At 47.3% G+C, this 191,795-nt stretch carries 159 protein-coding genes, 1 tRNA gene and 1 riboswitch; of the genes, 75 read left to right on the top strand and 85 right to left on the bottom strand.

Features of this window, described 5'->3' with window-relative positions; translation table 11 throughout:
* The 9 genes from H579_RS0102480 to H579_RS0102435 all read left to right on the top strand — a co-directional run.
* On the top strand, positions 1 to 1,734 hold a 1,734-nt coding region (locus tag H579_RS0102480), incomplete at its 5' end, for a DNA translocase FtsK (protein ID WP_028299354.1).
* A 240-nt stretch (positions 1,735 to 1,974) separates the two neighbouring features.
* Positions 1,975 to 2,568, top strand: a complete 594-nt coding sequence (lolA, locus tag H579_RS0102475) for an outer membrane lipoprotein periplasmic chaperone LolA (RefSeq protein ID WP_211224649.1) — start codon at positions 1,975 to 1,977, stop codon at positions 2,566 to 2,568.
* Between the two features lie 48 nt (positions 2,569 to 2,616).
* On the top strand, positions 2,617 to 3,969 hold the full coding sequence (locus H579_RS0102470) for a replication-associated recombination protein A (protein ID WP_028299352.1): 1,353 nt from the start codon (positions 2,617 to 2,619) through the stop codon (positions 3,967 to 3,969).
* Positions 3,970 to 4,086: 117 nt separating this feature from the next.
* The gene (locus H579_RS0102465; protein WP_051227239.1) at positions 4,087 to 4,641 is read left to right on the top strand and encodes a hemerythrin domain-containing protein; all 555 of its coding nucleotides are present in this window, start codon (positions 4,087 to 4,089) and stop codon (positions 4,639 to 4,641) included.
* A gap of 366 nt (positions 4,642 to 5,007) precedes the next feature.
* Positions 5,008 to 5,385, top strand: a complete 378-nt coding sequence (crcB, locus tag H579_RS0102460; RefSeq protein ID WP_028299350.1) for a fluoride efflux transporter CrcB — start codon at positions 5,008 to 5,010, stop codon at positions 5,383 to 5,385.
* Positions 5,386 to 5,421: 36 nt separating this feature from the next.
* Positions 5,422 to 6,696, top strand: a complete 1,275-nt coding sequence (serS, locus tag H579_RS0102455; RefSeq protein WP_028299349.1) for a serine--tRNA ligase — start codon at positions 5,422 to 5,424, stop codon at positions 6,694 to 6,696.
* A 395-nt stretch (positions 6,697 to 7,091) separates the two neighbouring features.
* A complete protein-coding gene (gene cysG / locus H579_RS23955) occupies positions 7,092 to 8,531 on the top strand; it encodes a siroheme synthase CysG (RefSeq protein WP_051227238.1) in 1,440 nt (479 codons plus the stop codon).
* Between the two features lie 489 nt (positions 8,532 to 9,020).
* A complete protein-coding gene (msrB, locus tag H579_RS0102440) occupies positions 9,021 to 9,500 on the top strand; it encodes a peptide-methionine (R)-S-oxide reductase MsrB (protein WP_028299347.1) in 480 nt (159 codons plus the stop codon).
* A 246-nt stretch (positions 9,501 to 9,746) separates the two neighbouring features.
* Complete coding sequence (locus H579_RS0102435) at positions 9,747 to 11,411, top strand: methyl-accepting chemotaxis protein (RefSeq protein WP_028299346.1); 1,665 nt, start codon at positions 9,747 to 9,749, stop codon at positions 11,409 to 11,411.
* 281 nt (positions 11,412 to 11,692) lie between these two features.
* On the opposite strand, the gene H579_RS0102425 is transcribed toward H579_RS0102435, so the two are convergent.
* The 5 genes from H579_RS0102425 to H579_RS0102405 form a co-directional block, all read right to left on the bottom strand.
* The gene (locus H579_RS0102425; RefSeq protein WP_028299344.1) at positions 11,693 to 12,382 is read right to left on the bottom strand and encodes a response regulator; all 690 of its coding nucleotides are present in this window, start codon (positions 12,380 to 12,382) and stop codon (positions 11,693 to 11,695) included.
* A gap of 406 nt (positions 12,383 to 12,788) precedes the next feature.
* Positions 12,789 to 13,661 carry an ABC transporter permease gene (locus H579_RS0102420; RefSeq protein ID WP_084623848.1) on the bottom strand — a complete coding sequence of 291 codons (873 nt, stop codon included), beginning with the start codon at positions 13,659 to 13,661 and terminating at the stop codon, positions 12,789 to 12,791.
* A gap of 3 nt (positions 13,662 to 13,664) precedes the next feature.
* Positions 13,665 to 14,438: an ATP-binding cassette domain-containing protein gene (locus H579_RS0102415; RefSeq protein WP_084623836.1), complete on the bottom strand. Its 774-nt coding sequence runs from the start codon at positions 14,436 to 14,438 to the stop codon at positions 13,665 to 13,667.
* A gap of 119 nt (positions 14,439 to 14,557) precedes the next feature.
* On the bottom strand, positions 14,558 to 15,601 hold the full coding sequence (locus H579_RS23950) for a YVTN family beta-propeller repeat protein (protein WP_084623834.1): 1,044 nt from the start codon (positions 15,599 to 15,601) through the stop codon (positions 14,558 to 14,560).
* Positions 15,602 to 15,660: 59 nt separating this feature from the next.
* Complete coding sequence (locus H579_RS0102405) at positions 15,661 to 16,893, bottom strand: ABC transporter substrate-binding protein (protein WP_084623832.1); 1,233 nt, start codon at positions 16,891 to 16,893, stop codon at positions 15,661 to 15,663.
* Between the two features lie 193 nt (positions 16,894 to 17,086).
* Between H579_RS0102405 and H579_RS0102400 the strand changes: the two genes are divergently transcribed.
* Positions 17,087 to 17,515: a cupredoxin domain-containing protein gene (locus H579_RS0102400; protein WP_028299340.1), complete on the top strand. Its 429-nt coding sequence runs from the start codon at positions 17,087 to 17,089 to the stop codon at positions 17,513 to 17,515.
* 195 nt (positions 17,516 to 17,710) lie between these two features.
* Positions 17,711 to 18,634 (top strand): substrate-binding periplasmic protein, encoded by a 924-nt coding sequence (locus H579_RS0102395; protein ID WP_051227237.1) that lies wholly within the window; start codon positions 17,711 to 17,713, stop codon positions 18,632 to 18,634.
* A gap of 372 nt (positions 18,635 to 19,006) precedes the next feature.
* On the opposite strand, the gene H579_RS0102390 is transcribed toward H579_RS0102395, so the two are convergent.
* The gene (locus H579_RS0102390; RefSeq protein WP_028299338.1) at positions 19,007 to 19,840 is read right to left on the bottom strand and encodes a 23S rRNA (adenine(2030)-N(6))-methyltransferase RlmJ; all 834 of its coding nucleotides are present in this window, start codon (positions 19,838 to 19,840) and stop codon (positions 19,007 to 19,009) included.
* Between the two features lie 183 nt (positions 19,841 to 20,023).
* Positions 20,024 to 20,145: riboswitch (cobalamin riboswitch) on the top strand.
* Between the two features lie 111 nt (positions 20,146 to 20,256).
* On the opposite strand from H579_RS0102390, the gene H579_RS0102385 reads away from it, so the two are divergent.
* A complete protein-coding gene (locus tag H579_RS0102385) occupies positions 20,257 to 22,110 on the top strand; it encodes a TonB-dependent receptor domain-containing protein (protein WP_028299337.1) in 1,854 nt (617 codons plus the stop codon).
* A 143-nt stretch (positions 22,111 to 22,253) separates the two neighbouring features.
* The gene (gene cobO / locus H579_RS0102380) at positions 22,254 to 22,853 is read left to right on the top strand and encodes a cob(I)yrinic acid a,c-diamide adenosyltransferase (protein WP_028299336.1); all 600 of its coding nucleotides are present in this window, start codon (positions 22,254 to 22,256) and stop codon (positions 22,851 to 22,853) included.
* A 152-nt stretch (positions 22,854 to 23,005) separates the two neighbouring features.
* On the opposite strand, the gene H579_RS0102375 is transcribed toward cobO, so the two are convergent.
* The 6 genes from H579_RS0102375 to H579_RS0102345 all read right to left on the bottom strand — a co-directional run bounded on the left by H579_RS0102375 (position 23,006) and on the right by H579_RS0102345 (position 30,025).
* Positions 23,006 to 24,589, bottom strand: coding sequence for a peptide chain release factor 3 (locus H579_RS0102375; protein WP_028299335.1), 1,584 nt, complete (start codon positions 24,587 to 24,589; stop codon positions 23,006 to 23,008).
* Between the two features lie 237 nt (positions 24,590 to 24,826).
* Positions 24,827 to 25,687, bottom strand: a complete 861-nt coding sequence (locus H579_RS0102370) for an urea transporter (protein ID WP_084623831.1) — start codon at positions 25,685 to 25,687, stop codon at positions 24,827 to 24,829.
* A 402-nt stretch (positions 25,688 to 26,089) separates the two neighbouring features.
* Positions 26,090 to 26,878 carry a MipA/OmpV family protein gene (locus H579_RS0102360; protein WP_028299332.1) on the bottom strand — a complete coding sequence of 263 codons (789 nt, stop codon included), beginning with the start codon at positions 26,876 to 26,878 and terminating at the stop codon, positions 26,090 to 26,092.
* A gap of 254 nt (positions 26,879 to 27,132) precedes the next feature.
* Complete coding sequence (locus H579_RS0102355; protein ID WP_028299331.1) at positions 27,133 to 28,278, bottom strand: trans-sulfuration enzyme family protein; 1,146 nt, start codon at positions 28,276 to 28,278, stop codon at positions 27,133 to 27,135.
* A gap of 91 nt (positions 28,279 to 28,369) precedes the next feature.
* Positions 28,370 to 28,996 (bottom strand): methyltransferase family protein, encoded by a 627-nt coding sequence (locus tag H579_RS0102350; protein ID WP_028299330.1) that lies wholly within the window; start codon positions 28,994 to 28,996, stop codon positions 28,370 to 28,372.
* A gap of 162 nt (positions 28,997 to 29,158) precedes the next feature.
* On the bottom strand, positions 29,159 to 30,025 hold the full coding sequence (locus H579_RS0102345; RefSeq protein ID WP_028299329.1) for a delta-class carbonic anhydrase: 867 nt from the start codon (positions 30,023 to 30,025) through the stop codon (positions 29,159 to 29,161).
* Between the two features lie 324 nt (positions 30,026 to 30,349).
* Between H579_RS0102345 and H579_RS0102340 the strand changes: the two genes are divergently transcribed.
* Positions 30,350 to 31,051 (top strand): DUF3334 family protein, encoded by a 702-nt coding sequence (locus H579_RS0102340; protein ID WP_028299328.1) that lies wholly within the window; start codon positions 30,350 to 30,352, stop codon positions 31,049 to 31,051.
* An 82-nt stretch (positions 31,052 to 31,133) separates the two neighbouring features.
* On the opposite strand, the gene H579_RS0102335 is transcribed toward H579_RS0102340, so the two are convergent.
* The 5 genes from H579_RS0102335 to H579_RS0102310 form a co-directional block, all read right to left on the bottom strand.
* Positions 31,134 to 31,613: a GNAT family N-acetyltransferase gene (locus H579_RS0102335; protein WP_028299327.1), complete on the bottom strand. Its 480-nt coding sequence runs from the start codon at positions 31,611 to 31,613 to the stop codon at positions 31,134 to 31,136.
* A 38-nt stretch (positions 31,614 to 31,651) separates the two neighbouring features.
* Complete coding sequence (locus H579_RS0102330) at positions 31,652 to 32,599, bottom strand: alpha/beta hydrolase (protein ID WP_036565090.1); 948 nt, start codon at positions 32,597 to 32,599, stop codon at positions 31,652 to 31,654.
* Positions 32,600 to 32,696: 97 nt separating this feature from the next.
* Positions 32,697 to 33,002: a hypothetical protein gene (locus tag H579_RS0102325; RefSeq protein ID WP_028299325.1), complete on the bottom strand. Its 306-nt coding sequence runs from the start codon at positions 33,000 to 33,002 to the stop codon at positions 32,697 to 32,699.
* A gap of 379 nt (positions 33,003 to 33,381) precedes the next feature.
* The gene (locus H579_RS0102315; RefSeq protein ID WP_028299324.1) at positions 33,382 to 34,320 is read right to left on the bottom strand and encodes a DUF6414 family protein; all 939 of its coding nucleotides are present in this window, start codon (positions 34,318 to 34,320) and stop codon (positions 33,382 to 33,384) included.
* A 123-nt stretch (positions 34,321 to 34,443) separates the two neighbouring features.
* Positions 34,444 to 34,851, bottom strand: a complete 408-nt coding sequence (locus H579_RS0102310; protein WP_028299323.1) for a hypothetical protein — start codon at positions 34,849 to 34,851, stop codon at positions 34,444 to 34,446.
* A gap of 435 nt (positions 34,852 to 35,286) precedes the next feature.
* Between H579_RS0102310 and H579_RS0102305 the strand changes: the two genes are divergently transcribed.
* Genes H579_RS0102305 through H579_RS0102285 form a run of 5 tightly spaced genes read left to right on the top strand, consistent with a single transcriptional unit; the run spans position 35,287 to position 38,463 of the window.
* A complete protein-coding gene (locus H579_RS0102305; RefSeq protein WP_028299322.1) occupies positions 35,287 to 35,745 on the top strand; it encodes a PepSY domain-containing protein in 459 nt (152 codons plus the stop codon).
* Between the two features lie 21 nt (positions 35,746 to 35,766).
* Positions 35,767 to 36,444 carry a response regulator transcription factor gene (locus H579_RS0102300; protein ID WP_028299321.1) on the top strand — a complete coding sequence of 226 codons (678 nt, stop codon included), beginning with the start codon at positions 35,767 to 35,769 and terminating at the stop codon, positions 36,442 to 36,444.
* Positions 36,445 to 36,489: 45 nt separating this feature from the next.
* The gene (locus H579_RS0102295) at positions 36,490 to 37,842 is read left to right on the top strand and encodes an ATP-binding protein (protein ID WP_028299320.1); all 1,353 of its coding nucleotides are present in this window, start codon (positions 36,490 to 36,492) and stop codon (positions 37,840 to 37,842) included.
* Positions 37,839 to 38,156: a Bor family protein gene (locus H579_RS0102290; RefSeq protein WP_036565088.1), complete on the top strand. Its 318-nt coding sequence runs from the start codon at positions 37,839 to 37,841 to the stop codon at positions 38,154 to 38,156. Before H579_RS0102295 ends, H579_RS0102290 begins: the two co-directional genes overlap by 4 nt.
* The gene (locus H579_RS0102285) at positions 38,149 to 38,463 is read left to right on the top strand and encodes a hypothetical protein (protein WP_028299318.1); all 315 of its coding nucleotides are present in this window, start codon (positions 38,149 to 38,151) and stop codon (positions 38,461 to 38,463) included. Before H579_RS0102290 ends, H579_RS0102285 begins: the two co-directional genes overlap by 8 nt.
* 154 nt (positions 38,464 to 38,617) lie before the next feature.
* Here the strand turns inward: H579_RS0102285 and gspL are convergent, their stop codons facing one another.
* The 15 genes from gspL to H579_RS27550 all read right to left on the bottom strand — a co-directional run bounded on the left by gspL (position 38,618) and on the right by H579_RS27550 (position 52,587).
* Positions 38,618 to 39,343 (bottom strand): type II secretion system protein GspL, encoded by a 726-nt coding sequence (gene gspL, locus H579_RS0102280; RefSeq protein WP_028299317.1) that lies wholly within the window; start codon positions 39,341 to 39,343, stop codon positions 38,618 to 38,620.
* The gene (gspK, locus tag H579_RS0102275; protein WP_036565087.1) at positions 39,340 to 40,461 is read right to left on the bottom strand and encodes a type II secretion system minor pseudopilin GspK; all 1,122 of its coding nucleotides are present in this window, start codon (positions 40,459 to 40,461) and stop codon (positions 39,340 to 39,342) included. The genes gspL and gspK overlap by 4 nt, the downstream gene beginning before the upstream one ends.
* An 8-nt stretch (positions 40,462 to 40,469) precedes the next feature.
* Positions 40,470 to 41,123 carry a type II secretion system minor pseudopilin GspJ gene (gene gspJ, locus H579_RS23945; protein ID WP_051227236.1) on the bottom strand — a complete coding sequence of 218 codons (654 nt, stop codon included), beginning with the start codon at positions 41,121 to 41,123 and terminating at the stop codon, positions 40,470 to 40,472.
* Positions 41,120 to 41,773, bottom strand: coding sequence for a type II secretion system minor pseudopilin GspI (gene gspI, locus H579_RS0102265; RefSeq protein ID WP_028299315.1), 654 nt, complete (start codon positions 41,771 to 41,773; stop codon positions 41,120 to 41,122). The genes gspJ and gspI overlap by 4 nt, the downstream gene beginning before the upstream one ends.
* An 8-nt stretch (positions 41,774 to 41,781) precedes the next feature.
* Entirely contained in the window at positions 41,782 to 42,291 is a 510-nt protein-coding gene (gene gspM / locus H579_RS0102260) for a type II secretion system protein GspM (RefSeq protein WP_028299314.1), read from the bottom strand.
* A 269-nt stretch (positions 42,292 to 42,560) separates the two neighbouring features.
* Complete coding sequence (locus H579_RS27555; RefSeq protein WP_028299313.1) at positions 42,561 to 43,130, bottom strand: prepilin-type N-terminal cleavage/methylation domain-containing protein; 570 nt, start codon at positions 43,128 to 43,130, stop codon at positions 42,561 to 42,563.
* Positions 43,131 to 43,193: 63 nt separating this feature from the next.
* On the bottom strand, positions 43,194 to 43,637 hold the full coding sequence (gene gspG / locus H579_RS0102250; protein ID WP_028299312.1) for a type II secretion system major pseudopilin GspG: 444 nt from the start codon (positions 43,635 to 43,637) through the stop codon (positions 43,194 to 43,196).
* A 214-nt stretch (positions 43,638 to 43,851) separates the two neighbouring features.
* Positions 43,852 to 45,063 carry a type II secretion system inner membrane protein GspF gene (gspF, locus tag H579_RS0102245; protein ID WP_028299311.1) on the bottom strand — a complete coding sequence of 404 codons (1,212 nt, stop codon included), beginning with the start codon at positions 45,061 to 45,063 and terminating at the stop codon, positions 43,852 to 43,854.
* A 1-nt stretch (position 45,064) separates the two neighbouring features.
* Positions 45,065 to 46,576 (bottom strand): type II secretion system ATPase GspE, encoded by a 1,512-nt coding sequence (gspE, locus tag H579_RS0102240; protein ID WP_028299310.1) that lies wholly within the window; start codon positions 46,574 to 46,576, stop codon positions 45,065 to 45,067.
* Complete coding sequence (gspD, locus tag H579_RS0102235; RefSeq protein WP_084623828.1) at positions 46,573 to 48,513, bottom strand: type II secretion system secretin GspD; 1,941 nt, start codon at positions 48,511 to 48,513, stop codon at positions 46,573 to 46,575. The genes gspE and gspD overlap by 4 nt, the downstream gene beginning before the upstream one ends.
* A 25-nt stretch (positions 48,514 to 48,538) precedes the next feature.
* On the bottom strand, positions 48,539 to 49,495 hold the full coding sequence (locus H579_RS0102230) for a type II secretion system protein N (RefSeq protein WP_028299308.1): 957 nt from the start codon (positions 49,493 to 49,495) through the stop codon (positions 48,539 to 48,541).
* Between the two features lie 11 nt (positions 49,496 to 49,506).
* The gene (locus H579_RS0102225) at positions 49,507 to 50,280 is read right to left on the bottom strand and encodes a type II secretion system protein N (RefSeq protein ID WP_028299307.1); all 774 of its coding nucleotides are present in this window, start codon (positions 50,278 to 50,280) and stop codon (positions 49,507 to 49,509) included.
* 9 nt (positions 50,281 to 50,289) lie between these two features.
* Positions 50,290 to 51,006: a DNA polymerase III subunit epsilon gene (dnaQ, locus tag H579_RS0102220; protein WP_028299306.1), complete on the bottom strand. Its 717-nt coding sequence runs from the start codon at positions 51,004 to 51,006 to the stop codon at positions 50,290 to 50,292.
* A gap of 132 nt (positions 51,007 to 51,138) precedes the next feature.
* A complete protein-coding gene (gene rnhA / locus H579_RS0102215) occupies positions 51,139 to 51,588 on the bottom strand; it encodes a ribonuclease HI (RefSeq protein ID WP_028299305.1) in 450 nt (149 codons plus the stop codon).
* A gap of 201 nt (positions 51,589 to 51,789) precedes the next feature.
* Positions 51,790 to 52,587, bottom strand: coding sequence for a class I SAM-dependent methyltransferase (locus tag H579_RS27550; protein WP_051227235.1), 798 nt, complete (start codon positions 52,585 to 52,587; stop codon positions 51,790 to 51,792).
* Positions 52,588 to 52,745: 158 nt separating this feature from the next.
* Between H579_RS27550 and gloB the strand changes: the two genes are divergently transcribed.
* The 10 genes from gloB (at position 52,746) to H579_RS0102160 (ending at position 65,724) form a co-directional block, all read left to right on the top strand.
* On the top strand, positions 52,746 to 53,510 hold the full coding sequence (gloB, locus tag H579_RS0102205) for a hydroxyacylglutathione hydrolase (RefSeq protein WP_028299304.1): 765 nt from the start codon (positions 52,746 to 52,748) through the stop codon (positions 53,508 to 53,510).
* Between the two features lie 168 nt (positions 53,511 to 53,678).
* The gene (locus H579_RS0102200) at positions 53,679 to 55,469 is read left to right on the top strand and encodes a lytic transglycosylase (RefSeq protein WP_084623827.1); all 1,791 of its coding nucleotides are present in this window, start codon (positions 53,679 to 53,681) and stop codon (positions 55,467 to 55,469) included.
* A gap of 226 nt (positions 55,470 to 55,695) precedes the next feature.
* Positions 55,696 to 57,501: an extracellular solute-binding protein gene (locus tag H579_RS0102195; protein WP_036565085.1), complete on the top strand. Its 1,806-nt coding sequence runs from the start codon at positions 55,696 to 55,698 to the stop codon at positions 57,499 to 57,501.
* Between the two features lie 9 nt (positions 57,502 to 57,510).
* Positions 57,511 to 58,593 carry a microcin C ABC transporter permease YejB gene (locus H579_RS0102190; protein WP_028299301.1) on the top strand — a complete coding sequence of 361 codons (1,083 nt, stop codon included), beginning with the start codon at positions 57,511 to 57,513 and terminating at the stop codon, positions 58,591 to 58,593.
* Positions 58,594 to 58,609: 16 nt separating this feature from the next.
* Positions 58,610 to 59,719: an ABC transporter permease gene (locus H579_RS0102185; protein ID WP_084623846.1), complete on the top strand. Its 1,110-nt coding sequence runs from the start codon at positions 58,610 to 58,612 to the stop codon at positions 59,717 to 59,719.
* Positions 59,716 to 61,326 (top strand): ABC transporter ATP-binding protein, encoded by a 1,611-nt coding sequence (locus H579_RS23930; protein ID WP_051227234.1) that lies wholly within the window; start codon positions 59,716 to 59,718, stop codon positions 61,324 to 61,326. Before H579_RS0102185 ends, H579_RS23930 begins: the two co-directional genes overlap by 4 nt.
* Positions 61,327 to 61,388: 62 nt before the next feature.
* Positions 61,389 to 62,204 carry a phosphatase PAP2 family protein gene (locus H579_RS27545; protein WP_051227233.1) on the top strand — a complete coding sequence of 272 codons (816 nt, stop codon included), beginning with the start codon at positions 61,389 to 61,391 and terminating at the stop codon, positions 62,202 to 62,204.
* Between the two features lie 319 nt (positions 62,205 to 62,523).
* The gene (locus H579_RS23920; RefSeq protein ID WP_051227232.1) at positions 62,524 to 62,946 is read left to right on the top strand and encodes a BLUF domain-containing protein; all 423 of its coding nucleotides are present in this window, start codon (positions 62,524 to 62,526) and stop codon (positions 62,944 to 62,946) included.
* 314 nt (positions 62,947 to 63,260) lie between these two features.
* The gene (locus tag H579_RS23915) at positions 63,261 to 64,460 is read left to right on the top strand and encodes an EF-hand domain-containing protein (protein WP_051227231.1); all 1,200 of its coding nucleotides are present in this window, start codon (positions 63,261 to 63,263) and stop codon (positions 64,458 to 64,460) included.
* A 277-nt stretch (positions 64,461 to 64,737) separates the two neighbouring features.
* The gene (locus tag H579_RS0102160) at positions 64,738 to 65,724 is read left to right on the top strand and encodes a sensor domain-containing diguanylate cyclase (RefSeq protein WP_028299299.1); all 987 of its coding nucleotides are present in this window, start codon (positions 64,738 to 64,740) and stop codon (positions 65,722 to 65,724) included.
* A gap of 177 nt (positions 65,725 to 65,901) precedes the next feature.
* Here H579_RS0102160 and H579_RS0102155 read toward each other — a convergent pair whose 3' ends face one another.
* Both H579_RS0102155 and H579_RS0102150 read right to left on the bottom strand, forming a co-directional pair.
* Positions 65,902 to 67,296 carry a sodium-dependent transporter gene (locus H579_RS0102155; protein ID WP_028299298.1) on the bottom strand — a complete coding sequence of 465 codons (1,395 nt, stop codon included), beginning with the start codon at positions 67,294 to 67,296 and terminating at the stop codon, positions 65,902 to 65,904.
* 85 nt (positions 67,297 to 67,381) lie between these two features.
* Positions 67,382 to 68,464 carry a Glu/Leu/Phe/Val dehydrogenase dimerization domain-containing protein gene (locus H579_RS0102150; protein WP_028299297.1) on the bottom strand — a complete coding sequence of 361 codons (1,083 nt, stop codon included), beginning with the start codon at positions 68,462 to 68,464 and terminating at the stop codon, positions 67,382 to 67,384.
* Positions 68,465 to 69,147: 683 nt separating this feature from the next.
* Here H579_RS0102150 and H579_RS0102145 point away from each other — a divergent pair.
* Both H579_RS0102145 and H579_RS0102135 read left to right on the top strand, forming a co-directional pair.
* Positions 69,148 to 70,785, top strand: coding sequence for a CHASE domain-containing protein (locus H579_RS0102145; RefSeq protein WP_028299296.1), 1,638 nt, complete (start codon positions 69,148 to 69,150; stop codon positions 70,783 to 70,785).
* 508 nt (positions 70,786 to 71,293) lie between these two features.
* On the top strand, positions 71,294 to 71,905 hold the full coding sequence (locus H579_RS0102135; protein WP_028299295.1) for a LysE family translocator: 612 nt from the start codon (positions 71,294 to 71,296) through the stop codon (positions 71,903 to 71,905).
* 145 nt (positions 71,906 to 72,050) lie between these two features.
* On the opposite strand, the gene H579_RS0102130 is transcribed toward H579_RS0102135, so the two are convergent.
* Together H579_RS0102130 and H579_RS0102125 are read right to left on the bottom strand one after the other, a co-directional pair.
* On the bottom strand, positions 72,051 to 72,737 hold the full coding sequence (locus H579_RS0102130; protein ID WP_028299294.1) for a substrate-binding periplasmic protein: 687 nt from the start codon (positions 72,735 to 72,737) through the stop codon (positions 72,051 to 72,053).
* 336 nt (positions 72,738 to 73,073) lie between these two features.
* Positions 73,074 to 73,940, bottom strand: a complete 867-nt coding sequence (locus tag H579_RS0102125; RefSeq protein ID WP_028299293.1) for a LysR substrate-binding domain-containing protein — start codon at positions 73,938 to 73,940, stop codon at positions 73,074 to 73,076.
* 292 nt (positions 73,941 to 74,232) lie between these two features.
* On the opposite strand from H579_RS0102125, the gene H579_RS0102120 reads away from it, so the two are divergent.
* From H579_RS0102120 to H579_RS0102110, 3 genes are all read left to right on the top strand, one after another.
* A complete protein-coding gene (locus tag H579_RS0102120; RefSeq protein ID WP_028299292.1) occupies positions 74,233 to 75,363 on the top strand; it encodes an S-(hydroxymethyl)glutathione dehydrogenase/class III alcohol dehydrogenase in 1,131 nt (376 codons plus the stop codon).
* Positions 75,364 to 75,520: 157 nt separating this feature from the next.
* A complete protein-coding gene (gene fghA / locus H579_RS0102115; RefSeq protein ID WP_028299291.1) occupies positions 75,521 to 76,375 on the top strand; it encodes an S-formylglutathione hydrolase in 855 nt (284 codons plus the stop codon).
* 183 nt (positions 76,376 to 76,558) lie between these two features.
* The gene (locus tag H579_RS0102110; RefSeq protein WP_028299290.1) at positions 76,559 to 77,659 is read left to right on the top strand and encodes a CobW family GTP-binding protein; all 1,101 of its coding nucleotides are present in this window, start codon (positions 76,559 to 76,561) and stop codon (positions 77,657 to 77,659) included.
* A gap of 41 nt (positions 77,660 to 77,700) precedes the next feature.
* Here the strand turns inward: H579_RS0102110 and H579_RS0102105 are convergent, their stop codons facing one another.
* The gene (locus H579_RS0102105; protein ID WP_157834537.1) at positions 77,701 to 78,462 is read right to left on the bottom strand and encodes an ABC transporter substrate-binding protein; all 762 of its coding nucleotides are present in this window, start codon (positions 78,460 to 78,462) and stop codon (positions 77,701 to 77,703) included.
* A 132-nt stretch (positions 78,463 to 78,594) separates the two neighbouring features.
* Here H579_RS0102105 and H579_RS0102100 point away from each other — a divergent pair, with 132 nt between their 5' ends.
* From H579_RS0102100 to H579_RS0102015, 18 genes are all read left to right on the top strand, one after another.
* Positions 78,595 to 79,053: a hypothetical protein gene (locus H579_RS0102100; protein ID WP_028299288.1), complete on the top strand. Its 459-nt coding sequence runs from the start codon at positions 78,595 to 78,597 to the stop codon at positions 79,051 to 79,053.
* Between the two features lie 244 nt (positions 79,054 to 79,297).
* On the top strand, positions 79,298 to 80,914 hold the full coding sequence (locus tag H579_RS0102095) for an Ig-like domain-containing protein (protein WP_028299287.1): 1,617 nt from the start codon (positions 79,298 to 79,300) through the stop codon (positions 80,912 to 80,914).
* A gap of 210 nt (positions 80,915 to 81,124) precedes the next feature.
* Positions 81,125 to 82,030 (top strand): LysR family transcriptional regulator, encoded by a 906-nt coding sequence (locus H579_RS0102090; protein WP_036565081.1) that lies wholly within the window; start codon positions 81,125 to 81,127, stop codon positions 82,028 to 82,030.
* A gap of 456 nt (positions 82,031 to 82,486) precedes the next feature.
* Positions 82,487 to 84,268, top strand: a complete 1,782-nt coding sequence (aspS, locus tag H579_RS0102085) for an aspartate--tRNA ligase (protein WP_028299285.1) — start codon at positions 82,487 to 82,489, stop codon at positions 84,266 to 84,268.
* Positions 84,269 to 84,662: 394 nt separating this feature from the next.
* Positions 84,663 to 85,202, top strand: a complete 540-nt coding sequence (ruvC, locus tag H579_RS0102080; RefSeq protein ID WP_028299284.1) for a crossover junction endodeoxyribonuclease RuvC — start codon at positions 84,663 to 84,665, stop codon at positions 85,200 to 85,202.
* Positions 85,203 to 85,249: 47 nt separating this feature from the next.
* On the top strand, positions 85,250 to 85,897 hold the full coding sequence (locus H579_RS0102075) for a trimeric intracellular cation channel family protein (protein WP_211224648.1): 648 nt from the start codon (positions 85,250 to 85,252) through the stop codon (positions 85,895 to 85,897).
* A gap of 147 nt (positions 85,898 to 86,044) precedes the next feature.
* Positions 86,045 to 86,665 carry a Holliday junction branch migration protein RuvA gene (gene ruvA / locus H579_RS0102070; RefSeq protein WP_028299282.1) on the top strand — a complete coding sequence of 207 codons (621 nt, stop codon included), beginning with the start codon at positions 86,045 to 86,047 and terminating at the stop codon, positions 86,663 to 86,665.
* A 41-nt stretch (positions 86,666 to 86,706) separates the two neighbouring features.
* On the top strand, positions 86,707 to 87,714 hold the full coding sequence (ruvB, locus tag H579_RS0102065; protein WP_028299281.1) for a Holliday junction branch migration DNA helicase RuvB: 1,008 nt from the start codon (positions 86,707 to 86,709) through the stop codon (positions 87,712 to 87,714).
* A gap of 118 nt (positions 87,715 to 87,832) precedes the next feature.
* Positions 87,833 to 88,246: a tol-pal system-associated acyl-CoA thioesterase gene (gene ybgC, locus H579_RS0102060; protein ID WP_028299280.1), complete on the top strand. Its 414-nt coding sequence runs from the start codon at positions 87,833 to 87,835 to the stop codon at positions 88,244 to 88,246.
* A 204-nt stretch (positions 88,247 to 88,450) separates the two neighbouring features.
* Entirely contained in the window at positions 88,451 to 89,134 is a 684-nt protein-coding gene (gene tolQ / locus H579_RS0102055; RefSeq protein WP_028299279.1) for a protein TolQ, read from the top strand.
* Positions 89,135 to 89,137: 3 nt separating this feature from the next.
* A complete protein-coding gene (tolR, locus tag H579_RS0102050; protein ID WP_028299278.1) occupies positions 89,138 to 89,572 on the top strand; it encodes a protein TolR in 435 nt (144 codons plus the stop codon).
* Positions 89,573 to 89,580: 8 nt separating this feature from the next.
* A complete protein-coding gene (tolA, locus tag H579_RS27540; protein WP_028299277.1) occupies positions 89,581 to 90,672 on the top strand; it encodes a cell envelope integrity protein TolA in 1,092 nt (363 codons plus the stop codon).
* 3 nt (positions 90,673 to 90,675) lie between these two features.
* Positions 90,676 to 91,980 (top strand): Tol-Pal system beta propeller repeat protein TolB, encoded by a 1,305-nt coding sequence (tolB, locus tag H579_RS0102040; RefSeq protein WP_036565078.1) that lies wholly within the window; start codon positions 90,676 to 90,678, stop codon positions 91,978 to 91,980.
* A 39-nt stretch (positions 91,981 to 92,019) separates the two neighbouring features.
* The gene (gene pal, locus H579_RS0102035) at positions 92,020 to 92,583 is read left to right on the top strand and encodes a peptidoglycan-associated lipoprotein Pal (RefSeq protein WP_028299275.1); all 564 of its coding nucleotides are present in this window, start codon (positions 92,020 to 92,022) and stop codon (positions 92,581 to 92,583) included.
* Positions 92,584 to 92,600: 17 nt separating this feature from the next.
* Complete coding sequence (gene ybgF / locus H579_RS23905) at positions 92,601 to 93,401, top strand: tol-pal system protein YbgF (RefSeq protein WP_051227228.1); 801 nt, start codon at positions 92,601 to 92,603, stop codon at positions 93,399 to 93,401.
* Positions 93,402 to 93,592: 191 nt separating this feature from the next.
* Complete coding sequence (gene queE, locus H579_RS0102025) at positions 93,593 to 94,243, top strand: 7-carboxy-7-deazaguanine synthase QueE (RefSeq protein ID WP_028299274.1); 651 nt, start codon at positions 93,593 to 93,595, stop codon at positions 94,241 to 94,243.
* 146 nt (positions 94,244 to 94,389) lie between these two features.
* Positions 94,390 to 95,109 carry a 7-cyano-7-deazaguanine synthase QueC gene (gene queC, locus H579_RS23900; protein ID WP_051227227.1) on the top strand — a complete coding sequence of 240 codons (720 nt, stop codon included), beginning with the start codon at positions 94,390 to 94,392 and terminating at the stop codon, positions 95,107 to 95,109.
* Positions 95,110 to 95,165: 56 nt separating this feature from the next.
* Entirely contained in the window at positions 95,166 to 95,954 is a 789-nt protein-coding gene (locus H579_RS0102015) for a YciK family oxidoreductase (protein WP_028299273.1), read from the top strand.
* 128 nt (positions 95,955 to 96,082) lie between these two features.
* Here H579_RS0102015 and H579_RS0102010 read toward each other — a convergent pair whose 3' ends face one another.
* The 8 genes from H579_RS0102010 to H579_RS23890 all read right to left on the bottom strand — a co-directional run bounded on the left by H579_RS0102010 (position 96,083) and on the right by H579_RS23890 (position 107,824).
* On the bottom strand, positions 96,083 to 97,378 hold the full coding sequence (locus tag H579_RS0102010) for a glycosyltransferase family 4 protein (RefSeq protein WP_028299272.1): 1,296 nt from the start codon (positions 97,376 to 97,378) through the stop codon (positions 96,083 to 96,085).
* Positions 97,379 to 97,562: 184 nt separating this feature from the next.
* The gene (fhuB, locus tag H579_RS0102005) at positions 97,563 to 99,605 is read right to left on the bottom strand and encodes a Fe(3+)-hydroxamate ABC transporter permease FhuB (RefSeq protein WP_245583195.1); all 2,043 of its coding nucleotides are present in this window, start codon (positions 99,603 to 99,605) and stop codon (positions 97,563 to 97,565) included.
* An 11-nt stretch (positions 99,606 to 99,616) separates the two neighbouring features.
* The gene (locus tag H579_RS23895) at positions 99,617 to 101,008 is read right to left on the bottom strand and encodes an iron-siderophore ABC transporter substrate-binding protein (protein WP_211224647.1); all 1,392 of its coding nucleotides are present in this window, start codon (positions 101,006 to 101,008) and stop codon (positions 99,617 to 99,619) included.
* Entirely contained in the window at positions 101,002 to 101,787 is a 786-nt protein-coding gene (locus H579_RS0101995; RefSeq protein ID WP_028299270.1) for an ABC transporter ATP-binding protein, read from the bottom strand. Before H579_RS0101995 ends, H579_RS23895 begins: the two co-directional genes overlap by 7 nt.
* Positions 101,775 to 102,866, bottom strand: coding sequence for a (2Fe-2S)-binding protein (locus H579_RS0101990; RefSeq protein ID WP_028299269.1), 1,092 nt, complete (start codon positions 102,864 to 102,866; stop codon positions 101,775 to 101,777). Before H579_RS0101990 ends, H579_RS0101995 begins: the two co-directional genes overlap by 13 nt.
* Positions 102,867 to 102,901: 35 nt before the next feature.
* Positions 102,902 to 105,079 carry a TonB-dependent siderophore receptor gene (locus H579_RS0101985; protein ID WP_084623824.1) on the bottom strand — a complete coding sequence of 726 codons (2,178 nt, stop codon included), beginning with the start codon at positions 105,077 to 105,079 and terminating at the stop codon, positions 102,902 to 102,904.
* A gap of 136 nt (positions 105,080 to 105,215) precedes the next feature.
* Complete coding sequence (locus tag H579_RS29040) at positions 105,216 to 106,253, bottom strand: AraC family transcriptional regulator (protein WP_028299267.1); 1,038 nt, start codon at positions 106,251 to 106,253, stop codon at positions 105,216 to 105,218.
* 329 nt (positions 106,254 to 106,582) lie between these two features.
* The gene (locus H579_RS23890) at positions 106,583 to 107,824 is read right to left on the bottom strand and encodes an EAL and HDOD domain-containing protein (protein ID WP_051227226.1); all 1,242 of its coding nucleotides are present in this window, start codon (positions 107,822 to 107,824) and stop codon (positions 106,583 to 106,585) included.
* A gap of 497 nt (positions 107,825 to 108,321) precedes the next feature.
* Between H579_RS23890 and H579_RS0101970 the strand changes: the two genes are divergently transcribed.
* Entirely contained in the window at positions 108,322 to 109,995 is a 1,674-nt protein-coding gene (locus H579_RS0101970; RefSeq protein ID WP_028299266.1) for a methyl-accepting chemotaxis protein, read from the top strand.
* A 199-nt stretch (positions 109,996 to 110,194) separates the two neighbouring features.
* Here H579_RS0101970 and H579_RS0101965 read toward each other — a convergent pair whose 3' ends face one another.
* A complete protein-coding gene (locus tag H579_RS0101965) occupies positions 110,195 to 111,253 on the bottom strand; it encodes a DMT family transporter (RefSeq protein WP_028299265.1) in 1,059 nt (352 codons plus the stop codon).
* A 154-nt stretch (positions 111,254 to 111,407) separates the two neighbouring features.
* Between H579_RS0101965 and H579_RS0101960 the strand changes: the two genes are divergently transcribed.
* Positions 111,408 to 112,352, top strand: coding sequence for a LysR substrate-binding domain-containing protein (locus H579_RS0101960; RefSeq protein ID WP_028299264.1), 945 nt, complete (start codon positions 111,408 to 111,410; stop codon positions 112,350 to 112,352).
* Between the two features lie 9 nt (positions 112,353 to 112,361).
* Here H579_RS0101960 and H579_RS0101955 read toward each other — a convergent pair whose 3' ends face one another.
* Positions 112,362 to 113,201 carry an alpha/beta fold hydrolase gene (locus H579_RS0101955; protein ID WP_245583194.1) on the bottom strand — a complete coding sequence of 280 codons (840 nt, stop codon included), beginning with the start codon at positions 113,199 to 113,201 and terminating at the stop codon, positions 112,362 to 112,364.
* A gap of 52 nt (positions 113,202 to 113,253) precedes the next feature.
* Between H579_RS0101955 and H579_RS0101950 the strand changes: the two genes are divergently transcribed.
* Positions 113,254 to 114,228 (top strand): GlxA family transcriptional regulator, encoded by a 975-nt coding sequence (locus tag H579_RS0101950; protein ID WP_051227225.1) that lies wholly within the window; start codon positions 113,254 to 113,256, stop codon positions 114,226 to 114,228.
* 35 nt (positions 114,229 to 114,263) lie between these two features.
* Here H579_RS0101950 and H579_RS0101945 read toward each other — a convergent pair whose 3' ends face one another.
* Both H579_RS0101945 and H579_RS0101935 read right to left on the bottom strand, forming a co-directional pair.
* On the bottom strand, positions 114,264 to 114,719 hold the full coding sequence (locus H579_RS0101945) for an META domain-containing protein (protein ID WP_036565075.1): 456 nt from the start codon (positions 114,717 to 114,719) through the stop codon (positions 114,264 to 114,266).
* Between the two features lie 175 nt (positions 114,720 to 114,894).
* Positions 114,895 to 115,815 carry a LysR family transcriptional regulator gene (locus H579_RS0101935; protein ID WP_028299260.1) on the bottom strand — a complete coding sequence of 307 codons (921 nt, stop codon included), beginning with the start codon at positions 115,813 to 115,815 and terminating at the stop codon, positions 114,895 to 114,897.
* A gap of 189 nt (positions 115,816 to 116,004) precedes the next feature.
* On the opposite strand from H579_RS0101935, the gene H579_RS0101930 reads away from it, so the two are divergent.
* From H579_RS0101930 to H579_RS0101920, 3 genes are all read left to right on the top strand, one after another.
* The gene (locus H579_RS0101930) at positions 116,005 to 117,048 is read left to right on the top strand and encodes a zinc-binding alcohol dehydrogenase family protein (RefSeq protein ID WP_028299259.1); all 1,044 of its coding nucleotides are present in this window, start codon (positions 116,005 to 116,007) and stop codon (positions 117,046 to 117,048) included.
* 337 nt (positions 117,049 to 117,385) lie between these two features.
* Entirely contained in the window at positions 117,386 to 118,270 is an 885-nt protein-coding gene (locus H579_RS0101925) for a LysR family transcriptional regulator (RefSeq protein ID WP_028299258.1), read from the top strand.
* A 50-nt stretch (positions 118,271 to 118,320) separates the two neighbouring features.
* Complete coding sequence (locus H579_RS0101920) at positions 118,321 to 119,049, top strand: M50 family metallopeptidase (RefSeq protein ID WP_028299257.1); 729 nt, start codon at positions 118,321 to 118,323, stop codon at positions 119,047 to 119,049.
* 26 nt (positions 119,050 to 119,075) lie between these two features.
* Here H579_RS0101920 and H579_RS0101915 read toward each other — a convergent pair whose 3' ends face one another.
* Complete coding sequence (locus tag H579_RS0101915) at positions 119,076 to 119,894, bottom strand: substrate-binding periplasmic protein (protein ID WP_028299256.1); 819 nt, start codon at positions 119,892 to 119,894, stop codon at positions 119,076 to 119,078.
* A 298-nt stretch (positions 119,895 to 120,192) separates the two neighbouring features.
* Positions 120,193 to 122,157: a cytochrome-c peroxidase gene (locus H579_RS27535; RefSeq protein ID WP_051227224.1), complete on the bottom strand. Its 1,965-nt coding sequence runs from the start codon at positions 122,155 to 122,157 to the stop codon at positions 120,193 to 120,195.
* Positions 122,158 to 122,598: 441 nt separating this feature from the next.
* Here H579_RS27535 and H579_RS0101905 point away from each other — a divergent pair, with 441 nt between their 5' ends.
* Entirely contained in the window at positions 122,599 to 123,276 is a 678-nt protein-coding gene (locus H579_RS0101905) for a VF530 family protein (RefSeq protein ID WP_028299255.1), read from the top strand.
* 128 nt (positions 123,277 to 123,404) lie between these two features.
* Here the strand turns inward: H579_RS0101905 and rsgA are convergent, their stop codons facing one another.
* The 9 genes from rsgA to pqqA all read right to left on the bottom strand — a co-directional run bounded on the left by rsgA (position 123,405) and on the right by pqqA (position 133,590).
* Positions 123,405 to 124,505 (bottom strand): ribosome small subunit-dependent GTPase A, encoded by a 1,101-nt coding sequence (rsgA, locus tag H579_RS0101900; RefSeq protein ID WP_028299254.1) that lies wholly within the window; start codon positions 124,503 to 124,505, stop codon positions 123,405 to 123,407.
* A 453-nt stretch (positions 124,506 to 124,958) separates the two neighbouring features.
* Positions 124,959 to 125,432, bottom strand: a complete 474-nt coding sequence (locus H579_RS0101895; protein ID WP_028299253.1) for a hypothetical protein — start codon at positions 125,430 to 125,432, stop codon at positions 124,959 to 124,961.
* A gap of 441 nt (positions 125,433 to 125,873) precedes the next feature.
* Complete coding sequence (locus H579_RS0101890; protein WP_028299252.1) at positions 125,874 to 127,649, bottom strand: insulinase family protein; 1,776 nt, start codon at positions 127,647 to 127,649, stop codon at positions 125,874 to 125,876.
* Entirely contained in the window at positions 127,636 to 129,690 is a 2,055-nt protein-coding gene (locus H579_RS0101885; RefSeq protein WP_028299251.1) for an alpha/beta hydrolase family protein, read from the bottom strand. The genes H579_RS0101890 and H579_RS0101885 overlap by 14 nt, the downstream gene beginning before the upstream one ends.
* A 145-nt stretch (positions 129,691 to 129,835) precedes the next feature.
* Positions 129,836 to 130,981, bottom strand: a complete 1,146-nt coding sequence (gene pqqE / locus H579_RS0101880) for a pyrroloquinoline quinone biosynthesis protein PqqE (RefSeq protein WP_028299250.1) — start codon at positions 130,979 to 130,981, stop codon at positions 129,836 to 129,838.
* Positions 130,953 to 131,285: a pyrroloquinoline quinone biosynthesis peptide chaperone PqqD gene (pqqD, locus tag H579_RS0101875; protein WP_084623819.1), complete on the bottom strand. Its 333-nt coding sequence runs from the start codon at positions 131,283 to 131,285 to the stop codon at positions 130,953 to 130,955. Before pqqD ends, pqqE begins: the two co-directional genes overlap by 29 nt.
* 155 nt (positions 131,286 to 131,440) lie before the next feature.
* The gene (gene pqqC / locus H579_RS0101870; protein WP_084623817.1) at positions 131,441 to 132,208 is read right to left on the bottom strand and encodes a pyrroloquinoline-quinone synthase PqqC; all 768 of its coding nucleotides are present in this window, start codon (positions 132,206 to 132,208) and stop codon (positions 131,441 to 131,443) included.
* Positions 132,209 to 132,467: 259 nt separating this feature from the next.
* A complete protein-coding gene (gene pqqB / locus H579_RS0101865; protein WP_028299247.1) occupies positions 132,468 to 133,397 on the bottom strand; it encodes a pyrroloquinoline quinone biosynthesis protein PqqB in 930 nt (309 codons plus the stop codon).
* A 121-nt stretch (positions 133,398 to 133,518) separates the two neighbouring features.
* The gene (gene pqqA, locus H579_RS30030) at positions 133,519 to 133,590 is read right to left on the bottom strand and encodes a pyrroloquinoline quinone precursor peptide PqqA (protein WP_084623842.1); all 72 of its coding nucleotides are present in this window, start codon (positions 133,588 to 133,590) and stop codon (positions 133,519 to 133,521) included.
* Between the two features lie 254 nt (positions 133,591 to 133,844).
* Here pqqA and nosP point away from each other — a divergent pair, with 254 nt between their 5' ends.
* The 4 genes from nosP to H579_RS23880 all read left to right on the top strand — a co-directional run bounded on the left by nosP (position 133,845) and on the right by H579_RS23880 (position 141,685).
* Entirely contained in the window at positions 133,845 to 135,215 is a 1,371-nt protein-coding gene (gene nosP, locus H579_RS0101860) for a nitric oxide-sensing protein NosP (protein WP_211224646.1), read from the top strand.
* 124 nt (positions 135,216 to 135,339) lie between these two features.
* Positions 135,340 to 137,946, top strand: coding sequence for a hybrid sensor histidine kinase/response regulator (locus H579_RS0101855; RefSeq protein ID WP_028299245.1), 2,607 nt, complete (start codon positions 135,340 to 135,342; stop codon positions 137,944 to 137,946).
* Positions 137,947 to 138,322: 376 nt separating this feature from the next.
* A complete protein-coding gene (locus H579_RS0101845; protein WP_028299244.1) occupies positions 138,323 to 140,692 on the top strand; it encodes an ABC transporter substrate-binding protein in 2,370 nt (789 codons plus the stop codon).
* A 360-nt stretch (positions 140,693 to 141,052) separates the two neighbouring features.
* Positions 141,053 to 141,685, top strand: a complete 633-nt coding sequence (locus tag H579_RS23880; RefSeq protein ID WP_084623806.1) for a transglutaminase-like domain-containing protein — start codon at positions 141,053 to 141,055, stop codon at positions 141,683 to 141,685.
* 158 nt (positions 141,686 to 141,843) lie between these two features.
* Here the strand turns inward: H579_RS23880 and H579_RS27530 are convergent, their stop codons facing one another.
* The 5 genes from H579_RS27530 to H579_RS23870 all read right to left on the bottom strand — a co-directional run bounded on the left by H579_RS27530 (position 141,844) and on the right by H579_RS23870 (position 150,170).
* On the bottom strand, positions 141,844 to 143,208 hold the full coding sequence (locus tag H579_RS27530) for a GGDEF domain-containing protein (RefSeq protein WP_157834535.1): 1,365 nt from the start codon (positions 143,206 to 143,208) through the stop codon (positions 141,844 to 141,846).
* 4 nt (positions 143,209 to 143,212) lie between these two features.
* Positions 143,213 to 143,974 (bottom strand): substrate-binding periplasmic protein, encoded by a 762-nt coding sequence (locus H579_RS0101830; RefSeq protein ID WP_028299243.1) that lies wholly within the window; start codon positions 143,972 to 143,974, stop codon positions 143,213 to 143,215.
* A 7-nt stretch (positions 143,975 to 143,981) separates the two neighbouring features.
* Complete coding sequence (locus H579_RS0101825) at positions 143,982 to 144,731, bottom strand: substrate-binding periplasmic protein (protein WP_157834534.1); 750 nt, start codon at positions 144,729 to 144,731, stop codon at positions 143,982 to 143,984.
* A 595-nt stretch (positions 144,732 to 145,326) separates the two neighbouring features.
* Positions 145,327 to 148,413, bottom strand: coding sequence for a D-2-hydroxyglutarate dehydrogenase YdiJ (gene ydiJ, locus H579_RS0101820; RefSeq protein WP_028299241.1), 3,087 nt, complete (start codon positions 148,411 to 148,413; stop codon positions 145,327 to 145,329).
* Positions 148,414 to 149,372: 959 nt separating this feature from the next.
* A complete protein-coding gene (locus H579_RS23870; protein WP_036565071.1) occupies positions 149,373 to 150,170 on the bottom strand; it encodes a DUF1338 domain-containing protein in 798 nt (265 codons plus the stop codon).
* Positions 150,171 to 150,543: 373 nt separating this feature from the next.
* Between H579_RS23870 and H579_RS0101810 the strand changes: the two genes are divergently transcribed.
* Positions 150,544 to 151,500, top strand: coding sequence for an AEC family transporter (locus H579_RS0101810; protein ID WP_028299240.1), 957 nt, complete (start codon positions 150,544 to 150,546; stop codon positions 151,498 to 151,500).
* 90 nt (positions 151,501 to 151,590) lie between these two features.
* Here the strand turns inward: H579_RS0101810 and H579_RS0101805 are convergent, their stop codons facing one another.
* Positions 151,591 to 153,153, bottom strand: coding sequence for a glycerol-3-phosphate dehydrogenase/oxidase (locus H579_RS0101805; protein ID WP_051227221.1), 1,563 nt, complete (start codon positions 153,151 to 153,153; stop codon positions 151,591 to 151,593).
* 202 nt (positions 153,154 to 153,355) lie between these two features.
* Complete coding sequence (locus H579_RS0101800; protein ID WP_028299238.1) at positions 153,356 to 154,372, bottom strand: helix-turn-helix transcriptional regulator; 1,017 nt, start codon at positions 154,370 to 154,372, stop codon at positions 153,356 to 153,358.
* 344 nt (positions 154,373 to 154,716) lie between these two features.
* On the opposite strand from H579_RS0101800, the gene recC reads away from it, so the two are divergent.
* From recC to recD, 3 genes are read left to right on the top strand one after another with little or no spacing between them, the layout of a single operon-like run.
* Positions 154,717 to 158,556, top strand: a complete 3,840-nt coding sequence (gene recC / locus H579_RS0101795; RefSeq protein WP_051227220.1) for an exodeoxyribonuclease V subunit gamma — start codon at positions 154,717 to 154,719, stop codon at positions 158,554 to 158,556.
* Positions 158,553 to 162,425, top strand: a complete 3,873-nt coding sequence (gene recB / locus H579_RS0101790) for an exodeoxyribonuclease V subunit beta (RefSeq protein WP_028299236.1) — start codon at positions 158,553 to 158,555, stop codon at positions 162,423 to 162,425. The genes recC and recB overlap by 4 nt, the downstream gene beginning before the upstream one ends.
* Complete coding sequence (recD, locus tag H579_RS0101785) at positions 162,425 to 164,659, top strand: exodeoxyribonuclease V subunit alpha (protein WP_211224645.1); 2,235 nt, start codon at positions 162,425 to 162,427, stop codon at positions 164,657 to 164,659. Before recB ends, recD begins: the two co-directional genes overlap by 1 nt.
* A 173-nt stretch (positions 164,660 to 164,832) precedes the next feature.
* On the opposite strand, the gene H579_RS23865 is transcribed toward recD, so the two are convergent.
* The 4 genes from H579_RS23865 to H579_RS0101765 form a co-directional block, all read right to left on the bottom strand.
* Entirely contained in the window at positions 164,833 to 165,147 is a 315-nt protein-coding gene (locus H579_RS23865) for a hypothetical protein (protein ID WP_036565068.1), read from the bottom strand.
* A 228-nt stretch (positions 165,148 to 165,375) separates the two neighbouring features.
* Entirely contained in the window at positions 165,376 to 165,645 is a 270-nt protein-coding gene (locus H579_RS30025; RefSeq protein ID WP_425411331.1) for a transposase, read from the bottom strand.
* A 274-nt stretch (positions 165,646 to 165,919) separates the two neighbouring features.
* Complete coding sequence (locus tag H579_RS0101770; protein WP_028299234.1) at positions 165,920 to 166,639, bottom strand: LrgB family protein; 720 nt, start codon at positions 166,637 to 166,639, stop codon at positions 165,920 to 165,922.
* A 1-nt stretch (position 166,640) separates the two neighbouring features.
* Positions 166,641 to 166,994, bottom strand: coding sequence for a CidA/LrgA family protein (locus H579_RS0101765; RefSeq protein WP_036565067.1), 354 nt, complete (start codon positions 166,992 to 166,994; stop codon positions 166,641 to 166,643).
* A 524-nt stretch (positions 166,995 to 167,518) separates the two neighbouring features.
* On the opposite strand from H579_RS0101765, the gene fabV reads away from it, so the two are divergent.
* Positions 167,519 to 168,721, top strand: coding sequence for an enoyl-ACP reductase FabV (gene fabV / locus H579_RS0101760; protein ID WP_028299232.1), 1,203 nt, complete (start codon positions 167,519 to 167,521; stop codon positions 168,719 to 168,721).
* 183 nt (positions 168,722 to 168,904) lie between these two features.
* Here fabV and H579_RS0101755 read toward each other — a convergent pair.
* Positions 168,905 to 168,980, bottom strand: a tRNA-Asn gene (locus H579_RS0101755).
* A gap of 215 nt (positions 168,981 to 169,195) precedes the next feature.
* Here H579_RS0101755 and H579_RS27525 point away from each other — a divergent pair.
* Together H579_RS27525 and H579_RS0101745 are read left to right on the top strand one after the other, a co-directional pair.
* Positions 169,196 to 170,344: an EAL and HDOD domain-containing protein gene (locus tag H579_RS27525; RefSeq protein ID WP_157834533.1), complete on the top strand. Its 1,149-nt coding sequence runs from the start codon at positions 169,196 to 169,198 to the stop codon at positions 170,342 to 170,344.
* A 4-nt stretch (positions 170,345 to 170,348) separates the two neighbouring features.
* Positions 170,349 to 171,320 carry a chemotaxis protein CheV gene (locus tag H579_RS0101745; RefSeq protein ID WP_028299230.1) on the top strand — a complete coding sequence of 324 codons (972 nt, stop codon included), beginning with the start codon at positions 170,349 to 170,351 and terminating at the stop codon, positions 171,318 to 171,320.
* A gap of 197 nt (positions 171,321 to 171,517) precedes the next feature.
* Here the strand turns inward: H579_RS0101745 and mtnA are convergent, their stop codons facing one another.
* Positions 171,518 to 172,594 (bottom strand): S-methyl-5-thioribose-1-phosphate isomerase, encoded by a 1,077-nt coding sequence (mtnA, locus tag H579_RS0101740; RefSeq protein WP_028299229.1) that lies wholly within the window; start codon positions 172,592 to 172,594, stop codon positions 171,518 to 171,520.
* A 139-nt stretch (positions 172,595 to 172,733) separates the two neighbouring features.
* Between mtnA and H579_RS0101735 the strand changes: the two genes are divergently transcribed.
* The 3 genes from H579_RS0101735 (at position 172,734) to H579_RS0101725 (ending at position 175,545) form a co-directional block, all read left to right on the top strand.
* Entirely contained in the window at positions 172,734 to 174,062 is a 1,329-nt protein-coding gene (locus H579_RS0101735; protein ID WP_028299228.1) for a TRZ/ATZ family hydrolase, read from the top strand.
* Entirely contained in the window at positions 174,055 to 174,777 is a 723-nt protein-coding gene (gene ubiG, locus H579_RS0101730) for a bifunctional 2-polyprenyl-6-hydroxyphenol methylase/3-demethylubiquinol 3-O-methyltransferase UbiG (RefSeq protein WP_028299227.1), read from the top strand. The genes H579_RS0101735 and ubiG overlap by 8 nt, the downstream gene beginning before the upstream one ends.
* A 105-nt stretch (positions 174,778 to 174,882) precedes the next feature.
* Positions 174,883 to 175,545, top strand: a complete 663-nt coding sequence (locus tag H579_RS0101725) for an HAD family hydrolase (RefSeq protein WP_028299226.1) — start codon at positions 174,883 to 174,885, stop codon at positions 175,543 to 175,545.
* Positions 175,546 to 175,678: 133 nt separating this feature from the next.
* Here H579_RS0101725 and H579_RS0101720 read toward each other — a convergent pair whose 3' ends face one another.
* From H579_RS0101720 to H579_RS23850, 5 genes are all read right to left on the bottom strand, one after another.
* A complete protein-coding gene (locus H579_RS0101720) occupies positions 175,679 to 176,869 on the bottom strand; it encodes a quaternary amine ABC transporter ATP-binding protein (protein ID WP_028299225.1) in 1,191 nt (396 codons plus the stop codon).
* Complete coding sequence (locus tag H579_RS0101715) at positions 176,866 to 177,753, bottom strand: ABC transporter permease (RefSeq protein WP_028299224.1); 888 nt, start codon at positions 177,751 to 177,753, stop codon at positions 176,866 to 176,868. The genes H579_RS0101720 and H579_RS0101715 overlap by 4 nt, the downstream gene beginning before the upstream one ends.
* 71 nt (positions 177,754 to 177,824) lie before the next feature.
* On the bottom strand, positions 177,825 to 178,820 hold the full coding sequence (locus tag H579_RS0101710) for an ABC transporter substrate-binding protein (RefSeq protein ID WP_036565064.1): 996 nt from the start codon (positions 178,818 to 178,820) through the stop codon (positions 177,825 to 177,827).
* 328 nt (positions 178,821 to 179,148) lie between these two features.
* Positions 179,149 to 179,700 carry a gamma-glutamylcyclotransferase family protein gene (locus H579_RS0101705; protein WP_028299222.1) on the bottom strand — a complete coding sequence of 184 codons (552 nt, stop codon included), beginning with the start codon at positions 179,698 to 179,700 and terminating at the stop codon, positions 179,149 to 179,151.
* 104 nt (positions 179,701 to 179,804) lie between these two features.
* Positions 179,805 to 181,301 carry a sensor domain-containing diguanylate cyclase gene (locus tag H579_RS23850; RefSeq protein ID WP_051227218.1) on the bottom strand — a complete coding sequence of 499 codons (1,497 nt, stop codon included), beginning with the start codon at positions 181,299 to 181,301 and terminating at the stop codon, positions 179,805 to 179,807.
* Between the two features lie 245 nt (positions 181,302 to 181,546).
* Between H579_RS23850 and H579_RS0101695 the strand changes: the two genes are divergently transcribed.
* The gene (locus H579_RS0101695) at positions 181,547 to 181,960 is read left to right on the top strand and encodes a GNAT family N-acetyltransferase (protein WP_028299221.1); all 414 of its coding nucleotides are present in this window, start codon (positions 181,547 to 181,549) and stop codon (positions 181,958 to 181,960) included.
* A 125-nt stretch (positions 181,961 to 182,085) separates the two neighbouring features.
* Here the strand turns inward: H579_RS0101695 and H579_RS0101690 are convergent, their stop codons facing one another.
* From H579_RS0101690 to H579_RS0101675, 4 genes are all read right to left on the bottom strand, one after another.
* Complete coding sequence (locus tag H579_RS0101690) at positions 182,086 to 183,387, bottom strand: methyl-accepting chemotaxis protein (protein WP_028299220.1); 1,302 nt, start codon at positions 183,385 to 183,387, stop codon at positions 182,086 to 182,088.
* Positions 183,362 to 183,883 carry a PAS domain-containing protein gene (locus H579_RS0101685; protein WP_028299219.1) on the bottom strand — a complete coding sequence of 174 codons (522 nt, stop codon included), beginning with the start codon at positions 183,881 to 183,883 and terminating at the stop codon, positions 183,362 to 183,364. Before H579_RS0101685 ends, H579_RS0101690 begins: the two co-directional genes overlap by 26 nt.
* 284 nt (positions 183,884 to 184,167) lie before the next feature.
* The gene (locus tag H579_RS27520) at positions 184,168 to 184,728 is read right to left on the bottom strand and encodes a DUF2799 domain-containing protein (RefSeq protein ID WP_051227217.1); all 561 of its coding nucleotides are present in this window, start codon (positions 184,726 to 184,728) and stop codon (positions 184,168 to 184,170) included.
* 281 nt (positions 184,729 to 185,009) lie between these two features.
* On the bottom strand, positions 185,010 to 185,237 hold the full coding sequence (locus tag H579_RS0101675) for a hypothetical protein (protein ID WP_028299218.1): 228 nt from the start codon (positions 185,235 to 185,237) through the stop codon (positions 185,010 to 185,012).
* Positions 185,238 to 185,953: 716 nt separating this feature from the next.
* On the opposite strand from H579_RS0101675, the gene H579_RS0101670 reads away from it, so the two are divergent.
* On the top strand, positions 185,954 to 186,304 hold the full coding sequence (locus H579_RS0101670) for a hypothetical protein (RefSeq protein WP_028299217.1): 351 nt from the start codon (positions 185,954 to 185,956) through the stop codon (positions 186,302 to 186,304).
* 92 nt (positions 186,305 to 186,396) lie between these two features.
* Here the strand turns inward: H579_RS0101670 and H579_RS0101665 are convergent, their stop codons facing one another.
* From H579_RS0101665 to H579_RS27515, 3 genes are all read right to left on the bottom strand, one after another.
* Positions 186,397 to 188,436, bottom strand: a complete 2,040-nt coding sequence (locus tag H579_RS0101665; RefSeq protein ID WP_051227216.1) for a TonB-dependent receptor — start codon at positions 188,434 to 188,436, stop codon at positions 186,397 to 186,399.
* A 112-nt stretch (positions 188,437 to 188,548) separates the two neighbouring features.
* On the bottom strand, positions 188,549 to 189,217 hold the full coding sequence (locus H579_RS23840; protein ID WP_051227215.1) for a GntR family transcriptional regulator: 669 nt from the start codon (positions 189,215 to 189,217) through the stop codon (positions 188,549 to 188,551).
* A 218-nt stretch (positions 189,218 to 189,435) separates the two neighbouring features.
* Complete coding sequence (locus tag H579_RS27515; RefSeq protein ID WP_051227214.1) at positions 189,436 to 191,235, bottom strand: sensor histidine kinase; 1,800 nt, start codon at positions 191,233 to 191,235, stop codon at positions 189,436 to 189,438.
* Between the last annotated feature and the right edge of the window lie 560 nt (positions 191,236 to 191,795).

The raw sequence follows: 191,795 nt of genomic DNA, 5'->3' as shown, positions 1-191,795 counted from the left end.
CCAGCTCCAGCTCCAGCTCCAGCTCCAGCTCCAGCTCCAGCTCCAGCTCCAGCTCCAGCTCCAGCTCCAGCTCCAGCTCCAGCTCCAGCTCCAGCCGAGTCGGAGCCTCAGGTCAATGATTATGAAGAACGCCTGCAAGCGGTCACTATGCAGACTGAGGAAGGTGAGATCTGGAGTGTTGCTCGTTTCCAGAAACCTCAGGATAGCGATATAGGAGAGGTCGTTGGTGATCTCCCCGGTCTTGAGTTGTTAACTCAAGGCGATGCCGACGCCAAACCAAGCTATACACATGAGCAGCTTGAGGTAATGTCTGAGCTGTTGGAGACCAGGCTGAAAGAATTCAATGTTAAGGCACAAGTGGTAGAGGTTCATCCAGGACCTGTGATTACACGCTTTGAGATTAAACCTGCGGCAGGCGTTAAAGCCAGTAAAATTACCAATCTGGCGACTGATCTGGCCCGAGCATTAGCAGTCAGCAGTGTACGTGTTGTCGAAGTGATCGCTGGTAAGTCTTCTGTTGGGATTGAAATACCGAATGAAAACCGAGCGATGATTCGTTTGCATAAAGTATTGAACCACGACAGTTACCAGCAAGCCAAATCACCACTGACGTTAGCATTAGGGGATGATATTGCCGGGCAGCCGGTTGTGGCGAATCTGGCTAAAATGCCTCACTTGCTCGTAGCCGGTACCACAGGCTCTGGTAAGTCAGTAGGGGTCAATGCGATGTTGATCAGTATGCTGCTTAAGGCTACGCCGGAGCAGCTGCGCCTGATTATGGTCGATCCAAAAATGCTGGAGTTGTCCATCTATGACGGTATTCCTCATCTGTTAACTCCTGTTGTGACGGATATGAAGGATGCCGCCAACGCGCTGAACTGGTGTGTAGCCGAGATGGAGCGTCGTTATAAGCTGATGGCTGCAATGGGGGTGCGTAATATCGCAGGTTTTAATAGCAAGCTGGATGAAGCTGCCGCGCAAGGGGCGCGTGTTGCTGATCCAACCTGGGAGCCTAAACAGGGAGAGATTCCACCCACGCTCGATAAACTGCCGTTTATTGTCGTTGTTATCGATGAGTTTGCCGACATGATGATGATTGTCGGTAAGAAAGTGGAAGAACTGATTGCTCGATTGGCCCAAAAAGCTCGTGCAGCGGGTATTCATCTGATTCTGGCAACTCAGCGCCCTTCTGTGGATGTGATCACGGGATTGATTAAAGCCAATGTGCCAACACGCATCGCTTTCCAGGTCTCATCTAAGATCGATTCCCGCACCATTCTGGATCAAGGGGGGGCAGAGCAACTGCTTGGTCACGGTGATATGCTTTATATGCCGCCAGGGTCTGCGTTGCCAATCCGTGTACACGGTGCTTTTGTCGATGATGATGAAGTGCATCGGGTGGTGGAAAACTGGAAGCGTCGGGGCACGCCTGATTTTGTGGATAGTATTTTGAACAGTTGGGAAGAAAACGGTGTCTCAGCTGAAGGTGCTTATGCTTCCGGTGATGAGGAGAAGGATGTTTTATACGATCAGGTTGTGGAGTTTATTACTGAAACCCAACGAGTCTCCGCATCCGGTATTCAGCGTCGCTTTAAAATCGGCTATAACCGGGCAGCACGGTTAGTGGAATCTCTGGAAGCTGCTGGCGTTGTATCAGGGATGGGCAATAACGGTCAGCGGGAAGTATTGGCACCGCCACCTGCGGGTGAGCAGTCATACTCACTGCGTAAATAGTTAGTGAAGCCCGCTTGTGAACCGAAAGGAAAACACTCTTATGAAACAGCGTAAAAGCATGGAATTTTAGGGGTGATATGTTTTAAAGACCGGAGGTTTTTAAGGTTGTGGTTTTAAGATGATGGCTTTTAAGGTCTGCGGTTTTAGAGGCCGACTTTTTATGGGTCGAGAGATTTAAGGTTGAATCGTATGTTATTAAGATTAAGCAAGCCGCTCATCGGGCTGATAATGATGTCATGTGTGTTTCTAGTTACGTTAAGTTCGGCTCAGGCGGATCAGGCTGCGGTACAGCGTTTAACGCAACTGTTGAATCAAATGTCTTCACTGGACGCGGACTTTCAACAACGCATTCTGGATGCCAGAGGCAGTCGTCTGCAGGAGGTAAGTGGTCATCTGAGTCTGCAGCGTCCTGGTCAGTTCTATTGGCAAACTGAAAACCCTTTCCCTCAAACTGTAGTGTCTGATGGCAAAACTTTGTGGCTGTATGATCCCGATCTTGAGCAGGTTACTATTCAACAGATGGATGCATCTGCATCTAAAACTCCAGCCATGTTGTTAAGTGGTGATGTGGATTCCATCGGTCAGCGTTTTAATGTGAATAGTATTCGCTCCGGTGAACTGGAAGAGTTTGTACTGAAACCAAAGGAAGAAGAGTCCCTATTTGAAGAACTGCGCCTGAACTTTGCTGATCAGGAACTCCGAAGTCTGTTGCTGGTAGATAGCCTGGGACAAAGAACGGCCATTGAGTTGATTGATCGTAAGCTGAATACCCTCCTGGATGCCGATCTGTTTACCTTTCAGGTGCCAGACGACGTCGATGTGATTCAACAATAGATAGCAGCAACAGATAGCCATCCATATATAGCAGCAGTAGAGGCATCGATGGATCTTTTCTCCGATCAGCCAGTGTGGCAGCCACTGGCTGCCCGTATGCGACCCAAAAGTCTAACGGAATATTGCGGTCAGCAACATCTGCTGGCAGAAGGTAAACCCCTGCGTCAGGCTATTGAACGTGATCAGTTGCACTCCATGATTTTCTGGGGGCCACCCGGTGTGGGTAAGACGACTCTGGCTCGTCTGATTGCAGAACTGACCCAGGCTCGTTTTGATAGTATCTCTGCGGTATTGTCTGGCGTGAAAGAGATCCGGGCTGCAGTAGAGCGAGCGCAACAAGCCCGTGCCCATGGTCAGAAAACCCTGCTGTTTGTGGACGAGGTGCACCGCTTTAATAAATCCCAGCAGGATGCATTTCTGCCCTATGTGGAAGATGGCACCTTTATCTTTGTCGGTGCGACCACTGAAAACCCTTCCTTTGAGTTAAATAATGCGCTGTTATCCCGTGCTCGGGTTTATATTCTGCGTGGTTTGGAAAGTGAAGACTTACAGCAAGTGCTCAGGTCTGCGTTGGATGATAAAGAGCGCGGCCTGGGTGAACAGGGTTTAGTGGTCGCAGATGAATCACTGCAACTATTGGCCAGGGCCGCCGACGGAGATGCCCGTCGGGCTCTCAACCTACTGGAAGTGGCTGCAGATCTGGCGGTTGATAGTGAACAGGGGCTGACCATTAACCCTCAGATCTTGTCTGAAGTATTGGCCGAAAGCACTCGCAGAATGGATAAAGGCGGCGATCTGTTTTATGAGCAGATCTCAGCGCTGCATAAATCCGTGCGTGGCTCCTCACCAGACGGTGCCTTGTATTGGTTCTGCCGTATGCTCGATGGTGGCTGTGATCCTCTCTATATCGCCCGTCGTGTGGTGCGTATGGCCAGTGAGGATATCGGTAATGCTGACCCCAGAGCGCTACAACTGTGTCTGAACGCCTGGGATGTGCAGGAACGTCTGGGTAGTCCGGAAGGTGAATTAGCTATCGCCCAGGCTATTGTTTATTTGGCTAGTGCCCCGAAAAGCAATGCGGTCTATATGGCTTACAAACAAGCCCGAGCCCATGTGCGGGAAACCGGCGGTTTTGATGTGCCCGAGCATCTACGCAATGCGCCGACCCAGCTGATGAAAGAGATCGGCTATGGTCAGGAATACCGTTATGCCCATGATGAACCGGATGCTTACGCTGCGGGAGAAAGTTATTTTCCCGAAGAGTTAGCCGGTACTCGCTACTATCAGCCTGTACCGCGGGGGCTGGAAAGCAAGATTCAACAGAAGCTGGACTGGCTAATGGAGAAAGATAGAGTCAGTCTTCTACAAAGGTACGACTCAGATCAAGGTACTGAATCTTAAACTATGATGTATGTGACAGAATGAGTGACAATTGATTTAGGTCATGCTGAAACCGCTGAGCACTGGCTATATTCGATAACAGGTCTCCTTTTTTAATCGAATATTCAGGAGGTGCTCATGGCTAAAATCATGACACAACTGCATCAGGATCATATCAACCTGAGTCGTTTACTGGCGGTACTGAAGAGCCGTCTGGCTGAGTTGAAAGCGGGCGAAAGACCTGATTATCATTTGATGCAGGATGTGGTTCGCTATGTCGTTGACTACGCTGATACTCATCACCATCCCCTCGAAGATGTTCTTTACCAATACACTATCGAACACTACCCGCAACACAAAGATATCCTAAACGAAGTCGAGCATGAGCATGCTGTAATTAAGGCGGCTTCCAGCGGTTTCCATGAAGTGGTGGAACAGATCCTTCTTGATGCCATTGTACCTATGGATCAATTCACTCAACAGCTGGAGAGTTTTATCAATCAGCAGTTGGCGCACTTAAACCGCGAAGAGGGCCGGGTCTTCCCTCTGCTGGAAGAGTGTCTAACTGATGATGATTGGAGTAAGGTCGAAGAGAGCCTGTTTCAGCGTGATGACCCGTTATTTGGTGATGAAGTTGCCGAAGAATACAAACGTTTATATAAAGAGCTGATCTCAGAAAGCGCTGTGGCTTGATCTAAAAAGAGTCAACGCTAATAAATTGATCGAAAAGAGCTTATCGATGAAACAAATTTTACCCGAAATGGATTTCAGGTAGCCTCCCTCATTAGTCCGCCCTCAGTGCGGTTTTTTCTTTGCTTAGTGCACAAGCGTGATTGATCTTATGGCTAGGAAACCCTTTTTCCTCTATTTACTTAAGTTTTTAGCAAGTAAATGGCCTTTTGGGCTTTGGTTAAGGTTCAGTTTTCTCTACAATTATGGCCTTGAATTTCAGTACGTTATTGGAAAGTTCTTGCTGCCAAACTAGAACCGGCAAACAGCGCTGAAAAGCAAACGATGGAATACAAGAGTGGTAAAGTAAGACCGAAACAGGAGTACAAGATGAACCAGATGCTGGCCGTTGCCATTGGTGGTGCCATAGGGGCTATGGGCCGTTATTGGATTGTCGGTTTAGTCTCGCAATGGTTTGGCCGTGGGTTTCCCTACGGTACGCTGGCGGTTAATATTGCTGGTTCCATTCTGATCGGTTTGCTTTATACGGTGGTTGTGCAGCAGTTAAAGCTGGAGCCTCACTGGCAGGCGATCCTGATGGCCGGTTTTACCGGTGCTTTTACCACTTTTTCCACCTTTGCACTGGAATCACTGAATTTATTTCAAAGCGGGCGAGTCACTGCAGCACTGCTCTATATCATGTTAAGCGTTATGTGTTGTTTGGCTGCCGTGGCCGCTGGCATGTGGTTGGGTAAACAATTTACCTGATCGAAGGATAGACTAAAACTTAATGGGTAATGATCGATGCTTGATCCTAAGCTGATTCGTGCTGAACTGGAAACAGTCGCAGAAAAACTGAAAATTCGTGGCTATGAGCTAGATACTGCGCGCTTGCAAGAGCTGGAAGCGCGTCGTAAAGAGCTGCAAACTGCAACTGAACAACTGCAGAGTGAGCGTAATACCCGTTCCAAGTCCATCGGTAAAGCTAAAGCTGCGGGTGAAGATATTCAACCTCTGCTGGCGGAAGTGAGTGATCTGGGTGATCGTCTGGATGCTGCTAAACAGCAGCTGAGCGAGCTGCAGGAAGAACTGAACGGCCTACTGCTGACCATCCCTAACCTGCCACATGAGTCTGTACCTGCGGGTAACAGCGAAGATGATAACGTTGAGATTCGTCGCTGGGGTGAGCCAAAAGCATTCGATTTTGAGCCAAAAGATCATGTTGATCTCGGAGCGACAGATGGCCTGCTGGACTTTGAAACTGCAGTTAAAATTACCGGCTCCCGCTTTGCGACCATCAAAGGCCCTCTGGCCCGTATGCACCGCGCTCTGACCCAGTTTATGCTGAATACTCATACCGGTGAAAACGGCTATGACGAAGTATACGTGCCTTATATGGTAAATAAGGATTCATTGCGTGGTACGGGCCAGTTGCCGAAGTTTGAAGAAGATCTGTTCAAGCTGCAGGGTGAGAGTGAGTACTATCTGATTCCTACCGCAGAGGTGCCGGTAACCAATATCCTGCGTGATGAGATTGTTGCGGCTAAAGATCTGCCAGTAAAAATGACTGCTCACACCCCGTGTTTCCGCAGTGAAGCGGGTTCTTATGGTCGTGATACCCGTGGCATGATCCGTCAGCACCAGTTTGAAAAAGTTGAGATGGTACAGCTGGTTGAGCCAGACAAATCTTTCGATGCCCTGGAAGAGCTGACCGGCCACGCTGAGATGATCCTGCAGCGTCTGGGTCTGCCTTATCGTGTTGTTACCCTGTGTGGTGGTGATCTGGGCTTCTCCGCAACCAAGACTTACGACATTGAAGTTTGGCTGCCGGGTCAGCAGAAGTACCGTGAGATCTCTTCTTGTTCCAACTTTGGTGATTTCCAGGCACGTCGCTTGCAGGCTCGTTACCGTAATCCAGAGACCAACAAACCTGAACTGCTGCATACACTGAACGGTTCCGGTCTTGCGGTAGGTCGTACTCTGGTAGCTGTAATGGAAAACTACCAGGATGCAGAAGGTCGCATTCACGTGCCGGAAGCACTGCAGCCGTACATGGGTGGCATTACCGTGATCGGTTAATGCCTCAAAAAGAGTGCATATAACACCGAAATAAAAGAAGTTTGAGCGGTAAAACTCTGTTTTAAACCCCTGTCTTCTGAAAGCTATACATTGTTTCGGTTGAAAAAGCGGCCATAGGGCCGCTTTTTTGTTGGTCGCCTAAACAAAAGCATCGCTGTAAAACGAAGTGCCATACCAAACAAGATAAGTTGTTGTAGGTCGGAAAAGCCGCAGGGCGCCTTCCGATAAGAATTAGATTCCAGAGCAAATGTCGGATGGCGCTTCGCTTATCCAACCTACTCTGATATCAAGAAACTTATCGGGAATAGTGTTACTTCATCGACTGCAGCTGGTGAAGATTGAAATATTTTTGTTTGGCTATCTATGCTTAGAAAAATGCTTGGTGAGAATAAATTATGAAAATGCTGCCCTTGATGGTGAATACCCAAGAGTTTGGCGCTGTAGTAATCGGTCATGATGATTCTGCCCGCCGCAAGTTACAGGCTCTGCTACGTGTTAATGCTCAGGTGGCAGTGGCATCTGAGCAGCCGTTTTGTCATAAGCTGCGAGAGCTGGTACATCAACATCAACTGTCTGAAGTCAGTGTGCAGGAAGCTTTGCAGCATAAGGACCGCTTCCCTCTGGTAGTGATTGCAGAGGGGGACCTGGAGTGGCAGCGTGAGCAGGCAATTAAGCTAAAAGCTGAGGGACGCCTGGTCAATGTGGCAGAACACGCTGAGCTGTCCAATGCTACTCTGGCTTATCTGATCGACCGCCATCCGGTAATGATCTCTGTTGCTTCTACCGGTGAAGCACCGGTTTTGACACGTATTCTTAAAGCCAGACTGGAAGCTTGGATTCCGCAATCCTATGGCCGCCTGAGTCATCTGGTGGCGGGTTGGGGAGATCGGGTTAAAACACTATTCCCCAATAAAAAGCACCGTGAGCGTTTCTGGTCTCAGCAATTGCAGGGTGCTGCTGGTGAATTGATGATTGCGGGCCGTGAGCAGCAGGCTGAACAGTTATTAGAAAATAATCTGGAAGTGATTGAAGCGGATCAGTTGCAGGGGGAAGTCTATCTGGTGGGTGCCGGTCCTGGTGATCCTGAGCTATTGACCCTAAGAGCGGTACGTCTGATCCAGCAAGCCGATGTAGTACTGTATGATCGTTTGGTTGCACCTGAGATTGTTGACCTGTGCCGCTCTGATGCCGAGCGTATCTACGTCGGTAAAGCCCGCTCTGATCATGCGGTTCCTCAAGGTGAGATCAACCAGTTATTGGTCGATCTGGCACTGCAAGGTAAGCGAGTGCTGCGCTTGAAGGGTGGGGATCCCTTTATCTTTGGTCGTGGCGGTGAAGAGATCGATAAGCTCAGTCAGAACAAGATCCCCTTTCAGGTGGTGCCGGGCATTACAGCGGCAGCAGGATGTGCCGCCTACGCAGGTATACCTTTGACCCATAGAGACTACGCTCAATCCGTGCGTTTTGTCACTGGGCACCTGAAAGATGGTACGACAAATCTGCCGTGGGCTGAGCTGGCGAGTAGTGCGCAGACCGTCGTCTTTTATATGGGGCTGGTAGGGTTGCCAGAAATTGCCCGTCAATTGGTGGCTCATGGCCGTGCGGGGGATACACCGGTTGCTCTGATTCAGCAGGGTACGACCCGTAATCAGCGCAATATCGTAGCGACACTGGATACCATTGTTGAACATATTGCAGATAAGAAGCTGGAGCCACCTACACTGATCATTGTGGGTGAAGTGGTCTCCTTGCATGAGAAACTGAACTGGTTTGACCCTGAGCAAGCCGGTGGCAGTCATGGTTTCTGGGCGCGTCAGGGTGAAGAAAGTGAATAATTAATCTCCAGCCCAGAATCTTTTCGATATTCATCCCCTTATCCTCTCCGGCTACTGGTCGGAGAGGATAGAATAGAAAGATTTATGTTGGCGTGCTGAAGGCAAATACAATCGTGATACGAAAGCTCTATTCAGAGTGAAATTACGCTTAAGTATCCGAGCATAAATATTCCCATATTTTCCGGTCGAAGCGGCCGGAAAATATGGGTTTTATATGGGGGAAAGTACTGTATGTTTGCTTCGTCGTTATTAATGACGATGGGCTGGATGTTAAAAGCTCGTGTATTTAAAAAGTATACACGCCGCGCTTGCCAGGTTTTGAAATCCATCATTTTTTTGCGCTTATCTGTTTTTTCATTTCGTTTATCTCTATTCTTATAAAGTAATTAATCAAAAACTTAGTTTTGCCATCCCTAAAATGAAATTTTCTGCATCTATTACAAGCTGTTGTGCGTATTTATCAAAGCATAATGACTTAAGGAGTAGAACATGAAACGACGTACCTTTCTTCAGGCATTAGCCAGCTTGCCATTTGCTTACAGCACTGTCAGTCAGGCACACCACACTGAGGGGAATAAGGTTGAAGAGTTAAAGCTATCTGAATTGGAGTGGCGTAAGCGTTTGACCCCAGAGCAATTCTATATTCTGCGTGAAGAGGGCACGGAACGTTCTTTTACCAGCCCACTTAATGATGAGAAACGCAAAGGCGAGTACCGCTGTGCGGGCTGTGACTATCTGCTATTTACATCTGACATGAAGTACGACAGTGGTACGGGTTGGCCCAGTTTCTTCACTGTAGTAGAGGGGCATATTGGTACTTCTACTGACTTTAAGCTGATCTATCCCAGAACTGAATATCACTGTGCCCGTTGCGGTGGTCACCAGGGACATGTGTTTAACGATGGGCCTAAGCCTACAGGTGAGCGCTGGTGTAACAATGGGTTAGCACTAAACTTTGTACCTACCTAGAGCATGTAGTGTTTAGAATAAATTAATCATGAGTTATTAATGTTTTATTTGTGCGGTTGCGAATAAAGCTCTCTGTTAATTAGAGTAAAGATATGTATTGGAACTGTTTATATGCTAAAAAACAGCCTTTATTAGGACTAAAGTAGAGGATAAGCGCTTAGGGACAAAACGTATGATGGAGGATTGAGCACAATCTATAAATAACAATAAATTGTCCCTGTGTGTGCAGGTGGGAGCAGGAAGATAATGAGCCAAGCTAATACTAATAAATTGGCCTATGTCGCTGGTGTCCCTTTATTGGCAGCTATTATTTACGGAATCACAACCGGCGAGCTGTCTATGGGGTTAGGCGTGGTATTGATCGTAACGGCTTTAATGGCCGTTATAGTACCTTCTTTGGTCAAATCTGGCGGTGGGGTGCCTCCCCTTTTACAGCAACTGGTTAATAAAGAAGAGCTGAGTTCTCAGGATCTTGAGCAGGTCAGAAATAGCCTGCAATCTCAGGGCTTGTCAGCCACCCCATTAGGTCGCTTTATCGGTGGTTTTGCCAAACTACGCCAGATGGCGGTCTCTTTAGGTGGGACTGCCAGCCAAACAGCAATTTCTACTGCAGAAGTATCCCATTTAGCGGATAAAATGGATAAACGTCTGGATGTCCAGCAGGAAGAGGTGGAGAAAGTGGCTACCCGGGTAGAGTCCATTACGGTAACTATGCATCAGGTATCCGTAAATGCCGGTAGCGTAACTGAGCTGGCTACTCAGGCAAAAGAGTATAGCTTTACCGGGCGTGATGAGTTGCAGGAAGCGATTATCCAGATGCGGGATATCAGTTCACGTACCGATCATACCCTCTCGTTAATCAATGAGTTAAACGATAAGTCCTCCCGTATTCAGGATGTGACTAAGGTTATTGAGGGCATCGCTGAGCAAACAAACCTATTGGCTCTGAATGCTGCGATTGAGGCGGCTCGTGCGGGTGAGCATGGTCGTGGTTTTGCGGTTGTAGCTGATGAAGTGCGTAGTCTGGCCAGTCGCACATCGGATTCCACCCAGCAGGTGGGCGATATTGTTCAGGAGATTCAAACCAGTACCCACGAAGTGGTGACTACAATTGAAGATCTGGTATCCCGAATTACGTTTGGTTCCGAAAAGGTAGAAACAGTAGGTAATCGTTTGGGCGATATGGCCAATCAGTTCGATGAAGTGGAAAACCAGATTAGTGGTATTGCTGAGGCTGTAGGTACCAGTCACGAGCATATTGAGGATATATCCCGTTCCATCAGTTCACTCAAAGAAGAGATTACCTCGGGTAATGAACAGATGCATACTTTGTCCAAACAGGCGGAACAACTGATGCACGGGGCTGAGAAAATTACAGCTGAGTTGGCGCGTCAGGCGGTGGATGGCCAGCACCGGGAGGCTTATATGGCATGCCGCGATGGCGCACAACGGGTTCAGCAAGCCTTTGAGCAGGCAGTACAGCGCGGTACTCTGAGTATGGAGGATCTGTTTGATCGTAATTATCGACCGGTTGAAGGCACTAATCCTCAGAAGTTCTCCACTCGTTTTGATCAATTTACCGATAAGGTACTACCGGCTATTCAGGAAGATCTGTTAAAGACCCATGGCTTTGCTTACGCCATTATGATAGATGATCATGGTTATGTGCCAACCCATAATAATCAGTACAGCAACCCCCCGACGGGTAATCCTGAAGTTGATCTGGTTAAAAGTCGAAGTAAGCGTATCTTCAATGATCCCACTGGTATTCGTTGCGGTCAGCATAAAGAGAAGCTTTTGTTGCAGACCTACAAGCGAGATACCGGTGAAGTGATGCATGACCTATCTGTTCCTGTCATGGTCAATGGGCGTCACTGGGGGGGATTCAGGGTTGGCTATACGCCTAAGTGATTACTGACCTAAGCATCCGAGCAAAAGTTTTTCGACATCGCTGCCCTTGCCCTCTCCGACCGCCGGTCGGAGAGGATAAATATATATGAATATTATTGAGTGCTTGTTTAAGGAGCCTTACGGCTCTTTTGTTTTTTGTGCAGGCAGTGTTGAAAATAAGGGTTACCAGAAGGGGCTATTAATTCTGAATAAAAAGCGGATAGATGTTAGGAGATCAGAAAGCAGCAAAGACGGGCTTTGTCTTTGCTGCAGGCTTTGTAAAGAGCAAACGCTGATAAATATTAAGCTCGTAGGTAATCAGCAAAGTTAATATCGCGGGCTGCAATCACCGCTTGAATACGGTTAGATACCTTCAGTTTACGCAGAATTGCCGACACATGGGCTTTAACTGTGGTTTCGGCAATCGACAGGTGATAAGCGATCTGCTTATTGGACTCACCCTGGGCCATACGTTGTAACACGATGATCTGGCGACGGGTTAAAGAGGATAGAAGTTCAGGGTCAATTGTTTCAGCCTGTTTTTGCTGACGCAATGCCTGGGCTCCTGACAGCGGTGCATTTTGTGGTGCATCGCCCCGGATAATATCTGACGGCAGATACACACTCCCTGCCAGAATCTGTTCCAGCGCTTTGTGCATTTGATCCCTGGGCGTAGACTTGGTAATAAAACCAACGGCACCAAAGGTAATGGCCTGTAAGACGACCTTTTTATCTTCCTCAGCAGAGACGATAACGACAGGAATTGTTGGCGCAATTTCCCTTAGTTGCATCAGTCCCTGAAAGCCATCCATGCCATCCATATTCAGATCCAGCAGCACCAAGTCGACTTCATTATCGTCGTTAACCAAATCAAGGGTTTCAGTGAGGTTGCATGTTTCCATAATCTCACTGTCTGGATAGCGGCTGCGGACCACATTTGAGATCGCTTCCCGAAAAATCGGGTGATCATCTGCGGTGATAATCTTATACACGAAGCACCCCTCATTATTGTCGTAGTAGTGGGCTATAGTTGTTAGCTGAGCCGTTAAAGCACTAGGGTAGTATGATGCGCTGTAACGGGAGAAATATCTAGCCGACGTTAGTCAACTTATTGTTTTAATAGATCTTTTTATTCTTTATAAGCATCTTGTGGTAGGTAGGCTTTTTGGTGCTCTAATGGAGTATTTTAGATTTTTTTCCTCTGCTTGAGACTCTTCCGGTGTTTTGATCAGAGAATCCACTGGTTTTGCCGAACCACTCAATGACTTTTTATCTATCTTTACCTTAGCTTAACAGTGAGTAAATAAACTGCTGCTTTGGTTGTTTTGTGATCAGCCTGAAGTAGTAGTGGTTTCTACTACTTCAGTACTGTTTCTGGGTGGATTAACATGCTTTGGGCTAAGATTTTTTACCTTTTGATAAACCTTTTTGTGGATCGAAACTAATAATAGCCAGAAACAAGAAGCCAATAGTTATCGAGCAGACCAGTAGCAGCGATTGTAAATCCAGCTCGCCGTATAGGCTAAAGCGAATCAACTCTACTGCATGGGTAAAAGGATTAGCATTGCAAATAGCGTATAGAATTGGACCGGCTTCCTGCATTTTCCATAGTGGATAGAGTGCAGAAGAGAGGAAAAACATCGGGAAGATAACAAAGTTCATCACCCCGGCAAAGTTCTCCAGCTGGCGAATAAAGCTGGAGATAAACAACCCTATAGCCCCTAGCATAATGGCTACCAGTAAACAGGCAGGTAGCACCGCCAGATAACCGATAAAAGGTGGATCTACATCAACAAAATAGGCAATCAACAGAAACGCATAGATCTGGGGTAAGGCTACCAGAGCATTGGCCAATAGTTTGCTGAATAATAGAAAGCCTCTGGGTTGCGGGCAGGTAAGTAACACTTTCATGCTACCCATCTCTCTGTCATACACCATAGAGAGTGCACTCTGCATGGCGTTAAACAGAATGATCATGGCGACCAAACCAGGGGCGATATACACCTGATAGGTTATATAGGTGCCGTACGGTGGCATAATCGATACCCCAAGAACCGCACGAAAACCTGCAGCAAACACGATCAACCAGAGCAAAGGGCGAATCAGTGCGCTCAGAAAGCGGCTGCGTTGCTGTACGAAACGTAAAAACTCCCGCTGAGTAATACCTGCAAAGGTGCGCCAATAACCTGCAATTCCTGGGTTGTATGGGCGAAAAAGAGGGCTTGTTTTGTGCTCAGAAGCGGCGGGGTTAAGGATTGTTGAGTCTGGCATCATTTATTCCGCTCGGGTCAGTTGCTGAATCAGTTGTTTGAGCTCGGTTACACCCTGTTGCTGGATCAGTTCTGCGCTTAAGCCGGAATATTTGGCTTCGCCTTTGTATAGGATCAGAACCGGGTCTTGAGGCTGGATCTCTTCAATCAGGTGAGTGGTCCAGAGCACTGTCAGTCCATCATCCTGGCAACGTTGATGCAGATAGTCTGTAAGTTGCTGCCGGGTTGACAGATCCAGGCCAACAGTGGCTTCATCCAGCATCAAAAAAGCAGGTTGATGCAGTAGGGCGCGTGCAATTTCTACTCGGCGCTTATGGCCGCCATTCAGAGTGCGTACAGGGTCTTTAATGCGGTCAAGCAGATTTAACCGGGTCAGCTCTTCCTCTATACGCTGTTTGGCCTGTTTACGGCTTAATCCATGTAGTGAGGCGTGGTAGTGAAGGTTTTGTCCGACACTGAGATCCATGTCCAGAGTGCTTTGCTGAAATACAATACCGAGATTGGCCAGATAATCGGCATTAAGGTGCCTTATTGGTTGACCTTGAAAATGCAGCTCTCCTTGTTGAGGTTTTAGTAAGCCCGCCAACAGGTTAAACAGAGTGGATTTTCCTGCGCCATTAGCCCCCAGCAAAGCATTGAAGGCACCGGAGTAGATCTGGTAGTTGAGGCCTGTCAGCGCATTGAGTGCGCCATACTGAAAATTTAAGCCCTGAATATTCAGAAGGACCTGGTGGGTGTTTTGGCACTCTGATGTCAGAGTATCAGCTCTGCTATTCATCATGTGACTCCATCATGGGAAGTAAAACAGGCGACTACCCGAAGATAGTCGCACTATGGAGTGTTTCTTATCGTTATCTTATTTGTGTCTTTTTCGGTTTGAGTGCTTTATGCGAGTGATCAGCGCTCAGCCTGCGCAGATGAGATTTTATCCGCTGGCAGTACCGCTACGCCCCATGGGTAACGACCTACTTTGATACTCTTGATCACTTTCATCTTATTAATATCAATAACAGAAACATCGCCACTGATGCCATTGGTGGTGAGCAGTTTGCTTTGATCAGCGCTGAAATCCATATGCCAGACGCGACGTCCCACCAGCAGATAATCGACCACTTCATAGTTCTTTGCATCGACTACCGCGACATGGTTTGCCGGGCCTAAAGCCACAAAAGCGTATTGGCCATCATCGGTCAGCTTTACACCTACGGGCTGGATACGATCCGGGTGAATGCCTTTAATCTCAAAATTCAGTTTCTTGAGAATCTCACGGTTGCTGGTATCAATAACAACAACGGTGCCACCAATCTCAGAGGAGGCCCACAACAGAGAACCGTCTTTGTTAAACTCTACATGGCGTGGGCGCTGATCCACCTGAGTATTGTCATACAACTCGTAGGTTTCGGTGTCGATCCAGTGCAGCATACTGGTGGTTTCAGAGGTATTAACGGCGATCTTGCCATTAGGACTGACTGCCATGCCTTCCGGTTCTACACCCACATCAATCTGTGCCAGTACGGTGCTGTCTTTGGTATCGACAATGGTCACCAGAGCGTCATCTTCATTGGCGATATACAGGTGGCGGTCGTTAGGTGCCAGAGAGAACTGCTCCGGGTCTTCACCGGATGGCAGGGTATCAATAATCTCACCCGTCGCAACATCCATAATCTGAACCGTGTCATCGTCGCTGGCGCAGATATATAACTTGCTGTAATCCTTGCTGAAAATAATACCCCGTGGACGCTGGCCCACTTCAATGGTTTCTTTTACTTCCAGAGTGTTCAGGTCGATTACGGACAGGGTGTTGTCCTTTTCATTACTGACATAAGCCAGATCGGCGAAAGCTGGGGCGGTTAACAGTGCTGAGCCGAGAAGAGAGCCCATCAGTAGGGATTTGATACGACGGGTATTCAGTGCAGTATGAAGTAAGCTCTTTTTAAACATGATGATGCCTATTGGTTATCCAGATACTGTTATTGTTGTGTGATTGCGAAGCCATGGGGTCAGGACTTATGCAGCTGACACTGACTTTCCTGCTGATCAAAACCCAATGTGTCCAACTCGGTCACCGGATGCAGATAACCCGCCTGAGGTGACTGGGAGACCAGAGAGGTGGGTTGCACCAGAGGAATAGGCTGGCGCAGCTGGCCATTCCAGTTGCGATAAGTCAACTTGTGGCCCTTGAAGGCTGCCAGATGAAATTTGTCACCGATCAGAAACTGCTTCATAGGCAGCGCTTTATGCTGTTCGCCAGCCTGCTGCTTGTTTTGCAGGATCGCTTCTGAAATTGAACGAATTGCAGCCCATGCGGCGTAATCCCGGTCATTCATATGACGCTGATGCTGCTTCTCAAAACGGCTTTGCAGCTGAGCTGCGCCCCACTGTTCCACCACTTTATTCCAGGCCGTTGGAGTCAGCCCCTGAGTTCCGGCAACTGGCCGTGGCAGCCAGGTGTTATAGGGCACGTAATGACCAAAATCACCGGCTTCGTCGGCGACCAGCACGACGTCGTAATCCGGACCCTGGGTAAACAGGGGTAGCTCTTTCTGAGCGGTGCGACGCAGATCGGTATCAAAGCTCCATTGCTTCTCCAGTACAATTTTGCTGCCAAAGCGCTTGGCAGAGCGCTTCAGGGCATCAGCATAGGCTTTATCTTCAGCCTCCGGTCCCTGGATCAGCAACCAGTCACTGAAGCGACGGGTGGCTAACCACTGTGCCAAAGCGTCAGTTTTCATCGCACGACTGGGATAGGTGTGCAGTGTATTGTTCAGGCATTGGCTGGTGCGCAGGCTATCGTCGCTATTACCGACATTAAACAGCAGGGCTCCCTGATCTTTAGCCCGACTATCTGCTTTAGCCAATAGATGGCTGGGAGCGTCAACCAGAATCAGGGCATCCGGGTTAATCACTTGATCAACGGCGGCCAGAAATGCCTCTTCCGAGGTAAAGTGCTGGCTGTTGAGTTGATAGTGCTGACCGGTGAAGCGTCCCGTAGTGTTGTTATCCTTGATGCCTAATTCAGCACCGGCCTGACCGCTGTTTTTAGGATCGGGCATCAGATTAGACAGCACAGGCCGTACTTTCGGCATCATGCGCAGATAGTGGATCTGTACTTCCAGCTTTGGTTTTTTAAGCGCGGCTTCTGCGGTCGTGCTGTAACTTGTGATGCCCCCCACCAGGCAGGTCACTGTTGCAGCAAGGAATACCGGTTTCGCCTTTTCCATGAGTAATGGCATACCCGTACCTATCGGTTTGTATTTGATTATTTTTCTGTTGGGTCTAAGCATTTTTATAGTTATGCCAGTGAGATTAGGCGGGATAGCTCGATAGGTGAATGGGAACAAAGAAGGAAGAAACTAGTTCTCAAGTAGCATATTGAGAGTGCTTCTCACTTTCTAACATGGATGACATATTCTGGAGGGAATAGAAATGAAATTAATGAAAACAACAATAATGGCATTAACGCTGGCAGTGCTGCCTGGTCTGGCATCAGCCGCAGGCGATCTGACTCGCAAGGCCACAGCCCTGCCCGAGCTGGTATTGGGTACAGAAGAAAGTGGCTATGGTATGTCACAAACCGAATATCAGCTGGAAACAGGTAAGGCGTACAGCCTGGAAATTCAGGCCAGTGGTCTGAAAGAGTATGCACTGAAAGCCCCGGATTTTTTTGCCTCTATCTACCTGCGCAAAGTAGAGGTGGGAGCCGCAGAAATTAAAGCGGTGTCTTTGACCGAGCTGGAGTTTGAAGATGCCGGTGAAGTAGAGATCTACTTTGTACCGATCAAACCGGGTCGTTTTGAATTTTATGCCGAAGGCCTGGAGCATAAGGGTATGAAGGGTGAATTTGTAGTGCGCTAACCCTAAGGATTCAGCTGAAGATACCAAGGCTTGGTTGTCCCCTGTATGCACTGCCCTGCGTATGGGGGATGGCTGTTTCTGGGGGCGATAAAATCCTCAATCGGCAGGTGGCGTTAAAAGTGACCCAGCCGAGCATCAGGCCGATTGTCCCTGAAAATATATAGAATCCCAAAACTGACCTTTTGGAGAATAATAATGACCGCTTATAACCGTGTAAGCCAAGCTTTCCTGATTTTTCTGTTACTGACCGCTGTTGTGTTCAGCAACCTGCTTTACTCTCCTGCTGCTCAGGCCCGTAGCTATGATGACGTTATGGCATCAGGTTTTATCGAGATTGCTGTTTATAAAGAGTTCCCCCCCTACTCCTATAAAGATGAGGACGGTAAAGCCAAAGGCATCGATGTTGAACTAGCCCAACATATCGCTCAGCAGCTGAAGCTGGAGTTGAAACTGCGCTGGATGACTCCGGATGAAACCCTGGATGATGATCTGCGTAACCACGTCTGGAAGGGACACTACCTTGGCAGAAGCATTGCCGATGTGATGATGCGTGTACCTTACGACAAAGAGTTTTCTTATCAGACCAATGAGTTTGGTGAGGTGAAAAATGATCTGGTGCATATGTTCGGCCCTTACCAGAAAGAGCGCTGGCGAGTAGGCTTTGATGCCGATCAGTTGGACTCACTGGGGACTTTAGCCGTGCTCCGTTATCATCCGGTTGCAGTGGAAACGGATAGCCTGCCCGATGTCTATCTGATGTCAGTGTTTAATGGCCAGATTCGTGACAAAGTGCGCCATTTTATCGATCTGAGAGACGCCTATAGTGCATTACAAGAGAAAGAGGTCGCAGCTATTATGGGCATGCAAAGCCAACTGCAGTGGCTATCTAAACATCATCCAACGCAGAAGCAAGACTTCCAACTATCAACGGTAGCCCTGCCTCGACTGCATCAGCTTGATTGGGATATTGGTATGGCCGTTCATAGTAACTACCGTCAACTGGCTTATAAGCTGGGGGATATTGTTGAGCGGGCATCCACCGAAGGGCTGGTACAACAGATTACTGCACGATATGGAGTCGATTATCTGCTGCCAGAGCTCTACAAGGTAAGCCAGTAGTCGTGCCGATTTAGCGAGCTGTTAAATATTTTGTTGTATCCAGGCATCCAGGCATCCAGGCTTAGTGGGTATTTTGATCCGGTGCAGATTTACTTGTGCAGCCCAGCAAATATTGAACTATTGTTAAAGGCATACATTAATCTTGCTGTTTTATGTAGTGCTTTGGTATTGACTCCTGTTTGTTCTCCTAACAAGCGTTCGGGCTTGTTGTTCTTGGGTTTTCACCCTCTTCGTAGCCGGTCAAATGACCGGCTTTTTTTGTTTGCTCGGCGAAGCCAGCAAACCCGTCTGCTTGGAAGAAAGCCGTATCACCCCGACTGGCGATAACGCTGCACTCTGCTCAGTGTTCGTGTGCTTTATTTCTGCAAGAGGTTACTCGCCTACCAGCCAACGTACGCTAGCTTTTGCATCCGGCCCCAGCATAGCCTGGGCAAGCTCTGGCAGAATCTCTTGCAGTTGCTCGTCCAGCTGATAGGGTGGATTCACCAGCAGCATGCCGCTGCCAATCATGCCGAAGGTTTCATCTGTGCCTGCTTCACGGGAGATCTCAGCGATGAGGATACGGCGGATTCCGCTCTGTTCCAGTTCATCCAGCAGGATACGGCTTTTATCATCAACCAGTATCGGGTACCACACAGCGTAGATGCCGGTTGCCCAGCGCTTGTAGGCGTTTTTCACTGCTTTGGCGGTCTTGGTGTAATCGGTTTTGATCTCGTAAGAAGGATCGATCAGTACCAAACCCCTGCGTGGTGTTGGCGGCAAGATCGCAGGCAGGCCTTCAAAGCTATCTCTATGATGAACTGAGGTATTATTCCAGTAGCGGGTTTCACGCTTCACGTTAGCCACTTCGTTATTATGCAGTTCCATCAGGATAAGATGATCCTGCTCACGCTGAAACGCTTGTGCAACCGCTGGAGAGCCGGGATAAACTTGCAGTACACCGTCTGAGTTATAGTCGATAATCACCTGACGATAGCTCTGTGGCAGCAGTGGGTGATCAATCACCTGGCAGATACCCTGTTCGGCTTCACCGGTTTTCTGTGCCTCTTCACTGTCCAGGTCATACAGCACACCACCGGCATGGGTATCGATATAGCAGTAAGGTTTTGCTTTTTTGCTCAACGCTTCCAAGATCAGTGCCTGAGTCAGGTGTTTAATCACATCGGCGTGATTACCGGCATGAAACGCGTGTCGATAGCTGAGCATATATCATCCCAAGATGGTGCGATCCTGCTAAAGGTCGCCAGTTGAAAAAGAGTTGGTCTAAGTTGAAGGCGGGGATTGTACCACTGCCCTCTCCTTCTATGAATCCTATTCCTCAAGTGCCATGAATTGAATTCACTCATACTTGAATGCCCATCCCTTGACTGACTGGGATTTCACTATATGATGCCCGCTAAACTTCCCGGTTGGGGAAACAGGTGCAATCCCTGTGCTGCCCCCGCAACGGTAATGGTCATAAAACCTGTATGACGCTGAGCCCGATTACCAACCGGAAGACTTTGATTATTTTCGGTGTTGCGGAGGGCGACACCGGTGTAAATGCGTTGGATTGAACCAATCCTGCCTATTGCGCCTGCCCTCCCTCAACGCTTGTGATTTGCGCTGAGGAAATTATCCCCATGAAAAAAGCCATTCTAGCTACCGCCATTACTGCGGCCGCTGCCTCTTCTGTTGTTCAGGCTAATGCCGACCCTATGACGATTGTCATTACTGCCAGCCGTTTTGAGCAGAATGTGGCTCAATCCCTGACGCCGGTAACAGTGATTACCCAGCAGGAGCTAAAACAGAGCCAACCTAAGAGTGTCGCTCAGGCTTTGCAGCAAGTTACAGGTATTCAGGTTGTAAACAGTGGTGGTTATGGTCAGACCTCTAGCCTGTATATGCGTGGTCTGGATCAGAAACGTATGCTGGTATTGGTAGATGGTGTGCAAGTGGGGAGCGCGACGCTGGGGACTGCCAGCCTGGAGCATTTCCCGCTGGATCAGATTGAGCGTATTGAAGTCGTCCGTGGTGCCCGTTCCAGCCTATACGGTTCTAATGCGATCGCAGGTGTCGTGCAAATTTTCACCAAAAAAGCCAAGAACAATCAAAACCACGCAGAAGTTGAAGCCGGTGTCGGTAGCGATAACGCCCGTCAACTGGGTGTAAACGGTGGCTGGGCTAACGAAGATACTCGTATCAGTGCTTCTGTCAGTCATTTTAAAACCGATGGTTTTGATGTTTGGGATAAAGAAGGTGAAGACGGCGAAGATGACGATGGTTACACCAACAACGCCTTAAAACTGAGTGCAGAGCACCAACTGGATCAGGTGAAACTGTTTGCCGGTGTACAGCACAATGAAGGTGAAAATGACTACGATCAGTGCTCTAAGCCAGACTGGTCAAAAACCAATGACTGTATCTCCCTGTTTGAGAATACCACCACTCATGTGGGCGCACAGGCCGAACTGGGTGATGATCTGAATCTGCGTACTCAGTTGAGCCATCATAAAGACAGCAGCCAGCAGGAAGTGGAAGGCGTTAAAGCCGATAAGTTTGTCACTAAAAACTATCACTTCAGTCTGCAAAGCGACTATAGCGTTAACGACAGCCACACCCTGGTTGCCGGTATCGACTACAAACAAGACAAGATTTCCGGTAGTGGCGTAAGTGCCTATCAGGAAGATCAGCGTGATAACAAGGCGCTGTTTGGTCTTTGGCAGTGGCAACAATCCCGTTTCACCTCTTCTGTTTCAGGCCGTATCGACGATAATGAAGCCTTTGGTAGCTTTGATACCTTTGGTGTGGAAGTCGGTGTAGAGCTGATTGAGGGTCTGCAACTGACAGCTGGTCGCGCCAGTGCCTTTACCGCACCAACGTTTAATGATCTGTACGCCCCGGATACCGGCTGGACTGCTGGTAACCCCGGTGTTGCCCCTGAGACCTCAGACACCAATAGCCTGGGTCTGAGCTATCAGGTCACACCAGCGCTCTATACCGCTCTGAATGTTTATCAAACTGATGTGGATGATATGATCATCTGGGCACCGGATGACAACGGTAAGTGGATGCCTAGCAACGTAGAAAGCGTTGAAATTAAAGGCGCAGAGCTATCCGCTCAATTCCAGCATGAAAACACTCTGGTTCAAGCCAATATCGAGTGGCTGGATGCTGAAAATGCTCAGGGTGAAAATAAAGGCAAGCAGCTGATCTACCGCGCGAAAAACAAAGCGACACTGCGTATAGCGCAGCAGATTGAGCAGTTTACTTTGGGTGCCAGTGCGACCTATATTGGTGAGCGCTACGCCGACAGCGCCAATACCGATAAGCTAAACGGCTATACGTTGCTTGATCTGGATGGTCAATATCAGATCAATCGTGATCTAAGCTTAAAGATGACCGTAAAAAACCTGACCGACAAAGATTATGTCAGTAAGCGTAACTACGCGACCGAAGGCCGTAGTGTCTTTGGCTCCGTTAGCTATCGTTTCTAATATTTTTACTACTATCTAAAGCACCTGGTTAGCCACACTACAAGATGACGACTTATTAACTGCAACTGTTTTACACACGATGAGTACGTCACCACATTTTAGGCTGGCCAGAGTGCTTAATCAGCTACGACTAAGGAAATACCATGACTGATCGCGATACCCGCCATAAAAAAGCGATGCAAAAGCGCAAAGAGATTGTTGATGCCAAGGTTGCTCAAGCCGATGAGGAACGGGGTATTGTGATTGTGATTACCGGTAACGGTAAGGGTAAAACCACTTCAGCCTGGGGCACTGTGGCCCGTAGCCTGGGTTATGGCTATAAGGTCCACGTGACTCAGTTTATTAAAGGCGGTTGGGATTGTGGTGAAAGAGACGTTTTTGCCAACGACGACAACCTGAGTATCTCTACTATGGGTACGGGCTTTACCTGGGAAACTCAAAACCGCCAACTGGATACCGAGGCCTGTCAGAAGGTTTGGCAGGAAACCATCCCTAAACTGCAAGATCCAGACATTCATCTGGTGGTATTGGATGAAGTCACCTATATGCTGAAATACGGCTATATGGAGATGGAAGAGTTGATGGAAGCGCTGAAGAATCGCCCGGAAAACCAAAGTGTAATTCTGACCGGGCGTGCGGCTCAGAAACAGTTACAGGAGTACGCAGATACGGTGTCTGAGGTACAGGATGTTAAGCACGCTTTTAACAACGGAATCAAAGCCCGTAAAGGCATCGACTGGTAAAACGGGCAGGCTCAGTGCTTCGCTCACCCTTCAAAAGAGTGCTGCTCTGAACACAAAACGGCTGCCAATGGCAGCCGCTTTTATTGCGAAGAAAAGAGTTCGTTTGGATAACATCACAAGCGAATCAGTCTCTCAACCTCAGTCTCTCAACCTTAGTGCTCACGGGTCGCCCGGAAAACCACATCAGGGAAACGCTCCTGAGCCAGGCTCAGGTTGACACGGGTAGGTGCCAGATAGGTCAGCAGACCCGCACCATCCAGACCCAGGTTATCACTGTTCTTACGACGGAACTCGTCCAGCATCTTTTGATCGTCACATTCTACCCAACGAGCAGTTTGAACGTTCACTGGCTCATACATACAATCAACCTTGTATTCATCCTTCAGACGGAATACGACCACTTCAAACTGTAGCTGACCGACCGCACCCAGTACCAGGTCATTGTTGTTCAGCGGCATAAACAGCTGGACAGCACCTTCTTCCGACAGCTGCTGCAGACCTTTCTGCAGCTGTTTGGTCTTCAGCGGGTCTTTTGCACGTACACGGCGGAACATCTCTGGAGCAAAGTGTGGAATACCGGTAAATTTCAGTGCCTCACCTTCAGTAAAGGTATCACCAATCTGAATTGTGCCGTGGTTATGCAGGCCGATGATATCGCCGGACCAGGCTTCTTCCACGTTCTCACGATCACCGGCCAGGAAGGTCACTGCATCCGCAATCTTTACATCTTTATTGATGCGCACATGCTTCATCTTCATGCCACGGGTATAACTGCCGGAACAAACACGCATAAAGGCGATACGGTCACGGTGTTTTGGGTCCATATTGGCCTGAATCTTAAAGATAAAGCCAGAGAATTTCTCTTCATCTGGCTCGACAATACGCGTCTGGGTATTACGGGGAATTGGTGAAGGAGCCCACTCAACAAAGTCGTTCAGCATCTCACGAACACCAAAGTTTGCCAGAGCAGTACCAAAGAATACCGGCGTCAGCTTACCGGCCAGGAAGGCTTCACTATCGAACTTATAAGTCGCATCACGTGCCAGCTCCATCTCATCAACAAAATCATCGTACAGATCTCCGATCAGCTCGCGGGCTTCATCAGAGTCCAGGCCCTGAATACGGATATCATCCTGCAGGGTATGCCCCATGCCTGACTGGAAAACATGAAGGGTATCGGTGTACAGGTTATAGACACCTTTAAAGTCCTGCCCCATACCGATGGGCCAGTTGATCGGTGCAGCCTGAATCTTCAGAACTTCTTCGATCTCGTCCAGCAGCTCGATTGGATCACGGATATCACGATCCAGCTTGTTCACAAACGAAAAGATTGGCGTATCACGCAGACGGCAGACATCCATCAGCTTGATAGTACGATCTTCTACACCTTTTGCGCCATCAACCACCATCAGTGCGGAGTCAACCGCCGTCAGAGTACGGTAAGTATCTTCAGAGAAATCCTCGTGTCCTGGGGTATCCAGCAGGTTCACCATTCGGCCATTGTATGGGAACTGCATCACCGATGAGGTAATGGAGATACCGCGTTCCTGCTCCATGCTCATCCAGTCTGAAGTCGCATGACGGTCACTTTTTTTACCTTTAACCGTACCGGCGGTCTGAATTAGATTACCTAACAGCAGCAGCTTCTCAGTAATGGTCGTTTTACCGGCATCCGGGTGGGAAATAATTGCGAACGTTCTACGCGTTTGAGTTTGTTGAGAGATTTCGTTTGACACTTGTCGTTAACCCTAAATATGTACACCCATGTGTACACAAACTAAACCACTGTAAGTGTACGCCAGGGACCTGCCAAAAATATTGGCGCAACTATAACAGATTACACGTTCAGGTAGCAGGGCTGCTGAAAGATTTGACAGCACAAAAATCCTCTGCAATGGATTAAAAATGCAACTGGAAATTATTTTATCTGCTACTTAACTTCAAACACCAACAGGCTTAACCCAGTGCAGGCGTCAGCCTAAGCGCCATCTTGTGATGCTACCCAACAGATAAGTACTGAGTACAAAGGGGGTTGTAAATGCGATCAAGCCCAGCTTCATCAAACCAGCACTCAGCAACACAGTAACCCCTGCCATTAAAAGCACGATTGCCAACAATGACCAAAACTGGCACTGCATACGATCAACCACTACAAGTACTGCCAGGATAGCATTAAAGCTAAAAAAACCAGTGTTGATCAATGTGGAATCCAAACCTAAGACGTAAGCAAAAATAACACTACAGACAGAAGCCAGCAACGCCCAACCTGCCTTTGGCAAAGATCCGACCGCCAGGGCCAACAGCACTAAAACGCCACTCATGGGTGATGGCTGAAAGCTTACCTGACCGACCCCGTTGAGCACTGCGTTCAGTAGGTTAAGCTCTTCATAGACAACCTCCCCTGAGTGCAGCTCACTCACTGATTCTCCTGCAAGTAGCAAAGCCAGCCATAAGAGAATCCAGGCAGACAAAATAAAGGGACAACTATAGGCGGGTAAACGGAGAATTTTTCGAAAGACTAGCATCAGTCCAACCGTGAAGGTGGCACCAAGCGGTAATAAAAACAGTAACCAAGCACTCAATGGCACACTATTGACTAATGCAATGCCTAGCAGAGCGGCGTTATAACCATATAACCCTGCTTCCAGATCAGACGGCTCAGCTCCTAACTTTTGTCCAATGTGATAAGCGATGTAATAGGCGATAACGACGGCCAGAATGGCCATCAGTAACATCAGCCAGGAATTGACGGCAATGGCACAAAGGATCAGTAAACCGCTCACCGAATTATTCTGAAAACCGATTTGGGAAAAACCGCGCAGTATTGGAAGCATACTCGACCCAAAATAGCCTAAAAAGTGAGGTTAAATAACTATTTTGACACAGGGCTCAGGACTTAAGATAGATGAACTATGTCATTCTGAACCATTACGGAGCACCCGGCTTGAGAGTTTCCATCGGATGGTTGAAGAGACAAGAAAGATTCTGGGCAGCGGTGCAAAAGTTTTGCGACACTAATTCCTTCCCTTCCCTTCCCTTCCCTTCCCTTCCCTTCCCTTCCCCAGCCGCTGGCCGGAGAGGGGATAAGCAGTTATGTTGGCTTACTGTCGTTATTCACTCAAATACGGTTATTTACCAAATACGGGTATGCGCTAAAATACTGGTATTAGCCCAGATTTGAGGGACTCCTTCGTGCCTAACGGTTTACTGGCAGACCACGCTTTGATTGAGACGGTTTAGAAGTTGTAATTCACCCCGACTGTACCGACTAAGACGTGATCTTCGTCAACAATGCTACTGTCACGGATACCGTCTCCCAGATGCACATAAGCGGCGGTGGCACTGACATCCCAGTTTTTAGTGATCTCATAGCGGCCACGTACACCGGTATAAACATTTAATGAGCCGTCACCTTTATAGGCGGCACGATCTGCAGTTGCCTCAGCGCTGCTTACACCAAAGAAGTGATCAACCTTGTCAGCACTGGTCCAGTTCACGCCGACAAATGGATTAACATTTAGCTTATTAGCCTGATACGCAAAGGTATATTTCAGATCCGCAGAGCGGCCTTTATGTTCGCCAGTAACCTCCTCCAGAAAGGTGAAGCGCACACGGCCCATATCCGTATCTTTAATCACATAGAAACCCAGGTCCAGAGTACCGTCGCGCTCTTTCAGACCAGCCAGTTTGGCGTTATCCTGATAATCGTCTTTGTCTGACAGGAAAGAGCCTTGTCCGGTCAGTACAGCACCGGCACTGAAGTGCTCACCCTGATACAGGCTATAACCCATTTCACCATCCTTTATGAAGAAGCGCTCTCCGCGATACTCCACATTAGGCATCAGGAAACCGTCTTCATTTTCACCGGCATATGGATTACTCATCACACCGACATGACCACCTAGAACCCACTTGCTGTCACTATCTCCAGGGCCAATGGCATCGTTAGCCAGAGCAGTACCTGACAGTAGAGCAGTCAGCAGAAAACCAGTAGAGATCGGAGTCGTCATTTTTTGAGTTAACATAGCCTTATTCCTTTACTTTATTCATGGCTGCATTGTGTGCAGCAGTTGATGTCTGTATATGGCTGCTATGTTAAAGGGTGTGTCTGAACCCAAGCTGGCGTCAAACTGAACCGAACCTGAAAATTGGAGTTTTTACAAAAATGACAGCTTGGTAAGCTGCAGTAGTACTTCCATTAATAGAAGGGAAGCACTACTGCATCACATGAAGTTTATCTACTTATGGCGTAATACAGGGTTTCTGACCAAAAAGTGGATTACTCAGCTTTAATCGCCTGCTCCAGATCCTGAATCAGATCACCCACATGCTCAATACCCATTGAGAAGCGTAATAGGTCATCAGGCACAGGGCTATCAGGGCCCTCAATGAGTGCGCGGTGCTCAACCAGGCTTTCCACTCCCCCTAAAGAAGTCGCACGTAGAAAGTGCTTTAGACGACCGATAATTTGTGCGGTACGCTCGACACCACCGTCAAAACGAATCGACAGCATGCCACCAAAACCGCCCTGCATCTGACGCACAGCAATCTCATGTTGTGGATGGGAAGATAAACCAGGGTAGATCACCTCAGACACGCCAGGGTAACCCTCAAAATGCTGAGCAAAAGCCAGGGCGTTTTCACAGGCACGTTCAACGCGCACATGCATGGTGCGCATACCACGCAATAACAGCCAGCTTTCAAACGGACCTAAAATACCACCATGTTGAGCACGAATTGCACAGGCTTTTGCCCACCTGTCATCTTCTTTTGCGGTAATCAGAGCGCCTGCCACTACATCACTGTGACCATTAATATATTTGGTCGCAGAGTGAAATACATAATCAGCCCCCAGCTCAATTGGTCGGGTCAAGAGAGGTGTCGCAACGGTAGAATCCACCACCAGTTGAGCCCCCACACCGTGAGCCAGATCTGCAGCACGCTTGATATCCACCACTTGCCAGGTTGGGTTTGCTGGTGTTTCGACCCACAGCATATCGGTTGCTTGTGCTTTAACCACACGATCCATATCGGCTTCATCAGACGGATCATAAAAAGCCAGCTCTATATTCCAATCCGCACAGAATGAGATCAACCAGGCACGAAGCGACCAGTACATTACTGAAGGTGCGACCAGACGGTTACCGGGGCGTAGTGTCTGTACTAAAGCTGTCGCTGCCGCCATACCCGAAGCAAACAGTTTACAAGATGCACCGGCTTCCAGCTCGCACAGCACCGCTTCGGCCATCTCCGCATTTACACTTTTATCACGGGCATAGATGCGATCTTTATCGTACAGTTCACCCTGCTCATCACGGGCAAAGGTTGTTGAAGGTTGAATCGACGGCACCACAGCCCCTGTTTCCTTATCCAGGTAATGCCCAGCCTGAGCCAGAAGGGTTTCCGTTCTTGTGTTACCCGCCATATCACACTCCTGATTTTCAATGAAGTCAGAAGCTTAGCGTGAAAGCCTGCTGATGAATAGCTGTCTAAAATAAATTCCACCTGCTTTAAGGCTATAACCAACGGCGCACATTAGCGCTGTACGCTTCATACTCTTGGGAGAACTTTTCCGTCAGATGTTTTTCCTCGGCAATGACCTGGCGCTGCAAGGTATACAAACCGATTAACAGACAGAACAATGAAAATGGCGAAGGTAATGCCAGAAAGAAGCCAAACTGGGTTATGGCAACCAGCAAAAACATAGGGTTTCGGGAATAGCGATAAATGCCACTTGAGATAATATTGTCCGGTCCATTGGGATCAATACCAGAGCGCCAAATGATCCCTAAATGATAGTGAATGGTCATAATAGCGATCAGCCCGAACGCCAGAAATAGATTCCCAATCAACATCAACGGAGCACTTTGCCAATCAGATAGAATGCCCAGATAATTATCAAATGACGGGAAAAATAATCTGATGGCACATACCATCCAGATAACAACCCGAAAAATACGAAACGTAACGTGGTTCCACCAGGTTGCGCTAAAACGCGGGCCAGCAAAAACAGCTTCACGGGCAATTGATTGCTTTAACAGTATGATACGAACGGTATAAAACACAGCAACAAAGGTGTAAAAAGCGGCCAGATAAACGCGGGTAAACTCGAAGAGATCAGCAAAGTTAATCTGCAAGCTCACATCATTATCCTTTACTCTGGCACATGGAGTCGCAGCAGTTTATTTCGACAGATAATTGCAGGGGAGTACCTCCATGAGATATGAAACATGATGAATAAACAAAATAAGCCCAGCGAATTCATCCCTGAGCCTATTTCGATCGATTGTATATCAGGAAAAATCTTAGCGTTGAATTTTCGATAACAGAGCTCGATTCATTACTAAGTTTCTCACACCATGGGCGTGATCCTCATTAAACACATTGCCCTCACACCAGCGTCCAACAGATGCAATATCCACCTTGGCCACTTTTGGACGCACACTCCAGGTTACCTGGAATGGAGAGCCTTTTTCATTATAACCAGGCCCTGTTGTTGAGCCAGCATACTGAATAGGTTTTCCAGTGTTACCCGGAATATTCAACGGCTGATGGAAACCATTCACTTTTTGGTGTTCAGTCAGCTTGATAAAATCATGAGCCTCTTTGTCATTCACCAACACATAAACCTGTGTCTCCACTCGTAACTGCGGATTCTTAACCGAGTCGCTCAAACAAGCGCCTAATGTTGGTCCCGGCTTAATCTTTGCTGTTGAGTGGACATAATGCACTTCAATCGTATCTCCAGGATACAAAGCACCATGCGTACTTGGACAGATTTTCTGGTTCGCAGAGGCCAGCTCAGCCGCAGTCAACTGACCGGAATAGCGATAACCACTCATATAGCCTTTACCATCGCCATTACCCGCATATTGAGTAAACTCACCCCCTTTATGCTCAGCGTTTTTGTGAAAATGGATATTACACAAGTTCATCTGTGTACTGGCCGGAGCTTCACTAAAAACGTTCGTGTTGCTGCCATCCAAAGCATCAATATCCCTGGGTGATTGAGGGCCAAAGCCTTTACCCTCAGTATTTTTTGCCAGCTTTATACGCTGATCGCTGATAACAGCGTCATCCACTGGCTTTTGCTCAACGGAAATCGCGTCAGCCAGCACCTTGATCGGCATAATAGCGGTTGCTGCCATAAGAAAAAGCAGATTAGCCTTCATTGTTTCACTCCTTTGCTGCCAGGTTACCTGTGGTCCACTTCTCTTTTTTATACATACAAACCAAAGCGTAGCCCACATATTTTGGCAAACGGCTTTTATCCGCTGGATATGCGCCATATTTTTCACTGAAACCAGATTAATAGCGGTCTTCTGTCTTTACATCTCTCATCTATCCTTACAGCACTCATCTATCTTTACAGCACTAAAGTAATGATTTTTTCAGTGTGCCGTTTTACTGATTCGACTCATATGATTTAGCGACAAAAAACAGTAAGATGCATGGATAAGATTATTTTTAAGCTCGGATCAAACAAGGGGTTTACCGTGACCGTCAACAAACTTGCCACTGCAAAGCGCTCCCGTTCCATTACAACAGAAGAAGTGCTACTGATTCTTTGCCACTCTGTGACCGAAGTGCTGGGCAATGCCGGAAATGATAAGGTTGACTACTCACCGATGGTGCAGAAAATCAACAAAACCTGTCTGCGACCAGATATTGGCTGTTTTGTACTGTTTGACGGCGGTTTCTCTGGTCTTGTGATCATTAACTTCACCGCAGAATCGGCTATGGAGATCTATCGCAAGTATCTGCTGAGCATGGGCATGCCTGAAAATGAGCTGGCGCAACTGCACACCTCCGACGAGGTGGGCAACGTGATGGGCGAAATCATGAACCAGATCGTGGGTGACTTTACCAACAAAGTACGCCACCAGTTACGCACCTCTATCACCCAGAGCCAGCCGAAGATGATGGCGATGAACAAACAGGTTCAGATCTCGGTGAATACCACACTGGATCAGCCACAATCCCGTCGGGTAACCTTCACGACAGAGAAAAATAATATCTTCTATCTTGAACTGTCTATGGATAAGACAGAATTCATCAAACTGCATGACTTTGATGAAGCTGAGCTGGAAAACCCAGATGATATTCTGGCAGAAAACAAACAGCAGAAAGATGAGAGCGTAAGCCCTGCGCACGGTAACAACGACTTTGATGATCTGATGAATGATCTCGGCATCTAAGCTCTAGTCTAGCCATTGATTCGATCTCTACGATAAAACCCGCGAGCTGGCGGGTTTTGTTTTGCCTGTCTTGTCATGCTCTTTAGCACTTACAGCTCATATACAGAACATCAAAAGGAAGATGCGGAAAGAGCTTTCTCTCTCCTTCAATGAACCCCAGCTTTAAGTACCAGTTCTTCAACTTAACGTGGTCGGCGATAATACCTATGCTGAGTCTCTGAATATCGTTCAACTTCCCATAGCTAACAATATGCCTGACAAGCACTTCACCGATACCTTGATAACGATATTCCGGCAACACCGAAAGACGATTCAAATAGCCCACGCCAGGTCTCGGATTCTCAAAAGCCACACAACCAACGCCTATGCCATTTTGCTGGTAGGTAAAATACCGCTCGCCACGTTTGAAATCAGACTCAACCCAATCCCTCTGACAAAATGACGGATGCTTGGGGTTATTATCACCATTAATGCCAAATTCTTGCGCTACATCTTTATTTGATTCGCGGATAATAGAGGCCAGTAGCTCCGCATCAGCTGCAGTCGATTCAATGATATTCATGTGTTTCCTTTCACATCGGTTTTTAAAATGATCATGGCTCATGGATAAACACCATTCTTCCTGAAATGCTCGGCCATAAACTGAAGGCTGTACATTATTCGGCCGCCAAAGAACTCATCATCATGCTTACCACCCGGCACAGCAACGAAGATATGATCCAAACCCAATTGCTTTAAACGCTGCTCAAAGTGTAAAGCCATCTGATAAAAGCCAAATTCATCTTCCATACCGCTATCAAAGTAGATCGCAAGTTCATCTGGTTTGAGAGTATCAAGAAGAGAATAAGGGTCGTATGCCAACCAGTTTTCGATATCCAAACCCAGCATAGCCTCCCACTCTTCAAAACCGGGCCTTGGCTCTATCCGTGTTAACGGTTTATTGTTACCAGGCTGATAAAGCATGGAGACCGCACCGGAATGCGCGGCAACTGTAGAAAACAGATCCTTATGCCGAAGGGCTAAATGAAATGATGCCAGACCACCGGCAGACTCACCCATAACACCACGGGCTAACCTTGTAGGATGCGTCCTGTAGTGGCGGTCGATATAAGGAATAATATCCTCAAGCATATAGTCCTCATAGTTCGCACGACGAACGCAGAACTCTTCCCTAGGTTCTCGGGAGTTACGAACCGGCGGGGCCTCATTCATACACGCCTTATAATCAGCGGGCGTAACCGAGTTGATATAAACACCTCGGTCACCATCTGGCATCACAATAATCGCTTGCAGATCCAGATCATCGGCCACCTTATGCACCTGAAGGCTCGAAGAGGGCCAGGCATCTTCATCAACACCCCAACCATGCACAAGGTAAATCACTGGATAGCGACGCTCACTCGTGCCATAACCTTCAGGCAGATAGATATTAAAGCGCTTAGAAACGCCCAGAGCAGTGGACTCGATTACCCCACTTTTAAGAGCACCATCAGCAAATGCTAACGCAGGTAGAAAAACGAACACGTAGAAGAGAGAAGATAACTTCATGGTGATTTTTAACATCCCTGATAAAAAACCGAAATAGCAACCCACTAGCCCACTTAATCTGTACTAGCCCAAAGCCAGTTCCCTGCCAATTGTGCGGCTAGGCATTAAACTTTTCCAACACCTTATGCTTCTTGAAATACCAGAGCATTAACGGAGTTTCCAGAATGAAATAAGTGATCAACGTAAACCCAAACCAGTTTACCGTTGTGAAGATAAGATCAAACTCAACCCCGCTGCCCCAATACACCGCCCCTGCAACCAACAGTGAAACACCGCTGGCTAAAATATCGTTAATTGCAATTTTGTTAATATCAGATCCACAAAATCTGGGATAGATATAGGAATAGGCGGCTGTGGCCACCACAATATTGAGCAGAATAATGAGTAGTTCTGGGCTTTCCATATCTCTTACTCTTTGGATAGATGGCTCATGATAGCTCAGAGTTACATGTTTTGTCCTTTGTCGAGCGGTCTTAATTTCAATTTCCGTGACCGAAATGTGCGGCAAGCCCCGTACTAAAGTAAGGAATCTGATGAAGCTTGGTGTTCATGTTCAAGCCGCAGTTGCGTGTGGCATTACCAGCAAGGGGCCGTGGCGTAGCGCTAAAACTCTAGGGATTAATCAGGCCCTGTTCTTGGACTACCTGAAATCTGAGGGACTTTACTCGCTACGGTTGGATTAAGCTTCACTATCCTGAGTGAAACGCCCTGTGCGGACCCGCATGCAGAGTGTTGTGGGGGCTGAGGGCTAGATACCCTCGGCTACCCGATTAGAGGCTTACCTATAGTTCTGTATATATTGCGATAGGATCAATGATAATTTCATTAGAAAGCCTGCCAGTAAACTGGTTTTCCAGATTGGTCAAATGTTCAACTAAATTTAGAAGAGCCTGCTTCATAGAAGCTTCTTCTTTGACCTCTTCCAGCTCCAATTCCATAGCATTATTTGCTTGAGCGATTACTCCGAACATTACAAACTCCCTATCGGTTATTCGAGAATACCTCCTTTTTAGCAGCGACTCACCTTCACGCAAATAATCTCGGTTCAAATTTGCTGTGAAAATTCGATCTGCACCGTTCATCTGCACCTCGAATTGATCCTCAAAGCCATAGGACAACAGGTAATTTAGTTTTTCCAAAAATTTTTCGTCTTGATGTAGGCCAGTTTCCTTAGCAAGTTTCTTAATGTTTGTTATTGACTTATGCTCTTGCTGTAAACGTGCCTTTTTATTTCTGTCTTTCGTGCTTTTTTTGGCTTGCTCAAGTTGAGCATCAACTTCTTTGAGCTTTTCAAAATTCGTTACATATGCAAAAGCCTCACCAAGCGTGTTGAAATTTTCCAAAGTAGACTTGATAGAATTGATATCATTAAATATCGCTTTCGATGTTATTTTTACAAATGGATAATTTAACATTTCAGCATTTATATCAAGCTCAGAGTCTGTCGGAATATCTAACACCTTTTTACTCTGCTGAAGTTGATTTTCAAATTTTGAGTAGAGATAATCATGAAGCACCTTTTTCTCTTCAGTGCTATTATCTTTACTCAATGCATCAGCAAATATCCTTCCACTTCCAATTTCACCTTTTTGCTGCTCACTTTTCTCAGTTTTAGAGCTACTAACCGAGACTAGGTACTCAGTAATTCCTTCAAATAGCTGAGAAGATAACGATGACATTTTGTACTCATCTAGATAAATAAAGCTCTTAAGACGATCCATTACGTTTCCTTTCTAAATACTCATTAAGGTATTTCTTTCGTGTGTTTAAGATTGACCAAATACCTACGCCGGCACCAGCTAAAGCAATAACTAAAGTTAAGAATATTATGATTCCGTCCATTGCTACGCTCCAGCTCTAGTGACCATTGAGACTCGATGATATACGGAATAACTCAAGAAGAATGAAACCATGCAAAGCAACATGACAGCATACTTGATAGTATCAATATTGATAATTCCAGGCACCGTTTCTGATAAAACGGTGAGAGCAAACAGAACACCATAAAATGCAATAAAGGTTAGCGATATACCATTTTGAGCCGTCTTCCAATTTTGCTCAAATGATTCAAGATGCTCAATCTCATTGATATTTGAGATATGTAGCACTAACCCAAAAGCAACAAAGTCCGATGGATTGAAAAGGGGCATTGTTGATGATGTTGATACCAACCAAATAAAAAAGCGAGAAACTATCGGTATAAGGCCAACCAGAACCGTGTAAATCAACCATTTAATTCTTCTATCTACCATGCTCAGTACTCTTGGTGGGAAACTTGGACCTCTAACATTTTCATTTCAAGCATGCTCAATTTGCCTATTTTAATATCTTATTAGGTATTCCTAATGCTTTGATCAGAAAGAGATATATCTAAAGCAGTTACATCTTCCGTTCCCTAAAAGCGAGCATGCAGATTATTTCAAATCAACGCGGTCCTGTTATTTGTTAGAGCTCTACGGTAACTCGTTGATTTCGCTTAATTAGAAAAATCATACACTGCGTAAACAAGCAAAACCATTGAAAATATGAGTAAAATCATCTTGTTTTGGCTCTCCTATCTCCCGCAACTTGTCAGGTTCGGTTCAAGTTAACGGGGTATAATGTGGGCTTGTGAAATTACCTGGGCGAGAACACGTCCATATATGTCGAAATAGTATCCTGTAGCAGAGCCAGTAGGACTGCAGAATTTGATCACACGTTTTGTAAAACCGTTTCTCTTAGTCACTATGCTGTTGATGCCGCTATCTATGTTGGTAGAGCAGGCCTATGCCGATGGAAAAGAAGCCGTGGCTGAGTCTGTTGTTCAGCAGGAATCTCAGGGTAAGGACAGCGGGAAACGGGACAACAAAAAGAATGAAGAGACCAGCAATAAGGTTGAACGTATGGTTTGGCCTTTTACCCGCTGGATCGAGAAGAAGGTGCAGGATACACCCCTGGTCCATATCCCGAAAAATGGCAGTCAATCTCCGGAAAAGCCCAAGGCGGGTGTGATTGATTTAAGAACAGCCATCCAGCGCGCGACAACTGTTTATCCCGGTACGGTGCTCAATGCGGAAAAGAAAACTCAGAATGGTGATGTGACCTATCAGATTCGCATTATTTCAGATAAGGGGGTGGTAAAGACGATCCCGGTGGACGGTAATTGAATGGATGGCGAGGTGAAGTAGATGAAAATTTTAATTCTTGAAGACGACCAGGCCTTGCAACGCCAGCTGGCCGATACGCTGTTAGCGGAAAACTATGAGGTGGATACCCGCTCTGATGGCGATGATGGTCTTTTTATGGCCCGTGAGTATGAATACGATCTGGCGATTATTGATATCGGTCTGCCGAAGATCTCCGGTATTGATGTGATTAAGAGCCTGCGTGCTGAAAACAATACGCTGCCTATTCTGATCCTGACCGCCCGCAGTAGCTGGAAGGATAAGGTGCATGGTTTAAAGGCCGGTGCTGATGATTATCTGGTTAAACCCTTTGAGATTGAGGAACTGTTGGCCCGCCTTGAAGCTCTGTTGCGTCGCGCGTCTGGTTATAGCAGCCATGTGATTCAGCAGGGCCCCATTAAGCTGGATACTCAAACGCAGGAGTTATGGGTGGATGATCTGGAGGTGGACCTGACGGCGTTTGAATACAAACTGCTGGAATATTTTCTGCGCCATCCGAAGCGGATTGTCTCTAAATCGGCATTGATGGATTATCTTTACGATGAGGAAAGCGACCGCGACGTTAACGTATTAGAAGTTTTGATCGGTCGCCTGCGGCGCAAGCTGGACCCGGATAATCATATCAAGCCCATTGAAACCCTGCGTGGTCGGGGTTATCGCTTTGCAATTAAAGCGTCTTAATCGTCGAATGAAAATGGCTGACAGCAGATGACAGATGGTTAAGCAATGACGGTTCAGACTTCTCTTCGTCGGCGATTTTTTGTTAACAGCGCTCTGACTCTGTTGGTGGTGATGTGCATCAGTTTGATTGTCGCGGATTATAGTTATCGTTCTGAGCTGGAAAAGTCGGCGGATCAGCGCCTGCGACTGCATATTTTTAATCTGCTGTCGGTGACTGAGAAAACCAAACAATCCATCGAGTTGCCACCTATTTTGCGTAACCCCAGATTTAATACCTTAAATTCAGGTTTATGGGCGCTGGTGCTGGATGATAGTGGCGATTCACTCTGGCAGTCGCTCTCTTTACAGCAATTACCTGAACTCACTCTTGAGACTCAAGATGTCGGCAGTTGGTTAAGAGGTAAGCATCGCTATCAAGGTCAAAACTATCTGACCATGAGCTATAAAATTGCCTGGGAAACGAATAGTGGACAGGAGCACTATCTTTTTATCGTGGCTGAAGATCAGCAGATTATCGATCAGGATGTGGGCCGTTTTCGCTGGTGGCTGGGGATCTGTTTTGCCACGCTGACCTGTGCCTTGCTGTTAGGGCAACATCTGGTACTCAGAAGCTCATTCAGGCCGATTCTTGAGTTGGAAAAAGAGATCTCTGATCTGGAAAAGGGGGAGCAGCAGAAGGTAGAAAAGACCTATCCTATTGAGCTGCATGGGGTTACAGAAAATCTAAATGCGCTGATCCATAAGGAATATGCCCAGCGAGAGAAATACCGTGCCAGCATGGCGGACCTGGCTCATAGCCTGAAAACGCCCTTGGCTATCGTCAAAGGTGAGCTACAGTCAGCAGTCAATCAGAATGATGTGTTGCAAAAAGCGATGGTAAGAATCGATCAGACGATTGAGTATCAGCTCAGGCGGGCGGTTATCTCTGGTCATAGCTTGCTGGAGCAGGGCACAGCGGTCAGTGATGTGTTAGATGATTTGATCGAGGTGCTGAATCATGCCCACCGGGATAGTCAGGTGGATGTGCTGATCGAAATCGCACCTGGGTTACAGTTCTATGGCGATGACAATGATCTGATGGAAGTGTTGGGCAACCTGCTGGATAATGCTTTCCGCTATGCTCGACAGCAGATTAGGGTCACGGCAAAGCAATCACGACAGCAACTGACACTGGTGATTGAAGACGATGGTATTGGCTTTACCGATGAAGAAGCTGCCCAGATCTTTAAGCGGGGTGAGCGTTTGGATCGACAGGATTTTGGTCAGGGCATAGGTCTGGCCGTGGTGTATGACATTATAAACAGTTATCAAGGGTGTATTACGGCTGGCCGCTCCCCCTTGGGCGGAGCCTGTTTTACCCTGGTTTTCCCAAGTAAATTGCAATTGGAGTCCATATGAAAGGGAGATATCTCAAACAACTGCTGATCGTGGTATTGGCTACAGTCCTCAGCGCCTGTTCTTCCGTGACATTACGCACGGATAGTGCAGAGAAAACAAAAAACACCCCGGACTTCCAGCAAAGTTATGATTATTGGTGGTGGGGCCTGAAGGGTAAACACTCCATCAATGTGCGTGAAGTATGTCAGGGGCGTAAGGTTAAGCAGATGCAGTCCGTCGCGACCATATCCAATGTATTTGTCAGTGTCATTACTTTTGGTATCTATCAGCCGCGTACTGCACGCGTGTGGTGTGAGGTAAGCAACAATGGCTAAATTCCGTCTATTGTTTATTCTGACGTCGCTACAGCTAATAACGGCTTGCAGCAGTATGACATTTGTTAATGGCCCTGAGATGGAAAATACCGTCGAAAGGGAGAAATGGCACCATATTGGTTTTAATGGCACCGTTGAGTACAGCCCGCCGGTCGATCTGGAGTATAACTGCGCGAATCAACAGTGGGATAGCGCTACCGTTGAACTGTCATTTTTCAATGCTATCGCTTCAGTATCGCCTTGGGTTCCGTTGTCGCTATACAACCCCTGGACGGTGATTTACGAATGCCGCGAGGCTGTTGATTAATCGTTGATGGATAAACTCTATACAGCGTTAGGCCCGTAGAGAGGATCAGAGGCTGATGCTGTTGAATACTGCTTTACTACAGGTTGACGGGCTGCCAACAGCCGCCTATCTACCCGTCAACCTACGTATCATCTATCAATCTACGTATCATCTATCAACCCGAGAGGGACAGATTGACCAGATAAAGCCCGGCGGCTACCAAGCTTCCCATCATAATCCAGCCTAAATCTCCCAGCTTGGCTTTTTCAGGGCGCACCATATTCCAACGACTCTGGCGCAGCTGATTAAAAAAGCGCTGCCCTTGTTCGTTGTGCATCGACAGGTGTGTGGGCCATTGAATCTGATCTTGTGCCATAGGTTTAGGTAGATTTAATACTATATCTGAGATGGTATTTTGCGCAGCGCCACTGTGTACCTGCCCTTGGTTTCCCTGTCCTGGTTTTTCCTGAGCCTGCGCACAGATGCTTTCCGGTACACACGCTTGCAGCTTAACCTTGCTGGACTTCACCACTTCCAACAGTTGCTCAAACCAAGCTTTGTCACACACGACTACGTTGACACCCTCTTGCTCGGGGGCAACATCCTTACCGGTATAGTGAATCTTTACGTGATCAATATCTTGCGCTAACTGCTCTTCAACCAGAATCGGCACTAACTGCTGAGCATTACGTTTTACCGCCTGGGGCACTTCTACGTTATGAAAACTCAACACGTCCTGTGGCAGTAACAGATACAGGCTAAACAGCTGCTTCTGCTGGGCTAACCAGCTATCAAAGTCTTCCAGATTACCGGCGTGATGCTGACTGTCGTGAGTGATCACTTGCCATTGCAAGGCCGAATCAGAATTCAACTGAATGGATAAAATGATGGCCGCATTCATGATTGCTCCTCCTCCAGTTTGAGAATGGCCTTGTTAAAGGGTAAATAATTACGTTGCAGCACGGTAATGGAACCATCAGCCTGCTGCCTATGAACAATGCTCGTAATATAAGCCAATTGCCCGGAAATATTCACTCGAATACGAATACAAAAATACTGGCTACGTGTGGTCAGTAAACTCTCTAACTTCTCATCAAGATTATTCTTGGTGAGAAACTCTTTCACATTGGTTATCGGTGTAAACTCACGACCGACAACCCATTGTTCTGCTTGTCCCGGTGAACTCTGGGTGACCAGGGCCAGGATTTCCGGCTTGGCCCAGTTTACATTCACTTTGGTGACTTCTGGCAAAATCGTAATATCCTGCTCCAATTTAGCCTGAACGTCAGGAGTGATCTCAGAGTTTTCCAATAAAGCCCATTCACTGAGATTGACCATCCTCTGATCAGCGGTACGATAAGCGGGGCTTTTTAACAGGTAATTATTATCCTCAGCCCCCAATAAAGAGTTGGTCGTATTATCAAGATCCATCCAATCAATGGTTAAATCGACCATTTGCGTAGGTACCTGATGATTAACCAGAATCTGTTTAAAGATTCTCACCTGTGTGGGATCTATCTCGCCCTTATCGTTAATAATATTGCCCAGATTGAAGAACCCGTTTAATGGCTCAACTCGGAGTAATATTTCGCCTTCGCTTTTTCCACTGGCTTCATTTTCAAATTCATCCAATGGAAAACGTTTTAATTGCGCCCAACTATCCTGGGGGTGGTCAAATGCCGCTGCTTCTTGCTGGCTGTCCTTATCCCAATCCTCTTTTAGCAGGGCGATAACATAGGACTCTACGCCTTGAGCGTAAGTCGTCACTCGCTGCTGTTGAAGATAAACGCTGGCTTGCTCTACCTGCACCGCTCCGTTCGTCATCATACGTGCGGCCAAGGCTGCGGCTATGGCAAAGATCAGCATCACACTAATCAAGGCAACGCCTCTTTGATGATGCAACCCTGTTGTGGGGATAGAGACCCTGTTAGCGGGTAGAGCTGGATTATATGGCTTAGCTGTATTGAACCGCTTGACCGGGTTAGAGAGCTTAATAGCTGGAAAAATAAGCTTTTTCATCACGGCACCTATAAGCCATCCAGAGTAATCAAACGCTGAATCAGACCATATTTTTGTGTCTGTATTTTAATATCAACGGCACGGGGGATACTAAACAGATCAATAACGCCCTGATTGTCTTCTACTGGCCAGGTTGTTTGCCAACCAGAGTCCTGCCCTAGCGCTCTGACCTCCAACCCAGATACCTCATTTAACAGAATCTGCACCTGGGGTTCACTATCTTCTGCTCTATCTAACACCGGCCAAATCAAGCGTTGTAACTGTTTATCTTCAACACGATAAGCGATACGTGTCAGATCAGAGTGCTGATCTTCAGGAAAACGCCAGCGTCCCCCACGGGTAAATTCAATGGGGAGCCCCCCCTGATAATTCATACTGAAAGCCGGTGTTGGATCGCCTAAACCGTCCCGTACACCTCGGGCAACCATATGACGAACATCCTGTTCTAATACCACCATGGTTTTCTGCAACAGGCTAAACTCATCGCTGCGACTGGAGGTTTGTTGGTAGGTGTTGACTACACTGTTCAGCATGCGATAGCCCGCAAGACCAATCAGACCAAAAATAGCAACCGCGATAAGTAGCTCTAGCAGGGTGAAGCCGGATTGCCGCTTTTTTAAATCAGTCGGAGTTATAAATAGAATAGGAGTCCGCTCAGTCATCGCTTACTCCGTAAAAATGCAGTCAGCTGAGATAACACAGCGCCTTTATCGCCGTCATCGGCCCGGCGGACTTTAATTTCTAAACGCTTCAGATGCTCGGAAGCGGTATCGATCACTTGGGCAGAGAGCAACCACTCACGCCCAGCCATATTGGCCTCAGCCTTAACCTCGTCTGAATCCGGCGTGGTTTCTGCCAACCGCAATTCGTTTAGCCAGTTATCCGCTACCCAGGCTGCAATCACTTTTTCTTCAACTTTTTGGCTTTGTTTCAGGTAACCACCGGTGGCAGTGATCAACCCTGCGGATGCCACCGACAGAATCGCTAATGCCACCATCACTTCCAGTAACGTAAAACCCTGTTGTCGAGATCTTATACCCTTCCCGATAAGCTTCTTGATATCAGAGTAGGTTGGATAAGCGGAGCGCCATCCGACACTGACTCTGATACCGGATGTTTGTCGGAAGGCACCTTGCGGCTTTTCCGACCTGCAACAACGTATCTGGTTTGGTATTATCCCCAGCCATTTTGCGGTCTTATCACGGGCCTTAGCACTGCTCTTACCATCGGACTGGCCAACGGATTGAGCAACTTTCATAGCCGTAAGCCCGGATAGGATCTTAGTCATGGTGGCATTCAATAGGGCTATCATGGAGGATATCAGAGTGATGCCTGATAAGTGATTTGAATCTGACGGTTTGCCTGCTGCACCTGATGATTCAGAATTTTGGCTCTGCGGGCAATCTGTTGCATAAAGTCGCTGGCTTTACGCTGATCAGCATAGCGGAAGATCAATGTGGATTCTTTACCATCCTGATGCTGATGGCTTACCACGCTGATACGGTAGGCTTTTAACTGGCTTTTTATCCAATCAGGGAAAGGCGCTACAGTAAGGGCACCCAACTGATTAATACGTTCGTAGTTTCTGAGCTGGGCTTTTTCCAGACGCTGTTGCTGGCGGTCTTCTTTTGCTTTCTGTTCAGCAATTTGCTCATGCACTGGCAACCAAACCAGCTTAAAGCCACCGGCTAGAACCAAAAACAGAGCCAGAACTTTCACCGCGAGCTGGTCACGATTGGACTGCTGGGACCACCACAGGCGAACACCCGCGGGCACAAGCTTATGCCAAGGGATATCAACTGAACTCAGGGATGAAAATAACGATGCCACTGGTTATTCCTTGTTCAACGATTCACTATCTTTAGCGATGTCATCTAATGATGTACTCAATAAATAAACATCATGGGCAATGTGATAACTAAGGTGATGATCTGATCAAGTAATGCCATTCCCGATAAGTCTATTGATATCAGAGTCGGTTGGATGGGCGAAGCGCCATCCAACATTTTCTCCGGTATCTGATGGTTGTCGGAAGGCGTCTTACGGCTTTTCCGATCTACAATACCTTATCGGGTTTGATATAAGTCGCGCCTGGTCGCTTAATCATCACCCTGATCAACCAGTTCGATGGCTAAAGCTGAGAAACCGTCCGTTGTCAGCAGCGCGTCCTGTTCCCAATCCTCCAGACTGATGCGGATCTTAGCAGGTGTCAGTAAACCATCAGGATAGATCATAAGTGCTTTATCCTTCGATAACAGCTCGACCTTAAACGTCATTGGCCACTCGGGCTGATAATCCCGCAAGTTTCCTTGTTCCGGGAGTTGCCACTCTCCTTTCAGGCTAAAGTCCGGCTCTTCACCAGGCAAGAGCGTGTTCTGCTCCGTTTCAATCAGCTGCCAGAACTCGAAGGCATAACCTTTGTCGTTAAACACCAAACGAGCCGGTAAACCTTGCTGAATGGCCTGCTGCTGGGCCACTGTGAGCAGATGGTTAACTCGCTGGGCTTCTGCCAACAGATAACGATGCTGCTGACCGCCTCCCCTCAGGGCAACCACCGCCGTCAACATCACTCCGATAATGACCACGACCACCATAATCTCAATCAGGGTAAAACCCTGTTGAGATTGCCTGGCCGGGTTGCGGGGCATCATCTGCTTTACTGGGCTCATCACCCGCTGCACGTTGCCTTAGTTATCACGGTTTTAGTTATCACAGTTTTAGTTATCACGGTTTTAGTTATCCCAGTTACCGATATCGGCATCAACCCCTTCACCGCCTTCCTGGCCATCAGCACCCAGAGAGTACAGATCGAAGTGACGGCTCTTGGTGCCAGGACGAACATAGATATACTCATTGCCCCATGGATCTTGTGGCATGGCATCCAGATAACCGTCAGGATTCCAGTTTTTTGCACTGCCTGTTTTTTCAACCAGTGCCTTCAGACCTTCAGACTGAGTCGGGTATTTAAAATTATCCAGTTTATACATATCCAGAGCGTTGCTGATCTGGCGGATATCATTTTTAGCCACGGTGACACGGGCTTCATCGGGGCGACCTAAAATGGATGGTGCCACCAAAGCACCCAGTACACCCAGAATAACGACCACGACCATAATTTCGATCAGGGTAAAACCCTTTTGCTTTTGTTTATTAAGCTTTTTTGGCTGATTGTTCATATTCTCTTGCTCGCCTGCTCTCTCTAATTTGCTTGCTGCTAGTGTGATGTTCTCTAAATGGTCCATGTGTGACTTGTTTAACTGTTGCACGAAAATCTCCCTGAAAACCGGCTTATGATCTATCTAAAGTTCCTAGCTTAAATACAATCCAAAGAATCTCAATAAATCAGCATGTTAGCGAAAAACAATTGAAACTACTGTTTTATTTCGCAATTTAACCAATCAGCTGATTCATATTCATAATAGGCAGCAAAATAGCCAGAACGATGGTCATCACAACGCCGCCCATCACAATCAGAACCACAGGTTCAAATAACCCCACTACTGTCGCCATTAACGCCTCCAGGGATTGCTGCTGCTGTTTTGCTGCCCGGTTTAACATGGAGTCCAGCTCACCACTGCGTTCACCACTGGCGATCATATAAAGCATCATGGGTGGAAAACGGCCAATGGATTCCAGCGCAGAAAACAAGGAAGTCCCCTCTTTTACCTTCTGCGCCACCCGAGTGATCTGATCTCGCAGGTAATAATTTGGCATCACGCTGCCCGCAATAGCCAGGCCATCCACCAGGGGCACACCACTGCGGGATAAAATACTTAGGGTGCCAGCAAAACGGGCGGCATTCAGACCTCGGCTGATCTTGCGGCTTAATGGGAAATCAACAACCCAGTGATCAACACTGCGACGAAAACCCGGCTTTCGGTAAGCGGATGAAAACAAGAGAAAACCACAACACAGCAAAAGTACCAGATAAAGGCCAAACTGATTCAGAAAATCACTCACAGCAATCAAGCCTGCCGTCAACGGTGGCAGTTCGTTACCGGTGCGAACAAAAACCTTCACCACATCCGGTACAACAACCGCTAAGAGAAAACTCACAATACTGATAGAGGCCACCGTTAACAGCCCTGGATAGAGCAATGCCAGCTGGATCTTTTGGCGGGATTGCTCTTTGTTTTCGGTATAATCGGCCAGTTCATTCAGTACTAAGCCCAAATGCCCCGCGTGTTCACCTGCAGCAACCGTGGCGCGATACATCTCAGGGAAAGCATTAGGAAACTCCGCCATGCTCGCTGCCAGAGTATGCCCCTCCAACACTTTAGAGCGCACCGCAAGCAGCAGGCTCTTGACTTTGGCCTTTTCACTTTGGGCGGCAACCGCCTGCAGCACCTCTTCCAACGGCATCGCCGCTTGCACCAGAGTGGCCATCTGGCGGGTAAACAGGGTCAGCTCCTTACTGGACATCCCAGGACCACCCAGGAAACTTCTGACCTTTTTCTCTTTCTCTGAGACCTGCTCTACAGAAGTGGCAATCAAGCCTTGATCACGCAGTAACTGACGGGCATGGCGGCTGCTATCCGCTTCCACTACGCCTTTTTTCTTTTTGCCCGCTGAGGTCAGGGCCTGATATTCAAATGCTGCCATATTAATCTTCCCGCGTGACCCGCAGTACTTCTTCCAGTGTGGTTTCACCGGCCAGCACCAGACGCATACCATCCTGTCGGATACTGGTATGAAGATTGGCCTTATTGGGATCGGGGCGCAGATAGCGTTCAATGCTCTGCTCACCTTCCTGGCGATGGATCAGGCTGCGAATCTCATCATCGACGGTCAGTAACTCATAGATACCGGTACGGCCGCGATACCCCTGCTGGTTACAATGCTCACAACCCACAGCATGATAGATGTGCACATTATCATGGGGGGCGATACCCAGCAGATCACGCTCGGAGGCATCAGGCTGATAAGGTTCTTTACAGTCATGGCACAATACCCGTACCAGACGCTGAGCCAACACACCTAACAGGCTGGAAGCCAATAGGAAGGGCTCAATCCCCATATCCTGCATCCGGGTGACCGCACCTGCCGCGGTATTGGTGTGTAACGTGGATAGCACCAAGTGACCGGTCAAACTGGCTTGTACCGCGATCTCAGCGGTTTCAAGATCCCGGATCTCACCCACCATCACCACATCAGGATCCTGACGTAGCATGGCACGCAGACCTCGGGCAAAGGTCATATCCACTTTGGAATTCACCTGGGTCTGACCAATACCTTCCAGGTTATACTCGATAGGGTCTTCTACGGTAAGAATATTTCGACAGGCATCGTTTAACTCGGTTAACGAGGTATACAGCGTGGTGGTTTTACCGGAGCCTGTGGGGCCAGTCACCAGAAAAATACCGTGGGGCTTATACAACAGCTGCTTTAAGCTGGCCAACAGCGCAGGAGACATGCCTAACTGAGCCAGATCCATGCGACCGGCATTTTTATCCAAAATACGCAGTACGACACGTTCGCCATTACTGGACGGCATGGTTGAAACGCGAACATCCACTTCACGGCCACCTAAACGCAGCGAGATACGGCCATCTTGCGGGATACGTTTCTCTGCAATATCCAGTTTGGCCATTACCTTGATACGGGAGATCAGCAGAGGCGCTAACTCACGTTTAGGTTCTACTACAGGACGCAGTACCCCATCAACACGGAAACGTACCAGTAAGCGTTTCTCGAAGGTTTCGATATGGATATCTGACACGGCTTCACGAATCGCTTCCTGCAGCAGGCCGTTAATCAGACGAATAATCGGCGCGTCATCCTGTTGATCCAAAAGATCTTCTGTTTCAGAGACCGAATCAGCCAGACTGGCCAGATCCATCTGATCACCAATACCCTGTACCATCTGCATGGTTTTCGAGGAGTCAGACTGATAACTCAGTGTCAGCTGTTGCTCAAACTCAGTATTGGAAATGGTATCTACCCGACTAATAGCGCCCATTAAGCGCTGCATCTCACCCACGGCAGCCCAGTTAATCGGTTCACGGGCGATACATACTAGCTGCTCCTGCTCAAAGTGAGGTAAAACCCCCTGATTTTTAGCAAAGGAAAAGGGTAGCTGAACCAGAGGGGTGATGACAGGTAGTTCTGAACTCATGGCCCTTCCCTGTGCCCATTAAACAGAGTGTCGATATTGCCTTTACCTTTATCCGCACTGACGGATACATCGCCATTCTTGCCTTCCAGGCTATAAATACCCTGATACTTACTTTGGGTTAACTGTTTTAAGCCTGCAATATCATTGATGATTTTAGGTCGCAGAAAAACCAGCAGATTACGCTTAACCTTATTTGTCGATTCACTGCGAAACAGGGCTCCCAGTAAAGGAATATCGCCCAAAAGAGGTACTTTTTGCACGGACTCTACTTCATCATCCTGAATCAGGCCGCCCAAGACAATAGTGTCACCGTCCTGAACAAGAATGGTCGTATCAATAGAGCGCTTATTTGTAATTAAGTCAGCAGAATCCAGAGAGTTGTCAGAAGCCGCCAGTGACGAAACTTCCTGATACACCTCAAGCCGTACACTGCTATCATCGTTAATCTGAGGTTTGACCCGCAAAGTAATACCCACATCTTCCCGTTTGATCGTCGTAAATGGGTTAGTGGTATCCGATGTAGTATTACTGCTACCTGTGATAAAAGGCACATTCTGGCCGACAATAAATTCAGCTTCTTCATTATCCAGTGTCATCACACTTGGCGTGGATAGCAGATTGGAATTCCCCGTTGTTGCCAGCGCCTGTAAGATCACGCCCACATCCAGGCTACCAATCTTATCTGCACCACCGACCAAGGCACCCTTTATTGTACCGATTGACGTTGTACCGCCACTGGCAACCGCACTCACAACATTCTGCGTTGATGTTCCTACATTTGAAAAACTGGTGCCAGCGATAGGGCCGTCAGCAAAATCCCCCAACAACCATTGAACACCCAGCTCTTCGCCATTATTACCAGTAACTTCCACAATCACTGCTTCAATCAGCACCTGGGCGCGACGCACGTCCAGCTGGGAGACCAGGTTGCGTACTTCAGACATTACCGAAGGTTCTGCCCGCACAACCAAAGCATTGAGGGCTTCATCTGCCTGGAACTGATTCGACTGTTGAGTGGTGCTTTTCTCGGAGGATTTCTGAGGTTCATCAATCAGCTTGGATAGCAGTTCAGCAACTTTGGTAGCCTCTGCATAGTTAAGCGGTATGACCTGAGTGATCCCCTTGCTTTCAAAAGGCTGATCCAGGCGGGTTATCAACTCATTAATCTTAGCCCTATCTTTCAATGAGCCTTTAACAATCAAACGGTTGGAACGTTCATCTGCCACGATAGAGAGCTGGCCAACTTTTCTATTACTGGCCTTACCTACTTCAGGCACCAGTTGTTCCAATAACTGAGCCAGATCGCCCACCCAGGCGTGTTTTAACGGAATCACATCAATCTGTTCATCCTGACTGTTGTCCAGACTCCGAATGAGTGTTTTTAATCGGGTAATATTTCCTGCGTGATCAGAAATAATCAGCGCATTGGATGATTGCACCCCGGCCAGATGACCGTACTGAGGTACCAGGGGGCGCAATACAGGGACCAACTCGGACACTTCTGCATTTTTAAGTACAATCACCTCAGTGATAAAATTATCACCTTTCTTCGCCCGGCTGATGCTACCTTCCTGTTTACTGGTCGCGCTGGGGATGATTTTGACCGCACCATCCCCGCTCTCAATGGCCACGTAACCGTGTACATTTAATACGGACAGAAAAAGCTCATACACCGAGTCTGCAGGCATACCTTCCTGAGAGATAATGGTGACTTTACCTTTGACCCTGGGGTCAACAATAAAGCTTTTACCTGTAATATTGGCCACCATGCTGATAAAGGCATCAATCTCTGTGTTCTTGATATTGATGCTACCAGACGGACTTGCAGCCTGAACACTCAATGACAGGCTTAACAGACATACGGCGATAATTTTAGGGTATCCCAAGGTGACCTTAGGACTCGCCGCTAATACTCTTTTAAACAACCTAAACTCCATATTGGCTCCGATAACTCTCTCTCGCTTAGCGACGACCAATCGGCACAGAGACCATAAACTGTCTGCTGCCTCGTTGGATTTCTACATCCACTTCTTTCTGATTTGCCAGAGTGCCCACTAACTGGGCATCCTGATTTGTATTGCCCAACATCTGTCCATTGATAGACAGCACTACATCGCCTATCTTAAGGCCTGCAGATGTCAGGAAAGAAGAATACTGACTCTGGCCGATAAGATACCCCACGCCCGATGGCGCGACACTGATACCGGCTTCATCCAAAACCTGTTGTGGGTTTTCCTCTAACAGCGCCTGATATTTACTCATAAATGCTCTGGGATTCAGACGCTGAATATCACTCCCCAGGCTGGTCTTAGGCAATGACTTTAACGCTTTATTTGTTATTACCTGAGGCTGGAAGCCCTGATTTACTTCTCGCTGAGGTAATGTGTTAAGAGCTTGATTATTTTGCACTAAGGCAGAGGGAACCAGGGTATTCTCCTTGGGGAAAAACAGGGACTCACGCTCTCCCCCCCGCTCAAGTACCACATAATCTGCAAGCACATCCACTAACCTGATACCCGGTTGAAGTTCCGTACCGACAGAAAAATACTCTGTAGGCTGACCAAGCACAGCAATGATGGCCCCGGATGGCCGGTCATCAGTGGAAACAAAAACCGCTTTTAACACCATATTCAAGGCTGTTTTTGGTGCTACAACCGGCTTGGGTTTAGCCGCAACCACAGGTTTGTTGGTGAACAGGTTGCTGGCGATAAAACGTTTATCTAGCGATAAGGGTTCAGCGCCGGCCAGCATCCATTGCTCCATTTTCTGGTTGGATAAGACAACAGGATTATCGGGAGTGGAGATGTACCAGATCAACTGTGACGGCTGCCAGGCGATCACAACCACAATCGCCGCTTTAATTAAGTTCGATAAAATGCCCAAAAAACGGAGCAGATGATGAGTCGCAGTGCTTTCCATAGTCTCGGCCCTTACCAAACCTTCTCTTGATATTTAAACAAGGTCTCATCTGCAGACCGACGGGGCACAGGTAACCCGGGCACACTTTGTTTAAGTCTTCCATAGACTTTAGCGCTTAACCAGCCATCATTTTGTAAAGCCACTTCAGCCAAGGCCTGGTCATTTTGTTGCGTCGTCAAATACCCTACAGCGCCCTTTTCTGAACTGTTTAAGCGCAGTGCCAGCGAAGGATAAGGAATCAATATGGGATCTCTTTTGCCGAGGAAGTAAGTATCGCCACCTTGCCAGGTTATGGCGCCCTGAGCGAATACTTTATTATCAAATTGATAAGTCAGGTGAACATTACGGAAATCGATCTGACCTTCAATCCAGGCTTTATTTTCTTTGAGAAAGGGATTAAGTAATAAAGGGTGCAGTGTCCCCTGAGCTTTAGCCTGAATTCCTGAAAAGCCATCAGGTCCAACAAGCAGCTTAAGGTCTGTTCCTGGGTGTTTGATTTTCAACAAAGCCGGCAGCCCCTGCTGCCAATACAGCAAAGGACTGATATGCCAGCTGAGCTTGAACTCCAAAGGAGCTTGTGGCGTTAGCCTATGACTCAACAGGGCTTCGCCCTGCCAGACTGAGCCGTTCAACTGCGCTATCTGCCAGGCCTTAGGTATTGTGATCTGCTCGTTAATCAATGGCCAGGCCAGACGGGCAGGGAAGTGCGCCAGTAAGCCAATAAACAACACCAGAGCAAACAGCAGAAATAACCGACGTTTTGTTTTTGCCTGAGTTATGGCCATGGGTATTCCTTAACCTTGTAGCTGTTTCCACAAACCGTCAATGGCTTCAATTTTTTCACTGTGTCGGCTTAACTCATCTTCCGAGGCTGTAATAACAGGCAGAGGTGTACGACCTGCCGGTAAACGACGTATCGACAGTACACTACCTGTACCCCCTTCACCCTCATCGTCTTCTGCCGCCAGATTTAAAGCGGTCTGGCCACCGGTCATCATCAGGTAGACATCTGCCAGAATCTCGGAGTCCAACAGAGCGCCATGTAGCTCACGATGAGAATTATCAATGGCGTATTTTTTACACAAGGCGTCCAATGAGTGTCGGGAGCCTGGGTGCATTTTACGAGAAAGTACTAAGGTATCAAGTACCTGGCAATGATCAGCCACTTCGCCATAGTTAACACCATGAGAGTCATTCAGTAGACGGAACTCATGATTGATAAAACCCACGTCAAAGGGGGCGTTGTGGATCACCAGCTGACCACCACGGATAAAATCAAAAAAATCCGCTGCGATCTGACTGAATTCTGGCTTATCGGCCAGAAAGTCATTGGTGATGCCATGAACTTCAACCGCTTCGGCATCAATCTCACGGTTAGGTTTAATGTATTGATGGTAGGTACGGCCGGTAAACTTACGATTGATCAGTTCAACACAACCAATCTCAATAATCCGGTGCCCCTGGGATGGCTCAAGACCTGTGGTCTCTGTATCCAGTACAATCTGTCTCATGGAAAAAGCTGTCTCGTTAAAATCTATCTTCTGTCAATGGCGGTTTGCTTATATTTATCAAGGGTCGACTGCCATCGGTCAAGGATTGGACGCTGATCATTATGGGTTAACGTCTCCCTGAATAAATACGTTTTATCTCTTGGCCAATAGCTCATCCATAGCGATATTGGCCAGCTCATCCGCTCTTTCATTTTCCGGGTGACCTGCGTGACCTTTCACCCATTTCCATTTCACCTGATGCTTTTGCACTTGTTCATCCAGAGCCATCCAGAGCTCTTTATTTTTAACCGGCTTTTTATCTGCGGTTTTCCAGCCCCGCTTTTTCCAATTATGAATCCACTGCGTAATGCCTTGGCGTAGATACTGTGAGTCTGTAGTCAATTCAACTTCACAGGGGCGTTTCAGCAGTCTTAAAGCTTCAATGGCAGCGGTCATTTCCATACGATTATTGGTTGTTTCAGGGTCTGAGCCATAGATCTCTTTTTCAGCATCGCCATAACGTAGAATGGCGCCCCAGCCGCCTGGACCAGGATTGCCTTTACAACCACCATCGGTAAATATCTGCACTACGATGTCACTCAAAACTGTCACCTAACAAACCGTATTGAATTGATTTTTAAAGTAATATAAGCACCCGCACAAACATTTCCGGCATCTAAACTCTTGTTCTCTCCGGTCATTGGCCGGAGGGTGAAAATGTTTATGTTGGTGCACTTAAATATATGCCCAGCTTTGATGTATACACGGCAACACACGGTATTCTGGCTATGAAGAAAGAGTTTCTTATCTTCGCCGTTTTATTGACTCACTGCGAGCCCGTGATAAACCTTTTGTAGACGGTGTTGGCACCACGCCAGGAATAAACTGATTTTGCTGCCATTTTCTTCGAATTGGGGTCGCACAGCCTACCTGTTTTTTTGCCCAAACGATATAGGCTGCGCCAAAATGCCCGCCACCTTCTGATGACTCCAGCCACCGTGTACGCTGTAGCCAGCGATTACTCTTGATAGGTGGGCGTAACATCACGGTTTCAACATCTTCGATACGGTAATCCAGTAGGGTCAGCCAGTCATTTAAGCGCTTAAGCCCAATGAAACGGCCATTCCAGGGGACTGATTTCTTCCAGCGTAGATGGCGACATACCCCCCAGCTACTGACCGGATTAAAACCAACAATAATCAGATGACCTTTATGTTGAGTGATTCGACCGGCCTCCCTTAGCACAACATGAGGCGAGTCAACAAAATCCAGTAGATGATGGATCAGTACTACATCAATGCTGTCGTCAGGAATAGGTAATGCGTGGGCGTCTGCCACCAGCAAAGATTCTCCTGCATCTTTCAGCCATTTAGGGCTCCAGACCATAGGGTGATTGATCTGACTTAGATGTGTCAGCGAAACATAAGGTGATACCCCTAGTTGCAAAAAATGATAACCAAAGGTTTTTGCCAGAAAGGGCTCCAGCCGCTGTTGTTCAGCATCTAATAAGGCTCGCCCCAGTGGTTGTCGCCACCAGTATTCCAGCTCATCCTGAAATGCCTCAAGAAAACGCTTATCTTTCCTGAAACCTTTGAATTTCACATATGCTCCTAATTAACTCTCTTAACAGCCGAATTCCGAATTTTGCTTAGCGCTAACATTTAAACACTAGCCTCTCAAGAGAATCTCGAAACACTTTTGTTTTGATGTGTATAATCATGCCCTGATTCAATTTTTGCCCGCAATCAGGTATCGCCGTTATGTTAGAGATTAAACCGATAAAAGCGTTCAACGACAATTATATCTGGCTGATTACTCAGGCAGATTCCAATCAAGCCTGGGTTGTAGACCCCGGTGATGCTGAACCGGTTAAACGCGTGCTGAAAGATAACAATCTGCAACTGGCCGGTATTCTGATAACTCACCACCACGCTGATCATACTGGTGGCGTGAATGAGCTGAAACAAGCTTATCAGGTTCAAGCCTACGGTGCTGATGTTTCAAAGTGTACCGATGTGGTTTGCCAGCAAGATGATACAGTTGAAGTGCTGGGACAAAGCTTCTCCGTAATCTCGGTACCGGGGCATACATTGGATCATGTCGCCTTCTATAATGCCGATGAGCAGATTCTTTTCTGCGGCGATACTCTGTTTCTGGCCGGTTGTGGCCGCATCTTTGAAGGTACGGCTCAACAAATGTATGACTCGCTCAGCAAACTCGCCGCTCTGCCAGATGAAACCCGTATCTACTGCACTCATGAATACAGCCAGGCCAATCTGAAGTTTGCTGCAGCCGTTGAGCCTGACAACCATTATGTCACCGCAGCAATTAAGAAAGTTGATCAACTCCGGGAACAGGATCATCCTTCTTTACCCACGACAATGGCGGATGAAAAATGTCATAATCCCTTCCTGCGCAGCCACCAACCGGCTGTCATTGGCGCAGCCACAGAGCAAACCGGCTTTTTGGTTGCTGCTCCGGCGGAGGTCTTTGCCTCAATTCGTCAATGGAAAGACAACTTCTAAGCTGATTGTTTTCAGGCAGTAAGGGGCTTTATAAGCTCGAAAAGCGGTATAGGCTATAGAGGCTATACAAGCGATATATAACAAAACACGCTAAGAACACCAAGAATTAAACGGATAGGCCTGGTATCAGTACTTAAGATTATCAGGCCGCAAAGGCACCCAAGACCTATGCTTATTACTCACACCCTGCTAAAGGGTACTACACGTCATACAGGACTTAAGATAACCACACGCTTTAAGAATAGCGTTATTTTGCCTGTTTCTCTGGCAGCGCTACTCAGCGGTTGTGTCACACAACAAACCCAGACCCAAGATCAAAGCAGCGCAGGTGTCGATGAAGCTCTGCAGGCCACCAGTGGCCTGAATCAAAAAACAAAAGCGACTGACGGATCTCAAGCCGATAGCCCTCAGGATCGTTTGCACAAATTGCAGGCATTACAAGCCCTGAACGAGCAGGACCTGGCTCAACAGGGCTTGCTTAAACACTCTGTCACAAAAAGTGGTAGTCCCCTTCAAAGCACTGAACCCAGCGCTGTGCCTGATTATGATCTCTGGCACCGTTTGCTACAGAATTTCCAGATGGACCTTGATGTGGACAATCCACGTATTCAGGCACAACTGAACTGGTTCAAACGCAATCCCAGATATCTGGAGCGTGTCTTTAACCGCTCTGAGCGCTATCTGTATCATGTTGTAGAGCAGATCGAAGCCAAAGGTCTGCCGGGAGAGCTGGCTCTGCTGCCCATTGTAGAAAGTGCTTATGATCCCTTTGCGTATTCCCATGGTCGTGCTTCTGGCATGTGGCAGTTTATTCCTTCTACTGCCCGCTACTTTGGCATCAAAAGTGATTGGTGGTATGACGGTCGTCGCGATGTGATCGATTCCACCGATACCGCGCTGAACTATCTGCAAAAGCTGAATAATCGTTTCGATGGCAACTGGCTACATGCACTGGCGGCCTACAATGCCGGAGGCGGTAATGTTAATCGTTCGATCCGAAAAAATCGTGAAGCGGGCAAATCGACAGATTTCTGGTCTTTAAACCTACCCAATGAAACTGAAGCTTATGTACCCAAGCTGATTGCTCTGGCTAAATTAGTCAAAGAGGCGGATCACTATGGCCTGGATTTCAGAAGTATTCCTAACAAACCCTATTTTACAGCGGTTGATACTAAGGCTCAGATTGATTTGGCTCAGGCGGCCAAACTGGCCGAGATCACCATTGATGAGCTTTATCTGCTCAACCCAGGCTTCAGCCAATGGGCTACATCGCCTAACGGCCCCCATCGTTTGCTGGTGCCGGTCGAAAAAGCAGACACCTTTAAGAAAAATCTGTCACAGCTTCCTCCTTCTCAACGAATGGGCTGGCAGCGTTACACCATTAAATCAGGCGATAGCCTGATTCGAATTGCCAAGCAATTTAATACATCGCCACAGATGATTCGTAATGCGAATCAGATCAAAGGCAACTCGATTCGTGCGGGCAAAAAGCTGCTGATCCCCATTCCGAAGGCCAATGCCAAACATTATGCCCTGAGTGCCAAACAGCGTCTGAAGCAAAAACAGAACTACGATCGCAGCCATGCCGGAGGCAAGCGCGTTGAGTACCACGTCAAATCAGGCGACAGCTTCTGGAGTATTTCCCGCAAGCACAAAGTTGGAATGAGAGAGCTGGCGCGCTGGAACGGCATGGCACCAACTGATCCGCTGAAACCGGGTAAGAAACTGGTGATCTGGTCGAAAAAAAGTGCCAGCAGCGCATCAGCCAGCAGTGATAAACGTAAAATCATTCGTAAAGTGGGTTACAAGGTGCGCCGGGGTGACTCCCTGGCCCGTATTGCGGATAAATTTAATGTACGGGTAAAAGATATTGTGAGCTGGAATAAAATTTCCAGGAAAAAATATCTGCAACCCGGGCAGAGTCTGACCCTGTATGTGGATGTAACCCGTAATCATTAACGCGGTAAGACAATGTCTGAAGTGAACGTGTTTAGTCGCGGTCAGTCTATTTAGAACTATCCTGACAGAAGTCAGTCATAAAAGGGTGCTTATTCAGCACCCTTTTTTCTCGTCCGCAGCATAAGCATGCATCAAGGATACATAATCCTGCCCTTATGCTATGGCATATAAGACAAAGATCGTAGTATATTGATCAATAAAGAAAAATTAGAGCAGGAGCCTATCCATGCCGCTTAAGCAAACGATCAAAAAAGTGCTCGGCCACGGCAGTTTATTCGTACTCCTTTCAGCATCCGTTGCCGGCCTGAGCCATGCTGCCAGCCCGCAGCACGGTATCGCCATGCATGGCGACCTGAAATACCCCGCAGATTTTGCCCACTTTGATTACGTTAACCCTAATGCCCCTAAAGGCGGTGTGCTCAAGCAATCCAGTCTGGGCAGTTTTGACTCTTTAAACCCCTTTATTATCAAGGGGGTGCCTGCAGCAGGCATTGGCCTGATCTACGATACTCTATTAGAAGCTTCCTCTGATGAGGCCCTCTCAAAATATGGCCTGTTGGCCAAAAGTGTTACCCGTGCTGATGACAATAGCTGGGTAGAGTTTGAGCTGAATCCCCAAGCAAAATTCCACGACGGTCATCCGGTGACCGCTGAAGACGTGATCTTCTCTTTTACAACATTAATGCGTGATGGCCGCCCTCTTTATCGGGCTTACTATGCTGATATCGCCGAGATCAATCAGGATGGCGACTATAAGGTCCGTTTTAACTTTAAAACCACAGAAAACGGTGAATTGCCGCTGATTATTGGTCAGATACCGATTCTGCCCAAGCATTATTGGCAGGATAAAGACTTCACCAAAACCACATTGGATGCACCACTAGGCTCTGGTCCATATACAGTGGGAAAAATCGATAATGGGCGCTCTATCACCTATCAACGCAATGAAAACTACTGGGCAAAAGACCTGCCGCTCAACATCGGTCGCTATAACTTTGATCAAATCGTTTACGAGTACTATCGTGACGGTACGGTAGCACTGGAAGCCTTTAAGGCGGGTAATCTGAATTTCCGTCGTGAAAATAGCTCCAAGTTCTGGGCGACCGCTTATGACACCCCCGCAGTACAAGACGGAAAGATCATCAAAGAAGAGATCAAACACCAGAATCCGACCGGCATGCAGGCTTTTGCCTTTAACCTGCGCCGTGATGAGTTTAAAAACAAACAGGTGCGAGAAGCGCTCAACTTAGCCTTTGATTTTGAGTGGACCAATAAAAATCTGTTTTATAACGCCTATACCCGCACCAGCAGTTACTTCTCTAACTCAGAACTGGCTTCCAGTGGACTGCCTTCTGAGGCGGAACTGGCGTTGCTCAACCCCTTTAAAGATCAGCTTGATCCCTCAATATTTACCACGCCGTTTAAGCTGACAGAGACCAAGGGTGATGGTCGCAACCGTATAGAACTGCGCCAAGCCTCCCGTCTGCTGACTAAAGCCGGTTGGCCTATTGTGGATGGCAAGCGGGTGGATGAAAACGGCAAACCGGTTGAGATCGAAATGCTGCTATACGACACCGCTTTTGAGCGTATCGTGCATCCGTTTAAGAAAAACCTTGAGCGTCTTGGCATTGATCTGAATATCCGTATCGTCGATACCACTCAGTATATTAATCGGGTACGTAGCTTTGACTTTGATATGATCGTGCACAGCATCGGTCAGTCCAACTCACCGGGTAATGAGCAGCGGGAGTTCTGGCACTCCGAATACGCCAATAAAACCGATTCCAGCAATATTATGGGTGTCAGCAACCCGGTAGTGGATGCATTGGTGGAAAAAATCATCACCGCCAAAGACCGCCAGACCCTGATCACGGCCACTCGGGCTCTGGATAGAGTATTGCTATCGGGACATTATGTGATTCCGCATTGGGGCATTACCGCTTTCCGCGTCGCTTACTGGAACAACCTGAAGCATCCGGAAAAGATGCCGCCGTATGATCTGGCAATGGACGCCTGGTGGTCTGAGGAGTAATCACCCGCTATGTGGAGCTATATTGTCCGACGCTTGCTGCTGATGATACCGACGCTGTTCGGTATCATGCTGCTGAACTTTATTATTGTGCAGGCTGCTCCCGGCGGGCCGGTGGAGCAAGTACTTGCGCAGTTGGATGGCCTCGATAGTCAATCCAGCACCCGACTGGGAGCCTCGGAGCAAACCGAGCTTCAGTCTTCCGGTGACAGCGAATATCGTGGTGCGCAAGGCATCGATCCCGAACTGATCGCGGAGATTGAGCGTCAGTTTGGTTTTGATAAACCGGCCCATGAGCGCTTTTTTCAGATGATCGGCAACTATATGACCTTTGACTTCGGTGATAGCTTTTTCCGGGATCAAAGCGTATTGGATCTGATTCTGGAAAAAATGCCGGTTTCCATCTCTCTGGGTTTATGGACGACATTGATTGTTTATGCCGTTTCTATTCCCCTCGGTATTCGAAAAGCGGTACAACACGGCTCCCAGTTTGATCTCTGGTCATCCAGTGTCATCATTGTCGGCTACGCTATCCCTAACTTTCTGTTTGCCATTATGTTGATCGTGGTATTTGCCGGTGGCAGCTACTTTGATTGGTTCCCACTCAGGGGACTGACCTCAGAAAACTTTGATCAGATGAGTCCTCTTGAGCAGGTAGGCGACTATCTCTGGCATATCACCCTGCCGGTACTGGCATCGGTAATTTCCAGCTTTGCCACACTGACCATGCTGACCAAAAACAGCTTTCTGGATGAGATCAATAAGCAATATGTGATGACGGCCCGTGCCAAAGGTACCTCAGAACACCGTGTGTTATACGGCCATGTTTTCCGTAACGCCATGCTGCTGATTATCGCTGGTATGCCTGCTGCATTGATCGGCATCTTTTTCTCCAGTTCGCTGCTGATTGAAGTGATCTTCTCCCTGGATGGCTTGGGGTTATTAGGCTTTGAGGCCGTAATGCAGCGGGATTATCCCGTGATCTTTGGCACCCTGTATATCTTTACCCTGATCGGTCTGATTCTGAAATTGGTCAGCGATATCACCTATATCCTGGTTGACCCACGAATCAGCTTTGAGGCGCAGAATCAATAAGATGGCTCACTCGTCTATGAATTCAAAATCATCTGCTAATGTGCAGTCTATCAATGCAGAAAAGAATGCCGCTGCAAAGAAAGGCATAAGCGCCTTATCACCGATTACTCAGCGCAGGCTGGCCAGTTTTGTTGCCAGCAAGCGTAGCTTCTACTCTCTTGTACTGTTTCTCACTCTGTTTGTACTCAGCCTGTTTGCGGAGCTGATTGCCAATGACAAACCGATTCTGATTCAGTACAAAAACGATTATTACAGCCCGGTCTTTACTGTTTACCCGGAAACCACCTTTGGCGGTGATTTTGCCACCGAAGCGGAGTATACCGACCCCTACCTGCAGGAGCTGATTAAAGCGGAAGGCGGCTGGATATTATGGCCTCTTATTCGGTTCAGTTATGACACCATTAACTATGAGCTGGACAGACCCGCTCCGAGTCCACCCACAACCGATAACCTGTTGGGTACCGATGATCAGGGGCGGGATGTTTTAGCCCGGGTTATCTACGGTTTCCGTATATCTATGCTGTTTGCCATTGCACTGACCATTGGCAGCACCGTGGTCGGTGTTGCCGTTGGTGCGATTCAGGGCTTTTTTGGTGGCAAAATTGACCTGATTGGTCAGTGTTTTATTGAGATCTGGTCTGGCCTTCCTACGCTGTTTATTCTGATTATTCTTTCCAGTGTCATTGAACCCAACTTCTGGTGGCTGCTGGGCATTATGCTGCTGTTTAGCTGGATGGCACTAGTGGACGTAGTGCGGGCAGAATTCCTGCGCTGCCGTAACCTGGAATATGTCACCGCGGCTAAAGCCTTGGGTGTTCCGAATTACCTGATTATGTGGCGACATATGCTGCCCAATGCCATGGTGGCCACCATGACCTTTATGCCGTTTATCTTTACCGGTGGGGTCACCACTTTAACCGCACTGGATTTCCTGGGTTTTGGCCTGCCACCGGGCTCTGCTTCTTTGGGTGAGCTGGTGGCTCAGGGTAAAGCTAACCTGCATGCGCCCTGGTTAGGTATCAGTGCGTTTGCCGTGTTATCTATTATGCTGACCCTGCTGGTATTTATCGGTGAAGGTGTACGTGATGCCTTTGACCCTCGACATATTTCGGAGCGTCAGGTATGACAGAGCAGCGATCCAAGACAACAGAACAAGCAAACAGAGCAGTGCAAGCCAATACAACGGGTCAATCTGGAAATATAGCCGGTCAAGCAGGCAACATGGCTGACATCAAAGCCGGTAACACACCGCTGCTACAGGTGAGTGATCTCAGCATCGCCTTTCATAATCAGTCTCCTGTGGTTAAAGGCGTGAGCTTTGAGTTGTATAAAGGGGAAACCCTGGCCTTAGTGGGGGAAAGTGGCTCGGGTAAATCCCTAAGCGCGTTATCAATCCCGTCACTGCTACCCAGCAGCGCCAAGATGCTCTCCGGCGATATTATCTTCTCCGGTGATAATCTTGCCCAAAAAACACCCAAACAACTGCAAGCAATTCGCGGTAATGAGATCGGTATTATCTTTCAGGAGCCGATGACCTCATTAAACCCGTTGCAGTCTATCGGTAAACAGATTTCAGAGATTATTCAGCTGCACCGCCCGGTTGCGGGTCAGGCGCTGGTGGATGAAGTGGTGCAACGCTTAGATGAAGTGGGTATCGAAAACGCCGCAGAGCGCTTCAGTGCCCTGCCTCACGAGCTGTCCGGTGGCCAGCGCCAACGGGTAATGATCGCCATGGCGATTGCCAACAACCCCAAGCTATTGATTGCCGATGAACCCACTACTGCACTGGACACTCATATTCAGCGCCAGATTTTGGATCTGATTCAAGACCTGCAACAGAAGTATCAACTGGCGGTGCTCTTAATCACCCATGATCTGAATATCGTGCGCGACTACGCCCCGCGTGTCTGCGTGATGCAATACGGTCATATTATTGAACAGGGTGATACCGAGCAGGTTTTTGAGTCACCTAAAGAAGACTATACCCATATGCTGATCCACTCAGCCCCTGAGGGTGAACCTGTGCCTCTGCAAAGTGATGCCACAGAGATTCTTCGGGTTGATAATCTTAATGTCTGGTATCCGATACGCAAAGGAGTACTTAAACGGGTAGTCGGTTATATCAAGGCAGTGACCGAAGCCAACTTTAGCCTGAAACAAGGTGAGTGCATTGGCTTTTTAGGGGCCAGCGGCTCCGGTAAGACTTCACTGGGTATGGCGATTCTGCGTCTTATTCAGAGTGAAGGCCAGATTCTGTTTGATAATCAGCCGCTACATCAGTTAAAAGGCAAGGCCCTGCGTGAGCTCCGTAAAGATCTGCAGGTGGTGCTGCAGGACCCCTTTGGCAGTCTCAGTCCCCGTATGACTGTCGGCGATATTATCGCTGAGGGTCTTAAGGTGCATTTCCAACTAACTATGGAAGAGATGGAGCATAAGGTCTGTGAGGTGATGCAGGAAGTGGGACTGGATCTTGATAGTCGCCACCGCTATCCCCACGAGTTTTCCGGTGGTCAGCGCCAGCGGATCTCAATCGCCCGTGCCTTGATTCTAAAACCGAAGTTAATTGTGTTGGATGAGCCCACCTCGGCGTTGGACAAAAGTATTCAGAAACAGGTGGTCGCGCTGTTGAAATCCCTGCAAGAGAAACATCAGATCAGCTATATCCTTATCACCCATGATCCTGCGACAGCTCAGGCGATGTGCCACCAAACCATACACCCGGATCAACATTAACAGGTTATGCCGCAATAATCAGATACACAGAAACAATTTGGTTACATGGAAGCTACCTTGAAATGACTGCAGACAACAATTTTAATAACTCTCACATTGATTCTCATATCAACGGCCGCCATAAAAGCGCCAAGCTTTTTGTGGTGGTCGTCGGTGCTCACTTACTGGCTTATCTGCTAGTTTGGCTGACCGATACAAACCAAAACCTGTTTTATGCGCTGAATAGTTTTCTGAGTTTTCTGCCTGATATTTTCTGGCAGATCACTACTCACTTTGGTGAAACACTCAGCGCTGCGGTTATTTTATTGCTCTTGGTACGTCAGAAACCGGGCATAATGCTACACCTTCTCGTTTCCGGCCTGGTCTGCCTTCTTCTGGTTTATGGTCTCAAGCAATTTCTGGATGTCACTCGTCCCCATCTTGTGCTGGCACAAGATAGCTTTCATTTTATCCAGACTGATAAAAACAGTCCGGCCCGCCCATCAGGTCATACCGCTACGGGGGCGTTTATCGCCGGAAGCTTGTTTTATCTCTATCGGGACAGATTTGGTGTTTGTTTATTACTAGTAGCCGGTGCTTTTCTGGTAGGGCTATCAAGAATTGCTATCGGCGTGCACTGGCCGCTGGATATTTTTCTTGGAGGAGCTATCGGCTGGATCACCGGTTATCTGGGTTATGCCTGGTTGACAGGAAAGATGAGAAGCTATAGGGGCAGTATTCCTAAACAAACTCAGCGCCGACTGGCGTTGTCTGCCATTGGCTTAGTGCTGGGCCTGTTGATAGTTATTCCTTACCCTTACCTGCAAGCAACACTGGTGTTTAAACTAACCTTAGCCGTAGTTTTATTGTGGCAGGCGTATCACCTGTACAGATCCTGAATAATTTAACCTGCAGAGTCCGTGACTGAGAGTTGATATTTTCTACGATGCCTTCAGTTACTTTGTCCAATCTTTGGTATAGAAGGCTCTGTTTTGGCTTGGAGGGCAGGGTGAGCTAATCAATAAACAGTCCAAAAATACGGTAACCGGTTGTATATGAGATGCCTGGATCTGAGACTTCCGCTATAGGTAAAGGTGCCCGTCAATAGAATACACTTTTGATATCATGCAAGGCTTTATATCGATAGGAAAAGAGGCAGTTAATAGAGATTCGTCATACACTGACAAGGGTGACAAGTTGCAGGATAGGATAAAAATAATGAACCACTTACACCAATTGATCTACATTTGTTCCGCCACTCGGCCACTGAGTGAAGATGATCTGATCGAACTGCTGGCAGATGCAAAAGGGCGTAATGTAGAGCGCCATATCACAGGCATCCTGTTGTACTACCAGGCTACCTTTTTGCAAGTTCTGGAAGGAGAGGCGCATGAGCTGCATCACCTGTATAACGCCATCAGTAATGATCCCCGTGTGACGGGAATGGTTATGTTGACTGATCAAGTTATCGGGAAAAGAGATTTTCCAGACTGGTCCATGGCATTTAAAAAAGTTGATGATCATGAAGCAGAAAATCTGGAAGGTTTTTTAGACCTGCTTAATGGTGATGAATTACCCATTAAAGAACGTTCTTCGATGGCTGCTAAGTTGATTGGAAACTTTGTTAAAAAGCTGGGCTGATTTGTAACCATGCCCTCTCAGATCCGCTTGTAGGTTACTTAAGGAAATTTAGGGACTGGGGAGGTAACTGAAGTCGTTTTACTGGTACCACTACTAACTGCTTAAATCCAAGTTCGAATTTTTATCCGCTACCGTATCATTAATAACAATATAGCTTTCTAGCTTTCTCGGGTTGTTCCTTCGGGTATATTTCTAAGAAGATAACAGTATTTTTAGTCTCTTTTTCTCGATTTTTTGTGAAAAGCGCTCATTCAATATTGAGTCTTTGCCGCCGATAACCGAATAAGGTTCATCCATTAATGACAGGTGGTGTCATGAGAATTCAACAAGGACAAATTTCTTTTATTTCTGCTCATGAGTCCCGGGCTTACACAGAGAAAGAAGAAAAAATAAGATACTTTGAACGCACCCCAGAAGGGGAGCGTACATTGGAGATGGAATCCCGCTCTGTTTCTGCTCATGTGGCTTTGGGTATGCACGGAGTCGCAGCAGGAGAGGAAACGTTACCAAACTTGCCTGGACGTAATGGTAAAGGGTTAGGATTAGGCTTGTCATTTGCTCCGGCGAACGGTCAGGATAAATTTGATCGTGATGCTGACAGTGTTGTCAAAGCTTCTGAAGTCGAAGAAAGTGAAGATGACTTCCCCGACAACATAGAAGAGTTGAAGCTACGTACTTTAGTGCACTTGATGGAGCAGGTTTTTGGTGGACATTTCAAGCTAATAGACAGTGACGAGCTACAAAAGATCGATGAGAATGCAAAGGAATTGAATGAGATCGCCGATAAGATGGAGGGGTATGTCGGTTCGCCAAATGCGACTCCGGGAGACGAGCAGCCTCAATATGGTTGGCGGATGGATTATCATTCTGAGCAAACTTACCATGAAGAGGAGTTCACGCGGTTTGCCGCATCAGGTCATGTGACCACAGCAGATGGTCGTAAAATTGATCTGCAGCTGGAGCTGGGTTTAAGTCGCTCTTTTCAGTCCAAAGAGGTGATGAGTGTTGTATCGGGAACATTGAAAGACCCTTTGGTGATTAACTTTGATTCGTCCAGTGTTGGTCTGAAAGATCATGAAACTTTCCGTTTTGATATTGATGCGGACGGCAAGGTTGAAGACCTGTCCCAACTGACAGCAGGTTCAGGTTTCCTGGCGTTGGATAAAGACGGTGACGGCAAAATTAATAATGGTACCGAGCTATTTGGTGCTCAAAGTGGCAATGGTTTTGCTGATCTTCGTGCCTATGATGAAGATGGCGATGGCTTTCTGGATGAGGATGATGCTGCTTTTAGCCAGTTAAGAATCTGGGTGCCTGATGCAGAGGGTAATGGGCAACTTTACGCTTTACTGGATAAAAACGTTGGTGCTATTTATCTGGGTAATGCGGATACCAAGTTCTCACTGAATCGTAGCAGTGATAATGAACAGTTGGGCTTACTGCGTAGCAGCGGTGTTTTCTTGAAGGAAGATGGTGGCGTCGGCACTGTTCAGCAGATTGATCTGAAGGTCTAGAGAGATAGCGAAGCAAGAGTAGCCGGATATTTAGGTGCTTGGAATGGTCCGCTTGTTGGACATATAGCATTTTCTGGTTCTAAGGGCTGACAAGGTAGAAACTTTTGCTTTGCTATCTGAGCCAGGGCTCAGATAAGTGACTCAGTTAACTGATAGTCAGCCTTTATATTGTCGGTATGATAGTTTCTAATATAGCAGCATTCGTTATATATCTATCTTTGTTACGCTCTGTTACGCTCTGGTATTATACTGAATATAATAATAACGGAGCGCAGCCATGTCATATAAAGAAGAATGGTTAACGACTGACAATCAAGAGCTGGTGCCACTAACCCGTTGGCAAAACACGGTCAACCTGATGGCCTCTTTATTTAGGGCTCCTGCGGGCTTTATTGTGCAATATCAACCGGAAGGCTACCGGGTAACCATTGCCAGTGAACAGGATGAAAATCCTTACGGTGCTGGTGCAATCATCCCCCCCGATACTAATATCTTCTGTCGTAAAATTGTTGAAACTCAGCAAGAGTTGTATGTGAATCATGCAACGCAGGATGATGAGTGGCAGACAAACCCCGAAGTCACTAATGACGGTTTTAATTCTTACCTTGGTTTTCCTATTTTTTGGCCCAGCGGCAAACCTTTTGGCACTATCTGTGTGATGGATTTCGAGGTGACTCATTACGATGAAACCTATGTTCAGCTAATTAAGCAATTTCGTGATCTCGTTCAAACTGACTTATTACTGGTAGAACAGTTCGAGCAAATTCGGGAGTTGGCTTTGATGGATGAGCTGACCGGTTTGTTTAACCGTCGTGGCTTACTAACGGTTGCTGAGCAGCGTGTTCAGCTGGCCCGGCGCAATGGCAGTGATTTAGCACTGATCTATCTCGATATGGATGGTTTGAAAGGATTGAACGATAGAATAGGTCATGAAGCGGGTGACTTAGCCCTTGCTGGTGTGGGGCATTGCATTCGTAACAATATCCGTGGCAGTGATGTGTGTGCCCGCCTCGGTGGTGATGAATTTCTGATTCTGGCAGAAACAGCTAATCTTAATCAGATGGAAAGCGTGTGTGAACGAATTGAGCTCGACTTTAAAGCATTGTTAGAGGGGAGTATAAAAGCCGATCTATCCAATCTGGGGCTTGGTTTGAGCTATGGTGTTGTAGCCATTGAAGACTTGGCCCAGCCGTTGGACGTTTGGGTGCGTCAGGCTGATCAGGCTATGTATTTGTGTAAGCAGGCTAGAAAAATTTCCTCATAATCACACAAGCCATTGGCAGAGCCAAAAAGCCCCGGCGCTTCCTTGTGGGATAATGCCAGGGCTTTTCAGGAGTGTAAGCCCCGGTTTTTGGCTGGGGCTTTTTAGTTGCTAAACCGTTACAACTCAGAGTGGTGGGTTAATCAGGATTGATCTGTTAACCCACCGTTATCCAAGGCCTTAGCCCATGATAGATTGGTACATCACGATGATGACTGCCAGTGGAGTCACGTAGCGAGTGATGTTCCAGAACAGGGTCATTGCGCCGTTAGACATGTTCAGCTCAGCCGCAACGTCTTCTTTCTTCATTACCCAGCCTACGTACAGAGCGGCCAGCAGACCTGCCAGAGGCAGCATGATGTTAGCAGTGATGTAGTCCAGCAGATCAAAGATAGTCTTACCTTCGAAGGCTGCGAACATACCCAGTGGGTGCACATCAGACCATACGTTCAGAGACAGTACAGTTGCGATACCCAGGAACCAAACCGCGCCACCCGCAACCAGCGTTGCAGTCATACGGTTGAAGCCACTGCGCTCTTCCAGCCATTCTACAGAAGGCTCCAGCAGCGAGATGGCAGAAGTCAGGGCTGCGAATACCAGCAGTACGAAGAACAGTGTACCGATCAGGGTGCCCATGGACATGCTACCAAACGCCATTGGCAGAGATACGAAGATCAGACCAGGGCCCGCGCTTGGCTCCATACCGTTCGCAAATACGATTGGGAAGATCGCCATACCGGCAACCAGTGCCACAACGGTATCCATCAGGCCAACAGTGATCGAGGTTTTAGCGATAGAGGTTTTCTGATCCAGGTAAGAACCGTACGCCATCATTACGCCAGTACCCAGACTCAGGGTGAAAAACGCATGACCCAGTGCCTTCAGAACACCTTCGCCAGTCAATTTGGAAAAATCAGGGTTAAACAGGAAGTTTACACCTTGAGCAAAACCACTTGTGGTCATGGCGTAAACGACCATGACAACCATCAGTACAAACAGGGCTGGCATCAGGTAGGTGACTGCTTTTTCCAGACCGCCTTTAACCCCGCGGGCTACGATAAACAGTACACACGCCATAAAGACACTGTGCCAGAAAAGTAGGGTAGAAGGATCGCCCAGCATGGCGCCGAAGATACCGCCTACGGCATCGCTGGTTTGACCCACGAAGTCACCGCTGATGGTATAGCCTACGTAGTTGATGGCCCAGCCGCCAATCACGCTGTAGAAGGAGAGAATCAGGAAGGCTGCGATAGTACCCAGAGTACCAATGGAGACCCAGCCGGCGTTGGCGTTATGTTCGCGAATCAGTTCACGCATACTGGCGATCGGACTCTTGCGGCCTTTACGCCCCAGCATCACTTCTGCAATCAGAATCGGCAGACCGACCACGGCGATACACGCCAGGTAGACCAGTACAAAGGCACCACCACCATTTTCACCCGTGATGTAAGGGAGTTTCCAGATGTTGCCCAGGCCAACCGCTGAACCGGTGGCAGCCATAATAAACGCCCAGCGAGAGGACCAGTGTAGGCCCTGATGCCCGGCGGCAGTCGTTGTTGTCGTTGTATTTGACACGAGTTTCTCCTCGAATTTGACGCATATGTTCACACCTGGAACCCAGCGGATAGCCGGGCTCCAGTCGATGAAACTGGGTTAAAGGTTAAGCTGCTTGATGAATCTTTTCCGGGTTGGTAAACCGCTCTTTAGCCACCGCGTCCGCGACAACATGAGTGGGTTGTTGCTCTTGCTCGGAACGGGTGAAGATTTCCATCAAGGTATCGTGAATTGTTTCGATATGGCGGTTCAGGGCGTCCGGATCGTCGTTACCTAAACGTTCGTAACACACATCGATAATGCCACCGGAGTTGATGGCGTAATCTGGGGCATACAGGATTCCACGCTGGCGCAGTTGTTCGCCGTGGCGATCGTCGTTTTCCAGCTGGTTGTTTGCCGCACCTGCAACAACAGTGGCCTTCAGTTGGGCAATGGTGTCGTCGTTCAATACAGAACCCAGAGCACATGGGGCAAATACGTCCACGTCTAAGCCAAAGATCTCTTCGGCGGTAACGGCGGCTGCACCTAATTCATTAACACAACGTTGAACCATATCGTCGTAGATATCGGTCACCCAAAGCTCGGCACCAGCATCTTTCAGATGTTTGGCCAAACGGAAACCAACGTTACCGACACCTTGAATAGCCACTTTCAGGCCTGTCAGGTCGGTACGGCCTAAGCGGTGCTGTACAGCCGCTTTCAGACCAACAAATACGCCATAGGCGGTGGAAGGGGAAGGGTCACCACTGCGGGTTTGGCCATCCAGGCAGTGTTTCTCGTGGATACCCGCTACAAAGCTGGTTTCCTCTGCCATGATTTTCAGATCGGGAACACTGGTACCGGAGTCTTCTGCGGTGATGTAGTGACCGCAGGCGGACTCGATTAAGCGGCCCATTGCTCTCAGGAGTTCAGGTGTTTTGTGTTCGCGGGGGTTGCCAATAATGACTGCCTTGCCACCACCTAAAGGCAGGTTGGCCAGGGCAGATTTGTACGTCATACCACGGGACAGTCTCAGGACATCGCGTAACGCTTCGTCATCATTTTCGTAGGGCCACATACGGCAGCCGCCCAGTGCTGGGCCAAGGTTGGTGTTGTGAACCGCAATGATGGCGGAGAGTCCGGATTCGGCGTCGTGGCCGAACAGCACCTTCTCGTGCTCGTCAAAATCGGGATGGCTAAATACGTTCATGGCGTACTCCTTTTTATTATCGGCTTTTGGCCTTTATTCGCAGGACCGCTTGTGGCGGCCACAGTCCCCTGTTCTGTGTGAACGGTGCATCTGTTTTATTAGGTATGGTTTGTAACAGCCTAATTGGCAAGCCGCTGTTTTGTGGGTGACACGGACAGCAGGCCTAAACACACAGTTGGAGTGGTGAATTACACATTGTATGCCAACAATAAAGAAATCAAATTAAAACAATGACATATACTGGTATTGCTTGTGGTAAGCATAGCATATGCCAATCGGTTATCAGACTTTGGTGTTACCAGAGTACACGGCTATGTTACCAAATGATCTTTAGTGAATTGTTCTGAAAAAAAGACTCATATAGATGTATCAACTGTCAATATCTTTTAATTCAGTAAAACTGTTCTATCGGTGTCTGCTTAATATTCAACTTGTAGAACTGGATAGTTTTCTTGCCAGATGACAGGCAATATTCGCTAAGGATCACGGCTTATCAGGCTTTGATGCAACAGTTACTTCCTGATAAAAGCCGGGTTGTGTAAAGAAAATTTTACGATGGCAGTGGGAGGTGTATTATTCAGGCACAAGGTGGTGCTCTGTGCATATACTGAATATAGCGGCAAATATTGAGTCGGCTTCTCATCATCATCGATCACTTAGCCAGATCATCAGGAGCGGGTAGGATGAAAGATCACTCTAACCGGTTAAGCTATATCATCATGGTTATCGGTTTTACCCTGTCAGCTGTTTTAGCTTATCAGATGGCCAGTCTGAAAAATGAAACGTTACGTGAGCAGATCAAGTCAGAGATGAAGGAGCTTTCTTTGTTGGTTGCTCATGATTTAGCCATCAATTTTGAGGGGCTATATACTGTTCAGGGGCTTTTAGCCTCCAGTACGTCTGTCACTCAGGTGACATTTGATCAACTGGCAGAGCAGACTATCTCCCGCCATCGCCATTTGCGTGGTGTTCAATGGGCTCCTAGAGTAATGTCTGCTCAACGTGCGGCTTTTGAGCAACAGATGCGGCAGACCTTCAGTGATTACCAGATCTTAGAGCCTACAACCGATAATAGCCGTATACCGGCACGCAACCGGGCGGTGCACTTCCCTATTGCACTGTCGCGACCTACGGGTGATCAATTGGGCATAGACTTGGCGGGGCAAAGTGTCCCTTTAGCTGCTATTCGACAGGCCTTGCAATCGGGCGAGATGACAATCAGTGATCCTTTGGCTCAGCCAGGTAGCAAGGCTGATCTACAGAATACACAACGGAATTTTCTGGCCATACTGCCTGTATTCAGAGAACGCAACTCACCACACAACCAGATTGATGACTTAAGAGGGGTTTTGGTTGGGCAGTTTACTATTTGGACGTTGGTACGGGATGCGCTGACTACCTCGCATCTGGCAGGCCTACACGTCACCCTGTTCGATTTAACCGCTCAGCAGCAACATGGCTTTGATGCTTCGGTGCTTTTTTCACAAATGCCTGCATCCCCTGCGGTAGACGATATGGCTCAGCGGTTTATGTTAAATAACCTGGGAGGCCATAATTGGCAGTTGATAGTGGCACCTTCGGAAGGCTTTATCCATGAGCGTAAAAGCTCTGTGGCTTATATCGTGATGCTGCTGGGTATTATCATTACTGGTTTTCTAACTGCTTATCTGCGCATGATGGCTCGGAGAAATCAACAGCAGATGATTGCCATCAAGGAAAAAAACCATGAGATTCAGCTCAGCCATAAACATCTGGAACAGCTGAATCAAACCGATGGTCTGACCGGTATCTCTAACCGCCACTATTTTGAAGAATGCTTTGATCTGGAGTGGAAACGAACCCGTAGGGAGCGCCAGCCTATTGCTCTTGTGATGTTTGACCTGGATTGTTTCCAGCATTTTAATGAAGTGAATGGTCGTTTAAGAGGAGACGAGTGTTTACGTAATATTGCCGAATTGGTGAAAACGACCATCCACCGTCCCGGTGACCTTTTTGCCCGCTTTGACGGCCAGCGTTTTGTGTTGCTGTTGCCTAATACGCCCAGCTCGGGTGCTAGGGTTGTAGGCGAACAGTGTCGGCAATTAGTGGAGTCAATTGCGTTACCTCATCGCCGCTCTACTATAGCCGAAGTAGTGACGGTGAGTGTTGGTGTATGCTCATTAATCCCTGAGAACAGTATGCATCATGAACAGATGCTGGATATGGTCGATCAGGCTTTAGCCTTGGCAAAACAGCGGGGGCGTAATCAAGTGGTGGATGCGGAGAGTGAAAGTATTCGTCCCAGAACACTTACAGAACGCCCCATTAATATCGATGATTAGTGGTTATCAATGGAGGCGCTTTAATGATGGTGCCAAATAACTGGGATTAGCTTAACCGTCTGATTTCATAAGGGCTGTAGCCAAAACGCTTTTTAATCAATTTACTGAGATAACTGGCATCTTTTAAACCGATCTCTGCGGAGAGTGTTGCCAGATTGTGGTGTGATTGACGGCCACCTGAACTCCACATCTGGAATGTACTAATGTGTGTTTCTCTTTCTGCATTCCATCTGAAAGGGGGGCAAGGCATGTCAGCTGCCAGCGACAATATCTCTATTGGCTGTAATCTGCATCATCGACTGAAAACCTGAGCTTATCCAGAAAGCCTGCAAAGGGCAGCAAGGTAAACTCCGGTAAAGGCAAGAGAAGAGAAGAAAAGAAACAGGGTTCTGCAGAGATGAGGTCATTATTTTGTCTAAATTATCGTAATAAGTGTCTATATATTGCTTATAGGTCAACCAGAATTCAACATACACTGCAGCCATTGATAAAAGAATCAGGAGTAGGTATGGACCCGTTTATATGGCTAACTTTTGCGGCGGCTGCATTGGGGTTATCGGTTACACCGGGCCCAAATGGCTTGTTAGCACTGACTCACGGTGCGATGCATGGTAAAAGGCTGGCACTGTTCACGATTTCCGGCGGTGTACTGGGATTTATGATGTTGTTTGCCGTTACGGTGGCAGGTTTAGGCGTGATGTTGCAGGCCTCTCCTACCGCGTTAACACTGCTAAAAGTCATAGGCGCATTCTATTTAATTTGGTTGGGTGTTCAGCTCTGGCAGGCACCAGCACTGAAGCTGGATATGGTGGAGCAGAGTGGTAATTTAAGTGCTTATCGTTTGTTTCGACAGGGGATGTTAGTGGCACTGTCAAACCCGAAAGTGATTCTTTTTCTGGGCGTTTTTCTGGCAATGTTTATCGACACCGAGCGCCCTTTGATACCTCAGTTTATGTTGATGGCATTGACTTTTGCCGTGACCGAATTTGCAGTGGAGTACCTGTTGGCTGCTTTGGCCGTTAAAGCCCGGCCCTGGTTAATACGGAAGGGGAAAGGTTTTAATCGCTGCTGTGGTGTATTGTTTATGGCATTAGGTGTAGTGCTGCCTTTTTCGCAATAGCTCGCAATAATAGGTGATAGGATATCGTTGCAGAGGCTATTACACAGAGGCTTTTAAACAGAGGTTCTCACACAGACTCGGCCTGTGTGATTCTGTACGAGAGAAAACTCGATTTCGGATAAAACTATTGGGGTTCAGTTAAAAGCTACTGGGACAGATATTTCTTCAGTGTTTCTTTATACACTTCTGTTTCTACTAACCACTGAACGGCCAGATTAAATGCCTCAACCTGCCCTTGAGTCATGGAAGCTTTGCTGATCATAAAGTGCGCAGGATCATCGCTTAGCACCTGAGGGTGCTCACTGATATGGCCGGAATAACCCAGATTACGGGCATGATAGAAACCGACATAGCGATCGACAATTGCGATATCCGCCCGCTCCATCAGTAACATTCTGATCTGTCCGTGGGTGCTGTTTGTTAATGCCAGTTGCTGTTCTTTCAATAGATGTTTGGCATCTTGCCATTCCTGGCCGTACCAGCCTCCCAGCCCAGTGGTAAATCTAAGTCCGCGTTGCAGCATATCGGTTAAAGACAGGTGAGCAAGCTCGGTAACATCGGCCCGGCGGATAAACATCACACTGGTTTCACCACGATAAGGGGGCGAAAAGTGGGCGTACTGTTGGCGCTCCGGGGTGATAGAGGCTGCTGCCATGAGGTCAATTTTACCCTCTGATAGCATTTTCTGCGCACGTTTAGGTGGCAGCATGATCACTTTTAGATCGCAACCCATACGAGCGGTGATCAGTAGTGCCAGCTCAACGTCCAAGCCGATCAAATGACCTTCATTATCCGTATGCTGATAAGGAGCATAGTCCCCTGAGTGGGCCATAGTAAGAGCTCTGGGGCATAGCTGTTTGGGATCTAACTGTTTGGGATCATGGAGGCCGCTATGTGTAAATCCGGGTAAAGAAAGAAACAAAAGCGAGAAAAGCATCAAAGAACTCAGGTATCGACTTGCTTGTGAAGAAGAGGGCAAGATGTGAGGCATTATCCGGGCGATTAATAAAGATTTTGGCAGCCTGGACGGAAGAAAAGAGATGTTACGCTGTTTAGGCATAAAAATAGATCTCATATCTGGATACCCCGAGTCGATGGTGTCGGTGAAATTGGTCGCCAGAGTCCATTTATGGCTTTGTGATATATTTTGTCGCGATATTCTTTGTTATTAAAGCTGTGTTTGCAGGAAGCCCACCAGCATGCGTACCTTAGGAGAAAGATGACGATTATGGGGATATAGCGCCCATATACCCTCATCATCCGGTTGAAACTCGGGCAATAGCTCAAGCAGTTCCCCGCTTTCCAGATGGCTCTGTACATAAAAATCGGGTAGCTGTACCAAACCTAACCCCTTTAAGACGGCATCCAGTAACGCATTACCACTGTTATATCTTAGACTACCACTGACCCGAAGGCTGCGCTCTTTGCCATCTTGTTTAAAACGCCAGAAATCCAGTGTACCCAGTAAGCAATTATGTCTATTGAGTTCGGATAATGTATGAGGCATACCGTAGGTTTGGATATAACCAGGTGAGGCACATAGAAACAGTTTCCGGCTCGCCAAGCGTTTTGCCATCATGCTGGAGTTGTCCAGCTTGCCCAGGCGAATGGCCAGATCAAAGCTTTCCTCAACCAGGTCCAGTTTCTGGTTGCTTAATTGCAGCTGTACTTCCAGTTCAGGGTACTGCAGCACAAAGTCGTTGAGTAACGGAGCAACCACACTTTCACCATAGGTAATAGGAGCTGTGATACGTAGCTTTCCTCTGGGTGTCCCGTGCAGTTGAGTGAGGGTACGCTCCGCTTCTTCCAGGCCGTCCAACACCTGACGACAATGCTGATAATAAACCTGACCGGCCTCAGTCACCGAAACCTTACGCGTGGTGCGATAAAGCAGCTTAGTTGCCAGGCGTTTTTCCAGTTGGCTGATCAAACGGCTGACTTGGGCAGTAGAGATACCTACGCGTTTTGAGGCTTGGGTAAAACTGCCGCTTTCAACCACGGCAACAAACTCATTCACACCTTCCCATTGGGCCATGATGGACTCATCTCTCTTTAACAGTACCTTTTTAGGGTTTTATTATTACATATATGTAAAAGTAATTTGTAAAATCAAGCTATTATCATTTCTGAAGAAATAACTACACTAGTTGATTATACGGCGATAGATAAAACAAGACATCGCTGATCTAAAGAGAAAATCAGAAGACTCTGTTTGTAGGTAACCACTGTTTATAGGTAACTATTTTTGTGCAAGCGCTTGGACATTTCGTGCAAGCACTTGGACATGTAACCGTGTCTTTTATCGTGATTGTTTGAAGGAGTTCATTATGACTGCTGAAGTAATTAAATGCCGTGCTGCGGTTGCCTGGGGCCCAAATGAGCCGCTGAAAATTGAAGAAGTCGAAGTAGCGCCGCCTAAGGCCGGTGAAGTTCGTGTTCGTATTGTCGCGACCGGTGTTTGTCATACGGATGCATTCACTCTGTCTGGCGAAGACCCTGAAGGTATCTTTCCATCGATTCTGGGTCACGAAGGCGGCGGCATCGTTGAGTCTGTGGGCGAAGGTGTTACCAGCCTGAAAGTAGGCGACCACGTAATCCCTCTGTACACCGCTGAGTGCGGTGAGTGTAAGTTCTGTAAGTCCGGTAAAACCAATCTGTGTCAGGCGGTACGTGCTACTCAGGGCCAGGGCTTGATGCCAGATGGTACCAGCCGTTTCACTTGTAATGGCGAAACCATCTTCCATTACATGGGTTGTTCTACTTTCTCTGAGTACACGGTGCTGCCAGAGATATCCCTGGCGAAAGTAAGCCCTGAAGCACCACTGGAAGAAGTGTGTCTGCTGGGTTGTGGTGTCACCACAGGTATGGGCGCAGTAACCAATACCGCTAAGGTTCAAGAAGGCGACACTGTGGCTATCTTCGGTCTGGGTGGTATTGGCCTGGCGGCGATTATTGGTGCAAAAATGGCCGGTGCCAGCCGTATCATCGGTATTGATATTAACGAATCCAAGTATGAACTGGCGACAAAACTGGGCGCGACTGATTGCATCAACCCTCGTAACTTCGACAAGCCGATTCAGGAAGTGATTGTTGAAATGACCGACGGTGGTGTGGATTACTCCTTCGAATGTATCGGTAACGTTGATGTGATGCGTTCCGCACTGGAGTGCTGTCACAAAGGTTGGGGTGAGTCTGTGATCATCGGTGTTGCCGGTGCAGGTCAGGAAATCTCAACCCGTCCATTCCAGTTGGTTACTGGTCGTGTATGGCGTGGTACGGCATTTGGTGGTGTTAAAGGCCGTTCTGAGCTGCCAGGCATTGTTGAAGACTACATGGCAGGTAAGTTCGCACTGGACGACTTTATCACTCACACCATGAGCCTGGAAAAGATCAACGAAGCTTTTGATCTGATGCATGAAGGTAAGAGTATCCGTAGTGTTGTTCACTACGACATGTAATCCTTCTTTTTTGAGCTTAAGGCTTTTTGAGTTTTAATCTGCTTAGAATTTAAATCTCGGGAGCCTTAATCGGAAAGAGCGTAATCACAGAGCCTTTATCTTTGTTCGCTTTTAACCTGTAGTCCTGCTTACTCAGGCAGGGCTGCCAGGAGTCGTTATGAATCTGGAAAATATCAGCTGTAATAAAAGCTTTGGTGGTTGGCATAAGCAGTACACCCATGATTCCAAGGTGTTGAACTGCGCCATGCGTTTTGCCATCTATCTGCCACCGCAAGCATCTCAGGGGCAGAAGGTGCCTGTACTGTACTGGTTATCTGGTTTAACCTGTACCGATGAGAACTTTATGCAAAAAGCGGGTGCGCAGCGCCGTGCCGCTGAACTGGGTATTGCGATTGTGGCACCGGATACCAGCCCGCGCGGTGAAGGTGTCGGTAATGATGAAGGTTACGATCTGGGCCAGGGTGCGGGTTTCTACCTGAATGCCACTCAGGAGCCTTGGAAAGCTCATTATCAGATGTATGACTATATCGTGCATGAGCTGCCGGAACTGATCGAAGCCACTTTCCCTGTGTCTGATCAGCGTGCAATTGCCGGTCACTCTATGGGTGGTCACGGTGCATTAACGATCGCGCTGAAAAACGCTGAGCGTTACCGTTCTGTTTCTGCGTTTAGTCCGATTACTAATCCGATCAACTGCCCTTGGGGCCAGAAAGCGTTTACCGCTTATTTGGGCGAAGATCTTGAAAGCTGGCGTCAATATGATAGCTGTGAGCTGTTAAAAGCGACCGCTAACCAAGAGTCTGTGAATAAACTGCCCATCCGTGTGGATCAAGGTGAAGATGATAGCTTCCTGCAGTCTGAGCTGAAGCCGGAAAACCTGGTCGCAGCGGCGGAACAGGCGGATTATCCGCTGGAGCTGCACCGTCATAAAGGCTATGACCACAGCTACTACTTTATCGCCAGCTTTATTGAACAGCATCTGGATTTCCATGCGGAATTCCTGAAAGGCTGATGCTTAATAAACGGGGTCTGATACGGCTAAGCGATTTGTGTAAATCGAAACTAAGCTTCTGGCTGTATTAGGTTTCGCCTATTTATCAGGTCCTGGGTGATCAATTACTCGCTTTAACCCGCTGCGGCGGGTTTTTTTATCGCAGCTGGATTTTATAACAACTAGATAGAGCAAAGAGACACTATGAACGAGCAAACCCGATCTATCCCGACCAATATTATTACCGGTTTCCTTGGTGTCGGGAAAACCACGGCCATCAATGGCTTGCTGGCTAATAAGCCTGAAGGTGAGACCTGGGCTATTCTCGTCAATGAGTTTGGTCAGGTGGGTATTGATCAGGAGATGTTGCCGGATCAGGATGGCCTGCATGTAAAGGAGCTGACTGGTGGCTGCATGTGCTGTGCCGTGGGCGCTTCTTTAACGCAAACACTGGCTTTGCTTATAGAGCGGGCAAAGCCTGATCGTCTGATTATTGAACCTACGGGACTTGGTCATCCGGAGGGGATTATTGATACGTTAATGGGCCCTTCTTTTAAGGATGTACTTGATCTAAGGGCGACCCTATGTTTGCTTGATCCACGTCTGCTTGAACGGCAAGAGGTGGTGGATAATGCGACCTTTCAGGATCAGTTAAGTTTGTCAGATGTGGTATTGATCAATAAATGCGACCTGGCAGATGAGGCTCTGGTGGAGTTAGCTGAAGCCAGTCTGGGCAATATGTTCCCACCGAAGCAATATGTTGGCCGTACTACTCAGGCTGTGATTGATCCCGCCATGCTGGATTTTGTCCGTAATGGTCAGTTAAGCGCTCAATTTCCTGAGGCTCATAAGCATGATCATGGACACAAACACGATCACGGGCATGATCACAACCATTTGAATGGCCACAGTCATCAGTATGAGCACAGCCATCAGCATGATCTCCAAAGTCATGGGCACGCTCATCAAGAAACTGGCATAGAGCGTCAGCCAGAGCCGGGCCGACCGATTCGAAAAACGGGTCATGGTAGTGGCTTTTTTAGCTGTGGCTGGGTTTTCCACCGGGATGATTGCTTCGATTATTGGGAGTTGGAAGAGATCCTTAATGGCCTTGAAGGGATTAATCGCATTAAAGGTGTGATCCGTATTGGTCGTGATTGGGTGTTATTCAATCGGGTTTTGGATGAGCATGATTTTGATAAGGTGGCTTATCGTCGCGATTCGCGCATAGAAATTATTAGCCCCCGTGAATTGAACTGGGAAAAGATCGAGCAGAATATGATGGCTTGTCAAGTAGGCCGTTAAACTTAGATCGATCTCATAGTCATTCGGGCTGATTTTTTCTGTCAGGGATAGGGCGTTAATGGCGGTGATTGCAGACCATAGTGGGCAAACAGTTGATCCATTTCCGGCCCTTTAAGTTTTAGTAGTAGTGCGTTGAATTCATCGATGCTGATAGGGGATTCTGGTAAGACAATAAACTGACGGTTGTAACTGTGATCTTCCTTCGGGTTGATACTGAATTGTTTGTAGCGTTCAGGCTCCGAGGCTGCAATCCAGTTGAGCAGGGACTCGCTGGCAATGCCTTGTTCTGTACGGCCATGCTCAACCAAACGTAGCACGGCCAGTTCATCTGTTACCAAGCGTACATGAGCTATCTTTGCCAGGTTTTTAGAGCTAAAACTAGCAAAGGCGTAGTGGAAGCCTCTCACCGCAGCGAGAGAGCCCTTGTTTTCAGGATTTGTACTTTCAGTTAAGCTGAAAAACAGGTCTCGCCCTTCAGTAAGTGTCAGGCTGCCCAGTCCCCCTCGTTTAGTCCAGCCCCAGCCAATATTACTAAAAGCGATCAGATCAGGTGGCATGTATTTATCGGTTGCCAAAAGCCGCTTAACCGGTATTAACCGGGCGGAGAAGTGATATTTATCCTGTTTTTTATTCAAAAAACCGACGAAGTCGTAGACCAAGCCTTGCTCTGTATCTGGGTTGATCACAAAAGGAGGCTGAACAGAAGTCAGGCCTACATTGATGTGTTGGCTCGCATATCCCGTAGGAGCGATACAAAATACACAGAAGATTAACGCTAAAACGGATCGCTTTGGATATGACATAACAGATTAAACCCGATAGCTGAGCTAAGTTCAGTATAAGGTGAGTGACCGAAAGCGCCAATGTTGTATTCTTAATGCAGATCTAATTTTGCTTTTAATCAAGACTTGCTACCTCAAATGCAGGAGTGTTTTATGTCCACGGACTGGCAGTTAATCCGTAAGCTTGTGAATTCCACGCTTGATGCCTGTGAAGCGATTGATCGGATGAATATTTGTGATCAGGAGCGGGCTGTTCTGATGGGTGATATTGCAGATGAGCAGGGGCCTACGGTATGGGATTGCCTGCAAAGCGCTTATATTGCCCCTGAAAATCTGCGTTATTCAGTGATTCGTGGCCGTGGTCAGTTGGATGATGCTACGCCTTTTGTTCAACCGGTGAGCCGGGTGCTGCAGCAGATGGGAATGCTGGCGGCGGAACTGGTGGGGGCTGAGCAGTTACATACTCCACTCAAAGGGCTTGATCCTTATCGTCCTGATAGTTCAACGACACTGGCGGCAGAAGTGGAAAATCTGGCACAGTGGTATGAAAAGTTCTTCGTGCCTGGGGTTGAGAGTGCTTTGGATAAAGCCCGAACAGAGGAGAGAGAGTGAGTGAAGCTTCTTATTTTTGTTTGAAAAATAAGAAGTTGTCTGTTTGAAGGTTGCTGTGCCCGGGATGGTGAATAGTCTTTATGTAGTAAAGTGTAATTGCTTTGTATCTTTTTGTGTGGAATATTTATCCTCTGACTAACATAAGAACTACTCCCGAGATTTGTAAGCCAGAAGGTCTGCTCTTTCGGTTATAGCTGTTTAGTGAATTATTTTTGCAGACTTTCGTTTCTACGAGGACATACATATGCGCACCCTGACCTTTACCCTATATGTTCAAACTGGCGATGATGCCGTCGCTCCTGCAACTTTGACCATCACTGAAGATGGGTTAGGTGGTTTAGATTTCTTTATCTCAAATAATCTAGATAATGATTCCATGATTGGAGATATTCGTGCTGTATTCTTTGATGTGGAAGATGACAGCTTGTTAGGTAGTTTATCGGCGGTAGGCTCCGATGTGACAGAAGTCCAGCAGTCTGGATCTGTCAGCAATCTGGGCGGTGGTGCCACTTCATCAGGTGTGCCGGACAGCCCTTATGAAGTTGGGGTGGAAATTGGTACTTCCGGTCAGGCTACGGATGATCTGCAGCAAACAAGTTTTATCCTAACATCATCTCTGCGTGCTCTAACCTTGGATGATATTGCGTTACAAAGCTTTACTGTACGTCAAACCTCTGTGGGTGAAGAAGGGGGGGATCGTTCTGGGTCAGATAAACTATGGGGTACTTCGCCGTTCCCGGTTGATGCTATGAATGATGATGTCCAAGTTAGTGAGGACGCACATAATACCGTTAATCTTCTTGCCAACGATATTGATGAAGATGCTGGAAATATCGATGGTGATTCGATTCCTGATGGTCTCACGGTTACAGCTGTCAATGGTGATAGCGGTTTGGTAGGTACTGCAATTACTCTTGCGGATGGGATCAGTTACACCCTGAATGAGAATGGTGAAATTGTAGTTGATGCCGAGCACGCGGATTATCTGTCCGAAGGCGAGATTCTGACTTTCTCAGCCTCATACACGGTTGATGACAATAATGGTGGCTCTGATGCTGCCGACGTGACTATCACTGTTTTGGGGGTAAACGATGCTCCGACAGCCGTGGATGATTTTAATCAAACAGATGAGAGCACCGTTGTCTCTGGCACTGTTTTACCAAATGATCACGATATTGATCGCCTGGATATGATTAGTATCAATGGCATCGTTGATGGTGACCCAATATCACTGGCTTCGGGGGCCTTAATTTCATTTTATGCCGACGGCTCTTATGATTTCGATCCCAATGGTGTTTATGACTACTTAAACGATGGGGAAACCGCGACAGAAGTGATTAGTTATGAGATTGTGGATAATCATGGTGCAACCGCTACTGCAGATCTGACAATCACTATTACCGGTACAGGTTCGACAGAAGATGACTCATCGGGTAGTGATGATCCATCTGGAGACGATAATTCTCAAGGTGATACAGGAAATCATTTTGGTACCTTCCTGAATAAAAAAGGAAATGCTGAGAAAGCGATTTCTAATGTTGTTCTGTATCTTCAGAATGATGATGGCTTTTTAAAGGTGAAAATTGACAGCTGGGATGGTGGCGAAACTGATTTAGACAATGTCGATGTAAATGCCTTCCTGGCGGATAACTACGGCAGCTATGAGTGGCTGGCAGCTTCAATTAAAGCGGGTAATAATCACAATCGTGATTTAGGGCCGGGTGAAGGGCAGTTGTTTATGTTGGATGGTGATGAGGGGATTGATTACTACCAAAATGGGGATGTACCAGAGCCTCTGACTGCAGAAATATTGGCTGCTCATGCGGATGTGACGGTTCAGTATAGCCCAGATCTATTCTGATAATTTGATGCTCAATTTTAATTCAAAAAAGCGAATGGGCTTGGCTCTTTCGCTTTTTTATTAAAAGGGTCGCATCCTTTAAAAGGGTTTAAATCCCTGAAGCATAAACTTGGTATTAACATATAACTGTTCAATTTAGCCATTGTTGATGTTTAAAGGTTGAATTTTTGCGCAAAACTGCATCCAATAGCGGGCTTGGATGGAGGGGTGATGCAAAATATCGAAACCAAGTGGCTGGAAGATTTTATCGCTTTGGCGCAAAGCCAGAGTTTTTCCCGTGCTGCACAACAACGTCATGTGACGCAACCGGCCTTTAGTCGTCGTATTAAGACGCTGGAGCAAGCTGTGGGTGCTCAGCTGTTTGATCGTGAGGCCCAGCCTGTGCGTTTAAGTGAGGCCGGGCGTCAGTTTTTGCCTGTGGCGCGTAAGGTTCTGACGCAACTTCAGGGGTCGGTCAAACAGTTGTCGCATGCTGGTGAGTACCTACCCCGGGTTAATTTCTATGCGGCACACTCTCTTTCCTTTACTTTGATGCCTGAGTTGGTGCAATGGATGCGTCAGCAGGAGCCGGGTTTTATGGCCCGTACCGAGGCGGCTAATGTGGAGGCAGGTTTAAGTGCGTTGCGCAAAGGCGAGTGTGATTTTCTGCTGGCGTTTCATGATCCCCAATCCTGGATTCGGTTGGATGATAGTCTTTTCCCCAGTTGTCAGTTGGGGTGGACTAAGCTGATTCCTGTCTGTAAAGCGACCCGTCATGGTCAGGCTATTTATCGTCTGGATATCGATCAGGAGGTGCCTTATCTGGCTTACACTTCGGAGGCTATGCTGGGGCAGGCGGTGCGTGAGCGCTTGCGTACACAGCAAGCTGAAGTCCAGTTGCATAAGGTCTATGAGACAGCGATGGCTCAGGGCTTAAAAGAGATGGTGATGGCGGGTGAGGGTGTTGCCTGGCTACCTGATGTGACGATAAAGCGTGAGTTGGAAAGCCATCAGATTGTTCAATGCGGTTCTGAGCAGTGGGTCGTTCCTCTGGAGATTCATGTTTATCGCTCTGCCAAGGTTGATAAGCCAATGGTGGAGCAGATCTGGCAGCTGCTGACTGAGCGTTATGGTTAGCAGGGTGGCTGGAGGCAGTGAGGAGATTGGTGATTTACATATTCCTTCGTTTCTGACCTTCTCCTGGGTAGGCGTTTACTGCGGAGTTTGTTGCTTGGCTTCTAACTCTAAGTGCCTGGCCCTTTTTACTGAGCGCTATTGAGTAAAGTCAGGTGGTGGAGTTGCGGGAGTCTCAGGTATATAATGGCTGGCTTTGTTATCGGGGCCGATAGCTGACTCGGGGCTTGAGCTTTTGTCAACCGCCCATATAGGGTGTTAATCAGATTGCTTTAGCTAACTGGTTGATTTCCCATTAAAAGAGAATATTTGCCTTTGAGGGTGTAATACTCTCAGCACTGGCACCAGCCCGGACAGCCGTGCCAGTAGGTAATACGGCCTGGCCGTGAATTGAATCATGAGTATGACTGCGTTTCATACTTGAGCTCGAATAGATAATTGATATAACAGGAATAGATTATGCGCAGCCATTATTGCGGCGAACTGAATGAGGCCCACATTGGGCAGGAAGTGACGCTGTGTGGATGGGTACACCGTCGTCGTGACCACGGTGGGGTTATTTTTATCGATCTGCGTGACCGTGATGGTCTGACTCAGGTTGTTGTTGACCCGGATACCGAAGAAGCGTTTGCCACTGCGGACAAAAGCCGTAGCGAATATGTGCTGCAAATTAAAGGTCTGGTGCGTCCACGTCCTGAGGGTACGACTAATGCGAACATGCCAACGGGTATGATCGAGGTGCTGGGTAAAGAAGTAACGGTACTGAACGCTTCTGAAACCCCTCCATTCCCTCTGGATGAGCACGTTAAAGTGGGTGAAGACGTACGTCTGAAATACCGCTACGTTGACCTGCGTCGTCCTGAGATGCTGGAAAAACTGCGTTTCCGTTCCCGCATGACTCACACCATCCGTAACTACCTGGATGAGCAGGGTTTCCTGGATATCGAAACGCCGATTCTGACCCGTGCAACGCCAGAAGGTGCCCGTGACTATCTGGTACCTAGTCGTACTCACGCAGGCAGCTTCTTCGCACTGCCTCAGTCACCACAGCTGTTCAAGCAGCTGCTGATGGTGTCGGGTATGGATCGTTACTACCAGATCGCTAAGTGTTTCCGTGACGAAGATCTGCGTGCAGACCGTCAGCCTGAGTTTACCCAGATCGATATCGAAGCGTCTTTCGTGACCGATAAAGAGATCATGGGCCTGGCAGAAGGCATGACCAAGAAACTGTTCAAGGAAGTTCTGGACGTTGATCTGGGTGACTTCCCGCACATGCCTTACGCTGAAGCGATGAGCCGCTTCGGTAGCGATAAGCCTGATCTGCGTATTCCTCTGGAAATGGTAGATATGGGGGATCTGATGGCACAGGTAGACTTTAAAGTCTTCTCTGGTCCTGCGACTGATCCTAAAGGCCGTGTTGCTGCGCTGCGTGTACCTGGCGGCGCTGCTCTGTCCCGTAAGCAGATCGATGAGTACACCAAGTTCGTTGGTATCTACGGTGCGAAAGGTCTGGCATGGATTAAAGTTAACGATCGTTCTGCGGGTCTGGACGGTCTGCAGTCACCAATCGTTAAGTTTATGGAAAATGTGATCGACGACGTTCTGGATCGTGTTGACGCTCAAGACGGCGACATCATCTTCTTCGGCGCAGATAGCACTAAAGTGGTTAACGAAGCGCTGGGTGCACTGCGTTGCAAGCTGGGTGAAGATCTGAATCTGTACACTTGTGAGTGGGCTCCGCTGTGGGTTGTTGACTTCCCAATGTTCGAAGAGAACAGCGACGGTAGTCTGACTGCACTGCACCACCCATTCACTTCTCCAGCATGCAGTGCTGAAGAGCTGGAAGCTAACCCAGAAGCAGCTCTGTCTGTTGCTTACGATATCGTTCTGAACGGTACCGAGCTGGGCGGTGGTTCTATCCGTATCCACGATCAGAAAATGCAGCAAGCGGTATTCCGCACATTGAACATCAGCGAAGAGGAGCAGCAAGAGAAGTTCGGCTTCCTGCTGGATGCTCTGAAGTTCGGTGCGCCACCGCACGGTGGTCTGGCATTCGGTCTGGATCGTCTGGTGATGCTGATGACAGATTCCCAGTCTATCCGTGAAGTGATTGCTTTCCCTAAAACTCAGAGTGCAGGTTGTGTGATGACTGCGGCTCCAGGTGAAGTAAGCGCTGAGCAGCTGAAAGAGCTGAACATTCGTCTGCGTCAGAAGATCGCGCCGACTGAATCTGAAGATTAATTTCTTCTGAGTTGGTCGCAGAGCTAAACAGTTCTGTGGCTAACTGTGGAATCTTAGGATTCTATAAGATGGCATCAGGGGAAGCTCTGATGCCATATTTTTATCTCTCATCTGTGACCTGTTTGATATGGTTTTATATCAGACTCTTTATATTAAATAGCAGGTTATAGCTGAGAGCTAAAAATGGAATGCATCTGTACTAGGTTATTTGAATTGAATAAATATCAAGCAGATAAAGGGTAAAGGCAGGCAGAGTCATTTGGCTCTGCCTGTGTCGTTTTAGGCGCTTGTTATATCCGCATACTTGATGTGCTTGTTATTGGTTATCAGCTGCGCAGCTTTAGTGAAGAATACTCATTACCTGATGCGGTTAGGCATGAAATAGAAGGGCTAAATGGCCATTATTTTAGGTATCGACCCTGGCAGCCGTAAAACCGGTTATGGGGTGATTCGACTGGAAGGACATAAGATCCACTATATCGCCAGCGGTTTTATCCGTATCACCGGGGATACTCTGGCGGATAAACTGCAGCAGGTGTATGCCGGGGTGAGCGAAGTGATCGCTCAGTATCGCCCCGAGCAGTTTGCCATTGAGCAGGTGTTTATGTCGAAAAATGCGGACTCGGCCTTAAAGCTGGGGCAGGCGCGTGGCGTGGCGATTGTTGCGGCGGCGAATCATGGTTTGCCGGTGAGCGAGTATGCGGCGCGTTTGGTGAAGCAGGCGGTCGCGGGTAAAGGCTCGGCGGATAAAGTGCAGATCCAGCATATGGTGGCGTCGATCCTTAAGCTTAATGATCTGCCTCAGTCCGATGCGGCGGATGCCTTAGCGATTGCAATTACCCATGCAAATTCCAGTTTAGGTTTGGTGGCGATGTCCGGCCGTGCCAGTGGCCGTCGAAGCAGCAGTTGGCGCAGCTGGCAACCCGGTCGGTGAATATCGTATGAGTCGTTTATTTCTTTGTCATAAAGAGAGTGGCATCTGTGGCACTGTTTGAAATCCCCTTTATCTATTACCTGGATATCTTCGGCACAATCGTGTTTGCGATTACCGGAGTGTTGGCGGCCAGTGAAAAGCGTTTGGATCTGTTTGGTATGATTGTTGTGGGGGTGGTGACCTCTATCGGTGGTGGTACCATCCGGGATTTGATCTTAGGGCGGGCGCCGGTATTCTGGATTGTAGAGCCCTGCTATATCTGGATCATAGTGATTACTTGCGTCCTGACCTTTATTGTTGCGCGTTTCTATACCTTTCCCCGGCGAGCACTGCTGTTTTCCGATGCGGTGGGTTTGGGGGTGTTTACGGTGATTGGCGCTCAGGTTGCGTTGAATCTGGATCATCCTCCGGTCATTGCGATCACGATGGGGATGATGACGGGGGTGTTTGGTGGTGTAATCCGGGATGTGCTGACCAATGAGATACCGGTGATTTTTCAGAAAGAGATCTACGCCACTGCGGCCCTTGTAGGGGCGCTGGTATTTGTCAATCTCAGTTGGTTTGTGCCGCAAAGCTCGGCGTCGTTTAATGCTGTCATGGCGATGTCATTTGTGATTGTGATTCGTATTGCCGCGATTCGCTGGGAATTGCAGTTGCCGGTATTTCTGCTTAGCAAACGCCCTGATAAAGAGTAGCAGGGGTAATACCAAAGCCAGATAAGTAGTTGCAGGCCGGAAAAGCCGCAAGGTGCTTTTCGGAAAAATAATAATCCGGTTTGGCTGTAAAAGTGACTGTCAATTCATCAGCCAGGCCGTGCAATAATTTAAAAACAGGGAAATACTATGATCGGTCGACTGCGTGGTGTCGTAATCGAAAAAATGCCGCCTCAGCTGGTGGTGGATGTGAACGGGGTCGGTTATGAAGTAGAAGCGCCAATGACCACCTTTTACAAGCTGCCTCATCTGGGTGAAGAAGTGATGCTGTTTACCCATTTTGTGGTGCGTGAAGATGCTCAGTTGTTGTATGGTTTTGCGGATCGTAATGAGCGTCGCCTGTTTCGTGATCTGATCAAGGTGAATGGTGTAGGGCCTAAGCTGGCATTGACCATACTATCAGGTATTGAGGCGACTCAGTTTGTGCGCTGTGTGCATGATGGCGATACCAATGCATTGGTTAAGCTGCCGGGTGTCGGTAAGAAAACTGCAGAGCGTCTGTTGGTTGAGATGAAGGATCGACTGAAAGATTGGAATAACGCACCGGAAGATTTTTCACTGGTGATGAGTGATTCTGATGCGCCTATGCCAGCGGCTAATCAAACCGATAACAGCCTGGAAGAAGCGGAGCAGGCGCTGATTGCACTGGGTTATAAACCGGCTCAGGCCAGTAAAGCGATCAATGCTGTTTATGAATCGGGTATGAGCACGGAAGATCTGATTCGTCATGCATTGAAAGGCATGGTTTAATATACAGTATTAAGTGAAAAGCTAACTGATAGAGCTATGCAATGATAGAAGCCGATCGTTTGGTATCCGCACAAACAAAAACGCGGGAAGAGAGCCACGACAGAGCCATGCGCCCCGAGTATCTGACGGATTACGTCGGGCAGCCGGAAGTGCGTAAGCAGATGGAGATCTTTATCTCTGCAGCCCGTAATCGTGGCGATGCCCTTGATCATACCCTGGTCTTTGGTCCGCCGGGTTTGGGTAAAACCACTCTGGCCAATATTATAGCCAGTGAGATGGGCGTGGCGATTAAAAGTACGTCGGGGCCTGTGCTGGAAAAAGCCGGTGATGTGGCGGCTCTGCTGACCAATCTGGAAGAGGGCGATGTGCTCTTTATTGATGAGATTCATCGTATGAGCGCTGCGGTGGAAGAGGTGCTCTATCCGGCTATGGAAGATTATCAGCTGGATATTATGATCGGCGAAGGTCCGGCTGCGCGCTCCATCAAGATTGATCTGCCGCCTTTTACTTTGGTGGGTGCGACAACACGTGCCGGTCTGCTGACCTCCCCTTTACGGGATCGTTTTGGTATAGTCCAACGGCTCGAGTTTTACAGTGTTGATGATCTGAGTTTTATTACCTCCCGTTCAGCGCGTTTGCTTGGTGTTGATATCGAGCCCGAAGGTGCGTTGGAAATCGCTAAGCGTTCCCGTGGTACTCCCCGTATTGCTAATAGACTGTTGCGTCGTGTGCGCGATTATGCACAAGTGAAGGCAGATGGTGTTGTTTGTGGTGATGTGGCTGATCAGGCACTGAATATGCTTAATGTGGACGCCCACGGTTTTGACCATAACGACAGACGTTTACTGCTGGCGATGATCGAAAAATTTGGCGGTGGCCCGGTGGGGGTTGATAACCTGTCGGCAGCGATTGGTGAAGAGCGCGATACTATTGAAGATGTGTTGGAACCTTATCTGATTCAGCAGGGCTTTATTATGCGTACACCAAGAGGCCGTGTAGTGACCGAGCAGGCTTACCTGCACTTCGGCATGACCATGCCTGAGATGTAGGTTTGTTAAGTATTACGCGCACAAGAGTAGATAGAGTATGTGCTGAGAGTATATGCATTGAAAAAATCAAAGACGACAAAATATAAACAGTTAAAACGGCAGTGTCGGATTAAAAGTAATGTCTGAAGAATATACGTTTGAGTGGCCGGTGCGTGTCTATTACGAAGATACCGATGCCGGTGGCGTGGTGTATTACGCTAACTACCTGAAATTCTATGAGCGTGCCCGCACTGAAGCGGTCCGATCCATCGGCTTTTCACAGGAAGAGATGCGCACTGAGTCCAATACGGTCTTTGTTGTCGGTAATATCAATGTCAATTATCGTCGCCCGGCCAAATTGGACGATGAATTAATTGTACAGCTGAGACTGGACAAAATGGCACGAAGTTATATTGTGTTCCAGCAACAGATCATTTGCGCTGATCAGGTGTTAGGCACGGCTGAAGTGAAAGTGGCTTGTGTCAGCGCTGATGAGATGAAACCAGTGGCTATTCCGGTACAATTAAGAGAAAAGCTGTCTCAACTCGCCTGACTGCTTGAAACAAAGAAAGCGAGGGGAAACTTTTTCTCAGCCTGAGGTCTTATCCACCTAAGTAGAGAATATTTCTTTTTCTCCGGCCTGAGACAAGAGAATTTGATAATTTTTATCATTTAGGTGCTTAGTACTTGCAACTTGGTAAAAATTTTATATATAACAATAGCTTTGGCTATTTTGATGGAAATTTAAGGGGCTCCTGTGGACGATAAACTCTCACTGCTAGGACTGATTGTACATGCCAGTCTGGTTGTGCAGTTGGTAATGGCATCTTTGGTACTGGCTTCAATTATATCCTGGATGTTCATTATGCAGAGAGCTGCCGTGGTAGGTCAGGCTCGCAGAAACCTGGAAAGCTTTGAAGATCGTTTCTGGTCAGGTATGGATCTGAGTCACTTGTATCAGGAACTATCCACTGAAGGTAGTGGCGAAGGTGCTGAGAATATCTTCCGAGCAGGCTTTAAGGAGTTTTCCCGTTTACGTCAGAGAGGCAGTATTGAATCTGATGCCGTTATGGAAGGTGTTCAACGGGCTATGCGTGTAGCCTTGGCTCGTGAGGAAGAACGCCTGACTGAAAACCTACCATTGTTGGCAACCATCGGTTCAACCAGTCCTTATATCGGTCTATTTGGTACGGTATGGGGCATTATGAACTCCTTTCGTGACTTGGCTCAGGTTCAGCAGGCGACTCTTGCAGTCGTTGCTCCGTCGATTTCAGAGGCATTGATTGCCACGGCCATGGGGCTGTTTGCTGCAATTCCTGCCGTTATTGCTTATAACCGTTACTCCTCAAGAACAGAGCTTCTGATGGTGCGTTATGAGACCTTTGCGGACGAGTTCTCAAGTATTCTGCACCGCAGTGTTCACAGCAAGGAAGTGAGCTGATCTATGTCTGGATACCGTTACCGAAAACCCAAAAACCTGGTGGCTGAAATCAATGTAGTACCCTATATCGACGTAATGTTGGTATTGCTGATTATCTTTATGGTAACTGCACCTATCTTGACGCAAGGAGTTAAGGTTGAGCTTCCAGAAGTGGTTTCTGCACCGATTGAAGTTAAGGAAGATGATCTCCCTTTAATTGTTTCGGTGAAAAAAACCGGTGAATACTTTCTGGAGTTAGGGCCGGATAAAGAGCAGCCGATAGCTGTAGCTGAGCTTGAAGCTCAGGTGGCCAAGATAACCGGACAAAATCCCCAGGTACAGGTTTTGGTTCGTGGTGATAGAAATGTGAATTATGGTGCTGTGGTTGAGTTGATGGGCGTTCTACAGCAGGCCGGTGCTCGTAATATTGGCCTACTGTCCCAGCCTCCTGAGGAATAAGAACGGTTATGTCATCAACTCGTGGAAGAGGGCTTTTTCTGCCATTTGTCGTAGCCCTAGTTTGCCATGCTGCCTTGGCGGTGTTGCTATTGTGGGGTTGGCAGCAATCAAGCGAAATATCACAAAAACGTGTGGCTTTGATCAAACCCGGTGAAGTGATTACAGCACAAGCTGTCAATCACGACCCCATTGCTGCGCTGAGAAAGCAGCAACAAGAGGAGCTGGCAAAGAAAAGGGCTGCGGAAGAAGCACGTAAACGTGCTGAAGCAAAGAAAGAAGAAGCTCGTCAGCAGGCATTAATTCGCCAGCGCCAGGAAGAGGCGCGTAAGAAAGAAGAGGCCCGTAAGCGTGAAGAGGCCAAGCAGCGTGAGCAAGAGCGTCAACGTGAAGCTGCCCGTAAGAAAGAAGAAGCCCGTAAACAGCAGGAAGCGGCAGAGGCCAAGGCTAAGCGCGAAGCTGAGCTGAAGAAGCAGGCGTTACTCAAAGCGGAAGAAGCGAAGAAGAAAGAGCAGGCGGCTAAAGAACAGGCTGCCCGTGAAAAAGCGGCAAAAGAAAAAGCCGCCAGGGAAAAAGCTGAGCAAGAACAGGCCGTCCGTGAGAAAGCGGCAAAAGAAAAAGCCGCTAAAGAGTTAGCGGAGAAAAAACGTCAGGAAGAGGAGCAGCGCAAACGGGAAGCTAAGCTGGCAGCGGAAAAAGCGGCCAAGGCAGAAGCTGAGCGCCAACGCCAAGCTGAATTAGCGGCAGAGAAAGCGGCGTTTGAAGATGCTTTAGCCCAGGAAGAAGCTTTCCTACAGCAGCTGGAAGATCAGGAGAAGCTCAGCGGTATGCAGGCTTTGATTAAGGCTTACGTCGAGCAAAACTGGTCCCGTCCGCCAACAACCCGTTCGGGTATGCAGGCGTTGTTAAGAATTTCCCTGTTACCTACAGGAGAAGTAAGAGACGTTAAAATCGTCCAGTCTAGTGGTAATGCGGCCTTTGATCGCTCTGCTCAACAGGCGGTGCATAAGGCAGGACCTTTCAGAGAGTTGACTGATCTGAAGCCTCATCAGCGTGATGCGTTCAAAGAATTTAACATGGTGTTTAAACCCGAGGATATTTAGAGCATGAGTGTAAAAAAATGGATGACAGTATTTGTCTGCGGGTTGCTGGTGGTTGCGCAGCAGGCTGTAGCAGATCTGACCATTGAAATTACCCAGGGCAATGACAAGGCAACACCAGTAGCGATAGTGCCTTTTGCCTGGAAGGGGAATTCAGCTTTAAGTGAAGATATCGCTCAGATCGTATCTGATGACCTTGAGCGCAGTGGCTTGATCAAACCTCTGCCACGAACAGAGATGTTGAGCTTGCCCAGTGAACCGAAGGAGATTTTCTTTCGTGATTGGTCTCTGTTGAAGCAGGAGTATCTGCTGATTGGCCAGATTACGCCAAAAGGTGATGCGGGCAAGTTATCGATCCGTTACGAGCTATATGATGTCGTACGTCAGAAGCGGGTATTGGGTGAAGTGATTTCAGGGTCACAGAACGAGTTACGCTCCAGAGCACACTACATCAGCGATAAAGTTTTTGAAGAGTTAACCGGGCTAAGAGGGGCGTTCTCAACTAAAATTGCTTATATCACTGCAAAACGTGAAAGCAATACCCGGACAAAGTATGAATTGAAAGTGGCTGACGCCGATGGTCGTCGTGAGCAAATCATTCTGCAGTCTTATGAGCCTCTGCTGTCTCCATCCTGGTCCCCGGATGCTCAATACCTGGCTTATGTATCCTTTGAAACAGGTCGTCCAGGGATCTATCTGCAGAACGTGTTCAGTGGTAAGCGTCGTCAGTTGACAGCATTTAAGGGGCTGAATGGGGCTCCGACCTGGTCACCGGATGGCAGTAAACTAGCGGTGACATTGTCGAAGGATGGTAATCCCGAGCTATACGAGATCGATCTGAAAACCTATAAGGTTCGTCGTTTGACCCGTCACTACGGTATTGATACTGAGGCGGAGTGGTCACCAGATGGTAAGAAGCTGATTTTTACCTCAAGCCGAAGCGGTGGCCCGCAAATTTATCAGATGGATTTAGCGTCAGGTGAAACGACCCGACTCACTTTCGAAGGTGGTTATAATGCGCGTGCCAGATACTCCCCTGATGGTACTGAAATCTATTTTGTTCATCAGAAAGATGGTATTTTTCACATTGCAGCACAAGAACTTAGCGAAAATCGCCTGAGAGTACTCACTCAAACACCTTTAGATGAGTCTCCTAGTGTTTCTCCTAATGGAAGTATGTTAATTTATGCAACACAAGAAGGTCAGAGAGGGTATCTCGGCGCAGTTTCCATAGATGGTAATATTCGCTACCGCTTGCCTTCGCAACTAGGTGATGTACGTGAACCGGCATGGTCACCATTTTTAAACTAATAACTATTTAATGAGTCCCGAAAGCTTCAGGAGCCTGATATGGAATTAAAAAAATACAGCAAGACTCTATTCTTTGGTGCGACACTGGCAGTTCTGGCCGGTTGTGGTGGTAACGCTGCAACTATGGACCAAGATTCATCTAACGGTGATGTTCAGCCTGTTCTGACCAACGATGGTGCGTCTAGCAGTGGTGCAGCCGGTGATAGCGCCGTAAGCAGTGAGCAGTTAGCTGCTGAGCGTGCCGCTCAGGAAGCACGTGATGCTGCAGCGGCTATGCCTGAAGTGAACACTATTTACTTCGACTTTGATCAGTCTGATATTCGTTCAGATTCCCGTGAAATTCTGGATATGCACGCTGAATACCTGATGGCTAATCCTTCTGTTTCTATCGTTCTGGAAGGCCATGCGGACGAGCGTGGTACTCGTGAATATAACCAGGCTCTGGGTGAGCGTCGTGGTAATTCAGTTAAGAGCTACCTGCAGCTGAAAGGCATTAGTGCAAGCCGTATTGAAGTAATGAGCTACGGTGAAGAGCGTCCAGCAGTTATGGGTCATAGCAAAGCTGTATGGGCTAAAAACCGTCGCGTAGAAGTTAAATACTAAAACAGACTGGAGGCAGGATGCGTATCCCACTCCGTCTGATGGCCTGGATGCTGCCTTTGATGGCAGCATCTGCGCCTATTTTAGCAACGGACCTCGCTGACCAAAGTGTGGCTCCTCTGGGGGCTAACACACTGGGCTCTTCCGCTGTACAGACAGAAGAGCCCTCAGGTACAACCGAGTTGCTTTTTCAGTTGCAGCAATTGCGTCAAGAAGTTCAGATGTTAAGAGGGCAGGTTGAGAGCCAATCTCAGTTGATCAACACATTGCAACAAGATGGGCGTGATCGTTATATTGATGTTGATCGTCGTATCAGCGATTTGAATAGCGATATTGCCAATCTTAAAAAAGGTGGCATGGTCAAAAGTGTTGCTGCCCCTGTTACCAGCACTTCTTCTACAGGTAGTTCTACTGGGTCAGCTGCCCCCGTGCCGAGCGTTTCCGGCTCAGCCAAAGATGCCTATCAAGATGCTTATGCGCTGATTAAAGCGAAGAAATATGATCAAGCAATAGCCGCGTATCAGACATTTATCAAGAATTACCCTGACTCCTCTTTGCTGCCGAATGCATTTTATTGGCTGGGTGAGCTACACATGGTAAAAAACAACTTTCAGGAAGCTGAGAGGGTGTTTACTGTGGTGGTTGAGCAATATCCGCAAAGCCGTAAAACCGCAGATGCGAGCTACAAACTGGGCCAGATCTATTCCCGTAATGGTAATCAGGATAAAGCTAAGCAGCAGATGCAGCTGGTAAAACAGAAGTATCCAAACAGCACTGCAGCAAAGCTGGCAGACCGCTTTCTTGAAAAGCTGACACAATAGACTGTCACCCTCTTTGGATTTATAACGCGCTAATATTTAGCGCGTTTTAGCCATAGCCTGAACAGCAGTATGTTTTACATACTTGGGCTAGCCGTTGACCGAATCAATTTACTCTAAATATGATTTCAGGCTAGGGATAAACGACGCTTTCCGTTACAATGCGCCGTTTGTTTTTCTACAGATGTGTCGTAATGTCAGAATCTACCCTTCGTATTACTGAAATTTTCTGCTCTTTGCAGGGCGAGACCCGCACAGTGGGTTTGCCGACTGTATTTATCCGTTTAACCGGTTGCCCTATGCGCTGTGTCTATTGTGACACCAGTTATTCTTTTTACGGTGGCGAGACGGTTAAAATTGACGATATTATGGCTCAAACGGCTGGTTATGGTGCCAAACACGTTACAGTCACAGGAGGCGAGCCTTTAGCACAAAAGCGTTGCTTTGAGCTTTTAACGCGCTTATGTGATGAAGGGTATGAGGTATCGGTCGAAACTGGTGGCGCAATGGATATTTCCTGTGCTGATCCCAGAGCTTGTATGGTGTTGGATATTAAAACGCCTGCTTCGGGAGAACTAGCTAAAAATCGCTGGGAAAATATTGAATATTTAAAAGCGAATGATCAGGTTAAGTTTGTGATCTGCGATCGTCAGGATTATGAATGGTCACGGATGAAGATAGAAGAGTTGGCATTGCACGATAGAGTGGATGAAATTCTGTTTTCACCAATCCATGGTCAGTTAGATGCCAGAGAGCTGGCGGAATGGATTCTGCGGGACAAGCTCCAGGTTCGTTTCCAGCTACAGCTGCATAAAATACTGTGGGATGACGCTCAGGGGCGTTAAGGCATCAGCAGCTGTTGATGGCGTAGGAACAGCGAAAAATAGTAGAAGAACACGATAGAAAATATTCCATCTAAACCAAATTTCAGAGTGACTGAGTAATACCGTGTTTAGGTGGGAATGACAGATTAAAAACACGATATAGAAAGATGACAGATAAAAAGAAAGCCGTTGTTCTCGTTTCCGGTGGTTTAGATTCAGCAACTGTTCTGGCTACAGCTAACGATCAGGGTTATGACTGTTACGCCCTGAGTTTTGATTATGGTCAGCGTCAGATCTCTGAGCTGAATGCCGCCCGCGCTGTGGCAGAGGCACACGGTGCCATTGACCATAAGGTGGTACGTCTTAGTCTGAATGATTTTGGTGGTTCAGCACTGACGGATGATTCCATTGATGTACCGGAAGAAGGGACTGAAGGGATTCCGGTAACTTATGTGCCTGCGCGCAATACTGTTTTTTTATCTTTGGCCCTGGGCTGGGCTGAAGTGCTGGGTGCTAATGAGATCTTTATCGGTGTGAATGCTGTGGACTATTCTGGCTATCCTGATTGCCGCCCAGAGTTTATTGATGCCTATGAAAAAATGGCTAACCTGGCAACTAAGGCCGGTGTCGAAGGTCAAAAGCTCAGTATTAAGACACCATTAATGTCACTGACTAAGGCTGAAATTATTAATTTGGGTACCGCTGTTGGAGTTGATTATAGTCTGACAGTATCTTGCTACCAAGCCGATGATGATGGCCGTGCCTGCGGTAAGTGCGATAGCTGTCGCTTGCGTGCCAAAGGCTTTGAAGATGCCGGTGTGGCTGATCCAACACGCTACCAGAGTCAGATCAGTAAAGAGTACCTGAGTCGTAAAGAAGCTGATTAATAGATATAAGGGCACCTACACTGAAGGAGGTGCAGAAGGGAATTAAGGGGATAATCATGTTGTGCGAAATTGACTATCAGGCTCCGGGGGATCTGTTAAAAGATCGCATTATTCTGGTAACCGGCGCGGGTGATGGTATTGGCCGTACTGCAGCCAAAACATTTGCAGCTCACGGCGCGACTGTGATTCTGGTAGGTCGAACCATCAAAAAGCTGGAAGAAGTTTACGATGAGATTGAAGAAGCAGGCGGAGCCCAGCCAGCAATCATTCCAATGAACTTCGAAACCGCGACCTACAAAGATTATGGCGAGATGGCAGAACTTCTGGAAAAAGAGTTTGGCCGCTTGGACGGTATTTTGCACAATGCGGGTATTTTGGGCTCTATAACACCAGTTGAGGCCTACAACCCACAAGTTTGGGAGCAGGTGATGCAGGTTAATTTTAACTCTGCACTGCTGATGACTCAGGCGATGCTATCATTGCTGCAAAACTCCAAGGATGCCAGCCTGCTGTTTACTTCTTCCAGTGTCGGTCGCAAAGGGCGTGCATTCTGGGGAGCTTACAGCATCTCCAAGTTTGCCACAGAGGGCTTGGTAGAGATTCTGGCAGATGAGCAGGAAAACCTGTCAAACGTGCGTGTTAACAGTATTAACCCAGGTGCGACCCGTACAGCGATGCGTCAGTTGGCCTATCCTGGTGAAAATCCAGCTCATTTGAGAACACCGGCTGATATTATGCCGACCTATCTCTATCTGATGGGCCCCGACAGTAAACATGTTAATGGTCAGAAGTATAATGCCCAGCCTCCAAAGGAGGAAGCAGCGCAAGAGAGTGATGCGCTGTAGGTTATATTAGCCTGTAGGCCACAGTCTGAAAGCGCCTTTTTCAGAACTGTTTAATATCATATTTCTTCTGAGCCAATACATGAAAGCGGCGTCTAGTGCTAACTGAACGCCGCTTATGGTTAATTTGGTTAATGAGATAAATGTCGGTTTTTAGCTTCTATCCACTGCGACATATACTGTGTGCTCTTCATACTGTGATGATTGAGCATCGCCCCCGTAAAGTTCTGCAATCTGTATTGTGCCAGATTTTCTTTTAGCTCAAGTATACGCTGGATTAGCAGTGGACCCGTTTTTGAGCCATCGTACAGACCTGCTAACAATGCCGGAGCATTTTGCTGTTTTTGTTGCCAGCTATCAGGTTGGCTATAAAGTTCGACAACACCATCAATAAAGGCCTGATCATCATCGGCGATAATGCCCGGCCAGTTTAATTTACTTTGTACAGTTGCTTCTTCAGCGACCTTATCATTGGGGAGCATTCCTTCCGCACCTATCGGTGTCGTGATGCTGGGCGTCCCGCATACCATGGCATCAAGCAGCTTACCTTTAATACCGGCGCCAAAGCGTAATGGAGCCAGGCATAATCGAGCCTGAGTCATCACTTGATAAGCATCTTCAGCCCAACCTTTAACCAGAAAACCGGTTTTGGGGTTGTTAAGCGCAGTGGCCTTGGGTGGAGGGTAAGAACCGTAGATATGCAGCTCTACATGGGGGTGACCTTCCTTCTTTAGCTGTTCTCGCAGTTGAGGCCATAGATTCTGCATATATAGCACGGAATCCCAGTTAGGTGCATGGCGGAAATTACCAATCATCAGCAGGTGCTGGCGGGCTTCGTAAGGAGAGTACCTTTCAGGGTTGCTGCTTGACAGGTTATCCAGATCCAACATAAAGGGCAGATAGTGGAGTTGTTGAGCAGGTATTTGAAACTGTTTTTGTAGTAACTGTATCTCATGGCTGGAGATAATCAGTGATAGATCGCAACGGTAGATAGCGGCAATCTCACGTTTAGCAAGGTCTGAATAGAGATCGCTCAGTATCATATCCCTATTCTGTTTCAGCGCATGATGGCGAGCATTACGCAGACATTGTAGGTCTTCCGTATCCAGAATACGCAGAGCATCAGGGCAGTTTTTCTCAACACGCCAGCCAAACTGCTCTTCCATCATAAAGCGGTCAAACATCACAATATCGGGCTGTAGCTGCTGAATGTATTGGTCAAAACTGCTGTTGTTCAATTCTATAGCTGTGCTGTCTATGCCCTCATCCGCCAGGTTTACCATATGCTCAGTTGTTTGTGCAGGACTGGCAAAAGTGACCTGCCAGCCTTGTTGTTTATATAACCGCAACAGTGACAACATATGACTGCCTGCGGCTGATGAATTAGGCTCAGGCCAGACATAACCGATAACCAGAACTGAAAGCATTACAACCTACCTGTAATTGATGAAGGTGGTATTTTACCTGTATCTTGGGTGTGGGGTAATTGAGTTGTTTTACCCTTTTTCTCTGTTTTCCTGCTATTCTTTTTCAACCCGCTGCTCCAGAAATGCGATGCAATGTACCCGTTTAGTTGTTCGAGATTGTATCAACTGTATCAATAGGAAGGCGCTAACTTGTTGAGCTGCCAGCCATGCGCCCTTTCAGCAGTAGAAAAACAAAGTAGCTGCCACCGATTAAAGACACCATCGTGCCTGCTGCCAGCTGGGCCGGATAAATAACAATCTGTCCCAACCAATCGGCTAACAACAGGAACGTAGACCCCAGCACAGCAGCGATTATCAATTGTGGGATAACAGCTCTTGCGCCCAGCATTGCAGCCATATGAGGGGCTAATAGTCCGACAAAGGCCACAGGCCCCATGATGGCGGTGGTAAGAGCGCATAGCGCAGCAGAGATGATTAAGAGCAGAACAAAAGCACGGTTCACATCAAGCCCGCGAGCCAACGCCACATTGCGACCTGCAGAGATCAGCGTTAACCAACGATGGCAGATAAAAGCCAAACCGGTGAGTACAAGTGTGCCTGAGACCAGAAGCAGGGCTTCGGAACTTTCCACTCGGTAAGTTGAGCCAGATAGCCAACGTAGAATTGAGTAAACGTCATCGGTGCCCTTAATCAGTACAAACTGCACCAGCGTCTCGATTAAGGCGGCTAAAGCGATACCTGTCATAATAACGACAGATGGGGCGTAGGATTTACGTTTCCCCAGTATCAGCAAGACTCCCAAAGTCAGCATACTGCCACTAAAGGCGATGATTGGCCCTGAAAAAGCCCCAAAAGAAGAATCAAACTGACCCATCACCATGCCTGTCACTACGATAGCAAACACGGCACCTGCTGACATGCCCAACAGATCAGGACTGGCCAGTGGGTTATGAATCAGGCGCTGCATAATCACACCGGCGATCGCCATACCCGCTCCTGCGGCAATAGCCGTGGTAATTCTGGGCCAACGCAGGGACCAGATAAAACTATCGGGAATAGTCATTAACCAGCCCTGATTAAGTAGCTGAACCAAACAGCTGAGTGCCAGTACCAATGTAAAAGCCGCTGCCAGTAGAGTGATCGTTACTCGGGAAAGCTGTTCAGCCCCTTGGGGCATCCGGAAAAACAGCTGATCCTGAGCGGACAAGCGACGATGAGTAAACCAGATCAACGCGGGAGCACCAATCAAAGCAGAGGTGATGCCAGTAGGAATCAGGTCTGGGGTAAATTGACTAAGATAGAGCGCTAAACCATCCGTTAATAACAGCAATAACATACCAAGTAGAGTACTGATCCATAACTCGTCTCTGGCGGTTATCGCACCTAAAGAGCGGGCAATATTAGGTGCAATCAGGCCGATAAAGCCAATCACACCGACAATAGTCAGGGCTGAGGATACAAGCCAGATGCCACAGACCATTAATAGCAAAAACAGGCCAGCGACATTCATTCCCCGAGCAGCAGCGCCTTCCTGCCCCAAACGCAGCAGCGTTAGGATTCTTGGTGCAATAGCGAAAATAATCACCACAACGGCGAGTCTTGGCAGTAGCCATAGCACAGAATCCCAGCCATTTTGCGCCAGATCACCCGCACCCCAGATAAAGAGATTACGGGCGTATTGGTCATTCATCAGGATAATGGCGCTGGTTAATGCGCCTAACAGAATATTGACCGACATCCCAGCCAGCACCACAGGTAGACCGCTGAGGTTTTGCCAACCGGCGATCATAATCACCAGAGCCATAGAGAGCAGGGCGCCTGTCATGGCAAATAATGCACCGTAATCTTCGATCAGTGTCGGCCACCATATATTCACAATAATCAGTGCTAACCAGGCACCACTGGCGGTGCCTAAGGTCATGGGAGAGAGCAGGGGGTTACGGGTTAGTTGTTGGATCAAGCTACCGGTTAAGCCCATCACTAAACCAACCAGCAAAACCATCGCCAGCCGTGGCAAGCGGGCATAGGTAAATTCAAAATCATCAAAACTATCGGATGATAAACCGGACATCAGTTGCCACTGTCTGGCCGGTGAGATTTCGATACCTATCTGTAAATAGATCAAACCAAGGGCCAGAATACTTGCGGTTAATAGCAGAGATAGCCTAGACAGAGAGAATTGACTCAGCGTGATAGCGTCGCCTGGTAATGATGATGTGTGACTCAAGACAAGTATCCTTACTGATTAACCGAAACGCTGTTTATTTTTAAATCGGCTTGCAAACCCGTTTGTCGGTCAATTTGAAGCTCGGTTTGTAAATTAGCTTGTAGATCAGTTTTCAGAGCTGCTTTTGGATCTGCTTTTAGATCCGTCTTTAGGTCAGTGTTTTGGCTTTGATACAGAGCTCTTTCCTGGCTGATGCTTTTACTTAACGACGGCGCTGGTGCAATAGCTAACAGGCTTTCTGTCAAGGCTTGTGCCATATACTTAATCGACATCGCGCCGCCATAAGTCCAGGTCGGTTTAATACGATTGCTGCGCCCGGCACGAACAAAAGGCATCGCTTGCCAGATCGGTGAGGTTTTCAGCTTTTTCTCATGCTCAAAAGGGGTAAAGTACAACACGCTGCCTTGTTCAATCTCTCTGAGATTTAATAGGCGGGTTTGAGTGATCCCCCATTGAGTACGTGCCTGAAGGCTTGGGAGAGAAGGCAAAGCCGGTGAGATGCCTAATTGCTTAAGCGCGTAGTGGGCAATGGAGTTATCACCATAGATAAACACTGAGGTTAAGCTGGCAAAACGCACTGTACTGACATCAGGGAGCTGCCCCTGATAGGCTTGCACTAACTGGCTTTTCATCGCTTCTATGTCAGCTTGCATCTGTGTCAGCTTTTGCTCAGCTAAATCTTCTTTTTGGACCAGTTTGGCCAAGGTTCGGAAAATAGTGATGGCGGCTTCAGCGTTATTATGCTGTTTGCTATAAGTCTCAAAATAAAGCACAGGTGCAATACGGGAAAAACGGTGCTGCACATCTTTCTGACGGTTAGCCAGAATAATAAGATCAGGCTTTACAGCCGCTAGGCGTTCCAGATTCGGTTCACTTCTTAAACCCAGCTCTTGTACTGATTCCGGTACTTGCGGACGTACTACCCAATCGTGATAAGCGCGGATCTCCGGCATGGCAACGGGTATGACATCCAGCTCTAAAAGTTGCTCAGCCAGATCCCAACTCAATACAGCGATACGTTGCGGCGGTCGCTCAAAGTAGACCTGTTTTTCAGAGTCCTGAATAGTGTAACCCGTTAAACTGCTGCTGGTTTCTATATGGGATGTCGCTTTATCAGACGACATTTTATCGAACGGTGCTTTATCGAACGACGCTATATGAGCCGCTGTTATATTGGCAGTGACCTTTTGATCCGGCTGAGCTTTAGCTTCGGTTGAAAATAGAACTAAAAACAGAGCAAACCAGCAGATCAAGCCTGAAAATAAACCGTAGGGCAGGCCCATAGGAATGCGATTGGTAATACGAGCCGCCAGGTTTGGCTGGGATGCCGAGCTGATATTTCCGCTATTTCTACTATTACTGTTGGAGTGTTGGCTAAGCTTCTTTTCAGATGTGGTTAACATACCACTGCCACCTTATGCAGGCTCTCAGGGTGCTCCATTAACTGGACAGGAATCTGATAAAGCTCAGTTAAACGTTCAGAGTTAAGAAAGCTATCTTCGTCATTGCGACCGTTTACCGGACCTTGATAGAACAAGCGGCCAGCTTTAAGCGCTATTACCTGATCGGCAAAGCGGGAGACCAGATTGAGGTCATGTAGGATCACAATCACCCCTTTTCCTGTTTGCTGATTGAGCTGTTTCAGTAGCGCCATCAGCTCGTATTGATGGCTTAGATCCAACGCGGAAGTGGGTTCATCCAATAGCAGCACCGGTGATTGTTGGGCCAGCAGCATAGCGATCCAGGCCCTTTGACGTTCGCCGCCGGATAGATGGTCGGCCAGAGTATCCGCATAGTCCGTGACCTGAGTTTGTTGCATGGCATGCTGGATGATCTGTTGATCTTCTTTCTGCCAGCGTCCCAAGGTGCCACGCCAGGGAAAGCGTCCCTGACGTACCAGTTCTCGAACCGTTAACCCTGCGACTTCAGGTAGGCGTTGGGGGAGAAACGCGATCTGTCGTGCCAGCATCTTTTGCGATAAAGCGGATAGTGCTTGTCCTTGAAAGTGAATATCACCTTGATCTGCTATTAGCTGCCGGGCTAACAAATTCATTAGCGTTGATTTCCCGGAACCGTTATGGCCCAAAATGACCGTAAAAGCCTTATCGTCAATGCTGAGCTGATCCAGCTGTAAGATAGTTCTTTGGTTTCTTTCAATACGAATATTATTCAGTTCAAACATAGAGAGTGCTCAGCCTTAGGCGACTTTAAGGGGCTTGATACGTTTCTTTTGCCGTTGCATGGGCGGCTATTTTTAGGACAGGTCTGATCGCTTTTAGAAGCAGAGCGACGATTTTTGAGTCGAGGGCAGTTATCACACAGTTCGCCATCTTCACGACGATAATGCATACAGCAGGTCAGGCGTTCGAGATAAAGCCCTGGGCCGGCTGCAGTTTGTAAGGCTTGAGCCCCTTGTAAGGCTTGAGCTGCTTGTAAGGTTTGAGCCGCCTGGTCGTTTAACAACGACCTGTCTTGAATGCGTTGATAGTGCTCAACCGGGAGATCCAGCTCTTTTAACCACAAGGCAGCGTCCGCAATGACAGTCTCTTTGTGGCGTAATCTCTGATGTAACCAAGGCATATCCGAACAGCCCCATAGCGTATGCTGTTCTTCAGGCAGTGAAGCAACAAACCGGGGAAAGAGTTCCGTGGCAGCATCCGCTAAACGTAGCAGAATGATCAGTAGTTGATCGGCTAGTGCTCTTTGACTTTTAGCCTGATTAAAGCCACTGACGGCTTCAAACTCTTGCTGTAGCTGACTGATCATCGGGCGTAGTTTCTCACAGGTGAATGCGATCAATTCAGGTACAGTGCAAGCGTTATTCTTCAGGGAATACCAAGGGCCTTGGGGTAAAAAGTAGCCTGAGACCATACCTTCGGATGTTTGTTGAGACACTTGTCCCAATGCCGAAGGCACAGATCCCAGGCCATAAAGAGTGAGAAAAGAAAGGTAGAGCGGTTGCCAGGTCAGCAGAGTCCAACCTCTGGCTTGCCAATAAGGTTTACCAGGCAACGGGTAAAGCTGCTGAAGACTTTGGTAAAAGTCCTGCAGCACCTGAGTATTGTCCTGTCCGGTTTGTAACAAGCCCTGATTGCTGTTCTCAGGATTGTTATCAAAGCGGTTTTGATCGTTTTTAATCTGGCCGTCACGACTTTGATCCTCAGAATACTGAGGATCAAAAGACTGACCAGACAGTGCTGGAGACACGTGTCGGGCCAGAGCAAACAGGATTTGGTTTTGTGTTGCGTGTAGATTGGGCATCAGTGCCTAATTTGTCCTTAGTGGTTTATTAAGTGCTAGAAGTCATACTTCAGGCTGGCTTCCACGGTACGTTCGGCACCAAACCAGCAATTATTGCTGTCATAGCAGGAGTAGGACTCTTTATCGAACAGGTTGTTAACGCTTAGACGGACGCTGGCACCGGAAGCTGCTGTGCTTAAGCCTGCCAGGTCATACCCTACTGACAGATCCATCAGAGTGGCAGAGGGAACTGTATCGGTATTCATAGCATCCATTTGGGCTTTACCAATATGGCGAATACCGTAACCCAGCGTTGTACCGGCTAAAGTGCCTGTGTAGATATCGTAGTTGGCCCAAATAGACAGTGTCTGCTCAGGTGTCCATACTGGTGTTTTACCTTGCAGCCCGTTGTTGTCTTTGGTTACTTCAACATCCTGACGAGAATAGAAGGCCGACAGCATCAGGTTGTTGGAGATCTGAGCGTTCAGTTCCAGCTCGATACCTTTGGACTCCACTTCACCGGCTTGAATCAGATCATAGGGCGAACCATTAGGATCACGAGTAGGCACATTGTCCTTAGTGATCTGATACGCCACCAAGGAGCCGGACAGGCGGCCATCCTGAGCGCTGTATTTCACACCCGCTTCCCACTGTTTACCGGTGGAAGGCTCAAACTCTTCGTTATTGCGGGTCACACCGGTTTCAGGCTGATAGCTTTCGGCGTAGCTAACAAAAGGGGCAAAGCCGCTATCCAGTTGATACAGGGCGCCGATACGACCAGAAACATGCTCCTCGGTGAGTTCTGTATCGGTGCTGACGCCGTATTTCTTCCCGCTTTCTGAGCCTTTGTAGTCGTCGTAACGGACACCTGCAATCAACACCAGTTGATCGATTTTCATCTGGTCCTGTAGATAAACACCGGTTTGCTCAAACTTCTTGGTGAAGTCGCTGCTATAGATAGTGTCGGTCATATCCAGTGTGTTGCGATCTACCAGACTGTTATTGCGCTTGAATAGATCTAAAGCAGCAATGGCGTTGTCTTCGTAACGGATATCGGAGGTCAGTTTCTGGTAATCCATTCCCAGCAGTAGGTTATGTTCGATAGCGCCGGTCTGGATCACGCCAGACAGCTGATTGTCGATGGTGATCGTTTCGCTGGTTTCATTGGTCAGATAGGCGCGACGATGCAGGGTGCGCATATCGGTATCAAGATAGGACGTGTAGGTGTTTTCCTGATATGCAGTGGCATCCATATAACGAGCGTTATGTAACAAGGTCCAGTTATCGTTAAACTGATGGTTAACCTTATAGCCCAGTAGGGTGACCTCCCGCTCGTAGGCATTCCAGTTTTTATCACCGGAAAAGCTATTCTGATCAAAGCGTCCATTGGGGTTATCACGGAACATACCCGCTGCAGGCAAGGTGCTGTAGATACCCATCTCAGGGTCATCCTGATAGTACAGGTTGAAGTTGATCAGCGTTTTGTCAGACACCTGCCAATCAATGGATGGCGCGATCAGAGTACGTTTATCACCTGCGGTATCGGCCTGGGAATCCTGTTCACGGGCTAAACCAATCACACGATAAGAAACGTCGGAATCACCAATCTGACCTGTGGAATCAAAGCTGGCTTCTTTTTTACTGTGGCTACCGGTGGCCAGTTCAATACTGTGAGTCGCGTCTTGTTGTGGCTTTTTACTGATCAGGTTGACCATACCACCCGGCGGCATACTGCCATAAAGGGTCGAGGTCGGGCCTTTAAACACCTCAACCTGTTCAAGGGCTTTGGCGTCGATCTGAGGCTGCAGGTTCCAGTCGTTAAACAGAAGCTGCAGGCCATCGTAGGAGTTCTGGTAATTGATAAAACCACGAATAGTAAACAGATCCAGACGAGTAACGGCTCCACCACGCAGTTCTGTATTAACACCTGTGCTATAGCGCAGAGCTGTGGCGACTGAATCGGCATTACGCATAGTCAGTTCTTCCTGATCAATCACCGAGTAGCCCTGTGGCGTTTCTTCGGCGCTTAATGCCGTTTTGGTTGCGGTATTACGATAGGTACCACCATAAATCACCAGATCATCCTGCACGTTTGTTTTATCCGCTGTCGTACTATCCTGTGCAGCCATTAACTCTGAAGCAAAGGCCGTAGCAATGGCTAAAGCCAGTATGCGAGGCTTAAAGCTTGGTTTTGATGACCAATCCAGACAATGTGTTGAAGTTGGTGTATTCATGGGGGTCTCCGAACAAAACAATTATTGAAAAGCTCTGATATAAAAGTGAGTTAATATCTAAATGTGAATTATTCTCAATAATAGTTTTTTCATTGATATCAGACTTAACCATTTGGTGCAAACGGCCACAGAAGGGCTACTGAGCGGTTACTGGTACCCAGTATTCCAGTTCCAGATGCTGCCCATCAGAGACAAAACCCCTGGGGTAGATCTCCAGATCAAACTGATTGATACCGCTATAACCTGAGCCAGGCAGCCAGTGGTAGATAAACCAAGCTAAGGTGTCATCCATTAGATGAGCTGGACCAGAAAAAGGGATCACTGCATATTCCTGAGCGGGAATGGTCAGTTGTTGTAATAAGGGCTGCTGCTGACCATGAGTTTTATCAAGAGGGGAGTGATCAAAACCTGTGCTATCAATACAGGCCCAATAGTTAATAAAGGTATCGCCATCGTCCAAAGCTCTGGTGTCTAATACGCCAATACCCTGGTGCTTATAGCTTTTAAGATCCGTTTCTCTGCATGACAGCTGTTCCTGCAGGTGACGCCAGATCTCAGGTACTTTGGAGGAAAAGTCAGGCTTGTCGGCAAAAATACCCTGAATCTGATCGGTTACGCCCAGAACTTGCATTTCTGGCTGGCTTTCCACCCGGATCTGCAACAATTTATGCTCCAGTTCTTTAGGCAAAATAGAGTCTTGGACAAAGGTTGAACTTTGACGCTGTACTTGATCCGGTGAATAAGCCAAACCCGTCGGGGTTAGCGCCTCTTGAGCAAGAGCTAACGATCCACGCAATGACACCCCCCATTGAAGTGGCACCATTGGTGTTTTCAGACCAATACGTTTTCCTCGTCGACGATAGTGGCCTGGTGTGCAGCCAAACATCTGTCGGAAGCTACGGCTAAAGCTGACCTCAGAATCAAAACCGCATATCAAAGCAATATCCAGCTGTTTTTGCTTGCTGGTCAATAGAAACTCTGCAGCCTTGCTCAGGCGCAATTCGCGGATATATTGCGCCACCGTCAAACCGGTAAAGTGGTTGAATACCCGTTGGAACTGCCAGCGTGACCAGCAGCTCTTCTCAGCTAAAGATTCGACAGTCAGTGTCTCGTCAAGGTGGTTATGAATATGGTCAAGGCTGCGTTGGATTCGTTGAAAAGCTGTATCTTGCATGACGTTGCTATTTTCGTATCAGGCGATCAGTGACAAGATAACAGCAAATAATAATAATTTCTATTTGCAAATTTAATCGGTGTTTGGTTTCTTTGGTCTGTTAGTATTGGTGCAGCATTGGAAGTGTGTGCAGAACTACTTTGCAGGATTATTGGTGGGTACATTTGTCACCAGTATATTTGGCAGGCTTAGCCCAGAGACTCATAAAATCCTACGTGGCGATGGATTAAACCCCGGTTACGGCATACGCAGCCAGGGTTGTTGTCGATACAGAGGAGGGTTAAATATAGAAAGTAGTGACAGAAGAGAATTATTCCAGCCTGGTTGCTTTATGCAAAAGAGGAAAGCTCTTCCGCCCAGATCATGGCATCCAGGTAAGCTCTGGCCATTAACGTTCGATCAAAATCCGTGTCATCGAGATAATCCCAGTTACCCTTTTCGTAAGCCTTAATGGCACTCAAGACCTCGCCGCCCATGCCCTCATTATTCAGTAAGGCATCTTTAATCTTGGTGTGTAGTGGCAGCTCGCCGATGATAGCATCCAGAGGGCGCTGGAAAAAAGCATCAAGCATGGACAGTAGACCTATGGTGAAGAAGTGATCGATATCATTTGCTCCACGTTTTTGGGCAATATACTGGCACATGCGCGCACGTAGCAGTGCAATGGACAACAGTGTTGGACCTTTTTTACTGGAACCTGCCAGTGAAATCATGCTGATAATGGCTCGTAGCTGCTGAAGACCCAGTAAAGTTAACGCATGCTTAAGACTTTCAATCTGATTGGGTAGGGAGTAACGGGCCGAGTTCACATATTTCAAGATGCGATAATATAGTTGAGGGTCTTGAGAGATCAATTTCTCCAGTGCTTCAATATCGGGCTCTTCCCGATAAATCTCACCCAGTAGCTGGGTTTTTACTATTTCATTATCGGACTTGGAATGGTTATCCAATGTTTCGGGCTTTGACAGAAAGTAACCCTGAAAAAGATCGAAACCCAGTGATTTGCAGTACTCAAACTCTTCCCAGGTTTCCACCTTCTCAGCCAGAAAAGTCACATTTGGCAAGCGCTTAAGAATCTCCATTCGCTTCTCAAGGGTTGCTTGAGAGCAGGACATAATATCCAGCTTGATAATATCAGCATAAGGCAGGAAGGCTTTGGTTTTCTGAGTGAGAACAAAATCATCCAGAGCGATTTTATAGCCCTTGGCGCGCCATCTTTTCAGAGCATTCAGAACATCGGGAGTAGGCTCAATATCTTCCAGAACTTCCAGTACAATTCTGTCAGCGGGTTCTGGTAACAGATCTTCTTTAAGTAGTAGTTCAACGGTCATATTGACGAAGACCGGCAAACACCCAGCAAGCTTATCTATACCAATATCCATAAAAGCCAGTGTCAGCACTCGAGCGGTAGCTTCATTGGGGCAATTTACGTAAGCCTGGGTCGTTTGAGTATTATTACGATACAGCAGTTCATAAGCGGCCAGGTCTGATGTCGCAGTACAGATAGGCTGGCGGGCCAGGCAGTAACCTTCTTGCAGGACATCTGTCCCAGAGGATTTCAGATCCGTCATCAAGTAAACTCCATCCTGCTAATTTATCTAGTTTTTCTGTAATTATAAGTCATGCTTGTCGGGGGCAGGCTGGGTAATTATAGCCTGTTAATGTACACTTATCTTTAAGGAAAACACTATCTTGCAAAAAGTCTATATATTTAAGGAAATTTTGGTAAATAGCTTTTTGCCTGGCAATCTTCAAACCTGAATTGAAACGGTGCATCTTCCTCTATTTTTGTAGAGTGGACTGAATAGTATTGCCATAGCATGAGGCGACAGATAGTGATATATGCCAAATGCAGGAAGCAGGCCTCACTGGCTGTTAACGGGTAGACAGGTGACTGGCGTTTTGTAAATTTAGGATTTTACTCTAGTTTAAGGGGTGATATAGCCGATAACTATAAGATTATATTGTCTTTTTTAATGTGTATTTTATATGCGATATTTTTGTGTGGTTTTATCTATTTGTGTAAAATCGCTGGCAGAGCAAACAACAAGGTGAATTCATTGTGCTAATGACCCTCAAAAGCAAAACGGTCGCTTTTGCGACTGTCAGTATTATATTTCTGGTGGCTCAGATGATCTTTCTGCGTCAGGATACTTCTTCTGTCATCAGTAGTGTAGAAGGTCTGGCTAATGAGCGTCTGCCTCAGCTTGAAAAAGCCCATGATATGAAGGTTGCTGTTATTCAGGTGCAGCAGTGGCTGACAGATATTAGTGCGACCCGTGGCCTTGATGGTTTGAACGATGGCTTTGATGTCGCAGCGGAAAATGCTGATCTGTTTCGCAAGCGCTCACAAGAGTTGATCCAATTGGACCCTGTCAATGCAAGCTTTTATAAAGAGCTGTTGCCTGTATTTGAAGAATATTATCTGGCAGGCCAGGTTATGGCTGAAGGCTATGTTGCTGGTGGCCCTGCTACAGGCAATCTGATGATGGCCGACTTTGATACTGCAGCCGAGGCGATTTACGGTCGTATTGATGAGCTCATGGCTAAACATACTGCGAATACTCAGGCCGCACTGAAAGCGGCAATTGCAAGCGGTAAAAACGCCCAGAACAGCAGCATGCTTTTTACCGCCTTACTGGCTATTTTGATGCTATTGCTGATCAGTGGTCTGCATTTCTTTGTCTTGAAGCCTATCGTGCGTATGCATGACCTGGTTGAAGAGTTGGGCAAAGGTGATGGTGATTTGTCTAAGCGTTTACCAGAGAACAAGAAGGATGAAATTGGTGATCTGGCGATTTCTTTTAACCATTTTCTGGCGAAAACGGACAATACTGTTGCAGGTGTGATGAAGTCCGTCGTGCGTCTGATCCCTATGGCTAATGAGCTTGAATCCAATAACAACCATGTACAAGACCGCATAATGAAGCAAAATGAGCAGAGTCAGAAGGTTCATGCATGTATGGATACGACCCGCGCCGCAGCTGACTCTGTAGCCAGTGCGGTAGAGCGTATCTCTTCGGCCAGTACTCAGGGTTATGAACGTGTTCAACACGGTGTTGAAATTGTTGTGAAATCCAGTCATACCATGGATCAGCTGGCATCTCGGGTAGGTAGTTCAGAGGAAACCATCAAGCGTCTGCGTGAGAGTGGTGAACGTATTGAAGGTGTGATTGATGTGATCAGTAATATTGCTGAACAGACTAATCTGCTGGCACTGAATGCGGCAATTGAAGCGGCTCGCGCCGGAGAAGCCGGTCGTGGTTTTGCGGTTGTGGCGGATGAAGTGAGAAGTCTGGCGGGTAAAACTCATGAGTCTACCGCTGAGGTTCAGGCGATGGTGGAGTCCATTCGTAAGGAAACTCAGGAAGTTATAGGTATTATGCAGGAGAGTGCTGAAGAGGCACGTGCCAGCCAGGCGTTGGTAGAAGCCAGTCGCGGTAGTCTGGATGAGATTAATGGCGCTATTATGCATATCCGCAGCTGTTCTGAGGAGATTCTGGAAGCAATCAGCCTGCAGGGTGAGAACTTCACCAGAGTAGAAAGCAACTTTGAGCTAATGGACGAGTATTTCCGTGAAACACTGAAATCGGGTCAGCTGACCATTAGCTTTGGCGATGACCTGAAGAGTCTGAGTGCCAAGCTGCAAGACCTGATCAGCACCTTTAAGGTCACTGACAGTGACTGGAGTACAAAAGAGCGTGAAAAACCGCGTATGGGCGAGGATATAGAACTGTTTTGATACTGGTTCCGACGTTTTAATCCAAGAATAGATTTAAACCCCTGTTTTTTTACAGGGGTTTTGTATATTAGGCTGTTTTGCTGCGCGTCTATCTTCATTTTGCCCTTGTTATAGATGCAATACTTACTGTTTACCTACCTATCTACCTATCTTTCTTGCCTGGATAGATACAAGTGGTATTGCGGGTCTTGGTTTTGGGTTATGCACCGCTTACCCTCGCTTCTTTTTTATCCAGATAAATCAGTGATAAACCTGAACCCAGAATAATACCTGTACCCAACCAGGTCATCATGTCTGGGTAGTCGCCAAAAATCAGATAACCTAATGCTGTTGCACCAATAATTTCCAGATAGCGAAACGGTGCCAGATTACTGGCTTTGCTCAGGGTAAAGGCTTTGCTGATCATAAAGTGAGTCAAGGCGGAGAAAAAGCCCAGCATGGCTAGCAAAGGCAAGTGCTTATCCTGAATCGGTGACCAGTTCAGTAATGCCATCCCGCTGTTTTGGCTGAGCAATAAAGCGCTGCCCAGCAAAAAAATGCCTGCCAGGCTGATATAAGCCTGCATCTCTGCAGTAGAGATCTGATTACGAATGGTTCGTACACTGATCAGGTACAAGGCGTAAAACAGAGCTGCCAGCATAGGCAGTACCGATGACCAGCCATAGAGCTGGAAGTTAGGGCGAATAACGACCAAGGCGCCGGTCAGGCCAATAAAAGCTAAAAAATATTTAAGCCCAGTAGAGCGTTCCTGCAATAACAGAGATGACAGCAGCATCACCAATAGAGGTTCGATAAAGAACAGGGCTACGGCGTTGGCAACTGGCAGAGAAACTAAGGACCACACCATAAAAGTCACCGCCATATTAACCAATATACTGGATAACCATAGTCGACTGGTTAGAGTGATAGGGTGTAGCAGCTTGGGTAGCTTTCTTAATGCCAATAACAGAAAAATAGCTTGTACCGCTACGCGTAGAAAGCTGATCTGTACAGGTGATAACTCTGGTGATAAGAGCTTGGCCAGAACGTCCACTGAGGGGATGATCATCATGGCCAGAATCATAATCCAGAGGCCGCTTTGTTCACTTGAAACAGAGTCTATACGGGTTAGCTTATTCAGGTTATGACGCAAAGAAAACAAACTCATTAGCACTTTTCTCAACAATAACTCTCCGGTGCGCAGGCCCAGGTTGGCATATTCTAAGGACAGCACAAAGCGATAGAGAGTGAAATACAGATGGCCTCCGGCACGATTCATAACGCTACAGTGGCGAATAGCTCCTGCAGTAGTCGATCGTTTTAAACCGGATATTTTGATGAAGGAGATGCTATCAAGTAATTTTTCTGTTAAAAAACGATAAATACTTATATTCCTATATAGTTTATCTAAACAAAAAGTGCTGTTTATTAAAATGAAGAAAGTAGACCGGCGCCAGCTCCCTCTTAATGCGCTACGAGCTTTTGAAGCCGCAGCAAACTATTGTCATCTGGGCAAAGCTTCCGAACAGTTAGGCGTGACTCAGGGGGCGGTAAGCCAGCAGATTAGAAGTCTGGAAGCACAGCTTGGTCAGGAGCTATTTGTTCGAAAACATAAGCGACTCTATTTGAGCCCAGCGGGTCAGCGCTTACTTGCTGCGGTCAGTGAAGGCCTTGAGAGAATTACACAGGGAATTATTCAGCTTGACACTGATAGTCAGGCGATGACCGGGGAGTTGATTCTCTGCTCGACTCCTTCAATCACTAATAACTTACTGATGCCTGTGATTGGGCGTTTCAATCGGGCTTACCCGGAAGTGACGATACGTTTGAGCCAGATTGTGCCGAATACCCCGCTACTGCCTGAAGAGTTTGATGTCTGTGTTTGCTTTGGTCTGCCAGATGACACCGCTCATTTAGAGACTAAGAGGTTGCATACTACCCGCTTATATCCTGTTGCTTCTCCAGCTTTAATGCTCAACCGCCCTCTTCTGGAACATGAAAATGAGTTGCTGAATTATCCTTTACTGCATGATAGGGCCAGGGGCTGGACTCATTGGTTTAATCAGTTTGCCAGTGGCGAGGTAAAAGGCTGTGCTGCCAATATTTTCTATAGTGATAACTACCAATCACTGATGGCGGCACGGATGGGGCAGGGTGTCGCCTTGGCTGAGTATTATGAGGTAGCCTCAGATGTGGCCTCAGGTCAGCTGGTATTACTTAACAGTAAAGGCATTGAGATGGGTATTGACAGTTATTTAGTTCTGCCTAAAAAAGAACGTCAGACGCTGCGAAGTCGTGTCTTTGCGGACTTTATTGAGCAGCATCTGAGTGAACTCGCCAGTTATTTCCCACAAGAAAATGACAGGGAGGTCAATTAGAGCATTCGTTTAAGCAAAAAATGCTTCAATGAGTGCTAACACCTGTTCCGTTTGCTCTTTATGGGGCATATGAGCACAATTGGACAGAACTTCCATTTGAACTGGGCCACTGACATTATCCCTAATCGTTTCAGGGAAGGCCCGGGAGCCATACTCGTCATCCTCACCATGAATGACCAGCGCTGGACAGGTAATATGCTTGATCTCCTGTATCAGGTTCCAGTCTGAAAAATCTTCGGATAGCCAAACATCAGTCCAGGCAGAGAGCACCCATTGTGCCTTCTCTCCGTGCCATTTTTTCAAGCGTTCCAGCTGCATTGGGTCTTGAAAGGCTTTCTGCGCAACCCTGATACCTTCTTTTGTACGTTCTTCAACGAAAGCCTGGGTGGCGACTGAAATTACACCTTTACAATGGGCATTATTGGCTGCGATCAACAGTGCCATACCACCACCGACACTGTGACCAAATAGGTAAAAACGGGTGATATTTAATGCCTGACAGACCTGAGGGAAATAGAGTTCAGCTTCCTCGGCAACAAATCTGACCGAAGGTAACTCTGTACGTGCTGAGGATTTGCCAAAGCCCAAACGGTCATAAGCGATAACCGGTCGATTAAGCAGGGCTGCCAGTTGCTGAGGCAGATCCCGCCAGAGATCAACACTGCCTAAGGAGTCGTGTAATAGCACGATTGGGTCATGGTGTGCGCTGTTATCTGGCCTCCATTGACGTACAAAAATCTTACCCTGAGAGAGATCCAGATATTGCTCGGAAATAGTGATATTTTTCATATTGTTGTTATGCATTGTCGCTGAGATCAGATATAGCATAAAGAAGCGAATGCTGGTCAAGCGATAGCGCTTTAGGTCAATATATAGTCTGATTAGGCCAAAAGGATAAAAAATGCATATTAGCATTCTTGCTTATGAACGCTGTTGGGCGATGAATGTCATGACGATTAAGGATTTCGTTCATATTGCTTCTATTTTGGAGAAGAAGATTTATCGTGAAGAGTATCTTAAATGCTCCATTGTGACTGTCGATGGTCAAACGGTTACTACGGCCAGCGGTTCCCTGATTAATTCTGATTGTTCCCTGGAAAATTTACAGCATACAGACCTGATTGTGATTCCGGCTATCGAAGGCAGTGGACTGGGGTTGACCATCCCCGACGAAGACAGGTTATTACACTGGTTAAAACAACAAAGAGCCCAAAGCGTCCCTATACTAGCCTCAAGTACCGGTGTTTTATTACTGGGTAAAGCCGGGTTGTTGGATCAACAGATTATCGCGACTCATTGGGCCTTTCTGGCTCGTTTCCGGCAGTTATTCCCTAAGAGTCAATTTACGTCTCATAGCGCCTTTATTGAATCAGATGGTTTGTTTACGACCGGGAGTCTAATGGGCGGTATTGAAGCGATTTTGTATCATCTGGGGCGCTATAGGGATGATAAGTTTGCTCACTTGTGTGCCGCTCATGGCTTGGTGGCTTCACCGGAGCATATTACGCCTATATTACCGGGGCGCAGAAATCATATGGATATGGCGATTGCTAAGGTGCAAGATTGGCTGGAAGAGCACCATCAGGAGGCATTATCGCTTGAAGCTGTAGCAGAGCAGTTTGGCCTTAGTGAAAGTGGATTGAAACGACGTCTGAAAAAAGCCACGGGTCTCTCTTTTACCGAGTATCTGCAGGCGGTAAGGGTGGAAAAAGCGAAGAAGCTGCTTTTGTCCACCGCAATGAGTGTGCGTGAAATCGCTTATTCCGTGGGTTATGAAAATCAGAGCTTTTTTATTCGCTTGTTTAAAAAAATTACTGACACAACACCTGGCCGTTATCGCATTGAGGTCCGGCTGGAATCATCATTGGATCAATAATTTGGATCGCACTTATTATGCCAACCCTAACTGAACTATTGCAGATGAACCGCCTGGAAGGTGGCATGACTCTCACTTTCGGTATGATTCAGTTTGAGTTGTTGCCCCTGAATAGACCATTTAACATCACCTTGCAGTAGGTGCATCAAATTGTATTCAACGCCGTTATCGCCGATACAAGCTCGTCGGGTCATTAGTAGTGGTTGAAACTCAATCTGTTCTTTTTTCAACTCAAACTTACCCCGGAACATGTTGCAGCCTGAATAACCTTGTACCCGGTTCTCCTGTTTCAGAATCATATGAGGCTCACGTTGCCCCTCCTGCACCGTGATATATTGACCGTTGAGGCTAGTCAGTTTCCAATAGGTATTCTGTAAGGGTTCATTGATTGGACTGTTTGCTTGTGTCTGCATCAGATTACAACCGGATAACAGTAGGCTGGTGCCGAGTAGCGTCGTTATTGTAGCCGAACGAAAAGAAGTAAAGGACATAAAAGCTCCAACTAAATCATTACACCATCGGACAGTATAGCGGTAGTGAGGTTCAATCGATTGATGATTTATGCTCTGTTTTTTCTATATCGCTATGGCAAAATGGAGCGCATTGACCTGCGCTTAATTCACCGTAGAAAAGAATAGTGGATGGGCTCAACCTTTTTTCAGCGTTTTATTCAGGCTCTATTCTATCCTGGTAGTGTCTAAGCGCTTGCCCGCAACGCTGCCTTAGCTGATCCCTCAGCATTAATACGGCAGGTGTGACCTGTTTGCGACTGGGGCAGATTAACCACAGGCCTACCGGCTCGGATTGATAGTCTGGTAGTAAGCGGATCAGATGTCCGCTTTCTAGATCCTGGTAGAGATCTAAATTGGATTTAAAACCGATGCCCTTACCTGCTAAGGCCCAACGCCGTACCACTTCGGCGTCATTACTTTTTCTGTCTCCTTGTACCAGCACTTGATGTTTTTGCTCCTGCTGACACAGTTGCCACTGATTAAATACCCGGTTGCCTAAGCGATATAGCAGGCAGTTATGCTGCCTAAGTGCTTCTGGTGTCTCTGGCGCACCATGCTGAGCAATATAATCCGGTGAGGCAAATACGATCCGATGGATCTGTGCAATCTGAAAAGCCACTGCACTGGAATCTTCCAGCTCGCCATAACGCAGCGCTACATCCACCCGATCCAGATAAAAGTCTGATAAGGCATCGCCAATGCTCAGTTGTACAGAGAGATCTGGATGTTGCTCCATCACTTCATCCAACCAGGGCAGGATAATATTACGGCCCAGATCTGACGGCACTGACATTCTAAGCTCCCCTCCAATCTGCCCCCGCATTGCAGCCAGCGACGCTTTACCTTCATCCAGGTTGCTCAGAGCCTGCCGGCAGTAAACCAGAAAACGTTCTCCCTCAGCAGTGATTCTTAACTGACGGGTAGAGCGTATAAATAGTTGCGTTTCTAACTGTTTTTCTAACCGCTTCAGTGCGGCACTGGCAGCAGCAGGTGTAATGCCCAATTGATTGGCAGAGGCGGTAATACTGCCTGTATCCGCTGTGCGGACGAAGAGTTCCAAGTCTGTAGTGTTCATTTATCAAAAAATATTTGAAATTGAATTAATGATTTCCCTGTTTTTAGTTTATTAAACTCTCGGCATTATGTCTCCATTGAAATGAGCAAGCCTATAAGCTCTTACTTAAGCCCTCTTGCTCAGGCCAAAAAGATACAAGCTTGAGAATTAATCCGAGCTTATTACTTGAATCCAAATAGGAGATACATCATGAGAGCCATAGGCTATCAGCAATGCCTGGACATTACTCAAACACATGCATTGCAGGATATTGAACTACCCATGCCAGTTGCCAGAGGGCGTGATCTGCTGGTTAAGATTGCCGCAGTCTCTGTTAACCCAGTGGATACTAAGGTGCGTATGCGTGCGCAGCCTGAAGACGGTGAATATAAGGTGTTGGGTTGGGATGCTGTAGGTGAGGTCGTGGCGGTTGGCGATGAAGTGACTTTTTATAAGGCAGGAGATATCGTCTGGTACGCGGGTGATTTGACCCGTCAGGGTACCAATGCAGAATATCATCTGGTTGATGAACGTATTGTTGGCCGTAAGCCTGCTCGTTTGACTAATGCTCAGGCGGCCGCAGTTCCGTTAACGGCCATTACTGCCTGGGAGGTGTTGTTTGATCGTTTGGGTATAGAAAAGAGCTATGCTTCGGCTGGTTCTGACAATTCCGAAAAGAGTCATAAACAACACATTCTGATCGTTGGCGCGGCGGGTGGTGTTGGTTCGATCCTGGTTCAGTTGGCCTCTAGATTGACGGATGCTCTGGTGATAGGTACAGCTTCCCGCCCGGAAAGCCAGCAATGGGTGACTGACCTGGGGGCAGACTATGTGATCGATCACCGTAAACCCTTAAGCAGTGAACTTAAGCGCATTGGCGTTGAGCATGTGTCTCATGTGATCAGCCTGAACGCGACTGAGCAGCACTTTAGTGAAATTGCTCAGGTGATCGCCCCACAAGGTCGGTTTGCTTTGATTGATGATCCCAGTGAGCCACTGGATATTGCGCAACTTAAAACCAAATCGGTCTCTATTCACTGGGAGTTTATGTATACCCGATCGATGTATCAAACTGAGGATATGGCGAAACAGCGTGATCTGCTCAATGAGATTTCAGAGTTGATCGATGCGGGAACTCTGAAGACAACTTTAGGGGAAAACTACGGCACCATTAATGCCACTAATCTAAAGCGTGCCCATGGTGATCTGGAAAGTGGTCGTACCATTGGCAAAATTGTTCTTGAAGGTTTTTAGGCTTGACTCCTTAATGCAATAGAAACTTTGTGGCTAAACGATCAAAGGTTGAGTGACCTTGTCACTTAACCTTTGAGCGAATCATGTTGTTAGATGACCTTTCCTGAATAAACCTACCTATCGGGCCAGCAGTCTCTTTTCATATAGTCTGATAGATCTTGCCAATCCTGAGGTTTTTTTCTATTTAGCCAATGCCATAGTCTTATCAGCATGATGATTCTCCTGAAGCAATAAAGTGTACTTTCAGGAGCAGGCGCGCTTGCTCTTTGATAGGGGGAAATGTACTTTATGCGGATTCGCATTTCTAGCCGAGCAAAAGCAGGAAAAGGCTGCAAATATGCATAATCTAAACTGGGATGATCTACGCATTCTATTGGCTGTGTCCGATACGGGTAGCCAGTCTGCAGCGGCCAGTCAGCTTCATATCAATCAAACCACCATTTCCCGTCGCTTACGTCAGCTGGAGCAAGGGTATGGTCGGCCTCTGTTGCAACGTCAGCGTCAGGGTTACTGTTTCACAGATGAAGCACTGGTACTGATTGAACAGGCGCGTAAGATGGAGCAGCATGTGCTCGAAATCGCCCGTGCTCAGGCAAATCAACAACGGACAGAACCGCAAGGGCAGGTGATCGTCAGCTCAACGGATATGGTGCTGAAGTATATGCTATCACCTATGATGGCTGAGTTTCAGCGTCGATATCCCAAAATAGAGCTGGTACTACTGACAAATGATAAGCTGGTGAGTCTGGCACATATGGAGGCTGATATAGCCCTGCGTTATATCAGTTCCGAACAGCAGGATATCGCTCAGAAAAAACTTCTGACTTTTCAATACTACTACTATGCCAGTGAGGCCTATTTGCAACGTTTCCCTGTGGATGAGAGCCAATCACTGACAGGGCACCGCTTATTGAAGTTTGAGCATAAGGCCTATCGTTACAATCCCCAGCAGTTGATCGATATTGATAATAATCAGGTGGTACTGCGCAGTAATCATGCAGACTTTCTGATTGACGCCTGTTTGCAGGGGTTGGGGGTTTTAAGCTTACAACAGCAGTTTGGTCAGCGTATACCAGGGTTAAAAATGATCCAGTTACCCCACCATCGTGAGGTTTCGCTCTGGATTGCCAGCCATAAAGATAACCGTCATCTGCCAGCGATCCGTGCGGTGCTGGATTTTATCAGCGAAGGCAGTGAACGCTGGCTAAAGGGCGAGTTCTAAACCGATACTAGCTGTCATCTATTGGTGCATGTTGTGAGCAGGAATTTATTATGACAGGTCGTTATCGTTCACGAATCTCGCCGCAAATACAGGCAAAAAAACAGGCACAATCACAAACATCCTCCAGTAAGCTATCGGGCTTAAGCTGGATGCTGATTATGGCAGGTTTTGCTATCGCTCTTAAGCTGTCTGTCTTGGGGATTCCTTTTAGCTATTTTACGACCTATTTTCATGAACTGGGCCATGGTTTGGTTGCTGTGTTAGTGGGTGGTGAAATTGATCGTATTGAACTCAATTTGGATGGTTCAGGGGCGTGTTATTACTGGGCCAGCTCTCATGTTTTACCCGCTCTGGCGGGCTATGCGTTAACACCGATCTTTGGTGCTTTGATTTTTATGCTGGGGCTGGGTGTGCGTGATCGAAATAGTCGGATCAAATATTGGCTGGCAGTCGGTGTGTTAGGAACGATGTTTTCTGTTGGCATTTTTCATATTCGGGATCTGGTGACGTTGCTGATTTTAGCGGGCTTAATGGCCACAATCGCTGCTGCTTTGTATTGGCCCCGATACGGCTATCTGTTTTTGAAGTTTATTGGCGTCTTTATGATGGTGGATGTTTTTGCCAAGGCCAGCTATCTGTTCGATTACTCTGATAAAGGGGATCACCATGCGCTATGGCAACTAACCGGTATTCCTATGGGTGTGTGGATTTTTGTCTGGTTTGCGATCAGTTTAGTGACGCTTTTTTATATGGCCTGGGTGTTGTTCCGTTTGAGATAACACGTTGTACTGCGGGTAGGCAGTGCTTATTGCTGTTGCTCAGTCCATAGCCGATGGGCCTTTTCCAGATAGCCTTGCATCCGGCTTTGGGTGTCAAATAAAGTCACCACTGTTTCCAGCTTTTTCTTAAGTTCTGGTGTATTGCATTTAGAGGCTTGGGAGACAGTCAAATAAAGATTTTGCTGGGTCACTGCTTTTGTATGGGACTGAATGCCTGAAATTGACAGCTGGTGGACATAAGCCATGGCTGGCTCTTTTTCATAAATCAGGTAATCGACCCGGCCTGCACTGAGCATTTTCAACCCCTGTTCCAGGCTTGATACCTGCCTGATATTCAGCTCCTGAGCTGCATATTGGTCAAAATCCTGACCAAAGCTGTTATTGATCACCGTTACGCCCCGTAAAGGTTTTAGGTCTGACCATAGTGAATAGTTGAAAGGGTTGTTCAGGTTATACCACACAGCTGTTTCAGTACCTTGAAATTCGGGATAGATATAATTCATGTAATCGGTTCTGGCCTCAGTAAAAAAAGCACCGGCGATCATATCAACGCGACCAGCAGCAACCTCTTTTTGTACCCGCCCCCAGGGGCCGCTATAAATTAGCTCGATAGGGATGCCGATCTCTTCAGCAATATCATCAATCATAAAGGCTATAGCACCAACCAGCTGCTTTGGGTTATCCGGTGCGCGCCATAGATACGGTGGATACTCTGCATTACCACTTGCTGATAACACCTGGCACTGATTAGATGCGCTGGCATGTGAGGATGCGAGGCTTTTCAGGGGGAAGGAGAGCAGGACTGATGCCGCCATACAGAATGCAGACAGATGAATATTTCCCATTGTGACCCCCGGCGTTCGACAAGTACTTGTTACTTTTCTTGACTGACGGTATCACAAAAAAACATTTCAGACATTATCTGGATATCTCAATGAATTGAGCCTGATCAACCCGGAACCAGATTAGTTTTCATCAAGGGGGCATGTTAGAGGTATCGGGCTCTAGATGTCTTGTTTTTACAGAGAATTACACAGGACAAAACCTCCCAACAACTCAATCATAGATCGACTTATTGGGAGGGGCTTGGTCGTACCTTTAAAAAGGTACTACATATACTTTTAAGATGGTGTATCTGATGGGCTACAGGGCGTTACCATCTCGGTCAATAGCATCCAGCTGGTTACCATCCGGGCCGCCATCCCTTACCGGCGTCAGTGCCTGAATCTCATTCGACCCTGCTTTAGCTTCCTTGTCGGTCAGGCTACGTAGGAAGGCGGCCAGATAAGAGATCTCCTGTTGGCTGAAGCGACGGCGAATATTCTGATCTCTTTGTCCATCTTGGTCAGCAAGTTGTGGGTCCAGACTGTCAGGACCTGGTTGACCATCAGGACCTTGCGGTGGATTCTGGTCATCGGGGTTACCCTGACCACGAGGGCCGTCGTTACCCTGAGGCGGCACAGGTCTTCTACGGTTTTCACCAGGTTGTAGTGGCTGCTGCTGGGATAGCAATGCCAGTACACGGGCTTCACCGTCACGGGCAATGTCGCGACACTCTTCCTCGGTCAGATGTTGGAATTGAGGCAGGCTGCAGGTTTCGTTATTAGCATAGAAATCTGACAGGGACTGATTGACATCAGAGTAGTGTTGAATAACGCGTTCCAGGGTTTGGAATACACCCTTATCGCCATATGGCGCTGTAATTTCTACATTTAACAGACTTGGAATTCGAAAGTGACCTTGCTCATTACCATCGTTAGCACCATTAACTCCGATCTGTGGATACAGAGGTCCACGGACTCTTTCCTGAGAGAAGAAGGTGCCAGAGTGACACCCTGAACAACCCGCTTGAGTATAAAACAACACTGCACCACGCTTTGCGTCATTTGTCAGGCTATTGCTATTACCGTCGATATAATCAAAGAATGGATTATTGATAAACAGGAAAGAGGCTTCATAGGCAGCAATTGCTTGGGCTATACGGGTAAAGTTCACCTCATCCGAGCCAAAGGCTGCCGCAAACTCATCTCCCCAGAGCGGTTGCAGTTTACTGGCAATATGCTCGCGATATTCCTGATTGCTGGCAAAGTCACTACTGTCACCCATCTCTGCTGTGGCTGTAACCGGGAAGTGAGCCTGAGCAATCAGTAAGCGAAGTGGATCCGTACTATTAATGTCCTGATTGACGATACGGGTCACATCCCTTTCAGGGGTTCTGATATCCGCCGTAGTCACCTGACCTTGAGGGATATTCCGGTTATCTTGTCTCAGGCGGATTCTCTGATCCCAGAACATACTATTGGTCCAGAGTGCTGAGTTACAGATATGGGGTGCATGGCGACCGACTAAAGGCATGGTATTACCATCAGTACGACCCAGGCCTAGCAGATCAGGAATACTGGCATTGACGCCAATAGGCATGGACAGATCATCACCACCACAACTCAGTGCCGGATGGTGGCAGGAGGAGCAGGATGTGTCGTCATTCTGGCTCAGGGATTTACTGTGGAACAGTTTCATACCCAGATTGATCATCGCAGTATCTTCTTGTCGACGTAGACGAGCGACGTAGGCGCGAGTGTCACCTAAACTGCTCTGCAAGGAACGCTGTTCGATGACCGCACTCAGACAGCCATCAAGGTTATCGACCAAAACATTATCAATGGAGCGGGAGCCACATGTTTCTTGCAGGCTGATTTGACCACCGGTAGAAGCGGAACCGTTGCGCATACCATCGTTGTTGTTATTGCTCAGTGTTCTGACGCTGTCAGTATTGGAGATTTCACCGGTGTTATTATCCTGATCAAATGCCTGAACTGAGTAATTGTGACGTGTGTTGGGCTGGGCCGAGGCGTCAATAAAGAAGGTTTCGCTGGTCTGAGCCAGAGGTTGGCCATCTCGGAAGATTTGATAACCCTTAATGTCTGAACTCTCTTCCGGCGCGAGCCAGGATAGGCGTACTTCGGTAGCTGAATGAGTTATTGCGATCAGGCGTTTAGGCGCTTCACCGAGCTGGGCCTGAACCTGAGTGCTGGATAACAACAGGCTGGGGAGTAAGCTGGCAAAAGCGCAGGCTTTTACTGCTTTAAACATGTTCTGTGAAATCATAGGATCACCTTTCAAACACTCTCAACGGATAGATGGTTAAGCAGTTAAAACATCGCCTCTTAATGAGTGGAAATAGCTTTGTTTCACTGCATATGATCCAGGTCTTGAGCAGACTGTCTTTGTACTTTTATTAATCGACGGGTCATATGAGATTCATCATGACTGCAGAATTTGAGGCAATTGTGAGCATTTGGTTGATATCGTGTAGCGAATTAGCTGAGAAACTCGACGAAATATTGCTGATTGTAAGGTGAGGGCGGAAATTGGACTGCTTTGATGAAACTGGCTCTAAGCGAAGCAACATTAGCAGTGCTGAGCGCTCAGGAGGCTGTTATGACTTTTTAGATTTTCAGTGGCTGTTAGGGTGACGAGAGATTAAGGCTATCTCATGTCGTATTGACAGGTATAATGCTCATTTCTCCACTTTGCCAGGATATGATCATGAATGATGAGATCAACTACAAGAATAACCCTCTGCACGGCGTTGGCTTAAAAGACTTGTTGATCGAAATGGTGGATCATTATGGCTTTGACATTCTATATGCCTATCTGAACATCAACTGTTTTAAAACCAAACCGAGCATTGAATCCAGTGTGAAGTTTCTGAAGAAAACGGACTGGGCCCGTGAGAAGGTTGAAGCCTTCTATATGTACAAGTTTAAAAACCTACCTAAAGCATCTCCATCACAGCAGGTGCTACCGCCAAGAGACCGTATTGTGCCCGATGGCCAGATTCCGGGTGAACCGGCCAGGTTAAGCCTTGAAGACGCAGAGCACTTGCGTAAAGAGCGTGAAAAGAGAGCCGTAGAGTTTGATAAAAGCGGTGGACGTCGTGCCAGCTCCGATCGTGGTAATGATCAGCGAAGCGGTAGTTATTCTCGAAATCGTCGTAGTCGCCACGTAAGCCATGATGGTGGCAGTGGGGGGCAGGGCATTTGGTCTAAGCGATCAACTGATACGGCAAAGTCGTCATCTACAAAACCAACCAGTCCATGGGAACAGGCGACCAGGAAAGACTCTGGATCTGATAATAGGGCTCCATCAGGTGAAAACTCTGAATCGCCAAACACGTCCGATCGTACAGGGGCTTCGGATCCTTGGGGCAATTGGAAGAAATAAGCTCTGAATTGCAGTCGTTTTGATGTTAAGTGCTGTTTCAAATGTGGAAAAGCCTCCCGTTTCCAGGAAACCGGAGGCTTTCTCTTTCGGGTCTATTTTAGATAAGTCATCCTTCTAAAGGTTATTATCTAAAAGCCCTTTTTGTGCAAGCGCGAGCTTTTCTTAGCACTTTGATAAAAGCGACCCAGCGCTCTGTCTTTGCTGCGTTTTTCTGTCAGGCTTTCACTGTTTCTAGCTTGTTCTGTCATTAGCTTGTGATAGTTCTCCAGTTGACGGCTGTCCAGTATTCCTTGCTCAACCGCTTCAATGACCTTACAGCAGGGTTCCCCCTGGTGCTGGCAATCCTGAAAACGGCACTGTTTAGCCCGTTGTTCAATTTCAGAGAAGGTTTGCCTGATACCTGTTTCACTATCCACCAGTTGTAGCTCACGCATGCCTGGTGTATCCAGTAAAACACCGCCGTCAGCCAACCAGTGTAGTGAACGACTGGTCGTGGTATGGCGTCCCTTGCTATCAGCTTCCCGAATCCCTTGAGTTAACTGATCTTGTTGTCCCATAAGGCTATTCGTCAGCGTGGACTTGCCTACCCCGGAGGAGCCAACTAGCGCCAGACTTTGGCCGTTGCCACACCACAGACGCAGGGCGTCGAGTTGTGCCGGGTCCGTTGCATTGACTGTTTCAACTATAAGATGAGGATGGCTGTGATACAGCTGTTGGCGAAACTCCTCGGCTTGATCAGTGAGATCAGCTTTGGTCAGTATGACAACGGGGTGTATCTCTGCTTCAGCGGCTAAGGCCAAATAGCGCTCAACTCTATTGATGCTGAACTCTTCATTACAGGAGGTAACAATCAAAAGTGTATCGATATTAGCGGCAATCAGTTGAATCTCAGAGCTAATGCCAGCCCGCATCCGTTTAATCAGGCTTTTACGCTCTAATCGCTGAATGGGCTGTAGGAGTAACTGCGAAACCTGTTTCTCGCTTAATGAGTGCCGATTAATCAGTAACCAGTCTCCAACGGTAGGGCGTTGTTCTGGCATTTCATCGCGCCAAAAGTACAGTGGTAGTTCCAGTTTTTGCAGGCCTTCTAAGCCAAAACCTAAACATTCCAGTTGGCTACGATGGACCTGGCTGACCCGAAAAGGTAGGTACTGTTCCAGTTGCTCAAAGCTCAGTTGTTGCTGAAAAAAGTGGTTCCAACCCAGAGATTGAAGAGAAAAAGAAGACATTGTAATGATCCCAAAAGCAAAGCATGTCGTATCGATACTTCAGTAGCGCCTCTCTAGCGGATTAACTAAAGAAATGCAGGAAGTATCTGCTAAGTGGGATTTTTGATAGGCATACCAAAATCCCGGCTGATAACGGGCCGGGCAGGATGTAACGAAAGTCGTAAGAACGTGTGGCTGGTTTAGCTCAATCTGGCTAAAGCGGTTAGATAATAGAACCGTTCTGTGACTTACAGCCTGCCTGACTATACTTTGCAACTATCATCAAAATTCCTCTTCTGGTTATGTGTGAGTGAGTACTGATTGATTCAGTATTAACGGCACTATACTGTTTTTCAATTGAGAAAGCGACAGGGTAATTAATGGTAAGCCGTTAGAGATCAGTCTGTGCCCAGAGCAGTTCAAACACAGACTGATCGTTATTTGGTGTTATGAACTACACCATAGGAAGCTGACTCAGGCTTCTGCGCTGAACAAGCTACCGACAGGGCTATCCATCTGATAGTCCTGTAGTGTCTCGATCAGGGCTGAAAAATCGATGCGTCCTTCATTATCTTTTAGCTCAGACACGGTATCTTCGCCCAGCAGATCGACCAGATTGGCTTCAAAGTTGGCTTTCTGTTCATCGCTTGGTGGTGGAGGTGGTGGCATACCACCTTCGCCCTGTGGTGGCGGCCCACCTTGAGGCTGGTTGTTAGCAAACAGTTCAGTGAGTGCTTCGGTATCAACAGTGCCATCCTCTGAGATAATGCCTTCTGCTGCATCGCCGAAGTCATGAGTCAGTCGTTCCTGCAGTTCGCTGACATCGATTTCACCGTCCTCAATTCCCTGCATGATACGATCAACGCGATCCTCTGCGCTGGGTGGTGGTCCTGGCATTCTCATTTGACCAGACTGAAAACTGGATTGCTGTACTCCAGAGATATTCATTGTGTAACTCCTTTTCGTTATTAAATCCCCAAACAGCGCTGTTTTGCATCGGTTTTACGGCGACATAAAAGTGGCTGTAATCCGTGCCGAAATAGGCTGTTTGGTAATGTATAAAAACAGCGTAAGCACATCTCTCAGAGCAAAGCTTATTCCTTTATGAGTCGCTTTACAGAGCCTTTACTCTGTATTTTCATCCTCTTTACAGGATCTTTACAAAGCACTTGAAAATACATCTAACTTGTTGTTAATTAGTCATTTTCTTATGTTTATGGCGGCAGGTGAGTGCCGCTTTGAAGGCAAAATTTTTCCGGTATAGCAAGGGGTGCCTGCCAGATGCTGCCGTTTAGTCAAGAGGTAAAGATAAAAAGACTACGACAGCAGCTGTTGCAGATAGGAGGTAAGGAATCGGTAGGCGGTTCTCTGCTGTTATAGCAGGTGTGTTTAGCGACTATAGAGCTCTATATTCCAGTCGGGCTGGTAGTGTCTTTCGGGTAAAAGTGAAAGATCAGATGCAATGTCGTGATATTGGCAGTAGCTCTGCCATAGTGGGTTATTGCTATCGGGCAGAGCAATTGTCTGGCTAAGGTGTGTCGTGAGGAACGTATTCAGGGCCTGTAATAATACCTGCCCATTGAATCGACGTTCACCTTGTATCAGCAAGAGAACGCCGGGTTGGTGCTGCACTTCCTGATAGCCCAGATGAACGATATAGCCCATTTTCTTTTCAAGGCGCAGACTCTGATAAGCATGCTGTTGTAGTTGCCAGATATAGCTATGGCACAGCTGTTTTTCGATCAAGGGGGTCGTCTGTTGTGCAGACAGAGCCTTGGCAGGTAACCAGATAAGGGCGCTTTGATTAAAGGGGTCATTGTTATCAACCGCAATGGGCCCGTTTTCTGAGCTTTGCTGTAGCGAGTGTTTATCCATAGCCATCAGTGCCATATGCAGCTGACGGTAAGGCATAAGCGCTGATTCTTGGTCGACTTTGAGTGTCTGGGTAAAAGAAAAGCCGGTCTGGTAGTGTGTGGGGAAAAACTCAGTTTTCTGGCTCTTGGGATCAGCTAGCCCCGGGTGTTTTATCACACTTAATCCAGGCGTGCGCTTGAGCTGTTTCAATAAAGAGTGGCTTAGAATATCGCCTGCTACAATAGGCAGTCTGTAATGATGGTAGAGGGCTTTCTGTACGCCTTGTTGTAGAGGCGAATCGGTATTTTCCGGATTACATGCCAGTGTTTGGCACAGATAACTCAGTTGTTCCTGCATATCCCGCTCACTGAGCTGCTGATCAACACTGTAATGAATGGACAGAATCAGCTGTTCGGGGTCCAGCATGCGTAAGCGCTGATGGAAACCTGTCGGCAGGCAGAGCTGATTAATAGCGGGTAGCAGCAAGCTGGGTAGGTGCCAACACCACTCATATCCGGCAGGGGCGGTATTGATGGCAAGCCGTTGATCTCTATCAGGCCAGGATAGAGTTGGATCAGGAATGTCCGGCATATTGAACTGAATAGAGCGGTCACAAGGCAAAATAGATTCAAGATGAAGGGCCTTGGTTTCCTGATAATGCTCAAGCATAGACAGCGGCAGGCTATTTTCAATCAGGTTGTGTAGCGCTTTAGGAGCTTCAACCCAAAGCGTTATATTTTCCGGGGCATAATAATGCTGATAAAAACGGTGCAGAATACATAGCAGCTCAGGGTCATTATGAGCCAAGGTGTTTTTGTTACCGGCGCAGAAGCGATGATAAGGGTGGCCCGAAGTGCTGAGCGTCTGAAGCACCGCCTGTATCTGCTGTTCGCCATCACCACAGCGGGCGAGATATTCCGCCTCGATGATATCCAGTTCACCAATAACTTTATCTGCTTTAAAGCTAGGGCAGAACAGCAACTGACTCAGTAACTCGATACAGAGCGATAGCTGCTCTTCAGGACATTCCAGCATATAGCTGGTATGAAACAACTGAGTGCTGGCGTTGATTATACCCCCCATCTTCAGCAGTTGGGCCTGGATCTCTCCTGCTTCATATGTGTGATGATGGGATTGACTACCAAGGAACAAGCTATGTTCCAGTAGGTGAGCGAGGCCAGGCCAGCTTTCTGGCTCATGGGCACTGCCGCAAGCCACTGTTGCGACAATCCGGCAGCGTCCATCATCGCTGTTATCAAGCCTGATCGGAAGTGAGAGTTTGGTATGATCCCGGTATTCATGTCTCAACATCAGATAAAATTCCTTGGCTGCGATAAAATGCCAGTTCAGTTTCGAGTTGGTGTAAACGGTTGTTGTACTGCCTGAAACCATGGGCTTCATCATCATAAATAACACTTTCACAGTGATGGCCCAGACTGCGGTAGTGTTTCGCAAAGTGTTTCATTTGATCGGCAGGCACTATGGGGTCTTTAGCCCCCTGAAAGAGTAATAGGTCGGGTAGATGATCTCGTTTACTTAAACTGAACAAGGGTGAACGCAGCTGATAGGTCATGGCATCACTATTAGGGTCGCCAATCAACCAGTTCAGATAATGGGATTCAAACTTGTGAGTGCTGTTGGCGAGACGTTGCAGATCACTGATACCATATAAGCTGACTGCTGCGGTGAAATAGCCCAGGGACGCGGCCCGCAAGGCACTGTATCCTCCTGCGCTTTGCCCTCTGATAACGACTTTGTCGGCATCAATACGGCTGTTTTTATCCAGCCAGTGTACCATTAGACGGGCATCTTCCAGGTCAGCTTCACCCCACTGTCGAAACAACGCTGCCCGGTAACGGCGTCCATAGCCGGTGCTTCCTCTATGGTTAAGATCCAATACGCTGAAACCTTGCTGTATCCAGAACTGAATAGGTAACTGTAAACCAGGGAAAGCACAGGACGTTGGGCCACCATGAACATTAATGAACAGGGGGGCAGCAGCTATTTCAGGGTTGGGATAAAACAAGCCATGAACATCATGCTCAGGAAGTTTCAGGTGAATGGCTTCCGCTGTGACAGCCTCGGCAATACGGTACCCATTATCCAGATACTGAAATAACACGCTTTCTGTTGGACGCTCAGGATTAAAGCGGGCTTCTACAATCGAAAGAGCTTGCTGCTCTGAGGCCACTTGTACCAATAGTTGGTATTCGTCACTGCCTGGAGTCGGGATGAGGTTTAGCTGTGAAAAGTGGCAGTAATCTGAAAAACCGTTTAGGACCTGCTTATTGCACGGCGCTAGCACTTCCCCCTCTGCAGCCGATAAATGATGTAACTGCCAGCGACCTTTTTGGCTGACGCAGATACTCAACCACTGTCTGTTATCTTTTAGAATGCGGTACTGATAGTGTTGATTGCCAAGCTGCCAGGGAGCGGAGCCGCAGTCTGCTTGTATCTCATACAGGCAGCTGATTCTATGCGTGTGATCAGCCTGGTATAAATTCCAGTAGCCTTGGTGATCGCTGATAAACAAAAGTCGCCCCAAAGCATCAAAGCTCGGTTGCTGAACTGAGGCAATATGGGTTTTAAATTTGGGAAAGACCTGCTGGCTATTCAGTCGTATCGCAGCTGCATCATAGGCCGATTCACAGGCTTTTTGTTCGGGCTGTTTTTCCTGTTGGTGTAATCGGGATGATCCAGGCCATTGCGCTTGTTTTAACCGAGTACTGGTCCAGGGTTGATCCGGGTGGCTCCACTCGATCCAGGCGATTTGCTGCCCAGTTTGATCAAAACAGGGGCTGGAATAAAAATCAGCGCCTTCTGCCAGCACATACCTTTGTTGATCAATCAGATTAAAAGCCACTAAACGATTAATGACCTGATGAGCTTTAGAGGGATGGTGTGCCGGATGTTCCTCTTCGATGGCAACAAGATAAGGCCGGTTTGGGTGTTGTACCGGTTCGCCGTATCGGCAGTGGTTTCTGTCACTGATCTGTTGCAGCTGGTTAAGATCCAGCTGGGTAGCTGGTGTCTTGATATTTGAGTCTTGTGACTTCGTTTTTTGTAACAGGGAGTCTTGTAGCCAAGGGGCAAACTGCAGCTGCTGGCTATTTTCATCCACCCAGTAGATACCGGAATCCGTTACCGTATAAGGCACGCCACCGTACTCATGAACCTTGGATCGTACTCCCATATCACTGGGTAGCAGTGACCTGATGACACCATTTTGACGGGTTAACAGCTGGGTCAGTGGATTCTTTTCCGGGTCATGTTTGAGCCAGAAGCTGCCCCGCAGATGACTGCGGGGGAAGCTGACCTGGGCTTGGGCCTGTACCACTTGTTCGGGTTTCAAGCGCTGGGACGTTTGTATTGTCCGATTTTTTAGCGTCTGAGATTCTAGCGACTGAGCTTGAGTCAACTCATCTACGCATCGTTCGGCTTCTGTTTTTATCATGAGTAGATCGCGCTCATTGTTCACTATTGCGGTCGGCTCGTGACTAACCGACAGCAATCAGCTTTTGAGAGTTTTTACGGTTGCGATAGATCATAGGCTCTTTCGCCGGTTGAGCGGTGTTGGCATTGTCACGGGCATCGGTAATCAGATGATGATGAGGTGACTTGGCACACACTGGATCAGCATTATTAGCATCACCGGTCAACAGGAAGGCCTGACAACGACAGCCGCCAAAGTCTTTCTCTTTCTCATCGCAGGAACGGCAGGGTTCCGTCATCCACTCGTAGCCACGGAAGTGGTTAAAACCGTTTGAGCGATACCAGATAGTCTCTATGGTCTCATCAACTACGTTGGGAAATTCGATAGGTAGCTCACGGGCGCTATGGCACGGTAGAGCGGTGCCATCCGGTGTAATCGTCAAAAACAGATTGCCCCAACCGTTCATGCAGCCCTTAGGGCGCTCTTCGTAGTAATCGGGCACCACAAAGATCAGCTTGGTGCGGATTTTACCCTTGATCTGTTCCCGGTAGCGATTGGTGATGGACTCAGCCTCTACGAGCTGTGCCTTCGATGGCAGCAGGTGATCACGGTTTTTTAATGCCCAGCCGTAATATTGAGAAGTAGCCAGCTCGACATAATCAGACTCCAGCTCAATAGATAGCTCGATAATCTTATCGATCTGGTCGATATTTTCCCGATGAATGACACAGTTAAACACCATGGGATAACCCAGCTGTTTCACGGTACGGGCGACTTCCAGTTTTTCTTTGAAGGAGCGCTTGTTGCCCGACAGATAGTCATTCATCTCAGCGTCACTGGCCTGAAAGCTGACCTGAATATGATCCAGTCCAGCTTCTTTGAAGGCCTGCATACGTTCAAAGGTCAGGCCCATACCGGAGGTGATCAGGTTGGTGTAATAGCCCATCTCCCGTGCGGCTTTGATCAGTTCTTCCAGATCATCGCGCAATAGCGGTTCACCACCGGAGAAGCCCAGTTGAGCAGCACCTAAGGCGCGGGATTGGCGGAACACTTCGATCCACTGCTCGGTGGTCAGCTCATCTTTTTGCTGATCATAGTTCAGGGGATTAGAGCAGTAGGGGCATTGCAGGGGGCAACGGTAGGTGAGTTCAGCCAGCAACCATAACGGCTGGCCGATGCCTTCAGGCAAATTCGATCCAATGCAGTTCATGGTGAGCCTCGGTAAAAAAGTCGATCACATCCTGGTCCAGGCTAGCGTCTGCTTCAGGAAATTGTTGTTTCAGTTGGCTGATAATCTCAGCGATGGTTTTAGTGCCATCCACATGGGTGAGAATCGCACCAGCACTCTCATTCAGTTGCACCATGCCTTCAGGATAAAGCAGTACATGATTGTTGGAGCTGGCTTCCCATTGAAAGCGAAACAGGCGATTGATCTCAGGCACTTGCTGGAGCAGCGGCTCTTCAACTTTATCTCTGGTCTGGTTTTCAGGAGTTTCTGTAACGACGGTTTTCATAGTGACCTCTTAACGGGTTTCCCTTGGCCCATGCTTCTTGGATGTAGGAGATATGGCCAGAGAGATTGATTTACCTTGGACGGTGAAAGGCATCCTTATGTCGGAATACCTTTCACTGACCGCTGTGTTAAATCGGTTTTATTAAACCTGTTTTGTTAAACCAGGCGGCGGTGATAAGTCGGCTGGTCGGTCACAGTATGGAATGGAGGTCGATTCAGCTCATGGGCCATAGACAGGCCATCCAGTAAACTCCAAAGCACATCCAGTTTAAATTGTAGGATATTCAGGGCTCTCTCCTGTTCCGCGCGGGTGGTAAAGTGCTCCAGTGTGATCTGGATGCCGTGTACAACGTCACGACGGGCTTCACTTAGACGGTTGTGGAAATACTGCAGGCCTTCCTGCTCAATCCACGGATAGTTCTCTGGCCAGGTATCCAGCCGGGACTGGTGAATAGTCGGAGCAAACATCTCTGTCAGAGAAGAACACGCGGCTTCCTGCCAGGTGGCTTTGCGGGCAAAGTTGACATAGGCATCTACGGCAAAACGTACCGTTGGCAGTACATGGCGGTGATCCAGTAGCTCTTCACGAGTCAGGCCCACAGCTTCGCCCAGGCGTAGCCAGGCCTCGATGCCACCTTCTGAGCCCTCACGGCCATCATGGTCGATAATGCGCTGAATCCAGTGGCGACGTACTTCCTGATCATGACAATTGGCCATAATAGCAGCATCTTTTACCGGAATACTGACCTGATAGTAGAAGCGGTTGGCAACCCAGGCGCGGATCTGCTCTGGCGTGCATTCACCCTTATGCATGGCAATATGGTAAGGGTGATGAATATGGTACAGATCGCCTTTGGCGCGCAGGCGCTGTTCGAACTCTTCACGACTCCAAGGCATAACTTCAGTGGCTTGTTGGTGGCTCATAATCGGGCTCCATTATTGTTTTTGTAAGCGAATGGTCGTTAGCGGACCGAAAGTAGTTTGTAGCTGATGTTGAGCGCTATCCTGAATAGTGTTTCTAGTCAGGAGCTTTCGACAGAACCCGATCCCCTCCAGAAGCGGACACTGTCGATAAATCAGTGCTTTTAGTTCTGTAAATAGAGCTCTGCCAATCGAGCTGTTATTTTCAGACGCCGCTCTTATAGTCGCAGCGCTTAGCGATACTCCTATATTGGAGATGCTCTTATAGATGTATATCCATACCATCGAAGGCGACTTCGATACCGGCGGCATCCAGCTGGCCCCGTTCCGGTGAGTCCTCAACCAGAATTGGATTGGTGTTGTTGATATGGATCAGTACGCGGCGTTTTTCCGGGTACTGAGACAGGAAATCGATCATGCCAGGTACGCCGTTTTCCGGATCGCCCATCTGTGGCAGGTGACCGATATCGCTACCACGCTTATCTGCACCCATCAGTTCGATCAGTTCATCATCCTGCCATAGGGTGCCATCGACCAGTAAGCAATCGGCTTGATCAATCAGTGGCAATAAGTGCTCTTCGATCTCTCCCAGACCTGGGGCATAAAACAGCTTGCCACCGGTATTGGTATCTGTGATTAGTACGCCAATATTGTCACCTGGGTGAGGATCATGACGGTGCGGTGAATAAGGTGGTGCTTTACTACTCAGAGACACTGCCTGCAGGCGAATGCCCGGTACTTCAGGGACATAGAAGTGTTCGCCGTAGAGAGGAATAGGACGACGCTGCAGGCCGCCATTCCAGGCTTCCAGCATGGGGAAGATAGGGAAACCTTTGGTCAGATCCTGAAACACCATATCGGTGCAATAAACCGTGTGCGGACAACCTTCCCGCAGCATTAGCAGGCCTGTGGTGTGGTCGATTTGGCTATCGATCGGCAGCACCGCTGATACGCCGGTGTCTCTGACTTTACGATTAGGTTGCAAAGGGCCAAAAGAATCCAGTTGAGCACGAATATCTGGAGAAGCGTTAAACAGCAGCCAGTTTTCTCCATCAGCACTGATGGCGATTGAAGATTGGGTACGGGCTGTCGCATTAATGGTACCCTGACGTAAACCGGTGCAGTTTGGGCAGTTACAGTTCCATTGTGGAAAGCCGCCACCGGCTGCTGAACCTAAAACTCGAATATGCATGGTGAGGCCCCGAGAAAGTGTATAGGTGATCGTTGTATAAGAATGATCTGGTCTGAAACGCAAAAGCGCCTGACGGATCAGACGCTTCTTGAAAACCTCTGATCGTCAGAGAATTCCGGGCTTAGCGGTGGCTGAAGTACATAGTTACTTCAAAGCCAATGCGCAGATCTTTATAGCTTGGTTTCTTCCACATAGTCGGTACCTCGAGTTGTATCCGGCAGGTAAAATAACCGGATTTACATTGTTGTTGTTAATGGCCCGGAAGAGGTTGTTAATCGCCTCTCAGGCATTAACAATGGTAGGCAGCAGAGGTGGTGTGCCAATATAGTACTTCGGGACTATATCTAACCACTTATGGTCGTAGTAAAAAGGTGTATCGAATTTTGTCGCTAAAACTGCATCATAGGGAGGTAATGAATTGCACTTTTTGAACAATGGTGACCGAGCGTGACAAAGACTATAAAAACAGCTCTGTATGGCCATTCCGCAGCAGTAACCAATCCAGACTCTGTTTTCGACTATGCACATCCGCTAACCGGTGGCACTGAACGACCAAACATTGTTGGACTGGAGCCAGTAAGCGGGCAAGGAGCTACCATGTTTCAGGCGCAAGCCGCCCTTTCAGATCTTACGGATCTATCTTCTGACAGCAGCAATGCGGTCAATAATTGTGTTGACAATAATGCTGCTGTATTGACTGCTGTCTCTCAGTTAAAAGATGCTGAGGCCTGTGCTCAGGAGCTGGCAGATCAGTTACGTCATGATGATCTCGGTTGGGTACTGTTCTTCTGTTCTGCTCAGCAGGATATTAATCGCTTTGCTCAAGCTTTGGAGCAGCAACTGCCAGATCAGGATATTGTCGGTTGTACTACTGCTGGTGAGATTTCCCCTTTGGGTTATCTGCAGGGCAGTGTCTGTGCCGTGGGTTTTACCCGCTCCGGTTTTGCCGTGGAAACAGCGTTGATTGAAGACCTGGATAGCTTTAGCTTCAATTCGGCACAACAGTTGATGAACAGTATGATGCAGCGCTGTCAGCAGCATCAAAAAGCCCCGATGAAAGGCCATACTTTTGTGCTGGCGCTGCTGGATGGGATGTCTGAGCATGAAGAGATTGTACTTAATACTCTAAATGCAGCTTTTGGCAGTATTCCTTTGTTGGGAGGCTCTGCGGGTGATGACTTAGATTTTGCCAATACCCAGGTGGTTTATGAAGGACGATGTTATCCCAATGCTGCCGTATTGATGATGGTTAATACAGTCTTCCCCTTTATGGTGTTTTCACAAAAACACGTAGAAGAGAGCGATGAGGTATTTGTCGCCACTGAGGTGGATAGCGAGCATCGCAGGGTTTATGAATTGAATGCTGAACCCGCTGCAGAAGTATATGCCAGAGCCATCGGTTGTCGGCCAGACCAGCTTACTCCTTCACTGTGCGCTCAACATACCCTGAGTGTCAGAATTGCGGGTGAAGGTTTTGTTCGGGCTGTACAGCGGGCAAATGAAGATGGCAGTTTAACCTTCTACTGTGCGGTAGAGCGCGGCATAGTGTTACGCAAGAACCGCCATCTGGATATTGGCGAAGAGCTGAAAAAACTATTGGACCAGATCGAATATGAGTTGGGCGATCAGCAGCTAATTCTGGGGTTTGACTGTATCTTCCGTCTGCTGGAAAGCAATGCCTGTCAGCAATTGGGCAATGTCTCTGATATGTTGGCTGGCTATCCCTTGGTAGGTTTTAATACCTACGGTGAGCATATCAATGGTATCCATCTTAATGCCACTTTTACTGGTGTTGCCATAGGTCAAAGACGGCGCTAGTTTTTTACCCGGTATTTTCTTTTCGCCAGGTATTTTGGCTTTTGCGTAGCGATGTGGTCTTTGCGTGGTGTTTTAGCTTTGATAGCAGCAAGACAATTCGATCAAATCAATCACTGGGGTGATTATGAACTCTGTTACCGATAATAAACTCGTGTTGCAGCAGAAAATTGAGGCGCTGGAGCTGGAAAATCAGCGTCTGAAAAAGATTAACAGTGCTTTGATTGATCGGGTGGAAGCGGCACCGGATGTAGGCGGGCGGGCTTACGCTGCTTTTGAAAACTCAGCTTTATTGGCAGAACAGGTAAGAGAGAGAACCGCAGCGCTGAATCAGGCTCTGGCGGAGTTAAGAGACAGTAACCAGGCGCTGAAACAGGCCCATATTGAGATTGAAACCCTGCATCATCGGCTGGTTGATGCGATTGAGGGAATGAATGATGCCTTTGTGATGTTTGATCGTCAGCGTCGGTTGGTATTGAGTAACAGTCGCTATCGCGAGATTTTGCACAAATACGGTTATATCGTGCAGTCGGGTATGAGCCAGCGGGATATTAATACCTTTGCCCGTATGTCTGTACTGGATGAGTTGGCCGCCCACGATGATCTGGCACTGTATCAAAAAACTTATGGTCAGGTGATACGGCTGAAAGATGGTCGTTGGGTGCAGGTAAACGAAAGGGAAACAGAGAGCGGTGATCTGACAATACTTTACACGGATATCACTGAGCTGAAAGCCTATGAAACGGAGCGCCGGGAAGCTGCTCTGGCGGAAAAATCCCGTATTTTGCTCAGTACATTAGAGAACTTGTCACAGGGGGTGGTGCTGGTCAGCGATCACGGTATTCCTGAAGTGTGGAACAGCCGTTTATGTCAGCTGACGGGCTTAAGTGCCGGGGCGGTTGAGCATAGTAATGATTTTTTTGAGCTGTTGCAGCAGAGCTTTGGTCTAGCCCATCGGCCGCTGACCTCTTGCCCGCAGTCCAATCTGGCCGGTAATTATGAGATCACCCTGCCCGATGGCCGGGTCCTGGAATTACGGCAGAAAGCCCGTCAGGAAGGGGGGTGCGTTATTACTCTGACGGACATTACCGAGCGTGGCCTTTATGCTCGTGCGCTGCGGGAAAGTGAGCAGAAAATGCGCCTGATCACAGATGCTCTTCCGGCTATGATCGGTTTTGTTAATGCGGATCTGGAGTTTGAATTTACCAATCGTGCATACCAGCAATGGGTGGGAATGGATCGTGATGAGTTACAGGGGTGCTCGATAAAAGAGGTTTACTCTCATCAGCAGTTGATGAGACTGAGAAGTTATATTGAGCAGGTGCTGGATGGTGATACTGTCAGTTTTGAACTGGAAGAGGCCAATCATGAAGGTGAAGCCCGTTATGTTCATAAGTCCTATGTTCCTCGTGTCGATTCCAAGGGACAGACTACGGGCTTTTTTGTTCTGACTCAGGATATCACTGAACGTCGCTTGACAGCAGAAGCCCTTCGAAACGCTAATGCGCTGTTAGAACAGAGAGTTGAAGAGCGCACCGCAGAGTTAACAACACTAAACGAACAGCTGAAACAAGAGATTCTGGAGCGACGCAGTATTCAGGATCGTTTACTGGAAGCAAAAAAGCAGGCAGAAGAGGCCAATCTATCGAAAACTAAGTTTTTGGCGGCAATCAGTCATGATCTGTTGCAACCCATGAATGCAGCACGTTTGTTCAACAGTGCATTAGCCGAGTATCCGCTGGATAAGTCCGCTCGCCAATTGGTGACCTCTACTGCTTCATCATTAAACGATGTTGAAGCCTTACTGGGGGCGCTGGTGGATATTTCCAAGCTGGATGCCGGTGTGGTGGAGCCGGAGGTGAGTGTGTTTTCCATCGATAGTCTGTTGAGTAATCTGGTTAATGAGTACCGCGAGGTGTGTCATAGCCAACATCAAAGATTCAGAGCGCGGGTATCTTCTTATGGTGTGCGTTCTGATTCCCAATTATTGGCACGTATACTACGTAACTTTCTGACCAACGCCTGTCGCTATACCGAACCCGGTGGTCAGATCTTATTGGCAACCCGTAAACGAGGTGACCAGTTAAGTATTGAGGTTTGGGACACCGGTGAAGGCATTGAACGGGAAAAGTTAACGGAGATCTTTCGTGAATTTAGCCGCTTAAAGCGTAACCCATCACCCAATGATCGGGGCTTAGGCTTAGGCCTGGCCATTGTGGATAAGATTTCCAGAGTACTTAATCATGCCATTCATGTGCGCTCGGTACCGGGCAAAGGTTCCGTTTTTACGGTAGAAGTGCCGCTGTCGGAGTATCTGCCTGTACCAGAGGTTCAGGCTGTGGTTGATCCGGAGGGAGCAGATCCTTTGGCTAACCGTCCCGTATTGGTGATTGATAATGATCCAGCGATCTGTGCCGGAATGGAGCATCTGTTGGATGGTTGGGAGATGGATGTAATGACCGCCATGAGCGCTGAAGAAGCGCTGGAACTGGTGAGTGATGGTTTTCTGCCTGACTTAATGTTAGTGGATTATCATTTGGATAATGGGGAAACCGGTATTAATGCGGCACAGCTGATTAATGAAGCCTTGCCACAATCGGTCCCTGTGCTGATGATTACTGCAAATTACTCGAAAGAGTTAAATGCTTTGATTGAAGCCATTCAATATCGCTTAATTAATAAACCGGTAAAACCGTTAAAACTGAGAATGATGATGGCCAGTATGCTGACCTGAAGGTCTGGTTGGTCGGAATGAACAAACGTGAAGCTATTTTAATTTTGTCGCGATAAATCATCATTTTGGGGTTTATGAGATAAACCTAGGGAAAACCCCAGTCGATTTTTAAACTGAATCAGCCTATTGTGGTCTTCTCTAATGGATTGCAGTGGATTTTCCCCCTTTGTTTGTAGAATGCTCTGAGAACAAGACCCGCGAAAAATATATGCTGCAGCTTGGGCTTAGACTGTCGCTAGTGCCTCCGCTATATTTTGCTCTAACTCTGTGTCTAACGTGTTGTTTAGCTCTGTTTTTAACCGTATCGGCAGCAGAGGCGAATACTGGCGAAGCATCAGCATCAGCATCAGCATCAGCATCAAATGCAGATCAGTCCTTGACCTTTACTGCCGCTAACTCTGCCAATGATCGTTTAGAAAAAGTGACTTTGCAGCTCCTATGGACCCATCAATTTGAGTTTGCTGGTTTTTATGCGGCTCAAGAGCTGGGCTTTTATCGGGAGGAAGGCTTTGAAGTTCTGTTGAAACCCTTGGTGCCTGGAATGAACCCGGTAGAAGAAGTGGTTTCAGGGCGGGCTGATTTTGGTGTGAGTAATAGTGAGGTTATTCTGGCTTTAAGCCAGGGCCAGCCAGTATCGCTATTGGCAAATCTGTTTAAGCATTCGCCTTTGGTGGTGTTAGCCCGGCGGGATTCTGCTATACGTCATCCTAAGGACTTGCATCAAAAGCGCCTGATGACCAGTGAACTGGATCTCCATAGTGCCGAAATCAGTTACATGCTGGCGTCCGAAAGTGTTGATCTGGGCAAGATATATCGTTATGAACATAACTATGAAGTCAAGGATCTGCTTTTGGGTCATGTCGATGCCATGACTGCTTATATCACCAACCAACCCTTTCAGCTACAAGAGCAAGGGGTTGATTATGTGGTCATTGATCCAGCTAACTACGGGGCAGATTTTTACAGCAATACTCTATTTACCCATGCGCTTGAAGCACAGAACAACCCCGAGCGTGTTGAGGCCTTCCGTCGTGCATCAATAAGAGGTTGGCGTTATGCGCTGGACCACCCCCATGAAATGGTGGAAATAATTCAGACTAAATATCCATCTAATAAGTCTCGGGCAGCCTTACTGTTTGAGGCCCGGGAGATTAGTAAGCTGGTAGCCGCAGATGTCTATCCTCTGGGGAGTATAGATTTAAATCGTATTCAGCGTTTACTCAATGTTTATCGTGAGATAGGGCAATTAACCTCAACCCCTGATTTGTCACCCTATATCTGGCGGGAAGCATTGAATGCACATAAATCCGGCTATCTTCATCAGCAGACCCTGAATTTTTCTGTGGAAGAAAAGAATTTTCTCAATAGTCTGCCCATGATCCGTATGTGTGTAACACCTCATTGGATGCCCTATGAAGGCATTGATGATAAAGGCCATCATATTGGTATCGCAGCGGAAGTCATGGACCTGTTGTCAGCTTCTCTGGGTAAACCTTTTAAGCTGATAAGAACAGCTAACTGGTCAGAAAGCCTGCAGGCCGTGAAAGAGCGTCGTTGCGATATTCTATCTGCTGCGGCTAACATTCAGGAGCGTCGGCAGTTTTTAAACTTCACTAAGAACTATCTCAGCTTCCCAAACGTTATTATCACCCGTAAGCAGCATAGTTTTATCAATCACATTTCTGAGTTAAACGGAAAGCAAGTAGGCGTTGTTAAGGACTATTATCAGGCCAGTGTATTGCAATCTGATTTTCCGAACATTAATGCTATACCAGTCAATAATGTTGCTCAGGGATTGGAATTGGTGTCAAAGGGACAATTGGATGCCTTTGTCGGTGCAATTGCCAGCACAGGTTACTATATCCAGCAAAAGGGCTTGACTAACCTGCATATCGCTGGGTACTTCCCCAAGAATATTCAATTAGCCGTAGCCGCCAGAAATGATTGGCCTCAGCTGCTGACTGCACTGGAAAAATCTGTCAATGCTTTACGACCAACGGATCTGCAAGGGATCTTTCAGCGTTGGGTTGGCATTACTGCTGAACCGCGTTTGAACTACACCTTACTGTGGCAGCTATCCTTCATTGCAGTGGTGATTGTTTCTGTAGTTCTGGTCGCTAACCGGAAGTTGAAATGTGTCAATGAAGAGTTGACCCGTGAGGTTGAAGAGCGCGCCAGGATGGAGTGGAAGCTGAAGGAGCTTAATCTTCAGCTGGAGTATAAAAACCAGCGTTTGCATGAGCTTTCGACGACTGACTCTCTGACTGGCCTGCGTAATCGCTATTATGTAGAAAGTTCACTGGAGAACAATCTGCTCACGGCCACGGTTAAGCGGCAGGCTTTTTCAATCCTGCTGTTAGATCTGGATCACTTTAAGCAAGTGAATGACAGGTATGGTCACGGTGTAGGTGATGATGTGCTGGTGCAGTTCTCTACGTTACTGAAACAAAGTCTAAAACCTCAGCACATTGCTGGTCGCTGGGGGGGAGAAGAGTTCCTTGTTTTGCTGCCCGGTTATAATCGTCACATGGCGCAAATCTTTGCGGAAGATTTCCGTCAGCAAGTGGAACAAACTCTTTTCCCTGAAGTTGAGCACATCACAATCAGTGTTGGTTTAGCCGAAGCTCTATTGGAAGAAGCGCCGAATTATCTGGTACATCGTGCGGACAATGCTCTTTATCAAGCGAAATCGATGGGGCGTAACTGTGTGGTAGTTGCTGATCGGGATACCGTAGCATTCAGCTAGTGGATCTCTGAGTGTGCTGTGCCACGATAAATACTTCCACTGGGCCGGTAATATGGTAACTCACTGCTGCTTCTGTATTTTCTGCATTAAAAAATCAAAAATAGACGCAACGGTAGGAGTGGCATGCAGTGAGGTTTTTTGCTTAGTTGCCGTACATTAAGAAATTATAATTAAAGAAACGCAATGACTGCGTTTCATCAAGCCTTCATTTTTAGTTCAATTCTCTGTCATCTGGCTCAGGCACTCTGCAAATATATAGTGAAATAAAAGCCTCTCGATTGCCTATGAGTGGCGGAAATGCTTAACGAATTTCCGCAAAAGCTTTGTTTCTGTATTTAACGGATATGATGAGAGTGCCTTATGAGTCCTTTTCTACGATCTTCATTGATAGTCAACTGGGATCACCCCGAAGTGTTGGCTTTAGCCAGTTATCTGGCTAAAGGTGGCGATCATCCTGTCGAGTTGATTCAACGCAGTTTTAACTGGGTGCGTGATCAGATAGAGCACAGCTGGGAATACCAGAAAGAGAGTGTTGTACTAAAAGCGTCTGATGTGTTGAAAAACAAACATGGGTGTTGTTTCGCTAAAAGCCATTTATTGGCCGCCTTACTGAGAGCCAATGGTATACCTGCGGGCTTCAGTTATCAGCGTGTGGATAATGAGTGGGGGGCTACGCCGTATCGTTTACATGGCATCAATGCAGTCTATCTGGCTCATCACGGTTGGTTTCGGGTCGATGCCCGGGGCAGCAAAGAGGGGGTTAACACCCATTTTGATCCGCCGAATGAGATTTTGACATACCCTAATGGGGGCGACACTCTGGGTATTTGGCCTAATCCGCTGGATTGTGTGGTGGACGCGTTGGTGAATGCGAGCCATGTCCGAGAGCTTTATCAGAGTTTGCCTGATGTTAACCAGATGTCGAAACGCTCTAAACAGGCTGAGAGACTGAACCAGGAGGATAACTCCGTAAAGGAGGAATTTGCCGCTTAAGTGAGGCTGAAGCGGCTGTGCCCGTTGCAGGACTGAACCGCTCGCCTGTTGTTCCGTTGCCTGTCGAATAACCGTATTGTCTCAGGCTATACCCTATTGCGCATAAAATATGCTTTTATGCTTTCCGGTCAGAGTAGTTGACCTTCGGCGGAGAGGTCTTAAGGCCTTTCCCTGTTCAGAGGTGGCAAACTCTTCTTCTGAGGGCTTGAAGAGCCAGAACCTGTAGAAGCAGAGTTGATAAACCCTGAGTAAGAGACGACTCTGTTCCTTCCCTGGGCTTTCGCATGATAAAGTGCCTTATCTGCCTGAGAAAGCAAGCGATCCAGTTTATCTGTAACCGCAGTGAGTGATCTCACTCCCATGCTTACTGTTATTGCCGGAATTTCTTCTGTATTGGCAGAGTACTCTGCAATCTCTGATCTGATGTGATCTGCAAGCATCATCGCCTGGGCTTCATCGTATGAAGGTAGCAGCATGGCAAACTCTTCACCGCCTAAACGCCCTAAACGACCGCCTTGGGGTAAATTTTGTTTTACCCACTGTGAGAAGTGCTTCAGTGTCATATCACCTGTCGCATGGCCGTGGGTGTCATTAACCTTTTTGAAGTGATCGATATCCAGCATCACAAGAGCCAGAGATTGGTTGTCTTGCTTGGCTTGCTGAAGAGCCAGCTCGGCCTGTTCAACAAAATAGCGACGATTTAAACAAGAGGTCAGTGAGTCTGTGGTTGCCATATCATGCAATGTTTTTAAGTTGACAGCTAAGCGGTCAACAGCATGATAAATGGTACTGGTTTCTTCATAGCGTGCGGGTTTTAAGTGGTAATCTTCACCACGCTCAATGGATAAAAGTGCATTGCTGGCTTTTTGTACAGGCTTAACCAGGTGCTTGAGTAACTGGTAGCTGATCGCGGCGAGTACCAGTAGCAAAATTGTAATACCGCTGCCACCTACCAGCAGGATTTTCTGGTGTGTCAAACTAATCTGTTGCATGGTATGAGTTTGCATTTGGGTTGCTGTGCTGATAATTCTATTCTGCAACTCAAACAGGTCCAGTTTCTGTTCTGCCCATAAAGCCCTTAGCTGCTCTTCTTGTCTGAGCAAAGTGTTCAGTTGGGTGCCTTCATTGTTTGGTTTACCCTGCAGGATGAGTAGTTTCTGGCGAACAGTACGTATCTGTTTGATTTGATCAAAAGTGGTTCTTACGATTTTTTGAGTGCTCTCATTCAATTCAAAAGAGGGCTGATAAGCCAATACTTGAGCTGCCAGCGCATTTTTCCGTATTAGGCTGATATTGCCGCCGTAAGCAACGAGATCGCCCATATGTTCAAGGCGTTCAAGGTTTAGTGCTGCCCGCTGGTGTTCATGAATCTTGGGCAGCAAATGTTTCTGACTCTCCTGGGCCAGTTGTGAGGCGGAGTGACTTAGCCCCAGAATACTGGCGATCAGCATGCAGAAAGAAACGATCAACAATAGTGCTAATCGCCCTATAAGCTGTCTAAGTCTGGGCTTACGATCAGTCATGGAGTCAGTAAACATCAAACGGGAAGTATTGGTTGATGATGGCTCTTAGCTGGCCGTTGACCAGCATGGCGTTCAGGGCATGGTCCATCTTTTCTTTTAGTTGGGGGTGGTGCTTGCTAATACCAATATGGACGCTGCCGGAAAGGTCAGGGTGGTCAATAGGGTTGCCTATAAAGTCCAAGTTGACATTTTCGCTTTTCTGCAGAAAGTTTAATGCAAACAGGGTCGGGGCTATCAGATAGTCCACCTTTTTCTGGCGCAGTAGCTCCAAGCCAGCACCAATCGAGCTGATCTCTTTAATCTGTACCTGGCTGTTGGCTTTAAGGTAATTGGCCTGGGCTGAGCTTTGTTGTGTGGCTATCACTGCATTTTTGTCGCTCAGTATTGCCATTGGACTTTGGTGAGAACTATCCAGTGAGCCGATCAAACTGGTCGTCGAGCGGTAATACTTTGCACTGAAATTAATTCGTTTGGCACGTTCCGGTGTGATTAGAAAATTGCTGGTGGCAAAATCAATCAGACCTTCTTCCAGAGCCGGAATAACCTTAGAAAAGGGCGTGACTACAAAGTCACAACGTGCCTGCATCTCTTTGCATAGAGCCCGTGCAATATCAACATTGAATCCTTTCAGCTCTCCACCGGCATCTCTGTAGTTAAAGGGTTGAAAGGAGTCTGAGATACCTATCTTGTAGTGAGGCTGGGCGTAACTTTCAGCAGAGCTCGCCAGAATCAGCAGGCCACATAGCATTTGTTTCAGATAATTCATATAAGTCCTAATAAACGCTAAAGGGGAAATATTTTTTATTCAGTTGGTTGTAGCTACCATCCGTGAGCATCTCAGACAGAATATCGTTGATCTGTTGTTGTAACTCAAACTGCTTCAGTGGAAGAGCGACCGCTACTTTGCCACCCAGATTAAATTGTCTAATGGGCTCGCCCAGCAGTTCATATTCCTTATCGGGGTGCTGCGACAGAAAACCCAGTTGTAAAATAGCCGGGCCGAGCACTTGATCCACCTCTTGCCCGAGCAAGGCCTGATAAGTCTCATTTAAATGGGCATAGCTGATTGCGACCATGGTGTCGGCTTTGTGCTGGCGAAGGTATTTTTCCTGAACGGAGCCTTTAACAACGGCCACTTTCACCTGCCGGTATTTGGGCTGCTCAGGTAATCCGACAAAAATTGAGAAGGAACTCATATAATGATCGGAAAAAAGAAGATGCTTGCTACGCTCTTCTGTCACCATGATTGAAGAGAGCGCAAAGTCGACTTTTTCATCCTGAATATCCTGCAAATTTTGGCTGAACGACTGTAGCTTTATCTCGCAGTTACGCTTAAGGCGCAGGCAGATTCCCTGAGCTAACTCAACCTCAAAGCCTGTTGGCTGTTGAAACTGATCCAGGAATCCCATGTTGGCTGATTCCAAGATGCCGACATTCAGGGTCGAGGTTTGTGCCAGGGCTGCCAGTGACTGAGTCAATAGCAGCACAACAAGACTCACTTGGTTAAGGTGCTTGCGAAGCAAGGATCCACTCCCTCGTCTGATAGAAAATTGGGCCGATTCTACCTAAGGTAGGCGTTAAGTTTAAAGCGCTGGATAGATAAGAGGCCATCCAGGGTGAGGCTATAGTCTAAAAAGTGAAAGTCCATACTATCTGCCAGACACTCACACGAAAGTTTTTTATCAAATAGCATCACTCTTCAGTTGTTGGCAAAAAATATAGAAATGCTTTCTGTGCAAATGTCTATGTTGAGGGAGATCTGAACCCTGCTCTACTATTCATTTCAGGTGTATAAGCTGAAATTCCATCGTATTATTCGCACTATATGCCATAAAGTTTATATAAAACAAGGCATTGTGCTGATTTATCAAGCTTATAACATGATACTTTAGTGCATATTATGGAAAAGGCCATTTCAGGCATGATCGGTGAGGACAAGCTTAGGTAGGTATCAGGCAGGCATTAACTCGCTATTCCCCCTGTAACTATACGGGAAAATAGCGAGTATAATGGTGTTAGCCCCTGATGAGCAGCCGCACAAATTTATATATTGATCCTCTCTGGTCTTTGGCCTTAGAGGATAGAGATATTTACGCTGGCGGACTTAAAACCCTGTGTTTACAGTTTGGCCAGCAGCAGTTGCAGTGGATGAGGAATTTGCTTCTGATCAATCCGTTTTACCTGGCTACGACAGGAGTAGCCGGTGGCAACAATACGACCTTTTTTGTCGTTATCATTGATCACCGCAGACCAGCTCTGGCTGTAGATCAGCTTGGATGTATCCACATTCGCGCTTTCATGACCAAAAGTACCAGACATACCGCAGCAACCGGTAGCCTGCAGAGTCAGGGTTAAGCCAAAGGCGTCAAACACCTGTTGCCACTGTTTCATCGACGGTGCTGCATTGGTTTTCTCAGTGCAGTGCGCCAACATGAAAATCTCTTTTTCAGTATCTTGTAGGGATAGATTCAGCGCCTTGATCTGTTCTGTCTGAGTACCCAGCCACTCCTGAATCAGCTGTACATTGGGCAGTTGATCCTCAGGCAGCGATTTTGCGTACTCCTGACGATAAGTTAGCGTCATGGATGGGTCGATCCCTACCAAAGCAACACCGGTTTGATCCAGCTGGCACAACATTTTTGCGTTCTCTGCTGCCGCTTTTTCAAAGGCATTCATCATGCCGTGGACATGCAGAGGCTTACCGTTTGGTTTGAATGGAGCCAGGAAAACGCGATAACCCAAACGGGTTAAAAGATCCATAATATCCAGTACCAGGCGGGACTCGAAGAAGCTGGTGAAAGCATCCTGTACGATCACCACGCTTTTGGTTTTCTGCTCCTCTGGCAGGCGGTTCAGTGCTTCCGGCGTGGCCCAGGCAACACCATAATTAGACAGTTCCTTGGCAATACTCTCTTTACACAGCAGCGGGCTATCCACCATGCCAGCGTATTTCGCCATCAGCTTTTGAACAAAACCCACCTGCATCGGTGCGTTATACAGTGCCGGTACTTTAGACATGGTTGGAATGACGTATTCCAGTGTACCGATAAAGTAGTCTTTCAGCGGACGCAGGTATCGACCGTAATACAGTTCCAGGAACTTGGAGCGGAACTCTGGCACATTGACTTTAATAGGACACTGGCCGACACAGGATTTACACGCCAGACAACCTGCCATGGCATCGTAAACCTCATGGTTAAAGTCGTACTCACCTTTTCGTTTACTCAGGGTGTTCTGTAGGCGAGGGATAAAGGTGCCCACAAAACCACTGTTACGGGTCTCTTCGATCTCTTTATTCAGATCAACCCCGGCTTTTTCCTGTAGCCGCAGCCATTCACGAATCAGAGAGGAACGACCTTTCGGTGATTGCGTACGCTCACGGGTTGCTTTCCAGGACGGGCACATGGCATCGTTCGGGTCAAAGTTATAACAGGCACCGTTGCCGTTACAGTACATAGCGGCATTAAAAGTATCGCGTACCGCACCAGGAATCTGGCGATCATATTCACCACGGGTTGGCACGTTATCAATCTTCAACAGTTCGGCACCAGACTTGGCAGGTGTGGCGATCTTACCCGGATTCAGCTGATTGCGCGGGTCAAAGGTCGCTTTGATCTCTTGCAGATAGGCATAAAGCTCACCAAAGAACTCGGGCGCATATTCGGAACGCACACCTTTACCGTGTTCGCCCCATAGCAGGCCCTTATATTTTTGCGTCAGAGCCACGACACCATCGGTGATGGTGCGGATCATAGTTTCCTGACTTGGGTCCTTCATATCGATCGCCGGACGCACGTGCAGTACACCGGCATCCACATGACCAAACATACCGTAAGCCAGGTTATGGCTATCCAGCAGTTCACGGAACTCCATAATAAAGTCGGCCAGGTTCTCAGGTGGTACCGCAGTATCTTCCACAAAAGGAATCGGACGTTTTTCGCCCTGAGCGTTACCCAGTAGGCCAACGGCTTTTTTACGCATGGTCCAGATCTTACCGATCTCTCCGGCACCCTTGGCAATAGTATAAGCAAAACTTTTGCCTTCGCTGCCAGAGATGCTGTCCAGATGAGCGGTCAGCTTGGTCAGTTTGGCATCCAGTTCCGCTTCATCATCGCCGGTGTATTCCACCAGGTTGATACCGGCGATCTGCTGCTCTTCGCCTTCTGGCCCTGTGGTTTTGGGGTAGTACGTTGCTACGGTATCCCAGATGATGTCGTTCATGGCCAGGTTCAGTACCTTGGAATCCACCGTCTCAATGGAAGTTGGGTTCCAATCCATCAGATCCTTGGCATCACGCAGGGCATCATTAAAGCTGCCATACTGGATATTGACCAGGGCAGAGAACTTAGGAATTGGCAGTACGTTTAGCTTGGCTTCGGTAATAAAGGCCAGACTACCTTCCGCACCACACAGAATCGAATTTAGGTTGAACTGACCATTATCGTCGCGGATGTGAGCCAGATCGTAACCGGTCAGACAGCGGTTCAGTTTCGGAAACTTGGCTTCGATCAGCGCCTGCTGTTCGTTAAAGATCTGGTCGGCGATACGGTGAGCTTCACCCACTCTGTCGTCACGCTGTTTGATCTGCGCCAACTCATCATCAGAGATCGGCTTGGACAGCCACTCAGTACCATCCAGGAAAACACTATTCAGTTCTAAAACGTGATCACGGGTCTTCCCGTATAGCACGGAACCCTGACCACTGGCGTCGGTATTGATCATACCGCCAATAGTGGCGCGGTTACTGGTGGACAGCTCAGGGGCAAAAAACAGGCCGTAGGGCTTCAGTGCCTTGTTCAGCTGATCCTTAACTACACCCGTCTGTACACGAACCCAGCGCTCTTCCTCATTGATCTCCAGAATAGTATTCATATGACGGGAGATATCCACCACCAAGCCATCGGTCAGAGACTGGCCGTTCGTGCCGGTACCACCACCTCGAGGGCTTAAGACGATATCCTTAAACTGGCTTTCGTTACTCAGCTTGGCGATCAGTACCAGATCGTCGATGTTACGTGGATACAGAACCCCTTGCGGCAGTATCTGATAGATGGAGTTATCGGTGGAGAGTACCACGCGATTGGCGTAGTCAGGGTTAAGATCGCCCTTAAAACCCTGGGTTTTGAGGGTGTCGATAAAATCAAGATACTCTTGCTTTAACGTGCCTGTCTGAGTCAGGTTGTTTTCAGCCAGTTGTTTAATCATGCCGGTAGGGTGCCTGTCCTGATAAAAACGCAACAATGTCATACTGTGCGGGGTGTTGTCTGCTAAACAAAATGATTGCGCTATTCCCTGGCCGGGGGCGAGAGAATAGAGTTGTTTCTTGCAGCTAAGTTTTTGTTTAGCATCTTCTTTTATTAACGGTTTAGCCTGTGCAGGAAAAAATAACGTGGTGCCGATCCTGCACAATAACGCTATCTATAGCGCTCAAAATGGCTTCACGGTTGGCCAGAATGTTCACTATAGTTCCCCTTAAAACTGAACAGGCAATATTAGCCTAGTCAGTAAAAATAGTCAGTAGCTGACGCCAGGTGAGAGAGGTGCTTTTATGCGACTTTGGTATGAGCTGCATACGCTATTTCTATAGCGTTGCAGCGTGCAAAATTATACTGATCAAAAAATAAACAATCTAAGAAGGAAGGGCTGAATTTGTTTCCTTGAGACAATTTTCCTCAGCTTATCCAAGGAATTATCCACAGCTTTTGTGGGTAACTGCTCTTTTAGTCAATTTTGATCATTGTTATTTTTTTGTTGGGTGATAACTTGGTATTTTCAATAAAAACAATAGCTTATGTGTTTATTGCTATGCTTTTAATACCTTAGGTCTGAGTGGAAATCAAGCCCCATGTCTTATTAATTGTGGCAAATTGTCATAAATATTGAATTTCTTGATAAGAGTCAGACTGTCAAGCATTTTCTGGGGATAAATAGTTGCTCTGTCTGTTGTAATGTAACGATTCTTGTTGCATATGAAAACCGAGTGATGGAAAGATTTTTCGTTAAGTTTTTTAAATTCTTTGCACTGTGTCAGTCATCTCCCTTTGATTACCCTTGTTTTTCTGGTCTCTTTTTTTGCCATTCATGCTTTTACTGCGCCCACTTTTTCAGTCCCCCGTTTTTAACCAAGGACTGATTTTTTAGTCGTCTTATCTTATAAGAGGTCATTAATGGTGCTGTTGGTTCAGGGTTGAATCAACTCCAGAAGGCACAAAGCCATCGTACAAGTGGCCAGGATGGTCTGGGTAGCGCTTAACAAACTCAAAGTGACAAGTGGGCACTGGGTGCTCTGAGCCATCGGAAAACAGCCGCATCGTTTGATCGGGCAGTATTGCTCCCTGTTCCAGCAGATCCAGGCGTGAGCCTTTAATCACCCCTCCATCCTGATTCAGGCAAAAGCCCAGAGCTTCCATTCTATTTAATGCCTGAGCAATATCGGGTGTATGGCTGAGATGATTGACGCTGATGGCAAAATGATTGGCACGAATGCCCATTACCGATAACCAAGCGGCATACTCACTTTCTGACAATAACAGCTCATACTCCTGCCAGGTGGGCATAGACCACAGTCGACCAGACCAGAACACCTGCGGTCGTTTGATCACTTCTAAAGGTACCTCATCAATCAAGCGGTGGATTATCTGTTGCGCTTTATAGGACAGATGCTCCGTCATCAGCTCGGTAAATACGATTCGGGGTAGATGCTCATCCGGAGGTAGGTAGCTCCAGGCCTTCAGGTGTTTGTCCGGCAGAGTGTAAGGGGCGAAGTGCCTGTAACCCAGATTCAACAGATGCTGCTCCAGCATAACAATATTTATCGGGGCCAGATTAAAGGTACGAAATGCAACATGATCCTTAATCAGAGTTTCTCCAGCCATCTCAAAGGCGTTCTCAATCACCTGAGCCTGCGGAGTGACATGCATATAATCAAACCAGAGTTGTTGGAAAAAATGGTCAACGTGCATGGGAAACCTCCAATCGACAGAAACTGGTGTTTCTTCAGTATAGTTCAGCCTGAAAAACAGGTGAGGTCTTGAGTTGCAAGGCTGAGAGAGAGCTTATTTTTATTAGATAATATCGATATAAAAGAAAAGAGAAAAAGATTGAAACTTTTGTCTGAGGACAGACTCTTAATAAGTGCCAATCTTGCGTAATGCAAATTGATCTGACGGGACTATCGTCACACTCATCAACCTTTGGGGAAGCATTTGCTTCCCTTTTTTTTCGTCTGCGCTGTTCTGACTTTTTTTGTGGGCCTGCCAGAGAAATACTTAACATGTTTACTAATTTATGCTTTTGCAGTAGCCTTCGTGCACACTCACTAATACGACACTGGCTATGCTTGATCAAAACGGCTTTTTATATGTGCTCTCCATCACCAGTCCAATCTTTATCCTGATCCTGATCGGTTATGGCGCAGTACGCTACGGCATTCTTCAAAAAGAGGGGATGCGCACCTTAGGAGCCTTTGTCGTTAATTTTGGTCTGCCAGCAGCGATCTTTAAGGCGTTAAGTGAAAGATCTTTCCAGGATATTCTGCACTTAGATTACCTGCTGACTTATGGTCTGGGGTCTTTATTGGCCTTTAGTCTGATCTTGATGTACGCCAAGGTCTATCGTAGGAAATCCCTTACCGAAAGCGCTATGTTTGGCATGGGTTCCAGCTTTTCAAACAGCCTGATGGTCGGCTATCCCATTATTTTCCAGCTATTTGGCCCAGCCGCTCTGGTGCCCTTTGCCCTGACGTTAATTGTCGAAAACTTCTTTTTGATGCCGTTAGCATTGGCGCTGGCGGATACCGGCGGTAAAAAAGATGAGCGTTTTGTTAAAGCCCTGCTGCAATCACTGCCTCAGTTGCTGAAAAATCCTATTATTATCGCTATCGCGCTGGGGGTTTTATGCTCCTTGCTATCGATCCAGTTACCACCAGTAGTCACTAAAGTGGTTGATATGTTTGCCGTCACCGTAGGAGGCGTCGCCCTGTTTACTATCGGTGGTATTTTGGTGGGTATTAAAGTCAGAGGTATGATGCAGGATATCGGTATTCTCGTCGCCGCTAAACTGATCCTGCACCCGGCGTGTATCTTCCTGATGATGTTACTGATGCCACCGATGGACCCGGTCTTCCAAGGTGTGGCTCTGGTACTGGCTTGTATGCCAATGTTCAGCATCTTTGCCGTGATCGGCCAGCGCTACAATATGGGCAGCCTATGTGCTGCAGTGCTGCTGCCGGCTACTCTGTTCTCATTTCTAACCATTAACATCATGGTTTGGTTGTTAAGTCTGCCCGGTTAGTGATCGGCATATGTCAACATAATTGCGACACAGCTCTTTAGGGTAAACAGGAGAATTGAGTCACTCTATAGCGCTAGTTAGAGGTTGTGCTTATCTATAAGGCTGATAAAAGCGCTTATGCAGTGTCTGATATCGGTCCCATTCTTTTTCAAACTGCTGTTCTGTCCAATTGAGATATTCTTCGCATAGTGTTTTCAGTTCAGGTATCAGGTGTTCGCCGCCATCGGAGAAAAACAGTCCGATACGGGTGCGTCTGATCAAGAGATCATCAAGGTGGCTGATAGCCAGATATCTGAGTGCCCAGTGCAGTTCGGCCCAGTAGTGTGGAGTTTCTGGGATTTTTTCGAGGGCAGGTTCTGCTTCATTAAGTTGGTCTGCATCGGCGCCATATAGTTGAATCAGGGCTTCGGGGACGGGTAGGCTGCCTTGGTTGCGAGTATTGGCCCCCAGCTCTGGCCAGGGTTTTGGGATGCTATTTAGCGGTTGGAAGTCCAACTGATCGATAGCGTCTTTGGCCATAACCTGAAAGGTGGTGAGTTTGCCACCGCATAGGTAGAGCTGTCCCTGATAGCGCCAGATTTTATGCTCTCTGGCGACATCTGAAGGGCGAAGTCCATCATCTGATGGATCACTGAGTACGGGTCTTACACCGGACCAGGCGCTGATACAATCGTCGTAAGTCAGAGATGCGCCGGGGAAATAGTGATGTAGGGCTTTGTAGATATAGGCTTGCTCATCCGGTTGGATACGTACGTCGTTATCCAGTGATTCCATATGATCCAGATCTGTGGTGCCAACAAGTGTGTAACCCATCCAGGGGAGGGCAAACATCAGACGTTGATCGCTGGGATGGAACAGGCAGACGCCTTTTTCTAAGGGTAACTTTTCTGCTGAGAAGAGCAAATGACTCCCTCTGAGTGGTCGGACCTGATAGGGGACTAATTCGTCTCCCGGAGTTTGCGTCCAGGCTCCGGTGGCATGGATCACTTGGCGGCAATTAACATGCAGTGCACCAAAGTGTTCGGCTTGTATATAGACCTGATAATCCTTGCCGGTATTCTCTACCCGTTCCACTTTGCTGTAGTTATAGGCGGTGCCACCTAGTTGATTGGCCTCCAGCAGGACGCGTAGGGTCAGGCGGGCATCATCGGTCAGGGCATCTTTAAACTCGGTCGCTGCATAGCAACCTTGGTTTCTTAGTAGTGGCGCATTTTGTTGCATCTCTTCAGTCGATAGATTGCGATGCAGCTTCTTTCCGGCTAAGGCATCGTAACACCACATCAATAAACGGAAGCTGGCGCGACGGGGTGGGCGTTCATGGTAGTGCGGCATAATCATGGGTAGATGGTTGACTAAGCCCGGTAACTGCTGACACAGTCTTTCGCGTGCCTTAACGGCTTCTCTGGTGAGGGTAAACTGACCGGATGTGAGATAGCGGATGCCACCGTGCACCAGTTTACTGGATTGGCTGGATGAGCCGGAAGCAAAATCGTCTTTCTCTAATAGCAGGGCTTTGTAGCCTCTGCGGCTGGCCTCAAACAGTAGCCCGGCACCGGATATTCCTCCGCCGATAATAACAATATCCCAGTCATACTGATCCAGTTGCTTTAGTCCAGCAATGCGTCCTTCTGTACTCCAATGATCCGGCAGCATAGGTTTCTCCTCGTCCCATCACCTTTTTATCATTGCACAGCTTTACGCTTTTTGCCTGTTGATCTGCAAAAGGTTTAGTTTTTCTGAGGGTTATGATGTGCTGACAGAACGCTCAACTAAAAGGGGCTCTATCAACCAAAAGGGCCCACTATTAACAGAGTGGGCCCTTATCTCTCAATCATTGGTAAACAGAACAGAGTGTTTATGCAGGCTCTGGCAGATTACTTTCGGTAAGATAACGTGCCATCAGGTTGCGGGTGGTTTCAGTAATAGCCTGACGCAGAGACTGCGGGGCCAACACTTCAACCTCTTCTCCCCAGCCGATCAACCAACGCTTCAGCTCTTCGCTGTTATCAACGCTTGCCTTGATCTCACAGCTATAATCATCTGCAGAGTCAATGACCTGATCAGCACTCAGCGGGCTGTCTTTCAGGATCTGCCCCAGAGCAGGACCTGCTTTCAAATGCAGATTAATGCTCTCTTTATCCGTCACCACACCAAAGTGACCTTGTTGGATATAATCCTGCAGAGAGAAATCTTCCGGCTCTTCAACTACCCGTGCCTGAACCTTCACAGAAGTAATACGGTGGATTGGTAATTGACTGACTTCGTTGTGACCGTCAATCACAGCCAGCAGATACGTCACGGGTTCTTTAACCACGATTGCCAACGGATGGACCAGCAGTTTTTTACTGGACTGATTCATATCAGACTGATAACGAATCTCACATTGAAGCTCATCCATTACAGCTTGGGTCATCTCTTCAGAGATTGACGGTTTTATCACAGGTTTCGGCAGCGCATAGCCACTGGGTAACACTGCTATTTTTTCCGATATAGCTCCCTTGCCTTTATCCTGTTTTAAAATTTTATCAGCCAGAGGAAAATAAGGCTGTAAGAAACTGTGTACACTATGGGGCACTTCACTGCTCAGTTCATGCTGTGCCAGTTTTAAAGTAATCGCCCCTTGCAAGTCGATATTCGGTAATACTACAGGCTTGGCATTATCAGCAAAGCGCCATAAGTTTTTATTACCTTTTGGATCCGCTTTGATTGGGAAGTCACTACTCAGCTTTTCCAGGTCTCTTTGAATGGTACGCTGAGTTACTTCATAACCTTTTTTCTTTAGTTGCTGTTGAATCTCATAGGTCCCAATACCAGGACGCTGTTTTGGCAACAACCCCAGCAGAATAAGGTAACGCAAAGATGTATCGGCCATGATAGTCAGTCCTTTTCTGTCTCTTAATGGGTTAGATTAATTCCATTTATAGTAGTATTAAAAACACAGATATTATACTGGTAAAAACCCTAGTAAATCCTGATATTTTTAAAGTTATTAGTATCAGTTTTTACATTTTGTTACACTTCGGATCACTTATAAGCCCGGGATAGACAAACATGCAGGTAAATGATAGGTCGAAAGTAATAAAATGAATAAAGGCTCAGTCTGAACTCTTGCCCATATAAGAGAACAATTTTCACAGGAAACAGATACAACAGTTCGATAGAATTGCGTGCTAAACAGCGGCTTAACTCAATATCGGCCAGAGCAGGAAAAAATTTATGCCTGAGATCACTCAAAATCAAGATTCCTCATCCTTTATTCAACCCGGGTTTATGGTGATTCAGGGAAACCAGCTGGAACAACTGCGTCAATTAATCGTCGATTGGTGCAATCAAACCCCTCTTGCCCCTCTCGAAAATGAAGTTATCCTTGTTCAGAGTAACGGTATCGCGCAATGGTTAAAACTGGCCCTTGCTAAAGACTCTAATAATGCCAGTAGCGATATTGATTCTGGAATCGGAATCTCTGCGGCTCTAGATGTCACCTTGCCTGCACGTTTTTTATGGCGTTGTTACCAAGCTATATTAGAAAATCTGCCCTCAGCTTCTCCTTTTGACAAAGCCCCATTAACGTGGAGATTGATGCGTATTCTGCATCAGATTAATCAGCTGCCTGAAACAGACGCACAATACGAACTGTATCAACCTTTACGCCAATTTATGGCAGAAGATCAAGACCAGAGACGTCTTTATCAACTTGCCGCACAGTTATCTGATCTGTTTGACCAATATCAGGTTTATCGCTCAGACTGGCTGTCAGCCTGGTCAGAGAATCGTGATGAGTTACCAGACGGTCTGAGAGATCTGATCCGTGAAATCCCTCAGGGGCAAGAGTGGCAGCCGGCATTATGGCGTCAATTGATACAAGATATTGAACAACAAATTGAACTGTGGGAAACACAGTATTTAATATCAAAACAAGATGAGTTATCAGGTGGTATTATTAATAATTCATTAATCAATAAAGAGCTATTAAGTCGATCCAATATACATCAAGCTTTTATAGTAAGAGCTAAACAATTATTTATTAAACAAAGACCAAAGAAACTACCCAGACGGGTTATTGTTTTTGGTATCTCGTCCTTACCTCAACAGATGCTTGAAGCATTAGAAGCGATCTCTCATCTCACCCAGGTAGTGCTCTGCGTGCATAACCCTTGTCAGCATTTCTGGGGTGATCTGATTGAAGGTAAAGAGCTGTTTCGGCAAAACTATAAAAGGATGCAGTCAAAGGAGCCGCCAAAAGGAGTTTCTGAGGAAGATATGCATCTCTATGGCCACCCTTTGTTAGCAGCCTGGGGTAAACAGGGCCGGGACTATATCCGTCTATTGGATGAACGGGATGAGCGTAGCCAGTACGAAACCCATTTCAATCAGGCCAATCTGAAAATCGATCTGTTTGAGTCACCCGTTGAATCGCTACCCGATCAGTCTGAACCGGGACTGCTGCAACAGATTCAGGATGACATCTTTGAACTGCGCCCAATCAGTGAACGTCGATCACTCGCTTGTGAGCTACAACCGGCGCAGGATACCAGTCTGGTCTTTCATATCGCCCATAGCCCACTGCGGGAAGTGGAGATTCTGTATGATCAGCTACTGGCCGAGTTTAATCGTGCCAATGGTGGTTTAGGCCTTGATGCGAAGCCGGAATTAAAACCCAGAGATATTCTGGTCATGGTGCCGGATATCAATCGCTATGCGCCCCATATTAAAGCTGTGTTTGGCCGTATCTCACCGGACGATAAAAATCGTTTTATTCCCTTTGCTATTTCGGATCAAGGCCAGCGCCATAGCAACCCTATGATGGCGGGCCTGGAAACTCTGTTCCGGTTACCGGAGTCCCGTATCAATGTCAGCGATGTTTTAACCCTACTGGAAGTGCCTGCACTGGCGAACCGTTTGGGCATTAACCAGAATGATCTACCCAAACTCAAGCAGTGGGTTGAAGGGGCAAATATTCGCTGGGGCTTGGATCATCAGCATAGAGCACCCTTTGGTATCCCTGAAGCTCTAACCCAAAACAGCTGGTACTTTGGCCTGAAGCGTATGTTGCTGGGTTATATGAACGGCACCACCGAGTGGCATGAGATTGAGCCCTACTCCGAAATTGGCGGCTTGGAAGCGGCCCTAATTGGCCCTCTGGCCCAACTGATTCAACTGCTGGATCACTATAATCGTCTGTTAAGCAAAGATCACCCGCCTAAAATCTGGGCACAGCTGATTCAGCAGATGATTGCGGATTTCTTCCAGGCCAGTAACGCCCAGGATACAACCCTGCTGACTAATTTTACCCTGGCTCTGGAAAACTGGCTGGCCGCTTGTGAACTGGCCGCATTGGAACAAACCCTACCGCTCTTCGCAGTACGGGAATCTCTGTTAACCGGTATCGACCAACCTTCTCTAACACAGAAATTCCTTGGTGGTTCAGTGAACTTTGCCACCCTGATGCCGATGCGTGCCATCCCGTTTAAACAGGTCTATCTGCTCGGTATGAACGACGGTGACTACCCGAGAAGTCGCAAACCTACTGATTTTGACCTTATGGCCAGTGATTATCGCCCCGGTGACCGCTCCCGCCGGGAAGATGACCGCTACCTGTTCCTGGAAGCGATGTTATCCGCACGGGAAAAACTTTATATCAGCTGGGTCGGTCGCAGTATTCGCGATAATACCGAGCGCCCACCTTCTGTGTTAGTTGGTCAGTTGAGAGATCATATTGCTGCAGGTTGGCACCTGGCGGGAGAAGTCAAACCTGAGCGTTTAAATGAACGTCGTGAAAGCGGTGAGCGCCTATTGGATGCCCTGACGACAGAGCACCCGTTACAACCCTTCAGTAAAAACTACTTTGCGGATAATCGTGACCCACGGCTATTCACCTATGCCAGTGAATGGCGACAGATGCATAACCCACAGGAATCTGCTCAACAAGAGCTATCCCTGCAAGCTCAGACCGCAGCACTACCTTTTGTGTTACCGGAAGGCGGACTGAACCTGAAACAGCTGAGTGATTTTCTGAAAAATCCAGTGAAGTTCTTCTATCACCATAGACTCAAAGTCAATTTCTTTGCTGAAGATCTAACCTCAGCGGACGAAGAACGTTTTGGTTTTAATGCACTGGAACAGTGGCAGCTCACCCATCAGATGATCAGTGAGTTAACTCAACAGCTTTATCAAGCGCCAAGGCTGAACTGCGACCATCTATTACAGCAGTTATTTGTCAAAGCAGAACGAAGCGGCCAGCTGCCTATGGGGCCATTTGCCGAAGTGGTTAAAAAGCATCTGTTTAATGAGCTGTTACCGGCACTACAAAGCTATCAGCAAGCCCGTTTGCCTCTGTTGCAACTGGACGCAGTAGAAAATATACATCTAACGATTCAATCAGATGAGCTTGTGGCTCTTAGCGGTATCGATAGTGGTGAGTTCAATAATGGCCGAAGCTCCGTAAATGGCTCAACAAATGTCTGTGAAAATGATCCAGCAAATACAGATGTGAACACAGATACTGTTAATAAGAAAAAAACGGCCAGTGAGTCAATCACCCTGAATGATCAGGTCAGTGGCCTGTTACTCAGAGAAAACGGTAGCCGGGTACAGTTATTGATGGAAACCAGCACCCTGCCCGATGCTAAAACCCGCTTCCGCTGGCACGTGCTGTTACGTTACTGGGTTCTGCATCTGGCGGCTCAGTTAGCCGCACCAACAGAAACCCGTATTATCTCGGTGACCGGTGATCTGAGCTTACAACCCATGAACGGTGAACAAGCAGCACTACAGCTAAAGCGTATTATGGCTCAGCTGACGATCGGCTTAAATCAACCACTGCCATTGCCGTGCAAAACCGCCATTGCCACTCTGTTTGAAGGCGCTAAACCTCAGGAAATGTATGAAGGTAACTATATGCGTGAAGGTGAGATCAACAGTCATAGCGCCTTTGCCCGCTTTTGGCCAGATTTCTTAGCGCTACAGCATGCGCAGATTGAGAGTCTTGCCGACACGATTTACGGCCCTTTAATAGGCCACGATATTCGCATTAACGACCCAGAGGATAACCTATGAGCCAGCAACTGGATCTGATTCGCTTTCCCCTAAAAGGCAGTCAGCTGATTGAGGCCAGTGCCGGTACCGGTAAAACCTTTACCCTGGCTCACTTATACACTCGTCTGGTACTGGGCCATGGCGGCGAAAATGGCTATCAACGACCATTGATGCCACCCGAAATTCTGGTGGTAACCTTTACCGATGCTGCCACTCAGGAACTAAGAGACCGTATCCGCGCCAAGCTGGTTGAAGCGGCAGATATCTTTGCGTTAACTGAAAGCGAGTTTGATGATTTGAAAGAGGATGACAGCGGTAATCCTCTGGTCCATCTACGTCAGGATATCGAACCGGAACAGTACAGCCAGTGCACACGCCAGCTGATTCAAGCCGCTGAATGGATGGATGAGTCGTCTATCTCCACCATCCACGGTTGGTGTCATCGTATGCTGCACGAGCATGCGTTTCACAGTGGCAGCCTGTTTGATCAGGAACTGGTTACCGATCAATCAGAGCTACTGGAACAGGTGGTACAGGATTACTGGCGCAGTCACTTCTATTCTCTAAGACCTGAAGCAGCCCTGCTGGTGTTGCAGAATTTTCCGAGCCCCGATGCGCTTAAACACGCTTTACTCCCCTTGTTAAAGATCAGTTCGGGCCGGATTTACTATCAGGGCCATGAGCTTAACGGTGAGTTTAATGTTACAGACAGGCTATTGCAGGAACTCACCCATCAAAACCAGCTGATTGAGCTGGAAAACAACGCCAGAAGCCTATGGTTAAAAGATAAAGCAGGTATTGAGCAAGCCCTGACTGAGCTGCAACCCAGCTTAAATGGCACCAAACATAACTCCAGCAAACCGGATAAATTTAACGCCTTTTTAGCGGAGATTGCGGATTGGTCACAGGGCCAAAAAGCCCCATCCAAACTGGTTAACTTTGCCAGTGGTCGTTTTGCCTATAAAAAAGGCAAGGATCAACCTGAACCGGATTTCCCGGTATTTACCGCCATTAAACAGTGGCAGGATGCCCTGAGCGAAGAAACCGACGGCAGCAGCTTAAAACAAGAGCTGTTAATCCATGCCGCCCTCTGGTGTCAAAACACCTTTAACCAGCGCCAACAAGCCAAAGCACAAATGGGCTTTGGTGATCTGCTCAGCCAACTGGATCAGGCACTGCAAGGTGATCAGGGTGAAGCCTTGGCAGCGAGTATTCGCCAACAGTTCCCTGTCGCCCTGATTGATGAGTTTCAGGATACCGATCCGATTCAATACCGTATTTTTAATACGGCCTACAAACTGGAAGAGAACAATCCCGATAATGGCCTAATACTGATTGGTGACCCCAAGCAGGCGATTTACGCCTTTCGGGGAGCGGACATCTATACCTATCTACAGGCAAAGTCTGCGACTGAAGGCCGTCACCATACGCTCAAGAAAAACTTCCGCTCTACACAGGGCGTGGTTGAGGCCACCAATACGCTGTTTGAGCAAGCAAAAAACTATGCCTTTGGCCCTTTCCGCTTTCAGGGGGATGAGCTACCGTTTGAAGCCGTAGATGCTCAAGGCAAAGGTGATAGCTTTATCGTTCAGGGTCAGACGGCTCCAGCCATGCAGCTATGGTATCTGCTGCCGGAAGAAGGCGCAGAGAAGGTTGGCAGTACCCTCTACCGTACTGCTATGGCCGAAAGCAGTGCCAGCGAAATTGTACGTTTGCTTAATCTGGGCCAGCAAAACCAAGCCGGTTTTAGTTCTGTTTCCAATCAACAAACCTCAGACACAGAAGTTCTTGATATTAAAGGTATCAAACCCAGCGATATCGCTATTCTGGTACGTAATAAAACCGAAGCGGATGCTATTCAAACGGCTTTGGCTCACCGCAGTGTAAACAGTGTTTATCTATCAGATCGGGATTCGGTATTTGCCACCCAGGAAGCGGAAGATCTACTGACCTGGCTAAAAGCCTGCGCCGAACCCAACCGGGATACACTGCTCAGAAATGCACTGGCGACCAGTACATTGGACCTACCTATTAAAGCCTTAGACCAATTGAATCACGACGAATTAGCATGGGAAAGCAAGGTTGAACAGTTCAGCCTATATCGTCGTCTGTGGTGGCAACAGGGTGTACTGGCGATGTGTCATCGTTTGCTGCACGACTTTGAACTTCCTGCCCGATTGCTGGCTCAACCCGGTGGTGAACGCCGTCTGACCAACGTATTGCATCTGGCGGAATGGCTACAGGAGTGCGCCAGCACCATCGAGGGTGATTTCGCCCTGATTCGCTTCCTGGCCGAACATATTGGTGAAAGCGCCGATGAGTTTATCCTGCGCCTGGAAAGTGACGATGATCTGGTGAAAGTGGTCACCATTCATAAATCCAAAGGATTGGAGTACCCGCTGGTATTTCTGCCATTTATCGCCAGCTGGAAAGAAGCCTCCAGTGATCTGTTCAGTTATCAGCCGGATAACGGCGAACGCATTATGGAACTGGCCGGTAAAAAAGGCGCATCGGAAAGCTGGCTAATGGCCGATGCCGAGCGTTTAAGTGAAGATCTGCGTCTACTGTATGTTGCCCTCACCCGCGCAAAATATGCCACTTGGTTAGGCGTTGCTCCACTGGCGGTAGGTAATAGCAAAAAGCCACAACTGGAAAAAGGGGCGCTGGGTTATCTGCTGAATGGCGGTGCAGAGTTTACTGCTGAAAGCCTCTACCTGACATTGGCTGAGCTGACAGAAAAATCCTCCTATATCCAACTGGGCAAGCTGCCGGAAGCGACCGAATTTTGTTTTGCAGAGATCAATCAGCAAACTCTGGGACATGCGCAAATTAGTCAGGTCCGGCCCAGAGATCCTTGGTGGATCGCCAGTTATTCCAGCTTACAAACTGGTGCGGTGACAGGTGGTGATGCTATAGAGCGCTCTGCCTCTCTCAACACCTTAAATGAGTTTGAGCCGAGTGAAACAGAAGCGCCATCATTGCCGGATGCGCCTGATACCGCTCTGCAAGCCACAGCAGAAGAAGAGTCCGATCAGATTGGTGATATTCAACTCAGTGCCGCTGCACTGGATGCAGAGTCCGAACAGCAGCTACGTGAATTACATCTATTCCCCCGTGGCGCTAATGCCGGTACCTTCCTGCACGGTTTGTTGGAATGGGCTGCAGAAGAAGGCTTTGATCAGGCCGTAAGTGATAAAATAGCCCGTTTGGATATGCTCAGCCGACGCTGTCAGCTGCGGGGATGGCAACAGTGGATCAATCCGCTCAACCTCTGGCTGGAAGATTTCTTATCAACGCCTTGGGACCTTGAGCAAGCTTTTGCCAGTGCTTGTACCGAGATCTCTCAGCAATCTGCACAAGCAGAACTGAGACGCTCACCATTACAACTCTCAGCCCTTGAAATCTACCAGGCTGAGATGGAGTTCTGGTTTGAAGCCCACCACGTTAAAACCCAAACCATGGATCAACTGGTACGCCAATACAGTTTAAATAGCCAACCACGGCCCGAGATCTTAGCCAATGAGCTCAATGGCATGTTAAAAGGCTTTATCGATTTGGTGGTACAACACGATGGCCGTTATTATGTGATCGACTGGAAATCCAACTATATCGGCCCGGAGAATAGTGACTATCACTACACCAGTATGCTGGAAGTGATCCTGAAAAAGCGTTACGACATGCAGTATCTGCTTTATATTCTGGCGTTGCACCGACACCTGAAATCCCGATTACCGAACTACGATTATGATCAGCATATCGGCGGAGCCCTGTATCTGTTCCTACGCGGTAGCCATAGCGATAGCCAGGGCGTATTTGCCGATAGACCCGCAAAAATATTAATTGAACAACTGGATCAGCTGTTTGCCGGTATCAGCCAGGAGGTGTGCTGATGTTTTCTCAATCTATACAAATGCCTTGGCTAAACGCTGAGACCAAAACTCCTGTGATCACTGCAGAGTCCGCTTTACAGCAGCCGCAAGTGATGCTGATGCTGTTACAGCAATGGGTCGACAAGGGTTGGTTAAGAGCCTTGGATCTGGCCTGCGCCCGTTTTCTGCAAGATCAAGCCCAGGAGATGGATGCCCTGGTACTGCTGACCGCAGCTCTGGCCAGCCATCAAACGGGTCGCGGCCATGTCTGTCTGGATCTGGCTCAGTGTCTGCAACGCCCCAACTTTGTACTCTCTATGCCACCAGAAGATCTACCAGAACTGGCCGAAGCCGTACTGACACCGGATCAATTGCTGGAACAGGTAACGCTTGCCCAATGGCAAGTCACACTACAGCAGAACAATCTACTGGTGGACACAGAAAGAGAACTCAACTCAGCACAGGCGCCTCTGGTACTGTTTTTAAGGCCTGAGTTTTCAGCCACGGCCAAAGGTAAAAAAGAGAAAACGGTTATTCGCCCACTGCTCTATCTGCGCCGCTATTGGCAGTACGAGCAAGAGATTCTGAGTCATCTGGAGCGTTTATTATCGTTGTCCGTTACGTTACCAGAACAAGATAGCCAGCAAGCCTTAAGCTACCTGTTTAAGCCGAAAGGTAACGCGGATATATCCACGGATACCAACTGGCAAAAAGTAGCTTGTGCTCTCGCGGCCAAGAGCGCTTTTGCCATTATTACCGGCGGCCCAGGTACGGGTAAAACGACCACAGTTATCAACCTGCTGGCCCTATTGCAGTTTGTCGCACTGAAACAATCCGGCCAAGGTCTACAGATCGCCCTCGCCGCTCCCACCGGTAAAGCCGCTGCCCGACTGAATGAATCCCTCAGTGGTCGTATCGCCAGTCTGGATCTGCAAGGTCTCAACGATGATAATCGATCTGGTATGGATGAAGTCGTTAGAGCCCATATCCCAACCGAGGTAACTACACTGCATCGCCTTTTAGGCGCGCGTCCTGATAGCCGTCACTTCCGCCATCATAAACACAACCCACTTACGGCAGATATTGTGGTAGTCGATGAAGCTTCCATGATTGATGTGGAAATGATGTCCCGCTTGATGGATGCGCTTAAACCCAAAGCCCGGCTGATCCTACTGGGTGATAAAGATCAGCTGGCCTCGGTAGAGGCAGGTTCTGTTTTGGGTAGCCTGTGTGAACGCGCGGATCAAGGCCACTATCAGCCCGAAACCCTGCAATGGCTACAGCGGGTAACGGGAGAACAGATCTGCGATCAATTTGAGGATATTCAGGGGAAAAAACTGGACCAGGCCGTAGCAATGCTGCGTAAGAGTTACCGCTTTTCTGACGACAGCGGTATTAAGCAGCTGGCGGATGCCGTTAACCAGTGTCAAAGCTCACAGGCAATCAAAACACTGAAGTCAGGGCAAACGGATATCGATCAGTTGGTTATTCAAGATCAGCAAGACAGAAGCTTTGAGCAACTGGTTCGTCATGGTTATGGCCCTTATTTGGATATGGTGAACTCTTCACCGTTATCACTCTCATTTGATACTTATAACAAAAGTGCACATTCAGAGGGCACGAATTCAGATAGAGCAAAGACAGAGCAGCCATCGCTTCTGGCACCGGAACAGGATAACGAGCGGCAAGCCATACTGGATCAGTGGGCGGCCAGCGTAATTAAACAATACTCCCGCTTTCAGCTACTCGCCGCACTGCGCCGTGGCGACTGGGGTATCGAAGGGCTGAATATCCGTATTCGCGAGATCTTACGTCATAAGTTGAAAGGTGAGAGCCAAATCTGGTATTCCGGTCGCCCCGTACTGGTCACCAGCAACGATTACAGCCTGAAACTGATGAACGGTGATATCGGCATCACTCTGCAAGTTCCCGTAAAACAGAATGATGGTTCTTTTAAGCTTATGCTGCGAGTTGCTTTCCCCATGGGCGATGGCTCTGAGCGTATCCGCTGGATTCTGCCTAGCCGTTTACAAGCCGTTGAAACAGTGTTTGCCATGACCGTGCATAAATCCCAGGGTTCAGAGTTTAATCACACTGTTTTGGTACTACCGGAACATAACTCACCAGTACTAAGCAAGGAACTGATCTATACCGGAATTACTCGTGCCAAGGATAAATTTACATTGGTTTATAAAAACAGTGGGGTACTAAGGCAGGGTATCGAACAACGTATTTTACGGGCTAATGGTATGTGACCTGCCCCTTTTATTTTAATGCCTTTGCCTGTTCTGCAGGTAAAGGCTTGCTTCAATCAACTAGCACCTTCTCATATTTTCTGCGTTTGATGCGGACTATCCCTCCAGTTAACGGTCATTTGAATTGCATATTAAAAAATCAGAAAACAAGTCGCTATAAGCCTATCTAAAACCTAATACTTTCTAGCCCCTAGCCAAATAAAAGTACCTTCATCAGAGCGATGAACGGATAATATGATATATCCTTTTTCCAAATAGAGATCCAGGCTGTGCCTGTTATATCGGGCATTTGTCCGGATAATGTGGCCTGAGCTAAAAATTTGCTCAGCCTCGGCCTGATCTAAGTGAAGCACCTTTGACCTAAGTCGGTACTGCGCAAGCCAATCTTCCATAACAACGCTGGAAATGTCTCCTTCCCAATAGGGTAAATCCGGGTGCTGCCAATGACCATTATTATCACATTTCACTTCCGCAGGTTGCAGTGTCATTTATCTTTCCTTAGTGATTAAACTGCGTATTTTTAGCAAAAACAGGCCTTAAACAAATATATAAATTTAAGCCCAGGAATTCAAACCGATCAAGAAAGAATTGTCAATAATATCATTCGGTTTATGATTTAATATCAATAGGGTTGGTCACTAAATAAAAATTAAATCCGATCGCTAAAATAGATAAATTTGTTGAAGGACGGAAATAAATAAAAAACTAATGCGACACTATAGGTCTGAAAAAATATAAAGATAAATAATAACTAATAGGTGATAAATGCGATATTTCTCTCTGTAGTCGGTTAGGATGTCATTCACTGACTGGCAGAGGTCTTTAAAGCTTAAATTTGTTGAGATCGGTAGCCACTCATACTTTATTTTTTTCCAAAGCAATTCTATTGAGTTCAGTTCTGGCGAGTAAGTCGGGAGAAAGATTATGTAAACCCGCTGATTGACCCACTCGTAGCACATTTTTTTAAACTTTTTTGAGCGATGCATTGGTGAGGGGGCGATATAAATTGGCGCCCCGATGAAGAAGAGGTGTAGCATTTTGATTGCTCGGAAGGCATAGGGGCACCGAATAAATCAAACTGATTATCTCGGTCAACTTGTGCTTTTTGATGTGCCATCAGGGGTAAACTCTGTAGCAGGCTGACAATACTGTAATATCAACGTTGCCAGCCCTTTTGCGACAACCTCGCTTCGTCCGGAAAATACGGGCTTTAGTGGGAAAAGTGCGGTATGCCTACTTAGCACGTTAGAAATCAGCCTCTCAAATACCTAAAAAGCGTACTAACAACGGTAAGATAAAGGCACTCAACATGCCCGTTAACCCCATAGCCAAACCCGCAAAAGCACCTGCGATAGAGCTCACCGTAAAACTCTGAGCCGTACCAAAACCGTGTGCCGCCAAACCCATGGTAAAGCCCTGCACACTATGGTCTTCAATTTTTAACCAACGGAACATGATTGGCCCGATCACACAACCGATAGCACCTGTCACCAATACTAGTCCCGCCGTTAATGACGGATAACCCCCTATCTTTTCTGCGATACCCATAGCAATCGGTGATGTAACGGATTTTGGTGTCAGGGACAGCACCGTTTCACGACTGCCGCCCATAGCAATCACAATGGCAATAGTGGATAACGCTGCAGTAAAGATTCCTGAAATACAAGCGATAATCAGCGGCCAGAACATCTGCTTTACTCGCTCCAGATGATCAAACAGAGGAATTGCGAGCGCAACCGTCGCAGGACCGAGTAGAAAGTGGATAAACTGCGCACCCTCAAAGTACTGCTCATAACTGGTGCCCACCAGGGTTAAAAAAGCAACAATCAAAGCAATTGCCACAATTACCGGGTGTAAAAAAGCACTACCACCAGCCATGCGGTTAATATGACTGGCAATCAGAAAACCGATGATCGTTACCATAATACTGAGCAAGGGGCTGGCAGAAAGATATACCCATAATGTATTGAGCTCGTCCATTTTACTGCTCCTGTGTAATTTTATTTTTGGCCAGCCTATCCAGGATCACACCGGTTACCAGCAAGGTAATTGCAGTGCTCAAAATCAAAGCGGTAAGGATGGTTAGACCATCTGCAGCAATCAACTGATAATGCACCATCAATCCCACCCCTGCGGGAACAAATAGAAGAGCAAGATATGACAAAAGCCCCTCACTGGCCTGACGAATGCCTTTTGGCACCTCCCCATGCATGATTAATCCCGCTAACAAAATGACCATCCCCACCACGGGGCTGGGGAAAGGTAGATCCAGATAACGCACAATAATCTCACCACAAAATTGGCAGACCAGAAGAACTAAAAAACCAAATAGCATAACGATAACTCAGCATTTAAATCATCAAAGCGCGCTATTGAACCATGGAGAAAAAATAATAGAAATTGGCTTTAAGGCAAAACACCTACTGGTAGGACCAGTTATTTGCTGCACTCGCTCAATCTTGCGTTGTAATCATTTTGATAACAATAATTCACACAGACGTCATCTTATAAGGTCAAAGTGAGGCGATATACAAAGAACAGGAGCATTGAATCATGCGCAATACCCGTTATCCAGGGCACTTTTCTGGTTTCACCTGTGAATATTGTTTTCGCAAACTGCCTCGTTCCGAGTTTTACTTACCATTGGAACGGGTTTACCTGAAACACTGCCGTAGTTGTACGACAGCCCAACAAAAGAGAAGCCGTCAACTTAAAGCAGCTTAATCAAACAGTTAATTCGTTGTCATCACAAGACCTTCGCCATAGAGTAAGGTATGATTAGCGCCAACAAAATGGACGCCAGCTAAATTCTGGCCTGGCACTTTTCTCCACTTAAAGTGACAACGACACAGACGAATTATGATTATTAAACCAAAGATTCGCGGCTTTATTTGTACCACCACTCACCCAGCTGGCTGTGAAGCTAATGTGCGTGAACAAATTGAGTTCACCAAAGCACAAGGCCCTATTAAAAATGGTCCCAAACGAGTTTTGGTAATTGGCTCTTCCAGTGGTTATGGCTTGTCTTCCCGTATTGCTGCCGCTTTTGGCTCTGAGGCAGCCACCCTGGGTGTGTTTTTTGAAAAGCCGGGCACAGAGAAGAAAACCGGTACTGCAGGTTGGTACAATGCTGCAGCATTCGACAAACTGGCCAATGAAGCAGGCTTATATGCCAAAAGCATCAATGGTGATGCGTTTTCTCACGAAGCCCGGGCTAAAGTGATTGAGCTAATCAAGCAGGACTTAGGCTCTGTGGACATGGTTGTTTACTCCCTGGCCTCTCCTGTGCGTAAGCTACCAGACAGCGGCGAAGTGATTCGCTCCAGCCTGAAACCAATCGGCGAACCGTATCGCTCTACTGCTATCGACACCAACAAAGATGTCATCATCGAAGCTGAGATTGAACCGGCTACCGAGCAGGAGGTTCAGGATACCATTACGGTTATGGGCGGCGAGGACTGGGAGCTGTGGATCAATGCGCTGTCTGATGCAGGCGTACTGTCCGAAGACTGCAAAACTGTTGCTTACTCCTACATAGGCACCGATATCACCTGGCCGATCTACTGGCATGGTGCATTAGGCAAAGCCAAAGAAGATTTGGATCGAGCAGCAAGCGAGTTGAACGGTAAACTATCAGAAAAGGGCGGCAGTGCTAACGTTGCTGTGCTGAAATCGGTTGTGACTCAGGCAAGCTCCGCAATTCCTGTCATGCCTCTGTACCTTGCTATGGTCTTTAAAATTATGCGTGAGAAAGAGCTGCATGAAGGTTGTATGCAGCAAATTCATCGCATGTTCAGCAACCAGCTGTATAAAGATGATCAAGGTGCTCCAGAGTTAGATGACACCAACCGTCTTCGCTTGGATGACTGGGAGCTGCGTGATGATGTTCAACAAGCTTGCCGTGAGTTGTGGCCAACTGTAACGTCAGAAAACCTGTTTGATGTGACGGATTACCAGCTCTACAAAGATGAGTTCCTGAAGCTCTTTGGTTTTGGCATTGAAGGCGTTGATTACGACGCGGATGTTAGCCCCCTGGTAGATTTTGAGCCGATTACTCTTTAGTTAAAGGTGCTGCCAGAAAGCTGCAATTAAAGAGATAAAGGGCTGTTCAAGCAGCAGGTTATCCAAGAGGTCTGAGTAATCAGGCCTTTTTTATTGCGCCTTCTTAGGTAGAACCTGTAAACAAGCGCTATATTTGGGTTACGGGCATAAAAAAAGCCAGCTAAAAAGCTGGCTTTTCGAATTTGGCTCCCCGAGCAGGACTCGAACCTGCGACCAATAGATTAACAGTCTACTGCTCTACCAACTGAGCTATCAGGGATCTATTTAATAGATGGCGCATATTTTATACCGATATCCCTGAAGGTCAACTACTTTTTTTAGTTTTTTTTGCATTGAAAACAATAAGTTTCACTAGAATAAGAGTATGATGACTCTACATGGATATGACACTTGATGACGGCTATGGAACAACACCCAGATGATACACCCCTGATCCATTTTGTTCGCATCCCTGTATGCGACAGTCAGTTTAACGTGCTGGCTTATGAACTGGTCAGCTGTGAAGAGGGCTCGGTTAAGCCTGCTGTACCTGAAATAGTTTCATCAGCCCTGACTGATCCAAGAATTCACGACCTGCTTAACAATCGCCCTGCAATGATTCACACCTGTGCGGAAACCCTGCAGCAACTGTATTATGACCTGAGCTTCCCACTGAATCAGTTCTGGTTTATGTGTGACAGCAATCGAATCTCCGCTATGAACAGGAATTTAGTCTGTGGCTTAAAGCAGCGGGGGGCTAAGCTTGGCATCAGCCTGAATCAGGGAAAGCTTCCCCCGCTTGACGACTATCTGGCAGACGAAATCTCTTTTTTCCGTGCCCCAATCACTTATTATCAAAACAGTCAATCCAACGCACTACCAAGAGATACGTGGCTGAAGATAGCCTCCGGTGTTGATAATATCAGTTTGTTTCAACAGCTACAGCTACTAGATATTAAAGGTACCCAAGGGCTCTATCTACCGCGACCTCAAACAACGGAACTTAAACGGTTTCCAAGTAACAAATTGATTGCATTAGAGATTCTGAACCTCGTTGGCGACATCAATGTTTCCTTCGAAGAATTAGAAAAACTTATCGTTCAGGACTTACAGCTGTATTATAAACTGTTAAGATTCATCAATTCTGCGTATTATGGTTTTAATCGTAAAATCAACAATATCAAAGAAGCACTGATCTATCTTGGCTTGAATACTTTGCGTAGCATCACCTTGGTGATTGCCCTGTCGGAGTCTACCAATCGCTCACCAGATTTATTCTATCTGGCCCTGAACCGGGCAAAGATGTGTGAAATTCTGGCAGAATCAAGCGGCTGGTCCAACGAGTCAATATTCTTTAATGCAGGCTTGATATCTTTATTGGACGTATTACTGGACATCCCCATGGCCATGATACTTTCAGAGTTACCTTTAAGTACCGAGATCAAGAATGCGGTACTGCACTCGGAAGGACGCACAGGCGCGGCCTTGCAGTGTGCAATGTACTATGAAAACGTAGACTGGCAAAAAATCGTGGACAGCCAGTTTAACAAGGATCTAGCTCACTCGGCATATTTGGAAGCTAGCCGATGGGCAACCGCGCTACAACAAAGCTTAATGGCAATGGCGGATTCACAGGAGTGTTGAAGAAATGAGTAAGCTTCTTCACAGCGTAAACCAAAGAACACAGCTGGCAGGTGAAAACCGCCTGGAGCTGCTTTTATTTCGCTTGGAAGACAAACAGCTTTACGGCATTAATGTTTTCAAAGTGAAAAAGATCATCACTTGCCCGGATCTGACGGCGATGCCACATCGTCATCCTATTGCTCTGGGCGTTGCGAACACTATGGATGGGCCGCTGCCTATCCTGGATCTGAAATTAGCCATTGGTCATGGTAATTCTGAGCAAGTTCGTGGCAAGAGTGTTATCGTTGCTGAATACAACCGTAAGATGCAGGGCTTCTTGGTCGATCGTGTTGAACATATTATCAATATCGAGTGGAGTGATATTCACCCACCACCACGTGGTGTAGGCCGAGAACATTACCTGACGGCAATTTCCAAGCATCAGGATGAAATTATTGAGATCATCGATGTAGAAAAAATCATCGCTGAAATCATGCCGTTCAACGAGCAGATGGACGCACCACTATCGGAAGCCCTGGATACTGCTCTGAACCAAAAAGCGCAAGAAGCAGGCGCGGATGAAGCTCAAGCTAAAAAAAGCAAAAATGTTCTAGTTGTTGATGACTCGGTTGTAGCCCGGAATCAGATCAAACGCTGCTTGGAGGCTGCCGGTTTTACCTGTACCCTGCTGAAAAATGGTTTAGAGGCTTATCAATTCCTGGAAAACATGACCATGGAAGGCCGAAACCCAACCGATGAATATCTGATGATGATCTCAGATATCGAAATGCCAGAGATGGACGGTTATACCCTGACTCGTCGAGTTAAAGAAAACCCGGACATGAAAGCCCTGTATGTACTATTACACACCTCTTTGAGCGGCGTATTTAACAAAGCGATGGTTGAAAAAGTAGGCGCGGATAATTTCCTGCCTAAATTTGACGCCAATGAATTAGCCAGTGCTGTACTGAAACTACTAAATGGTGAAACAGACTAAGCATCTATCACTCATAGAGTCAGCAGCAAGTACCTAAGCAGACGTTTTCTCGACATTCATATCCTTATTATCTCCGGTCACTGGCCGGAGATGGCGAAGACATTTATGCTGCAGTATTTAGCTGGTTTAAAACAAAAGCCGTATATTACGGCTTTTGTTATTTTTAAGTCAGAGAATTAAAGCATTTAATAATCAGATTAGTGCAAGCGATCATTACTCATCAGCAGCTCCATCTTTTCTCGATTTGGCCGTTCAACCACACCTTTCTCTGTCACAATCACATCAATCAGATCAGCAGGCGTCACATCGAATACAGGATTGATTACTTCAACCCCTTCTGGAGCAAGCTGCTGCCCTTTCACAGAAACAACCTCATCAGCCCCGCGCTCTTCAATGGGAATATCCTCACCACTCTCCAGTGCCATATCGATAGTACTGGAAGGCGCAACCACCATAAAACGCACACCATGATGCATCGCTAACACTGCCAGGCTGTATGTACCGATCTTATTAGCCACATCGCCATTAGCAGTAATGCGGTCTGCTCCGACAATTACCCAGGAAATATCATGAGTTTTCATGATATGGGCCGCTGCACCTTCAACGTTAAGGGAAACAGGAATATCATCTTTCATCAACTCCCAGGCAGTCAAACGAGACCCCTGGAACCACGGACGGGTCTCATCCGCATAAACATGGTCAATAATGCCTTTTTTGTATGCGGTACGAATCACACCCAGCGCCGTCCCCATGCCACCGGTTGCCAGAGAGCCTGTATTGCAATGAGTCATGACACCACGGCCATCATCTTGTGAAGCCGCAATAATATCTGCACCAAATTCCCCCATAGTGCGGTTAGCAGCCAGGTCAGACTCATGAATCTGAATAGCTTCTTTTAGCAGGGACTGCTCCGGATCCAGATCATCTGCTAGTAGCTTGATGCGTTTTTCCATACGATCCAACGCCCAAAACAGATTCACTGCAGTAGGACGGGATTCTGCCAAAACCTTAATGGACTTTTTAATACTCTCTTTCCACATAAAGCTATCACGGGCAAAACAGGCACGAGCCGCAAGAACGACACCGTACGCAGCTGTAATGCCAATTGCAGGGGCGCCACGGACTACCATATCCCTGATAGCATCAGCCACTGCCTCTGCCGTTTCATAGACAAGATAAGTTTCTTGCTCTGGCAGGATGCGCTGATCCAGTAATTCCAGACAATCATTCTGCCAGATAATGGCTTCTACACCTTTTGAATCAGGGGCGTTCATCGACGACTCCAAGCAAAAACTACAAAGAAATAAACTAAAGGCGGCTATTATAGCTATGACAGTCAAAATCGACAGTGCCAGCAAGACAAAAAGTGCATATACTGTACGGAAGTTTTTGTTATTTATCGGGATTTTTGCCATGCCAACACAAGTGGATACCCTGTTGCATGCCCGCTGGGTCATTCCAGTGGATCTGGAGCGCTCTATTCTTGAGCATCACAGTGTCGCGATTAATCAGGGCAAGATTATTGCTATCATGCCGTCTGACCAAGCCAAGCAAACCTACCAGGGGCACCAGGAACTGGAGCTGGATAACCACGCCCTGATGCCAGGTCTGATTAACGCTCATGGTCATGCAGCAATGAGCCTGTTCCGAGGCCTGGCAGATGATCTACCCTTAATGACCTGGCTGGAAAAACATATTTGGCCTGCCGAAGGTCAATGGGTCAGCCCTGATTTTGTCCGTGATGGCACCCGCCTGGCGATTGCCGAGATGCTGCAATCAGGCACCACCTGCTTTAGCGATATGTATTTTTACCCGGATGTTTGTGCTGAAGTCGCGAGCGAACACAAAGTGCGCGCTCAGGTATGCTGCCCAATTCTGGACTTCCCTACACCTTGGGCCAGCAATGCCGAAGAAGGTATTCACAAAGCGATAGAAGTACATGCCGACTTCCGTCATAACCCGCTGATTAATATCGCTTTTGGCCCTCATGCACCTTACACTGTCTCAGATGAGCCGCTGAAAAAGATCGCCAGTTACCGGGAAGAACTACAAATACCAGTACAGATGCATGTGCATGAAACCGCTTTTGAAGTGACTGAAGCAGAGAAAAATGGCCCTCGCCCTATTGCTCGCCTAGAACAACTGGGTTTACTGGGCCCAGACTTTCAGGCGGTACATGTCACTCAGGTAAATGATGAAGATCGCAAGATTCTGGCCAAGTACCAAGTGAACGTTGTGCATTGCCCAGAGTCCAACTTAAAGCTGGCCAGCGGTTTTTGCCCGGTACATGAGCTACAACAAGCCGGTATCAACGTAGCGCTTGGCACCGATGGCGCAGCAAGTAATAACGACCTGGATATGTTCGGTGAGATGCAAAATGCCGCTCAATTAGCCAAAGCCGTTTCTGGTAATGCCGCAGCCCTACCCGCCTATGAAGCAATTGCCATGGCGACCATTAATGGCGCCAGGGCTTTAGGCATTGATGATGTAACCGGAAGTCTTGAAATTGGCAAAGCCGCCGATATTATTGCGCTGGATTTGGATCAACTGACAGCACTACCTGTGTATAATCCCGTTTCTCAACTGGTTTATACGCGCATGGCCGATAAGGTTCAGCATGTTTGGGTCAATGGCGAACAACTGGTAAAAGATAAACAACTGACACAGTTTGATACGGATCAGCTCAAACAGAAAGCCCGTGAATGGGGAGCAAAGATCCTTGCAGGAGAACGAAATGACTGACACCCAAACCACCCGTAACGTTGACTTTTCTGAAGTGGCCAAGTTTGAAGCCCTGGCTACTCGCTGGTGGGATCGTGAAAGTGAATTCAAACCCCTGCATGATATCAATCCACTGCGTCTGAATTTTATTGATGAACGCGCCAATCTGGCAGAAAAAAAAGTGCTGGATGTAGGCTGTGGTGGTGGCATCCTAAGTGAAAGCATGGCTCTGCGTGGTGCTGATGTGTCTGGTATTGATATGGGCGAAGCACCACTGTCCGTAGCCAAACTACACCAGCTGGAAAGCGGCCTGGAGATCAACTACCGTCGCATGACAGCAGAAGAGCTGGCTGAGCAGGAGCCGGAACAGTACGACGTAGTAACCTGTCTGGAGATGCTGGAACACGTACCTGAGCCTGCCAATGTCATTGAAGCCTGCGCCAGACTGGTTAAACCAGGCGGCCAGGTGTTTTTCTCTACTATCAACCGCAACCCTAAAGCCTATCTGTTTGCCATTATTGGTGCGGAATATGTACTAAACATGCTGCCAAAAGGCACTCACGATTTCAGCAAATTTATCCGCCCATCTGAGCTGGGCAGCTGGTGTCGCGCAGCAGGCCTGGAATTGGGTGATATTACTGGCATGACCTACAATCCGTTGACCAAACAGTACAAACTGGACAAAAATGATGTTCAGGTAAACTACTTACTGCAATGTCGTAAACCGGAAGCCTGAGGCCTCGCGCTCAATCTTTAATAGAGCTGCAGCAGTATAAAAATAGCGCCTCAACTCATCTTATTGCCGAGGCGCTTTGTTTAACCAACCCAAGAGCCCATCGCTATGTCATCTTCATCCCCTTCCGCTGTACTGTTTGATCTGGATGGCACCCTGATTGATACCGCCGATGATTTATCGGCATGTTTAAATATTCTCTTAGCGGAAGAAGGTCTGGAGACTTTGCCTCACGGCGTCATTCGTAAGCAGGTCTCAAACGGCGCCAATGCCATGATCCGCTTGGGTTTTGGCCAGCTACAGGACGAACGAGCACAGCAATTGCGACAGCGCCTGTTAGTGCACTACGAAAACAATATTGCCCACCATAGCCGCTGGTTTGATGGATTAGAGCAATTTACCGTAGAACTAAAACAAGCGGGTATTCCTTGGGGTATCGTCACCAACAAGCCCCGCCTCTATACCGATCTATTACTGAATGCCATGGAGATTGACCGCCATGTAGATGTGGTCGTTTGTCCCGATGATCTGAATATTTCCAAGCCTGATCCTCGCCCTCTGCTGCACGCCTGCGAACAGGTGTCAGTTGATGCGCTTCAGGCTGTTTATGTTGGCGATCATATTCGCGATATTCAGGCCGGTAGAGCTGCAGGGATGAAAACCATAGCCGCAGCTTATGGCTATATTGAAGAGGGTGATGATATTAACCTATGGCAAGCGGATTATATTATTCAACAGGGCACAGAGTTAAAAAGCTTGCTGAAGCTATAACAAGCCATTGATCCTTTATTTTAACAAGAGCATAAAAAAGCCCGATAGAGTATCGGGCCCAGGGGAACGATAACCAACGATGCACATCAGGCCAGTTAGCTCTTAGCTCAAGCGTCTGTAATCGCCTTCCATCTCATCTTCCTGGTGATCCTGTCAATACCTGCATTAGGCTTTCCCGGCTCAGCTGGCCCGTTAATTCACCAGATTCATTCACTACGGGGAGTGGACATTCATGATTCAATGTCTGTGGAATAATATCTTCCAGGGGGCTATCCGGCGAGATCACCGGCGCACCTTCAGAAGCGGCATCATCAAGCGACTGAACCCCTTTCTCTTCTGCCAGATCTGTCAGCTGACCAAGAGTAAATGCACCTTTAAAGCCATCATCAGCCACATAGAAACCGTAATCAGACTTCTGCTCACGCATCTGCTTCACCGCTTCATCGATATTATCTGATGAGATACGGCATAATGCAGGCTGCATCACTGTTTCAACCGTCAGAGCCCGGGCACGATTGACATCACGCACAAACTTCTCAACGTAATCATCTGCCGGTTCCAATAGAATCTCAGCTGGTTTTCCTACCTGAATCAGTTCACCATCACGTAAAATGGCAATACGATCACCAATGCGCAGCGCTTCATCCAGGTCGTGGGTAATAAAAACAATGGTTTTATGCAGCTTACTTTGCAGCTGAACCAGCTGGTCCTGCATTTCGCTACGAATCAGCGGATCAAGAGCAGAAAACGCTTCATCCATCAGCAGAATCTCAGCATCGGTACACAAAGCACGGGCCAAACCCACGCGCTGCTGCTGACCACCGGAGAGTTGCGCCGGATACTGCTGTTCATAGCCCGCTAGACCAACATCCTCTAACCAGCGTTTAGCATGCTTATCACGCTCCGCTTTTGCTACCCCCTGATTTTTTAAGCCATAGGCGACGTTATCCAATACACTGTAATGAGGCAAAAGACCAAAACGCTGGAATACCATAGACATCTTCTTACGACGGAATTCTCTGAGGGTTTTCTCGTCGTAGGTCATAATATCCTCACCTTCAACCTCAACGCGTCCCTCGGTAGGATCGATCAAGCGATTAAAGTGACGAATCAGTGTCGATTTGCCGGAGCCGGACAGCCCCATAATGACGAAGATTTCTCCGCGCTGGATGTCGAGATTGATCTCTCTTAAACCCAGGGTATGACCTGTTTCCGTCAGGATCTCATCCTTGGTTTTGCCGCTATGCACCAATTCCATATGCCGCTTAGGCTTATTACCAAACAGCTTATAAAGACCTGCAATTTTAATTAATGGCTGACTCATGAGTGCTGATCTCCCATATGACGCTGGGCACGCTTGGCATAAGCCTGAGACACCCGATCAAAAATAATAGCCAGAACCACGATGGCACCACCATTGAGCAAGCCCAGAGTAAAGTACTGGTTGGTAATGGATTTCAGCACCGGCTGCCCTAGTCCCGCCACACCAATCATTGAAGCAATAACCACCATCGCCAGCGCCATCATAATGGTCTGGTTGATACCCGCCATAATATTAGGCATTGCCAGAGGTAGCTCAACATTGAGCAGACGTTGCCATGGAGATGCGCCATAGGCATCCGCCGCTTCAAGCACCTCTTTATCAACCAGCCTGATACCCAGGTTGGTTAGACGTATCACCGGAGGGATAGCATAGATCACCACCGCAATCAGGCCTGGAATCTTGCCGATTCCCAGTAGCATCACCACAGGGATCAGGTACACGAAAGCAGGCATCGTCTGCATAATATCCAGTATCGGCGTCACCACCGCCTGTACACGATCAGAACGCGCCATAGCGATACCGATAGGGATACCCAGAACAATGGAGAGCAAGGTACATACAGTAATGATACTGAGCGTACTCATAGTATCTTCCCACATACCCAGATAGCCCACCAAAAACAGGCTCACCCCGACACCGATGGTGAGCTTGATTGAACGAGCTGCCAGATGAGTGATAACTAACAATATACCGATCATCAACCACCAGGGAGTGGCAATTAACAGCTTTTCAAACCAGATCAGGAAAGTCAGCAAAGGGTCAAAGAGGGATTCGATAGTCTCACCATATTCACGGGAAAACTCACGGTAAGCACCATCTAACGTTTTGCGCAGAGCCATCAAATCTCCGCGACTCAATTCGGGAAATTCTGTCAGCCAGGACATAAATACCACCTAAATCATCAAACAAAAAGGGTAGCCTGTTGAGCTACCCTGCAAAATACTACGCACCGAAATTAGAGGGCTTTTTTAATCTTCTTAGCCACATCAGCCGGTACCCAGTCACTCCAGATTGACTCGTATTCAGTCAGGAAATGGTAGGCAGCATACTCACCGTCTGCCTGATTTTCTTCCATCCAGGCCAACAGTTCATTCATTTGAGCATTACTCATAGAGCGGGAGTTCAGATAAGCAAAGGCTTCAGGAGCTTTCTGTTTGAAAGATGTGGTGGTGACCGTCCAAACCGGTGACGGTGGGAACATAGAAGGCTTTGGATCAGTACACTCTTTCTGAGTGATACAAGACATAAAATGATCCAGCTGAACACCGGAGCCAAAGTCTACTTTCACCATAGGGTAACGGCCCATTACCGCAGTCGGCGCCCAATAGTAACCAAACCAACCTTCTTTACGCTCATAAGACTTCGCAATGGAACCGGTCAGACCCGCGCTGGAACCCGGATCAACCAGTGTAAAACCAGCGTCTTTCAGACCAAGCGCCTGATAAAGGTTAGCGGATGAGATCTGACAAGCCCAACCTGCCGGACAACCCATAAACATTGATTTTTCAGGGTCTTCAGGGTGCTCAAACAGTTTAGCGTGCTTCTTCACACCTTCGATGGTCGCCAGCTCTGGATATTGGTCTACCAAATACTTAGGCACCCAGAAGCCTTCCTCCCCTCCGTCCGACAGCGACTGACCAGCATAGTGCAGATCACCGCCTTTAACTGCGTTATCGATGGACTCTTTAACCGAGTTCGTCCACATTTCAGGGGCAATATCCGGCTCCCCTTTCTCAATCATTGAGGTGCTGGTTGGCACAGTGTCGCCAGGGATAAGGGAAGCACTACAACCAAAGCCTTCTTCGAGGATGAATTTATCGAGATTGGCCAGGAAGGACGCCGAGGTCCAGTTCATATCCGAAATAGTGACTTCTCCACACTCAGCCAGAGCAGAGGTTGCAGTCAAGCCTAGTGTCGTAGACAGGCCCAAGGAAACCAGTGTTTTTCTCATTATTACTTCCTGTTCTTATTATATTGATCGTATTGAGTAACGACTTACCACAAATTAGTTAGACAACCGAATCAAAACCAACCGACCACAATGAGAAGCCTCATGCAGCCACACAAAATCAGAGTAGATATAGCTTTACAAACAAGACTTGATTAGCCAAAAGTAGTAATAGCTCAATATTTTCATCGACATGTTAGCTCATAATGTATAGAGATATAACCTTTTTTATCCTAATTAAATTACCCGAATACGGCATTTCATTTACCCAGATAACAAAAAACCCTCACAAGGAGGGTTTCAGAAAGATAAGCTGCGAGTGCTTTTCGCCTTAACGGACTCGGCTCAGTAACTGGTCAATATAATCGCGATGCCCCGGCATTACTCTTGCCATATTACCGTATCTCGGCAGATGGCGATCATCTTCCAATGGGTGATGCCAACCCGCTGTTTGCTCAACAAAGTGCTCAGCAAACTCTGTAGAGATAGACAAACAACCCGCTAAAACAGTATCCACGTAGGTTTGCAAAATAGGTTTATCCTGACAGGGGTGATCTGCATTTTCTTTAATGTAGATCCAAACTGGCTTATCATCATCAATCGCCTCTGCCAGTTCAAGACTTGCCGGATCAACCTCTATTCTGCGATAGCCGCGCTCGCGACGATCAAATTCCACCAGCTCACTCTGAGGAATCTCAACGACCACACCATTACAGCGTCCATTGCCAGGCTGCACTACCAGCGGGGACATCTGATAACTGCCATCAATTTTACCCCAGCTACGATCAAATCCTGTTGCCACTGCGGCAACAGCCTTACCGGTTTGCCCCGTACGCTGACGAGACGCCTGATTAATTAAACTACCGTAACCGAAAATATACATCTCGACTCCAAAACACCTACTGACTTGCTTATTCAGACACAGCTTAGCCTATTACGGCAAGTTTTCCGTCAGTAAAAAAACACCAACCTGCAACTTAAGATAACTCAATCTATTGTAACTGCAGTAAACTCCTGAGTCCCCGGCAGATCTGAGCACACCTGATTACGCCCCGCAGTTTTAGCCAAATACATAGCCTCATCGGCACGATGAATCACGTGATCAGCACCCTCTCTGCCATCCCACAGAGTGCAACCGATACTCACAGTGATTGAAAACAAACCGCTATCTGTTTCCACTTTATTATTTGCAACAGCCTCACGGATTTGCTCGGCTTTTTGCTGCACAAATTCAGCATCTGCCCCTTCAAGCAACAACAGGAACTCTTCGCCACCCCAGCGGACAATATAATCATTATCCGGCTTAAGTTGCTGCTTGATACAGCGAGCAGTCTGCTCAATCACTTTATCGCCAATCAGATGACCGTATTGATCATTCACTCGTTTGAAGTGATCGATATCCAACAACACAATACCCAGCCCATCGTTTTCAGCTCTTTTCTTGGAGCTTTGACTCAATAACTGCCAAATCTGTTCAAAGCCACGGCGATTACGAACACCGGTTAACTTATCAGTCTCCGCCAGATCTTTTAGTTGTTTCTGGTAACGATGAATAACCATGACAACCAGGATAATAATCAGCAGAGACACTAAACAACCAATTGCCAAATTGATCAGCAAAGGCCACCAGATTCGTTTATCCCAAGGATCATCCTGCCGCTCTACAAACAGATGCCAATTGAACTCCTCAATTAAACGGCTATTCAGGTGAACTCTCGCTCCTTGCTTGTAGTAACTCAATTCACTACTTCTCTCCGTCAGCAACGTTTGCGAAACCTGCTCCAGACCGGGAATATCACGTAAGTTATTATAGCTTTCTCCATCTGGCATAAACGAAGGCCCATAAAGCAGAATATTGCCTTGATAATCGGTAAAAAAGATATCCAGATTCAAAGAAGAGCGATAACTCTCGATCATCTCCTGCATGGAATTCACACCCAGACCCACACCAGTCACACCGATATAATTACCCTGATAATCATAAACGCGGTAGTTGATAAATACGGTTAGCTGATTCAGTGCACGGGACTCAATATCAATATTGATCTCATAGTCCTTAGACATCTGGCTGACACGCTGATACCAAGCGTCTTTAGAATCAGTCAGATCTACCTCTCTTAATACACCCGATGAGTGATAGTACTTACGACTGGAATCCGAAACAAAAAAACTAGTGGTCGCTTGATATTTGCCCTGAATCTCTTTGAGATAGCGCGTCATTCGCTCGGGCTCAACCTCCCCCTCCATTACCCAGTCGCGAACGAAAGTGTCATGAGCCATAAGCGATGCAATAGAGATGGGGTGCAACAGATCCTGCTTAATTTTGGAGTACACACTCACACTGGTAAGTGGCAAAATTTCCGACACCACTTGATCAGACAAAGACTGTCGTGCAGAAAAATAGCTCAGCAGGCTCACGGACAGAAAACCGGTCACCAGCAACGCAATCAGAAATATAAAAAAACGGCGACCATTATTAGGCAAATGAGATCCTCTGTATCAGTGAGACAGAGTAAAACCGTCCCGTTTTTAAAAAATAAAGCAGAATATTATAAAGGAGCCACTGAACGATAGAAATGTAACTTTCCGCCAGTGTGGGCGAACTAAAAGAAGAAGGTTCAAAAAACCACCTATTTCACGCAACAATACCTATTTGGCGATATAGTCACTAATTTCAGCCCAGGGTTTAATAGCGACAACTCATTGCACCACTGATACTGGAGACATGAATGGCTATCCAAGTTGATTCAACCCCTACGCCTGAAGACATTCAAGCAATTATTGAAGGGGTCAATCAGCATAATGCCCCATATTTGGAATCAATCAAAAGCCAGGAGTTTACCTGTTTTGCTTTTACCGATGCTGGCGACAAAGAGGGTGGGTTATACGCAGAACTATGGGGTGAGTGGCTACTGGTCAAATATCTATGGGTTGAACCGAACGCCAAAGGCAAGGGGCTCGGTCGAAAGTTACTGGCCGAGGCAGAAGAGTTTGCCAAACAGCAGGAGTGTCATTCCGTATTTCTTGATACTTATGATTTTCAAGCCAAGCCATTCTATGAGAAGCAAGGTTATCAGGTTCAGATGGTGCTGGCCCCTTACCCTATTTCAGGAGCCCGTTACTATCTGACTAAACCTTTATAAAATCGTCTTCATGAAGCACTCGCAATACCATCTCTTTCTCTGGAATATCAACAGGTTACAATGGCTTATTTGCAGGAAAAAAGTCATGCAGGGAGAGTCACCGCTCTCCCTTGAGCCTGCTGCTATTAACGCAGGCCTTCCAACTGGCGCTCGATATCTGAGAAAACCTGATCATAAATCTGAATCAGCGCTTCACGGTCACTGCCATCTTTCGCCCAGCGCCCTTGCTCAGCCAGATCAACAGCCTTCTGTTCAATATCAGACAGGTTCCGGATTTCGATTGGCTTGCCATTAAGGATTGAGTTTACATCTTCCCGTGCCATCTGCGCATTTCTCAACAGCTTCATGGAGTCACCCATCACATGGCTCAGTTGGCTGATCTCATTCGCCTGCTCATTCACGGTACGCGCGGAGCTAGCCGACTCCCTTAATGTCTCACCAAATACGCTAGACGTATCACGAGCATCATCAACAGACTGGCGTAGCGTATTAAACTGAGTCGACATTGAGGTCAGTGTATCCATCATTGTCTTAATGGAAGTCGAAATCTCCTGGGCTGTATTTCGGGACTGATCCGCTAGGTTGCGCACCTCGTCGGCAACCACAGCAAAACCACGACCAGCTTCACCTGCACGAGAAGCCTCGATAGCTGCATTTAGCGCCAACAGGTTTGTTTGTCCTGCTAAATCATCAATTTGAGAGCTTCTGTTCTGAATCTCTCCCGCAGCTTCTGTCAGATTGTTTAAGGCTGAAAAACTGGACTCTGCTGACTGACCAGCTTCCATTAAAGCATCAGACATACTGGCAGATGCCTGCACCATTGATTGTGCTGTTTCCGAGAAGCTGCCAGAAAAGTCAGCAATCGCATCAGCCTGGCGATTAACATTATCCAAAGTGGCATTTGTGGTACTCATAGCGGATGACATACCACGCTCAGAACGCAGAAAAATACGAGAAAGCAGAGACTCGCGGTCCACAATTTCCTGACTCGCCCTGACATCATCCAGTACTACCTGAATTCTCTCCAGGACACTGCGAAAAGTACCGTTAAGACCAATCACTTGCAGCTTTCTATAATACTGCCCATGACTGGAAGCTTGAACCGTACCCAAAATTTCCCGAAATGCGGTTTCTGTCTGATCCAGCGAAGAGTTAATCTGAATACGTAACTGATTTAGTTCAGGATCTTTCATGGTTTCGGGCAAACGCTGCTCAAGCTGCCCCTTAGCCACTTTTTCAAACAGCTCTCTAAGCGCAAGGACTTCCGGATTTTTACGAGGTATAAACGCCTGCGCCAGCAACCAGACTAAACCAATTATACTACCTACCAATGGAGCAACAGGCAGCCAGATTGAGGCAATGCAACCGATCAACAACACCAGTGAAGGGATTAAAAATTGACTAGATAGTGAGAACCAGTTCTTCATAACTCTTCCCCTCCTTAGCTAAATGATCTTGTAAAACCTGAAATCCAGCCTCTAAAGCATTACGACCACCTGCGGCACGCTCCGCTGCCAGAATCTGCGCATATAAAGGCTTGATATAATCCAACGCATGATCCTGAGGGCAACGACGTACCGAGGTATAGCCTACTGGTTGGCCATTGGCACCAATATCCGGCGACATATGCGCGAACACCCAATAATAGCTGCCATCTTTGCTCATATTTTTCACATAGGCGAAGAAATCATTACCAGCCTGAATCGTATCCCAGGCCAGCTTAAATGCCGTACGAGGCATATCAGGGTGACGCACGATATTATGCTGTTTACGCAACAATTCTTGTTCTGTATAACCTGAAAACTCAATAAAGATAGGATTGCAGTAGATAATCCTGCCTTTAGCATCAGTTTTGGAGACAATAAAGTCTTCCGCACGCATTTTCCGCTCAACATCAGTTGGCTGGATCGATTTTGGCTTCAAAGCAACCTCTCATATTGTTACCCGGTATTAACTGACTCGTGAGTAACAAATCCGTTTGGTACATAGTCAAGGAGGTAGGTTCGACAAGAGCTGGACGCTCTTATAGCGCAGGATCAAAGAGTCACGACCAAAGAGCAATGACTCTAATTAAATCAATTTACTCTTACTACCTCTTGCGGTGCGCATTAAACTATTAGAAGGAAGCAGAATCAATGAATATTCATATATTTATGCTAATGACGTATAAGCACCTAAAGCTCAAACAATGGAATTCCCGGTAGCAATCACTGATAACCGTATTCAACCTTCAATTGCTGATATTGATATTTCTTCACCGCTAACTGCTCACGCAAACGGATATTTTCTGTTTCCCGTTGAGTATTTTTACTGTTTAAGTTTAATATCTTTGTCATCATATCCTGCTTTACCTGAGCAGAATCACTGCCCTGCTGAACCTGAAGGCTCAGCTTCTGGATTCTTTCAGCGTCACGTTCAATATCTGAATCATTACTGCTGATCTGTGATTCCAGAGTGGAGATTTCTGACTGTGTCTCATAGTATTTTTGCCCGATCTTATAGCCAGACATAAATTCATCACGGTTTTCTGGAGAACACACGCCTTTATATTCGTATCCTCGCTTCCCCTGATTAAAGCCTGAAGCCTCCGTACAGTATACCTTAAGGCCTTCCTCACGCCCTGAAGCATAACGTTCCTGATCCGGTGTTACGCCATACTCGCCACATTGCTTGCCATACTCACCAACCTGAGATAAAAGCCTGCCCTGCTCACCATCTTTTAGGCCAATCATTATCCAATCTGCGCTTAAGCACTCTTCTTTATTCATGCTTGAGCACCCTGTCAGCAACAACAAAGAAGCGGTAACAGCAAACGATCTTATTTTTTTCATGCGAGCAACCCGTGTTGATTTTTTTGACGCATAGCCAATTGACGGACTTAGTGTAAAAAATGAACAACGCCGTGTATAGGCTATAAACGGCTTAGGGCAGAAAGGAGGAGGGATTCGGCTAAACGAATAGAAGTTTTATTGAGTCTGGCCCTTTGTGAGCAAGGCCAGACCAGAGGGTGTTACTCAGTTTGCATCATACCGAGCAATCCGAATAACACTTAAGCAGACAGCGTCTTTTCAGAAAAGCTCTCAGACATACCACTATCGGGATACTCTGACTGCATCCAGCTCATAATATCCGCAGAGGACATCAAGCCAGTCGCTTTCTTCCACAACGGACGCTTCTTATTTTGATTACTTGAATCGGAAGTGAAGCCAACCCACTGGGTATAGCCGTTTGCGTAGTGTTTCTTAACGCTCAGGGCGTTACTGATATTAATTAACATATTTACAATTCCTTCGTGCCTCATCCCTTTCACATCGATAAATATCAAATCATCTTTTGACCGTATGGGATCAGACACTCACTAAAGTCTTGGTATAACAAGAAGATTGCATAGGCGGCCGGCATAAGCGGACAAGCGACTATTGAGCTGAATCGAACATCATGAGTCTGACTCTCCATGAGCAAACCCTTTTCTCTAAATATTCAGCCCAAGCAAACCTTCTTAATAAGCATCTTATACGCCTGTCGTTACGACTTGGTTTAAAGCGGTCATACACACCCAAGACCAACTTTTGCTCAGTAATCGGGACCAGTGTTCTGTAATCATCACACGTACAGATAATGGATCTGTACACATTCCAAACGAGGAGACACAGGTTGCAAAACCAACCAGTAGGGAATGAATTGTGAAATTATGGAGATTACGAGACGAAACGGGAAAGGATCTATCGTGAAGCAGGCATAATATCTTTGGCTCAATTGAGCCAGTCAGCATAATTTATAGATAGAATTGACATATAGCAAGCTAAATTTTAGTTATTTTTATTAAAGGAAATTGACGTTTAGCTGCTAGAGACAGGAAAACGACAAAGCGCCGCGGGATTTGTTGATTTATGTAATCCATCACAAGATTCATTGCACAAAATCACCTAAACTATATAACAGCGTGAAATTAAAAATAACTCAGCTTGGATTCATGTACAAGGCCCGCTTATTATGAAAACCATTAAATATGCTCTTTCCTGCTTACTATTGAGTGCAAGTCTGAACAGTTATGCCAATGTTAGCTGCGATGACTTATCTGAAATGGCGACAGATCTCGACCAGATTGCAGAAGCACTGACCCAGGTTGAAGTCATTCATGAAGATGATGAGCTAGACCAAGTTCTTGGGCAGTTGGTAGATGCGTTGCAAATTATTGCCGATGCTGAAAACACTGACCGGTTTTATCGCCATGTGGATCGTTTCACTTCCGCCTATAACGACATGGACTCAGATCGTTTTGAAGGTACCTTAGACGATATCATTGCCTATATGGATAAAATGTACGTGCGAGACTGCGAGTAAGGATAGACACAGATTTAAAAGCCCCAGTCTACCGAAAGGAAAAATAGACTGGGGTGTGATCACAAGGTCAAGTCACAACTTTAAATCACAATTTATAGGCTCACACTGTAGGTCAGCATGACATTAGCGGGCTTGCCATAACCGATGTTGTTTTTGCCAGTACCGCCACCAGTGGCTCCAACAAAATAGTTCTCGTCCAATACATTATTCAGATTAAGCTGCACTTTATGAACACCGGTTTGCCAAGCAGCCATCAGGTCGACAACCGTGTATGCCTGCAGTGTAGCCCCTTCATTAGATATAGTACGATCAGAGACGTAACGTGCGCCGCCACCAAAAGTCCAATTCAGATCAGGTGAAAAGCTGCTCCACAAGGAAAAGGTTTTTTCTGGTACATCGTTAGGTCTTAAACCTGTATCCAAGTCTTCTGCATCCAGTACGCTTAGACCGGTTGTAATCTGCCAATGAGGCGTGATCTGACCACGTACCTCTACTTCTATACCTTGATGACGCTGCTTGTTTACATCGGTCACAAAGCCATCGACATCCGTGCTTGGTGTTTCCTTATCAATACGGAACAGTGCTGAACTCAGCTGTACACGGCCATCTAATAATTCAGCTTTAAAACCGGCTTCTTTAAGCTCACTTTCCTGCAGCGCCAGCTTAGAAGGAGAGGTATAGATTCCTGCCCAAGGCACCTGGTAAGAACGTCCCCAAGTAGCATACAAACTGACTTCATCGCTTGCCTGATAAACCGCTGCGACTCTCGGGCTGACTTCAGATTGTTCAAAATCAGTCGTTGCACCGCCCGCTGTGCGCGTGGTTTCCAGATGGTCGTAACGCAAACCTCCCACTAATTGAATCGATGGGCTGAACCGATAAACATCCTGAATATACAGAGAACGGCTTTGAACTTTGTTATCGCTGCTGGTTGATGGGTCAATGTCCGGATTGATTTGAGCACGGGTATCCGGATTACTGAGACTGGTCGCTTCCAATGTCAGATTCCCCATGGCAAAAGTACGCTTCATAGTGCCAATTTCAGCCCCAGCTAACCATTGATGCTCCCCGTGCTTACCTGATAGTTCACTTTGAAAACCATAATCCTGTTGAGAGTCATAATGGAAAGTACGAATAAAACGTTCAACCTGTTCACCGTCGGTACTACTAATACGCGTACCTGATTGAGTAATATCAACAGTGCTGTAATAGAGTTTGTTACTCAGAGTAATTTCATCATTTAGTCGAGACTGGGATTCGACCGCAGCACGCAATGTCTTATTATTTTGACGATCACTTTCACTGCCATAAAACTGGCTGCGGGCCGTATCTATTGGCTTGCCATCAAGTGAAGGAATACCTCGGTAGGGCACCTGGTCCTGATCCAGATACTCTAAATCTACATCAATTTGATGATCAGCATTAACGCTCCAACGCAGACTGGGCGCAATAAACAGCGTATTGCCATCAATATGATCAACAAAAGAATCTTGCTGTTTATGCTCCAGATTGATCCGGCCATTGACGCTATCTGACAGCTGAGAACCCAGGTCCGCACTGATTCCGGCATGACCGAAGCTCCCGGCAGAGAGTGTCAAATCAGTGACATCGCTACCATCAGCTTTTTTAGTCACCAGATTGACCAAGCCACCTGCTGACCCACGGCCGTATAGTGCGCCTGCAACACCTTTAACTACCTCAACCCGCTCAATATTGGCCATGCTGCGGAAACCCTGATTACCACCGGCATCACGCAGACCATTTCGGTAGATATCGTACATGGCCTCAAAACCACGAATCGTGAACTGATCACGGGAGCCTTCGCCTAGTGTCAAAGACACACCAGGCACATGACGCACCGCCTCAGAAAGAAACTGGACGCCACGCTCTTCTAGTTCTTGTTCAGTCACGACAGATACCGCTTGTGGTGTGTCTTTCCACTGCAGAGGGATTTTCAACCCCGTTTTATTGCCGGAATAGCTATCTTGCTGGGCAGTAATAGTGACTTTTTCCAGATCGGATTGATCATCGGCGATCGCCTGGCCACTGAGCGCACAAGCGATTGCAATTGTCAAGGGAGAGAAAGTTAAAGCGGCTGTTTTATGGGGCGTTCTTATAGAGAAAGTGCTCATTGCATACACCTCGTAGATACCTATCAAATATTGATTTTTCGGCATCATACATAATTGGCGCCAATCTGTAAACGCAATTGATAACACTTCTTATTTAGTAAATTATACGGCGCTACGGCTCTCTGTTGATCGCCTGATATTCGATCTCACCGGTACGCTTCCAACCGGTCAAGTGCAAGTAAATCAGATGTTCCAAGCGCAATAGATCTTTATTTCTCAGAGCTTCAATCATTGCCAAGTGCTCCTGACAGGCTCTCTCTGAATCACCGGGTTGATGCCAACCAGGTTTACTGATCCTGAGCCCCTTCTCCCTCAACGAACGAATCTCATCAGCTAAAAAAGCATTACCACAAAAATCATAAAAGACTTTATGAAACATGAAGTTGCTCTCTATCTGCAGATTAGAATCCCCAGTCAGTAAAGAGTCTTTAAAGGCAATAGCCTGCTGCTCTAACTGCTCCAGACCAGCATCAGTCATATGCTGCATCACCTTTTTGCACGCCCCTAATTCCAACAGTAGCCGAGTTTCTGTGATCTGCTCACGCTCTTTTGGGCTGTGCTCTTTAACTTTGTGTCCCTTATAAGGCACATGCTCCAAAACACCTCGTTTTGTCAGCTCTTCTAACACCTGACGTACGGTAAACCGGTTCACATCCAGCAGACTTTCCAGCTCATTTTGTCGCAGAAAAACCCCCATATCCCAGCGATTTGTCATAATTTCATGCTGAAGCAAGTTCGCGAGCTGCTCTATCCTTACCTGAGCAGAGGATTTAACCGACATCAAGATTCTCCTTTTGGAACATGGGGGTAAGGAACAACAGTAAGATGGAGATTACAGACTATCAACCCTCTCGGTCAATCAGAGGTGGTACAATTGGCGCCAAAAATTAAAGTGGAAGAGACTAAAGACAGGAAACTTGTGACTGACAGTCGCATTAAGAAGTCAAGAGAGCTTGAAGGAATAGTAGAAAGAGGTAGAAATAGGCTTTGAAAGTACAGTTAAGTCATAGGTAAACGAAACCAGAAACAACTACCTTTACCTGGCTCAGAGCTATATCCTATCTCGCCACCCATTTGATTTATCATATGCTTGCAGATACTCAGACCCAAGCCAGAACCACTCAGATTGCTATTAGCATTTTTACCACGAACAAATATCTGGAAGATATCCTGATCAGGCCCACACTGAACACCAAAACCACTATCTTTTACATAGCAGGTCACCCAACCCTCACTGACGTCTGCGGATAAGCGAATCCAGCCATCAGGACGATTATATTTAATGGCATTTGATAACAGATTCACAAAAACCTGTTTAATAAAAACAGCATCGACCTGTATCGAGGGCAGATCTTCTGAACAGCAATTATCTAAAGTCACATTCAGCTTGTGAGCTTCGCGAGACATGAGATCTGTCACTTGTTTGATCAAGGGGTAAAGAGGCTCTGTACTGATATTGCACTCCAGTTTACCGGATTCTATCTGGCCATACTCAAGCACATTATTGACTAATTGAATCAAGTGTTGACCACTTTGCATAATTTCCTGTGCGAACATTTGATATTCATCTGGCAGCGACACATCCTCATTCATCAACTCAGCAAACCCCATAATAATATTTAGAGGTGTCCGGAATTCATGACTTACTGAGGCTAAAAAGTCAGCCTTAGCGCGATTGGCCAACTCTGCCTTTTGCTGAGAAGCCTGAGCCAACTCTCGCTCAAGAAGCAACTCATTCTGTTGACGAACATGATGGCTGATATCCGTGATAAAAATCGCTAAGTAGTTGGTTTTATACAAGGGCACTAACGAGAAACGGATTTCACACTCACAAGCGGTATTACTTTTTAGATGCAGAGTCTTGCGTATTGGGTCACGGCTGACATCTTCGTCTTCGAGTTCTCTTTCCGGTAAAGGTATCCCCCATTGTTGAATCCCGTAGCGCTCACCATCTTTAATATCAAGTTCTTGTCTGGCATTGTTATTAAAGTCAATTACTTCACCTGCCAGATTACACACCAATACCAGATCACGACTATTCTCTAGCATCACCTCATGACTCTGTAGACTATTCTGAAATTGCTGTAAATAAGGGCGCAGCAGCAAACGATGCACCAGCAATAGCACCAACAAAGAGACTAGTGTACTTAATGAAGACACTAACCAGATCTGCCGAGTATGCTCTTCACCGATATACTCATACTCTTTTACAGCCTGATCCAGCTTATTAAGCAAACCTGGATTGACTGAGAGATCAAGCTGATAAATAGCATCGGCATTTGGCAGTTGAGCAGGGTTAGCAAGGGCTATAACTGTTAATCGTTCGACAAATTGTCGTAAAGCCTGATCAATACCTTGCCCAGCTTCAGCCCCTTTATTGCCTTCTACGCGACCAGTCCTTTGAGTACCATCAAAAGCATCTACACCAACTGCATAGAACAGAGCTTGTAAACGCCTGTTCGTCACCTTATTAGGCTTATTATTTGGGCCACCTTCTAACAGTATCTGATGACTGGCCATCAGTTGCGACAAGTTGTTGGACAACAACCGCTGAGCTTGCCGGACATCAGAAACAGTATCCAGAGAGACTGCCCGATAAGCATACATAAGGCTCTGTTCCAGTAGCATGCGCTGCTTACCGGCGATATTAACTCGTAAGGTATCGTTTTTTGCGATCTGAGTATGGTAGGCCAATGTAGCAAAACTCAGCAACGAAATCAGCGACAGCAACAGTCCAGCCGATACAATACGCCGATTCAGATATCGAATAAAACCCATAGGGTTCTTGAGTCTTTTCATACCTTAAGCCTTCAAGTCGATTATCTTTACTGGTTAGTTCACGCCCATTCAGCGGCGCTAGCCCATTGCTAAATACTTTGTTATCACCAAATATGATGGCTACTGAGTAAACAGCAGTACATAAGTAACTCATTATAATACAAGGCTTTCGAGTTACCCATCCTACTTTCTGTGATTATCACTCAAAGAGATATCTGACATGCCCTGATCAAGACTGAATAAAGCAGACGTATACAACAATTAGGGAGTGGTAAACCGTATTCAATGCGGAGGTCTAAAGCAAAAGATCAGACAATTAGAAGAGTAACTTCATGCTTTTGAAAGCGAATAATTAGTCAGCCCTGAAAAAGTCAGGTTTCTACCTAACTGAATATCCGTTGGCTTTATTGCTTCAAGAAATAAAGTCAACCGACTTCTGCTCTCCACCTGCAGTTTGTATGACAACCAAAGCCTGAATGACACCCTGGTATTCAAACAAAAAGAAAAGGCTCATCCATTTCCTCAAATTCCAGGCACAAGCCGCCATTAACAGGTTTATTGCATCACCTTCGCTACCTTTC

This window comes from Oceanospirillum beijerinckii DSM 7166, from assembly GCF_000422425.1.
Lineage (GTDB): Bacteria > Pseudomonadota > Gammaproteobacteria > Pseudomonadales > Halomonadaceae > Oceanospirillum > Oceanospirillum beijerinckii.
This window is presented reverse-complemented; position numbering and strand designations above follow the sequence as displayed.

What these genes read in the sequence shown, in the direction of transcription:
- serS (WP_028299349.1), top strand. Translation starts at nt 5,422, where the DNA reads ATGCTTGATCCTAAGCTGATTCGTGCTGAACTGGAAACAGTCGCAGAA.
- H579_RS0102360 (WP_028299332.1), bottom strand. Translation starts at nt 26,878, where the DNA reads ATGTTAACTCAAAAAATGACGACTCCGATCTCTACTGGTTTTCTGCTG.
- fghA (WP_028299291.1), top strand. Translation starts at nt 75,521, where the DNA reads ATGAATCTGGAAAATATCAGCTGTAATAAAAGCTTTGGTGGTTGGCAT.
- tolB (WP_036565078.1), top strand. Translation starts at nt 90,676, where the DNA reads ATGAGTGTAAAAAAATGGATGACAGTATTTGTCTGCGGGTTGCTGGTG.
- H579_RS29040 (WP_028299267.1), bottom strand. Translation starts at nt 106,253, where the DNA reads ATGCAAGATACAGCTTTTCAACGAATCCAACGCAGCCTTGACCATATT.
- H579_RS0101725 (WP_028299226.1), top strand. Translation starts at nt 174,883, where the DNA reads ATGTCATCTTCATCCCCTTCCGCTGTACTGTTTGATCTGGATGGCACC.
- H579_RS0102125 (WP_028299293.1), bottom strand. Translation starts at nt 73,940, where the DNA reads ATGGCCCAATGGGAAGGTGTGAATGAGTTTGTTGCCGTGGTTGAAAGC.
- H579_RS0101675 (WP_028299218.1), bottom strand. Translation starts at nt 185,237, where the DNA reads ATGTTAATTAATATCAGTAACGCCCTGAGCGTTAAGAAACACTACGCA.
- H579_RS23930 (WP_051227234.1), top strand. Translation starts at nt 59,716, where the DNA reads ATGACAGAGCAGCGATCCAAGACAACAGAACAAGCAAACAGAGCAGTG.
- H579_RS0101770 (WP_028299234.1), bottom strand. Translation starts at nt 166,639, where the DNA reads ATGGACGAGCTCAATACATTATGGGTATATCTTTCTGCCAGCCCCTTG.
- ybgC (WP_028299280.1), top strand. Translation starts at nt 87,833, where the DNA reads ATGTCTGAAGAATATACGTTTGAGTGGCCGGTGCGTGTCTATTACGAA.
- gspG (WP_028299312.1), bottom strand. Translation starts at nt 43,637, where the DNA reads ATGAACAATCAGCCAAAAAAGCTTAATAAACAAAAGCAAAAGGGTTTT.
- H579_RS0101945 (WP_036565075.1), bottom strand. Translation starts at nt 114,719, where the DNA reads ATGTCCTTTACTTCTTTTCGTTCGGCTACAATAACGACGCTACTCGGC.
- cysG (WP_051227238.1), top strand. Translation starts at nt 7,092, where the DNA reads ATGAAAATGCTGCCCTTGATGGTGAATACCCAAGAGTTTGGCGCTGTA.
- H579_RS0102145 (WP_028299296.1), top strand. Translation starts at nt 69,148, where the DNA reads ATGAAAGATCACTCTAACCGGTTAAGCTATATCATCATGGTTATCGGT.
- H579_RS0102010 (WP_028299272.1), bottom strand. Translation starts at nt 97,378, where the DNA reads ATGCTTTCAGTTCTGGTTATCGGTTATGTCTGGCCTGAGCCTAATTCA.
- H579_RS0101905 (WP_028299255.1), top strand. Translation starts at nt 122,599, where the DNA reads ATGAATGATGAGATCAACTACAAGAATAACCCTCTGCACGGCGTTGGC.
- ruvA (WP_028299282.1), top strand. Translation starts at nt 86,045, where the DNA reads ATGATCGGTCGACTGCGTGGTGTCGTAATCGAAAAAATGCCGCCTCAG.
- H579_RS0102190 (WP_028299301.1), top strand. Translation starts at nt 57,511, where the DNA reads ATGTGGAGCTATATTGTCCGACGCTTGCTGCTGATGATACCGACGCTG.
- H579_RS0102150 (WP_028299297.1), bottom strand. Translation starts at nt 68,464, where the DNA reads ATGAACGTATTTAGCCATCCCGATTTTGACGAGCACGAGAAGGTGCTG.
- H579_RS0101810 (WP_028299240.1), top strand. Translation starts at nt 150,544, where the DNA reads ATGCTTGATCAAAACGGCTTTTTATATGTGCTCTCCATCACCAGTCCA.
- H579_RS0102315 (WP_028299324.1), bottom strand. Translation starts at nt 34,320, where the DNA reads ATGGATCGTCTTAAGAGCTTTATTTATCTAGATGAGTACAAAATGTCA.
- H579_RS23915 (WP_051227231.1), top strand. Translation starts at nt 63,261, where the DNA reads ATGAGAATTCAACAAGGACAAATTTCTTTTATTTCTGCTCATGAGTCC.
- H579_RS0101995 (WP_028299270.1), bottom strand. Translation starts at nt 101,787, where the DNA reads ATGTTTGAACTGAATAATATTCGTATTGAAAGAAACCAAAGAACTATC.
- H579_RS0101990 (WP_028299269.1), bottom strand. Translation starts at nt 102,866, where the DNA reads ATGCCCAATCTACACGCAACACAAAACCAAATCCTGTTTGCTCTGGCC.
- H579_RS27520 (WP_051227217.1), bottom strand. Translation starts at nt 184,728, where the DNA reads ATGAATAAAGAAGAGTGCTTAAGCGCAGATTGGATAATGATTGGCCTA.
- H579_RS0101805 (WP_051227221.1), bottom strand. Translation starts at nt 153,153, where the DNA reads ATGCTGCCGGATCATTGGAGTACAGAAGGACGCATTGCTGGACTAAAG.
- H579_RS0102405 (WP_084623832.1), bottom strand. Translation starts at nt 16,893, where the DNA reads ATGCCATTACTCATGGAAAAGGCGAAACCGGTATTCCTTGCTGCAACA.
- H579_RS23865 (WP_036565068.1), bottom strand. Translation starts at nt 165,147, where the DNA reads ATGACACTGCAACCTGCGGAAGTGAAATGTGATAATAATGGTCATTGG.
- recB (WP_028299236.1), top strand. Translation starts at nt 158,553, where the DNA reads ATGAGCCAGCAACTGGATCTGATTCGCTTTCCCCTAAAAGGCAGTCAG.
- recC (WP_051227220.1), top strand. Translation starts at nt 154,717, where the DNA reads ATGCCTGAGATCACTCAAAATCAAGATTCCTCATCCTTTATTCAACCC.
- H579_RS0102130 (WP_028299294.1), bottom strand. Translation starts at nt 72,737, where the DNA reads ATGGCCCACTCAGGGGACTATGCTCCTTATCAGCATACGGATAATGAA.
- H579_RS0102435 (WP_028299346.1), top strand. Translation starts at nt 9,747, where the DNA reads ATGAGCCAAGCTAATACTAATAAATTGGCCTATGTCGCTGGTGTCCCT.
- H579_RS0101935 (WP_028299260.1), bottom strand. Translation starts at nt 115,815, where the DNA reads ATGAACACTACAGACTTGGAACTCTTCGTCCGCACAGCGGATACAGGC.
- H579_RS0101985 (WP_084623824.1), bottom strand. Translation starts at nt 105,079, where the DNA reads ATGAATACACCAACTTCAACACATTGTCTGGATTGGTCATCAAAACCA.
- H579_RS0102160 (WP_028299299.1), top strand. Translation starts at nt 64,738, where the DNA reads ATGTCATATAAAGAAGAATGGTTAACGACTGACAATCAAGAGCTGGTG.
- pqqC (WP_084623817.1), bottom strand. Translation starts at nt 132,208, where the DNA reads ATGAGCCACCAACAAGCCACTGAAGTTATGCCTTGGAGTCGTGAAGAG.
- H579_RS0101715 (WP_028299224.1), bottom strand. Translation starts at nt 177,753, where the DNA reads ATGTCCTGGCTGACAGAATTTCCCGAATTGAGTCGCGGAGATTTGATG.
- msrB (WP_028299347.1), top strand. Translation starts at nt 9,021, where the DNA reads ATGAAACGACGTACCTTTCTTCAGGCATTAGCCAGCTTGCCATTTGCT.
- pqqB (WP_028299247.1), bottom strand. Translation starts at nt 133,397, where the DNA reads ATGCATATTCGAGTTTTAGGTTCAGCAGCCGGTGGCGGCTTTCCACAA.
- H579_RS0102400 (WP_028299340.1), top strand. Translation starts at nt 17,087, where the DNA reads ATGAAATTAATGAAAACAACAATAATGGCATTAACGCTGGCAGTGCTG.
- gspK (WP_036565087.1), bottom strand. Translation starts at nt 40,461, where the DNA reads ATGAAAAAGCTTATTTTTCCAGCTATTAAGCTCTCTAACCCGGTCAAG.
- H579_RS0102335 (WP_028299327.1), bottom strand. Translation starts at nt 31,613, where the DNA reads ATGAATATCATTGAATCGACTGCAGCTGATGCGGAGCTACTGGCCTCT.
- fabV (WP_028299232.1), top strand. Translation starts at nt 167,519, where the DNA reads ATGATTATTAAACCAAAGATTCGCGGCTTTATTTGTACCACCACTCAC.
- H579_RS23840 (WP_051227215.1), bottom strand. Translation starts at nt 189,217, where the DNA reads ATGTCGGTTAAATCCTCTGCTCAGGTAAGGATAGAGCAGCTCGCGAAC.
- H579_RS0102310 (WP_028299323.1), bottom strand. Translation starts at nt 34,851, where the DNA reads ATGGTAGATAGAAGAATTAAATGGTTGATTTACACGGTTCTGGTTGGC.
- ruvC (WP_028299284.1), top strand. Translation starts at nt 84,663, where the DNA reads ATGGCCATTATTTTAGGTATCGACCCTGGCAGCCGTAAAACCGGTTAT.
- H579_RS0101950 (WP_051227225.1), top strand. Translation starts at nt 113,254, where the DNA reads ATGCATATTAGCATTCTTGCTTATGAACGCTGTTGGGCGATGAATGTC.
- queC (WP_051227227.1), top strand. Translation starts at nt 94,390, where the DNA reads ATGACAGATAAAAAGAAAGCCGTTGTTCTCGTTTCCGGTGGTTTAGAT.
- H579_RS0102470 (WP_028299352.1), top strand. Translation starts at nt 2,617, where the DNA reads ATGGATCTTTTCTCCGATCAGCCAGTGTGGCAGCCACTGGCTGCCCGT.
- H579_RS23920 (WP_051227232.1), top strand. Translation starts at nt 62,524, where the DNA reads ATGAACCACTTACACCAATTGATCTACATTTGTTCCGCCACTCGGCCA.
- aspS (WP_028299285.1), top strand. Translation starts at nt 82,487, where the DNA reads ATGCGCAGCCATTATTGCGGCGAACTGAATGAGGCCCACATTGGGCAG.
- H579_RS0101800 (WP_028299238.1), bottom strand. Translation starts at nt 154,372, where the DNA reads ATGGCCGATACATCTTTGCGTTACCTTATTCTGCTGGGGTTGTTGCCA.
- H579_RS0102120 (WP_028299292.1), top strand. Translation starts at nt 74,233, where the DNA reads ATGACTGCTGAAGTAATTAAATGCCGTGCTGCGGTTGCCTGGGGCCCA.
- H579_RS0102225 (WP_028299307.1), bottom strand. Translation starts at nt 50,280, where the DNA reads ATGGCCATAACTCAGGCAAAAACAAAACGTCGGTTATTTCTGCTGTTT.
- H579_RS0102300 (WP_028299321.1), top strand. Translation starts at nt 35,767, where the DNA reads ATGAAAATTTTAATTCTTGAAGACGACCAGGCCTTGCAACGCCAGCTG.
- crcB (WP_028299350.1), top strand. Translation starts at nt 5,008, where the DNA reads ATGAACCAGATGCTGGCCGTTGCCATTGGTGGTGCCATAGGGGCTATG.
- H579_RS0102355 (WP_028299331.1), bottom strand. Translation starts at nt 28,278, where the DNA reads ATGGCGGGTAACACAAGAACGGAAACCCTTCTGGCTCAGGCTGGGCAT.
- H579_RS23880 (WP_084623806.1), top strand. Translation starts at nt 141,053, where the DNA reads ATGAGTCCTTTTCTACGATCTTCATTGATAGTCAACTGGGATCACCCC.
- H579_RS23950 (WP_084623834.1), bottom strand. Translation starts at nt 15,601, where the DNA reads ATGTTTAAAAAGAGCTTACTTCATACTGCACTGAATACCCGTCGTATC.
- gspI (WP_028299315.1), bottom strand. Translation starts at nt 41,773, where the DNA reads ATGATAGCCCTATTGAATGCCACCATGACTAAGATCCTATCCGGGCTT.
- H579_RS0101710 (WP_036565064.1), bottom strand. Translation starts at nt 178,820, where the DNA reads ATGAGAAAAACACTGGTTTCCTTGGGCCTGTCTACGACACTAGGCTTG.
- H579_RS0101925 (WP_028299258.1), top strand. Translation starts at nt 117,386, where the DNA reads ATGCATAATCTAAACTGGGATGATCTACGCATTCTATTGGCTGTGTCC.
- H579_RS0101665 (WP_051227216.1), bottom strand. Translation starts at nt 188,436, where the DNA reads ATGAGCACTTTCTCTATAAGAACGCCCCATAAAACAGCCGCTTTAACT.
- H579_RS0102195 (WP_036565085.1), top strand. Translation starts at nt 55,696, where the DNA reads ATGCCGCTTAAGCAAACGATCAAAAAAGTGCTCGGCCACGGCAGTTTA.
- H579_RS0102420 (WP_084623848.1), bottom strand. Translation starts at nt 13,661, where the DNA reads ATGCCAGACTCAACAATCCTTAACCCCGCCGCTTCTGAGCACAAAACA.
- H579_RS23895 (WP_211224647.1), bottom strand. Translation starts at nt 101,008, where the DNA reads ATGTTAACCACATCTGAAAAGAAGCTTAGCCAACACTCCAACAGTAAT.
- H579_RS0102345 (WP_028299329.1), bottom strand. Translation starts at nt 30,025, where the DNA reads ATGAAGGCTAATCTGCTTTTTCTTATGGCAGCAACCGCTATTATGCCG.
- H579_RS27545 (WP_051227233.1), top strand. Translation starts at nt 61,389, where the DNA reads ATGACTGCAGACAACAATTTTAATAACTCTCACATTGATTCTCATATC.
- ydiJ (WP_028299241.1), bottom strand. Translation starts at nt 148,413, where the DNA reads ATGATTAAACAACTGGCTGAAAACAACCTGACTCAGACAGGCACGTTA.
- H579_RS27530 (WP_157834535.1), bottom strand. Translation starts at nt 143,208, where the DNA reads ATGACTGATCGTAAGCCCAGACTTAGACAGCTTATAGGGCGATTAGCA.
- H579_RS0102110 (WP_028299290.1), top strand. Translation starts at nt 76,559, where the DNA reads ATGAACGAGCAAACCCGATCTATCCCGACCAATATTATTACCGGTTTC.
- H579_RS23870 (WP_036565071.1), bottom strand. Translation starts at nt 150,170, where the DNA reads ATGCACGTTGACCATTTTTTCCAACAACTCTGGTTTGATTATATGCAT.
- H579_RS0102390 (WP_028299338.1), bottom strand. Translation starts at nt 19,840, where the DNA reads ATGCTCAGCTATCGACACGCGTTTCATGCCGGTAATCACGCCGATGTG.
- H579_RS0101735 (WP_028299228.1), top strand. Translation starts at nt 172,734, where the DNA reads ATGCCAACACAAGTGGATACCCTGTTGCATGCCCGCTGGGTCATTCCA.
- H579_RS0102465 (WP_051227239.1), top strand. Translation starts at nt 4,087, where the DNA reads ATGGCTAAAATCATGACACAACTGCATCAGGATCATATCAACCTGAGT.
- H579_RS0102095 (WP_028299287.1), top strand. Translation starts at nt 79,298, where the DNA reads ATGCGCACCCTGACCTTTACCCTATATGTTCAAACTGGCGATGATGCC.
- H579_RS0101705 (WP_028299222.1), bottom strand. Translation starts at nt 179,700, where the DNA reads ATGTATATTTTCGGTTACGGTAGTTTAATTAATCAGGCGTCTCGTCAG.
- H579_RS0101920 (WP_028299257.1), top strand. Translation starts at nt 118,321, where the DNA reads ATGACAGGTCGTTATCGTTCACGAATCTCGCCGCAAATACAGGCAAAA.
- H579_RS0102290 (WP_036565088.1), top strand. Translation starts at nt 37,839, where the DNA reads ATGAAAGGGAGATATCTCAAACAACTGCTGATCGTGGTATTGGCTACA.
- H579_RS0101965 (WP_028299265.1), bottom strand. Translation starts at nt 111,253, where the DNA reads ATGAATCGTGCCGGAGGCCATCTGTATTTCACTCTCTATCGCTTTGTG.
- pqqD (WP_084623819.1), bottom strand. Translation starts at nt 131,285, where the DNA reads ATGAAAACCGTCGTTACAGAAACTCCTGAAAACCAGACCAGAGATAAA.
- H579_RS0101695 (WP_028299221.1), top strand. Translation starts at nt 181,547, where the DNA reads ATGGCTATCCAAGTTGATTCAACCCCTACGCCTGAAGACATTCAAGCA.
- H579_RS27535 (WP_051227224.1), bottom strand. Translation starts at nt 122,157, where the DNA reads ATGATTTCACAGAACATGTTTAAAGCAGTAAAAGCCTGCGCTTTTGCC.
- H579_RS0101855 (WP_028299245.1), top strand. Translation starts at nt 135,340, where the DNA reads ATGAACTCTGTTACCGATAATAAACTCGTGTTGCAGCAGAAAATTGAG.
- H579_RS0101670 (WP_028299217.1), top strand. Translation starts at nt 185,954, where the DNA reads ATGAAAACCATTAAATATGCTCTTTCCTGCTTACTATTGAGTGCAAGT.
- tolA (WP_028299277.1), top strand. Translation starts at nt 89,581, where the DNA reads ATGTCATCAACTCGTGGAAGAGGGCTTTTTCTGCCATTTGTCGTAGCC.
- H579_RS27515 (WP_051227214.1), bottom strand. Translation starts at nt 191,235, where the DNA reads ATGAAAAGACTCAAGAACCCTATGGGTTTTATTCGATATCTGAATCGG.
- H579_RS0101765 (WP_036565067.1), bottom strand. Translation starts at nt 166,994, where the DNA reads ATGCTATTTGGTTTTTTAGTTCTTCTGGTCTGCCAATTTTGTGGTGAG.
- H579_RS0102185 (WP_084623846.1), top strand. Translation starts at nt 58,610, where the DNA reads ATGAATTCAAAATCATCTGCTAATGTGCAGTCTATCAATGCAGAAAAG.
- rsgA (WP_028299254.1), bottom strand. Translation starts at nt 124,505, where the DNA reads ATGTCTTCTTTTTCTCTTCAATCTCTGGGTTGGAACCACTTTTTTCAG.
- H579_RS0102230 (WP_028299308.1), bottom strand. Translation starts at nt 49,495, where the DNA reads ATGGAAAGCACTGCGACTCATCATCTGCTCCGTTTTTTGGGCATTTTA.
- H579_RS0102330 (WP_036565090.1), bottom strand. Translation starts at nt 32,599, where the DNA reads ATGAAGTTATCTTCTCTCTTCTACGTGTTCGTTTTTCTACCTGCGTTA.
- H579_RS0101960 (WP_028299264.1), top strand. Translation starts at nt 111,408, where the DNA reads ATGAAGAAAGTAGACCGGCGCCAGCTCCCTCTTAATGCGCTACGAGCT.
- pqqE (WP_028299250.1), bottom strand. Translation starts at nt 130,981, where the DNA reads ATGAACTGCATTGGATCGAATTTGCCTGAAGGCATCGGCCAGCCGTTA.
- H579_RS0101930 (WP_028299259.1), top strand. Translation starts at nt 116,005, where the DNA reads ATGAGAGCCATAGGCTATCAGCAATGCCTGGACATTACTCAAACACAT.
- H579_RS0102385 (WP_028299337.1), top strand. Translation starts at nt 20,257, where the DNA reads ATGAAAAAAGCCATTCTAGCTACCGCCATTACTGCGGCCGCTGCCTCT.
- H579_RS0101745 (WP_028299230.1), top strand. Translation starts at nt 170,349, where the DNA reads ATGAGTAAGCTTCTTCACAGCGTAAACCAAAGAACACAGCTGGCAGGT.
- H579_RS0102395 (WP_051227237.1), top strand. Translation starts at nt 17,711, where the DNA reads ATGACCGCTTATAACCGTGTAAGCCAAGCTTTCCTGATTTTTCTGTTA.
- H579_RS0102295 (WP_028299320.1), top strand. Translation starts at nt 36,490, where the DNA reads ATGACGGTTCAGACTTCTCTTCGTCGGCGATTTTTTGTTAACAGCGCT.
- gspE (WP_028299310.1), bottom strand. Translation starts at nt 46,576, where the DNA reads ATGAGTTCAGAACTACCTGTCATCACCCCTCTGGTTCAGCTACCCTTT.
- H579_RS0101890 (WP_028299252.1), bottom strand. Translation starts at nt 127,649, where the DNA reads ATGTTGAGACATGAATACCGGGATCATACCAAACTCTCACTTCCGATC.
- H579_RS0101830 (WP_028299243.1), bottom strand. Translation starts at nt 143,974, where the DNA reads ATGAATTATCTGAAACAAATGCTATGTGGCCTGCTGATTCTGGCGAGC.
- dnaQ (WP_028299306.1), bottom strand. Translation starts at nt 51,006, where the DNA reads ATGAGACAGATTGTACTGGATACAGAGACCACAGGTCTTGAGCCATCC.
- gspL (WP_028299317.1), bottom strand. Translation starts at nt 39,343, where the DNA reads ATGAATGCGGCCATCATTTTATCCATTCAGTTGAATTCTGATTCGGCC.
- recD (WP_211224645.1), top strand. Translation starts at nt 162,425, where the DNA reads ATGTTTTCTCAATCTATACAAATGCCTTGGCTAAACGCTGAGACCAAA.
- ruvB (WP_028299281.1), top strand. Translation starts at nt 86,707, where the DNA reads ATGATAGAAGCCGATCGTTTGGTATCCGCACAAACAAAAACGCGGGAA.
- pal (WP_028299275.1), top strand. Translation starts at nt 92,020, where the DNA reads ATGGAATTAAAAAAATACAGCAAGACTCTATTCTTTGGTGCGACACTG.
- H579_RS0102285 (WP_028299318.1), top strand. Translation starts at nt 38,149, where the DNA reads ATGGCTAAATTCCGTCTATTGTTTATTCTGACGTCGCTACAGCTAATA.
- gspD (WP_084623828.1), bottom strand. Translation starts at nt 48,513, where the DNA reads ATGGAGTTTAGGTTGTTTAAAAGAGTATTAGCGGCGAGTCCTAAGGTC.
- H579_RS0102135 (WP_028299295.1), top strand. Translation starts at nt 71,294, where the DNA reads ATGGACCCGTTTATATGGCTAACTTTTGCGGCGGCTGCATTGGGGTTA.
- H579_RS0102090 (WP_036565081.1), top strand. Translation starts at nt 81,125, where the DNA reads ATGCAAAATATCGAAACCAAGTGGCTGGAAGATTTTATCGCTTTGGCG.
- H579_RS0102325 (WP_028299325.1), bottom strand. Translation starts at nt 33,002, where the DNA reads ATGGAAAGCCCAGAACTACTCATTATTCTGCTCAATATTGTGGTGGCC.
- H579_RS0102100 (WP_028299288.1), top strand. Translation starts at nt 78,595, where the DNA reads ATGTCCACGGACTGGCAGTTAATCCGTAAGCTTGTGAATTCCACGCTT.
- queE (WP_028299274.1), top strand. Translation starts at nt 93,593, where the DNA reads ATGTCAGAATCTACCCTTCGTATTACTGAAATTTTCTGCTCTTTGCAG.
- H579_RS0101895 (WP_028299253.1), bottom strand. Translation starts at nt 125,432, where the DNA reads ATGAATATCTCTGGAGTACAGCAATCCAGTTTTCAGTCTGGTCAAATG.
- gspF (WP_028299311.1), bottom strand. Translation starts at nt 45,063, where the DNA reads ATGGCAGCATTTGAATATCAGGCCCTGACCTCAGCGGGCAAAAAGAAA.
- ybgF (WP_051227228.1), top strand. Translation starts at nt 92,601, where the DNA reads ATGCGTATCCCACTCCGTCTGATGGCCTGGATGCTGCCTTTGATGGCA.
- H579_RS0101690 (WP_028299220.1), bottom strand. Translation starts at nt 183,387, where the DNA reads ATGAAGAACTGGTTCTCACTATCTAGTCAATTTTTAATCCCTTCACTG.
- H579_RS0101720 (WP_028299225.1), bottom strand. Translation starts at nt 176,869, where the DNA reads ATGAGTCAGCCATTAATTAAAATTGCAGGTCTTTATAAGCTGTTTGGT.
- gloB (WP_028299304.1), top strand. Translation starts at nt 52,746, where the DNA reads ATGTTAGAGATTAAACCGATAAAAGCGTTCAACGACAATTATATCTGG.
- H579_RS0102370 (WP_084623831.1), bottom strand. Translation starts at nt 25,687, where the DNA reads ATGCTTCCAATACTGCGCGGTTTTTCCCAAATCGGTTTTCAGAATAAT.
- cobO (WP_028299336.1), top strand. Translation starts at nt 22,254, where the DNA reads ATGACTGATCGCGATACCCGCCATAAAAAAGCGATGCAAAAGCGCAAA.
- H579_RS0102200 (WP_084623827.1), top strand. Translation starts at nt 53,679, where the DNA reads ATGCTTATTACTCACACCCTGCTAAAGGGTACTACACGTCATACAGGA.
- H579_RS23890 (WP_051227226.1), bottom strand. Translation starts at nt 107,824, where the DNA reads ATGACGGATCTGAAATCCTCTGGGACAGATGTCCTGCAAGAAGGTTAC.
- H579_RS30025 (WP_425411331.1), bottom strand. Translation starts at nt 165,645, where the DNA reads ATGCATCGCTCAAAAAAGTTTAAAAAAATGTGCTACGAGTGGGTCAAT.
- H579_RS0102105 (WP_157834537.1), bottom strand. Translation starts at nt 78,462, where the DNA reads ATGTCATATCCAAAGCGATCCGTTTTAGCGTTAATCTTCTGTGTATTT.
- H579_RS0101970 (WP_028299266.1), top strand. Translation starts at nt 108,322, where the DNA reads ATGACCCTCAAAAGCAAAACGGTCGCTTTTGCGACTGTCAGTATTATA.
- H579_RS27555 (WP_028299313.1), bottom strand. Translation starts at nt 43,130, where the DNA reads ATGAGCCCAGTAAAGCAGATGATGCCCCGCAACCCGGCCAGGCAATCT.
- ubiG (WP_028299227.1), top strand. Translation starts at nt 174,055, where the DNA reads ATGACTGACACCCAAACCACCCGTAACGTTGACTTTTCTGAAGTGGCC.
- H579_RS0102015 (WP_028299273.1), top strand. Translation starts at nt 95,166, where the DNA reads ATGTTGTGCGAAATTGACTATCAGGCTCCGGGGGATCTGTTAAAAGAT.
- H579_RS0101915 (WP_028299256.1), bottom strand. Translation starts at nt 119,894, where the DNA reads ATGGGAAATATTCATCTGTCTGCATTCTGTATGGCGGCATCAGTCCTG.
- tolR (WP_028299278.1), top strand. Translation starts at nt 89,138, where the DNA reads ATGTCTGGATACCGTTACCGAAAACCCAAAAACCTGGTGGCTGAAATC.
- H579_RS0102415 (WP_084623836.1), bottom strand. Translation starts at nt 14,438, where the DNA reads ATGAATAGCAGAGCTGATACTCTGACATCAGAGTGCCAAAACACCCAC.
- mtnA (WP_028299229.1), bottom strand. Translation starts at nt 172,594, where the DNA reads ATGAACGCCCCTGATTCAAAAGGTGTAGAAGCCATTATCTGGCAGAAT.
- gspJ (WP_051227236.1), bottom strand. Translation starts at nt 41,123, where the DNA reads ATGACTGAGCGGACTCCTATTCTATTTATAACTCCGACTGATTTAAAA.